General features: G+C 71.9%; 197 protein-coding genes, 1 tRNA gene and 2 pseudogenes (2 of these 200 running past the window's edge). 85 read left to right on the forward strand and 115 right to left on the reverse strand.

The window, feature by feature from the left end:
• On the forward strand, positions 1–351 hold the 3' portion of the coding sequence (locus tag AB0D53_RS09100; protein WP_362442294.1) for a pyridoxamine 5'-phosphate oxidase family protein. It extends 249 nt beyond the left edge of the window; 351 of the gene's 600 nt are visible here — the last part of the coding sequence; its start codon lies beyond the left edge, outside the window; it ends in the stop codon at positions 349–351.
• Positions 352–406: 55 nt separating this feature from the next.
• Positions 407–1108 carry a L,D-transpeptidase family protein gene (locus tag AB0D53_RS09105; protein ID WP_362442297.1) on the forward strand — a complete coding sequence of 234 codons (702 nt, stop codon included), beginning with the start codon at positions 407–409 and terminating at the stop codon, positions 1106–1108.
• A 24-nt stretch (positions 1109–1132) separates the two neighbouring features.
• On the opposite strand, the gene AB0D53_RS09110 is transcribed toward AB0D53_RS09105, so the two are convergent.
• From AB0D53_RS09110 to argC, 5 genes are read right to left on the reverse strand one after another with little or no spacing between them, the layout of a single operon-like run.
• Positions 1133–1669: an arginine repressor gene (locus AB0D53_RS09110; protein ID WP_072484461.1), complete on the reverse strand. Its 537-nt coding sequence runs from the start codon at positions 1667–1669 to the stop codon at positions 1133–1135.
• Between the two features lie 10 nt (positions 1670–1679).
• On the reverse strand, positions 1680–2876 hold the full coding sequence (locus AB0D53_RS09115; RefSeq protein ID WP_362442301.1) for an acetylornithine transaminase: 1197 nt from the start codon (positions 2874–2876) through the stop codon (positions 1680–1682).
• Positions 2873–3775 (reverse strand): acetylglutamate kinase, encoded by a 903-nt coding sequence (gene argB, locus AB0D53_RS09120; RefSeq protein WP_362442304.1) that lies wholly within the window; start codon positions 3773–3775, stop codon positions 2873–2875. Before argB ends, AB0D53_RS09115 begins: the two co-directional genes overlap by 4 nt.
• On the reverse strand, positions 3772–4926 hold the full coding sequence (gene argJ, locus AB0D53_RS09125; protein WP_362442307.1) for a bifunctional glutamate N-acetyltransferase/amino-acid acetyltransferase ArgJ: 1155 nt from the start codon (positions 4924–4926) through the stop codon (positions 3772–3774). The genes argB and argJ overlap by 4 nt, the downstream gene beginning before the upstream one ends.
• Entirely contained in the window at positions 4923–5951 is a 1029-nt protein-coding gene (gene argC / locus AB0D53_RS09130) for an N-acetyl-gamma-glutamyl-phosphate reductase (protein WP_362442310.1), read from the reverse strand. Before argC ends, argJ begins: the two co-directional genes overlap by 4 nt.
• Positions 5952–6193: 242 nt before the next feature.
• On the opposite strand from argC, the gene AB0D53_RS09135 reads away from it, so the two are divergent.
• The 7 genes from AB0D53_RS09135 to AB0D53_RS09165 all read left to right on the forward strand — a co-directional run bounded on the left by AB0D53_RS09135 (position 6194) and on the right by AB0D53_RS09165 (position 12703).
• Positions 6194–7177 (forward strand): hypothetical protein, encoded by a 984-nt coding sequence (locus AB0D53_RS09135; RefSeq protein WP_362442313.1) that lies wholly within the window; start codon positions 6194–6196, stop codon positions 7175–7177.
• Positions 7178–7473: 296 nt separating this feature from the next.
• Entirely contained in the window at positions 7474–8382 is a 909-nt protein-coding gene (locus AB0D53_RS09140) for an aminoglycoside phosphotransferase family protein (protein ID WP_362442316.1), read from the forward strand.
• Positions 8383–8585: 203 nt separating this feature from the next.
• Positions 8586–9446: an aminoglycoside phosphotransferase family protein gene (locus AB0D53_RS09145; protein ID WP_362442958.1), complete on the forward strand. Its 861-nt coding sequence runs from the start codon at positions 8586–8588 to the stop codon at positions 9444–9446.
• Between the two features lie 317 nt (positions 9447–9763).
• On the forward strand, positions 9764–10543 hold the full coding sequence (locus tag AB0D53_RS09150; protein WP_362442319.1) for a hypothetical protein: 780 nt from the start codon (positions 9764–9766) through the stop codon (positions 10541–10543).
• 222 nt (positions 10544–10765) lie between these two features.
• A complete protein-coding gene (locus tag AB0D53_RS09155; RefSeq protein WP_362442322.1) occupies positions 10766–11263 on the forward strand; it encodes a peptidylprolyl isomerase in 498 nt (165 codons plus the stop codon).
• A 108-nt stretch (positions 11264–11371) separates the two neighbouring features.
• Positions 11372–11881, forward strand: coding sequence for a hypothetical protein (locus tag AB0D53_RS09160; protein ID WP_362442325.1), 510 nt, complete (start codon positions 11372–11374; stop codon positions 11879–11881).
• Positions 11882–11959: 78 nt separating this feature from the next.
• Entirely contained in the window at positions 11960–12703 is a 744-nt protein-coding gene (locus AB0D53_RS09165) for a Clp protease N-terminal domain-containing protein (protein ID WP_362442328.1), read from the forward strand.
• Positions 12704–13027: 324 nt separating this feature from the next.
• Here AB0D53_RS09165 and AB0D53_RS09170 read toward each other — a convergent pair whose 3' ends face one another.
• Both AB0D53_RS09170 and AB0D53_RS09175 read right to left on the reverse strand, forming a co-directional pair.
• Positions 13028–13603, reverse strand: coding sequence for a histidine phosphatase family protein (locus AB0D53_RS09170; RefSeq protein ID WP_329817826.1), 576 nt, complete (start codon positions 13601–13603; stop codon positions 13028–13030).
• A 146-nt stretch (positions 13604–13749) separates the two neighbouring features.
• Positions 13750–15219 (reverse strand): PLP-dependent aminotransferase family protein, encoded by a 1470-nt coding sequence (locus AB0D53_RS09175; RefSeq protein ID WP_362442331.1) that lies wholly within the window; start codon positions 15217–15219, stop codon positions 13750–13752.
• Here AB0D53_RS09175 and AB0D53_RS09180 point away from each other — a divergent pair.
• Together AB0D53_RS09180 and AB0D53_RS09185 are read left to right on the forward strand one after the other, a co-directional pair.
• Positions 15218–16207 (forward strand): DMT family transporter, encoded by a 990-nt coding sequence (locus AB0D53_RS09180; protein ID WP_362442334.1) that lies wholly within the window; start codon positions 15218–15220, stop codon positions 16205–16207. The two genes, AB0D53_RS09175 and AB0D53_RS09180, sit on opposite strands and share 2 nt — an antisense overlap.
• An 85-nt stretch (positions 16208–16292) precedes the next feature.
• Positions 16293–16505: a DUF1918 domain-containing protein gene (locus AB0D53_RS09185; RefSeq protein ID WP_329817829.1), complete on the forward strand. Its 213-nt coding sequence runs from the start codon at positions 16293–16295 to the stop codon at positions 16503–16505.
• A gap of 98 nt (positions 16506–16603) precedes the next feature.
• Here AB0D53_RS09185 and AB0D53_RS09190 read toward each other — a convergent pair whose 3' ends face one another.
• Complete coding sequence (locus AB0D53_RS09190; protein ID WP_362442338.1) at positions 16604–17896, reverse strand: family 10 glycosylhydrolase; 1293 nt, start codon at positions 17894–17896, stop codon at positions 16604–16606.
• 189 nt (positions 17897–18085) lie between these two features.
• Here AB0D53_RS09190 and AB0D53_RS09195 point away from each other — a divergent pair, with 189 nt between their 5' ends.
• Complete coding sequence (locus tag AB0D53_RS09195; RefSeq protein WP_072484448.1) at positions 18086–18946, forward strand: 3-hydroxybutyryl-CoA dehydrogenase; 861 nt, start codon at positions 18086–18088, stop codon at positions 18944–18946.
• A 73-nt stretch (positions 18947–19019) separates the two neighbouring features.
• Here the strand turns inward: AB0D53_RS09195 and AB0D53_RS09200 are convergent, their stop codons facing one another.
• From AB0D53_RS09200 to infC, 9 genes are all read right to left on the reverse strand, one after another.
• The gene (locus tag AB0D53_RS09200; protein ID WP_362442342.1) at positions 19020–19550 is read right to left on the reverse strand and encodes an NUDIX domain-containing protein; all 531 of its coding nucleotides are present in this window, start codon (positions 19548–19550) and stop codon (positions 19020–19022) included.
• Between the two features lie 120 nt (positions 19551–19670).
• The gene (locus tag AB0D53_RS09205) at positions 19671–21020 is read right to left on the reverse strand and encodes a transcriptional regulator (RefSeq protein WP_362442345.1); all 1350 of its coding nucleotides are present in this window, start codon (positions 21018–21020) and stop codon (positions 19671–19673) included.
• A gap of 421 nt (positions 21021–21441) precedes the next feature.
• Positions 21442–23955: a phenylalanine--tRNA ligase subunit beta gene (gene pheT, locus AB0D53_RS09210; protein ID WP_362442348.1), complete on the reverse strand. Its 2514-nt coding sequence runs from the start codon at positions 23953–23955 to the stop codon at positions 21442–21444.
• Positions 23955–25082 (reverse strand): phenylalanine--tRNA ligase subunit alpha, encoded by a 1128-nt coding sequence (gene pheS / locus AB0D53_RS09215; protein ID WP_329817834.1) that lies wholly within the window; start codon positions 25080–25082, stop codon positions 23955–23957. The genes pheT and pheS overlap by 1 nt, the downstream gene beginning before the upstream one ends.
• 147 nt (positions 25083–25229) lie before the next feature.
• On the reverse strand, positions 25230–26393 hold the full coding sequence (locus tag AB0D53_RS09220; RefSeq protein WP_362442352.1) for a PAS domain-containing sensor histidine kinase: 1164 nt from the start codon (positions 26391–26393) through the stop codon (positions 25230–25232).
• A 103-nt stretch (positions 26394–26496) separates the two neighbouring features.
• Positions 26497–27327, reverse strand: a complete 831-nt coding sequence (locus AB0D53_RS09225; protein WP_329817836.1) for an RNA methyltransferase — start codon at positions 27325–27327, stop codon at positions 26497–26499.
• Positions 27328–27452: 125 nt separating this feature from the next.
• Positions 27453–27836 (reverse strand): 50S ribosomal protein L20, encoded by a 384-nt coding sequence (gene rplT, locus AB0D53_RS09230; RefSeq protein WP_072484442.1) that lies wholly within the window; start codon positions 27834–27836, stop codon positions 27453–27455.
• A gap of 105 nt (positions 27837–27941) precedes the next feature.
• Positions 27942–28136 (reverse strand): 50S ribosomal protein L35, encoded by a 195-nt coding sequence (gene rpmI / locus AB0D53_RS09235; RefSeq protein ID WP_072484441.1) that lies wholly within the window; start codon positions 28134–28136, stop codon positions 27942–27944.
• A 121-nt stretch (positions 28137–28257) separates the two neighbouring features.
• Positions 28258–28956 carry a translation initiation factor IF-3 gene (gene infC / locus AB0D53_RS09240; protein ID WP_362442356.1) on the reverse strand — a complete coding sequence of 233 codons (699 nt, stop codon included), beginning with the start codon at positions 28954–28956 and terminating at the stop codon, positions 28258–28260.
• 343 nt (positions 28957–29299) lie between these two features.
• Between infC and AB0D53_RS09245 the strand changes: the two genes are divergently transcribed.
• Positions 29300–29662: a DUF1844 domain-containing protein gene (locus AB0D53_RS09245; protein ID WP_362442359.1), complete on the forward strand. Its 363-nt coding sequence runs from the start codon at positions 29300–29302 to the stop codon at positions 29660–29662.
• 74 nt (positions 29663–29736) lie between these two features.
• On the opposite strand, the gene AB0D53_RS09250 is transcribed toward AB0D53_RS09245, so the two are convergent.
• On the reverse strand, positions 29737–30465 hold the full coding sequence (locus AB0D53_RS09250; RefSeq protein WP_362442362.1) for an SseB family protein: 729 nt from the start codon (positions 30463–30465) through the stop codon (positions 29737–29739).
• A 112-nt stretch (positions 30466–30577) separates the two neighbouring features.
• Here AB0D53_RS09250 and AB0D53_RS09255 point away from each other — a divergent pair, with 112 nt between their 5' ends.
• Positions 30578–31291, forward strand: a complete 714-nt coding sequence (locus AB0D53_RS09255) for a serine hydrolase (protein WP_362442365.1) — start codon at positions 30578–30580, stop codon at positions 31289–31291.
• A 13-nt stretch (positions 31292–31304) separates the two neighbouring features.
• Here AB0D53_RS09255 and mycP read toward each other — a convergent pair whose 3' ends face one another.
• Positions 31305–32498, reverse strand: a complete 1194-nt coding sequence (mycP, locus tag AB0D53_RS09260) for a type VII secretion-associated serine protease mycosin (RefSeq protein ID WP_362442368.1) — start codon at positions 32496–32498, stop codon at positions 31305–31307.
• The gene (locus AB0D53_RS09265) at positions 32495–33391 is read right to left on the reverse strand and encodes a hypothetical protein (protein WP_362442371.1); all 897 of its coding nucleotides are present in this window, start codon (positions 33389–33391) and stop codon (positions 32495–32497) included. The genes mycP and AB0D53_RS09265 overlap by 4 nt, the downstream gene beginning before the upstream one ends.
• Positions 33392–33861: 470 nt before the next feature.
• On the opposite strand from AB0D53_RS09265, the gene AB0D53_RS09270 reads away from it, so the two are divergent.
• Positions 33862–35064, forward strand: coding sequence for an amino acid deaminase/aldolase (locus AB0D53_RS09270; protein WP_362442374.1), 1203 nt, complete (start codon positions 33862–33864; stop codon positions 35062–35064).
• A 34-nt stretch (positions 35065–35098) separates the two neighbouring features.
• Here AB0D53_RS09270 and AB0D53_RS09275 read toward each other — a convergent pair whose 3' ends face one another.
• Positions 35099–35350 (reverse strand): hypothetical protein, encoded by a 252-nt coding sequence (locus AB0D53_RS09275; protein ID WP_362442377.1) that lies wholly within the window; start codon positions 35348–35350, stop codon positions 35099–35101.
• A gap of 21 nt (positions 35351–35371) precedes the next feature.
• Here AB0D53_RS09275 and AB0D53_RS09280 point away from each other — a divergent pair, with 21 nt between their 5' ends.
• Positions 35372–35554, forward strand: a complete 183-nt coding sequence (locus tag AB0D53_RS09280) for a hypothetical protein (RefSeq protein WP_362442380.1) — start codon at positions 35372–35374, stop codon at positions 35552–35554.
• 269 nt (positions 35555–35823) lie between these two features.
• On the opposite strand, the gene AB0D53_RS09285 is transcribed toward AB0D53_RS09280, so the two are convergent.
• Positions 35824–36027 (reverse strand): DUF2510 domain-containing protein, encoded by a 204-nt coding sequence (locus AB0D53_RS09285; protein ID WP_362442383.1) that lies wholly within the window; start codon positions 36025–36027, stop codon positions 35824–35826.
• A gap of 175 nt (positions 36028–36202) precedes the next feature.
• Here AB0D53_RS09285 and AB0D53_RS09290 point away from each other — a divergent pair, with 175 nt between their 5' ends.
• Positions 36203–36931 (forward strand): FCD domain-containing protein, encoded by a 729-nt coding sequence (locus tag AB0D53_RS09290; RefSeq protein WP_329817842.1) that lies wholly within the window; start codon positions 36203–36205, stop codon positions 36929–36931.
• 69 nt (positions 36932–37000) lie between these two features.
• On the opposite strand, the gene AB0D53_RS09295 is transcribed toward AB0D53_RS09290, so the two are convergent.
• Positions 37001–37957 (reverse strand): aminoglycoside phosphotransferase family protein, encoded by a 957-nt coding sequence (locus AB0D53_RS09295; RefSeq protein WP_362442388.1) that lies wholly within the window; start codon positions 37955–37957, stop codon positions 37001–37003.
• A 79-nt stretch (positions 37958–38036) separates the two neighbouring features.
• Positions 38037–38972, reverse strand: coding sequence for a LysR family transcriptional regulator (locus tag AB0D53_RS09300; RefSeq protein WP_362442391.1), 936 nt, complete (start codon positions 38970–38972; stop codon positions 38037–38039).
• 70 nt (positions 38973–39042) lie between these two features.
• Between AB0D53_RS09300 and AB0D53_RS09305 the strand changes: the two genes are divergently transcribed.
• Positions 39043–40194: a TDT family transporter gene (locus tag AB0D53_RS09305; RefSeq protein ID WP_362442394.1), complete on the forward strand. Its 1152-nt coding sequence runs from the start codon at positions 39043–39045 to the stop codon at positions 40192–40194.
• On the opposite strand, the gene AB0D53_RS09310 is transcribed toward AB0D53_RS09305, so the two are convergent.
• The 4 genes from AB0D53_RS09310 to AB0D53_RS09325 form a co-directional block, all read right to left on the reverse strand.
• Complete coding sequence (locus AB0D53_RS09310) at positions 40133–40840, reverse strand: helical backbone metal receptor (RefSeq protein ID WP_362442397.1); 708 nt, start codon at positions 40838–40840, stop codon at positions 40133–40135. The genes AB0D53_RS09305 and AB0D53_RS09310 overlap by 62 nt on opposite strands.
• Before the next feature lie 12 nt (positions 40841–40852).
• The gene (locus AB0D53_RS09315) at positions 40853–41398 is read right to left on the reverse strand and encodes an XRE family transcriptional regulator (RefSeq protein WP_362442401.1); all 546 of its coding nucleotides are present in this window, start codon (positions 41396–41398) and stop codon (positions 40853–40855) included.
• 160 nt (positions 41399–41558) lie between these two features.
• Positions 41559–44195: an ABC transporter permease/substrate binding protein gene (locus AB0D53_RS09320; protein ID WP_362442404.1), complete on the reverse strand. Its 2637-nt coding sequence runs from the start codon at positions 44193–44195 to the stop codon at positions 41559–41561.
• Positions 44188–45261, reverse strand: a complete 1074-nt coding sequence (locus tag AB0D53_RS09325; protein ID WP_362442407.1) for a glycine betaine/L-proline ABC transporter ATP-binding protein — start codon at positions 45259–45261, stop codon at positions 44188–44190. Before AB0D53_RS09325 ends, AB0D53_RS09320 begins: the two co-directional genes overlap by 8 nt.
• Positions 45262–45611: 350 nt before the next feature.
• Here AB0D53_RS09325 and AB0D53_RS09330 point away from each other — a divergent pair, with 350 nt between their 5' ends.
• Both AB0D53_RS09330 and AB0D53_RS09335 read left to right on the forward strand, forming a co-directional pair.
• Positions 45612–46520, forward strand: coding sequence for a 5'-3' exonuclease (locus tag AB0D53_RS09330; RefSeq protein WP_362442961.1), 909 nt, complete (start codon positions 45612–45614; stop codon positions 46518–46520).
• Positions 46521–46567: 47 nt separating this feature from the next.
• Positions 46568–47410, forward strand: a complete 843-nt coding sequence (locus AB0D53_RS09335; protein ID WP_362442410.1) for a siderophore-interacting protein — start codon at positions 46568–46570, stop codon at positions 47408–47410.
• 63 nt (positions 47411–47473) lie between these two features.
• Here AB0D53_RS09335 and AB0D53_RS09340 read toward each other — a convergent pair whose 3' ends face one another.
• A complete protein-coding gene (locus tag AB0D53_RS09340; RefSeq protein WP_362442414.1) occupies positions 47474–48154 on the reverse strand; it encodes a MerR family transcriptional regulator in 681 nt (226 codons plus the stop codon).
• 155 nt (positions 48155–48309) lie between these two features.
• On the opposite strand from AB0D53_RS09340, the gene AB0D53_RS09345 reads away from it, so the two are divergent.
• Positions 48310–49284 (forward strand): hypothetical protein, encoded by a 975-nt coding sequence (locus AB0D53_RS09345; RefSeq protein WP_362442417.1) that lies wholly within the window; start codon positions 48310–48312, stop codon positions 49282–49284.
• Positions 49281–49751 (forward strand): ABA4-like family protein, encoded by a 471-nt coding sequence (locus tag AB0D53_RS09350; protein WP_362442420.1) that lies wholly within the window; start codon positions 49281–49283, stop codon positions 49749–49751. Before AB0D53_RS09345 ends, AB0D53_RS09350 begins: the two co-directional genes overlap by 4 nt.
• A 9-nt stretch (positions 49752–49760) precedes the next feature.
• On the opposite strand, the gene AB0D53_RS09355 is transcribed toward AB0D53_RS09350, so the two are convergent.
• The 3 genes from AB0D53_RS09355 to AB0D53_RS09365 all read right to left on the reverse strand — a co-directional run bounded on the left by AB0D53_RS09355 (position 49761) and on the right by AB0D53_RS09365 (position 52489).
• Positions 49761–50540 carry an ABC transporter permease gene (locus AB0D53_RS09355; RefSeq protein ID WP_362442423.1) on the reverse strand — a complete coding sequence of 260 codons (780 nt, stop codon included), beginning with the start codon at positions 50538–50540 and terminating at the stop codon, positions 49761–49763.
• The gene (locus AB0D53_RS09360; RefSeq protein WP_362442426.1) at positions 50537–51550 is read right to left on the reverse strand and encodes an ATP-binding cassette domain-containing protein; all 1014 of its coding nucleotides are present in this window, start codon (positions 51548–51550) and stop codon (positions 50537–50539) included. The genes AB0D53_RS09355 and AB0D53_RS09360 overlap by 4 nt, the downstream gene beginning before the upstream one ends.
• Before the next feature lie 276 nt (positions 51551–51826).
• Positions 51827–52489 carry a PadR family transcriptional regulator gene (locus AB0D53_RS09365; RefSeq protein ID WP_362442429.1) on the reverse strand — a complete coding sequence of 221 codons (663 nt, stop codon included), beginning with the start codon at positions 52487–52489 and terminating at the stop codon, positions 51827–51829.
• Between the two features lie 189 nt (positions 52490–52678).
• Here AB0D53_RS09365 and AB0D53_RS09370 point away from each other — a divergent pair, with 189 nt between their 5' ends.
• The 5 genes from AB0D53_RS09370 to AB0D53_RS09390 all read left to right on the forward strand — a co-directional run bounded on the left by AB0D53_RS09370 (position 52679) and on the right by AB0D53_RS09390 (position 57934).
• Positions 52679–53263 carry a sigma-70 family RNA polymerase sigma factor gene (locus AB0D53_RS09370; protein ID WP_362442432.1) on the forward strand — a complete coding sequence of 195 codons (585 nt, stop codon included), beginning with the start codon at positions 52679–52681 and terminating at the stop codon, positions 53261–53263.
• 40 nt (positions 53264–53303) lie between these two features.
• Positions 53304–54668 (forward strand): deoxyribodipyrimidine photo-lyase, encoded by a 1365-nt coding sequence (locus AB0D53_RS09375; RefSeq protein ID WP_362442435.1) that lies wholly within the window; start codon positions 53304–53306, stop codon positions 54666–54668.
• A 151-nt stretch (positions 54669–54819) separates the two neighbouring features.
• Positions 54820–56349, forward strand: a complete 1530-nt coding sequence (locus AB0D53_RS09380; protein WP_362442964.1) for a molybdopterin-dependent oxidoreductase — start codon at positions 54820–54822, stop codon at positions 56347–56349.
• A 41-nt stretch (positions 56350–56390) separates the two neighbouring features.
• Positions 56391–57356 carry an ADP-ribosylglycohydrolase family protein gene (locus tag AB0D53_RS09385; protein WP_362442438.1) on the forward strand — a complete coding sequence of 322 codons (966 nt, stop codon included), beginning with the start codon at positions 56391–56393 and terminating at the stop codon, positions 57354–57356.
• Positions 57357–57490: 134 nt separating this feature from the next.
• Entirely contained in the window at positions 57491–57934 is a 444-nt protein-coding gene (locus AB0D53_RS09390; RefSeq protein ID WP_362442441.1) for an SPW repeat protein, read from the forward strand.
• Between the two features lie 86 nt (positions 57935–58020).
• Here the strand turns inward: AB0D53_RS09390 and AB0D53_RS09395 are convergent, their stop codons facing one another.
• The 5 genes from AB0D53_RS09395 to AB0D53_RS09415 form a co-directional block, all read right to left on the reverse strand.
• Positions 58021–59094, reverse strand: coding sequence for a DUF917 domain-containing protein (locus AB0D53_RS09395; RefSeq protein ID WP_362442444.1), 1074 nt, complete (start codon positions 59092–59094; stop codon positions 58021–58023).
• The gene (locus AB0D53_RS09400) at positions 59087–60682 is read right to left on the reverse strand and encodes a hydantoinase/oxoprolinase family protein (RefSeq protein WP_362442447.1); all 1596 of its coding nucleotides are present in this window, start codon (positions 60680–60682) and stop codon (positions 59087–59089) included. The genes AB0D53_RS09395 and AB0D53_RS09400 overlap by 8 nt, the downstream gene beginning before the upstream one ends.
• A gap of 48 nt (positions 60683–60730) precedes the next feature.
• Positions 60731–62167, reverse strand: coding sequence for a cytosine permease (locus AB0D53_RS09405; protein ID WP_362442450.1), 1437 nt, complete (start codon positions 62165–62167; stop codon positions 60731–60733).
• Between the two features lie 95 nt (positions 62168–62262).
• Positions 62263–63603 carry a hydantoinase/oxoprolinase N-terminal domain-containing protein gene (locus AB0D53_RS09410; protein WP_362442453.1) on the reverse strand — a complete coding sequence of 447 codons (1341 nt, stop codon included), beginning with the start codon at positions 63601–63603 and terminating at the stop codon, positions 62263–62265.
• On the reverse strand, positions 63600–64646 hold the full coding sequence (locus tag AB0D53_RS09415) for a DUF917 domain-containing protein (RefSeq protein ID WP_362442456.1): 1047 nt from the start codon (positions 64644–64646) through the stop codon (positions 63600–63602). The genes AB0D53_RS09410 and AB0D53_RS09415 overlap by 4 nt, the downstream gene beginning before the upstream one ends.
• 89 nt (positions 64647–64735) lie before the next feature.
• Between AB0D53_RS09415 and AB0D53_RS09420 the strand changes: the two genes are divergently transcribed.
• The 3 genes and pseudogenes from AB0D53_RS09420 (at position 64736) to AB0D53_RS09430 (ending at position 68826) form a co-directional block, all read left to right on the forward strand.
• A complete protein-coding gene (locus tag AB0D53_RS09420) occupies positions 64736–66244 on the forward strand; it encodes a helix-turn-helix domain-containing protein (RefSeq protein WP_362442459.1) in 1509 nt (502 codons plus the stop codon).
• 9 nt (positions 66245–66253) lie between these two features.
• A pseudogene (locus AB0D53_RS09425) lies at positions 66254–67519 on the forward strand (allophanate hydrolase); the annotation flags it as partial.
• A 206-nt stretch (positions 67520–67725) separates the two neighbouring features.
• Positions 67726–68826, forward strand: coding sequence for an LLM class flavin-dependent oxidoreductase (locus AB0D53_RS09430; RefSeq protein ID WP_362442462.1), 1101 nt, complete (start codon positions 67726–67728; stop codon positions 68824–68826).
• Between the two features lie 222 nt (positions 68827–69048).
• Here AB0D53_RS09430 and AB0D53_RS09435 read toward each other — a convergent pair whose 3' ends face one another.
• The 12 genes from AB0D53_RS09435 to AB0D53_RS09490 all read right to left on the reverse strand — a co-directional run bounded on the left by AB0D53_RS09435 (position 69049) and on the right by AB0D53_RS09490 (position 81133).
• Entirely contained in the window at positions 69049–71883 is a 2835-nt protein-coding gene (locus tag AB0D53_RS09435) for a DEAD/DEAH box helicase (RefSeq protein ID WP_362442465.1), read from the reverse strand.
• 44 nt (positions 71884–71927) lie between these two features.
• Positions 71928–72836, reverse strand: a complete 909-nt coding sequence (locus tag AB0D53_RS09440) for a diacylglycerol kinase (RefSeq protein ID WP_362442468.1) — start codon at positions 72834–72836, stop codon at positions 71928–71930.
• Positions 72837–72853: 17 nt separating this feature from the next.
• Positions 72854–73804 carry a twin-arginine translocase subunit TatC gene (gene tatC, locus AB0D53_RS09445; protein ID WP_362442471.1) on the reverse strand — a complete coding sequence of 317 codons (951 nt, stop codon included), beginning with the start codon at positions 73802–73804 and terminating at the stop codon, positions 72854–72856.
• Between the two features lie 65 nt (positions 73805–73869).
• On the reverse strand, positions 73870–74163 hold the full coding sequence (gene tatA, locus AB0D53_RS09450; RefSeq protein WP_329817867.1) for a Sec-independent protein translocase subunit TatA: 294 nt from the start codon (positions 74161–74163) through the stop codon (positions 73870–73872).
• A 263-nt stretch (positions 74164–74426) separates the two neighbouring features.
• The gene (locus AB0D53_RS09455; protein WP_362442475.1) at positions 74427–74624 is read right to left on the reverse strand and encodes a hypothetical protein; all 198 of its coding nucleotides are present in this window, start codon (positions 74622–74624) and stop codon (positions 74427–74429) included.
• Between the two features lie 19 nt (positions 74625–74643).
• The gene (locus AB0D53_RS09460; RefSeq protein ID WP_362442478.1) at positions 74644–74940 is read right to left on the reverse strand and encodes a hypothetical protein; all 297 of its coding nucleotides are present in this window, start codon (positions 74938–74940) and stop codon (positions 74644–74646) included.
• A gap of 19 nt (positions 74941–74959) precedes the next feature.
• Entirely contained in the window at positions 74960–75916 is a 957-nt protein-coding gene (locus AB0D53_RS09465) for a WYL domain-containing protein (protein ID WP_329817869.1), read from the reverse strand.
• A 16-nt stretch (positions 75917–75932) separates the two neighbouring features.
• A complete protein-coding gene (locus tag AB0D53_RS09470) occupies positions 75933–76886 on the reverse strand; it encodes a WYL domain-containing protein (protein ID WP_362442482.1) in 954 nt (317 codons plus the stop codon).
• Between the two features lie 115 nt (positions 76887–77001).
• On the reverse strand, positions 77002–77376 hold the full coding sequence (locus AB0D53_RS09475) for an FKBP-type peptidyl-prolyl cis-trans isomerase (RefSeq protein ID WP_329817871.1): 375 nt from the start codon (positions 77374–77376) through the stop codon (positions 77002–77004).
• 46 nt (positions 77377–77422) lie between these two features.
• Positions 77423–78376 carry an FKBP-type peptidyl-prolyl cis-trans isomerase gene (locus AB0D53_RS09480; protein WP_362442486.1) on the reverse strand — a complete coding sequence of 318 codons (954 nt, stop codon included), beginning with the start codon at positions 78374–78376 and terminating at the stop codon, positions 77423–77425.
• Between the two features lie 126 nt (positions 78377–78502).
• Positions 78503–79864, reverse strand: coding sequence for a Pup--protein ligase (gene pafA / locus AB0D53_RS09485; protein WP_351079195.1), 1362 nt, complete (start codon positions 79862–79864; stop codon positions 78503–78505).
• Positions 79865–79873: 9 nt separating this feature from the next.
• Complete coding sequence (locus tag AB0D53_RS09490; protein ID WP_362442490.1) at positions 79874–81133, reverse strand: MFS transporter; 1260 nt, start codon at positions 81131–81133, stop codon at positions 79874–79876.
• 133 nt (positions 81134–81266) lie between these two features.
• Between AB0D53_RS09490 and AB0D53_RS09495 the strand changes: the two genes are divergently transcribed.
• Complete coding sequence (locus tag AB0D53_RS09495) at positions 81267–82307, forward strand: LacI family DNA-binding transcriptional regulator (RefSeq protein ID WP_362442493.1); 1041 nt, start codon at positions 81267–81269, stop codon at positions 82305–82307.
• Positions 82308–82375: 68 nt separating this feature from the next.
• Here the strand turns inward: AB0D53_RS09495 and prcA are convergent, their stop codons facing one another.
• The 6 genes and pseudogenes from prcA to arc form a co-directional block, all read right to left on the reverse strand.
• Positions 82376–83188, reverse strand: coding sequence for a proteasome subunit alpha (prcA, locus tag AB0D53_RS09500; RefSeq protein ID WP_362442496.1), 813 nt, complete (start codon positions 83186–83188; stop codon positions 82376–82378).
• 58 nt (positions 83189–83246) lie between these two features.
• The gene (prcB, locus tag AB0D53_RS09505) at positions 83247–84092 is read right to left on the reverse strand and encodes a proteasome subunit beta (RefSeq protein WP_362442499.1); all 846 of its coding nucleotides are present in this window, start codon (positions 84090–84092) and stop codon (positions 83247–83249) included.
• Positions 84044–84234: pseudogene (locus AB0D53_RS09510) on the reverse strand (endonuclease domain-containing protein); the annotation flags it as partial. The pseudogene AB0D53_RS09510 and the gene prcB, both read right to left, overlap by 49 nt.
• Positions 84235–84335: 101 nt before the next feature.
• Complete coding sequence (locus AB0D53_RS09515; RefSeq protein ID WP_124718707.1) at positions 84336–84554, reverse strand: ubiquitin-like protein Pup; 219 nt, start codon at positions 84552–84554, stop codon at positions 84336–84338.
• Between the two features lie 120 nt (positions 84555–84674).
• Positions 84675–86186, reverse strand: coding sequence for a depupylase/deamidase Dop (gene dop / locus AB0D53_RS09520; protein ID WP_362442503.1), 1512 nt, complete (start codon positions 86184–86186; stop codon positions 84675–84677).
• Positions 86187–86420: 234 nt separating this feature from the next.
• On the reverse strand, positions 86421–88187 hold the full coding sequence (arc, locus tag AB0D53_RS09525) for a proteasome ATPase (RefSeq protein WP_362442506.1): 1767 nt from the start codon (positions 88185–88187) through the stop codon (positions 86421–86423).
• 241 nt (positions 88188–88428) lie between these two features.
• Between arc and AB0D53_RS09530 the strand changes: the two genes are divergently transcribed.
• Complete coding sequence (locus AB0D53_RS09530; protein ID WP_362442508.1) at positions 88429–88740, forward strand: ferredoxin; 312 nt, start codon at positions 88429–88431, stop codon at positions 88738–88740.
• A gap of 39 nt (positions 88741–88779) precedes the next feature.
• Here AB0D53_RS09530 and AB0D53_RS09535 read toward each other — a convergent pair whose 3' ends face one another.
• The 3 genes from AB0D53_RS09535 to AB0D53_RS09545 form a co-directional block, all read right to left on the reverse strand.
• Positions 88780–89358: a hypothetical protein gene (locus AB0D53_RS09535; protein ID WP_362442967.1), complete on the reverse strand. Its 579-nt coding sequence runs from the start codon at positions 89356–89358 to the stop codon at positions 88780–88782.
• Positions 89359–89605: 247 nt separating this feature from the next.
• Positions 89606–90511: a tRNA (adenine-N1)-methyltransferase gene (locus AB0D53_RS09540; RefSeq protein WP_329817879.1), complete on the reverse strand. Its 906-nt coding sequence runs from the start codon at positions 90509–90511 to the stop codon at positions 89606–89608.
• 61 nt (positions 90512–90572) lie between these two features.
• Positions 90573–91823 (reverse strand): site-2 protease family protein, encoded by a 1251-nt coding sequence (locus AB0D53_RS09545; protein ID WP_362442970.1) that lies wholly within the window; start codon positions 91821–91823, stop codon positions 90573–90575.
• A 171-nt stretch (positions 91824–91994) separates the two neighbouring features.
• Here AB0D53_RS09545 and AB0D53_RS09550 point away from each other — a divergent pair, with 171 nt between their 5' ends.
• Positions 91995–92840 carry a PD-(D/E)XK nuclease family protein gene (locus AB0D53_RS09550; RefSeq protein ID WP_362442973.1) on the forward strand — a complete coding sequence of 282 codons (846 nt, stop codon included), beginning with the start codon at positions 91995–91997 and terminating at the stop codon, positions 92838–92840.
• Positions 92841–92850: 10 nt separating this feature from the next.
• A complete protein-coding gene (locus AB0D53_RS09555; RefSeq protein ID WP_148833656.1) occupies positions 92851–93522 on the forward strand; it encodes a response regulator transcription factor in 672 nt (223 codons plus the stop codon).
• 55 nt (positions 93523–93577) lie between these two features.
• Here AB0D53_RS09555 and AB0D53_RS09560 read toward each other — a convergent pair whose 3' ends face one another.
• The 3 genes from AB0D53_RS09560 to metH all read right to left on the reverse strand — a co-directional run bounded on the left by AB0D53_RS09560 (position 93578) and on the right by metH (position 99881).
• Positions 93578–95179 carry an ABC transporter substrate-binding protein gene (locus AB0D53_RS09560; RefSeq protein ID WP_362442512.1) on the reverse strand — a complete coding sequence of 534 codons (1602 nt, stop codon included), beginning with the start codon at positions 95177–95179 and terminating at the stop codon, positions 93578–93580.
• Positions 95180–95545: 366 nt separating this feature from the next.
• A complete protein-coding gene (locus tag AB0D53_RS09565; protein WP_329817881.1) occupies positions 95546–96247 on the reverse strand; it encodes an HAD family phosphatase in 702 nt (233 codons plus the stop codon).
• A gap of 121 nt (positions 96248–96368) precedes the next feature.
• The gene (gene metH, locus AB0D53_RS09570) at positions 96369–99881 is read right to left on the reverse strand and encodes a methionine synthase (protein WP_362442516.1); all 3513 of its coding nucleotides are present in this window, start codon (positions 99879–99881) and stop codon (positions 96369–96371) included.
• A 239-nt stretch (positions 99882–100120) separates the two neighbouring features.
• Between metH and AB0D53_RS09575 the strand changes: the two genes are divergently transcribed.
• The 6 genes from AB0D53_RS09575 (at position 100121) to AB0D53_RS09600 (ending at position 107083) form a co-directional block, all read left to right on the forward strand.
• Positions 100121–100885 (forward strand): IclR family transcriptional regulator, encoded by a 765-nt coding sequence (locus tag AB0D53_RS09575; RefSeq protein ID WP_362442519.1) that lies wholly within the window; start codon positions 100121–100123, stop codon positions 100883–100885.
• A gap of 235 nt (positions 100886–101120) precedes the next feature.
• A complete protein-coding gene (locus AB0D53_RS09580) occupies positions 101121–101912 on the forward strand; it encodes an MIP/aquaporin family protein (protein WP_362442522.1) in 792 nt (263 codons plus the stop codon).
• Between the two features lie 56 nt (positions 101913–101968).
• Positions 101969–103495 (forward strand): glycerol kinase GlpK, encoded by a 1527-nt coding sequence (glpK, locus tag AB0D53_RS09585; RefSeq protein WP_329817885.1) that lies wholly within the window; start codon positions 101969–101971, stop codon positions 103493–103495.
• A gap of 5 nt (positions 103496–103500) precedes the next feature.
• Positions 103501–105111, forward strand: a complete 1611-nt coding sequence (locus AB0D53_RS09590) for a glycerol-3-phosphate dehydrogenase/oxidase (protein ID WP_362442527.1) — start codon at positions 103501–103503, stop codon at positions 105109–105111.
• Between the two features lie 111 nt (positions 105112–105222).
• Positions 105223–106281 (forward strand): LLM class flavin-dependent oxidoreductase, encoded by a 1059-nt coding sequence (locus AB0D53_RS09595; protein ID WP_362442530.1) that lies wholly within the window; start codon positions 105223–105225, stop codon positions 106279–106281.
• Positions 106282–106411: 130 nt separating this feature from the next.
• Positions 106412–107083, forward strand: coding sequence for a FadR/GntR family transcriptional regulator (locus AB0D53_RS09600; protein WP_351086597.1), 672 nt, complete (start codon positions 106412–106414; stop codon positions 107081–107083).
• A 95-nt stretch (positions 107084–107178) separates the two neighbouring features.
• On the opposite strand, the gene AB0D53_RS09605 is transcribed toward AB0D53_RS09600, so the two are convergent.
• The 5 genes from AB0D53_RS09605 to AB0D53_RS09625 form a co-directional block, all read right to left on the reverse strand.
• Positions 107179–108231 (reverse strand): ABC transporter permease, encoded by a 1053-nt coding sequence (locus AB0D53_RS09605; protein ID WP_329817888.1) that lies wholly within the window; start codon positions 108229–108231, stop codon positions 107179–107181.
• Entirely contained in the window at positions 108228–109748 is a 1521-nt protein-coding gene (locus AB0D53_RS09610; protein ID WP_362442535.1) for a sugar ABC transporter ATP-binding protein, read from the reverse strand. Before AB0D53_RS09610 ends, AB0D53_RS09605 begins: the two co-directional genes overlap by 4 nt.
• 2 nt (positions 109749–109750) lie before the next feature.
• Positions 109751–110791 carry a sugar ABC transporter substrate-binding protein gene (locus tag AB0D53_RS09615; RefSeq protein WP_329817890.1) on the reverse strand — a complete coding sequence of 347 codons (1041 nt, stop codon included), beginning with the start codon at positions 110789–110791 and terminating at the stop codon, positions 109751–109753.
• A gap of 106 nt (positions 110792–110897) precedes the next feature.
• Positions 110898–111677, reverse strand: coding sequence for an SDR family oxidoreductase (locus tag AB0D53_RS09620; RefSeq protein WP_362442540.1), 780 nt, complete (start codon positions 111675–111677; stop codon positions 110898–110900).
• Positions 111674–113026 (reverse strand): enolase C-terminal domain-like protein, encoded by a 1353-nt coding sequence (locus AB0D53_RS09625; RefSeq protein WP_362442543.1) that lies wholly within the window; start codon positions 113024–113026, stop codon positions 111674–111676. The genes AB0D53_RS09620 and AB0D53_RS09625 overlap by 4 nt, the downstream gene beginning before the upstream one ends.
• A gap of 256 nt (positions 113027–113282) precedes the next feature.
• Here AB0D53_RS09625 and AB0D53_RS09630 point away from each other — a divergent pair, with 256 nt between their 5' ends.
• Positions 113283–114353, forward strand: coding sequence for a PAC2 family protein (locus AB0D53_RS09630; protein WP_362442546.1), 1071 nt, complete (start codon positions 113283–113285; stop codon positions 114351–114353).
• 81 nt (positions 114354–114434) lie between these two features.
• Here AB0D53_RS09630 and AB0D53_RS09635 read toward each other — a convergent pair whose 3' ends face one another.
• From AB0D53_RS09635 to AB0D53_RS09655, 5 genes are all read right to left on the reverse strand, one after another.
• Complete coding sequence (locus AB0D53_RS09635) at positions 114435–117479, reverse strand: NPCBM/NEW2 domain-containing protein (protein WP_362442549.1); 3045 nt, start codon at positions 117477–117479, stop codon at positions 114435–114437.
• Positions 117480–117613: 134 nt separating this feature from the next.
• Positions 117614–118843, reverse strand: a complete 1230-nt coding sequence (gene mshC, locus AB0D53_RS09640) for a cysteine--1-D-myo-inosityl 2-amino-2-deoxy-alpha-D-glucopyranoside ligase (RefSeq protein WP_362442552.1) — start codon at positions 118841–118843, stop codon at positions 117614–117616.
• 153 nt (positions 118844–118996) lie between these two features.
• Positions 118997–119860, reverse strand: a complete 864-nt coding sequence (locus AB0D53_RS09645; protein WP_362442555.1) for an SCO1664 family protein — start codon at positions 119858–119860, stop codon at positions 118997–118999.
• Complete coding sequence (locus AB0D53_RS09650) at positions 119824–120414, reverse strand: DUF3090 domain-containing protein (RefSeq protein ID WP_329817897.1); 591 nt, start codon at positions 120412–120414, stop codon at positions 119824–119826. Before AB0D53_RS09650 ends, AB0D53_RS09645 begins: the two co-directional genes overlap by 37 nt.
• A gap of 104 nt (positions 120415–120518) precedes the next feature.
• Entirely contained in the window at positions 120519–121235 is a 717-nt protein-coding gene (locus AB0D53_RS09655; RefSeq protein ID WP_362442559.1) for a histidine phosphatase family protein, read from the reverse strand.
• Positions 121236–121294: 59 nt separating this feature from the next.
• Between AB0D53_RS09655 and corA the strand changes: the two genes are divergently transcribed.
• On the forward strand, positions 121295–122290 hold the full coding sequence (gene corA / locus AB0D53_RS09660) for a magnesium/cobalt transporter CorA (protein WP_362442562.1): 996 nt from the start codon (positions 121295–121297) through the stop codon (positions 122288–122290).
• 25 nt (positions 122291–122315) lie between these two features.
• On the opposite strand, the gene AB0D53_RS09665 is transcribed toward corA, so the two are convergent.
• Both AB0D53_RS09665 and AB0D53_RS09670 read right to left on the reverse strand, forming a co-directional pair.
• A complete protein-coding gene (locus AB0D53_RS09665; RefSeq protein ID WP_362442565.1) occupies positions 122316–123104 on the reverse strand; it encodes a ferritin-like domain-containing protein in 789 nt (262 codons plus the stop codon).
• A gap of 209 nt (positions 123105–123313) precedes the next feature.
• On the reverse strand, positions 123314–124363 hold the full coding sequence (locus tag AB0D53_RS09670) for an LLM class F420-dependent oxidoreductase (protein ID WP_362442568.1): 1050 nt from the start codon (positions 124361–124363) through the stop codon (positions 123314–123316).
• A 140-nt stretch (positions 124364–124503) separates the two neighbouring features.
• Between AB0D53_RS09670 and AB0D53_RS09675 the strand changes: the two genes are divergently transcribed.
• Together AB0D53_RS09675 and AB0D53_RS09680 are read left to right on the forward strand one after the other, a co-directional pair.
• A complete protein-coding gene (locus AB0D53_RS09675) occupies positions 124504–125487 on the forward strand; it encodes an aldo/keto reductase (protein ID WP_329817902.1) in 984 nt (327 codons plus the stop codon).
• Positions 125484–127775, forward strand: a complete 2292-nt coding sequence (locus AB0D53_RS09680) for an ATP-dependent RecD-like DNA helicase (RefSeq protein WP_362442572.1) — start codon at positions 125484–125486, stop codon at positions 127773–127775. Before AB0D53_RS09675 ends, AB0D53_RS09680 begins: the two co-directional genes overlap by 4 nt.
• Before the next feature lie 63 nt (positions 127776–127838).
• On the opposite strand, the gene AB0D53_RS09685 is transcribed toward AB0D53_RS09680, so the two are convergent.
• Entirely contained in the window at positions 127839–128495 is a 657-nt protein-coding gene (locus AB0D53_RS09685) for a hypothetical protein (RefSeq protein ID WP_362442575.1), read from the reverse strand.
• Between the two features lie 47 nt (positions 128496–128542).
• On the opposite strand from AB0D53_RS09685, the gene AB0D53_RS09690 reads away from it, so the two are divergent.
• On the forward strand, positions 128543–128731 hold the full coding sequence (locus AB0D53_RS09690) for a DUF5703 family protein (protein WP_072484370.1): 189 nt from the start codon (positions 128543–128545) through the stop codon (positions 128729–128731).
• 75 nt (positions 128732–128806) lie between these two features.
• Here AB0D53_RS09690 and AB0D53_RS09695 read toward each other — a convergent pair whose 3' ends face one another.
• The 3 genes from AB0D53_RS09695 to AB0D53_RS09705 all read right to left on the reverse strand — a co-directional run bounded on the left by AB0D53_RS09695 (position 128807) and on the right by AB0D53_RS09705 (position 131413).
• Positions 128807–129553 (reverse strand): chaplin, encoded by a 747-nt coding sequence (locus tag AB0D53_RS09695; protein WP_362442580.1) that lies wholly within the window; start codon positions 129551–129553, stop codon positions 128807–128809.
• Between the two features lie 137 nt (positions 129554–129690).
• The gene (locus AB0D53_RS09700; RefSeq protein ID WP_362442583.1) at positions 129691–129924 is read right to left on the reverse strand and encodes a chaplin; all 234 of its coding nucleotides are present in this window, start codon (positions 129922–129924) and stop codon (positions 129691–129693) included.
• Between the two features lie 163 nt (positions 129925–130087).
• Entirely contained in the window at positions 130088–131413 is a 1326-nt protein-coding gene (locus tag AB0D53_RS09705) for a M20/M25/M40 family metallo-hydrolase (RefSeq protein ID WP_362442586.1), read from the reverse strand.
• Between the two features lie 184 nt (positions 131414–131597).
• On the opposite strand from AB0D53_RS09705, the gene AB0D53_RS09710 reads away from it, so the two are divergent.
• From AB0D53_RS09710 to AB0D53_RS09730, 5 genes are all read left to right on the forward strand, one after another.
• Positions 131598–131682: transfer RNA gene (locus AB0D53_RS09710), tRNA-Leu, on the forward strand.
• A gap of 110 nt (positions 131683–131792) precedes the next feature.
• Complete coding sequence (locus tag AB0D53_RS09715) at positions 131793–134636, forward strand: glycoside hydrolase family 2 TIM barrel-domain containing protein (RefSeq protein WP_362442976.1); 2844 nt, start codon at positions 131793–131795, stop codon at positions 134634–134636.
• An 88-nt stretch (positions 134637–134724) separates the two neighbouring features.
• On the forward strand, positions 134725–135792 hold the full coding sequence (locus AB0D53_RS09720; RefSeq protein ID WP_362442589.1) for a hypothetical protein: 1068 nt from the start codon (positions 134725–134727) through the stop codon (positions 135790–135792).
• A complete protein-coding gene (locus tag AB0D53_RS09725; protein WP_362442592.1) occupies positions 135789–137006 on the forward strand; it encodes a hypothetical protein in 1218 nt (405 codons plus the stop codon). The genes AB0D53_RS09720 and AB0D53_RS09725 overlap by 4 nt, the downstream gene beginning before the upstream one ends.
• A 99-nt stretch (positions 137007–137105) precedes the next feature.
• The gene (locus AB0D53_RS09730) at positions 137106–138041 is read left to right on the forward strand and encodes a pseudouridine synthase (RefSeq protein ID WP_362442595.1); all 936 of its coding nucleotides are present in this window, start codon (positions 137106–137108) and stop codon (positions 138039–138041) included.
• Between the two features lie 74 nt (positions 138042–138115).
• On the opposite strand, the gene AB0D53_RS09735 is transcribed toward AB0D53_RS09730, so the two are convergent.
• Both AB0D53_RS09735 and AB0D53_RS09740 read right to left on the reverse strand, forming a co-directional pair.
• Positions 138116–138745 carry an MBL fold metallo-hydrolase gene (locus AB0D53_RS09735; RefSeq protein WP_362442599.1) on the reverse strand — a complete coding sequence of 210 codons (630 nt, stop codon included), beginning with the start codon at positions 138743–138745 and terminating at the stop codon, positions 138116–138118.
• Positions 138745–139830 carry an S-(hydroxymethyl)mycothiol dehydrogenase gene (locus AB0D53_RS09740; RefSeq protein WP_329817914.1) on the reverse strand — a complete coding sequence of 362 codons (1086 nt, stop codon included), beginning with the start codon at positions 139828–139830 and terminating at the stop codon, positions 138745–138747. The genes AB0D53_RS09735 and AB0D53_RS09740 overlap by 1 nt, the downstream gene beginning before the upstream one ends.
• Positions 139831–140123: 293 nt before the next feature.
• On the opposite strand from AB0D53_RS09740, the gene phsA reads away from it, so the two are divergent.
• Entirely contained in the window at positions 140124–142007 is a 1884-nt protein-coding gene (gene phsA, locus AB0D53_RS09745) for an O-aminophenol oxidase PhsA (RefSeq protein ID WP_362442980.1), read from the forward strand.
• A 67-nt stretch (positions 142008–142074) separates the two neighbouring features.
• Here phsA and AB0D53_RS09750 read toward each other — a convergent pair whose 3' ends face one another.
• Positions 142075–142776, reverse strand: a complete 702-nt coding sequence (locus AB0D53_RS09750; protein WP_072484579.1) for a FadR/GntR family transcriptional regulator — start codon at positions 142774–142776, stop codon at positions 142075–142077.
• 144 nt (positions 142777–142920) lie between these two features.
• Here AB0D53_RS09750 and AB0D53_RS09755 point away from each other — a divergent pair, with 144 nt between their 5' ends.
• The 3 genes from AB0D53_RS09755 to AB0D53_RS09765 all read left to right on the forward strand — a co-directional run bounded on the left by AB0D53_RS09755 (position 142921) and on the right by AB0D53_RS09765 (position 145532).
• A complete protein-coding gene (locus AB0D53_RS09755; RefSeq protein WP_362442604.1) occupies positions 142921–143430 on the forward strand; it encodes a gluconokinase in 510 nt (169 codons plus the stop codon).
• Positions 143431–143441: 11 nt separating this feature from the next.
• Positions 143442–144839 (forward strand): gluconate:H+ symporter, encoded by a 1398-nt coding sequence (locus AB0D53_RS09760; RefSeq protein WP_362442607.1) that lies wholly within the window; start codon positions 143442–143444, stop codon positions 144837–144839.
• A 243-nt stretch (positions 144840–145082) separates the two neighbouring features.
• Positions 145083–145532 carry an ASCH domain-containing protein gene (locus AB0D53_RS09765; RefSeq protein ID WP_362442610.1) on the forward strand — a complete coding sequence of 150 codons (450 nt, stop codon included), beginning with the start codon at positions 145083–145085 and terminating at the stop codon, positions 145530–145532.
• 480 nt (positions 145533–146012) lie between these two features.
• On the opposite strand, the gene AB0D53_RS09770 is transcribed toward AB0D53_RS09765, so the two are convergent.
• Together AB0D53_RS09770 and AB0D53_RS09775 are read right to left on the reverse strand one after the other, a co-directional pair.
• Positions 146013–147836, reverse strand: coding sequence for an acyl-CoA dehydrogenase (locus AB0D53_RS09770; RefSeq protein ID WP_362442613.1), 1824 nt, complete (start codon positions 147834–147836; stop codon positions 146013–146015).
• Between the two features lie 348 nt (positions 147837–148184).
• A complete protein-coding gene (locus AB0D53_RS09775; RefSeq protein WP_362442616.1) occupies positions 148185–149840 on the reverse strand; it encodes an FAD-binding dehydrogenase in 1656 nt (551 codons plus the stop codon).
• Between the two features lie 237 nt (positions 149841–150077).
• On the opposite strand from AB0D53_RS09775, the gene AB0D53_RS09780 reads away from it, so the two are divergent.
• The 6 genes from AB0D53_RS09780 to AB0D53_RS09805 all read left to right on the forward strand — a co-directional run bounded on the left by AB0D53_RS09780 (position 150078) and on the right by AB0D53_RS09805 (position 153818).
• Positions 150078–150971 carry a DMT family transporter gene (locus AB0D53_RS09780; RefSeq protein WP_362442619.1) on the forward strand — a complete coding sequence of 298 codons (894 nt, stop codon included), beginning with the start codon at positions 150078–150080 and terminating at the stop codon, positions 150969–150971.
• Positions 150972–151038: 67 nt separating this feature from the next.
• Complete coding sequence (locus tag AB0D53_RS09785; RefSeq protein WP_362442622.1) at positions 151039–151668, forward strand: TetR family transcriptional regulator; 630 nt, start codon at positions 151039–151041, stop codon at positions 151666–151668.
• 72 nt (positions 151669–151740) lie between these two features.
• Positions 151741–152514: a glucose 1-dehydrogenase gene (locus tag AB0D53_RS09790; protein ID WP_362442625.1), complete on the forward strand. Its 774-nt coding sequence runs from the start codon at positions 151741–151743 to the stop codon at positions 152512–152514.
• 35 nt (positions 152515–152549) lie between these two features.
• Entirely contained in the window at positions 152550–153071 is a 522-nt protein-coding gene (locus tag AB0D53_RS09795; protein ID WP_362442628.1) for an NUDIX domain-containing protein, read from the forward strand.
• A 43-nt stretch (positions 153072–153114) separates the two neighbouring features.
• Positions 153115–153510, forward strand: coding sequence for a DUF202 domain-containing protein (locus AB0D53_RS09800; protein WP_362442631.1), 396 nt, complete (start codon positions 153115–153117; stop codon positions 153508–153510).
• A complete protein-coding gene (locus AB0D53_RS09805) occupies positions 153507–153818 on the forward strand; it encodes a DUF202 domain-containing protein (protein WP_362442634.1) in 312 nt (103 codons plus the stop codon). The genes AB0D53_RS09800 and AB0D53_RS09805 overlap by 4 nt, the downstream gene beginning before the upstream one ends.
• Positions 153819–153836: 18 nt before the next feature.
• On the opposite strand, the gene AB0D53_RS09810 is transcribed toward AB0D53_RS09805, so the two are convergent.
• A complete protein-coding gene (locus tag AB0D53_RS09810; protein WP_362442637.1) occupies positions 153837–154781 on the reverse strand; it encodes an NADP-dependent oxidoreductase in 945 nt (314 codons plus the stop codon).
• Positions 154782–154848: 67 nt separating this feature from the next.
• Positions 154849–156138 carry a glucarate dehydratase family protein gene (locus AB0D53_RS09815; RefSeq protein ID WP_362442640.1) on the reverse strand — a complete coding sequence of 430 codons (1290 nt, stop codon included), beginning with the start codon at positions 156136–156138 and terminating at the stop codon, positions 154849–154851.
• Between the two features lie 179 nt (positions 156139–156317).
• On the opposite strand from AB0D53_RS09815, the gene AB0D53_RS09820 reads away from it, so the two are divergent.
• Positions 156318–157340: a phosphotransferase family protein gene (locus AB0D53_RS09820; protein ID WP_362442642.1), complete on the forward strand. Its 1023-nt coding sequence runs from the start codon at positions 156318–156320 to the stop codon at positions 157338–157340.
• 8 nt (positions 157341–157348) lie between these two features.
• Positions 157349–158575: an acyl-CoA dehydrogenase family protein gene (locus AB0D53_RS09825; RefSeq protein ID WP_362442645.1), complete on the forward strand. Its 1227-nt coding sequence runs from the start codon at positions 157349–157351 to the stop codon at positions 158573–158575.
• A 28-nt stretch (positions 158576–158603) separates the two neighbouring features.
• Here AB0D53_RS09825 and AB0D53_RS09830 read toward each other — a convergent pair whose 3' ends face one another.
• On the reverse strand, positions 158604–163283 hold the full coding sequence (locus tag AB0D53_RS09830) for a HEAT repeat domain-containing protein (protein ID WP_362442648.1): 4680 nt from the start codon (positions 163281–163283) through the stop codon (positions 158604–158606).
• A gap of 66 nt (positions 163284–163349) precedes the next feature.
• A complete protein-coding gene (locus AB0D53_RS09835) occupies positions 163350–163514 on the reverse strand; it encodes a hypothetical protein (protein ID WP_362442651.1) in 165 nt (54 codons plus the stop codon).
• A 74-nt stretch (positions 163515–163588) separates the two neighbouring features.
• Here AB0D53_RS09835 and AB0D53_RS09840 point away from each other — a divergent pair, with 74 nt between their 5' ends.
• Entirely contained in the window at positions 163589–164518 is a 930-nt protein-coding gene (locus tag AB0D53_RS09840) for a LysR family transcriptional regulator (protein ID WP_362442654.1), read from the forward strand.
• On the opposite strand, the gene AB0D53_RS09845 is transcribed toward AB0D53_RS09840, so the two are convergent.
• From AB0D53_RS09845 to AB0D53_RS09855, 3 genes are read right to left on the reverse strand one after another with little or no spacing between them, the layout of a single operon-like run.
• Entirely contained in the window at positions 164457–165050 is a 594-nt protein-coding gene (locus tag AB0D53_RS09845; protein WP_093541408.1) for a TetR/AcrR family transcriptional regulator, read from the reverse strand. The two genes, AB0D53_RS09840 and AB0D53_RS09845, sit on opposite strands and share 62 nt — an antisense overlap.
• 31 nt (positions 165051–165081) lie before the next feature.
• Positions 165082–166740 carry an AMP-binding protein gene (locus tag AB0D53_RS09850; protein ID WP_362442658.1) on the reverse strand — a complete coding sequence of 553 codons (1659 nt, stop codon included), beginning with the start codon at positions 166738–166740 and terminating at the stop codon, positions 165082–165084.
• Entirely contained in the window at positions 166737–167501 is a 765-nt protein-coding gene (locus AB0D53_RS09855; protein WP_362442661.1) for an SDR family oxidoreductase, read from the reverse strand. The genes AB0D53_RS09850 and AB0D53_RS09855 overlap by 4 nt, the downstream gene beginning before the upstream one ends.
• Positions 167502–167686: 185 nt before the next feature.
• Between AB0D53_RS09855 and AB0D53_RS09860 the strand changes: the two genes are divergently transcribed.
• Positions 167687–168952, forward strand: a complete 1266-nt coding sequence (locus AB0D53_RS09860; protein ID WP_362442664.1) for a DUF1343 domain-containing protein — start codon at positions 167687–167689, stop codon at positions 168950–168952.
• A gap of 57 nt (positions 168953–169009) precedes the next feature.
• On the opposite strand, the gene AB0D53_RS09865 is transcribed toward AB0D53_RS09860, so the two are convergent.
• Positions 169010–171832 carry a penicillin acylase family protein gene (locus AB0D53_RS09865; RefSeq protein WP_362442667.1) on the reverse strand — a complete coding sequence of 941 codons (2823 nt, stop codon included), beginning with the start codon at positions 171830–171832 and terminating at the stop codon, positions 169010–169012.
• 229 nt (positions 171833–172061) lie between these two features.
• Here AB0D53_RS09865 and AB0D53_RS09870 point away from each other — a divergent pair, with 229 nt between their 5' ends.
• Complete coding sequence (locus tag AB0D53_RS09870) at positions 172062–172673, forward strand: hypothetical protein (RefSeq protein ID WP_362442669.1); 612 nt, start codon at positions 172062–172064, stop codon at positions 172671–172673.
• A 42-nt stretch (positions 172674–172715) separates the two neighbouring features.
• On the opposite strand, the gene soxR is transcribed toward AB0D53_RS09870, so the two are convergent.
• On the reverse strand, positions 172716–173189 hold the full coding sequence (gene soxR / locus AB0D53_RS09875; protein WP_362442673.1) for a redox-sensitive transcriptional activator SoxR: 474 nt from the start codon (positions 173187–173189) through the stop codon (positions 172716–172718).
• Between the two features lie 132 nt (positions 173190–173321).
• Between soxR and AB0D53_RS09880 the strand changes: the two genes are divergently transcribed.
• A complete protein-coding gene (locus tag AB0D53_RS09880; protein WP_362442676.1) occupies positions 173322–173783 on the forward strand; it encodes a MaoC family dehydratase in 462 nt (153 codons plus the stop codon).
• Positions 173784–173801: 18 nt separating this feature from the next.
• Here the strand turns inward: AB0D53_RS09880 and AB0D53_RS09885 are convergent, their stop codons facing one another.
• The 3 genes from AB0D53_RS09885 to AB0D53_RS09895 form a co-directional block, all read right to left on the reverse strand.
• Positions 173802–174425: a TetR/AcrR family transcriptional regulator gene (locus AB0D53_RS09885; RefSeq protein WP_329817942.1), complete on the reverse strand. Its 624-nt coding sequence runs from the start codon at positions 174423–174425 to the stop codon at positions 173802–173804.
• Between the two features lie 81 nt (positions 174426–174506).
• Positions 174507–174797 carry a YiaA/YiaB family inner membrane protein gene (locus AB0D53_RS09890; RefSeq protein WP_329817943.1) on the reverse strand — a complete coding sequence of 97 codons (291 nt, stop codon included), beginning with the start codon at positions 174795–174797 and terminating at the stop codon, positions 174507–174509.
• Between the two features lie 87 nt (positions 174798–174884).
• Entirely contained in the window at positions 174885–176036 is a 1152-nt protein-coding gene (locus tag AB0D53_RS09895; protein ID WP_362442681.1) for an acyl-CoA dehydrogenase family protein, read from the reverse strand.
• Between the two features lie 64 nt (positions 176037–176100).
• Between AB0D53_RS09895 and AB0D53_RS09900 the strand changes: the two genes are divergently transcribed.
• Genes AB0D53_RS09900 through AB0D53_RS09910 form a run of 3 tightly spaced genes read left to right on the forward strand, consistent with a single transcriptional unit; the run spans position 176101 to position 178512 of the window.
• The gene (locus AB0D53_RS09900) at positions 176101–176775 is read left to right on the forward strand and encodes a TetR family transcriptional regulator (RefSeq protein WP_362442684.1); all 675 of its coding nucleotides are present in this window, start codon (positions 176101–176103) and stop codon (positions 176773–176775) included.
• A gap of 24 nt (positions 176776–176799) precedes the next feature.
• Positions 176800–177513 (forward strand): winged helix-turn-helix domain-containing protein, encoded by a 714-nt coding sequence (locus tag AB0D53_RS09905; protein ID WP_362442983.1) that lies wholly within the window; start codon positions 176800–176802, stop codon positions 177511–177513.
• Between the two features lie 33 nt (positions 177514–177546).
• Positions 177547–178512: a DMT family transporter gene (locus AB0D53_RS09910; RefSeq protein ID WP_362442687.1), complete on the forward strand. Its 966-nt coding sequence runs from the start codon at positions 177547–177549 to the stop codon at positions 178510–178512.
• Here the strand turns inward: AB0D53_RS09910 and AB0D53_RS09915 are convergent.
• From AB0D53_RS09915 to AB0D53_RS09955, 9 genes are all read right to left on the reverse strand, one after another.
• Entirely contained in the window at positions 178436–179518 is a 1083-nt protein-coding gene (locus tag AB0D53_RS09915) for a Zn-dependent alcohol dehydrogenase (RefSeq protein WP_362442690.1), read from the reverse strand. The two genes, AB0D53_RS09910 and AB0D53_RS09915, sit on opposite strands and share 77 nt — an antisense overlap.
• A 50-nt stretch (positions 179519–179568) precedes the next feature.
• Positions 179569–180957 carry an aldehyde dehydrogenase family protein gene (locus tag AB0D53_RS09920; RefSeq protein ID WP_362442693.1) on the reverse strand — a complete coding sequence of 463 codons (1389 nt, stop codon included), beginning with the start codon at positions 180955–180957 and terminating at the stop codon, positions 179569–179571.
• Between the two features lie 85 nt (positions 180958–181042).
• A complete protein-coding gene (locus tag AB0D53_RS09925; RefSeq protein ID WP_362442696.1) occupies positions 181043–182944 on the reverse strand; it encodes an ABC transporter ATP-binding protein in 1902 nt (633 codons plus the stop codon).
• Between the two features lie 77 nt (positions 182945–183021).
• Positions 183022–184287, reverse strand: coding sequence for an MFS transporter (locus AB0D53_RS09930; protein ID WP_362442986.1), 1266 nt, complete (start codon positions 184285–184287; stop codon positions 183022–183024).
• Complete coding sequence (locus AB0D53_RS09935; RefSeq protein ID WP_362442699.1) at positions 184284–185726, reverse strand: citrate:proton symporter; 1443 nt, start codon at positions 185724–185726, stop codon at positions 184284–184286. Before AB0D53_RS09935 ends, AB0D53_RS09930 begins: the two co-directional genes overlap by 4 nt.
• 282 nt (positions 185727–186008) lie before the next feature.
• Positions 186009–186629 carry a TetR/AcrR family transcriptional regulator gene (locus tag AB0D53_RS09940; RefSeq protein ID WP_362442703.1) on the reverse strand — a complete coding sequence of 207 codons (621 nt, stop codon included), beginning with the start codon at positions 186627–186629 and terminating at the stop codon, positions 186009–186011.
• 86 nt (positions 186630–186715) lie between these two features.
• A complete protein-coding gene (locus AB0D53_RS09945) occupies positions 186716–187999 on the reverse strand; it encodes a hypothetical protein (protein WP_362442706.1) in 1284 nt (427 codons plus the stop codon).
• A complete protein-coding gene (locus tag AB0D53_RS09950) occupies positions 187996–188766 on the reverse strand; it encodes a hypothetical protein (protein WP_362442990.1) in 771 nt (256 codons plus the stop codon). The genes AB0D53_RS09945 and AB0D53_RS09950 overlap by 4 nt, the downstream gene beginning before the upstream one ends.
• A 92-nt stretch (positions 188767–188858) precedes the next feature.
• Positions 188859–190952: a right-handed parallel beta-helix repeat-containing protein gene (locus tag AB0D53_RS09955; RefSeq protein ID WP_362442709.1), complete on the reverse strand. Its 2094-nt coding sequence runs from the start codon at positions 190950–190952 to the stop codon at positions 188859–188861.
• A gap of 122 nt (positions 190953–191074) precedes the next feature.
• Here AB0D53_RS09955 and hmgA point away from each other — a divergent pair, with 122 nt between their 5' ends.
• The 3 genes from hmgA to AB0D53_RS09970 all read left to right on the forward strand — a co-directional run bounded on the left by hmgA (position 191075) and on the right by AB0D53_RS09970 (position 194576).
• Positions 191075–192403: a homogentisate 1,2-dioxygenase gene (gene hmgA, locus AB0D53_RS09960; RefSeq protein ID WP_362442713.1), complete on the forward strand. Its 1329-nt coding sequence runs from the start codon at positions 191075–191077 to the stop codon at positions 192401–192403.
• 49 nt (positions 192404–192452) lie between these two features.
• Positions 192453–193229 carry a GntR family transcriptional regulator gene (locus AB0D53_RS09965; protein WP_362442716.1) on the forward strand — a complete coding sequence of 259 codons (777 nt, stop codon included), beginning with the start codon at positions 192453–192455 and terminating at the stop codon, positions 193227–193229.
• A gap of 117 nt (positions 193230–193346) precedes the next feature.
• Positions 193347–194576, forward strand: coding sequence for a type ISP restriction/modification enzyme (locus tag AB0D53_RS09970; RefSeq protein ID WP_362442719.1), 1230 nt, complete (start codon positions 193347–193349; stop codon positions 194574–194576).
• A gap of 16 nt (positions 194577–194592) precedes the next feature.
• Here AB0D53_RS09970 and AB0D53_RS09975 read toward each other — a convergent pair whose 3' ends face one another.
• Entirely contained in the window at positions 194593–195300 is a 708-nt protein-coding gene (locus AB0D53_RS09975; protein WP_362442722.1) for a TetR/AcrR family transcriptional regulator, read from the reverse strand.
• A gap of 64 nt (positions 195301–195364) precedes the next feature.
• Between AB0D53_RS09975 and AB0D53_RS09980 the strand changes: the two genes are divergently transcribed.
• Both AB0D53_RS09980 and AB0D53_RS09985 read left to right on the forward strand, forming a co-directional pair.
• Complete coding sequence (locus tag AB0D53_RS09980) at positions 195365–196342, forward strand: ATP-binding cassette domain-containing protein (protein WP_362442725.1); 978 nt, start codon at positions 195365–195367, stop codon at positions 196340–196342.
• Positions 196339–197166 carry an ABC transporter permease gene (locus tag AB0D53_RS09985; RefSeq protein WP_362442728.1) on the forward strand — a complete coding sequence of 276 codons (828 nt, stop codon included), beginning with the start codon at positions 196339–196341 and terminating at the stop codon, positions 197164–197166. Before AB0D53_RS09980 ends, AB0D53_RS09985 begins: the two co-directional genes overlap by 4 nt.
• A gap of 259 nt (positions 197167–197425) precedes the next feature.
• On the opposite strand, the gene AB0D53_RS09990 is transcribed toward AB0D53_RS09985, so the two are convergent.
• Together AB0D53_RS09990 and AB0D53_RS09995 are read right to left on the reverse strand one after the other, a co-directional pair.
• Positions 197426–197689: a hypothetical protein gene (locus AB0D53_RS09990; protein WP_362442731.1), complete on the reverse strand. Its 264-nt coding sequence runs from the start codon at positions 197687–197689 to the stop codon at positions 197426–197428.
• A 302-nt stretch (positions 197690–197991) separates the two neighbouring features.
• Positions 197992–198801: an SGNH/GDSL hydrolase family protein gene (locus tag AB0D53_RS09995; protein ID WP_362442734.1), complete on the reverse strand. Its 810-nt coding sequence runs from the start codon at positions 198799–198801 to the stop codon at positions 197992–197994.
• Positions 198802–199019: 218 nt separating this feature from the next.
• Here AB0D53_RS09995 and AB0D53_RS10000 point away from each other — a divergent pair, with 218 nt between their 5' ends.
• Positions 199020–200123, forward strand: a complete 1104-nt coding sequence (locus AB0D53_RS10000) for a DUF5925 domain-containing protein (RefSeq protein WP_362442993.1) — start codon at positions 199020–199022, stop codon at positions 200121–200123.
• A gap of 78 nt (positions 200124–200201) precedes the next feature.
• Here AB0D53_RS10000 and AB0D53_RS10005 read toward each other — a convergent pair whose 3' ends face one another.
• On the reverse strand, positions 200202–200579 hold the full coding sequence (locus tag AB0D53_RS10005; protein WP_362442737.1) for a GntR family transcriptional regulator: 378 nt from the start codon (positions 200577–200579) through the stop codon (positions 200202–200204).
• A gap of 80 nt (positions 200580–200659) precedes the next feature.
• Here AB0D53_RS10005 and AB0D53_RS10010 point away from each other — a divergent pair, with 80 nt between their 5' ends.
• A complete protein-coding gene (locus tag AB0D53_RS10010; protein ID WP_362442740.1) occupies positions 200660–201580 on the forward strand; it encodes a GNAT family N-acetyltransferase in 921 nt (306 codons plus the stop codon).
• Complete coding sequence (locus tag AB0D53_RS10015) at positions 201561–202055, forward strand: DUF402 domain-containing protein (RefSeq protein WP_362442743.1); 495 nt, start codon at positions 201561–201563, stop codon at positions 202053–202055. The genes AB0D53_RS10010 and AB0D53_RS10015 overlap by 20 nt, the downstream gene beginning before the upstream one ends.
• A 271-nt stretch (positions 202056–202326) precedes the next feature.
• Here AB0D53_RS10015 and AB0D53_RS10020 read toward each other — a convergent pair whose 3' ends face one another.
• Entirely contained in the window at positions 202327–203040 is a 714-nt protein-coding gene (locus tag AB0D53_RS10020) for a TetR/AcrR family transcriptional regulator (RefSeq protein ID WP_362442746.1), read from the reverse strand.
• Positions 203041–203211: 171 nt separating this feature from the next.
• On the opposite strand from AB0D53_RS10020, the gene AB0D53_RS10025 reads away from it, so the two are divergent.
• The 3 genes from AB0D53_RS10025 (at position 203212) to AB0D53_RS10035 (ending at position 207876) form a co-directional block, all read left to right on the forward strand.
• Complete coding sequence (locus AB0D53_RS10025; RefSeq protein ID WP_362442996.1) at positions 203212–204663, forward strand: APC family permease; 1452 nt, start codon at positions 203212–203214, stop codon at positions 204661–204663.
• Between the two features lie 92 nt (positions 204664–204755).
• Complete coding sequence (locus AB0D53_RS10030; RefSeq protein WP_362442750.1) at positions 204756–206393, forward strand: amidohydrolase; 1638 nt, start codon at positions 204756–204758, stop codon at positions 206391–206393.
• A 55-nt stretch (positions 206394–206448) separates the two neighbouring features.
• Positions 206449–207876 carry an amidase gene (locus AB0D53_RS10035; protein WP_362442753.1) on the forward strand — a complete coding sequence of 476 codons (1428 nt, stop codon included), beginning with the start codon at positions 206449–206451 and terminating at the stop codon, positions 207874–207876.
• A gap of 32 nt (positions 207877–207908) precedes the next feature.
• On the opposite strand, the gene AB0D53_RS10040 is transcribed toward AB0D53_RS10035, so the two are convergent.
• From AB0D53_RS10040 to AB0D53_RS10055, 4 genes are all read right to left on the reverse strand, one after another.
• On the reverse strand, positions 207909–209456 hold the full coding sequence (locus AB0D53_RS10040) for a trifunctional class I SAM-dependent methyltransferase/NUDIX hydrolase/VOC family protein (RefSeq protein WP_362442756.1): 1548 nt from the start codon (positions 209454–209456) through the stop codon (positions 207909–207911).
• A 109-nt stretch (positions 209457–209565) separates the two neighbouring features.
• The gene (locus AB0D53_RS10045) at positions 209566–210453 is read right to left on the reverse strand and encodes an alpha/beta fold hydrolase (protein ID WP_362442759.1); all 888 of its coding nucleotides are present in this window, start codon (positions 210451–210453) and stop codon (positions 209566–209568) included.
• 183 nt (positions 210454–210636) lie between these two features.
• The gene (locus AB0D53_RS10050) at positions 210637–211644 is read right to left on the reverse strand and encodes a hypothetical protein (protein ID WP_362442762.1); all 1008 of its coding nucleotides are present in this window, start codon (positions 211642–211644) and stop codon (positions 210637–210639) included.
• Positions 211641–215162, reverse strand: coding sequence for a DNA polymerase III subunit alpha (locus AB0D53_RS10055; protein ID WP_362442765.1), 3522 nt, complete (start codon positions 215160–215162; stop codon positions 211641–211643). The genes AB0D53_RS10050 and AB0D53_RS10055 overlap by 4 nt, the downstream gene beginning before the upstream one ends.
• A 141-nt stretch (positions 215163–215303) precedes the next feature.
• Between AB0D53_RS10055 and AB0D53_RS10060 the strand changes: the two genes are divergently transcribed.
• Entirely contained in the window at positions 215304–216341 is a 1038-nt protein-coding gene (locus AB0D53_RS10060; protein WP_362442768.1) for a DUF3533 domain-containing protein, read from the forward strand.
• 18 nt (positions 216342–216359) lie between these two features.
• On the opposite strand, the gene AB0D53_RS10065 is transcribed toward AB0D53_RS10060, so the two are convergent.
• Positions 216360–217466 (reverse strand): competence protein CoiA family protein, encoded by a 1107-nt coding sequence (locus AB0D53_RS10065; protein WP_362442771.1) that lies wholly within the window; start codon positions 217464–217466, stop codon positions 216360–216362.
• Between the two features lie 214 nt (positions 217467–217680).
• Here AB0D53_RS10065 and AB0D53_RS10070 point away from each other — a divergent pair, with 214 nt between their 5' ends.
• The 4 genes from AB0D53_RS10070 to AB0D53_RS10085 all read left to right on the forward strand — a co-directional run bounded on the left by AB0D53_RS10070 (position 217681) and on the right by AB0D53_RS10085 (position 222709).
• A complete protein-coding gene (locus AB0D53_RS10070; RefSeq protein WP_362442774.1) occupies positions 217681–219087 on the forward strand; it encodes a hypothetical protein in 1407 nt (468 codons plus the stop codon).
• 52 nt (positions 219088–219139) lie between these two features.
• Positions 219140–220414, forward strand: coding sequence for a MoxR family ATPase (locus tag AB0D53_RS10075; RefSeq protein ID WP_362442777.1), 1275 nt, complete (start codon positions 219140–219142; stop codon positions 220412–220414).
• Entirely contained in the window at positions 220411–221655 is a 1245-nt protein-coding gene (locus AB0D53_RS10080) for a VWA-like domain-containing protein (protein WP_362442779.1), read from the forward strand. The genes AB0D53_RS10075 and AB0D53_RS10080 overlap by 4 nt, the downstream gene beginning before the upstream one ends.
• A 178-nt stretch (positions 221656–221833) precedes the next feature.
• Positions 221834–222709: an alpha/beta fold hydrolase gene (locus AB0D53_RS10085; RefSeq protein WP_362442782.1), complete on the forward strand. Its 876-nt coding sequence runs from the start codon at positions 221834–221836 to the stop codon at positions 222707–222709.
• 54 nt (positions 222710–222763) lie between these two features.
• Here the strand turns inward: AB0D53_RS10085 and fxsT are convergent, their stop codons facing one another.
• Both fxsT and fsxC read right to left on the reverse strand, forming a co-directional pair.
• Complete coding sequence (fxsT, locus tag AB0D53_RS10090) at positions 222764–226693, reverse strand: FxSxx-COOH system tetratricopeptide repeat protein (RefSeq protein ID WP_362442785.1); 3930 nt, start codon at positions 226691–226693, stop codon at positions 222764–222766.
• A protein-coding gene (gene fsxC, locus AB0D53_RS10095) for an FxsC protein (RefSeq protein WP_362442789.1) crosses the window boundary here: on the reverse strand, positions 226677–227418 show its 3' portion. The gene runs 620 nt beyond the window's last position; 742 of the gene's 1362 nt are visible here — the last part of the coding sequence; its start codon lies beyond the right edge, outside the window; the stop codon is at positions 226677–226679. Before fsxC ends, fxsT begins: the two co-directional genes overlap by 17 nt.

Here is a 227418-nt window from a genome sequence, read left to right on the forward strand (position 1 = left end):
CAGGGGCCGCCCAACATCGTGCGGGTGCACGGCCGCGGCGAGCCCGTCTTCCGCGACGATCCGCGGTTCGGCGCGCTGCTCGCCCACTTCCCGGACGTGAACCCCGACCTCCACGGGCTGCGCGCCGTCATCGTGGTGCGGGCCGAGCTGATCCGGGACACCTGCGGCTTCGGGGTGCCGTTCATGTCGTACGACGAGGACCGGCCGCTGCACGCCCGGCGCTTCGCCCGCGAGGACGACGCCTCGCTCAGTGCCTACTTCGAGAAGAAGGAGCACATCGCGACGAGCATCGACGGGCTCCCGGGGCTGCCGCTGCCGCTGCCGCCGCTGCCGCGGGCGGGACGCGATTGAGCCGTACGGAGCAGAACCGCGGGTGGCGGCCGGGCGGAGGGTCTACCGTCCGGGCATGCGCAGATCCCTGGTGACCTTCTCGGTACTGCTCGCGCTGGCGGGCTCCGTCGCGGCCCGGCCCGCCGCCGCCCCGGCGCTCCCGGCCCGGATGGCCGACACCGGCGGCGGCAGTCAGCTGATCACGGCCGAGGCCCCGGCCGAGGGCTCCACCACGGGCACCGTCACCTGGTGGAACCTGCGCCGGGGGGTCTGGGTGAAGGGCGGGTCCACGCCCGCCAGGTTCGGTGCGAAGGGCCTGGCCGAGGGGGCGTCGCGCGAGCAGGGCACGAACACCACCCCCACCGGCCTGTACGACCTGCCGTACGCCTTCGGGATCAAGCCCGCACCGGCCGGCACCGTCCATCCCTACCGCCGGGTCAACGACCGGTCGTGGTGGTGCCAGGACAACGCGGCGCGGGCCTACAACCGCTGGGTGGAGCCGCGTCCCGAGGACTGCCGGGCGGGCGAGGCGGAGCATCTGATCGCGTATCCGACGCAGTACGCCCGCGCGCTCGTCATCGGCTTCAACTACGAACGGCCGGTACGGGGTCGCGGCGCCGGAATCTTCCTCCACGTCAACGGGCGTGGTGCGACCGCCGGTTGCGTCTCCGTACCGGCGGCCGCGATGGACCGGATCCTCGACTGGGTGGACCCGGTCCGCCGTCCGCACATCGCGATCGGGACCCGCTCGGGCCCGACCGCGATCACGCGCTACTGACGGAGGCCGGCGACACCGGTCCGTTCAGCGCTCGTTCTGCGCCAGTCGCAGCAGATGGTCGGCGAGTGCCTGACCGCCCGCCGGATCACGGCTGATCAGCATCAGGGTGTCGTCGCCCGCGATGGTGCCGAGGATGTCGTGCAGTTCGGCCTGGTCGATGGCCGAGGCGAGGAACTGGGCCGCGCCCGGAGGGGTGCGCAGCACCACGAGGTTGGCCGATGCCTCCGCGGAGATGAGCAGTTCGGCGGAGAGCCGCCGCATCCGCTCCTCCTTCGCCGACCCGCCCAGCGGTGCCTGCGGGGTGCGGAATCCGCCCTCGCTGGGCACCGCGTAGATCAGCTCGCCACCGGTGTTGCGGATCTTCACCGCGCCCAGCTCGTCCAGATCGCGGGAGAGCGTCGCCTGGGTGACGCTCAGCCCGTCGTCGGCGAGGAGCTTGGCCAGCTGGCTCTGCGAACGCACCGGCTGCCGGTTCAGGATGTCCACGATCCGGCGGTGGCGTGCGGTGCGGGTCTGCGGCACGGACGGCCCGCCGTACTCGGTTTCCTGCGCCTCGGTCATCGTCGTCGCCTCATTCTCCGGATCGTCCGTCCCCTTGTGCCGCGTCGAGAGCGCCGGGCAGTGCCTGGATCAACGCGTCCACTTCCGCGTCGCCGATGATCAGCGGCGGCATGAGCCGAAGGACATCGGGGGCGGGTGCGTTCACCAGGATTCCGGCGCTCTGAGCCGCCTGTTGCGCCTGGGGCGCGCGGGGCTCGGTGAGCACGATACCCAGCAGCAGTCCGGAGCCTCGGACATGGGATACCAGCGGGTGACCGAGACCTTCCACGCCGTCCCTGATCCTCTCGCCGAGCCGCTTGACCCGGTCCAGGACGCCGTCGGCGGCCAGGGTGTCCAGAACGGCGAGTCCGGCGGCGCAGGCGATCGGGTTGCCGCCGAAGGTCGTGCCGTGCTGGCCCGGCTTCAGCAGCTCGGCCGCCGGGCCGAAGGCCACGGTCGCACCGATCGGCAGTCCGCCGCCGAGGCCCTTGGCGAGGGTGACGACATCGGGCTCGACGCCCTGGTGGGCCTGGTGCTCGAACCACTGGCCGCAACGGCCGATGCCGGTCTGCACCTCGTCGAGGACGAGCAGGGTGCCGGTGGCCCGGGTGATCTCGCGGGCCGCCTCCAGATATCCGGCGGGCGGCACGACCACACCGTTCTCGCCCTGGACCGGCTCGATGATCAGCAGCGCGGTGTCGGTGGTGACGGCGGCCCGCAGGGCGTCCGCGTCGCCGTACGGGACGTGCGTGACGTCGCCGGGCAGCGGGAGGAACGGGTCGCGCTTGGCGGGCTGGCCGGTCAGCGCGAGCGCGCCCATGGTCCGGCCGTGGAAGCCGCCGTCGGTGGCGACCATGTGGGTCCGCCCGGTCAGCCGGCCGATCTTGAACGCGGCCTCGTTGGCCTCGGCGCCCGAGTTGGAGAAGTAGACGCGGCCGCTCCGGCCGAAGAGCTGGAGCAGCCGTTCGGCCAGCGCGACGGGCGGTTCGGCGATGAAGAGGTTGGAGACGTGGCCGAGGGAGGCGATCTGGGTGGAGACGGCCTCGACGACGGCGGGGTGGGCGTGGCCCAGGGCGTTCACCGCGATCCCGCCGACGAAGTCGAGGTACTCGGTGCCGTCGGCGTCCCACACCCGGGCGCCCTCGCCGCGGACCAGGGACAGCTTCGGGGTCCCGTAGTTGTCCATCAGCGCGTGGCTCCAGCGCTGTGCGAGCTCCTGGTTGCTCATGACTCCCCCTGCGCGTCGGGCACGACCATCGTGCCGATTCCTTCGTCGGTGAAGATCTCCAGCAGGATCGAGTGCTGGACCCGGCCGTCGATCACGCGGGCGGTCTCGACGCCGTTGCGCACGGCGTGCAGGCAGCCCTGCATCTTCGGCACCATGCCGCTGGAGAGTTCCGGCAGCAGCTTCTCCAGCTCGGCCGCCGTGAGCCGGCTGATCACGTCGTCGCTGTTGGGCCAGTCCTCGTAGAGGCCCTCGACGTCGGTGAGGACCATCAGCGTCTCGGCGTTCAGCGCGGCAGCGAGTGCCGCGGCCGCGGTGTCGGCGTTGACGTTGTAGACGTGGTTGTCGTCGGCGGAGCGGGCGATGGAGGAGATGACCGGGATCCGGCCGTCGTCCAGCAGTGCCTGGATCGCGCCGGTGTCGATGGCGGTGATCTCGCCGACCCGGCCGATGTCGACGAGTTCGCCGTCGATGGTCGGCCGGTGCTGGACGGCGGTGATGGTGTGGGCGTCCTCGCCGGTCAGGCCGACGGCGAGCGGGCCGTGCTGGTTGAGCAGGCCGACGAGTTCGCGCTGGACCTGCCCGGCGAGCACCATCCGTACGACGTCCATCGCCTCGGGCGTGGTGACGCGCAGGCCCGCCTTGAACTCGCTGACCAGGCCCTGCTTGTCGAGCTGGGCGCTGATCTGCGGGCCGCCGCCGTGCACGACGACGGGCTTGAGGCCGGCCTGGCGCAGGAAGACCACGTCCTGGGCGAAGGCCGCCTTCAGCTCGTCGTCGATCATGGCGTTGCCGCCGAACTTGATGACGACGGTCTTGCCGTTGTGCCGGGTCAGCCAGGGCAGCGCCTCGATGAGGATCTGCGCCTTCGGGAGTGCGGTGTGTTTCCGCGCCGCGCTCATGAGCTGTACGCGCTGTTCTCGTGGACGTAGTCCGCGGTGAGGTCGTTGGCCCAGATGACGGCGGACTCGGTGCCGGCCGCGAGGTCGGCGGTGATCGCGACCTCCCGGTAGCGCATGTCGACCAGGTCGCGGTCCTCGCCGACGCCGCCGTTCTTGCAGACCCAGACGCCGTTGATGGCGACGTTCAGCCGGTCGGGCTCGAAGGCGGCCTTCGTGGTGCCGATCGCGGAGAGGACCCGGCCCCAGTTGGGGTCCTCGCCGTGGATGGCGCACTTGAGGAGGTTGTTACGGGCGATGGAGCGCCCCACCTCGACGGCGTCGTCCTCGGTCGCGGCGCCCACGACCTCGATCCGGATGTCCTTGGAGGCGCCCTCCGCGTCACCGATGAGCTGGCGGGCGAGATCGGCGCAGACGGTCCGTACGGCCTCGGCGAACTCCGCCTGGTCCGGGGCGATTCCGCTCGCCCCGGAGGCCAGCAGCAGCACCGTGTCGTTGGTCGACATGCAGCCGTCCGAGTCGACCCGGTCGAAGGTGGTGCGGGTGGCGGCGCGCAGCGCGGAGTCGAGTCCGGCGGCGTCCACGTCGGCGTCGGTGGTGAGGACGACCAGCATGGTGGCGAGGCCCGGGGCGAGCATGCCCGCGCCCTTGGCCATGCCGCCGACGGTCCAGCCCTCGCCGCCCGCGACGGCGGTCTTGTGGACGGTGTCGGTGGTCTTGATCGCGATGGCGGCCTTCTCGCCGCCGTGCTCGCTGAGGGCCGCGGCGGCCTTCTCGATGCCGGGCAGCAGCTTGTCCATCGGGAGCAGGGTGCCGATCAGCCCGGTCGAGGCGACCGCGATCTCACCCGCGTTGTGGCCCGTGAGGACCTCGGCGGCCTTCTCGGCGGTGGCGTGGGTGTCCTGGAAGCCCTTCGGGCCGGTGCAGGCGTTGGCACCGCCGGAGTTGAGCACGACGGCGGTGACCTCGCCGCCCTTGAGCACCTGCTCCGACCAGAGGACGGGGGCGGCCTTGACGCGGTTGGAGGTGAAGACGCCCGCGGCGGCGCGACGCGGACCGTGGTTGACCACGAGGGCCAGGTCCGGGTTACCGCTCTCCTTGATTCCCGCGGCGATGCCCGCCGCGGAGAACCCCTGTGCTGCCGTGACGCTCACGGTGCGACTCCGATCGTGGAAAGACCTGTGTCCTCGGGAAGTCCGAGGGCGATGTTCATGCTCTGCAGTGCGCCGCCGGCGGTGCCCTTGGCGAGGTTGTCGATGGCGCTGATCACGATGATCCGGCCCGCCGCCTCGTCGAAGGCGACCTGGATCTGTACGGCGTTGGAACCGTGGACGGACGCCGTGGCGGGCCACTGCCCCTCGGGGAGCAGCTCGACGAAGGGCTCGTCGGCGAACGCCTTCTCGTACACGTCGCGGAGGGACTCGGCACTCACACCGGACCTGGCCTTCGCGCTGCAGGTGGCGAGGATGCCGCGGGGCATCGGCGCCAGGGTGGGCGTGAAGGAGACCGTGACCGGTTCCCCGGCCGCCGCGCTGAGGTTCTGGATCATCTCCGGGGTGTGCCGGTGGGCGCCGCCCACGCCGTACGGGGACATGTTGCCCATCACCTCGGAGCCGAGCAGATGCGGCTTGGCCGCCTTGCCCGCCCCGGAGGTGCCGGACGCGGCGACGATCACGGCCTCGGGCTCGGCCAGCTGGGCCGCGTACGCCGGGAAGAGCGCGAGCGAGACGGCGGTCGGGTAGCAGCCGGGCACGGCGATACGCTTGGAACCGGCGAGCGCCGACCGCCCGCCGGGCAGTTCGGGCAGGCCGTAGGGCCAGGTACCGGCGTGCGGGGAGCCGTAGAACTTCTCCCAGTCCGCCGCGTCCTTGAGCCGGAAGTCGGCACCCATGTCGACGACCAGCACCTCGTCACCGAGCTGCTCGGCGACGGCGGCGGACTGTCCGTGCGGGAGGGCGAGGAAGACGACATCGTGCCCGGCGAGGACCTCGGGGGTGGTCGGCTGGAGCACCCGGTCGGCGAGCGGCCGCAGGTGCGGTTGGAGCGCGCCGAGCTTCTGCCCGGCGTTGGAGTTGGCCGTGAGTGCCCCGATCTCGACCTGGGGGTGAACCAGCAGGAGGCGGAGCAGCTCCCCGCCGGCGTATCCACTCGCCCCTGCCACTGCTGCGCGTACCACCATCGAAACCTCCTCGTCGATGGCATGACTATACGCAGCTATGCACTTTTATGCAAAGCTTGAGGACTCGCCATTCGTGTTGTGACCGTGCGCGACAGGCGTGTCGGGCGGTGCCCCGGATGCCCGGCAGCCGGCCACTGGGGGCGGTCGGGGAAGGCATGATCGAGTCTCTGGGGTTTCGATGACGGGGGTGTGGTGTGGGGGATTGGCGGACCGATCCAACGTTCGCGATGTGCCGGGCGCTGGTGGACGGAGCGGATCCGGCCTCGTTCGTGGGAGGCGCGTTCGATGTGCGGGCCGTGGTGGCCGGCATCCGGCCCGAGACCGAGCGCGGGTTCCTCCTCGGCGCTGTCCCGTGGGGGAACTTCCCCCACGGCGACGATGCCCGGGAGGCCGTTCACCTACTGCACACCGGCGACGGCCCCGCTCGCCACGCGACGGGCCTGCTGGGCGGCCTGTGTGCCAATGACAGCCGGGCCGCCGCCGCCCTCGCCGTACCGTTCCTGATCCCCATGGCCATCGATATCCATCACCCACACCGTGCCGACGCCCTCGGCGTACTCTCCTGCCCGGCCCGCGCACGGCACTTCGGCGTCGCCTCCCGCGACGAACTCCTTCTCCACCGCACCGACCCTCGGCGCCACGCCCCCGACGACTACGACGACTACGGCGTCGAGGTGACCGGCTACCCGGCGGGCTGGTCGGTGACCGCCGCCCGAGCCGCGATCACCACCGAAACCCCCGCGCTTCTGCCTCTCCTCGACGACTCCGACCCCACCCTCCGCATCGACGCGGCCTACGCCCTCGCCACCGCGGCCGACCCCGACCACACGGTCCGAACCGCCTTCGCCACCCGGCTCACCCCGGAGCAGGACCCCATGGTCCGCGCCGCCCTGATCCTCGCCACCGCGGAGACGACCCGTGCCCACCCGCACCCGCCGACCACCGCGTGGATCCGCGAGCGGTGGCAGGACCGGACACAGGCCCCCGAAGTCCGCCTGGCCGCCACGATCGGCTGGCTCTGTCTCACCGGCGAACCCGCCCCCGACGACCTGCACGCCACTGTTGACACGCTCGCCACAGACGAACGCGCCCGCGCCATGGACGCCCTGCCCTGGATGACCGCCGCCGCCGGATCCGGTGAACCGGGACTCCTGCGCTGCGTTCGCCGCATGCTCCACCCCGAGGAGCCCGAACCGTACGACGACCCCTGGGCCCCCTCGCTCTGAGCGACGAGCGACTGGTCGCAGGCTCTCGGCCATGGCGCCCGCGTTTGTGCATCGAAGTTGTCCACCGGGTCCGACCACCGTGCACGGTCACAGCTGGCGGATGAGAGTTTCAGTTGGCGGATCCTGGTCTCGTAACGCTGCGTCGTGATGTGCCGAGCCGTCCTGTCACGCTGAAGCCGGCAGATTCCCACTCGGTCTCACCCGGCCTGGCGGATTCTCAGTGGATCGGGTTCCGAAGGGCAATCGTCGCGGGAAAATCACTGGCGACGGCGGAGCCCGGGCAGAAGGCTCTCGCCATGGCACTTCACAAGAACGAGATCCATGCGGACGAGGTGGTGGTCCGGTCGCTGCTGCGCCGGCAACGGCCGGAATGGGCCGACCTCACCATCTCGCCAGCCGGTGCGGGCACGGACAACACGATGTACCGGCTCGGCGACCAGCTGCTCATGCGGCTGCCGCGCACCCCGGACAACGCGCAGGCCGTACGGAAGGAGCAGACATGGCTGCCGCGGCTGGCGCCACATCTTCCCTGCCGCATCCCGGAGCCAGTGCACGAGGGCACTCCGAGTTCCGCATTCCCGCTCGCCTGGTCGGTGTACCGCTGGATCGACGGCGATGAAGCCGGCCCGGGCTCGGTCACCGACTGGCCCGCCTTCGGGGCCGACCTTGCGGCGATCGTGGAGAGCCTGCATTCCGTCCCCCTGATGGGAGCCACTCGGCAGGACGAACTCAGCTGGTATCGCGGCGGTGGCCTGCGCGCCTGTGACCGCTGGATCAGCGTGTGCTTCGACAACTGCCTGACGATCGAGGGCGTCGACCTGGACATCCCACACCTGCGACAGCTGTGGCAGAGTGCGCTCACCCTGCCCGAGCCGTCCGGCCGCCAGGTGTGGCTCCACGGAGACCTCAAACCCAGCAACCTTCTGGTCCAACAAGGAAAGCTGCACGGGGTCATCGACTTCGGATGCCTCTCGGTCGGCTTTCCCGACGCCGAGCACTCACCCCTGTGGGATCTTCCACCCCAGGCCCGACGGACGTACTGGGACGCCATGAGCCTCGACGACGTGACGTGGCTGCGTGCCCGGGCGTGGGCCATCGCTGTCGGAGTCAGCGGGGTGTCGTACTACTGGGACACCTACCCCCTCTTCGTCGGCGAATGCCTGTCGCGTCTTCACGCGATCCTGGAGGCTGCCGGCGAGCGGTGAACCGGTCTCGGACGGAACATCAACCACGAGCTCCGGTTCCGCAAAAGCCGGCCGGTTCGAGAACGACATCCGGCTCGGTTCCCAAATCACCTGGCAACCACACAGGTTGGAGACCTGCCGGCTGCCGGTTCAGAAGCGACAGGACACGAGCCACGCCGGTTGGCATCGCCCTCGCTCGTCCATGCCAAGATTCGAGGGTGGATATGACCGACGTCACGCGTGCGATCGCGGCTGCGACTTCGGTCGCCGCATCGCTCGACCTGCCAGCCAACGATGCAAGCGTTCTCCACAACTCGAACAAGCTGGCACTGCGGCTGACGCCATGCGACGTCTTCGCCCGGGTCGCCCCTGTGGGACAAGAGGTTGCACAGTTCGAAGTCGATCTCGCTCAGCGGCTCACCGAGGCCGGATGCCCGGTGTGTCCCTTGGAGCCTCGGGCGGACCCGCGTGTGTACACGCGCGATGGCTTCGCAGTGACGCTGTGGACCTACTACGAGCCCGTGACACCTCACACCTCACCAGTCGACTACGCCAAGGCGCTGGAGCAGCTGCACGCCGGCATGCGCAAGGTCGATGTGCCGAGCCCGAGGTTCACGGACCGGATCACGGAGGCGGAAGAAGTCGTCGCCGACCCGGATCGCTCGCCGGAGCTCACCGACGCGGACCGCGTGTTCCTCGGCGGCAGGCTGGCAAGCCTGCGACGAGCGATCGACGACCGCGGCGCCGTGGAGCAGCTGCTCCACGGCGAGCCGCATCCGGGCAATGTGCTCAGCACGAAGAACGGACCGTTGTTCATCGACCTGGAGACGTGCTGCCGTGGACCCGTCGAGTTCGATCTCGCCCATGTTCCCGAGGCGGTCTGCGAGCACTACCCAAGCGTTGACCAAGGGCTGCTGGACGAGTGTCGGCAGCTCGTTATCGCGATGGTCGCCGCGTGGCGTTGGGAGCTTGGCGACCAGTTTCCGAATGGGAGGCGATTCGGAGAGGAATTCCTGCGCCTGCTGCGCGAGGGTCCTCCCTGGCCGACACTCGACACAGTGACCAGGCGACTGGATGGTCTGTAGAAAACGCCGAAGGTCACGTGAAAGCGGCAAGGAACCAAGCGACGAGACTGTCGCCGTTGCAACCCATGCGCGCCGGCCTCGCTGCCGCACTGAACCATGGCGCCGATGCCAACAAACGTGGCAACTCATCAGGGTCTGACGCAGGTTCGGGTTACAGGTTCGGTTACGCGGGCCGGGACCGGTGGATCCGCCCTGCGATCCGCGGTCGCTGTGCAGCATGCCTGGACCCGCGCGAGGGCCAACTACCGGCCCCCCGACCGATCTTGAGGAGCCGCCGGTCCCGGTGCTTGACTTCCCCGGTGACCGGAAGAGATGAAGTGAATGCGTTCGACGGCCTCGGCCCGGTGGTCCGTCGGCACGTGGTGGACCACCGGAAGCGGTGGGTGAACGCGGCCTGCGCCCTGCTCCTCGCCGTCCCGTCCGGCTGGCTCGGCGTGTGGGGCCTGTCCGCGACCGGCGAGGGGTCGGCTGGCAGCAACAAGGCGATCGGACTTCTGCTGGGTCTCGCGCTGGGCGCCGCGGGGATCGCGGTGAACCAGGTCGTGCGGGCCGTGCGCGGCGAGCCCGGGGAGTACTTCGAGGTGCGCCGGGACGGCCTCGTCCACGGATCCCGGCGCGGGGTCGCGGGCTGGTCCTGGGACCGCGTCACCTCGCTCCATGTCGACGGTGACGCGGTGAACGCCATCGCGACCCGGCTCGGCAACGGTTTCCGCTGCGAGATCCGTTTCGACGACGGCACCCGGCTCCGCGCGGACGGGCTCACCCGGCGCGCCGCCGACCTCGGGCGCACCCTGCTCGTCCAGTGCCCGCACGTCGCCCTGGTGCCGCGCGTCCCCTGGTACGGCCGCGCGGGCAAATCGCTGCTCGCCGGGGCACTGGTCTGCGTGGCGGCGGTGGCCGCGATGATCGTCTACATCGTGGACCACCCGGACAAGGAGCACCGGGTCGCCGCGGGCGAGGGCATGACCATGGTGGACAGCGTGGAACCGGGCATCAGCCCGGCGGGCTACGCCTTCCTGGCCGCGGGCATGCTGGTGTGCGCCGTCGCCGCGATCACCCTCGGCGTCCTCCATGTACGGGGCCGGGCCCACCGCTGAACCGCCCGGCAGGGCCGCCGCCGCGCGGTGCCCGGCGTTCGCGCAGATAGGCACCCACCCGCGGGACACCCGCCGGCCCGGGACCCTGCGTCCGGACCGGGCCGGGCTCCCAGTGTCCGGCAGGCCCGCGGGAGCGCCACCGTACGGGCGGCGTCCGCCCGTACGGGCGCGTCACCCCTGCCCGCCCGTACGCGCCGGACGCGTCGATGTCAGGATGGTTCCATGACGAGCAAGGTTTACTTCGACATCACCATCAACGACGAGCCCGCCGGGCGGATCACGTTCAAGCTGTTCGACGACATCGTTCCCAAGACCGCGGAGAACTTCCGCCAGCTGGCGACCGGCGAGAAGGGCTTCGGCTACAAGGGCTCCTCCTTCCACCGCGTCATCCCCGAGTTCATGCTCCAGGGCGGCGACTTCACCCGGGGCGACGGCACCGGCGGCCAGAGCATCTACGGCGCCAAGTTCCCGGACGAGAACTTCAAGCTGTCGCACACCAAGCCGGGCCAGCTGTCCATGGCCAACAGCGGCCCCGACTCCAACGGCTCGCAGTTCTTCATCACGACGATCGTGACGTCGTGGCTGGACGGCAAGCACGTGGTCTTCGGCGAGGTCGACGACGAGGACAGCATGAAGCTGGTCAAGAAGATCGAGTCCCTCGGCTCGCAGAGCGGCCGCACCAAGGCGAAGATCACCATCGCGGACAGCGGCACCGTCTGACCCGCACTCGCACCCGCTGAACGAGCGCGCCGCCCGGCATCCCGCCGGGCGGCGCGCTCCGTCGTACCGGCGGCCCGGCGCCGCCGCCCCGCTCGCTACGGTGTCGGGATGGGGAACACATTCCACGGCGGGGGCCTCAGTCTGTCCATGTCCAACGGGAGCACGGACGTCTTCGTCGACGTGCTCATGCTGGCCGTGTCCGATCTCGCCGAGAGCGTCTGGGAGTACCGCTTCGCCACCCTGCTGACCCTGCAGGACCAGAGCGCCGTGGGGCGCGGGGTGGTCGGATTCGACCTGGAGGAGATCGACTGGGGCGGCTCCCCCGGCGAGCAGGCCGCGGCGAAGAACTTCGTCCTGCGGGTACTCGATCTGGCCCTGCGCAGGCACCGGTGGGACGAGCTGGACTACGAACCGCCCTACGCCGAGGGGTTCCTGCGGCAGTACCGGGAGATGGTCGAAGCGTTCGACCCCGCCTGCGCCGAGCCGCAGAACGCCCTGTCCCCCTTTCCCGGACCGGAGGAGGCCGCCATGGCCTCGTGCGTACGGCACCGCGTGCTGTGCGCGCCGGCGAACTGGGACGCCTGTGTCTTCTGCAACGCATCCGAGCCGCCCCGCTGATTCCGCGACGCACTGCCCCACCACCCCGACTGTCAACCGATGGTTGACACCCGAGGACTGTCAACTTACGGTTGACACATGGTGAATCCCGTACGCCCGACGCATCCCGTACGCCTCGACGACCTGATCGAGGCCATCAAGAAGGTGCACACCGACGCCCTCGACCAACTGTCCGACGCGGTGATCGCCGCGGACCACCTCGGTGACATCGCCGACCATCTGATCGGCCACTTCGTGGACCAGGCGCGGCGCTCGGGCGCCTCCTGGACCGAGATCGGCAAGAGCATGGGGGTGACCAGGCAGGCCGCCCAGAAGCGGTTCGTGGCCAAGAACCCCGGCGAGGTGTCGGATCTCGACCCCAGCCAGGGGTTCAGCCGGTTCACCCCGCGGGCCAGGAACGTCGTCATGGCCGCGCAGAACGAGGCCATCGCCGCCCGCAACGACGAGCTGGGCACCACGCACCTGGTACTGGGGCTGCTCAGCGAGCCGGAAGGGCTGGCCGCGGCGTTCGTCAAGGCCCAGGGCATCACACTGGAGGACGTCCGCAGGGCCGCGACCGAGGCACTGCCGCCGGCCGCGACCGGCGAGCTGCCGGAGATGGTCCCGTACGACGCCGGGGCCCGCAAGGCGCTGGAGCTGACGTTCCGGGAGGCCCTGCGCATGGGCCACAACTACATCGGGACCGAGCACATCCTGCTCGCGCTGCTGGAGCAGGAGGACGGTGCGGGTGTGCTGACGGGTCTCGGCATCGACAAGGCGACCGCCGAGGCGGGCATCGCCGAGGCACTCACCCTCCTCACCGGCTCCCAGGAGGAGGACTGAACGAGGCGCCGGGTCCGCCGCTCGCCCCGGCGGACCCGGCGCCGGTCGCCGTACGCGGGCGGCGGCCCCGCCACAGCGAATTCCGGCCAGTGCACGGCTACCGGAGCGACGAGGCCCGCAGGACCCGCGGCCGGCGGGGGCCGGGGCGCACCGAGCGGTCGCCCCTGTCCGCTCACCGGACGCTGACCAGGGCCGCCCGTTCCGGAGCCGGACGCGGACACCGTCCGCCCCGCCGCCCGGGAGACGGACCGCGGGCCCGCCGGCACGTACGGCGCTCCGCTCCCCGCGCTCCCGGAAATCCGCCGGGAAATTCTCCAGAAAATTTCAGCGGACCCCGGCTTCGAGCCTGAGACTCCAGCGGCCCGGCACACCCGTGAGCGTGACCGTGGAGAGCGGCCCGACGTCCACGCTCCAGTACGTCGACGGCGGCGCCTTGAGCGCGTAGACGAGCGCGGCCCGGACGACCGCGGGTTCGGCGACGGCGACGATGGCGCCGTCGCATGCGGGGCGGGTGTCCAGCCAGCCCCCTATCCGCGAGATGAACGCGAGCAGCGGTTCACCGCCGTGCGGCGCCGAGCGCGGGTCCGCCAGCCAGGCGTCGACCGCCGCGGGTTCGCATGCGGTGACGTCGGCGAGGGTCCAGCCGCGCCAGCGGCCCATGTCGCAGTCACGCAGGGCCGGCTGGACGAGCGGGGCGAAGCCGAGCGCGTCGCCGGTCGCACGGCTGCGGGGAGTCGGCGAGCAGTAGCGCAACTCGGCGGCACCCAGCGGCATGAGAGCGGGCGCGGCGAGCCGGATCTCGTACAGACCGGTGTGGTCGAGCGGCCGGTCGTCGTCGAAGCGCTCGGTGAGCACGGCGGAGCTGCGCGCCGCGGCGACCAACGAGACTCTGGAAGTCATGGCGGCGATCGTGGATCCGAACACCCTTCCGGTCAAGAGGGCCTTCACGAGCCTTCCGGCCCGGACCGGACCGTGGCGGATCCGGCGGCGCCGGTCCTCCATATGGCTGGAAGCGGCCTTCTCAGGGACCGCGCGGGCCGCCCCGGTCAGGGCCGGAAGCCGCCCGCGGAAGCGGTCAGGACTTCGTCGCAGGCGGTGCGCAGCCGCCGGATCCCCTCGGCGATCTCGGCCGCCCCCGCGACCGCGGCGAAGCTCAGCCGGATCTGCGGGGACGGGGGTTCCGCGCAGAAGTACGGGCGGCCGGGCGCGATGGCGACCCCCGCCCGCAGGGCCGCCGAGACCACCGCGGACTCGTCCGTACCGCCTTCCGCTTCGGGCAGGCGCAGCCACAGGCTGCCGCCCCCGGCGGGGATGTGCGGGAGCGCGAGGGCGGGCAGCTCCCGGCTCAGGGCCGCCGTCATGGCGGTGCGGCGGTTCTTCAGCCCGGTCGCCACGGAACGCAGATGGTGGCCCCAGGCCGGGGACCCGACGAGTTCGAGCGCGGCCTCCTGGAGCGGCCGGGGGACGAAGAAGCTGTCGACGACCTGGATGGCCCGCAGCCGTCCGAGCACCGGCCCGCGGGCGGCGAGCGCCCCCACCCGCAGGCTCGGTGAGGCGATCTTGGTGAGGGAGCGGACATGGACGACCACCCCGTCCGGGTCGTCGGCGGCCAGCGGCGCGGGCAGCGGCCCGGAGTCCTCGTGGACCAGCCGGCGCGCGAAGTCGTCCTCGACGACGAAGGCGCCCGCCGCGCGGGCGATCCGGACGACCTCGGCGCGCCGTCCGGGGGCGAGGACCGCGCCGGTCGGGTTCTGGAAGAGCGGCTGGCAGACGAAGACACGGGCGCCGGTGGCCCGGAACGCGGCGTCGAGCAGCTCCGGCCGTACGCCGTCGGCGTCCACCGGCACCGGAACGGGCCGCAGTCCGGCGGCGCGGGCGACCGCCAGCATGCCGGGGTACGTGGGTGACTCGACCAGCAGCGGGGCGCCGGGCGGGGCGAGCGCGCGCAGCGCGGTGGCCAGGGCGCTCTGTCCGCCCGCGGTGATCAGCACGTCGGCGGCGGTGAGCGCGGGCCCGATCTCCCGGGCGAACCAGGACCGCAGTTCGGTGAGGCCGTCGGTGGGCGGCCGGCCCCAGGCGCCGGGGCGGCGACCGGCCCGGGCGAGGGCGGCGGCGAGCGCCCGCTCCGGCTGGAGCGAGGAGTGGAGGTAGCCGCCGTTCAGTTCGATGACCCCGGGCGGCGGTGCGGCCAGCGTGACCAGGACACCGGAGGCGTCGACGGTGCGCGGCACCGCCTCCGGGCCGCCGTCGCCGCTGAGGGAGACCTCCTGCCAGGAGGTGTCGCCCGGCGGGGGCACCTCGGTACGGGGCTGCGCCCGGAAGGCGCCCGAGCCGGGCCGGGTGACCACGAGCCCCTCGGCGACGAGCTGGGCAACGGCCCTGGAGACAGTGACCGGGCTGACCCGGAAGCGTTCCACGAGGGCCCGACTGGACGGCAGCTTCCCACCGGACGGGTAGCGCTTCAGTTCACCCCTGAGGGATTCGACCAGTTCGGCGACACTGCTACGCTCCGACATGAGAGCCAAGGATAGCGCTACCCGCAAAAGCACGATAGCGATCGGTTCGCCGGCCGGCGCCGATACCGCCCACGGGGCCGCCCCTGCGGCCGCCGGCGGGACGGACCGCGCCACCGCTCCCGGCACGGACCGTGGCGGCATCCTTCTCGCCGGACTCGGCATCCTCGCCTTCTCGCTGACCTTCCCCTCCACGGCCTGGGGGCTGGAGAGCTTCGGCCCCTGGTCGCTGGTGGCGCTGCGCACCCTGCTCGCCGGGGTGATCGCGGGCGGTGCGCTGCTGCTGGGACGCGTGGCGGTGCCGGACCGCCGCCACCGGGCCGGGCTCGTCGTCGTCGCCGCGGGTGTGGTGATCGGTTTCCCGCTGCTGACCACGCTGGCGCTGGGTACCTCGACCACCTCGCACGCGGCCGTGGTCGTGGGGCTGCTGCCGCTGACCACCGCGGTGTTCTCCTCGCTGCGGACGGGGGCGCGACCGCCCCGCGCCTTCTGGGCCGCGGCGCTGGCCGGCGCGGCCGTGGTGATCGCGTTCACCGTGCAGCAGAGCGGGGGCGAGGTGTCCGGCGGCGATCTGTATCTGTTCGGCGCGCTGCTGGTGTGCGCGGCGGGGTACACGGAGGGGGGCAGGCTGGCCCGGGTCATGCCGGGCTGGCAGGTGGTCGGCTGGGCGCTGGTGCTCTGTCTGCCGCTCGCGGTGGCGGGGGCGGCGATCGCGCTGCCGGCCGAGCCGGTGCGGCCGACCGCGCACGGGGTGATCGGCCTGGTCTGGGTGGCGGCCGTCTCGACCTTCCTCGGCCTGTACGTCTGGTACCGCGGGATGGCGGAGGTCGGGGTGCCCCGGGCCAGTCAGCTCCAGCTCGCACAGCCGCTGCTGACCCTGGTGTGGTCGTACTTCCTGCTCGGCGAGACGGTCCCGGCGGCGGCTCCGGTCGCGGCCCTCGCCGTGCTCGTCTGCATCGCGGCCACCCAGCGCGCGGGACGTCCGCGATGAGGCCGGGACCGCTCCACCGGGCGAAGTCGGCTTTCGGTCATAGACTTGTCGACATGGACCGCCACCCGTGAGGAGGTCAGTCCCGATGGAGGCACACACGGGCGACCGGCTGCTGACACACGGCAGGACCGTGGGGCAGCACGACAAGGTCGCAGAGATCGTCGAAGTGCTCGGGGCCGGGGGCACTCCCCCGTACCGCGTCCGCTTCGAGGACGGACACGAACACCTGATTTCACCCGGTCCCGACAGCGTCGTACAGCACACCCACGTCCGGAAGCAGGCTCCGGAGACTCCGTAGCGGCCTCCGGCGGGCGGCACTGCTCTTCGCCCCCGGGCCGCGGGCGGGCCTGCCGGGTCCGGCGGCCCGCCCCCGACATCGCGTCCGTCCCGCTGCTGTCAGCGGGGCGGGCGCACCCGGTTGCGGTAGTGGTCGCCGACCACCCGGCCCATGGCCCCGATCCGGTCCGTGACCACGTCCTTCCCGGAGAAGTAGACGTGACCGCGCACCTGGTCGTATCCGGCGGCGAGGTCGAGGTGCCGGGAGAGTTCGGCGGGATCCTGCCAGGCGGCGGGCTGGGCGGGGTCGCCCGCCTTGTAGAGCGCCTCCCCCACGAAGAGGTCGACGCCCGTGCCGCGCACGGCCTCGTTCCACCAGGAAAGCAGCTTGGCGTAGTCGGCGGCGGCGAAGCCGATGTTCCAGTAGATCTGCGGGCAGATGTAGTCGATCCAGCCCTTCCTGACCCAGCCGCGGGTGTCGGCGTGCAGGTCGTCGTAGGTCTGCACCCCCGCCTTGGTGTCGGAGCCGAGCGGGTCGGTGGCGGCGTTGCGCCACACCCCGAACGGGCTGACCCCGAACTGGACCTTCTTCTTGATCTTCTTGATCCGCTCGGCGGTCTCGCGCACCAGCTTGTCGGTGTTGTCGCGCCGCCAGGCCGCCTTGTCCGGGAAGCCCGCGCCGTACTTGGCGTACGTGGCGTCGTCGTCGAAGACCTGTCCGGCCACCGGGTACGGATAGAAGTAGTCGTCCCAGTGCACGGCGTCGATGTCGTAGCGGCGGACCGCGTCGAGCATCGCGTCCTGGACGAAGCGGCGGACCTCGGGGATCCCGGGGTTGTAGTAGAGCTTCCCGCCGTACGGCAGGATCCAGTCGGGGTGCAGTCTGGCCGGGTGGGTGGGGGTCAGCCGGGACGGGTCGGTGTGGTTGGCGACCCGGTACGGGTTGAACCAGGCGTGCAGTTCCAGGCCGCGGCGGTGTGCCTCGGTGACCGCGGTGCCCAGCGGATCCCAGCCGGGGTCCTTGCCCTGGACGCCGGTGAGGTACTGGGCCCACGGCTCGTAGGGCGAGGGCCACAGCGCGTCGGCGGTCGGCCGGACCTGGAGGATGACGGTGTTCAGCCGCCGTGCCACGGCCTCGTCGAGGTAGGCGATCAGCTCGGCGCGCTGCGCGGCCGGTGTCAGGCCGGGCTTCGAGGGCCAGTCGAGATTGGCGACGGTGGCCACCCACATGCCGCGCAGCTCGCGCCGTGCGACATGGCGGGCGCCCCTGCCGGCCGGGGCCCCGGTCCGCTCGGCACCGGTCTGCCGGAGCGGGACCGCGACGGCGTCACCGGCCGCGGTGACGCCGCTCACCACTCCCGCGACCACCCCGGCCGCACCTGCCACAAAGCCTCTTCGGCCCAATTGCCGCATTTCGCTGCACCTGCCGTCTCTCTGTTCGCATCCGTCACCCGGGTATCAGGGCGTAACGCAGAGCATGCCCGCCCCGGCCCACGATGACCCCTGGGGCGCGGAGTAACGTCGGGGGGTCGGGGCGGGCACCGGAATCAGACGGGAACCTGCGACACGCAGAACAGCGAAAGGCACGAGGTGACGGACTCTATGGCCGACATTGCACGCGTCGGAGTGGTGGGCTGTGGCCAGATGGGCGCGGGTATCGCGGAGGTGTGCGCGCGCAGCGGTCTCGAGGTCATGGTGGCCGAGACCACCGGAGAGGCGTTGGAGATCGGCCGCACCCGGCTGCACAACTCCCTCTCGAAGGCCGCCGAACGCGGCAAGATCACCGCCGAGGAGCGCGACGAGACGCTCGCCCGGCTGAGCTTCACCACGGATCTGGGCGAGTTCGCCGACCGCGATCTCGTCATCGAGGCCGTCGTGGAGAACGAGCAGGTCAAGACCGAGATCTTCCAGGTGCTCGACCAGGTGGTGACCCGGCAGGACGCGATCCTCGCCTCGAACACCTCCTCCATCCCGCTGGTGAAGCTGGCCGTGGCGACCTCCCGCCCGGACCAGGTCATCGGCATCCACTTCTTCAACCCGGCCCCGGTGCAGAAGCTGGTCGAGCTGATCCCCGCGCTGACGACGTCCGACGAGACGGTGAAGCGCTCCGAGGCCCTGGTGCAGGACGTCCTCGGCAAGCACCCGATCCGCGCCCAGGACCGCTCGGGCTTCGTCGTCAACGCGCTGCTGATTCCGTATCTGCTCTCCGCGATCCGGATGTTCGAGTCGGGGATCGCCAGCCGTGAGGACATCGACAACGGCATGGAGCTCGGCTGCGCCCACCCCATGGGCCCTCTCAAGCTCTCCGACCTGATCGGTCTCGACACGGTGGCCTCGGTCGCCGACTCGATGTACGCGGAGTTCAAGGAGCCGCTGTACGCCGCTCCCCCGCTGCTCCAGCGCATGGTGGACGCGGGCAGGCTCGGCCGGAAGACCGGCTCGGGCTTCTACCCGTACTCCTGATCCCTCCTTCGTGCCCGGACGGGGCCGGACCGGGCGATCCCCGGTCCGGCCCCGTTCGCGGTTCCGCGGTGGCTCAGCCCAGCCGTAAGTGATGGAGCATCATCAGTCCGGCCGCCATGCCCGCGGCCGGGACCTCGCCGCGGGCGATCAGGCCGGGGACCAGCCCGAGCGGTATCCACTCGCGGCGCGAGGACTCGAAGGCGTCGCTGGGCGGGCCGGTCCAGCATGCCTCCTCGGACCAGTAGAGGTGGTGCCGGGCGTCGGTGAGGCCGTTCGACGGCTCCACGGTCAGCAGCGGGTGCAGCGGCCCGGGGCGCCAGCCGGTCTCCTCCTCCATCTCGCGGGCGGCGGCGGCCGCGATGTCCTCGCCGTCCTCGACGACGCCCGCGGCGAGCTCCCAGCCCCAGCTGTCCGTGATGAACCGGTGCCGCCAGAGCAGGAGCACCTCATCGGCCTCATTGACGACGGTGGCCGCCGCGACGGGGCGGAGCCGGATCAGATAGTGATCGAGACGGCCGCCGCCGGGGAGGACCACATCCGCCAGTTTGACCCGGAACCAACGGTTCTCATACACAGTTTGTTCGTTCAGATTCGCCCATTGCACGTTTCTGCCACCTTTCGACAAGTCGGTGGCAACATCGCAGCAGGAGCGGCGCCGGAACGGAACGTACCGGTCCTCATGGCGGGGAGCGGGGCGTGCGCCGGGCGCGCGGCGGGTACGCGCTCACAGCGGTACGCGCAGCGCCCCCTCGATCAGTTCGGCCGCCCGCTCCGCGTCGGCGCAGCCGCTCGCGACCAGGTCCTCGCGCACGGCACGCAGCCGGTCGCGCAGCCGCCGCGACTCCATGCCCCTGGCCCGCTCCGCCATCTCCGCGGCCGTGGACGCCGCCCGGTCCGCCTCGCCCTGGCGCAGCTCGATATGGGTCAGCATCGCCAGCCGGTGCACCCGGCCCCGGTCGTGCGCCGGGATCCGCACGGCCTTCGCCGCGTGTTCCCTGGCCCCCGGCAGATCACCGATGCCGAGCAGCGCCTCGGCCACCTGCACATCGACCAGGCCCGGCTGGACGTACCCCGTCTCGTCCGGTTCACGGCCCGGTCTGATCCGCTCGGCTTCCGACTCGGCGCGCCGGATGCACTCGCGGGCGCCGCTCGCGTCGCCGAGACAGGCGTACGCCTTGGCCTGCATCGCGTACAGGTCTGCGGCGAGCGCGGGACTGATGTGGTCCCCGGCGCCCCGCAGCGCCGCCTGGGCGAAGGCCACGGACTGCCGGTAGTCGGCGAGGTGGAGCGACTGGTTGACCAGCAGGGCGACCACATAGCCGCCGAATCCCTTGTCCCCGCTGGCCTTGGCCAGCCGCAGCGCCTGGTGGAAGTAGCGCTGGGCGAGCCCGTGCGCGTCGGAGTCGTAGGCGCAGATCCCCGCGACCGCCACCAGGCCCCCCGCCGCCCGGTGCAGCCTGCGGCCCATCGCGTCGGTACAGCCGCCCCGCAGCAGCGGGGCGGTCTCGGCGTTGAGGAAGCCGACGATGCGGGAACGGGTCGCGATTCCGCCCGCCCGGCGGTACATCAGTTCGTAGTGGGCACGGGCCGCGCGCAGCGTCACTATGTCGGCCATGGAGACCCGGTTCGGCCCGCCGCGCGAGACATCGGCGTCCTCCGGCGGGTTCTCCCACTCCCAGACCGGCATCACCGCCGAGGTGCCGGTGACGGCGGCCGGGGCGAGGCCGTGCGGGCGCCGCGCCTCGTCGGAGCGCCACAGCGCGGTGGCCCGGTCGACGAAGCCGGTGAGCGAGGAGGCGGGTCCGGCCGTGCCGGCTCCCGGGGCCGCCATACCGATGTCGTCCAGCGAAACGGGCCTGTTCAGCCGGTTGCCGAGCACCTCGCAGATCAGGTCGGGCACCTGGCCGCGCGGGCGCTGCCCCTTCAGCCAGCGGGCCACCGCCGTGTGTTCGTACCGCAGGCGCAACCCCCGGGAGCGACCGGCCCGGTTGATGTGCGCGGCGAGACCCGCCCGGGAGACGCCCGCCTCCTCGATCAGGGCAGCCAGCAGAATGTTGGGCTCCGTTGCCCCCATGTGCCCCTCCGGTGGTTCGGCACGCCGAGGCGTGCCGAACCAGTGGAGCACGATTCACACGGGGTGTGAACGCAATGCCCGAACCGTCCCGCTGCGCACCCTGTTGCGCCGACGCGCGGATCGGTTGAATCAGTCGTCTCGCGAGAGGCGGACGGGTCGTCTGCTCCCCCTCGTACAGCCGACGACCCGCACCCGCACCGTCCGCTCTGCCGACCTGCCCGACACTCCGCGGCAGCGCGGACGGTGCCGGACCGCACGACCCACTGCCCACGGATCGGAGGGTGGCTGCGGGGTCGGCCCGGAGCCGGGTTCCCCCGGGCCGCGCCGGGGCCCGGGTGCGGTCCTCGCCGCTCGGCGAGCATGCGGGAGGGGCGCACCCGGTCACCGGATGCGCCCCTCCTCGCCGTGTCGATGCCGGACGCTACGCGCCCCGCAGCACCGCGCCCGTCCGCTCGGCGGCCAGGGCCACCGCCGCGTCGCGCGCGGCCGTCGCCTCGTCGACGGTGAGCGTGCGGTCCGCCGCGCGGAAGCGCAGCGCGTACGCCAGCGACTTGCGGCCCGCACCGATCTGCTCACCGGTGAAGACGTCGAACAGCCGCACCGATTCGAGCAGTTCGCCCGCGCCCTCGCGCAGCGCCCGCTCCACGTCGGCGGCCGGGACGTTCTCCGCGACGATCAGCGCGACATCCTGGGTCGCCACCGGGAAGGAGGAGATCCGGGGTGCCTGGAGCGCGCCGTCGACGGCCCGCTCCAGGACGTCGAGCTCGACCTCGGCGGCGCAGGTCCGCTCGGGCAGGTGGAGCGCCTTGACGACCCGCGGGTGGAGTTCGCCCGCGTGCCCGAAGAGCGTCTCCTCGCCGTTCACGGTGAGGTACAGCGCGGCGCAGCGGCCCGGGTGCCACGGGGTGTGCTGGTCGGCGCGGACGGTCACCTCGACACCGGCCTCCCGGGCGATGCTCCGCGCGGCCTCGACGGCGTCCGCCCAGGTCGCCGGGGTGCCCTTGCCCCACCAGCCGGCCTGCTCGCGGGCGCCCGCGAGGACGACCGCGGCGTGGCGCGGCTGACGCGGCAGCGAGGCATCGAGCCCGGCGATCTCCTCGTCGGTGGGACGACGGTCGACGGGCAGCCGGACGGCCTTGGTCTCGGCGCCGGTCGGCCTGAAGACCAGACCGGTCTCGAAGAGCGCGAGGTCGTGGCTGCCGCGGCCGTCGTTGCGCCGCAGTGCGCCGAGCAGGCCCGGCAGCAGCGTGGTGCGCAGCGCCGGCTCCTCGTCGGAGAGCGGGTTGACGAGCTCGACGGTGCGGCGGCGGGCGTCGTCGGCGTCGAGCCCGAGCTGGTCGAGGACGGCGTCGCCGATGAACGGGTAGTTCAGCGCCTCGACGTAGCCGGCTCCGGCGAGCGCCCGGCCGACCCTGCGGTACAGCCGCTGGCGCTCGGTGAGCCCGCGGCCGGACGGCGGGGTCGGGAGGGTGGACGGAAGGTTCTCGTATCCCTCCAGGCGGATGACCTCTTCGGCGAGGTCGTTCGGCTCGCCGAGGTCGGGGCGCCAGGACGGCACGGTGACGATCAGCTCGTCCTGCCCGTAGACGTCGCAGCCGACCTCCTGGAGCCGGCGTACGACGGTCTCGCGGCCGTATGCGACGCCGGCCACCCGGTCGGGGTGGTCGGCGGGCATCGCGATGGTGCGGGGCACGGCCGGGGCGCTGACCTCGGTGACCCCGGCCTCGGCGGTGCCGCCGGCGAGCAGCACCAGGAGGTCGACGGTGCGCTGCGCGGCGGCTGCCGCGGCCTGCGGGTCGGCGCCGCGCTCGAAGCGCTTGGACGCCTCGGAGGACAGCCTGTGGCGGCGCGCGGTCCGGGCGATCGAGATCGCGTCGAAGTGCGCGGCCTCGACGACGACCTCGGTGGTGCGGTGCTCGCCGTCCTGGGCGTCCGCGATCTCGGTGTCGGCACCGCCCATGACGCCCGCGAGGCCGATCGGCCCGCGGTTGTCCGTGATGACCAGGTCCTCGGCGTCCAGGACGCGGACCGTGCCGTCGAGGGTGGTGAGCTTCTCGCCCTGCTGGGCGCGGCGCACGCCGATCGGCCCGTCGATCCGGGTGCGGTCGTAGGCGTGCAGCGGCTGGCCGAGCTCCAGCATCACGTAGTTGGTGATGTCGACGGTCAGAGAGATCGGGCGCATCCCGGCCTTCTGCAGCCGGCGCTGCATCCAGATCGGGGAGCGGGCCTCGGGGTCCAGGCCGACGACGGTGCGCGCGGTGAAGCGGTCGCAGCCGATCGGGTCGGCGATCTTGACCGGGTAGCCGTACGCGTTCGGCGCGGGCACGTCCAGGAGCGCCGGGTCGCGCAGCGGCAGCCCGTACGCGATGGCGGTCTCGCGGGCGACGCCGCGCAGCGAGAGGCAGTAGCCGCGGTCGGGCGTGACGGCGATGTCGAGGACCTCGTCGACGAGCTGGAGCAGCTCGATCGCGTCGGTGCCGGCCTCGTGCTCCGGCGGCAGCACGATGATGCCGTGCGTGCCGTCGTCGCCCATGCCGAGCTCGTCGGTGGAGCAGATCATGCCGTGCGAGGTCTTGCCGTACGTCTTGCGTGCGGCGATCGCGAAGTCGCCGGGCAGCACGGCGCCCGGGAGGACCACGACGACCTTGTCGCCGACGGCGAAGTTGCGGGCGCCGCAGACGATCTCCTGCGGCTCGCCGGTGCCGTTGGCGTCGCCGACGTCGACCGTGCAGAAGCGGATGGGCTTCTTGAAGCCCTCCAGCTCCTCGATGGTCAGTACCTGTCCGACGACCAGCGGGCCCTTGAGGCCGGCGCCGATCTGCTCGACGGTCTCGACCTCCAGACCCACGGCGACGAGCTTGGCCTGTACGTCACGGCCGGTCTCCGTCGCCGGCAGGTCGACGTACTCCCGCAGCCAGGAAAGCGGGACGCGCATCAGATCTCCATCCCGAACGGCCGGGTGAACCGGACGTCACCCTCGACCATGTCTCGCATGTCTTCGACGTTGTGGCGGAACATCAGCATCCGTTCGATGCCGAACCCGAAGGCGAATCCGCTGTACTTCTGGGGGTCCACACCGCAGGCGATGAGCACCTTGGGGTTGACCATGCCGCAGCCGCCGAGCTCGATCCAGCCCTCGCTGCCGCAGGTGCGGCAGGGGCGGTCCGGGTTGCCGACGGACGCGCCGCGGCAGACGTAGCAGACCATGTCCATCTCGGCGGACGGCTCGGTGAACGGGAAGAAGTTCGGCCGCAGCCGAGTCTTCATGTCCGGCCCGAAGAGCGCCTGGACCATGTGGTCGAGGGTGCCCTTGAGGTCGGCCATGGTGAGGCCCTCGTCGACGGCCAGCAGCTCGATCTGGTGGAAGACCGGGGTGTGCGTCGCGTCGAGCTCGTCGGTGCGGTAGACGCGACCGGGGCAGACGACGTAGACGGGCGGCTCCCGGTCGAGCAGGGAGCGGGCCTGGACCGGCGAGGTGTGGGTACGCAGCACGACACCGGACTCGTCGTTCCTGGCGCCGTCGGCGCCCTGGACGAAGAAGGTGTCCTGCATCTGCCGGGCCGGGTGGTCGGGCACGAAGTTCAGGGCGTCGAAGTTGAACCACTCCGCCTCGACCTCGGGGCCCTCGGCGACCTCGTAGCCCATGGCCACGAAGACGTCCGCGACGCGCTCCATGATGGTCGTCAGCGGGTGGCGGGCGCCGGCCGGGGTGCGGTCGTAGGGCAGCGTGACGTCCACCGCCTCCTCGACCAGCACACGGGCGTCCCGCTCGGCCTCCAGCTCCGCCTGGCGGGCGGCGAGGGCCTTGGAGACGGCGCCGCGGGCCTGGCCCACACGCTTGCCGGCCTCGGCCTTGGCCTGCGGCGGCAGTGCGCCGATCTCGCGGTTGGCGAGCGACAGCGGCGAGGTGCCCCCGGTGTGCGCGGTCTTCGCCTGGGCGAGCGCGTCGAGGTCGCCGGCGGCGGCGAAGGCGGCGAACGCCTCGTCCCGCATGCGCTCGATCTCTTCCGGTTTCAGTGCCTCGACCTCGACTGGGTCGTACGACTTGTTCGGTGCCGACATCTCTTCCCGTGCTTCCGATTGGCTGATACTGCGCTTACCGGGGGGATGCCCCGGACCCCCATGGCCCCGATCGACGACTGGAGGACGCAAAGGTGCCAAAGGTCGAGTCTAAGGGGCCGGAGGATGTGTGGGAGGCCCGTGGGCCGCTCAGACCAGGTAGGCCGGCGTGCTCACGGGCAGAATAAATCGGAATTCCGCGCCGCCGCCGGGGCCGCGGCCGACCGTGATCGTGCCGCCGTGCGCCTCGACGATGCCCTTGACGATATAGAGGCCCAGGCCGGTGCCGCCGCGCTTGCTCCCCCGCCAGAAGCGGGTGAAGACACGGCCCATCGACTCCTCGGGGATGCCGGGGCCTTCGTCGCTCACGGTGACGGCCGTTCCCTTCTCGTCGCTCTTCGCGGGTGCGGGTGCGACTTCAATGGTGACGGTTCCCTCGCCGTGGCGCACCGCGTTTTCCAGCAGGTTGCCGAGCACCTGGTCGACCTTGTCCGGGTCGGCCCAGACCGCGGGCAGCGGCTGGCAGGTGCGGACGAGGAAGCGGTCGGGGTTCTGGCCGGTGGCGGTGAGCGCCTGGACGTGGCGTTCGACGGCGAGGGAGAGGTCCACCGGCTGGCGCCGCAGCTCCAGGCGCCCGGAGTCGATCCGGGAGATGTCGAGCAGCTCGGCGATGAGCCGGGTGACGCGCCCCGCATCGGCGTCGACCGTCTCCAGCATCAGGCGCTTCTGGTCGTCGGTGAACCGCTCCCATTTGGCGAGGAGGGTCGCGGTGAAGCCCTTGACCGAGGTCAGCGGGGAGCGCAGCTCGTGGGCGACCGTCGCGATCAGCTCGGCATGGCTGCGCTCGTTGCGGCGGCGGGCCTCGGTGCCGCGCAGTGAGATCACCACCCGGCGCACCGGGCCGGTGGGGTGCTCGCGCACATAGCGGGCGGAGACCAGGACCTCCCGGCCACCGGGCAGCAGCAGATTGCGTTCGGGCTGGCCGACGCGGGTGGCGAGGCCGCCGTAGGGATCGGTCAGGGTCCACCAGCGGCGGCCCTTGAGGTCCTCCAGCGGCAGTACGTGCTCCAGACAGCGGCCGAGGGCGGCGGCCCGGGGCACCGCGGTGATCCGGACGGCGGCGGAGTTGAAACAGATGACCCGGCCGGTCTCGTCGGCGACGACCAGGCCGTCGGGCAGGTCGTCGGGATCGACACCCACGTCCACGGCTCCGAGCTCCCGGCTCCCGTCCGGTTCACCGGCCGTGCCAGGGGGTTCACAGGCGCGCACGACGGCCGCATGTGTCTCGCGCGGCCTGCTCATGCCGACAGCCATATCCCGTACCCCACCTCTCGAACCGGTGCAGTGGGCCCCCGAGTTCGCCACCCTACTAGTCGTCGGTGACGGAGCGACACCCTGCGGTGGCGCGGAGGCGCGATCACCTCGGGCGCTGGGCCCTCGCGGAGGCGTACAGGCAGACCGCGGCCGCCGTCGCGAGGTTGAGGCTCTCCGCCCTGCCGTGGATGGGCACCCGTACGACGGCGTCGGCCAGGGCCCGGGTCTCCTCCGGCAGGCCCCATGCCTCGTTGCCGAAGACCCAGGCGGTCGGACCGCCCATGGTGCCCGCGTCGAGCTCGTCGTCGAGGTCGTCGTCGCCCGCCCCGTCGGCGGCGAGAATCCGTACGCCCGCCGCCCGGAGCCCCTGCACGGCCTGCTCGACCGGGACGCCGACGGCGACCGGCAGGTGGAAGAGCGAACCGACCGAGGCCCGCACGGACTTGGGGTTGTAGAGGTCCACCGAGGCATCGGTGAGCACGACGGCGTCGGCACCCGCGGCGTCGGCGCAGCGCAGCACCGTACCGGCGTTCCCGGGGTCGCGTACGTGGGCGAGGACGGCGACGAGTTTCGGCCTCGCGGCGAGGATCGCGTCGAACGGGGAGTCGAGGAAGCGGCAGACGCCGATCAGCCCCTGGGGGGTGACGGTCTGCGACACATCGGCCAGCACATCGCTGTCGGCGAGGTGGACCCGGGCGCCGGCCGCGTGGGCGGCGGCGACGATGTCGGCGTACCGCTCGGCCGCCTCGACGGTGGCGAACAGCTCGATCAGTGTCGCCTCGCCGTCGCTGCCGCGGTGCTCGGCGGCCTCGCGCACGGCCTGCGGCCCCTCGGCGATGAACCTGCGCTCCTTGCCGCGGAAGTTGCGCTTGGCCAGCCGCCGGGCGGCGGTGACGCGCGGCGATCGCGGGGAGATCAGTTCGGGGGTGCCCATGGTCGGCGGCGAGCCTCTCTGCGTACGGAGGTGACGGGGTTGCGGAATGTGTCGTGCAACGCACCGGACCCGCAGACGGCGAGCGCCTGCGGGTCCGGCTCAGAAGACAGGAAGTGCGACCTGGATCAGGCGGCCTTCGGGGCGTTGACGTCGCTCGGGAGGGCCTTCTGGGCAACCTCGACGAGGGCGGCGAACGCGTTGCTGTCGTTGACCGCGAGCTCGGCCAGGATCTTGCGGTCCACCTCGATGTTGGCGGCCTTCAGACCCTGGATGAGGCGGTTGTACGTCATGCCGTTCTGGCGGGCAGCGGCGTTGATGCGCTGGATCCACAGCTGACGGAAGTCGCCCTTGCGCTTCTTGCGGTCGTTGTAGTTGTAGACGAGGGAGTGGGTGACCTGCTCCTTCGCCTTGCGGTACAGGCGGGAGCGCTGACCCCGGTAACCGCTGGCCTGCTCGAGGATTGCCCGGCGCTTCTTGTGAGCGTTTACTGCCCGCTTGACGCGTGCCACTTTTTAACTCCTTGTAGCGGGGCCGTGGTTGGACTCACACGGCCCGGAAACGAATTGGTCCCGGTCTCGAATTCGCCGCCCGCGGATTCACCGCGGGCCGCGGACTCACTTGCCGAGAAGCTTCTTGATCTTCTTGGCGTCGGACGGAGCCACTACGACCGTGCCGGTCAGCGAGCGGGTCTTCTTGGACGACTTGTGCTCAAGAAGGTGGCGCTTGCCTGCGCGCTCACGGAGCACCTTGCCGGAGCCGGTGATCTTGAAGCGCTTGCTGGCACCGCTGTGCGTCTTGTTCTTCGGCATCGCGCCGTTCTCTCCTCGTCAGTGGCGCCCCTCGCGGTGCGGGCACCGGGCAGCAGGGGCGTCAGATCTTGGTGGGAATTCCGGGGAGACCCGGGGCCGCCTGGATGGCGGCCCCCTGAGGTCAGGCCTCGGAAGGTGTCTCGGCCGGAGCCTCGGGCTGCGCTTCGGCAGCCTCGCCCGCGGGCTCGGCGTCGGGGGTGGAACCCTGACGCCCCGCCTTGCGGGCGGCCTGGGCCTCGCGGGCCTCGGCCATGGCTTCGGTCTTCTTCTTGTGCGGGCCCAGAACCATGATCATGTTCCGGCCGTCCTGCTTCGGGTTGGACTCGATGAAGCCGAGTTCCTCCACGTCCGAAGCCAGACGCTGGAGCAGTCGGAAGCCCAGCTCAGGGCGGGACTGCTCACGACCACGGAACATGATCGTGATCTTGACCTTGTCGCCCTGCTTGAGGAACCGGACGACATGACCCTTCTTGGTGTCATAGTCGTGCGGGTCGATCTTCGGCCGGAGCTTCATCTCCTTGATGACCGTGTGCGCCTGGTTCTTGCGCGCCTCACGGGCCTTCATGGCCGACTCGTACTTGAACTTCCCGTAGTCCATGAGCTTGCACACGGGCGGACGGGCGGTCGCCGCCACCTCGACCAGGTCGAGGTCGTACTCCTGTGCGAGCTCCAGGGCCTTGGCAAGCGGAACAATCCCGACCTGCTCGCCGCTGGGACCGACAAGTCGCACCTCGGGAACGCGAATCCGGTCGTTGATGCGGGGCTCGGCGCTGATGGATCCTCCTCGGTAGCACCACGCGGCCGCCTGGCGGACAGCCACGTAACGTCTGTTTCGTGAGACCAACCGCACCAGTGCAATAAAAATGCCCCGGACGGGACACAGGCGGGGCTCCTGGAACAACCGGAACCACCGCGGTCAACCGCGGGGCGCATCGGGCGGTCCCATCGTCCGTACGGAACGATGGCCACCGCCTGACCGGATGACCCGCCGCCCTGAAGGACGGCCAGGTGGGAGATCGGAGCCTCCACTTGTGGGCCGGGCACATAGCTGCCCGGCCGGTCGTTACACAAGGTTAGCAGCTCCCCCGGGCGTACGCTAACCGGCTGCCCACCCGCCGCTCCCGCGAGCGGGGCGGCATCGGCGTGGGCCTATCGTATGGCGCATGAGTGACGCGACCCCCACCAGTGGTTCCCCCGGCTTCGACGACATGGCCCGCGACATCGCGGAGGTGCCCGCGGTCGAGGTGATCGTGACGGTCGCGGTCAATCTGATGAGCGCCGCCGCCGTGAAGCTCGGGCTGACCGAGGACGGCGAGGACCACAAGGACCTCGACGAGGCCCGCAAGCTGGTGCACGCGCTGGCCGGCCTGCTGGACGCCAGCACCACTGAGATCAGCTCCTTCCACGCGGCCCCGCTGCGGGACGGCCTGAAGTCGCTGCAGCTCGCGTTCCGCGAGGCGTCGCTGGTGCCGGACGAGCCCGGCCAGGGCCCCGGCGAGAAGTACACCGGCCCGGTCTTCGGCTGAGCCCGCCCCGCTGTCCCCCGCTGTCTCCGAGAACACCGAGAGCCCCCCGCACGGGCGGGGGGCTCTTCTCGTGCTCAGCGGGTGAACAGGGGCTCGCCCGGCGCGGCGGCGTCGGCCGGCAGCAGTGCCAGGTCCAGTCCACGCACCAGGCGGGCCCGCAGGACCTCGTCGGCCGCGAGCAGCTCCGCGACCCGGCGGGCCGCTTCGGCGGGGTCCGCGCCGGGGGCGAGAACGAGGGCGAGGGTGCCGTCGGCCCGGCCGGGGCCGAGGTGGGCCCGGAGCACCGCGGACTCGGCGGCGACCGCGTTCCGCACCGCCGAGGTGACGGCCGGGTCGTCCAGCGGGTCGGCGCTGGTGCGGCCCTCGGCGAGGGCGAGCAGCGCGGGGCCGGTCAGCTCGAAGGCGACCGGGCCGGCGAGATCGAGGACGACCGTGTCCACCTTCTCGTGCGCGGCGGCCTGCAGCGCCTGGTGCAGGGGTACGGCGACGGGGCGTGCCTGCGGGTCCCAGAGGGCCAGCGAGGCGGTCGAGGTGAAGGCGGGCAGGGCCCGGCGGTCCCCCGCCTGGAGGGTGGGGACGGCCATGTCGCTGGTCTTCTCGCGACGCAACCCGTTCTCGTCCTCCTCCACCTCCCCCAGCACCGCGACGACCGGGACCAGCAGTCGGGTGCCCTTGAGGGCTGCGAGTACCGGGCCGACGGCCTCGCGGTCCTCGGCCCAGGCGGCCAGCGCCTCGGTCAGTGCCGGGTCGGCCGTGCCGTCGTCGTCGGAGTATCCGGGGTCCGGAATGTTCTTCTGCGCCACAGGGCGAGCGTAGTGCCTGGGCTTTCCCGCGCCGCCGACAGGTCGGCGTCTCCGGTCCCCCGCGGCCGGGGCCGTATCGTCGGTCCCCACGACGAGGAGTGAGGAGCGGCCGGTGGATCTCGACGCGGCGCTGGGCTCGGCGGTGGAGCCGCTGCTGGCCGACGCGCATGGGGCGAGGGTGTCGGCCGCCGTGCTGGACACCGGGAACGGGGCGCGGGCGGCCTGCGGGGGCGGCTCGTTCGACACCGCCAGCATCGTCAAGGTGAACATCGTCGCGGCGCTGCTGCTGATCGCCCAGAACGAGCGGCGCGCGCTCACCGCTGTCGAGCACGACCGTGCCACCGCCATGATCGAGCGCAGCGACAACGCCTCCGCCACCGCGCTGCTGCGTGCCGTCGGCGGCCCGGAGGCGCTCGACGCGGCCCATGCGCGCCTGGGTCTGACCGGGACGACGACGGCGCACGAGTGGGGGCTGACCCGGACCACGGCGGAGGACCAACTGGCCCTGCTGCGGGCGGTGTTCGGCACGGATTCGGAGCTGAGCGAGGACTCCCGCGGGTATCTGGGCGGGCTGATGGAACGGGTCGGGGCCGGGCAGCGGTGGGGTGTGTCGGCGGCGGGCAGTGACTGGGCCCTGAAGAACGGCTGGATGCCACGGACGACGACCGGGCTCTGGGACATCAACAGCATCGGGCGGGTCCGGGCCGGCGCGCGCACCTGTCTGCTGGCGGTGCTCTCGGACGGGCACCGGACGAAGGAGTCGGGGATCGCGCTGGTCGAGGCGGTGGCGAAGGCCGCGGTGGGAGTGCTCGGCGCCGCGCGGTGAGCGGGTGCGGCGGTCAGCCCCGTACGGTGGCCGGGCCGCGGCCCCGGCCGCGCCAGAGCACCACGGCCAGGGCCAGCAGCACCGCTCCGAGGCCGCCCGCGCCGGCGGCGAGCCAGCCGGCGGGGCTGCTTTCGTGGCGCTCGGGGGTGGGGCCGGTGCCGAAGTACCGCTTCCGGTAACCGGTCTCGGCGGATTCGGCGCGCAGACCGGCGGGGCGCAGGGCCGCTCCGGCCTCGATCGCCGCCGCGGGGTCGACGATCCCGTACCCCCGGGCGTCGTCGCGGCCGGATGCCGGGGCGCTGCGGGCGGTGTCCATGAGGAGCTTCTTGATCTGGGCGGGGGTCAGTCCCGGATGCGCGGCCCGGACCAGCGCGACCGCACCCGAGACGAACGCGGAGGCGGCGGAGGTGCCCCACTCCACGTAGTACTGGTGGTCGGGCGCGGCGACGACGATGTCGACCCCCGGGGCGCTGACGGTGGCGTACCAGCGGCGGGTGGAGAACGCGGCGTGGGTGCCGTACCGGTCGACGGCGGCGACCGCGATCACACCGGGGTAGGCCGCGGGGTACGAGATGTGGTCGCCCTTCTCGCCGCCGTTGCCGGCGGAGGCGACGACGACGGCGCCCTTCTTCAGCGCGTACTGGATGGCGGCGTCCTCGCCCGGTTCGGGGTGCGCGGACTTGCTGTCGTCGCCGAGGGAGAGGTTGATGACGTCGGCGCCGTGGTCGGCGGCCCAGCGGATGCCGTCGGCGAGGGCCGTGCCGCGTGACTCACGGGCCTTGGCGCGGGCCGGGTCGGAGGCTTCGAGGATGACCCGGACCGGCAGGATCTTCGCTTCGGGCGCGATGCCGAGCACTCCGTCGTCGCGCCCCGCTCCATGGCCGATACCGGCGATGATGCCCGCCATGGCGGTGCCGTGCCGGGCCCAGGAGCGGTCGCCGTGGCGGGCACCGAAGCCGATCATGTCCTTGCCGGGCAGCACCTGGCCGGCCAGGTCGGGGAGGCTGCCGTCGACCCCGGTGTCGACGACGGCGACGGTGATCCCGCGACCCTTGGTGGTCTGCCACGCCTTGGCGGTGTGGAGCGCCTGGAGGCCCCACTGCTGGTCCCGGATGGCGTCGGCCCCGGCCGGTGCCGCGGGCAGCAGCGCGAACGCGGTGGCGGCGCAGACCGCGCCCAGGGCGCGGCGGCGGCTGCGGCGGCTCATTCCGGCTTCTCCGTGAGGTCGGTGACGGTCCGGCGCAGGCCGCGCTCGATCCGGTCCGCGATGCCCCGGGCCTCGTGGCCGAGCCCGGCCTGGGCGGCGGCCGTCGTGGCGTTCGCGGCCATGGCCCGGTCGGCGGGCTGCGGGTCGGTGACGGTGCGTCCGTCGGCGAAGCCGGACACGGCGAACACCACGACGGGCACCTCGGTCAGCACGTGGACCGTCCAACTGGCGCGCTGCCGGTCGCCGAATCCGGCGGCGGCCGTGCCCTTGACGGGGTAGGTACGGGGCATCAGGTCGGTGCGCCGGCCGAGGTGCTGGCCGGTGAAACGGGTGCTCAGCGCCTTCATCGCCGCGGCGTCGCCCTCGGTGAAGATCACCCCGACCGTGGTGACGCTGCTGGTGGTGGCGTCGGTGTAGGTGGCGCGGAGCAGGCGCTCGCAGCCGACCGGGCCGAGTGTCCTGGCCAGCAGCGGGTCGAGGGCCGTCCGGCAGCCGCCGTCCGGGGCGACGGCGATCCGGGTCCAGATCCGGTCGGCGCCGCCGGGGCCCGCTCCGTCGCCCTTCAGCGTGCGGGGGAAGAGGGTGTCCACGGGGACGCTGTGCCAGGCGGAGCGGCCCACCGTGTAGGCGCTGTGGGCGGCGGCGTCGGCCGAGGAGTCGCTGGTGAGCCAGGCGCCGGTGGCCGCGCCGCCGATCAGTCCGAGCCCGAGCACGACACAGACCGCCGCGGTCGCGGTCCTTGCGGGGTGACGGGTACGGATCGGGCGCAGCCGGGTGGTGGTTTCGGCGGGTGTTTCGGGGTGGGGCACCCGGTACGGCTGCGGCTGCCGGTAGGGGACGTGGGCCTGCCCGGCCGGTGCCGGGGCGGCTCCCGGGCGCGGGGTGAGGTCCACGGCGCCGACGGGCCGCCGGCGGGTCGCCGCGGGTGGCTGCTCGGGGCGTGCCGGGGCGGGAGGCGGAGTGGTGGGGGGTGGGGTGACGGCGGGCGCGGGGGCCGGGGGCACGGGGCGGAGCCGGGCCGTGGTCTCCACGGGCGGGGCGGGGGCCGCGGGCGGCGGTGTGTCCGGGCGTCCGGGAACGGGTTCACCCGCGGAGGCCGCCGTCAAGTCCGGTGCCGGGGGCGGGGATGGCGGGGTCGTGGGGCGGGGCGGGACAGGAGCGCGCTGCGCCTCGGTACTCATCCGCCCCCCTGGTCCCATTCCGTACCGTGCGCGGATCGACGTCACAGGCAGGCCCGTTGGATGCCGCGTCCCGTCACTCTACGGGGTGGGACGCCCCCGGCGGGAGCCAGCCGCCCCGCCCTGGACGATCTGCGCAGATCATCCCCCTACCCAGCGGTACGGACGTCTGGCAAGCTGCGGCCATGACTGCCCGTGCCGCTGACCGGACCCGTTACAACCGGGCCACCGCCCATCTGGACGCCCCGATCGCCATCGTCGATCTCGACGCGTTCGACGCCAATGCCGACGATCTCGTCCGCCGCGCGGCCGGAAAGCCGATACGGGTGGCGAGCAAGTCGGTTCGGTGCCGGGCGCTGCTGGAACGGGTGCTCGCGCGGCCCGGCTTCGCCGGGATCATGTCGTACACACTGGCGGAGTCGCTGTGGCTGGCGCGGGCCGGGTTCGAGGACGTGCTGCTGGCCTACCCGACGGCCGACCGGGCCGCCCTCGCGGAGCTGGCCGCCGATCCGAAGCTGGCCGCCGCGGTGACCGTGATGGTCGACGACCACGCCCAGCTGGAGCTGATCGACGCGGCGCGGGCGGGTGGCCGCGAGGAGATCCGGGTCTGCCTGGAGCTGGACACCTCGTTCCAGTTGCTCGGCGGCCGGGTCCGGGTCGGCGCCCTGCGCTCGCCGCTGCGCTCCCCCGCCCAACTGGCCGAGCTGGCACGCTCGGTGGCGCGGCGCCCGGGGTTCCGGCTGGTGGGCCTGATGGCGTACGAGGGTCATGTCGCCGGGGTCGGGGACGCGATCGCGGGCCGGCCGCTGCGCTCCCGGGCGGTCCGGCTGATGCAGTCCGCGGCCCGGCGGGAACTGGCCGTGCGACGCGCCGAGGTGGTGCGCGCGGTACGGGCGGTGGCGCCGGACCTGGAGTTCGTGAACGGCGGCGGCACGGGCAGCGTGCAGCACACCGCCGCCGAGCGTGCGGTGACCGAGATCGCGGCCGGGTCGGGGCTCTACGTACCGAGGCTGTTCGACAACTACACCTCGTTCTCGGCCCGTCCGGCGGCGCTGTTCGCCCAACCCGTGGTGCGCCGGCCGGGTGTGGGGGTGGTGACGGTCCTCGGTGGCGGCTATCCGGCGTCCGGCCCCGCGGGCGCGGACCGGCTGCCCGTCCCGTATCTGCCGGAGGGACTGCGCTACGACCCGCAGGAGGGCCCGGGCGAGGTGCAGACCCCGCTGCTCGGTGCCCCGGCCGATGATCTGCTGATCGGCGACAAGGTGTGGTTCCGGCACGCGAAGGCCGGTGAACTGTGCGAGCGCTTCGACGAGTTGCAGCTGATCGAGGGCGACCGGGTGACGGCGACCGTGCCGACGTACCGGGGCGAGGGCCGTACGTTCCTCTGAGCTCACCGACGGGATCCGGGCGGGGCGGCGCGGGTCAGGGCGCGATCGAGCTGCCCGCGCCACCGCTCGTCGCACTGTCGCCGGCCGGCCGGATCCCCCGGGTGATGGTGTCCATGAGCGAGAGCGGCGGTCCGTCGGGGCCCGCGTCGAAGGCGTGGCGCACGATGATCAGCGCTTCGCTGCCGATCGTGGACGGGAGGACGAGCGACTGCACGTAACCGCCGGGCTCCTTGGCCGTGTCGGCGCGCCGGCGCAGCCGGTGACCGGCGCGTCCGGCGACGCTCACGGACCCGGAGTCGAGCTGCCTGTGGGACGTGATGCCGCCGTGGATCCGGTCGCCGACGATGTTCCTCCCGTAGGCGTTGTCGGCGGCGGTGGCGATGTCCTGCCCGGCGAGCCCCTCGGGGAGGTGGCGTCGGTGGCGCTCGCGGTGCGGCTGGTGACCGTGGCGTGGTGGCAGAAGCCGGAGGAGCTGCCGGGGCAGGCGTAGGAGTCGACGGTGCGCATGGTGAGGCCTGATCGACGGTCCTGTCGGGCTTCTCCCAGCCGTCGGGGATCGGCAGTGTGATGCCGTCGAGCTGGTCCACGAGGACCTTCGGGCCGTCCTCGGACGGTGAGCCGCCGAGCGAGGGCGCGGCCGTCGCGGAGACGGTGATCGGGGGTGCGGAGCCGCTCGGACCGGCCTCGGGCCGCGTAGCGCTGTCGTCCCCGCCCGGCAGGACGGCTCCGGTGACGGCGGCGCCGACGACGTCGGTCCGGTCAGGGCGAGCGCGACGATCCTGGTGCCGCCGCCGGCGGTGGTGCCGTTGCCGGACGCGGCGGCGACCGGCTCGGGCGGGCCGAAGCCCCGGGACCCGGCCCGGCCGGGCGGGTGTGCGCGGTCCACCCCGTGCCGTCCCGCCAGCGTTCGGTGCCCGGTGCCGCGGCGTCCGGGTACCAGCCGGGCGGTGTCGCGTCGCTCATCCCGCCGCTCTAGGGTTCGGTCACCGGCCCGGACCCGGCGATCACCGGGTCCGGATCGTCCGCACAGGGGTGCCCGGTACGCCGGGGGACGCTCCGTACCGGGCCGGCCGGAAGCTCTAAGGTGTGGGTGAAAACCATTGTTGGCCGATCGGTGAGCGGGGAAGGGGAACGGGGCGTGGCCGGGGAGAGCGAATTCGTCGACCGCCTGGTGCCCGTGCTGCGGCCGGTCCGGGCGGGGAACGGCTTCGAGGAGGCCCTGGAGCAGATCCTCCAGGTGATCAGGCTCGGGCTGGTGCCGGGCGGCGGGCGGCTGCCGGCCGAGCGCGACCTCTCCGAGCTGCTGGGGATCAGCAGGGTCACCCTGCGCGAGGTGCTGAAGGTCCTGCAGGACCAGGGCCTCGTGGAGAGCAGGCGCGGCCGGTACGGCGGCACGTTCGTACTGCTGCGCACCGACAGCCCCGGCGAGGACGAGCTGCGCCGGAGGGTGGCGTCCGTCGACATCGAGGACGTGCTGCGCTTCCGCGAGGTGCTGGAGGCCGGGGCGGCCGAACTGTGCGCCGCGCGGGGGCTCGGCGGCGAGGGCGCGGACCGGCTGCGCGCCGCCCTGACGGCGACGCACGAGGCGCCGCTCCAGGACTACCGCAGGCGCGACACCCTGTTCCATCTGACCCTGGCCGAACTCTCCGGGTCCGCCTCGCTCACCACGCAGTACGCGGCCGTCCGGGCTACCCTGAACGACCTGCTCGACTGCATACCGCTGCTCGTACGGAACCTGGAGCATTCGCAGCACCAGCACACCAGCCTCGTCGAGGCGGTCCTCGACGGGGACGGGGAGGCCGCGCGCGCGGTGATGCGCGAGCACTGCGCCGGTACGGCCGCGCTGCTGCGCGGTTTCCTGACCTGAGCCCCGCAGCCCGCACAGGACACAAAGGTCTGCGCCGCCACCATTGGCCTTGTGTCCGCCGGGGTGGCCTCACGGAGCGCTGCGGCCGAGTCTCCCCCGCAGCCAGCGGAGCGCCGCCGCGCCCTGGGCGTACTGGAAGGCCCGGAGCGTCGGCAGGCCGGGCGGGGCCGGTTTCAGCGAACCCGCCACGAAGTATCCGCTCAGCGCGGCGAGTACGGCCGTGACGCCCGCCGGGTCGGCGTCCCGGCCCAGCGGGTGGGCGGTGAAGACGGTCTCCGGATCGGGGCCGCCCTGTGCCGCGACGCACGGCAGCATCGTCAGCAGGTCGAACCAGGGCGCGGCCCTCAGGGCGTGGGGCCAGTCGACGAAGACCACCCGGTCGTCCGTGAGCAGGATGTTGTCGGCCCTCAGGTCGCTGTGGGCGAGGCACTGTCCGGCGGCCGGTGCCTCCCAGCCCGACTCCAGCTCCGCGAGCAGGCCGAGATTGCGGGCCGCCCACGGGTCGAGCCGGCTCGGGTCCCCCTCGGCCGACAGGGTCCGCCAGCCGGTGAACATCCTGGCCTTGCGGACGGCCACGGCGGGCGCGTCGAACGGGGCCGGGGTCAGGGCGGCCCCCAGCTCGCCGACCGCCGCCAGGACCCGGTCCAGCTCGGCGGGTTCCCAGGGGATGCGGGGCTGGCGGCCGTCGATGTCCTGGAGCACGAGGGCGACCAGGGTGCCGTCGTCGTACGAACCGAGCAGCCGGGGCACGGGGGCACCGGGCGGGAGCGCCGCGGTGTGCCGGGCCTCGGCGCGGTGCAGGTCCGGGCTGTCGGGGTTCGTACCGGCGCTCACCGCCTTGACGAAGGCGCGCCGCCCGTCCGCGAGCCGGACGCGGGCGGCGACACCCGGCGAGAACCCGCCGCTCTGACTGCGCGCCTCGACGACACGGGCACCGAGAATGTCCTCGACGGCGCTCCGGGCGGAAGCGGGGAGGTCGGCCCAGTGGTGGCGGACGCCGGTGGCGGGTGGAGCGATCACATCCATCCCCGCATCCTTCACCACGAACGCGGACTCCCCCAGGGGCTTTGCTCGGGTGCACGGGGCTTCAGGGGTGCACGGGGCTTCAAGGGTGCGCCCGGCCGTCCCGCGCGGTCAGTGACAGCAGATCGCGGGCCGGTCCGGTCGGGCGGTGGCCGGAGGGCCAGACCGCGCGCAGCTGGCGTCGCAGGCGCACCCCGGCGACCGGGACCTTGATCAGGCGCCGCGAGGACAGCTCCTCGCCGAGCGCCAGTTCGCTCAGGACGCACGGTCCGGCGCCGCTCTCCGCCGCTCCCTTCACCGCGGTCGTGGAGGAGAGTTCGAGCAGCGGCTGGGCGAGGCCGCCGTGCACGGCGAGGGCGGCGTCCAGGACCTGGCGGGTGCCGGAGCCGTACTCGCGCAGGATCAGCGGGGCCGCGGCCAGTTCCTGCGGGGTGAGGGGGGTCGGGCGGTGGGCCCAGGCGTGGGACGGGGCGACCACGACGACGAGGCGGTCATGGGCGATGACCGTGCCGTCGAGCCCCTCCGGCACGGACAGGCCCTCCACGAACCCGAGGTCGGCCTCTCCGGCCAGCAGCCGGCCCGCGACCGCCGCCGAGTTCCCGGCGAGCAGCGAGACCGCCGTGTCCGGCCGTTCGGAGCGCAGCGCTATCAGCCACCCGGGCAGCAGGTACTCGGCGATGGTCATGGAGGCGGCGACCCGCAGCCTGGAGTCGCGCCGGTCGCGCAGCGCCTGTGCGCCCGCGTCGAACGCCTCGGCGGCCTCGACGATCCTGCGCGCCCAGTCGGTGACCAGCGCGCCCGCGTCGGTGAGCCGGGAGCCGCGCGGTGAGCGGTCCAGCAGGGCCACGCCGAGCTGCCGTTCCATGGACCGGATGCGGCTGCTGGCGGCGGGCTGGGTGACGCCGGTCTCCCGGGCGGCGCGTCCCAGGCTGCCGTGCCGGGCGACGGCGAGCAGGAGTTCCAGCGCTCCGAGGTCGGGGACCCGATGGGAGAGGGGGACGTGCGCTTCGCCGGCCATAAAGCCACCTTATGACCTCATAGATGCGGACTCCCTGGTGGGGCCCGGCCCCCGCCGAGAAAATCGTGGCATGGCCATCTTTCCGCAGACCCAGCAGTCCCCGGTCCCGCTCGCTGCCGCCGAACGGCTGCCTTCCCTGCGGTACCTCGGCCCCAACTGGTACGCCGCCGTCATGGGCACCTCGATCGTCGCGAGCGCGGGTGTGGCGCTGCCCGTGCACGTCCCCGGGCTGCGGGCGGCCTGCACGGTGGTGTGGGCGCTGGCCGCGGTGGCGCTCGTCGTGGTGCTGGTGGCCCGCACCGGGCACTGGGTCGCCCACCGCGACCAGGCCCGCAGCCATCTGCTCGACCCGGCCGTGGCCCCGTTCTACGGCTGTCTGTCGATGGCCCTGCTGGCCGTCGGCGGCTCGACGATGGTGGTCGGCCAGGATGTCGTCGGGCACCGGGCCGCTCTCGTCCTGGACGTGGTGCTGTACACGGCGGGCACGCTGATCGGGCTGGCCGCCGCGGTCGCGATCCCGTATCTGATGGTCGTACGCCACCGGATCGAGCCCGGCACCGCGTCGCCGGTGTGGCTGCTGCCGCTGGTGGCCCCGATGGTCTCCGCGGCTCTCGGTCCGCTGCTGGTGCCGGAGCTGCCGGCCGGTCAGTGGCGGGAGGCGATGCTGCTGGCCTGCTACGCGATGTTCGGCCTGAGTCTGCTGGCCACTCTGGTGATGCTGCCGTTGATCTTCGCCCGGCTCGTCCATCAGGGACCGCTGCCGCTCGCGCTGACGCCCACCCTCTTCCTGGTCCTGGGCCCGCTGGGGCAGTCGACGACCGCGGTCAATCAGCTCGCCGATGTGGCGCCGGGTGCGATCGGGGCGCCCTACGCCCCGGGGTTCGGGGTGTTCGCCGTGCTGTACGGGGTGCCGGTGATGGGTTTCGCGCTGCTGTGGCTGGCGCTGGCCGTCGCGCTGGTGGTGCGGGCCGCGCGCAACGGCATGACCTTCGGCATGACGTGGTGGGGCTTCACCTTCCCGGTCGGTACCTGTGTCACGGGCGCCGCGGGCCTGGCCCGGCACACCGGCCTCACCGCGTACACCTGGCTGGCCGTCGCGCTGTACGTGCTGCTGGTGACGGCCTGGGCGGTGGCCGGGGTACGGACGCTGCGCGGGCTGTTCAGCGGAGCGCTGCTCGCAGCACCGCAGGCGCCCGCACCAGTGACGGCCCGTACCACGTGAGGTACCGCCCGTCGACGAGCACGGCGGGCAGTGCGGGGAAGGCCTCGGGCCCGTCGTCCTCGGTGAAGCGGTAGGGCTCGTCGGGCAGGACGACCAGATCGGCGCCCGCCACGTCGAGTTCGTCGAGCGGGATGCGGGGGTAGCGCTCGTCGTGGTCCGCGTAGACGTTCTCGACACCGAGCCTGGCCAGCAGGTCCCCGGCGAAGGTGTCACGGCCCAGCACCATCCAGGGCCTGCGCCAGACCGGCACGATCGCGCGGCGGGGCGCACCGGGCGGCGGCAGTGCGGCCCAGGCCGCCTCGGCCTCGTCCAGCCAGCGCGGCCTGGCCCGCCCGCAGCCGGTGACCAGGACCCTGTCCAGCTCCTCGAAGGCCTGGTCGAGAGTGCGGATCTCCGTGACGAGCACGTCGGTCCCGGCCGCCCGCAGCGCCGCGAGGTCGATCTCGCGGTTCTCCTCCTCGTTGGCGACGACGAGATCCGGCCGGAGCGCGAGCACGGCGGCCACGTCGGGATTCTTGGTCCCGCCGATCCGGGCGGCGGTCAGGCCGGCCGGGTGGGTGCACCAGTCGGTGACCCCGACCAGCAGCCCGGGGGCGGTCACCGCGACGGCCTCGGTGAGCGAGGGGACCAGGGAGACGACTCGCACGGCGGCCCCCGCTCAGCGGCGCGGGTCGTAGGTGGCGTCGATGTGCTCGGCGACCGCGACGACCAGCAGCCGCGTGCCGGGCACCGTGGCCCGCCAGCGGTGCCGCACCCCGCCGGACAGGAAGAGGGTGTCGCCCTGCTCCAGCCGGTACGCCTGCCCCTCGGCCTCCACTTCGGCGGCGCCCTGCGCCACGTACATCACCTCGTCGTTGCGGTGCTGGAACTCGCGCCGGAGGTCGAGCTCCCCGGTGAACTCCAGGGCGCTGAGCTGATGGCGCCCGCGCACCACCCTGCGTACCCCGTCGCCCTCGCCCCCGCGCACCACGTCGACGGCGCGCGCCGAGTCCGCGGCGGCGCGCAGCCGTGCCGTGGTGGTCTCCAGTGCCTCGGCGACCCGGTCCAGGGACCGGGCGCTGGGCCTGGCCCGCTCGTTCTCGATCTGGCTGAGGAACGGTACGGACAGACCGCTGCGGCCCGCGACCGCGGCCAGTGTGAGTCCCAGGGTTCTGCGCCTTCGGCGGACCGCGGCGCCCACGCGGAGTGCTTCCTTCTCGTCCATGTCCGGCTCCCTCCCGACTCGTCATCCTTCCGGCTGCCAGCACATTACGCATACGGTTGCGCAAGGTCGGCCGGATGGTGAACGTCCGGAAACCCGGAAAGGGCGGGCCCGCCGTCGGCGGTGCCCACCCTTTCCGGTGCTACGGGTCCTGCGGGAGGCCCTACTGCGGGGCCATCTTGTCCACGATGCCCGGGTTCTTCTCCATCCAGGCCTTCACGGCCTCCTCCTCGTGGCCCGCGCCGCGCTTCTGGATCTGGTTCTCCAGGCCGGCGAGCTGGTCCTCGCTCAGCTTGAAGTCCTTGAACCACTTCGTCAGCTGCGGGTAGTTCTTCGGGAAGTCCTTGGACGCGATGGTGTGCAGCCGGTCGCCGTCACCGAAGGCCTTCTCGGGGTCCTCCAGCTTGGTCATGCCGTACTCGCTGTACGCCCAGTGCGGGGTCCACAGCAGCACCGCGATGGGCTCCTTCTTGGCGTACGCGCGCTTCAGCTCGGCCAGCATGCCGGGCGTCGAGGAGTCGACGACCTTGTACTCCTTGTCCAGGCCGTAGGACGGCAGGACGTTCTTCTTCAGGTTCTCCATCGTGGCCGTGCCCGGCTCGATGCCGACGATCCGGCCCTTGAACTGCGAGGCCTTGCCCTTGAGGTCGGCGAGGGACTTGACGTCCTTCACGTAGGAGGGCACCGCGACCTCGATGGACGTCGGGCCGTACCACGAACCGAGGTCGCTCAGCTGCGAGCCGTACTTCTCCCAGTAGTTCTTCTGGGTGTACGGCAGCCAGCCGTCGAACTGCACGTCGATCTGGCCGCGCGACATCGCGGTGTACATCGGGCCGACCTCGAACTGCTTGAGGTTGATCTTGTAACCGCGCTCCTCCAGGACCGCCTTCCACAGGTACGTGGCGGCGATGTCCTCCTCCCAGGGGAACCAGGCCATCTCGACGGCGCGGTCGCGCTCGTCCTTGCCGTCGGTGCCCTTGGCCGCGCCGCCCTTGGCGACCGGGGTCCACTTGTCGGCGACGCCCGGGTTGGCCTTCAGCCAGGTACGGACCGCCTCCTGCTCCTTGCCGGAGCCGGACTTCTGGATCTGCGCCTCAAGACCGGTGAGCTGGTCCTCGGTCATCTTGAAGTTCTTGAGCCAGCTGCCGACCTCGGGGTTGTCGGCGGAGAAGCCCTTGCGGGCCAGGGTGTGGATGCCGTCGCCCTTGCCCCAGAGGTTCTTGGGGTCCTTGAGCTTGGTGAGCTCGAACTGGTTGTAGGCCCAGTGCGGCGACCAGAGCGGAACGACGATCGGTTCCTTCTTGGCGTACGCGCGCTTCAGCTCGGCCAGCATCGACGGCGTGGAGCCGTCGACGACCTTGTACTCCTTGTCCAGGCCGTAGCCCGGCAGGATCTTGTCCTTGAGCAGGCCGCTCTCGCCGGCACTCGGCTCGATGCCGACGATCCGGCCCTTGAACTGCGAGCCCTTGCCCTTGAGGTCCTCCAGCGACCGGACGTCCTTCATGTACGAGGGGACGGCCAGCTCCAGCGAGGTGGGGCCGTACCAGGAGCCCATGTCCTCCAGGCGGTCCTGGTACTTCTTCCAGTAGCTGGCGTGGGTGACCGGGAGCCAGGAGTCGGTCTCGAAGTCGATCTGGCCGTTGGCCATGCCGGTGTAGAGCGCGCCGGCCTCGTACTGCTTGACGTCGACCTCGAAGCCGCGCCGCTCCAGCATCTCCTTCCAGAGGAAGGTGGAGGCGATGCCCTCGTCCCACGGGATGTAGCCCATGCTGATCTTCTTGCCCGCGCCGATGTCCGAACCGCCGGCGGCGTTCTCGCCCTTGTCCGGGCCGGAGGAGCCGAAGACGCCCAGGGCGCCCGCGACGAGCGCGAGGATCACGACGCCGGAGACCGCGACGACGGGCTGCGGGCGGTGGTTCCAGATCTTGAGTCCGCCGGCCATCGCCTGCGCCCTGGCGAGCGCGCGGCGGGCCAGCGGGGAGACCTCGCGGCCGAGCGCGCCGGTCATCCGGTCCAGGTACATCGCGACGATGACGATGGAGATGCCCGCCTCGAAGCCGAGACCGACGTCGACGTTGCCGATGGCGCGGTAGACGGCGCCGCCGAGGCCGCCGCCGCCGACCATGCCGGCGATGACCACCATGGACAGGCCGAGCATGATGACCTGGTTGATGCCCGCCATGATCGTGGGCAGGGCCAGCGGCAGCTGGACCCGCAGCAGGGTGTTGCGCTTGGTGGTGCCGAAGGCCTCGGCGGCCTCGACGAGCTCGCCGTCGACCTGGCGGATGCCGAGTTCGGTCATCCGGACGCCCGGGGGCAGCGAGAAGATGATGGTCGCGATGATGCCGGGCACCACGCCGACGCCGAAGAAGATGACACCGGGGATCAGATAGACCATGGCGGGCATGGTCTGCATGAAGTCCAGGACCGGCCGGGTCACGGCGCTGACGGTCTTGGAGCGGGACGCCCAGATCCCCAGCGGCACGGCCAGCACCAGCGCGATGATGGTGGCGACGAGCACCAGGGTGAGGGTGTCCATCGCCTCGTCCCACAGCTCGACGGAGTCGATGACCGCGAAGCCGACGAAGGCGAGCACACCGGCGAGCAGGCCGCGCAGCCACCAGGCGATGACCGCGACGATGCCGGCGAAGAGCAGCGGGGCGGGGGCGGAGAGCACGGCGGCGATGCCGTCGAACATATTGCTGACGATCGAGCTGATCGCGTCGAACAGCCAGGCCAGATGGGTCTGGAGCCAGTCGACGGCGGAGTCGACCCAGTCGCCGAGAGGGAGCCTAAACACTGGCCACCTTCTTCGCGTCGGCCGTGCCGGTCCTGACGTCCTGCGGGACCTCGGCGGGGGTCATCGGCTCGCCGAGGACGGCGAGCAGCCGGGCGCGCGGTACGACACCGACGAGCTCGCCCTCGGCGTCGGTCACGGCGACCGCGACACCACTGCGCGAGCACGGCGTGAAGAGCTCGATGATCGGTGTGGACTCGGTGACGGTGGCCGGGGCGGCGGCGAGCACGTCGGCCGGGGTACGCAGCTCCTTGCCGTCGTCCGTGCTGCTGCCCATGACGGTGTGCGGCTCGGCCATGATGGCGCCCGCGGTCAGCACCCGGGTGCGGTCGACGTCCTGGGTGAAGGAGGCGACGTAGTCGTTGGCCGGGGTGACGAGGATGTCCTCGGCGGTGCCGAGCTGGACTATCCTCCCGTCGCGCATCACGGCGATGCGGTCGCCGAGGCGCATGGCCTCGTTGAGGTCGTGGGTGATGAAGACGATGGTCTTCTTCAGCCGCTTCTGCAGTTCGAGCAGCTGGTCCTGCATGTCCCGGCGGATCAGCGGGTCGAGCGCGCTGAAGGACTCGTCCATCAGCAGCAGGTCGGCGTCGGTGGCCAGGGCGCGGGCCAGGCCGACACGCTGCTGCATGCCGCCGGACAGCTCGTCGGGCCAGGACTTCTCCCAGCCGGCGAGGCCGGTCAGCTCCAACGCCTCGGCGGCGCGCTTCTCGCGCTCGGCACGCGGTACGCCCTGGACCTCCAGGCCGTAGGCGGCGTTCTCCAGCACGCTGCGGTGGGGGAAGAGCGCGAAGTGCTGGAAGACCATGCTGATCTTGGAGGACCGGACATGGCGCAGTTCGGCGGGGCTCAGGGCGGTCAGGTCCTGGCCGTCGAAGAGCACGCGTCCGGCGGTGGGCTCCAGAAGTCCGTTGAGCATGCGCAGCAACGTGGACTTCCCGGACCCGGACAGACCCATCACGACGAAGATCTGTCCCGGTTCGACGGTGAACGAGGCGTCGATCACCGCTGCGGTCGTTCCGTCGGCGCGCAGCTCGTCGCGGTCGGCGCCGCCTTCGAGCTTCTGCACGGCTTGATCGGGTCGTCTGCCGAACACTTTGTACAAGCGTTCAGCTTGCAGCCTTGACACATACACCTCGCGGGTTGAACCGAAAAACGGTCTGCCACCCCCTCCGGCAGACCGTGGAGCGGCGCGGATTCGGTCCGCATGGCACGCACACTGGTTGAAACCGGTACGTGATCCGCTCCGGCTGCGCGCCTGCCCCCGCTTATGCGACCCAAACACAAGAGTGATCCAGGTCACACATGAACGATTGGTTGCAGCCACCCGTCCGCCTCGCCCACGCGCCCCCGGGGCCGGTGTCCGCGACGGCCGGTGTCAGTGGCGTGCGGCATCATCGGGGTGTGACGCGACGCCTGATGCTCCTCGACACCGCTTCCCTCTACTACCGTGCCTATTTCGGGGTCCCCGACTCGGTGCGCGCCCCGGACGGGACGCCCGTCAACGCCGTGCGCGGGCTGCTCGACTTCATCGCGCGACTGGTGCAGGACCACCGGCCGGACGACCTGGTCGCCTGCATGGACGCGGACTGGCGGCCGCACTGGCGGGTCGAGCTGATCCCCTCGTACAAGGCGCACCGGGTCGCGGTGGAGACCTCCGAGGGGCTGCCCGACGAGGAGGAGACCCCGGACACCCTGGCCCCGCAGGTGCCGGTCATCGAGGAGGTGCTCGACGCGCTCGGCATCGCCCGGGTCGGTGTCGCGGGCTACGAGGCCGACGACGTGATCGGCACGCTCACCGGCCTGGCCACCGGCCCCGTGGACATCGTCACCGGCGACCGGGACCTCTACCAGCTGGTCGACGACGCGCGCGGGGTGCGGGTGCTCTACCCACTGAAGGGCGTCGGCTCGCTCCAGCTGACGGACGAGGCGTGGCTGCGGGAGAAGTACGGGGTGGACGGCTCCGGCTACGCGGACCTCGCCCTGCTGCGCGGCGACCCGAGCGACGGTCTGCCGGGCGTCCCGGGCATCGGCGAGAAGACCGCGGCGAAGCTGCTCGACGCCTTCGGCGATCTCGCCGGGATCATGGCCGCCGTCGACGACCCGGCGGCCGGGCTCACGCCGTCGCAGCGCAGGCGGCTCGACGAGGCGCGGGAGTACGTGGCCGTCGCACCGAAGGTGGTGCGGGTCGCCGGTGACGTGCCCCTGCCGGAGTTCGACCCCGCGCTGCCCGCCGGGCCGCGCGACCCCGCCGCCCTCGAAGCCCTCGCGAAGCGGTGGGGACTGGGAGGTGCGCTCCAGCGCCTGCTCTCCACTCTCCACGACTGAGGTGCTAGCTTAGGTAAGCCTAAGCACATCGGAGCAGGGAGAACCTCGTGGCAGAACGACCGGCACGGCAGGCACCCACGGCGCAGGGGGCCCAGGTGGTGCGCACCGAGCGGATCACCCCGCACATGGTGCGCGTGGTGCTCGGCGGCGAGGGCCTGGCCGGCTTCGAGCTCTCCGGGTTCACCGATCACTACGTCAAGCTCTGCTTCGCCCCCGAGGGCGCCGACTACGCGCACCCCTTCGACATGGCCCGCATCCGCGAGGAGCAGCCCCGGGAGCTGTGGCCCACCACGCGTACGTACACGGTGCGTTCCTGGGATCCGGTCGCCCGCGAGCTGGCGATCGACTTCGTGGTCCACGGCGACGAGGGCCTCGCCGGACCCTGGGCGATGCGGGCGGCTCCGGGCGATCCGGTGACCTTCCTGGGCCCGGGCGGCGGCTACGGCCCGGACGCCTCGGCCGACTGGCACCTCCTGGCGGGCGACGAGAGCGCGCTGCCGGCCGTCGCGGCGGCCCTGGAGCAGATGCCGGCGGGCGCGGTGGTGCACGCGTTCGTCGAGGTGGCGGACGCGGCGGAGGAGCAGAAGATCGTGACGCCCGACGGCGTCGAGGTGACCTGGCTGCACCGCGGTCGGCGCCCGGTCGGCGAGGCGCTGGCCGCCGCCGTCAAGGAGCTGGAGTTCCCCGCGGGCGAGGTCCAGGCATTCGTGCACGGCGAGGCGGGCTTCGTGAAGGAGATCCGCCGCCATCTGCGCCTGGACCGCGGAATCCCGCTCGACCGGCTGTCCATCTCGGGCTACTGGCGGCTCGGCCAGAACGACGACGCCTGGCGTTCGGTCAAGCGCGAGTGGAACGCACAGGTGGAGCGCGAGCAGGAGAGCGCCGCGTAACACCGGATCGCACCCGTACGCCCCGGCCGATGGCCGGGGCGTACGCGCGTCCGGGGCACGGAATCACCCCTCGGCGCCGGGTGCCTCCACGCCGCCGGTGCCCGGACCGCCCGCCGCGCCGCCGTCGTACATCCGCGCGGAGGCGTCCGACTGCGCGAGCCGTCGCAGCGCGCCGAACATGGCCTCCCCCAGCACCGTGCCGACCACCACGCTCTCCACCAGGTCCTCGCGCGCCACCCGGCGCCCCACGTAGTCGAGGTCGGCCCGCGCGACCGGTTCGGCGGCGGCCGCGTAGTCGTCGAGCAGCTCGACGAAGCCCCCGTGCCCGGCCCGCCGCAGCGCGACGATCACCTCGGCCAGGGACTCGCCCGCCGGACCATGTGCGTCGGCCCGCCAGCCGCGCCGCTGCAGCAGCTCCGCCACCTCGTCCCGGGCGTCCTCCAACTCGGGCCCCTGCTCGTCCCGTTGCGGCGGGGTGAGGCGCTTCGCCGCGACGCCCAGCACCTTGTGCACCGGCTGGGCCGGATCCTCGACCGCCCGCAGTACATCGCCGATGGCGGACAGCGAGAGCCCTCCGACATCGAGCAGGGCGCGGATCAGCCGCAGCCTGCGCTCATGACCCGCGTCGTAACTCGCCTGGTTCGGGCTGGTCAACTGCCCTGCGGGCAGCAGCCCTTCACGTACGTAGAACTTGATCGTCGGTACCGGAACCCCGGACCTGTTGCTCAACTCACCGATGCGCACCGTGCGTTCTTCCTTCCGCCCTTGCCAACCCCCCGACCCATCATAGATAGTTCCGCTATCGGATAGCGGAAAGCGTCGCTATCCATAATCTCGGAGGGATCCCCATGTCTTCCTGGCGTTCCTGGCATCGGCCATTAGTCCTCTTCTCCGCGGCGATGGCCGTCATGACGGTCGTCTCGGCCATCGGCCTCATAGCCGACGACCGGGTCCTGGTGGGTGCGGCGATATGGTCCAAGCCGTTCAAGTTCGCGGTCTCGTTCGTCGTGTACGCGCTCGCCCTCGCCTGGATGCTGACGCTGGTCACCCGTGGCCGGCGGGTCGGCTGGTGGGCCGGGACCGTGGTCGCGCTGTCCGGTCTGGCCGAGATGGCGATCATCACCGGGCAGGTGATCCGCGGGAAGCGGAGCCACTTCAACCACGCCACCCCGTTCGACGAGACCCTGTTCAGCGCGATGGCCGTCACCGTCGTCATCCTGTGGACCGGCACCCTGGTCATCGCGATCCTGCTGCTGCGCGCCCGTATCGCCGACCGTGCCTCCGCCTGGGCGATCCGCTCCGGTGTGCTGCTCGCCCTGGTGGGCGCCGCATTCGGATTCCTGATGACCCGGCCCACTCCCGAGCAGCGGGCGGCCGGGAACCTGGACACCGCCGATGTGATCGGTGCGCACTCCGTCGGCGTACCGGACGGCGGCCCGTCGATGCCGCTGACCGGATGGTCCACGACCGGCGGGGATCTGCGCATCCCGCACTTCATCGGAATGCACGCGCTCCAGCTGCTGCCGCTCTTCCTGCTCGCACTGGTCCTCCTGGCCCCGCGCTTCCCGCGGCTGCGCGAGCCGCGGGTCCGGCTGCGGCTGGTGCTGGTGGCCTCGGGGGCGTACGCGGCGGTCGTCGCGCTGGTCACCTGGCAGGCGCTGCTCGGCCAGTCGCTGATCCACCCGGACGGTGCGACGCTCGGTGCCGCCGCCCTGATCATGGTCGCGAGCGCCACCGCCGCCTGCGCGGCGCTGAGGCCGGTTCCCGCACGACAGCGGGCCGGCGCGCGTCACGACTCCCGTACCGATGCCGCCGGAACCGGTTCCGCTCCCGGTTCCGCTCCCGCTCCCGCCCAGAAGGAACTCGCGTCATGACCGGTGCGCTCTTCGAGCTCTCGTTCTTCCTGGCGGCTCCGTTCTGGCTGCTGATGATCCTGGCGCCGGGCTGGCGCCCCACGGCACGCGTCGCCGCCTCGCCGCTCACCGTTCTGCCGGTGCTGGTGCTCTACCTGGTCATGGCCGTGCCCGTCCTCCCCGAGCTCTGGGAAGCGGTGCGCAGCCCGGACATCGACACCTTCCGCGATCTGATGGCGCTGGCGAACGGGGCGGGGGCGGTCTGGGCGCAGGTGATCGCCTGGGATCTGCTGCTGGGCCAGTGGATGTTCCTGGAAGGGCGCCGGCTGGGGATCTCCCCGCTGGTGATGGGTCCGTTGCTGGTGCTGACGATCCTGCTCTCGCCGTTCGGGCTGCTGGTCTTCCTCGCGCTGAGGGCGGTACGGGGACCGAGGACCCGGCCCGGGTATCCGGTCCCGGACCGGGTCGATGGTGCGGCGTTGCCGTAGGCGCGCGCGTCAGACGGACTTCTGGTACGAGCGGAACGTACGGGTCGACAGCCCGACCGCCACCACCGCGAGGACCAGAAGGGCTCCCCCGCGACCGAGCACCACACCCCAGTCCGGGTCACCGTTCAGAGCGGAACGGCCCGCCACCATGGCCCAGTTGACGGGGTTGAAGTCAGCGATGTGCCGCATCCAGGACGGCATCTGGCCCGGGGCCATGAAGGAGGAGGAGAGGAAGGTCAGCGGCAGCAGGAGGAAGGTGTTGATGCCGATGATCGACTCGCGTCGGCGGACCAGCATCCCCAGGGCGTTGGAGAGTGCGCCGAAGACCGTTCCGAGCAGCACCGAGGCGACGACCAGGATCAGCAGTCCGCCCACGCCGCCCGGATAGGCGGCTCCGGCGGCCCGGCCGAGCAGCACGATGACGACGGACTGCGCGGCTGTGCTGATGCCGTTCTGCACGACGTTGGCGTTCATCAGCGCGTTGCGGCTGACCGGCGTGGTCAGGAAGCGGTTCAGGGTGCCCCGCTCGATCTCCTCCAGGGTGCCCATCCCGGCCCACATGCTCGATCCGAGCGCGCTCATCACCACGATGCCGGGGATCAGGTAGTCCAGATAGGACGTGGTGCCGAAGCCGCCGAGCTCGACGACCTTCCTGAAGAGATTGCCGAACAGGAACAGCCAGATCACCGGCTGGACCAGGGAGATCGCCAGAAAGATCGGCTGCCGGACGATCTGCATGAGCTGACGCTGGGTCATGTACCAGGTCTGGGCGAGTGCTCGGCTGCTCATCGGCTGCCTCCGGCGGCGGTGAGGACGGGGGCCTGCCGGGCGGACGCGGCTTCGGCGTCGGCGAAGCGGCGTCCGGCGTAGCGCAGATAGACGTCGTCGAGGGAGGGCCGGGCCACGGTGGCGGCGGCGACCGCCGCGCCGGCCCGCTCCAGGGCGGCGAGCAGGACGGGGACGGCCGCGGCGCCGTCCTCGGCGCGCACGCTCACCCGGCGGCCGTCGACCAGTGCCTCGTGCACCCCGGGCAGTCCGCCGAGCGCGGCGGTGATCGTCCCGGCGTCGCCCTCGGCGCGCAGCTCCAGGTGGACGGCGTCGCCCCGGAGTTCGCCCTTGAGTTCGTCGGGGGTGCCTTCGACGACGACCCGGCCGCGGTCGACGATCGCGATCCGCTCGGCGAGCCGGTCGGCCTCCTCCAGATAGTGCGTGGTGAGAACGATGGTCAGCCCCTCGTCGCCGGCCAGCCGGGCGATCTCGTCCCACATCGCCGTGCGCGCCTCGGGGTCGAGCCCGGTGGTGGGTTCGTCGAGAAAGAGCACCTCGGGGCGGTGGACCAGGCCGAGCGCCACGTCGAGGCGGCGCTGCATCCCCCCGGAGTACCCCTTGACCTGGCGGTTCCCCGCGTCGGCGAGGTCGAAGCGGTCCAGCAGTTCATCGGCGCGCCGCCGGACGGCCGCGCCCCGCATCCCGTACAGCCTGCCCTGGAGCATGAGGTTCTCCCGGCCGGTGGCGACCGGGTCGGCGCCGGACTTCTGGGCGACGACACCGATGGCGCGGCGGACCCGGTCGGGGCAGCGCAGCACGTCGTGTCCGGCGACGGTCGCGGTGCCGGAGTCGGGGCGGGCCAGGGTGGTGAGGATCTTGACGGTGGTGGACTTGCCGGCGCCGTTGGGGCCGAGCAGTCCGAAGACCGTGCCGGTCTCGACGGCGAGGTCCATGCCGCCCAGGGCGGTGACACCGCCGGGATAGGTCTTGATCAGGTCTCGCGCCACTACTGCGGGCGCACGGGTGCTCATGGCAGAGCTCTCCTGTGGTCGGCGGGGTGCTCGGGTGCACCGAGCACTCGGGTATGCCGAGCCGGTCCGCGCGAAGAGCGCCGGGCTATCCTTGGTGTGCCGCACCTCGATCGCCCGGCTCGCCTCCACGGCGTGACCGGTTCGGGGTTCGAGACCCCGGCGGTCGCTGCTCCAACAGCTCCCACCGGGGTCTTTCCCTGTCTGTTTCCTGCGTCCGGGGCCTGTCCGGCTTCCTGAGTCCGGTACCTGTCCGGCGGATCAGCGCCGGACACGGCCTCAGCGGTGCCGCTGCGGGTCCAGGGCGATCTCCTGCTCGTCCAGGTCCTGCCAGTCCTGCGGGACTTCACCGGTCTCGTGGAAGGACTCCCACTCCTCGATGCCGCTGATGGTCCCGTCGGTCAGTTCGGTGCGGAAGCGATTGATCCACTCCAGCTGTGCGTCGATCATGTGCAGCTGGTATTCGGTCTCGATGACGAAGACGCGGGGCAGCTTCTCCCCCAGCTGGCCGAGGACGCCGCGCAGGGCCGCCGCCTGGATCGCCAGCGCCGCCCCCCGGGTCTCCATCAGCTCCGCCACGTCCTGCGGCGGCAGCACCGGCAGCAGCGACAGCGCCGTCTCGAAGACCGGGTACTCGGCGGCGGGCACGGCGAGCAGGTCGGAGAGCCAGTCCAGCATCTCCGCGCGCCCGGCCCCGGTGATGCCGTAGAGCGTGCGCTCGGGGCGGTTGCCCTGCCGCTGGACGCCGGCCACCTCCACGTACCCGTGCTTCTCCAGGTTCTGGACGACGGTGTAGAGCGAGCCGAAATTGATCTTGACGCTGTGTTCCTTGCCGCGCCGCCGAAGCGTCTGGGCGATCTCGTACGGATGCATGGAGCGCTCGGCGAGCAGCACCATGACCGTCAGCGCCAGCGGATTGCTGAGCTTGCGCCGCTTGGCCACCGACCCCACCGCCCTTTACCTCGTCATCGAATACTCGCGAGCGAATATATCGCGTTCACCCAGACGCGTCAACCACGATGTATCGCGAATTTCGAAGAGCGTGGAAGGATCTCGCGCACTGACCAATCCGCGCTTCCGTCGGCCCCGGATCACCCCGGAGAGCCGGTGCGCGATCGGGGAGGAGCCCGCGTGAAAGAAGCCCTGTACCGCAGTGGAGCACCGTCGACGGGGCCCGATCTCCAGGAACTGCTGGCGCTGGTGGCCCGGGGCGACCAGGAGGCCTTCGCCACGGTGTACGAGACGGTGAGCGGGCCCGTCCTCGGGCTCGTGCGGAGCGTGCTGCGCGATCGCGCCCAGTCGGAGGAGGTCGCGCAGGAGGTCCTGGTCGAGGTCTGGCGGTCGGCCGCGCGCTTCCGGGCCTCCCGGGGCAGCGCGATGAACTGGGTGCTGACCGTCGCCCACCGCCGGGCCGTGGACCGGGTGCGTTCGGCCGAGGCGTCGGCGGCCCGCGAGCACAGGGCGGCGCTGCTGGACCGTACGCCCGCCTTCGACCAGGTCACCGAAGAGGTGGAGACCCGGCTGGAGCGCGAACGGGTCCGCGGCTGTGTGCGGACGCTCTCCGAGGTGCAGCGTCAGTCCGTGACCCTCGCCTACTACCAGGGGCTGACCCACCGCGAGGTGTCGGAACTGCTCTCCGTACCGCTCGGGACGGTCAAGACACGGCTGCGCGACGGGCTGATCCGGCTGCGCGACTGCCTCGGGGAGCACGCATGAACCACGCCGGCACGACCTCCATCGGAAAGGACTCACCTGTATGACCGTCTCCGTCGCGCTGTTCACCTCCGACCTGCGGGTGCACGACAACCCGGTGCTGCGGGCCGCGGTACGGGACTCGGATGCCGTCGTCCCGCTGTTCGTACGCGACCGGGGCGTCCACCGGGCCGGCTTCGACGCGCCGAACCGGCTGGCGTTCCTCGCCGACTGCCTCGCCGACCTCGACGCGGCTCTGCGCCGCCGCGGCGGGCGGCTCGTCGTCCGGGACGGCGACGTGGTGGCCGCCGCCCGTGCCGTGGCCGTGGAGACCGGTGCGCGCAGTCTGCACGTCGCCGGCGGGGTGAGCGGGTACGCGACGCACCGCGAGAGCGGGCTGCGCACGGCTCTCGCGGAGGCCGGCTGCACCCTGCACGTCCACGACGCGGTGATCACCGCGGTCGCCCCGGGCCGGGTCGTCCCGGCGGGCCGTGATCACTACGCGGTGTTCACGCCGTACCTGCGCCGCTGGGAGGAGTCGGGCGTACGGGGAACACTGGCCGCGCCCCGCGCGGTGCGGCTGCCGGACGGCGTGGCCCCTGGGACACCGCCCGTCCGGGCGGAGGTGGCCGGCGTCTCCCCCGGGCTCGCCCGGGGCGGCGAGTCGGCCGGACGCCGGCTGCTGTCGTCCTGGCTGCACGGCCCGCTGGCCGACTACGAGCACGGTCACGACGATCTGGCCGGTGACGCGACCTCCCGGCTCTCCCCCCACCTCCACTTCGGCTGCCTCTCGGCGGCCGAGGTGATCAACCGGGCGAGGGAACGCGGCGGACCGGGCGCCGACGCCTTCGTCCGGCAGCTGGCGTGGCGGGACTTCCACCACCAGGTGCTCGCCGCACGGCCGGACGCCGCCCGGGAGGACTACCGCACACGGCACGACCACTGGCGGTGCGACGTGGACGAGATCGAGGCCTGGCGCGCGGGGCGCACCGGCTACCCGCTGGTCGACGCGGCGATGCGGCAGCTGGCGTACGAGGGCTGGATGCACAACCGGGGCCGGATGCTCGTGGCCGGCTTCCTCACCAAGACGCTGTACGCGGACTGGCGGGTGGGCGCCCGGCACTTCCTGGACCTGCTGGTCGACGGCGACGTGGCGAACAATCAGCTCAACTGGCAGTGGATGGCGGGCACCGGCACCGACACCCGCCCCAACCGGCTCCTGAACCCGGTGGTCCAGGGCAAGCGGTTCGATCCGCACGGCGCCTATGTGCGCCGCTGGGTGCCGGAGCTCGCGGAACTGGCGGGCGGCGAGATCCACGAGCCGTGGAAGATCACCGGGCCGCGCCGGGCCGCGATCGACTATCCGGATCCGCTCGTCGGCCTGGCGCAGGCACGGGCCCGGTTCGAACGGGCACGCGGCCTGGACTGACGCGCCGTCGATCGGGTGGGAAAGCAATCCGCCCGGCGCCGGGCGACGAATCCCCGTCGTGAACGGAGATCGAGACGACGCACCGCGGACCGGGCCCGCCCGGCCCCCACGACCGGGCGGGACGCGCACCGCCCTCGCCGCGCTCAGTGGTCTGATCGCCGGGTTCTGCGCCCTGGCGGTCGCCGAGCTGGCCTCGGCCCTGGTACGTCCCGAGGCGGGCCCGGTCACGGCGGTGGGCGGTGCGGTGATCGACCGTACTCCCCCGGCCGTGCGGGAGTTCGCCGTACGGAACTTCGGCACCTCCGACAAGCTGGTGCTCCAGCTCGGGATCCTGATCCTTCTGGCGCTCTTCGCCATGGCGATCGGGGTGCTGGCGCTGCGGCACCGGCGGATGGGGTCGGCCGCCGTCCTGGTCTTCGGCCTGGTCGGGGCCGTGGCTGCGGCAGGGCGCCCGGAGGGCGTGCCGGCCGACGCGCTGCCCTCGGTGGTGGGTGCCGCGGTGGCCGTCGCGGTGCTGTACCTCCTGGTCGGACGGCTGGCACCGGCGTCCCCTCCCGCGGCCGGGGAACGGGCGCAAGGGGTGGACGGCGGCTTCGACCGCCGGGGCTTCGTGGTCGCGGCCGCCACCACGGCGGCGGCCTCTGCCGGCGCGGGGCTCCTGGGCCGGCGGCTCACCTCCTCCGTCCAGGCCGGAGCCTGGGCGTCCCGTCATGACCTGGTCCTCCCGGCACCGCGCTCCGCCGCACCGGCGCTCCCGGCCGGTGCCGATCTGAGGATCCCGGGGCTGAGCCCGTTCATCACCCCGAACGAGGACTTCTACCGGGTGGACACGGCTCTGGTCGTGCCACGCCTCGACGCCGCCGCATGGCGGCTGAGGATCCATGGCGCGGGTGTGGCACGGCCCGTCACCGTCGGCCTCCACGACCTGCTGCGAAGGGAGACCGTCGAACGCGACATCACCCTGACCTGCGTGTCCAACGAGGTCGGCGGGCCCCTGGTCGGCAACGCCAGATGGCTCGGCGTACGGCTGGCCGATCTGTTGCGCGACGCCGGGGTGCGCCCCCCGTCGAAGGGCGGCCCCGCCGACCAGCTCGTGGCGCGTTCCGTCGACGGCATGACGATCGGCACCCCGGTCGAGACGGTGATGGACGGGCGCGACGCGATGCTGGCCTTCGGCATGAACGGCGAACCACTGCCCTTCGAGCACGGCTTCCCGGTCCGGATGGTCGTACCCGGCCTGTACGGATACGTCTCCGCCTGCAAGTGGATCGCGGACATCGAGCTGACGACGTTCGCCGCCTACGACGCCTACTGGGTCAGGCGGGACTGGGCCCAGCAGGCACCGGTCAAGACCGAGTCACGGATCGACACCCCCCGCCCGCCCGCCTCCCCGAAGGCCGGCCCCGTGCCGGTGGCCGGGGTGGCCTGGGCCCAGCACCGCGGCATCTCCCGGGTGGAGGTCCGGGTGGACGACGGGAAGTGGCACATGGCCCGGCTCGCCGCCGCGGACACCCGGGACACCTGGCGCCAGTGGGTGTGGGAGTGGGCCGCGACACCCGGCCGTCACACCCTCCAGGTCCGCGCCACCGATGGAACCGGCGCCACCCAGACCGGCACTCGCACGGGCACCGTGCCCGATGGCGCGACCGGCTGGCACTCGGTGGTGGTCGACGTGTCCTGAGCCGGCGCACGGGCAGAAGGCGTCGCCCGTACGCTGACCGGATGAATCCTCCAGGCCGCATGGGACGGCAGGACCGGGTGGCGGGCGCCGTCGTCGGCTCGGCGGTGGGCGACGCGCTGGGCGCGCCCTTCGAGTTCGGCCCCGCAGGCGTGTACACGGCGCGTTTCCCGGACGGCGTCGGCACGATGTGCGGGGGCGGCGGCTGGGACCCGGGCGAGGCCACGGACGACACGCAGATGGCCGTGCTGGTCGCGGAGTCGCTGCTGGAGCGGGGCGGCCTCGACCTCCCCGACATGTTCGGCCGGTTTCGCAGGTGGGCGGCGGGCGACCCGAAGGACATCGGGCTCCAGACCGAGGACGTCCTGACGAGCGGCGAGCCGTGGGACCTCGCGGCGGCGCTGCACTTCCAGGTCAACGGGCGTGCGGCGGGCAACGGTTCACTGATGCGGGCGGCCACCTCCGCCGTGTACTTCGCGGCGCGGGGCCGGACGGCGACCATGGACGCCGCCCGCCGGATCGCCGCGCTGACCCATGGCGACCGGGCCGCCTGGGAGGGCACCGCGGTGCTCCACGAGCTGATCCGGGTGGCGCTGGACGGCGGCGATCCGCTCCGCGCCGTTCCGGACGCCCTGGACCGTGTGCACGAGGATCACCGCGGCCGCTGGGCCACCGTCCTCGCGCCGGACTGGCACCCCGGGGCGGCGACGGAGTTCAACGGCGCGGTCTGGCCGTGCCTGGGCACCGCGCTGTGGGCGCTGCGCACCACGGACACGTTCGAGAGCTCCCTGGCGGCGGCCGTCGACGCGGGCGGGGACACCGACACGGTGGCCGCCGTGACCGGCGGTCTGGCGGGCGCGGTGTACGGCTTCGGCGCGATCCCCCCGCGCTGGACGGAGCCGCTGCACGTGCCGCTGCCGGGGTACGGGGACCGGGTGCTGCGGACGCCCGGCCTGGTGGCCCTGGCGGGGCGGCTGGACGGTGGCCCGGATCGCACGGTCCCCAGGTGATCCCACGTGGTTCCCACGGATTTTACGGGCCGGAAATCTACACATAAGGGCGATATAAGCGCAGAATGACATTGCAGGCCGCTCATGGCACGGAAAGGGCGGGTCGGTCTGCAGGAGCGAAGGAGACGAACCCCATGTCGAACCTCTCGCACACCGGCCGTGACATGGCCAGTCACCCGGATGTTTCCGAAATGCGCGATCGCTACGACCGCATGCTCGGCGGCCGCGATGTGGCCCTTGTGGACGCACCGGTGTTCCTCGTCGGTCTCTACTGCGCCATTTCGCCGTGGGTGCTGCACTTCACCGCGAGTCAGCCCGCACTCACGACGCACAACCTGATCATGGGTATCGCGATCGCCGCGCTGGGCCTCGGGTTCACCGTCATGCCGGAGCGCATGTACGGCCTGAGCTGGGCCATCTGCGCGATGGGGATCTGGACGATCCTCTCGACGTGGATCGTCGGCAGCAGCCCCGGCCTCGGCGTCGTCCTGAACAACGTCATCATCGGCGGTCTGACCGTGCTGCTGGGACTGGTCTGCGTGGCCGTGTCCATGAAGAGCGGCAAGCGCGCGGCCTGAGACAAGGGATCGCTCGGCACAAAGGGATGCCCGGCCGGTCCGCTCCACGCGGACCGGCCGGGCACCGGTGTGATCGAACCCGTGGGTCAGCTCTGCCGGAACGGCAGATAGTCCACGTCGTACCCGAAGTACCGCGGCCCGGCGAGCGCCAGGCCGCCCGGGGTGGTCCAGCGCGGGTCGCAGGGAGCCGCGAGGACACTGACGCGCAGGCCGTAGCGCAGGCCCTCGGTGGTCACCGGGTCGCCGGTGTCGGTGTCCAGCACGCAGATGAGGTCCGGCGTGGTGGCGACCGTCTCGCCGTCGCGGGTGGCCAGCAGATGCTCGTTCTGGAAGCCGAGCTCCAGCACCCGGCCCGCGTCCTCGCCGATGCCCTCGATCCGGGCGCTGCCCCGGGCGAAGCCGCCCTGGGTGCGGCGGCTCACATCGATCACCTTGCCGGTCAGCAGATGCGTGCCGGACAGCATCGCCCGGGCCGCGCGCACCGGGTCGGTGTGCGCGGCGCGCGCCTCGCGCACGGCGGCGCCGAGCCGCTCGGCGAGCGTCAGCGTGTCGGGGACGAGGCCGTCGGCGAGCTGGTCGCCCCGCATCACGGTGTCGGCGCTGGAGATCTGGCAGCCGAGCTCCACGCAGACGGCCCGCGCGATGCGCTCGGCGGCGTGGTTGGAGACGGCGTCGACGATGATGCTGTTGCCCTTGTCGTCGGCGAGCGCCATCGGGGTGTTGGCCACCCCGATCAGACCGGGCAGCACCATCTGCGCCTCGGGGAAGGCGCGGCCCATGGCGTCGCCGTCGACCAGCGGCAGCCCCGCCTCGGCGGCGCAGGCGATGGGCAGCATGGAGTTGACGCCGCCCACCTCGATCGGCGCGATGTGGGTGGCGGCCCGGCCGATGTGCTTCTCCAGGGCGCGCAGGGCGGCCACTTCCTCGCCGCCGGCGGGAACGCGTTCCAGCAGCACCGTCGGCGCCCCCATCCCCGAGACGGGCACCACGGTCGCGTCGGCCGGCACCTCGTCGAAGGCGACGAGGCGGACCGGGCCGTACGTGCGGATGGCCTCGCGGGCCAGCAGCTTGCCGATGTACGGGTCGCCGCCCCCGCCGGTGCCGAGGATGCCCGCGCCGCGCGCGATGTCGTCCAGGTTGTCGAGGTTGATCTCACGCATGTGACGCTGCTCCATGGGTGTCGCGTGCCCCGGCCGGGGCGTGGGTGGTGCCGATGCCGTTCAGGTCGAGGTCGCCGACCGCCTTGACGCGGATACGGGTCGCACCGCCCGGCAGGTAGGCCAGCGGGACCTCCTCCACGTCGACGACGCGGACCGTGCCGGGCCTGGCGCCCGCGCTCTCGGCCCGGCCCACCGCCTCCTCACGGGCCTCGGCGAGCACCGCGTCCCTGCGCCCCTCCGGGACCTGGAAGACCCGGTCCACCTCTCCCCCGACCTGGGCGATGGCGGCACCCACCGCGTTGGCGACACCGAAGTGGCCGGGGCGGCGCACATCGTCGAAGCCGGGCAGGGCCGCGGGCACCAGTACGCTGCCGCCGCCCACCGCGACGACCGGCAGCGCCCCCGCCGAGGTGCGCATCCGGTCGACGGTCTCGGCCAGCCGCGCGGCGATCCGGTCGAGCGCGCGGGTGGTGAACTCCGGGTCCAGGTGGGCGACCCGGGAGCGGTCGCCGATGTCGGCGCGGCCCGCGGCGACCGCGAGATCGGTCGCCGTCAGGGTGGAGCCGCCGAAGACCAGCGCCTCCTCGGTGAGCCGGAATCCGACCGAGCGGGGACCGGTCTCGCCGTCCGGCGACACCAGGGAGCCGCCGCCGATCCCGAGGGAGAGGACGTCGGGGATACGGAAGTTGGTACGGATGCCCGCGGCCTCGCTCTCCCCCGCCGCCTCGCGCGGGAAGCCGCCGGCCAGGATGCCGACGTCCGCGGTGGTGCCGCCGACGTCGACGACCGCGCAGTCGCCGAGCCCGGACAGGAAGGCGGCGCCGCGCATCGAGTTGGTGGGCCCCGACGCGAAGGTGGCCACCGGGTAGGAGCGGGCGAAGTCCACGTCCATGAGCGTGCCGTCGTTCTGCGACAGGAAGAACGGGGCGGTCAGCGACACCTCGGCGAGCGACTTGGCGAACGACTCCACGATCACGGCTGCCAGGTCGCGCAGGGCCGCGTTGATGATCGTGGCGTTCTCGCGGGCCAGCAGCCCGACCCGGCCGAGCTCGTGCGAGAGCGAGAAGTGCACACCGGGGCCCAGTTCGGCGCCGAGGATCTCGGCGGCCCGGCGCTCGTCCTCCTCGGCGACCGGGGAGAACACCGAAGAGACGGCCACCGAGGTCAGACCGCGCGCGGCGATGTCTGCGGCGGTCCGCTTCAGCTCCTCGGGGTCGAGCGGCGACAGCGGCCGTCCGTCGAACTCCCGCCCGCCGTGGCAGAGATAGCCGTGCCCGCCGACGGCCGCCCGCTGGCGCTCCGGCCAGTCGGTCATCGGCGGCAGCGCCGCCGTGGCGGGCAGGCCGAGGCGTACCGCGGCGACGGGGGCGAGCCGGGCGCCCTCGATCAGCGCGTTGAGGAAGTGCGTCGTGCCGATCATCACGGCGGTGACCGATTCCATCGGCGGGTCCAGGGCCCGGATCGCCGAGGTCACGCCGGAGGTGATGTCGGGGGTGGTGGGGGTCTTCGCGGTCGCGATGATCCGGTCGTCGTCCCCCAGGAGGGCGGCGTCGGTGTTGGTTCCTCCGACGTCGATTCCGATGCGCATGGTGTGTCTGTCTTTCGTAGGGGGTGGGCTTCTCGGGTGGCGTACGGGTCAGACGGCGGCCTCGGGCGACCAGGCCGTGCCCGTTTCCGCCTCGATCGCCGCCGCGGGGCGGACGGGCTGTTCGAACGGCAGGTCACGGGCGCCGCGCACCAGGCCGAGCTTGCCGAGGACGACGTAGCCGAGCCCGGCCAGCAGCAGTGAGTTGAGCGCCGGGATGCCCCACCACTGGTAGTGGTCGCCGAGCCAGCCGAACAGGGAGGCGGCGGCCCACAGGGCGATCGTGGCGGGCACCCAGCTGGGTTCGGTCTCGGGCAGCCGTCCGAGGGAGCGCGAGGCGTCCAGCTGCGGCCGCCACTTCTTCACCACGAAGTACTCGGCGACCATGATCCCGGCGACGGGCGGGGTGAGGACGCCGAGCACCGTGAGGAAGTCGGTGAACCGGTCCAGGATTCCGGCGGCCGCTGCGAGGCTGCCGAGGACACCGATCATGACGGTCGTGCCGACCCGGTTCAGCCGGACCTTGAACAGTGCCTCGACCGCGCCGATCAGGCCGAGCGAGGACGAGTAGAGGTTCCAGTTGTTGATCTTCACGGTGGCGGAGACCAGGACGATGACGCCGATGACACCGGACGAGGAGGTGATGATGGCGATCAGGTCGGAGGACTTCACCGCGTACGCGAGCAGCACTCCGCCGAGGCCCAGGACGTACTCACCGAGGCTGATGCCCACCACCGTCTGCTTGACGACGTCGCCGGTGTTGCGGTTGAAACGGGTCATGTCGGGGGTGGTGACCGCGCCGACGATGTACGAGCCGGCGACGATGGTCGCGCCGGTGGCGATGGACATGTGGGCGCCGAACGGAGCCGAGGCCACCAGGTCACCGACGTCGTGCCGGGAGAACTCGACCATCATCGCCCAGCCCGCGAGGCCGAGGAAGGCGGGCACGGTGACGAACGCGGTCCAGCCCATGGCACGGAAGCCGCGCAGTACGAGCGCGGTGACGCCGAGCCCGCAGATCAGGCACCAGGCCCAGACCGGCAGGGCGGGCACGATGGAGTGCAGCCCGGCCGCGAACACCGCCGTCTGCACACCGAACCAGCCGAACAGGCTGACCGCGATGACGAGTCCGATGAGGGTCGAGCCGTAACGGCCGAAGCCGGTCCAGCGGACCAGCATCGAGGTGGACAGGCCCTCCCGCATACCGGCGATGCCGACGAATATGCAGACGATCTCCAGGATCACCGAGCCGAGCGTGAACGCCCAGAAGGCGCCCCAGAAGGAGAGCCCGGCACCGAGCGCGGCCCCCAGCAGGAACTGCGTCAGGTCGGAGAGCTGGCCGAAGCGCTGCACCGCGACGTTGAACCAGGAGTAGCGGGCCGCGCGCGGCACCCGCTCCAGCGGGTAGTCCTCGTCCTGCTGCGGCGGCTCCGGCCGCGCCGGTGTCCGTGCGGGTGGCTCGTGATGCACATCGAACTTCTGGGTCATGGGGACGGTTCCTCGGGTGAGCGGGCGGGCAGGAGGGCGCAGCAGCACGGCGCCGGGCTGCTCCGAAGGGGAGGGAAAGGGGTGAGGAGCGGGGTTCAGAGCGGGAGGGGAGGCCCGACGGCGCGGGCCCGCAGGAGCACCGCACCGGGCAGGTACGGCACCGGGAGGTCCGGCTCCGCATGGGTGCGTACGCGCCTGGGGTCGGCCCCCGCCCGTACGGCACCGGCCCGGGCCAGGTCGCGTACTTCGTCGCGTACGGCGTCGAGCCGCCGGCCGGGGGCCCGGCTGACGATGCGGTCGCAGTGGCCGCCGACCGGGCTGGCCGCCGCCCCGAACGCCCCGGCCACGCCGCCGTGTTCGGGGCGTACGACGTCGAATCCGGTCAGCACCCCGCCGGGTACGCCGCCCGCGCCGCCGCCGACCAGGATCAGCGGGAGGAGTCCGGCGGCGGGGCGCATCCGGTCGGCGGCCTCGGCGAGTTCGCGGTGGGCGTCGGCGCGCACGGTGATCAGGTCCGGGAAGCGCAGGCTGACCGGGACGCCGCCGATGCGTTCGCCGGGTCCGGCCTCCTGCGGGTAGCCGCCGGTCAGCGCCCCCACGCGGGCGCGGCGTTCCCCGATGTCGGCGACCACGGCGTCCCCGAGTCCGGCCAGGAGTCCGGCGCCCCGGATCGTGCAGGCGGGTCCGCTGCCCAGGCTGAGTCCGGGCTGCCGGCGCAGGTACTCCAGGCTCATCAGCGTGCCGTCGCTGCGGGTGACGAGGACGGCGGCGCCGGGGGCGAGGCCGAGACGGGGCAGGGTGGCGGTCAGCTCGTCGGCGACCTTGGCCACCAGCACGGACAGGGCGGCGTCGAGGACCGTGGCGTTCTCGCGGGCCAGCAGGTCGAGGGTGCCGACGTCGCTGGAGAGCAGGACGGTCGTGTCGGGGCCGGTCTCGGCGCGCAGGATCTCGGCGGCCTCCCGCTCCTGGCCGCCGTCGACGGGGGAGAACACGGCGGTGACGGCGAACGCCTCGGCGCGGCCGGCGAGCGAGGCACCGAACCGGGCGACGGCGTCCCGGTCGAGCGGTATGAGGTCGCGGGGGGCCAGACCGCCGCCGCCGGCGACGTTCGCGGTGCCCGCGCACACGGCGTCGCGCAGCGCCCGGGGCCAGCCGAAGAGCGGCCGCACGGCGTCGGCGGCGGCGCCCCCGACCCGCAGCACTCCGACCCGGGCGAGCCCGTCCCGCTCCCTGACCGCGCGGGCGGCGACCCGCAGACCCACGGCGAGCTGGGTGGCACGGCCGCGCGGTTCGGCGGGGAGCGCACGGACGGCGGCGGCGAGCGATCCGACGGCGTCACCGGCCAGCGAGGGCACTTTCACGGCCCGCACCGCCCGGTCTCCGTCGAGCAGCACGGCATCGGTGTTGGTGGGCCCGACGTCCACTCCGAGGATCACGGTGTGCCTCCCGGGGGCCGGCGTCCGCCCGCGGCGGCCGGAAGACCGGCGAGACCGAAGGCGGCCGGGCCCGCCAGCCGCAGGCCCTCGGGCGTGTACCAGGCGGGGTCCGAGGGGAGCGTGACGAGGTGCACGCGCAGCCCGTAACGGACCTCCTCGACCGGGACGGCCCAGCCGGTCGCCACGTCGACCAGGGCGATGACGTCCGGTACGACGGCGAGCGGGGTGCCGTCCTCCAGGGCCGCGAGGAATTCGCTGCGGGCCTCGACGAGCACCAGCCGGCCCGCGTCGGGACCGCCGCCCTCCAGCAGGACGCCGGTGGCGTCGGCGCCGTCGGCGTCCTCGGTGGCGTACCTCCGGACGGACGAGACCTTGCCGGTCAGCAGCGGTGCGGGGCCTTCGCCGCGGCCGAGGGCCAGGGCCCGGGTGACCGAACCGGCGACGGCGTACCGGGCCGCCTGCCCGGCGGTCAGGGGGTAGTCGGTGGACGCGGCACGCCCGCCGAAGGCGACGACGGCGGCACGCGCGAACTGTTCCAGGTGCGCGCCGTCGACATCGTCGACCACGACGGTGTGACCGTGCTCGTCGGCGAGCACGGCCGGTCCCGGGCGCAGTCCGGCCAGCTCCAGGACGTTCTGGTCCATGCGGGGAAAGGCCCGGCCCATCGAGTCGGCGTCGAGCAGCGGCAGCCCGAGCCGGGCCGCCCAGGCGACCGCGACGCAGCCGTTGAGCCCGCCGATCTCGCTGCTCATCACCGCGGCGACCGGGGCGCCGTGCAAGGCCTCGAAGCGGGCGCGCAGCCGTGCGGGTTCGGCCCGGCCGCCGATCCGCTCGGCGGTGACGGCGGGCGACCCCACGAGCCCCACGGGCATGACGAGCGCGTCGGCGGGAAGCGCGGCCGGGTCGACGACGGGCACCGGACCGCACTCCTCGATCGCCTGTCCGGCGACGGGAAGCGTCACATCGGCGGGTCCGCCGCCCCCTGATCCCAGGACGGCACAGCCCCGCGCGAAGTCGGCGAGTGCTCCGGCGTCCACGTGCATGCATCCCAGCGTACGGAGACGGAACCCGCCCCCCATGGGCCATGGGCCCGTGCTTCCACGACCCGGTGTGCTTGCAGCACACTGGGTGGATGGCGAAGATCCTGGAACTCCTCTCCTCCCCCGGACTCGACGCGGTCCGCCCGCTGGTGGGCCCGCTCGACGCGGTGGAGGTCACGGGGGTGCGCCTGGAGCCGCGCCCGGACCGGCTCGCGGCCATCCCCGCCGGGACGGTCGCCGTGCTGCTGGCCCCGGTGCCCGGCCATCTGCTGGATGTGGCGGTGCGGGACGCGGCCGCGGCGGGGGCCGCCGCGCTGGTCCTGACGGGCGTGACGGAGGCACCGCACGGGCTGCCCGCAGAGGTGACGGCGACGGCGCGGGCGCTGGCCGAGCGGGGCCGGGTCTCGGTGCTGTACGCCGACGGGGACCTGGCAGCCCTCGTGGTCGCCGTGGAGCGGGCGGTGGCCGGGTCCGCGGCGGACGCGCTGGCCCGCGTCTCGGAGGCGGCGCGCGAGGTGGCGGCCGTCGCGGGCGACCCCGGCCGGGTGGCCTCGGCGGCGGGCCGTGCCCTGGGCGTGCCGGTGGAGCTGCGCGCCGCGGGGCCGGGCGAGGAGGGCGCGTCCGCCGCGGGCCCGGACGGCGAGATCCGGCTCGCGGCCCCGGCCCGCCCCGGTCACGCGGGGGAGGCGGTGCGCTCCGTCCTCGCGCTGGCGGCCCTGGCCGCCGCGGGCGGCGGGCACGGGGACGTACCCGTGCGCTCCCGGGGCCGGCTGCTCGCCGAGCTGCTGGTGGCCCCGCAGGACCAGGCCGCCCGGCTGGCCGCCCGGGGCCGGGCGCTCGCGCTGCCGGTGGACGGCTGGCACATCGCGCTGCGGGTGGAGGCCGGCGGCCTGGACGCCTCGAACCGGCCGAAGGCGCTGGACGCGGTGATGTCCCGGGCCCTGACCCTGCTGCGCGCCTGGGACGGCGCGGCGGCGCTCCCCGGCACCACCGCCGCGCCGCAGGCCGCCGACACCGTCCAGTGGAACGCCGCGCTGGTCGACGACGCCCTCGTCCTGCTCAGCACCTGGCCCGCCGACCCGGGTCCGGACGGGCGGCGCGCCACCCTGGCCCGCGCCCGCCGGGTGGTGGACCGGCTGGCCGGACTGCGCCCGGAGGACGGGCTGCGGTGCGGCGTGGGCTCCTCGCACCGGGGCCCGCTGGGCATCCGCACCTCCGCCCGTGAGGCCCGGGCCGCGGTGCCGCGCGGTGCGGGGCCCGCGGTGGCGGCACACGACGCGGTGGGCCTGGACCGGATGCTGCTGGAGTGGTACGCCTCCGACACGGCGCGCGAGGCGGTCAGTGAACTCCTGGCCCCGGTACTGGCGTTGGGCCCGGAGCGCGCCGAGCCGCTGCTGCGTACGCTCCAGGTCTATCTGGACCACAACAACTCTCCCGCCCGCGCCGCGGAGGCACTGCACCTGCACCGGAACGCGGTGGGCGCCCGGATCCGCAAGATCGTCCAGCTGACGGGCACCGATCTGAACGAGCCGGACGTCCGCCTCGCCCTCCAACTGGCCTGCCGCGCGGGCCTGTCCACCGCCCCGGCGAACCGTCCCTGAGGAGTGAGCGTGCCGCCGACGACCTCCCCCGTCCTCACCCGCGTCCGGGCCGCCCGCGCCCGGATCGAAGCGGTCGGACGTCCCGAGCTCTGGATCGGTCTGCGGCCTGCGGGCGAGGTGGAGGCGGAGGCGGCACGGCTCGAAGCCCGCCTGGCGGTGGGCGAGTCCCTCCCCCTCGCGGGCCGCCTGCTGGCCGTCAAGGGCAACATCGACGTGTCCGGCCTCCCCACCACCGCGGGCTGCCCGTCGTACGCGTACGAGCCGGAGCACGACGCCCCGGTGGTGGCCCGGCTGCGGGCCGCCGGGGCCCTGGTGCTCGGCACGACCAATCTGGACCAGTTCGCCACGGGCCTGACCGGCACCCGTTCCCCGTACGGCGCGGTGGCCTCCGCGCGGGATCCGGACCGGGTCGCCGGCGGCTCCAGTTCCGGATCGGCGGTCGCGGTGGCCCTGGGCATCGTGGATCTCGCACTGGGCACGGACACCGCGGGCTCCGGCCGTGTCCCCGCCGCGTTCAACGGCGTCTTCGGACTGAAGCCGACCCGTGGTCTCGTCCCGGCGGACGGCGTGGTCCCCGCCTGCGCGAGCCTGGACTGCGTCACCGTCCTCGCCCGTACGCTCCCCGAGGCCGAACGGGCGATGGCCGTGATGACCGGCCCGGCCCCGGCGCCCGGCCCTTCCCGCGCTCCGGGCCCCTGGCGGATCGCGGTCCCGCCCACCGGACAGCTCGGCGAGCTCGACCCGGGCTGGGCGGCGGCGTACGAGTCGGCGGCCGCCCGGCTCCGCGCGGCGGGCGCGCTGCTCCGGCCGATCGACCTCACACCGTTCACCGAGGCCGGGGCGATGCTGTACGGCGGCGCGTTCGTCGCCGAGCGCTATACGGCGGTCGGCGCCTTCATCGACGGCGCGCCCGACGCCCCCGGCCTCGATCCGGTGGTGGCCCGGACCATCACCGCGGCCCGCGACATCCCGGCACACCGGCTCTTCGCCGACCAGGCGCGGCTGGCCGTCCTGCGCACCGCCGCGACGGCCGCACTCGGCGACGCGGACGCCCTTCTGCTGCCCACCGCGCCGGGACATCCCACCCTCGCGGAGGTCGCCGCGGACCCGGTGGGCGGCAACACCCGCCTCGGCCGGTTCACCAGCTCCACCACCCTGCTCGGTATGTGCGCGGTGGCGGCCCCCTCCGGTGAGGTGGACGGCCTGCCGTTCGGCGTGATGCTGGTCGGCCCGGCGCACACCGACGCACGGCAGGCCCGGATCGCGGCCCTGCTGGACCGGGGCCCGGCCATTGCCCCCGGTAACGGTTGACTGGTCGCCAGCACACCTGTTCCACTGAGCAGATGCGCCCTCAGCTGCGGCTGGTCACCCGTGACCACATCGACTTCGGTCGAGTGTGGTCCGCCTCGTGTTGCCGCTGACCGTTTCCACGTCAGCGCTTCCCACGACCGGTTTCCCGCAGCACGAGATGAGGCTTCGCCATGCCCGTCGAGTTTCTCGGCATCGCAGCAACGAACGAAGGTTCCGAGGTGACCCCCCGCTCCGGGGCGTCCTTCGACAAGGAGTACACCCTCGCACTGGCCCGCGCGCACGAGGACCACGGCTGGGACCGGGTGCTGTTCGCGTACGGCTCCGGCTCCCCCGACCCGTCGCCGGCCGCCGCCTACGTCGCGGCCCGCACCGAGAGGCTCCAGATCCTGGTGGCACACCGCCCCAACGTCTCGTACCCGACGTTCGCGGCCAAGACCTTCGCCACCCTGGACCGGATCAGCGACGGCCGCCTCGCCGTCCACTTCATCACCGGCGGCAATGACCACGAGCAGCAGCGCGAGGGCGACTTCCTGACCAAGGACGAGCGGTACGCGCGCACCCGCGAGGCGATCCAGATCATCAAGAAGGCCTGGACCTCGCACGAACCCTTCGACCACGAGGGCACGCACTACCGCTTCAACGACTTCGTGAGCGACACCTTCCCCGTACAACAGCCGCATCCGCAGGTCTCGTTCGGGGGTTCCTCACCGGCGGCGTACGCGGCAGGGGGCGCCGAGGCCGACATCTACTGCCTGTGGGGCGAGCCGCTGGCACGGACCGCCGAGCAGATCGCCTCGGTGAAGGAGGCCGCGAAGGCGGCGGGCCGTACGGACGTGCCGAGGATCCAGGTCGCCTTCCGCCCGATCATCGCACCGACCGAGGAACTGGCCTGGGAGAAGGCACACCGCACCCTGGCCCGGATCAAGGCCCGCCGGGCGGGCGCACCGCTGAGCCGCCGTCACCCGCTGAGGAACCCCGAGAACACCGGCTCCCGACGGCTTCTGGCGGTGGCGGCCGAGGGCGAGCGCCACGACCGCGCCCTGTGGACACCGACCGCGGCGGAGACGGGCGGCGCCGGCAACTCGACGGCCCTGGTGGGAACCCCCGAAACGGTGGCACAGGCCCTGCTGGACTACTACGACCTGGGCGTGGAGATCCTCTCGGCCCGCGGCTACGACCTGCTGGACGACGCGATCGACTTCGGCCGTCATGTCATCCCGATAGTCCGGGAGGAAGTGGCCAAGCGGGACACCGCCCACTCGGCTGCGTAACGCCCCGGTGCCGGAGAGGCCGGACATCCGGCCTCTCCGGCACCCCGGCTTCCCCAGCACCCCGGCCCCTCCGGCGTTCGAGGAACGGGGTCCGGGGCGGAGCCCCGGTTACGGGAAGGGGCGGGCCGGGGAAAGCCCGCCGCAGGCGCACCCCGCACCGCAACGCCCCACCGCCCCCCACACCGCAACCCCCGCCCAGGAAGCCCGCACCCGTCGGCCGTCTCACCCCACAGAGCTGTACGCCACGACTCCCCGCAACACCGCGTCCACCGCCTTGTGCGCACTCCGTGCCACAGAACTCCCGTCCCGGGGCGCCGCAGCCGCGATCTGCCCCAGCACGTCGATGACCTGCTTGCACCACCGCACGAAGTCCCCGGCCGGCATCTCCGCCTCGCCCAGCACCTCGTCGAGCGTCCGCCCCGAGGCCCACATGTAGACCGCCCAGGCGAAGCCCAGGTCCGGTTCGCGCTGCCCGACGCCCTCCGCCTGGTTGATCTTGAAGTCCTCCTCCAGCGCGTCGAGCCGGCCCCAGATCCGGACCATCTCGCCCATCGCGGTCCTCGCCGGCCCCGACGGGAGCTTCGGCGCCACCGCGTCGTCGGCCTGCCGCGCCTCGTACACCAACGCCGAGACGCACGCAGCGAGTTCGGCGGGGTTCAGCCCCTCCCACACACCGGCCCGCAGGCACTCGCTCGCCAGCAGATCGAGCTCGCCGTAGAGCCGCGCCAGCCGGCGCCCGTGCTCGGTGACCTCATTGCCCCGCAGATAGTCGAGCTCGGTGAGCAGCGCCACGATCCGGTCGAAGGTGCGGGCGATCGTGTTCGTCCGCCCCTCGATCCGCCGCTCCAGCTGCCGGGTGTCGCGCTGCAGGCGGTGATACCGCTCGGCCCAGCGCGCATGGTCCTCACGCTCGGCGCACCCGTGGCAGGGGTGCGCCCGCAGCTCCGCCCGGTAGCGGGCGATCTCCCGGTCGTCGGCCGCGGCGGACCGCCCCTTGCGGTGCCGCTCGGGGACTATGTGCCCGGCTTTGGTCCGCAGCGCGGAGGCCAGGTCGCGGCGCGACTGCGGGGAACGCGGATTGAAGGACTTCGGCACCCTCATCCGCTCCAGCGCCTCCACCGGAACGGGGAAGTCGATCGAGGCGAGCCGCTTGACCTGGCGCTCGGCCGTGAGCACCAACGGCCGCGGCCCGTCGTGGTATTCGAGCCCGCGGTGGCCGTGCCCGTTGGTCCGCCCGGCGGGCAGGCCGGGGTCGAGGACCAGGGCCAGTCCGGCGAACTTACCGGTGGGCACATGGATGACGTCGCCGGGCTTGAGCCGCTCCAGGGATGCCGCGGCCTCGGCCCGCCGCTGCGTGGCGCCCTGCTTGGCGAGTTCGGTCTCCCGGTCCTTGAGGTCGCGGCGCAGCCGCGCGTACTCCTCGAAGTCGCCGAGGTGGCAGGTCATGCCCTCCCGGTAACCCTCCAGCCCCTCCTCGTTCTTCTGGACCTGCCGGGAGATGCCGACCACCGACCGGTCCGCCTGGAACTGTGCGAAGGAGGTCTCCAGCAGCTCGCGCGAGCGGTGCCGCCCGAACTGCTGCACCAGGTTGACGGCCATGTTGTAGGAGGGCCGGAAGCTGGACCGCAGCGGATATGTACGCGTACCCGCGAGTCCGGCCAGCGCGCCCGGGTCCATTCCGCGCTGCCACAGCACCACCGCATGGCCCTCGACGTCGATGCCACGCCGCCCGGCCCGCCCCGTCAGCTGGGTGTACTCACCGGGGGTGATGTCGGCGTGCTGCTCGCCGTTCCACTTGACCAGCTTCTCCAGCACCACGGAGCGCGCGGGCATGTTGATGCCGAGGGCGAGGGTCTCGGTGGCGAAGACGGCCTTGACGAGCCCGCGTACGAACAGCTCCTCGACGACTTCCTTGAACGTCGGCAGCATGCCCGCGTGGTGCGCGGCGATGCCCCGCTCCAGTCCTTCGAGCCACTCGTAATAGCCCAGGACATGGAGGTCCTCGCCGGGAATGGACGCGGTCCGCTCCTCGACGATCTCGCGGACCAGACGCCGCTTGTCCTCGTCGTTGAGCCGCAGTCCGGCGTGCAGACACTGCTGCACGGCGGCCTCGCAGCCGGCCCGGCTGAAGATGAACGTGATGGCGGGGAGCAGCCCTTCGGCGTCCAGCCGGTCGATGACCTCGGGCCTGGCCGGGGTCCAGATCCGGCTGCGCTGGCGCCGCTCGCGCTCGCGGTCGGCCTCCCGGACCATCTTGCCGCGGCGGCGCTCGCGCGGGTTGTACCCGCGCTGATTCTCCATCCGGGCCAGCCGGACGAGGTCGGGGTTGACCTCGCGGCGTCCGGCGCCGCGGCCGCCGTGGTCGGTCTCCTCCTCGAAGAGGTCGTACATCCGGCGGCCCGCCAGCACATGCTGCCAGAGCGGCACGGGCCGGCTCTCGGAGACGATCACTTCCGTGTCACCGCGGACGGTGTCCAGCCAGTCGCCGAACTCCTCGGCGTTGGACACGGTCGCCGACAGTGACACCAGGGTGACGGAGTCCGGGAGGTGAATGATCACTTCCTCCCAGACGGCGCCCCGGAAGCGGTCGGAGAGGTAGTGCACCTCGTCCATCACCACATGGCCGAGGCCGCGCAGCGCCTGCGAGCCCGCGTACAGCATGTTCCGCAGCACCTCGGTGGTCATGACGACCACCGGAGCATCGGCGTTGACGCTGTTGTCGCCGGTCAGCAGGCCGACCTTCTCCGGTCCGTAGCGCTTGACCAGGTCGGTGAACTTCTGGTTGGACAGGGCCTTGATGGGGGTGGTGTAGAAACACTTGCGGCCCTGTTCGAGGGCGAGGTGCACGGCGAATTCACCGACGATCGTCTTGCCCGAACCGGTCGGGGCCGCGACGAGCACCCCCTTGCCGGCCTCCAGGGCCTCGCAGGCCTCGATCTGATACGGGTCCAGATCGAATTCGTACAGCTCGCGGAACGGCGCGAGTGCGGTGGCCTGCTCGGCGGCGCGGATCCGAGAAGCCTGGTATCGCTCAGCTGGTGAGAGGTCCTCTGTCATCTTGCTTACGAGCCTACCCGCCGCCTGTGACAGTGACGCGATCTTTAAATCCCGGTGGGAGAACCCGGCACGAGCACCCCCACCGCACCCGGCACACAGTGCGCGGTCAGCGGCAGCGCGCCGAGTTGTTCACCGTCCGCGTACGCGGTGACACCGGCCGCGGCCAGTTCGATCGAGGAGACCCGGTGCACGGTGACGACGGGATGGCCGAGGTGGGTCCCCTTGTAGACGCGGGGGAACACCTTGAGCAGGGTGGTGCGGCTGCAGTTCCCGACGACGGTCACGTCGAAGAGCCCGTCGTCCATGACGGCGTCGGCGCAGATCCGCATGCCGCCGCCGTACGTCGTTCCGTTGCCGACGGCGATGAGCGTCGCCTCGATCTCCCGCACCGGTCCGCCGTCCAGCCTGACGCGGTACGGGATGGGCTTGAACGCGGCGAGTTCGGCGAGGATCGCGAGGTCGTACTTGAACCGTCCGCCGACCCACCGCATCCGGTTGCCGCGGTCGTTGACCCGGGAGTCGAAGCCGGAGGCGAGCACCGAGCCGAACCACCGCTCACCGACCCGGCCGAGGTCGATCGCGCGCACGGCACCGCCCTTGAGCGCCTCGGCGGCCAGCCGTCCGGCGGCGGCGGGGTCCCGTATCGGCAGCCCGAGCGCGCGGGCGAAGTCGTTCCCGGTGCCGACGGCCACGACCCCGAGCGGGGTCGTCGTTCCCGCGACCGCCTGGAGGGCGAGCGACATCATGCCGTCCCCGCCGACGGCTATCAGGGCACCGGTTCCGGCGGCAACGGCCTCACGGGCCCGCCGCAGGGCATCACCGGCGTCCTCGCCGAGCACCGTGCGCACGGAGAATCCGGCGTCCCGCAACGCGGAAGCGGCCGGCTGCGCGGCGTGCGCGCCCCGGCCGCGTCCTGCGGTGGGATTGACGAAGAGGGTGATCTCGCTGGTCACCCGGGGACCCTACAAGGTCAGGTGATGTCGTCGTAACCGTTCACTCGGTCCCGGTCCGAACTCGCCTGGTTGGGCAAGTCCTTGCCGGAGGAGACCGATTCGATCTCTCCGATGTCCTCGGGGGTGAGATCCAGCTCGGAGGCCTCGTCGTCGGCGGGCCCGGCCGCCGCGGCCTGTGCCTTGCGGCGGTCGTTGAGGAGCGAGATCAGCGTGGCCACGAAGTACAGCACCCAGATCGGTCCGGCGAGTGCCAGCATGCTCACCGGGTCTGTGCTGGGCGTGGCCACCGCCGCGAAGACGGTGATGCCCATGATCATGCCCCGCCACCAGCCGAGCATCCGCTTGCCGGTGAGGACCCCGCCGAAGTTCAGCATGACGAGCAGCAGAGGCAGTTCGAAGGAGAGCCCGAAGACCACCACCATGCGCGTGATCAGGTCGAGCAGCTCGTCGAGCGGCAGCTGGTTGTCGAGGTCGGCCGGAGAGAACTCCAGGAGCACCCGCGCCATCGTGGGCAGGGTCTTGTACGCGAAGAAGCCACCGGCGAGGAAGAGCGGGAACCCGGCGCCGACGAAGGCGAGCGAGTACTTCTTCTCGTGCTTGTGCAGCCCCGGCGCGACGAAGGCCCAGAGCTGGTAGAGCCAGATCGGTGAGGAAAGGACGATACCGGCCGTCAGGGAGACCTTGAGGGCGAGCGTGAAGGGGGTGAGCAGACCGTTCAGGACGATACGCGCACACGTACCGTCCCTCTGCTTGGCGAGTTCGGCGAAGCTGTACTCGCACCCGACCGACTTCAGCACCGGGTTGGTGAAGAACTCGATGATCTCCTTGTAGAAAAACGCGGCCACAATCGTGACGACGACGATTCCCAGCAGCCCCTTGGCCAGCCGGTTACGCAGCTCACGCAGGTGCTCCACCAAGGGCATGCGGCCCTCTGGGTCGGTCTCCTGCTTGCGGGCAGACTTGAGCAACCCACGTCCTCATCTCGTGCAGCAGGCCGTCACCGATCGCGGCGCCTGCGTGGGCCCGTTTCTGTTCAGCGCTTGGTCGAGTCGGTCGGTTCCGCGACCGGACGCGAACTGGTCACGTCGCCGGGGGCGGCCTTGATGGTGCGCTGGGCGGCCTGGTCCTGGGCGGCGTCATTGGCGGCCGGCTCGGCCGGGGTCGCCGACGGACCGCTCTCGGACTTCATGGCCTTGGCCTCGCTCTTGAGGATGCGGGCCGACTTGCCGAGCGAACGAGCCATGTCAGGAAGCTTCTTCGCGCCGAACAGCAGAACAATGACGACGAGGATCAGGATGATCTCGGGAGCGCCGAGCCTTCCGAACATATGCGTGTACCTTCTCACCGAGGCAGCAGGGGTGGGGCGGATGGAACCTCGGACAGACGTCCGATCTTCTTACCGTCAGCGATCGTATCCCGCAGGAGTAAACGCAGGGCAATACCCATGCATCCTTGCGATTACGGCCCATGCCTCGCTCTCAGGGCCGCCTTCAGCAGCGTACCCTCCGAACCCGCGAAACAGGAGGCCGCGCCCGTCCCGATCGATCGGCCCTGCTCACAGGGGTTGACGGGCGGATGCGGCGGCGAGGTCTAGCGCAGCGCCTCGCCGGTCGCGGCAAGGTCCGTCGCCGCCCGCTCCAGGTCCTCCGCCGCACGGTTGATGCGCTCGGTGGTCCGCGTCACCTGGCGCCCGAGCCGCTGGACCTCGATGAAGACCTTGACGGCCAGCACACCGAGCACGGCGATCCCGAGAAATCCCAGGGCGATGGCGAGCATGGGCCAGAACATGCGCAGAGCCTCGATGTGTCTAGGGGGCCGACGGCGTGGAAGAGGTCTGGTTGCCGGTGTGCAGGCGCAGCGTCCGCACTCCGCCCCGGCTGAGGAGCTCGACTATCCGCTCCCCCGCCGGCTTGCGGACGGCCACGCCGCACCGCGGGCAGGTGAAGGAGTAGAACGTCGTCCGTCGGCTCGCGCCCACGGCGAGGCGGATGGCGGTCGCGGCCAGTTCGAACCGCTCGCGGCAGTCCGGGCAGGCCGCCTTGAACCGTACGGACTCGGGCACCACCACGGTCGGGACACCTGACACCACAGACATATTGCTCATATCTTCCTCAGGTTTCCGCTCAGACCTGTACGTCGTACGCGGCGAGCGCCGCACGGGCCGCCTGCTGTGCGCTCTGCGCCAGCTCCGGCGGGGAGACGATGCGGCCCTCGCCGCCCAGTCGCAGTGCGAGCCTGCGCAGCGAGGCCGGGTCGGGGGTGCGCAGGGCGATCCGCAGTCCGCCGTCGGGCAGCTCCTCCGCGCTGTCGTGCGGGTAGTACTCGGCGACCCAGCGTCCGCCGGGGCCCACCTCGACGACGACCTCCGGGTCCTCGGCGGCCGGCTGGACGAGCCCCTCGGACAGATCCCGCAGTTCCAGCTCGGGCGGTGCGGCCGGCTCGTCCAGCAGCCGGATCTCGGCGACCCGGTCGAGCCGGAACGTGCGCCGGTCCTCGGACGACCTGCACCAGGCCTCCATGTAGGTGTGCCCCACGGCGAACAGCCGGATCGGGTCCACCTCGCGCTCGGTGAGCTCGTCGCGCGCGGGAGAGTAGTAGCGCAGCCAGAGCCGGCGCCGCTCGGAGATCGCCCGGTCCACATCGGCGAAGACGCCGCCCTCGGACTCGAAGGTGACCGAGAGCCGCGAGCTCGCCGCCCCCACCTCGCCGGCCGCGGTCTCCAGCTTCGCGGTGGCCCGCAGCAGCGCCTGCCGGTCGCTCTCGCGCAGCCCCGGCAGTGTGGCCACGGCGCGGGCGGCGACCAGCAGGGCCGTCGCCTCGTCGGCCGCGAGCCGCAGCGGCTCCGCGACGTCGTCCGGGTTGTGCCACCAGATGCGGTCGCCGTCGGTGTCGATGTCCAGCAGGTCCCCGCCGCGGAAGCTCGTACCGCACATGGGCAGTACGTCGAGGTCCGAGATCAGCTCGTCCTCGGTGATCCCGAAGGCGCGGGCGACGTCCTGCACATGGGCGCCGGGGCGCTCGCGCAGATACGTCACCAGGGAGAGCATCCGGCGGGTCTGGTCGATCGCGTTCGTGGCCATGGGTGCCGTTTCCCTCTCAGTCCTTGGCCACGGCGCGCAGCCGGTCCACGACATCGGCCCGCAGGTCGGCGGGTTCCTGTACGACGACGTCCGGACCGAACTCGACGAGCCAGGCGTCCAGGCCGTGTCCGTACGGAATCTCCAACTCGTCCCACCCGTTCCCGAGTTCCCGGACCGCCACGGCGCGCGAGCGCAGCGGGTAGCCGGCACCGGTGCGCAGCCTGATCAGCGCGGTCCTGGTGGCCGTCTCCCCCGCCCAGCTCTCGACCGTCTCCCGCACGGTCACGACGTCCGGCACCCCGGCCGTGAACGCCCCCGCCCGGGAGCGGACCCGGCCGGTGATCCGGGAGAGCCGGAACACCCGCTCGGCGCCGCGGTCCCGGTCCCAGCCGGCCAGGTACCAGTGTCCGCGCCAGCACTCCAGGGTCCACGGCTCGACCTGGCGCTGTTCGGGCCTGGCGGCGTTGCCCTTGCGGTAGTCGAAGGTCACCGGGCGGCGGTCGCGGCAGGCCAGCATCAGCGGCTCGAACGCCGCCTCGTGGACGGGGATGCGCGGTTCGAGGGCGCTGTGCACCTCGTACGCGTCCTCGGCCTCCGGCATGCCGGCCGCCCGCAGCTTCTGCAGCGCACCGCTGGCCGCACCGGCCAGCCGCGCCTGCTGCCAGACCTTGGCGGCCAGCCCGAGCGCGGCGGCCTCCTCGGCGTCCAGGGTGATCGGGGGCAGCCGGTTGCTGTCGCGGCGGGCGAGATACCCCGTCTCGCCGTCCAGGTTCTCCACGGTCTCGATGATCAGGCCGAGCTCGCGCAGGTCGTCCTTGTCGCGCTCGAACATCCGGTTGAAGGCGTCGTCGGAGCCCGCCTCCAGATAGGCCTCGATGGATCCGCGCAGCTCCCGCTTGCTGAGCGGACGGCGGGTCCCCAGCAGGCACAGCGCCAGGTTCATCAGCCGCTCGGCCTTGGCAATCGCCATCGATGCCCTTTCTGTTTCGCCCTACGATGCCCGACCGTACCGCTACGCGGTGTCCGGACAAAAGCGAGGGCCCGTGCCTCGCGGCACGGGCCCTCGTATCGCACGGAGGCGGTGATCAGACGGCGACCAGGTCGCAGACGAAGATCAGCGTCTCGCCGGGCGCGATGCGGCCGCCACCGGCGCCGCGGTCGCCGTACGCGAGGTGCGCGGGAATGGTCAGCTGGCGACGGCCGCCGACCTTCATGCCCTGGACACCCTGGTCCCAGCCGGCGATGACCTGGCCGGCACCGAGCTGGAACTGCAGCGGGGTGCCGCGGTTCCAGGAGGCGTCGAACTCCTCGCCGGTGGAGAAGGCCACGCCCACGTAGTGGACGGAGACGGTGGCGCCTGCGTCGGCGACCGGGCCGTCGCCCTCCCAGATGTCCTTGATCTCCAGGTCGGCCGGCGGCTCGCCACCCGGGAAGTCGATCTCGGGCTTCTCGATGCTCACTGACTTGCTCCTCTTACTGATGAACTGCTGGGCAACCGGGACAGTCTTACATCTTCGCCAGGAGGTCCACGGCGAAGACGAGCGTGGACTTGGCGGGGATGGTCTGCTGCGCCTTGTCACCGAAGCCCTGGTCCGGCGGGATGACGAGCAGCACCCGGCTGCCGATCTTCTTGCCGACCAGCCCGTTCTTCAGCCCCTTCAGGGTCACCTGGGCGAGCGGGAAGGTCTGCGTCTTGCCCGTGGCGTAGGTGCTGTCGAAGGTCTTGCCGTCCTTCCACGTCAGTCCCACGTAGTTCACGACGACGCTGTCGGTGTCCTTCACGACGTCGCCCTTGGACTCCAGGATGTAGTTGGAGACGAGCTTCGACGGCGGGTCGCTCTTGGTCGGGACGGTGACCTTGGGGGCCTTGCCGTCCGTGTTGGTGCCGACCTTCGGCAGGTCGATGTTGTCCTGGGCGACCTCGGTGCCCTTGGCGGAGGCCGGGATCTGCGTCGCCTTCAGGACGTCGACGACGAAGACGAGCGTGGCGTTGGGCTTGATGTCGCCCTGGCCCTGGGCGCCGTAACCGAGGTCCGGCGGAATGACCAGCTGGACCCTGCTGCCGACCTTCTGGCCGACGAGGCCCTTGTCCCAGCCCTGGATGACCATGCCGGCGCCGAGGGTCAGATCGAACGGCTGCTTGCGGTCGAAGCTGTTGTCGAAGGGCTTGTCCGAGTCCCAGGACTGTCCGAGGTAGTTGACCTGGATCGCGTCGCCGTTCTTGAGCGTGGCGCCGTCCCCCTGGCTGACGACTCGCGTCTTCAGTTCCTTGGGCGGGTTTCCCGTGCCCTTGGCGAGGGTCGGCTTCTCACCGAATTTCGCGCCCGCGGTGATAGCGGGGAACCCGTCCTTCGACGCGGCGGAAGCGGAGGCGGAAACGGAATCGGAGCCCTTCTCGTCGCCACAGGCCGCTGTCAGCAGCAACAGGGGGACGACGAGAAGGCCGGCAAGTCGGCGCACTTGTTCCTCAGATCTCAGACGGCACGGTTGGTTGAGTCCCCGACACTCTAGGGCGTACGCAGGGCCCCGTACGAGGAACGTACGGGGCCCGCGTCGCGCCGGTGGCCGGGATCGTCCTGCGCCGGCTCACATACCCGCGATCAATTTCTCCACGCGGTCGTCGACCGAACGGAACGGGTCCTTGCACAACACGGTGCGCTGCGCCTGGTCGTTGAGCTTGAGGTGGACCCAGTCGACGGTGAAGTCCCGCCGCTGCTCCTGCGCCCTGCGGATGAAGTCGCCGCGCAGCCGCGCCCTGGTCGTCTGCGGGGGCACGGACTTGCCCTCGAAGATCTTCAGGTCGTTGCAGACGCGGGCGGCCTGTCCCTTGCGCTCCAGCAGGTAGTACAGGCCGCGACGGCGGTGGATGTCGTGGTACGCGAGGTCTATCTGGGCGACCCGCGGATGCGACATGGTCATGTTGTGCTTGGCCCGGTACCGCTCGATGAGCTTGTACTTCATCACCCAGTCGATCTCGGTCTCGATCCGGTCGAGGTCCTCGGCCTCGATCGCGTCGAGGGTGCGGCCCCAGAGCTCCAGGACCCGGGCGACGGTTCCGGTGCGGATGCCACGGCGGTCGACGAAGTCGACGGCCTTCTCGTAGTACTCGCGCTGCACCTCGATGGCGGACGCCTCACGGCCACTGGCCAGGCGCACCTTGCGCTGGCCCGTGGTGTCGTGGCTGACCTCCCGGATCGCCCGGATCGGGTTCTCCAGCGTCAGGTCCCGCATCACCGTGCCCGCCTCGATCATGCGGAGCACCAGGTCGGTCGCGCCGACCTTGAGCAGCATGGTCGTCTCGGACATGTTGGAGTCACCGACGATGACGTGGAGGCGGCGGTACCGCTCCGCGTCCGCGTGCGGTTCGTCACGCGTATTGATGATCGGGCGGGAACGCGTGGTCGCGGAACTGACGCCCTCCCAGATGTGCTCGGCACGCTGGCTGACGCAGTAGACCGCGCCCCGGGGGGTCTGCAGCACCTTGCCCGCGCCGCAGATCAGTTGCCTCGTGACGAGGAAGGGAATGAGGATGTCCGCGAGCCGGGAGAATTCTCCGTGCCGGGCCACGAGGTAGTTCTCATGACATCCGTAGGAGTTTCCCGCCGAGTCGGTGTTGTTCTTGAAGAGATAGACGTCGCCCGCGATTCCCTCCTCGTGCAGGCGGCGTTCGGCGTCGACGAGCAGGCCTTCGAGAATGCGCTCGCCGGCCTTGTCGTGGGTGACCAGTTCGGTCAGGTTGTCGCATTCGGGGGTTGCATATTCCGGATGCGATCCCACGTCGAGGTAGAGGCGGGCGCCGTTCCGCAGAAAGACATTGCTGCTGCGGCCCCATGACACAACACGGCGGAAGAGGTAGCGCGCCACTTCATCAGGGGACAGTCGGCGCTGTCCCCTGAACGTGCACGTGACGCCGTACTCGTTCTCCAGCCCGAAAATGCGGCGGTCCATGACTGAACATTACGCCTGATGGCCTGAGCTGAAACCGGGTTCGACAGCACCGTTTCGATCATTTTCCGATCCCTGCACGGCAACGGCCGTATGCCCGGGAACTGCCAGTACCTTTCCCGTCGCCAGCAGGACGAGCAGGGCCGCCACCCCACCGGCGGCCGCCACGGCGAAACTCCACGAGGTGCCTCCCAGCTCGACGGCCGGGCCCGCCACGGCCGTTCCCACCGCCGCACCGACCCCGAAGGTCGTCACCAGCCAGGAGAACGCCTCGGTCACGGTGCCCCGCGGGGCATGCCGGTCGACCACGATGAAGGAGCACGCGATGGCGGGTGCCAGAAAGACTCCGGCCACTGCCGCCAGTACGGTCATGGCGACCACTCCGGGGGTCAGCATCAGCGGCAGATAGCCCAGTGCCAGCAGCGCGACGATCACCCGCAGCCGCCGCTCCGGCGCCCCGGCCCACTGCCGCGCCCCGTAGACCGCGCCGCCGATCAGCGCACCCAGCCCGAGGGCGGCCATCAGCCAGCCGTACACGGACTCCCGGCCGTGGTCGTCGGCGTAGGCCACGCCGGCCACCGTGATCGAGCCCAGCGCGAGCCCGACGAAGAAGAACGAGCCGAGCAGCGCCAGCAGACCCGGCGAGCGCAGCGCGCCCAGCCAGTGCGCCTCGCGGGGTGCGGAGCGCCAGGCCCGGGAGGGCTCGGAGAGGACGACGGAGAGCGCCCCCAGGACCCCCGTCGCGTTGATGACGAGCAGGGCCGCGGCGGGCGACCAGAGGGAGACCAGCACCGTCACCAGCAGCGGGCCGACGGTGAACATGACCTCCTGGGCGACGGCGTCCAGGGCGTACGCCCGGTGCACCCGGTCCTGGCCGCCCAGGACGCTCGGCCACAGGGCCCGCAGGCCGCCCTCCAGCGGCGGTGTGAAGACGCCGGCCACCGTCACCGCCGCGTAGGCCAACGGCAGCGATCCCAGGCCCGTCAGGGCCAGCAGGGCCATGCCGAGCGCCGACACCACGGCGGCCGGGAGCTGGACGCGTGGCTGGCCGTACAGGTCCACGGCGCGGCCCAGCAGCGGCTGGCCGACCGCGGTGGCCAGCCCGTACACGGCCGCGAGCGCTCCGGCGAGGGCGTAGCTGCCGCCCTCGGCGCGGGTGAACAGCACGATCGCGACGGGGGCGGTGCCGTTCGGCAGCCGTCCCACCAGGGTTCCCGCCAGCAGCCGGGCGGCGTGCCGCGCCCGGAGGATGTCCAGATATCCCGCGGCCATGTCCCGTAGCCCCTCTCCCCCGGCGGTCCGACGACCCCGAGGTTTTACGTATAACGTCGAGGCTCATACGTACCATGTGCCCAGTCCGCAGGTCCACCTCACGGCGCCTGCCCCGACCGGCCCGGAGGTCCGAGTGACCAGCGCAGCACAGCCCGTCCCGACCCGGCCCACCAGCCGCGACGTCGCCCGGGCCGCGGGCGTCTCGCAGGCCAGCGTCTCCCTCGTGCTCGGCGGCAAATGGCGCGGCCGGGTCTCCGAGGCCACCGCCGAGCGCGTGCGCGGCGCCGCCCACGAACTCGGCTACCGGCCCAATCTCGCCGCCCGCAATCTGCGCCTGGGCCGCACCAGGACCGCGCTGCTGGTCGTCCCCGCGCTCACCAACGAGTTCTTCGCACGCGTCTACACCGGCGCCGCGGCGGTCGCCGCCGAGCACGGCTTCGGCGTCGTGCTCTACCCGTCCCCCGACGGCACCGGCCCGGCCCGGGACCCCTTCGACTCGGCGAGCGCCTCCCTGGACGGCGTGATCGCCTCCTCCATGGCCGCCGGCGCACTCGACGAGCTGCGCGGCGCGGGCCTGCCGCTGGTCATGCTCGACAGCGACCCGGCGGACACCGGGGTCGCGGCCCGCGTCAATCTGGACATCGCCGACGGGATGCGGCAGGTGGCGGACCATCTGCTGGCGCTCGGCCACCGCCGCTTCGTCCATCTGGCCTCGGCGGTCGACTCCTGGACCTTCGCGGTGCGCGGCCGGGCGCTCCAGGATGCCCTGCGGGCGGTTCCCGGAACCTCCGTACGGACCGTCCCTGCGGCGCTCGACGTCCACGCGGGCCGCATCGCGGCGGAGCGCGCGCTCGCCGCCCCGGGCCCCCGGCCCACCGCCATCGTCTGCGACGACGACATCCTCGCCGCGGGTGCCTGCAAGGCCGCCCGCAGGCTCGGCCTCCGCGTGCCCGACGACCTGTCCGTCACCGGCTTCGACGATCTGGCCCTGGCCACGGCCGTCGAGCCGGAGCTCACCACCGTGCGGCTGCCCGCCGAGCAGGTCGGGGAGCGCGGTATGTCGGCACTGCTGGCGGTGCTGGACGACCGGCCGGCCGAGCCCGGCAGCCTCCCCGTGCACCTGGTGGCCCGGGGGTCGTCGGCGGCCCCGCCCGCGGACGCCCCGCACGCATGAGAGTGCCCCGGCCCGCCGAGTGCGGCGGACCGGGGCACGGGAACGGCGACGGGCCGTCCCCCGGAGTACTACTCCACGTCCCCGCCGGAATCGGTGGACTTGGGAGCATCGGCCGCGGCGGCGGACTCGCCGCCCTCGCCCTCTTCGGTGTCGGAGGGGGCGTCCGTCGGCGCGGAGCCGCCGTCCGCCTCCAGCAGCCGCGCCAGCTGCCTGCCGACGATCCGCTTGAACTTCCGCTGCTGCGGCCTCGTACGGTCCAGGACCGCGACCTCCAGCCGCTCCGCGGGGATCTCCCGCTCGCTGCCGTTGGGATCGCGCGACAGCGCCTGCACCGCCAGCTTCAGCGCCTCGGCGAGCGTCATCCCGTCGCGGTGCCGTTGGTCCAGGAAGGTGCTGATCTGCTCGGCGTTGCCGCCGACCGCGACCGAGCCGTGCTCGTCGACGATCGAGCCGTCGTGGGGCAGCCGGTAGATCTGGTCGCCCTCGGGCTCGGTGCCCACCTCGGCGACCACCAGCTCCACCTCGTACGGCTTCTCGGCCGCACTGGAGAAGATGGTGCCCAGCGTCTGCGCGTAGACGTTGGCCAGCCCACGGGCCGTCACGTCGTCACGGTCGTAGGTGTATCCACGCAGATCGGCGTAGCGCACGCCGCCGATGCGGAGATTCTCGTACTCGTTGTACTTGCCGGCGGCGGCGAAGCCGATCCGGTCGTAGATCTCGCTGAACTTGTGCAGCGCACGGGACGGGTTCTCGCCGACGAACACAATGCCGTCGGCATACTGCAGCACAACCAGGCTGCGACCACGGGCGATGCCCTTCCGGGCGTATTCCGCCCGGTCGGCCATGGCCTGCTGAGGTGAGACATAGAACGGCGTCGACACCGGTTATCCGTCCCTTTCTGTCAGTGACAAGAGCATCGAAGAAGCAGCGGAACGGAGGTCAGAGCAGCGCGGCGCGCGGGCCGTCGGGCTGCTCCAGCCGGCGTTCCAGGATGGAGCGGGCGATCTCGGAGGATTCCGCCTCGTCCAGCTTCCGGAAGCCCTCGTCGGTGATGACGGTGACGATCGGGTAGATCCGCCGGGCCACATCCGGGCCGCCGGTCGCCGAATCGTCGTCCGCGGCGTCGTACAGCGCCTGGACGACCAGGGTGAGCGCCTCCTGCTCCGTCAGGTCCTGGCGGTAGAGCTTCTTCATCGAACTGCGGGCGAAGACCGACCCGGAACCGGTGGCCGCGTAGCCGTGCTCCTCGGAACGGCCGCCGGTGACGTCGTACGAGAAGATGCGGCCCTTCTCGCGGTCGATGTCGAAACCGGCGAAGAGCGGCACGACCGCAAGGCCCTGCATCGCCATGCCCAGATTGCTGCGGATCATCGTGGAGAGCCGGTTCGCCTTGCCCTCCAGGGAGAGCTGTGCGCCCTCGACCTTCTCGAAGTGCTCCAGCTCCAGCTGGAACAGCTTGACCATCTCCACGGCCAGCCCGGCCGTGCCGGCGATGCCCACCGCCGAGTACTCGTCGGCCGGGAAGACCTTCTCGATGTCGCGCTGCGCGATCACATTGCCCATGGTCGCGCGCCGGTCACCGGCCAGGACCACGCCGCCGTCGAACGTCGCCGCGACGATGGTCGTCCCGTGCGGCGCCTCGACGGCCCCCTGGAGCGGGGGCAGGTTCCGGTTGCCCGGAAGCATCCCGGGCGAGTGGTCGGACAGGAAATCCATGAACGAAGAGGATCCCGGCGTCAGGAAGGCAGCTGGTAGACGCCCGGTGCTACGAGTGTTGGCTTCCACGCGTTTCCCTCCAGGTAAACGACGGCCCTGAGCGAGGCGTCAGGATCGTCTCCCAACCTGCCGATGGCCGAATTGCAGTTGATGCGGTTACGCCACGGACCCTACCCGTCCAGTGGCGGTGATCCACATGTACGGCGGGGGCAGCTGCACGGCTCGCGGTGCCGCTTGCGCCCGCGCGGTACGGGCCGACCCGACCCGTACCGCGCGCACCACTCCCCGCTCCTCCGCGTTCACACCTGTGAACTACTGTCCGCCCTTTTGAACGAAGGACCGCACGAAGTCCTCCGCGTTCTCTTCCAGCACGTCATCGATCTCGTCCAGAACCGAGTCGACGTCGTCGCTCAGCTTCTCCTGGCGGTCCTTGAGGTCCTCGGAGACCTGGGCGTCCTGCGCCTGCTCCTCGACCTCCTCGGTGGAACGCGTCGCCTTCTGCTGTCCGCCGCCGGTGTCCTTGGTCGCCATCTAGCTCACCCCGCTCGGTTCGAAGCACTTGATCAGACCCTACCCACGGGCTCCGACATCGGCCCGGTACTTCCCTCAACGTCCGGGGGACATCCCGATGATTCCCCGATCCCCGCCCTTTCAGCCGCCCGACAGCACCTGGACCAGCTCCTCCGCCGTGCGGCAGCGGTCCAGGAGCTCCTTGACGTGGTCGCGGGTGCCGCGCAGCGGTTCCAGAGTCGGTACCCGTTGCAGCGAGTCATGACCCGGGAGGTCGAAGATGACCGAGTCCCAGGAGGCCGCCGCCACGTCGTCGGCGTACTGCTCCAGGCAGCGGCCGCGGAAATAGGCCCTGGTGTCCTCCGGAGGCCCCGTACGGGCTCGCTCGACCTCACCCTCGTCCAGCAGCCGCTTCATCTTCCCGCGGGCCGCCAGACGGTTGTACAGGCCCTTCTCTGCCCGTACGTCGGCGTACTGGAGATCCACCAGGTGCAGCCGTGCCGCGTCCCAGTCCAGGCTGTCGCGGCGGCGGTAGCCCTCCATGAGCTCCCGCTTGGCGATCCAGTCGAGCTCGCCGGACAGGCTCATCGGATCGTTCTCCAGCCGGTTGAGGGTGTCCTCCCAGCGGATCAGGACGTCCTTGGTCTGTTCGTCGGCATCGGCCCCGTACCGCTCCTCGACGTACTTGCGGCCCAGCTCGAAGTACTCCATCTGCAGTTGCACGGCGGTGAGGGTGCGGCCGCTGCGGAGCGTGACGAGGTGCTTCAGGGTCGGGTCGTGGGAGACGTGGTGCAGGGTGCGCACCGGCTGGTCGACCGCGAGATCGACGTTGATGAACCCGTCCTCGATCATGGACAGGACCAGAGCGGTGGTGCCGAGCTTGAGATAGGTGGAGATCTCCGAGAGGTTCGCGTCCCCGATGATCACATGGAGCCGGCGGTACTTCTCCGCGTCGGAGTGGGGTTCGTCCCGGGTGTTGATGATGGGGCGCTTGAGCGTGGTCTCCAGCCCGACCTCGACCTCGAAGTAGTCGGCGCGCTGGCTGATCTGGAAGCCGTGCTCGTGGCCGTCCTGGCCGATTCCCACGCGCCCCGCCCCGGTGACCACCTGGCGGGAGACGAAGAACGGGGTCAGATGGCGCACGATGTCGGAGAACGGGGTGTCCCGCTTCATCAGGTAGTTCTCGTGCGTGCCGTACGAGGCGCCCTTGTTGTCGGTGTTGTTCTTGTAGAGGTGGATCGGCTGGGCGCCGGGAAGCTGGGCCGCGCGCTCGGCGGCCTCGGCCATGATGCGTTCGCCGGCCTTGTCCCAGAGGACCGCGTCCCGCGGATTGGTGACCTCCGGGGAGCTGTACTCCGGGTGTGCGTGGTCGACGTAGAGACGGGCCCCATTGGTGAGGATGACATTGGCGAGGCCGATGTCCTCGTCGGTGAGCTGGCTGGAGTCCGCGGTCTCGCGGGCGAGGTCGAAACCTCGCGCGTCCCGCAGCGGGTTCTCCTCCTCGAAGTCCCAGCGGGCGCGGCGCGCCCGGTGCATCGCCGCTGCGTAGGCGTTGACGATCTGGGACGAGGTGAGCATGGCATTGGCGTTGGGGTGGCCGGGGACGGAGATCCCGTACTCCGTCTCGATGCCCATTACTCGCCGTACGGTCATGCGGCCCTCCTTGCCCGGCGGCGCTCCCTTGAGGGGCGGCGCTCAAGTACCGCTGCTTGTCGGTGCGCGTGCACTGCCCGTCCACGCACTGCGCGACCGGGCGGTACGCAAGAGCCTAGAGCGCCTCTGTGCTGGTGGGGAGATCAATTACGTCATTGCTGCGGTGTCGCGTGAGCTGGACCGAAAGCAATCGGCTGCGGATGCCCGGCCGGGCATCCGCAGCCTGTCCGTGTTCTACAGGTACTGCCCGGTGTTGGCCACCGTGTCGATGGAGCGGCCGGTGTCCGCGCCCTGCTTTCCGGTGACGAGCGTGCGGATGAAGACGATCCGCTCGCCCTTCTTGCCGGAGATCCTGGCCCAGTCGTCCGGGTTGGTGGTATTCGGCAGGTCCTCGTTCTCCTTGAACTCGTCCACGCAGGCCTGGAGGAGGTGGGAGACGCGAAGGCCCTTCTGGCCCTGGTCGAGGAAGGCCTTGATGGCCATCTTCTTGGCCCGGTCGACGATGTTCTGGATCATCGCTCCGGAGTTGAAGTCCTTGAAGTACAGGACTTCCTTGTCGCCGTTGGCGTACGTGACCTCGAGGAAGCGGTTCTCCTCGGACTCGGTGTACATGCGCTCGACGACGGACTGGATCATGGCGTGCGCCGCGGCTTCCTTGGAGCCGGTGTGCTCCGCGAGGTCGTCCGCGTGCAGCGGCAGCGAAGGCGTGAGGTACTTCGCGAAGATGTCCTTCGCGGCCTCCGCGTCCGGACGCTCGATCTTGATCTTCACATCGAGGCGGCCGGGGCGCAGGATCGCGGGGTCGATCATGTCCTCGCGGTTGGAGGCGCCGATGACGATGACGTTCTCCAGGCCCTCGACACCGTCGATCTCGGCGAGCAGCTGCGGGACGATGGTGTTCTCCACGTCCGAGCTGACGCCGGATCCCCGGGTACGGAAGAGGGACTCCATCTCGTCGAAGAAGACGATGACGGGGGTGCCCTCGCTCGCCTTCTCACGGGCACGCTGGAAGACCAGGCGGATGTGCCGCTCGGTCTCGCCGACGTACTTGTTGAGAAGCTCCGGACCCTTGATGTTGAGGAAGTAGCTCTTGCCCGCCGGCTGGCCGGTGACCTCGGCGACCTTCTTGGCAAGGGAGTTGGCGACGGCCTTGGCGATGAGTGTCTTGCCGCAGCCGGGCGGACCGTAGAGCAGGATGCCCTTCGGCGGACGCAGCTCGTGTTCCTTGAAGAGGTCGGGGTGGAGATAGGGGAGCTCGACCGCGTCCCGGATCAGCTCGATCTGGTCGCCCAGGCCGCCGATCTTGTCGTAGTCGATGTCCGGTACCTCTTCGAGGACGAGCTCCTCGACCTCGCTCTTGGGCACCACTTCGTAGACGTAGCCGGACCTGGGTTCGAGCAGGAGGGCGTCGCCGGGGCGGATGGAGATGTTCAGCAGCGGCTCGGCGAGCCGCACCACCCGTTCCTCGTCGGTGTGCCCGATGACCAGGGCCCGCTCGCCGTCCTCAAGGATTTCCTTGAGGGTGACGATGTCCCCGGCCCGCTCGAATTCCATGGCGTCGACCACGTTGAGCGCTTCGTTGAGCATGACTTCCTGGCCGCGCCGGAGGTCGTCGAGCTCGACACTGGGACTGACGTTCACCCGGAGCTTGCGGCCCCCGGTGAAGATGTCGCAGGTGCCGTCCTCATTGCCCTGCAGAAACACACCGAAACCGGCCGGCGGCTGTGCGAGCCGGTCGACTTCTTCCTTGAGGGCCACGATCTGGTCGCGGGCCTCGCGCAATGTGTTGGCGAGCCGCTCATTCTGAGCGGACACGCCTGCCAAGTTGGTCTGCAACTCGACGATCCGCTCTTCGAGAATCCTCGTATGGCGCGGAGAGTCGGCGAGCTTACGTCGCAGGACGGCGATTTCCTGCTCGAGATAGGCGACCTGGCCGGCTGGGTCTTCGGACCCCCGCCCGGGCCGGATGCCGCGGTTGATGTCGTCGTCGTGGGCTGCCACGGTCCTCACCTCCTCCAAGGGGAGCTGGACGCTTCCTGACCCTACCTGGGTGGGTGATGATTGAAACCCCTAGATCACAAAGACTGCGGGGCGTGTCCGATCTTCACCCTTGCGTTCCCCCTCGTGACAGGGGAATACCCACCCTTCAACATCGGAAAGCGGCCGGTTGTATCGTCGAACCGTTCAACACCCGTCAGGGCTGGCTTCTTTTGGTTCGGATACGCAGGGAACGGCAGGAGAAATGACCGTGCAGCAGGACGCTCCCATCGGTGACGACGCACAGGAGCTGGAGGTCTGGATCGACCAGGACCTCTGCACGGGGGACGGCATCTGCGTCCAGTACGCGCCCGAGGTGTTCGAGCTGGACATCGACGGCCTGGCGTACGTGAAGAGCGCGGACGACGAGCTCCTGCAGGACAAGGGCGCGACCACGCCCGTTCCGCTGCCGCTGCTCCAGGACGTCGTCGATTCGGCCAAGGAGTGCCCGGGCGACTGCATCCATGTGCGCCGTGTTGCGGACAGCGTCGAGGTGTATGGGCCCGAGGCCGCCTGATCCGGCGGTCGCGGGCCTCCGCTCACGCCCGGTGACCGCTCAGGCGCTGCGCGGGGCGGCCTGGGTCGCGCGGACGAATGCGCCGCCCCTCCACTGCCAGGTGACCTGCTCCTGCTGGTCGGGGCAGCACCGCGCCACGGTGTCCGAGGAGTAGCCGAGCAGAGTGGCCGAAACAGTTCCGTCACGCACCGCGAAATCGCTGATGCTCATCTGCTGGGCGGGGTCCACCAGGGTCGCCACGACCCGCGGTGCGGCCCCGCTTCCGTGTGTGAGGACGTAGACGCCGCTGGGCGGGGAACCCGAGCCGGCCGCGCAGTGGACCACCGCGACGGTCTCGGGGCGGTCGTCGCCGTCCAGGTCGCCGGTGGCCTGCTTGGCCACGGTGGTCCCGAATCCGCCGCACTCCAGGGGGAAGTCCGCCCGTGCCGGGTCGGGGGCGGCGGCGGTCGTGGTGCCGTGCTGCGCCGCGGCGCGGCGGGGGGCGGAGGCCGAGGCCGCGGGGTCCGGCTGGAGCAGGCCGGCGGCCGCGACGACCGCGGCCATGGCGGTCGCGGTGGCGAGCCAGTGCAGCGGCTTGGTGTCGGTGTGCGCGAGGTCCGGGAGCTCGGAGGTCTGCACGCGGGATGTCTCCTGTGGTTCCTGTGGTCCGAGGATGCCGGGATGGGCGGCGGCGCCGGTGGGGCCGCTGCGGTGGCGCGGGGTGGCCAGCATCGTGCCACACCTCACGGAACTGCGGAACGGTGGGGTGGGAACGGACGGCCCGGCCGGTGGGGACGGTGTCCTCGTACCGGCAACGAAAGGGCGCCGCCGCGGAGTTCCCGGGTCGGTCCGGGAACTCCGCGGCGGCGCCGGTGCGTTGCGCGGGTCAGCTGCGGGAGGAGCCGCTCTGGCTGCCGGGGCCGTCGTAGTCCTCGCCGTAGGCGCCCTTGGCGGGGCGGCGGCGGCGCAGCGGGGGTTCCACACCGTCGGCCAGGCGGCGGGCGGTGACGAGGAAGCCGGTGTGGCCGATCATGCGGTGATCCGGGCGGACGGCCAGACCCTCGACGTGCCAGTTGCGGATCATCGATTCCCAGGGCTGCGGCTCGGCGAAGCAGCCGATCTCGCGGATGGACTCGACGGTCCGGGCGAGCTGGGTGGTGGTCGCGACGTACGCGCAGAGGATGCCGCCGGGCACCAGGGCCTTGGAGACGGCCTCCAGGCACTCCCAGGGGGCGAGCATGTCCAGGATGACGCGGTCGACGTCGGTGTCCGAGAGGTTGTCCTGGAGGTCGCCGACGGTGAGCTGCCAGGCCGGGTGCGGCTCGCCGAAGTAGCGTTCCACGTTCTGCTGGGCGATCTCGGCGAAGTCCTCGCGGCGCTCGTAGGAGTGCAGCATGCCCTGGTCGCCGATGGCGCGCAGCAGGAAGGTGGAGAGCGAGCCGGAGCCGACACCGGCCTCCACGACGCGGGCGCCGGGGAAGATGTCGGCGAAGGCCAGGATCTGCCCCGCGTCCTTGGGGTAGACCACGGCGGCGCCGCGGGGCATGGACAGGACGTAGTCGGGGAGCAGCGGGCGCAGCGCGAGATAGGCGACGTTTCCCGTGGTCCGGACAACACTGCCCTCGGGAGCACCGATCAGCTCGTCGTGCGGGAAAGAACCCTTGTGGGTGTGGAAGTTCTTTCCGGCTTCGAGCGTGAAGGTGTAGTGGCGTCCCTTGGGATCGGTGAGCTGGACCTGGTCCCCGACCTTGAAGGGCCCGCGTCGGCGGGCGGCACCGGTCGGTTCAGACATGTGACCAGCGTACCGGTGATTCCCGGGGCGCCGACCGCGAGCCCCGGGCCGGCCCCGGCGGTCAGGCGGCCGGCCTGGCCAGAGCCGCGACGAACGCGCGTTCGACGTCGGCGGTGGAGAGGACGCCGTAGATCTCGCCGGTCTCCTCCAGGACGAGGTACTCGGTGGCCGGGCTGGCCTTGAGCCGGTCCAGGAGCGCCTCGCCGGACAGCTCGGCGGAGACCTTCATGCCTTCGGTGAGGTCCTGGGCGAGGCCGCCGACGGCCACCCAGGGGCGGCGGTGCTCCGGCACGCCGACGATGGCCGTCTCCCGGACGATGCCCTTGGGCTCGCCGTGCCCGTCGACGACGACGAGGGCGCGGGCGCCCGCCTCGTTGGCCCTGCGCAGGGCCTCGGAGAGCGGGGTGGCGGACTCCACCGGGACGGCGCGCCGGGTGAGGGTGCGGGCGCGCAGCTCGGGGAGGTGTTCGCGCAGGCGGGCCATGCGCAGGCTGTTGCCCGCTCCGGTCCAGATGATCGCGGCGAGGATGGCGGCGAGCAGCGCGTCGGTGATGGTGTCCATGCCGCTGAGCTCGCCGGGGTCGTTGCCGAAGGTCCCGGTGTGGGTGAGCAGGGGCAGGCCGATCAGGGTGATGACGGCGAGGGCGCGGCCGACCCAGGCGGCGGCGACGGTGCCGCTCATCGGCCGCCCGGTGATCTTCCAGACGACGGCGCGGAGCATCCGTCCGCCGTCCAGCGGGAGGCCGGGCAGGAGGTTGAAGGCGGCCACCAGCAGGTTGGAGATCATCAGTCCGGCGAGCAGCACACCGGGCACGGTGCCGGGGGCGACGAACTTCATCCCGACGTAGAACACGCCCGCGAGCACCAGGGAGAGCAGCGGCCCCACGAAGGCGAGCATGAATTCGCGGCCCGGGGTCTCGGACTCCTTCTCGATCTCGGAGACGCCGCCGAAGAACTGGAGCTGGATGCGGCGCACCGGCAGCTTGTAGCGCAGCGCCACGACGGTGTGGGCGAGTTCGTGGACGAGCACGGAGGCGTAGAAGGCGATCGCGAAGAAGAGGGAGACCAGATAGCGCGCCGTGCCGAGCTCGGGCAGCACTTGGTTGAGCTGGCCGCCGAAGACCCAGGTGATCAGCGCGGCCACCAGGAACCAGCTGGGCGCGACGTACACCGGCACACCGAAGGGACGGCCCATGAGAAGGCCGCCTCCGGGCTCTTCGGGGCGCTGCGGTTCACCCTTGCCGGGGCCGGTGCCGGGGGGCGTTTCCCCTGCGCCGGGCTGCGGCCGCCCGCTGTCGCCGCTCTCGTCCACGGGGTCCCTTCGGTCGGTGCCGTACGGCACGATCATGCAGTGTTCGAGGCTGTGTGGTCGATGGTATGCCGCCCGCTGTCGGTGGCGGGCCGTAGGGTCTTCGACATGACCTCCCTGCCGCGGCCCGCTCAGCCGCCTTCGTCCCTGTCGCCGTCGCGGGCGAGCGATTTCATGCAGTGTCCGCTGCTGTACCGCTTCCGGGTCATCGACAGACTGCCGGAGAAGCCCAGCGAGGCGGCTACCCGGGGCACGCTGGTGCATGCGGTGCTGGAGCGGCTCTTCGACAACCCCGCGGTGGAGCGCACGGCGGGCCGGGCCACGGCGCTGGTCCCCGCCCAGTGGGACCGGCTGCTGGAGTCGAAGCCGGAGCTGTCGGAGCTGTTCGCCGAGGATGCCGGGGGTGAGCGGCTCGCGCGCTGGCTCTCGGAGGCGGCGGGCCTGGTGGAGCGGTGGTTCTCGCTGGAGGATCCGACGCGTCTCGAACCCGCCGAGCGGGAGCTCTTCGTCGAGACGGAGCTGGAGTCGGGGCTGCGTCTGCGCGGAGTGATCGACCGGATCGACGTGGCGCCGACGGGCGAGGTCCGGATCGTCGACTACAAGACGGGAAAGGCGCCGCGCCCGGAGTACGCGGAGGGCGCGCTCTTCCAGATGAAGTTCTACGCCCTGGTGATCATGCGGCTGAAGGGTGTGGTGCCGCGCCGGCTCCAGCTGGTCTACCTCGGCAGCGGGGACATCCTGACCTACGACCCGGTGGTGGCGGACCTGGAGCGGGTCGAGCGCAAGCTGCTGGCGCTGTGGGACGCGATCCGGCTGGCCACGGAGACGGGCGAGTGGCGGCCCCGTCCGACGAAGCTCTGCGGCTGGTGCGACCACCAGTCGGTCTGTCCCGAATTCGGTGGTACTCCCCCGGTGTATCCGTTGACGGTCCGCCCGGCGGAGCCGGTGCAGGATGTGCAGGGCAGAATGGATCCGGTCCGTGTCGAGGCCGGCCGGCCCGTGGCCCCCGAAGGACCGTGAAGGAGACCCTGTGGCTATCCGCGTCCTACTGGTCGACGACCAACCGCTGCTGCGCACCGGCTTCCGGATGATTCTGGAGGCGGAGGGCGATCTGGCGGTGGTGGGCGAGGCCGGTGACGGTCTCCAGGCTCTCGACCAGGTGCGGGCGCTGCAGCCCGATGTGGTGCTGATGGACATCCGCATGCCGCGGATGGACGGCGTCGAGGCGACGCGCCAGATCACCGGGCCGGGCCGCGACGGCCCCGCGAAGGTGCTGGTGCTGACCACGTTCGACCTCGACGAGTACGTGGTGGAGGCCCTGCGCGCCGGCGCCAGCGGCTTCCTGCTGAAGGATGCTCCGGCCAATGAGCTGGTGCAGGCCATCCGGGTGGTCGCGGCGGGCGAGGCGATGCTCGCGCCGAGCATCACCCGCAGGCTGCTCGACAAGTACGCGGACCATCTGCCGTCGGGCGAGGATCCGGTGCCCGACACCCTGCACACGCTGACCGACCGCGAGGTCGAGGTGCTGAAGCTGGTGGCACGCGGTCTGTCGAACGCGGAGATCGCCGCGGATCTCTTCGTCAGCGAGACCACGGTCAAGACGCATGTCGGCCATGTGCTGACCAAGCTCGGGCTGCGCGACCGCGTGCAGGCCGCCGTGTACGCGTACGAGAGCGGCCTGGTGCGCCCCGGCGCCCAGTGACCCGGCTCGGTACGGGCGGGATCTCCTCCCGCCCGTACCCGGGTGCCGCCCGGGCTCAGCGGGCGTTCTTCGCCAGCTCCCACAGCTGGAGGTCGGCGGAGGAGTTGACCGCCCATTCGACGCCGGTGAGGCCGTCGCGCGAGGCGGCGTACTGCTTGCCCTGCCAGATCGGCAGTACGGGCACGTCCGTGGCGACGATGTCCTGGAGCCGCTGGAAGGTCTTGGCCGCGGCGCTGCGATCGGTCTCGCGGCGGGACTGCGGGATGAGCGTCTTCTGCGCCGGGGCCGACGTGTAGGGCGAGTTGAGGAAGTTGTTCCGGTCGAGGAACGGCGCCATGAAGTTGTCCGGGTCCGGGAAGTCGGGGAACCAGCCCATGCCGTAGACGGCGTAGTCGCCGCGTAGCTGTGCCGGGCGGTACTCGGCCCAGGGGGTTCCCTGGACGGAGACGTCGAACAGCCCGGTGTCGTCGAGCTGTTCCTTGAGGGTCTCGAACTCGGCGGCGGTGCCGGCTCCGACACGGTCGGTCGGGTAGTGGAACGTGACCTTCACCGGGGTGTCGACGCCCGCGGCGTTCAGGATCGCCGCGGCCTTCTTGCCGCTGGGTTCGCCGTACTTGTTGTAGAACGAGTTGGCGTGCGCGGGGATGCCGGACGGGATCAGTGAGTACAGCGGCTCGGCCGTGGTGCCGTACACCTTGCTCGCGATTTCACCGCGGTCGATGATCTGGGCCATGGCCTGGCGGACGGCCTTGTTCCCGACGGCCGGGTCGTTGGTGTTGAAGCCCAGGAAATGGATGGCGAGGCCGGGCATCTCGGTGAGCTTGATGCCGTCCTCGGGCTGTTCGAGCATCCGCTGGGACTGCTCGGGCGACATGGTGCGGGTCATCATGTCGATCTTCCGGCTGTCGAGGGCCTTGCCCATGGCCTTCGGGTCGGGGAAGACGTCCAGCTCGACCCTCTCGTTCCGCACCTTCAGATCCCCCTTGTAGTGAGGGTTCCTGGTGAAGACCACCTTGACGATCCGGTGGTGCTCGACCTCCGGCTTCATGGTGTAGGGGCCGGAGCCGTCCACCTGGAATCCGGTACGCGCGGACTTCGCCGCGTACCGGCTCCGCGGCACGATCCCGGCGACCGGGGTGGCGAGCTTGTACGGGAACGTGGCATCCGGCGCGCGCAGATGGAAGATGATCTCCCGCTCGCCCTGTGTCTCGACCGTGTCGATGTTGTCGAGCAGGGCGACGGGCCCGTTGGGGGCATGGATGCGGATGACCCGGTCGATGGAGTACTTCACGTCGTCGGCGGTGACCGCCCTGCCGTCGGAGAACTTCAGACCGCCGCGCAGCTTGCAGCGGTAGCTCTCGTTCTGCGTGTCCGTGAAGGTGCAGCTCTCCGCGGCCTCGGGAACCGGCGCGCCGCCGCCGCGCGGTACGTGCACCAGGGTCTGCACGGTCTGCCGGAGCACGTTCCACACACCGGCTTCGTAGCCGATGGCGGGATCGAGCGGCGCGGGGTTGTCCTTCGAGGCGACGAACTGGTCCGTGGTGCCGACAACGATGGCGGCCCCGCCATCGCTCCCGTCACCCGACGCGCCGCAGGCGGCGAGTACGGGTGCGAGCAGGCCGACGACGGCCGGCAGCACCAGAGTCTTACGGTTCATCCTGAACGCTCTCCCTCATCCGGGCGTGGGGAGAGCGACATTAGTGGGCGTCGGCGGCAATGCCGGACCGGAGAAGTTCCGGTGTGTAATCGAATGGTGATGGGAATTAGCGGCGAGCCGTTTTCCTGCATCGAATGGGATTCACCAATATCCATATGAACCGGGACGTACCGGCACCCCAGAACGGACACGTCGGGTGATCTCGAAAGCAATCCGGGGCACATTCGGGTGAGAAAGCTCACGCAACAGCCTGTTCGAATCCTTTACTTCTCACCCGACTCGCCCACACGTTCACGCGACAGAAAATGCACCATCCGCCACCGGGAGCTTTTCCGTTTATTCACAGAAGCACTCTCGGTACCCGGATCACCGCTTTCCCGTGACCAGGTGCCGGAGAAAAGCGAGATCGACTTCTTCGAGCGAACGCACGACCACCCGGCCGGACGCGGGGGCGATGGGAGCGACGGACGGTACGGCGACCACCCGGCAGCCCGCCGCCTCCGCGGCCGCGACACCGGTCGCGGTGTCCTCGATCACCGCGCACCACTCGGGGTCCGCACCGAAGCCGGAGGCGGCGGTGAGGTAGGGCTCCGGGTGCGGCTTCGTGCGGGTGACCTCGTCGCCCGCGACGGTGAGGGCGAAGTGGTGACGGCCCACCGAGTCCAGCACCCGGTCGATGATCCGCCGGTGCGAGGCGGAGACCAGGGCCGTGGGAATCTCGTGCCTGGCCAGCTCGGCCAGCAGCCGCGCGGCGCCCGGCATCAGCGGTACACCGCGGCCGATGCGCTTCTCGAAGCGGTCGTTGAGCAGGACGGTCAGCTCGTCGAGGGTGATGTCCGCACCGGTGACATCCATCAGGTAGCCCGCGCTGCGGGTCATCGGCCCGCCGACCACCACGTCCCGCCATGCCTCGTCGAGCCGGTGACCGAGCTCGGCGAAGACCTCCACCTCGGCGTCCCACCAGAAGCCCTCGGTATCGACGAGGGTTCCGTCCATGTCGAGGAGGACGGCCTGGAGCGCGGCGCCTTCGGCCGTGCGGGTCAAGGACGCGGGGACCGTGCTGGTCATCCGGCACACCTTCCGTAAGGGACGAGAAGGCCGGCCGCCATTTCCCGTGGGAAGGGGCGACCGGCCTGCACTGGACCGACAAGTGTACGACTTGTCCTGCTACCACGCGTTGAACGGCGTCTTACCGCGCGTTGAAGTACTTCGCCTCGGGGTGATGGATGACGATCGCGTCGGTGGACTGCTCCGGGTGCAGCTGGAATTCCTCCGAGAGGTGCACCCCGATCCGCTCCGGCTGGAGCAGCTCGGCGATCTTCGCCCGGTCCTCCAGGTCGGGGCAGGCGCCGTAGCCGAGGGAGAAACGCGCCCCCCGGTACTTCAGCGCGAACATGTCCTCGACATCGGCCGGGTCCTCGCCGCCGAATCCCAGCTCCGAGCGGACCCGGGCGTGCCAGTACTCGGCGAGGGCCTCGGCCAGCTGCACGGACAGGCCGTGCAGCTCCAGGTAATCGCGGTAGGAGTTGGCCTCGAAGAGCTTCGCGGTCTCGCCGCCGATCTTCGAACCGACGGTGACGACCTGGAGACCGATCACGTCCTTCTCGCCGGACTCCTCGGGGCGGAAGAAGTCCGCGAGGCAGAGACGGCGGCCGCGGCGCTGGCGCGGGAAGGTGAAGCGGGTCCGCTCGGAGCCGTCCTCGTGGAGCAGGATCAGGTCGTCGCCCTTGGACACGCACGGGAAGTAGCCGTAGACGACGGCGGCTTCCAGGAGGTTCTCGGTCTGGAGCTTGTCGAGCCAGCCGCGCAGGTGCGGGCGGCCCTCGGTCTCCACCAGCTCCTCGTACGTCGGTCCGTCGCCGGCGCGGGCCTGCTTCAGCCCCCACTGGCCCTTGAAGAGGGCGCCCTCGTCGAGCCAGAACGCGTACTCCTTGAGCTGGATGCCCTTGACGACCCGGGTGCCCCAGAAGGGCGGCTCGGGGACCGGGTTGTCGACGGCGACGTCGGAGCGGACACCCTCCTGGGGCTCGTCGACCTCCAGGAGGGCGGTGTCCCGCTTGGGCACCCGGCGCTGCTTCAGCTCGGGCAGGACCGCACCCGGGACACCGCGCTTGACCGCGATCAGCGCGTCCATCAGGCGCAGCCCCTCGAACGCGTCGCGGGCGTAGCGGACCTCGCCCTCGTAGATCTCGTGGAGGTCCTGCTCGACGTAGGCCCGGGTGAGGGCGGCACCGCCGAGGATGACGGGGAAGTCGGCGGCCAGCTTGCGCTGGTTCAGCTCCTCCAGGTTCTCCTTCATGATCACGGTGGACTTGACCAGGAGACCGGACATCCCGATGACGTCGGCCCGGTGCTCCTCGGCGGCCTCCAGGATCGCGGAGACGGGCTGTTTGATGCCGAGGTTGACGACGTTGTAGCCGTTGTTGGACAGGATGATGTCGACGAGGTTCTTGCCGATGTCGTGGACGTCGCCGCGGACCGTGGCCAGGACGATGGTGCCCTTGCCCTCGGCGTCGGACTTCTCCATGTGCGGTTCGAGGTACGCCACCGCGGTCTTCATGACCTCGGCGGACTGGAGGACGAAGGGCAGCTGCATCTGGCCGGAGCCGAAGAGCTCGCCGACGACCTTCATGCCCTCCAGGAGGGTGTCGTTGACGATGTCGAGGGCCGGACGGGTCCGCAGTGCCTCGTCGAGGTCGTTCTCCAGGCCGTTCTTCTCACCGTCGATGATGCGGCGCTGGAGTCGTTCCTCCAGCGGCAGCGCGAGGAGCTCCTCGGCCTTGCCCGCCTTCATGGACTTCGTGCTGACGCCCTCGAAGAGCTCCATGAGCTTCTGGAGCGGGTCGTAGCCCTCGGCGCGGCGGTCGTGGATCAGGTCGAGGGCGACCTTGACCTGCTCCTCCTCCAGGCGGGCGATCGGCAGGATCTTGGAGGCGTGCACGATCGCGGAGTCGAGGCCGGCCTTGACGCACTCGTCGAGGAAGACGGAGTTCAGCACGACACGGGCGGCCGGGTTGAGACCGAAGGAGATGTTGGACAGGCCCAGCGTGGTCTGCACGTCGGGGTGGCGCTTCTTCAGCTCGCGGATCGCCTCGATGGTGGCGATGCCGTCACCCCGGGACTCCTCCTGGCCGGTGCAGATGGTGAAGGTCAGGGTGTCGATGAGGATGTCCGACTCCTGGATGCCCCAGTTGCCGGTCAGGTCCGCGATCAGCCGCTCGGCGACGGCGACCTTGTGCTCGACGGTACGGGCCTGGCCCTCCTCGTCGATGGTCAGCGCGATCAGCGCGGCGCCGTGCTCCACGGCCAGCGCGGTGACCTTGGCGAACCGGGACTCGGGACCGTCGCCGTCCTCGTAGTTGACCGAGTTCAGGACGGCACGGCCGCCCAGCTTCTCCAGACCGGCCCGCAGTACGGGCAGCTCCGTGGAGTCCAGCACGATGGGGAGGGTGGACGCGGTGGCGAAGCGGCCGGCCAGCTCCTCCATGTCCGCCACGCCGTCGCGGCCCACGTAGTCGACGCAGAGGTCGAGCATGTGCGCGCCCTCGCGGATCTGGTCGCGGGCCATCTCCACGCAGTCGTCCCAGCGGGCTTCGAGCATGGCCTCGCGGAACTTCTTCGACCCGTTGGCGTTCGTGCGCTCGCCGATCGCGAGGTACGAGGTGTCCTGACGGAACGGGACGGTCTGGTAGAGGGAGGCGGCACCCGGCTCGGGGCGCGGGGTACGGGGGGTGACGGCCGCGCCGCGCACCCGCTCGACGACCTGACGCAGGTGCTCCGGGGTCGTACCGCAGCAGCCGCCGACCAGCGAGAGGCCGTACTCCTGGACGAAGGTCTCCTGGGCGTCGGCGAGCTCGGCCGGGGACAGCGGGTAGTGCGCGCCGTCCTTGCCGAGCACGGGGAGGCCGGCGTTGGGCATGCAGGAGAGCGGGATGCGGGAGTGCCGGGCGAGGTAGCGCAGGTGCTCGCTCATCTCGGCGGGGCCGGTGGCGCAGTTCAGGCCGATGAGGTCGATGCCGAGGGGCTCCAGGGCGGTGAGCGCCGCGCCGATCTCGGAGCCGAGCAGCATGGTGCCGGTCGTCTCGACGGTGACGGAGCAGATCACCGGGAGGTTGGCCCCGGTGGCCTCCAGGGCGCGGCGGGCGCCGATGACGGAGGCCTTGGTCTGGAGCAGGTCCTGGGTGGTCTCGACCAGGAGGGCGTCGGCGCCGCCGGCGATCAGGCCCTCGGCGTTCTGCTGGTAGGCGTCGCGGAGCTTGGTGTACGGGGCGTGGCCCAGCGTCGGCAGCTTCGTACCCGGGCCCATCGAGCCGAGCACCCAGCGCTGCTGTCCGGTGGAGGCGGTGAACTCGTCGGCGACCTCGCGGGCGATGCGCGCGCCGGACTCGGAGAGCTCGAAGACCCGCTCGGGAATGTCGTACTCGCCCAGGGCCGCCAGGTTGGCGCCGAAGGTGTTCGTCTCGACGCAGTCCACGCCGACGGCGAAGTACTCCTCGTGGACCGAGCGCACGATGTCGGGGCGGGTGACGTTCAGGATCTCGTTGCAGCCTTCGAGGTCCTGGAAGTCCTCGAGGCTCGGGTCCTGTGCCTGGAGCATGGTGCCCATGGCACCGTCGGCCACCACCACCCGGGTGGCGAGTGCCTCGCGGAGGGCTTCGGCTCGGTTCCGGCTGTCGGCGGAAGGGGTCGGCGACGAGGCCATGGATGTACTCCCTGGGATGCGACGGCTGTCGGCTTTGCGTCTTCGGTGGAAGGCGCACCAGGCCAGCCTAGCCGGGCGACGCCCGGGGCCGTCACTCCGTCCCACGGAACGGACTGCATGCTGTGCGGGGGGATGTCCGGTTCGCAGCGGTGTCGCGGTTTTGCCGCGCGATCGAGCAAGGGTCGGCATCGACCGATAGTGTTCAGCATTGTCGAACCGAGGTGGAGGAGTACGGCGCGATGGCCAAGAACATCCAGTCGCTGGAGCGGGCGGCGGCGATGCTGCGTCTGCTGGCAGGCGGCGAGCGGCGGCTGGGGCTGTCCGACATCGCCTCTTCACTGGGCCTGGCCAAGGGCACCGCGCACGGCATCCTGCGCACGCTCCAGCACGAGGGTTTCGTCGAGCAGGACGCCGCGTCCGGCCGCTACCAGCTGGGCGCCGAGCTGCTCCGCCTGGGCAACAGCTATCTGGACGTCCACGAGCTGCGGGCCCGGGCGCTGGTCTGGACGGACGACCTGGCCCGCTCCAGCGGCGAGAGCACGCATCTCGGCGTGCTGCACCAGCAGGGCGTCCTCATCGTCCACCACGTCTTCCGCCCCGACGACAGCCGGCAGGTCCTGGAGGTCGGGGCCATGCAGCCGCTGCACTCCACGGCCCTGGGCAAGGTGCTCTCGGCGTACGACCCGGTGGCGCACACCGAGGCCCTGGAGGCCGAGCGGCAGTCCTTCACCCCGCGCACCGTCACCGACGCGGAGGAGTTCGAGACGATGCTCGACCTGATCCGGGCGCGCGGCTGGGCGGCCGACGTGGAGGAGACCTGGGAGGGCGTGGCCGCGGTGGCCGCCCCGATCCACGACCGACGGCGGATGCCGGTCGGCGCGGTGGCCGTGACCGGAGCGGTGGAGCGGGTCTGCGCGGACGGGGAGCTGCGCCCGGAGCTGATCGCCGCGGTGCGCGACTGCGCCCGGGCGGTCTCCAGGGACCTGGGCGCCGGACGGTTCTGACCGCCGCGGCGGACCGGTGCCGGTAACGATCGAGTTATAGGCCACACAACCCTTGACGCCTGATTCACCTGGGGGAAGCATTGCCGTTCATCGGTCGGCATTGTCGAACACCAAACGGAAACAAGCGTTAGGGTGTGACAGCGTCAAGGGCCGGAAAACGCCCTCACACGAGGGCGCGGACCACCGGAGGGACCCGGGGTTCGGCTTCCCTGGACGAAGGACAAAGGAGTCGCGGGTGTCCAGCTCCGACATCTTCATCGGCGAGACCATAGGTACCGCCGTTCTCATCCTGCTCGGCGGCGGTGTCTGTGCCGCCGTCACTCTCAAGCGCTCCAAGGCGCAGAACGCCGGCTGGCTGGCCATCACCTTCGGGTGGGGTTTCGCCGTGCTGACCGGCGCGTATCTGGCCGGCGGCGTTTCGGGCGCGCATCTCAATCCGGCGGTCACGATCGGCCTTGCGATCGAGGGCGGCACCAAGTGGAGCGACGTACCGCTCTACCTCGGCTCCCAGCTGTTCGGCGCGATGATCGGCGCGGTGCTGGTCTGGCTGACGTACTACGGGCAGTTCCGGGCGCATCTCACCGATCCGGAGATCCTGGCCGCCCACTCGGGTGACGAGGGCCTGGTCGACAAGGACTCCGCCCCGAAGGCCGGCCCGGTGCTGGGCGTCTTCTCCACCGGTCCCGAGATCCGCCACGCCGTGCAGAACCTGGTCACCGAGATCATCGCCACCGTCGTGCTCGTCCTGGCGATCCTCACCCAGGGTCTCAACAACGAGGGCAACGGTCTGGGCACGCTCGGCGCGCTGGTCACCGCTCTGGTGGTCGTCGGCATCGGTCTCTCGCTCGGCGGCCCGACGGGCTACGCGATCAACCCGGTCCGCGACCTCGGCCCGCGTATCGTGCACGCGCTGCTGCCGTTGCCGAACAAGGGCGGTTCCGACTGGGGCTACGCGTGGATCCCGGTCGCCGGACCGCTCATCGGCGGCGCGATCGCGGGCGGGCTCTACAACGTCGCCTTCGCCTGAGCCGCGGCGCCCAGAGCCGTAACCCTCACGACCACACAGACCTCCGGGAGCACACCGTGACCGACGCACACACCACCGGCCCGTTCATCGCGGCCATCGACCAGGGCACCACCTCCAGCCGCTGCATCGTCTTCGACAAGGACGGCCGGATCGTCTCCGTCGACCAGAAGGAGCACGAACAGATCTTCCCGAAGCCGGGCTGGGTCGAGCACAACGCGACCGAGATCTGGGAGAACGTCCAGGAGGTCGTGGCCGGCGCCATCGTCAAGGCCGGCATCACCGCCGCCGACGTGAAGGCGATCGGCATCACCAACCAGCGCGAGACCACACTGCTCTGGGACAAGAACACCGGTGAGCCCGTCCACAACGCCCTCGTCTGGCAGGACACCAGGACGGACGCGCTCTGCAAGGAGCTCGGCCGCAACGTCGGCCAGGACCGCTTCCGCCGCGAGACCGGTCTGCCGCTCGCCTCGTACTTCGCCGGTCCCAAGGTCCGCTGGCTGCTCGACAACGTCGAGGGGCTGCGCGAGCGCGCCGAGCGCGGCGACATCCTCTTCGGCACCATGGACTCCTGGGTCATCTGGAACCTGACCGGCGGCACCGACGGCGGCGTCCATGTCACCGACGTCACCAACGCCTCGCGCACGCTCCTGATGAACCTGCACGAGATGCAGTGGGACGAGCGGATCCTCCACTCGATGGAGATCCCGGCCGCGGTGCTTCCCGAGATCCGTTCCTCCGCCGAGGTGTACGGAACCGCCAAGGGCGGCGTGCTCGACGGGGTCCCCGTGGCGTCCGCGCTCGGTGACCAGCAGGCGGCCCTCTTCGGCCAGACCTGCTTCTCCGAGGGCGAGGCCAAGTCCACGTACGGCACCGGCACCTTCATGCTGATGAACACCGGTGAGACGCCCGTCAACTCGTACAACGGACTGCTGACGACCGTCGGGTACCGGATCGGCGACCAGAAGCCGGTCTACGCCCTGGAGGGCTCCATCGCCGTCACCGGTTCGCTGGTGCAGTGGATGCGCGACCAGATGGGCCTGATCAAGTCGGCGGCCGAGATCGAGACCCTGGCCCTGTCGGTCGAGGACAACGGCGGCGCGTACTTCGTGCCCGCGTTCTCCGGCCTGTTCGCCCCGTACTGGCGCTCCGACGCCCGCGGCGTCATCGCCGGTCTGACCCGGTACGTCACCAAGGCGCACATCGCCCGTGCCGTCCTGGAGGCCACCGCCTGGCAGACCCGCGAGATCACCGACGCCATGACCAAGGACTCGGGGGTCGAGCTGACCGCCCTCAAGGTCGACGGCGGCATGACCTCCAACAACCTGCTGATGCAGACGCTCGCCGACTTCCTGGACGCACCCGTGGTGCGGCCGATGGTCGCCGAGACGACCTGCCTCGGCGCCGCCTACGCCGCCGGTCTCGCCGTCGGCTTCTGGCCGGACACCGACGCGCTGCGCGCCAACTGGCGCCGGGCCGCCGAGTGGACCCCCCGCATGGACGCGGACACCCGCGACCTGGAGTACAAGAGCTGGCTCAAGGCCGTGGAACGGACCATGGGCTGGATCGAAGACGAGGAGTAATCGACATGACCACCCTGCAGAGCGTCCCGGCCCTCGGGACGCACCCGGCCTCCGGCTCCCTTCCGAGCCGCGCCGAGACTCGGGAGCAGCTCTCCAAGGCGACGTACGACCTCCTGGTGATCGGTGGCGGCATCCTGGGCATCTCCACCGCCTGGCACGCCGCACAGTCCGGGCTGCGGGTGGCCCTGGTGGACGCCGGCGACTTCGCCGGCGCCACCTCCTCCGCCTCCTCCAAGCTGCTCCACGGCGGCCTGCGCTACCTGCAGACCGGCGCGGTGAAGCTGGTCGCGGAGAACCACTTCGAGCGACGTGCGGTGTCCCGTCAGGTGGCCCCGCACCTCGCCAACCCCCTCACCTTCTACCTGCCCGTCTACAAGGGCGGGCCGCACGGCGCGGCCAAGCTGGGCGCGGGTGTGTTCGCGTACTCGGCGCTCTCCGCGTTCGGTGACGGCGTCGGCCATGTGATCAGCCCGGCGAAGGCGCGGCGCGATGTGCCCGAGCTGCGTACGGACAATCTCAAGGCCGTCGCGGTCTACGGCGACGACCAGATGAACGACGCCCGGATGGCACTGATGACGGTCCGTGCGGCCGTCGACGCGGGCGCGGTCGTCCTGAACCACGCCGCCGTGACCGGTCTGCGGTTCACCAGGGGCCGGGTGACGGGCGCCGACCTGGAGGACCGTACGGACGGCACGGAGTTCGGCGTCGACGCCCGGCTCGTGCTGAACGCCACCGGACCGTGGGTCGACCACCTGCGGAAGATGGAGGACCCGAACGCGGCGCCTTCCATACGTCTGTCCAAGGGCGCGCACCTCGTGCTGAAGCGCACCCGCCCCTGGAAGGCGGCGCTCGCCACCCCGATCGACAAGTACCGCATCACCTTCGCCCTGCCGTGGGAGGACATGCTGCTCCTGGGCACGACGGACGAGGAGTACGAGGGCGATCCGGCGGACGTCGCGGTCAACGAGAAGGACACCGCGCAGATCCTCGACGAGGCGGCGTTCTCCATCCGGGACCAGCAGCTGTCGCGCGACCTGATCACCTACTCCTTCGCCGGTCTGCGGGTGCTGCCCGGCGGTCCCGGCGACACCTCCAAGGCCAAGCGCGAGACGGTCGTGACCGAGGGCCGCGGCGGGATGCTGTCGGTCGCGGGCGGCAAGTGGACGACGTTCCGCCACATCGGCCGTACGGTGATGAACAAGCTGGCCGCGCTCCCCGGGCACCCGCTCGCCGAGGACATGGAGCCGATCGCGCACCTGCCGAAGAAGCTCCCGCTGCCCGGCATCGCCAACCCGAACGCGGTGGCGCACCGGCTGCTGGTGGACGGCGGCACGCCCGGCCCGCGGATGGCGGCCGACACCGCCCGCCACCTCGCCACCCACTACGGCTCGCTCTCCTTCGACATCGCCCGGATGGCGAACGAGAACCCGGCGCTGGCCGAGCGCATCCACCCGGACGCGCCGGAGATCTGGGCTCAGGTCGCCTACGCCCGGGACCACGAGTGGGCCGAGACGGCGGACGACGTGCTGCGCCGCCGGACCACCCTGACGATCCGGGGCCTGGCGACGGACGAGATCCGGGCCGGCGTCGAGTCGATGCTCGGCGACCGGGGCTGACGGGTACCGGCGTACGACGAGGCGCGTTCACCGGACCGGGGCTCCCCGGGTCCGGTGAACGCGCCATACGGCCGCCATACGGGTGCAATACGGCGCGAGGACAGTTGAGCCATGAAGTTTTCCGTGCTCTCCCTCATCGGCCACGCCCCGCACCCGCTCGACCACCGGCTCCCCTCCCCCGCCGAGCGGTTCGAGGAAGTGATCGAGACCGGCGTCGTCGCGGAACGGCTGGGTTTCGACGCGTACGCGATCGGCGAACGGCACGCCGGGCCCTTCCTCTCGTCCAGTCCGAGCGTGGTGCTCGGCGCGCTGGCGGCCCGTACCTCCGCCATCCGGCTGCTGACCGGTGTCACGGTCGTCGCCATCCTCGATCCGGTCCGGGTGGCCGAGGACTTCGCGACCCTCGACCAGATCTCCCGGGGCCGCATCGAGCTCGTCGTCGGAAAGGGCGCGGAGGCCGGTCACTTCGACCTCTTCGGGCTCGACGAGGAGCGGCAGTGGGACCTCCAGCGGGAGAAGTACGAGCTGCTGCGGCGGCTCTGGAGCGAGGAGGGCGTGGACTGGGAGGGCGAGTTCCGGCCCGCGCTGAAGAACACGACGACCCTGCCGCGCCCGTACGCGGGGCCGCCGCGCGTCTGGCACGGCTCGGCGACCAGCATCGACTCCCCCGAACTGGCGGCCCGTCACGGCGATCCGCTGTTCACCGCCAACGCCGTCCAGCCCCGCGCGGCGTACGCCCGGCTGATCGACCACTACCGGGAGCGCTTCGAGGCGTACGGCCACGATCCGGCCCGCGCGCATGTGGCGGCGGGGTCGGGCGGGCTGCTGATCGCCGACGGTTCGCAGCAGGCCGTGGAGCGGTACAAGGAGCTGTACGAGGCGAAGGTGGCGCAGTCCTTCCGGCCGCACCTGGCGGGACGGGCCGGCTACAACACCCCGTTCCGGACGATCGAGGAGGCCGTCGCGGACGGGCCGCAGCTCATCGGCAGCCCGCAGCAGATCATCGACAAGATCCTCGGCTGGCACGAAGTGTACGGGCACGACCTCCAGTCGGTGAGCGTGGACGGCTTCGGGCAGAGCCGGGACGAGCAGACCGAGACGCTCCAGCGGTTCGCCGAGGAGATCGCTCCGGTGGTACGCCGGGAGGCGCCGTCCGCGCTCTGGGAGTGACCCGGCGGACGTCCGCTGTGCCCGCACCCGGGACGGCCTGCGGCAGACCTGGCTCATCCGGCTCGTCCGACCCGCATAATGAATAGATACATCGGATGTCTGATTCCAGTCCGGATCCAGGAGGACCGTCATGGCTGTCACCGACGAGGCGATCGAGAAGATCAAGGGAATGATCGTCTCGGGTGCGCTGCGCCCCGGCGACCGGCTCCCCAAGGAGAGCGAACTCGCGGCGGAGCTCGGCCTCTCCCGCAACTCGCTCCGCGAGGCGGTGCGGGCCCTTTCACTGATCCGCATCCTCGATGTGCGCCAGGGCGACGGCACGTACGTGACCAGCCTCGATCCGCAGCTGCTCCTGGAGGCGCTGAGCTTCGTGGTGGACTTCCACCGCGACGACACGGTGCTGGAGTTCCTCGCGGTCCGCAGGATCCTGGAGCCCGCCGCGACGGCGATGGCCGCCACCCGGATCAGCGAGGCCCAACTGGACGTGCTCAGCTCGCAGTTGGACGCGCTGGGGGCACAGCCCTCGGTGGAGGAGCTGGTCGCCAGTGATCTGGAGTTCCACCGCGGAATCGTTCAGTCGTCCGGGAACTCGGTGCTCTGCTCGCTGCTCGACGGGCTGTCGGGGCCGACGACCCGGGCGCGGATCTGGCGCGGGCTGACGCAGGAGGACGCGGTCACCCGGACGCTCCACGAGCACCGGGCGATCGTGTCGGCGCTGCGGGACCGGGACGCGGAGGCCGCGCGGGCGTGGGCGACGGTGCACGTGGCGAGCGTGGAGCAGTGGCTGCGGTCGACGCTGTGACAGGGGTGGGGCGGGTGGGGTGTTCCCCGACCCGCCCCTTCCCGTGACCAGGGCTCCGCGCCCCGGGCCTCGCGCCCCGGCGGGGCCGGAAGCTCTCAGTCCTGCTTCTCGCCGCTCGCGAAGCGGGAGATGACCAGGGCGACGATGATGATCGCGCCGTTGAGGAACTGGTTCCACAGCGCCGGGACGCCGCCGAGCGTCATCACGTTGACCACCAGCTGGAGCGTCAGCACACCGGTCAGCGCGCCGAACAGGGTGCCGCGGCCGCCCTTGAGGCTGATGCCGCCGATGACCGCCGCGGCGAACACCTGGAAGATCCAGCCGTTGCCCTGGGTCGCCGCGACCGATCCGTAGTGGCCGGTGTAGAGGATGCCCGCGAAGGCCGCCAGCAGGCCGCCGACGGCCAGCACGATCCAGGTGACCCGGTCGACCCGGATGCCGGCAGCGCGCGCCGCCTCCGGGTTGCCGCCGATGGCGTACAGCGAACGCCCGTGGCGCAGCCAGGCCAGCGCGGCGCCGCCGACGGCGAACAGGGCCAGGCAGATCCAGACGGCGGCCGGTGCGCCGAGCCACTCGCTCTTGCCGAGGTAGCGGAAGGACTCCGGTACGTCGGTGATGGACTTGCCCTCGGTGATCCCGATGTGGAGACCGCGCAGCATGGTGAGCATGCCGAGCGTGGCGATGAAGCCGTTGACCCTCAGCTTCAGCATCAGGAAGCCGTTGACCGCGCCGATGGCGAGGCCCACCAGCAGGCAGAGCGGGATCGCCGACCAGGTGGGCAGCAGACCGAGGCCCGCGAAGCGGCCTCCCTCGGCGGGCAGCACCAGCCACATCGCGACGACCGGCGCGATGCCGATCGTCGACTCCAGGGACAGGTCCATCCGTCCGCAGATCAGGATCAGCGCCTGGCCCAGCACCAGCAGGCTCAGTTCGGAGGACTGCTGGACGACACTGATCAGGTTCTCGGAGGTCAGGAACACCGGTGAGACGATGAACCCGATCAGCATCAGCACCAGGATCACCGGTACCAGCGAGAAGTCGCTCCATCTGATCAGCTTCAGCCGGTCCAGCGGCCTCTCGCCGGTCGCGGAGCCCTTCGGCCCGCTGTCGATGCCGTCGGCCGCCAGGGGCCGTACCGTGCCGGTCATTGCCTCTCCCCCACACCTTCCATGGCGGCGACGAGCTCCCCGTCGTTCCACCCGCTTGCGAATGTCGCGACCACGCGTCCGTGGAACAGGGCGAGCACCCGGTCGCAGACCCGCAGATCGTCCAGCTCGTCCGAGATGATCACTGCGGCGTTCCCCTCGTCGGCGACCCGTCGCACGACGCCGAGCAGCGAGTCCTTGGACTTGATATCCACGCCCGCGGTGGGCCGGACGGCCACCAGGACGCTCGGCTCGCGGGCCAGCGCGCGGGCGACGACCACCTTCTGCTGGTTGCCGCCGGAGAGTCCGGAGACGGGCTGTTCGGGCCCCTGCGTCTTGATGTCCAGCGAGGCGATCATCGAGCGTGCGAACTCCCGGGTACGGGAGGGCAGTACGGTCCCCCACGGGCCGAGCTGGTCGGTGACCGTGAGGGTGGCGTTCTCGGCGACGCTGCGTTCCAGGACGAGGCCCTGGTCGTGGCGGTCCTCGGGGATGTAGCCGATCCCGGCGTCCAGCGCGTGCGGGACGCTGCCGGAGCGCACGGCCCTGCCGTGCACGCGGACCGTGCCGCCGCCCGCCTTGCGCATACCGGCCAGGGTCTCGCCCAGGGCCGTATTGCCGCTGGCCGCCGAACCGGCCAGGCCGAGCACCTCGCCGGGACGGACCTCCAGGTCCAATGGCTCGAACTGGCCCTGGACGGTGAGCCCTTCGGTACGCAGCACGGGTTCGGCCGACTCGTCCGGTGTCCCGGAGCCGTCACCGCCCGCGTGCCAGGCGGTGGCTCCGGCGGACTTCTCGCCGGTCATCGCCGCCACCAGCTCCGCCTTGGCGATGTCGGCGACCGGGGCGGTCAGCACATGGCGGGCGTCGCGGTAGACGGTGACCGCCGTGCACAGTTCGTACACCTCCTGGAGGTGGTGGGAGATGAAGAGGAACGCCACTCCCTGAGCCTGCAGTTCGCGCAGCTTGTCGAAGAGCCGTCCGATGCCCCGGGCGTCGAGCTGGGCGGTCGGCTCGTCCAGCACGATCAGCCGGGCGCCGAAGGACAGCGCCCGGGCGATCTCGACGAACTGCCGCTGCTCGACCGCGAGGTCACGCGCCCGGGTTCGGGGATCGACCTGGACGCCGTAGTCGGCCAGCAGCCGCTCGGCGCGTCTGCGGAGCCTGCCCCAGCTGATCCAGTGGGCGTTGTCGTCGAAGCGGTTGAGGAAGAGGTTCTCCGCGACGGTCAGGTCCGGGACGACCATGGACTTCTGGTAGACGCAGGCGATCCTGGACTGCCAGGCCGCGGTGTCACCGAAGGCGGGCGCGGGCTCCCCGCCGAAGGCGACCGTGCCCGCGTCCGCCTTGTGGAGTCCGGTCAGGACGCTGACCAGCGTCGACTTGCCCGCGCCGTTGCGCCCGACCAGGGCGTGGGACTCACCCGGCTGCACGGTGAGCCGGACCCCGTCGAGCGCCACGGTGGGCCCGAAGCGTTTGACAACGCCTTCCGCCTGTACGGCAGGTGGTGCCTGGTCCATGGCTAGCTCTTCTTCTCCAGCTGGTTGGCCCACAGCTTCGGGTCGTCGACGTTGTCCTTGGTCACCAGCGGCGCGGGGAGCTGGTCCTCGAAGCCGTTCGGGATCTTGATGATGTTGGAGTCGTGGTCGGTGGGGCCTTCCTTGAAGGTCTTGCCGTCCAGGGCTGCCTTGGCGTAGTACAGCGCGTACTTCGCGTACAGGTCGGCCGGCTGGGAGATCGTCGCGTCGATCTTCCCGGCCTTGATGGCGTCGAACTCCTCGGGAATGCCGTCGTTGGAGATGATCGTGATGTGGCCCGGCGTACCGGCCGGCTTCAGCAGCTTCTTCTGTTCCAGGAGGGCGAGGGTGGGCTGCAGGAAGACACCGCCGGCCTGCATGTAGATGCCGTTGATGTCGGGGTTGGCGGCCAGGGTGGCCTGGAGCTTGGCGGAGGCGACGTCGCCCTTCCAGTCGGTGGCCAGCTCGAAGACCTTGATGCCGGGGAAGTCCTTGTCCATGCAGGCCTTGAACGCCTCGGACCGGTCACGGCCGTTGATCGAGGAGAGGTCGCCCTGGAACTCGACGACCTTGCCCTTGCCCTTCAGCTGCTCGCCGAGGTACTTGCAGGCGTTGGTCCCGTACGCCTTGTTGTCGGCGCGGACCACCATGTAGATGTTGCCCTTGTCGGGGCGGGTGTCGACGCTGACGACCGGGATCTTCTTCTCGTTCAGCGTGTTGAGCGACTCGGCGATCGCGCCGGTGTCCTGCGGCGCCATGACGACGGCCTTGGCACCCTGGTCGGTGAAGGTCTGGACGTTGGCGACCAGCTTGCCGATGTCGTTCTGCGAGTTGGTCAGCGGCAGCGCCTTGACCTCGCCCTCCTTGACGCCCTTCTCCACATAGTTCTGGTACGAGTTCCAGAAGTCGCTGTCGCTGCGCGGCAGGTCGATCCCGACCTTCCCGCCGCCCGCGCCGTCTGCGGTCGACTCGCGGTTGCAGCCCGCGAGGGCGGTGACTGCCAGCAGTACGGCGCAGGCCGCCGCACTCGTCGTACGCACTCTCATTGGGGTCCCGTCCTTTGTGAGTACCGGCTCGGAGCTCTGTCGGCAAAGCGGAGGTGCATCGTGCGCGGGGTGCGGCCCCATGACGCGTACCGGGCCGCTCCCCCGGTCAGCTCTCGGCGGGGCGCAGGCGCAGCCCCTGCATGCCGCCGTCGACGGCCAGGGCCGTGCCCGTGACCGAGGCGGCGGCGGGGCTCGCGAGGTAGACGATCGCGGCGGCGACCTCGTCGGCCGAGACCAGTCGTCCCAGCGGCTGGCGGGCGTTGAGCGCGGCCCGCTCCGCGTCCGGGTCGTCGGCCCGGCCGAGAAGCCGGCCGATCCAGGGGGTGTCCGCGGTGCCGGGGTTGACGCAGTTGACCCGGATGCCCTCGCGGACGTGGTCGGCGGCCATCGCCAGGGTCAGCGAGAGCACCGCGCCCTTGCTCGCGCTGTACAGGGCGCGCTGCGGCAGCCCGGCGGTGGCCGCGATGGAGCAGGTCTGGGTGATCGAGACGGCGCCGGGGCGGTCGGCCGCGGCGCGCCGCAGATGGGGCAGGGCGTGCCGGGCCGTGCGGACCATGCCGAGGACATTGATGTCCAGGACCCGGGTCCACTCGTCGTCGGCGTTGTCCTCGACCGTGCCGATGGAGCCGATGCCCGCGTTGGAGACGACGGTGTGCAGTGCGCCGAGTTCGGCGGCGGCGCGGTCGACCGCCTCGCGCACGGCGTCGTCGTCGGTGACGTCCGCCTTGACGGCGAGGGCGCCCGCGGGGGCGCCGGCGGTCTCCCGGTCCAGTACGGCCACCCGTGCGCCGCGCGCCAGCAGCATGGTCGCGACGGCGGCCCCGATGCCGGAGGCGCCGCCCGTGACCAGGGCGCCCATTCCCTCGAAGTCGCTCGTTGTGGTCATCGGTTGGCCTCCTCGGCGCGGCGGGCCCGCCATACGGCGCCCTCCGGGTAGCGGTGTGCGGCGATCGACTCGGGGAGCATCCGGGCGGAGAAGCCCGGGGAGCTCGGCGCGGTGTAGTGGCCGGCCTCGATCACGGTGGGGTCGGCGAAGTGCTCGTGGAGATGGTCGACGTACTCGATCACGCGGTTGTCCCGACTGCCGGAGACCGCCACGTAGTCGAACATCGAGAGGTGCTGCACCAGCTCGCAGAGTCCTACCCCGCCCGCGTGCGGGCAGACCGGTACGCCGTACTTCGCGGCGAGCAGCAGGATCGCGAGGTTCTCGTTGACGCCCGCGACACGGGCCGCGTCGATCTGGACGAAGTCGACGGCGCCGGCCTGGAGCAGTTGCTTGAACACCACCCGGTTGGCGACGTGTTCGCCGGTGGCGACCTTGACCGGCTGTCCGGCCCGGACGGCGGCGTGGCCGAGGATGTCGTCGGGACTGGTCGGCTCCTCGATCCAGTGCGGGTCGTACGGCGCGAGCGCGGTCATCCACTCGACCGCGTCCGCGACGTCCCAGCGCTGGTTGGCGTCGACGGCGATCCGGATGCCGGGGCCTACCGCGTCGCGGGCCAGGGCGAGCCTGCGGACGTCGTCGTGGAGGCTGCCGCCGACCTTCAGCTTGATCTGGGTGAAGCCGTCGGCGACGGCTTCCTTGGCCAGCCTGACCAGCTTGTCGTCGCTGTAGCCCAGCCAGCCGGGCGAGGTGGTGTACGCCGGGTATCCCTCGGCGCGCAGCCGTTCGGCGCGCTCGGCCCGGCCCGGTTCGGCGGCCCGCAGGATGGCCAGGGCCTCGTCGGGGGTGAGGGCGTCGCTGAGGTAGCGGAAGTCGACGAGGGAGACGAGTTCCTCGGGCGTCATCCCGGCGAGGAACTCCCAGACGGGTCGTCCCGCCAGCTTGGCCGCCAGGTCCCAGGCGGCGTTGACGACCGCGCCGGCCGCCATGTGCATCACGCCCTTCTCCGGGCCGAGCCAGCGCAGTTGGGAGTCGTGGGTGAGTTCGCGGTGCAGTGCGGCGAGATCGGCCGCGGTGCGGGGCGCCGGGCGCCCCACCAGGTAGGGGCGCAGCGCGTCGATGGCGGCGGCCATCACCTCGTTGCCGCGCCCGATGGTGAAGCAGAAGCCATGTCCCTCGATGCCGCCGCTGCCGCTGCCCGGGCCGCCCGTGCGGTCGGGGACATCGGTACGCAGCACGACGTAGGCGGCCGAGTAGTCGGGATCGGGGTTCATGGCGTCCGAGCCGTCCAGTTGTTCCGAGGTCGGGAAACGGATGTCGTGGACCTCGAAATCCGTGACGGTCTGACTCATGTGCGCCCCCAGGGGAATAACATCGGACCTCTGTTCTGGTCATCCGATGTATAGCGCCATGGGCGCGCAAACGTCCAGGGCTTGATCGAAATTTGCCGGACACAGCTCGGATGTATCCACAATCTGATGCCCTGATTCGACCGGTGATGCACCCTCGTGGACCGGGTTCACTCTGCTGTGCGCGGAGACTGCGGCACGAGTGGCCGGAAGCCGTAAGGTTGATGGGTACACAAGGGAACTTCGGAAGGAGGCCTGGGTGATCGAGCTCGAGGGGGTTCCCGAGCTGATCGACCCGGTCATGGTGGCCGCGTTCGAGGGATGGAACGACGCAGGGGACGCCGCCTCCACGGCGGTGGCCCACCTGGACCGGGAGTGGAAGGGCGAGGTGTTCGCGGCGCTGGACGCCGAGGACTACTACGACTTCCAGGTCAACCGGCCGACGCTCTGGCTGGACGGCGGGGTGCGCAAGATCACCTGGCCGACCACCCGGCTCTCCGTGGTCCGCGTCGGCGGGGACAAGCCCCGCGATCTCGTCCTGGTCCGCGGGATCGAACCATCCATGCGCTGGCGCTCGTTCTGCAACGAGATCCTGGGCTTCGCCCATGAGCTGGGGGTGGAGATGGTGGTGGTCCTGGGCGCCCTGCTCGGCGACACCCCGCACACCCGCCCGGTACCGGTCAGCGGGGTCACCTCCGACCCGGACCTGGCACGGACCATGGACCTGGAGGAGACCAGGTACGAGGGCCCGACGGGCATCGTCGGCATCCTCCAGGAGGCCTGCACGCACGCGGGCGTGCCCGCGGTGAGCCTGTGGGCCGCGGTGCCGCACTACGTGTCGCAGCCGCCCAACCCCAAGGCCACGCTCGCGCTGCTGAACCGGCTGGAGGACCTCATCGGTCTGCGCATCCCGCTGGGCGAACTGCCCGAGGACGCGCGCGCCTGGCAGCTCGGCGTCGACCAACTGGCCGCCGAGGACAGCGAAGTGGCCGAGTACGTGCAGACGCTGGAGGAGGCCCGGGACACCGCCGAGCTTCCCGAGGCGAGCGGCGAGGCCATCGCCCGGGAGTTCGAGCGCTATCTGCGCCGCAGGGACATCGGTCCGGGCCAGGCACCGGGCGGGCACGCGACGGAGAGCGGCGACACCTCGTATCTCCGCGACACCTCCAGCGGCCGCACCCGCCCGCCGAAGCCGCTGCGCCCCGAGACCGGGGGCGGCACCGGACCCGGCACACCGCCCCCGGACGGACCCGGACGGAAGCCGCCGGGCGGCCGGGAGGGCGACGACAGCGGTGACGGCGACGGCTCTCAGGACTCGTCGGAGGACTGACACTCCGGGGAGGGCCGACGGGACCGGTGGAGCGCCGGGCGGACACATCGCCGCCCGGCGCTCCCGTACTGTCCGGGACATTCAGGAACAGCTGAACCGGGCCGCCGCCCAGTCCCCGTGGTCACCGGTCTTGGAACCGTTGGTGTCCGTGACCTTCAGGTGCACATGGCGCGCACCGTCGAGCTTCACGTCGACCGGTACGGTCGCCGAGGCTCCGGTCACCTTCGGCGAGGTCCACAGCACCTTGCCGTCCGCCTCGACGGAGAAGGCCACCTCGCCGTAGCCGTTGATCTCGTCGTCGATCCCCGCGTCGGCGGTGAACGCGGTGCAGCGTCCGCCGAGATAGACCTCGATGTCGGAGTCGGCGTGGGTGCCGATCCCCTTCTCGTACGTCTTCCCGGCGAGGGTCAGCGGGTGCCCGTCGCTCGCGCCGGACTCGCCGTTGCTGCGGTCCCGTTCGGCCGGTCCGTAGCCGTTGGTGGACTTCAGCCACACCAGGTCGCTCGCCCAGGCCTCACCGGTGGGCGGCGGGGGCATCACCCCGGTCGCGAACCGCTGGGTGGCGGTCCTGGATTCGCCGGCCGAGCGGTAGCGGACGAGCGCGGTGATCCGCGCCTCTCCCGCCGTGGCGTCCTTGGCGGGGGTGAGGGAGACCTCGACCCGCCGGGTGGTTCCCGCCGGGATCCGGTCCACCGTCGCAGTGCGGGCGACCTGCCAGCCCGCGGGGACCTCCAGGCCCACCTGGGCGTCCGTCACATCGGCGCCGCCCGCGGTGACGTCGACGGCGACGGTGGCCTGCGCCCCGGCGCCGACCTCCTGCCCGGCCGGGGCCGAGACGACGGCGGCCGCCGCGGCGTGCCGCCCGCCGACCGCACTGGTGTCCTTCAGCTTCACGGTGAACTTCTTGCCGGTGGACAGCGGTGCGGTCTTGATCTTCACGACGCCGCCGCGGTCGTCCCGGTCGTACCACCAGCCCTGCTTCGCGGCCTTGTACGCGGCGGCGGAGCCCAGCCGGGGCAGCTTCCCGCCGATCCCGACCGCGCTCGGGGCGGAGCCGGTGTGCACGGTGAACTCGTACGGGCGCGTGCTCTGCTTGCCCGTGAACCTTCCCTCGGAGGCGCCGATCCGCACGGTCACGTCGCCCGCGCCCCGCACCGGTGCGTCCACGTCGGCCCGCTGGGTGGCGTACTTGCCGTCGCGGTGCTGCCGGGTGACGCCGTCGTCCTCGTACAGCGTGAAGGACGACCTGCCCTGCGGGTAGATGTCCCAGGCGAGCGGAGAATCGGCGGTGCGGTCCTTGTACGAGCGGATGCCGGGCCACATCGGCACACTGGCACCGCCCTTGACGAACAGCGGCAGGGTGTCGAGCGGGGCGCTGTAGTCGTCGAGGGTGACAGGCCCCTCGTACGTCCGCCCGCTCCAGTAGTCGGTCCAGGTGCCCTTCGGCAGGTAGATGCCGTCGCGCTCGGTGCTGTCCTGGTAGACGGGTGCGACGAGGAAGTCCTCGCCGGACATGAACTCGTACTTCGCCGCGTCCGTCGCCGCCTTCGGGTCGTCCGGGTACTCCAGGACGAGCGGGCGGACCATGCCGACGCCGGTCTTCGTCGCCTCGTGCGCGTAGGAGTACTGGTAGGGCAGCAGCGACTCCTTGAGCTTCAGGTAGTCGCGGTTGATGGTGGTGTACGGCTCCCCGTACCGGAAGGGCTGCTTGTCGCTGGCCGCCCAGCCGTCCATCGTCATCGTGGTCCCCAGGAACATCTTCCACTGGAGGTCACGGGTGTACGTCTTGGCGCTGCCGCCGAAGATGCCGTCGACGTCGCCGGTGGTGTAGGCGAGGCCGGACATCGTGGCCCCCGCGTAGGTCGGGATCTGCCAGCGGATGTAGTCCCAGGTGCCGTACTGGTCGCCGGACCACTGCACTCCGCAGCGCTGCGCGCCCGCCCAGCTCTCGGGGGCGTAGGTGAAGCCGCGGGCGTCGCTGTTGTCCTCGATGCCCCGGTACGCGTCCTTGCAGCCGTCCAGGGCGAACTTGTAACCGGAGCCGATCCAGGCGACGTCCAGCTTGGCGACCCGCTGACCGGCCTTCACCTGTTCGGCGATCTTGTCGATGCCGTCCTGGGTCCACAGGCCGAGCTGCATGTCACGGTCCTGGAGGCCCTTGGCCGTCTCGGCGAGGTCCTCGTGGCCGCAGCCGTAGCCGTCGTTGACGAGCATCCAGCCGTTCGGCATGTCGTTCTCGACGTAGCCGTCGGCGACCTTCAGGGCGTCCAGGGTGTGGCGTTCACCGCGGTTGGCGTTGTGGAGGTAGCAGTCGGCGTCGCCGATCTCCATTCCGTACACCGGCGGCAGGAAGGGCTTGCCGGTGAGCTCCGTGTACTGCTCGATGACGTCCTTGGCGCTGCCGCCCGCGAAGTAGTAGGCGTCGAAGCGCTTCTCCTTCGCGCTGGTGGTCACCGGGTCGGTGAAGGCGTAGGTGTTCGGCGCGTAGGTGTTGCGGAAGACACCGTAGCCGGCCGAGGAGAGGTAGAACGGCACCGAGTTGGGGTGGCCGCCGTCGTCCCAGTTGTAGTCGACGCCGACCTCGACCGTCTTGTCGCGGTGCGAGGTGTTGCCGCGGCCGTTCTGCATTCCGGCGCCGTAGAACTGCTCGTCCGCGCCGCGGGCCAGGGTCTGGGTGGTCTGCTTCCCGTCCCAGCTCAGCCCCTTGGCCTCGGACCAGACCTGGGTGCCGTCCGCCCGGTACAGCGCGAAGCGCAGGGGCATCTTGTAGGCGCGCAGGGTGACGCTGCCGGTGGAGAGTTCGTAGCGGTCGCTCCGCTCCTTCCACCGGGTGTGCGGCGGGGTGCCCTGCGGCATGACTATGTCGTCGCCGGTCGGGTCGGAGAACGTACCGTCCGGGGCGAGTTCGATACGGAAGGTCTCGTCGGAGACGAAGCTGACACGGGCCTCGGCGGCACCGGCCTTCAGGTGGTAGACGGCTCCGTCGGCGGAGAATCCGGTGAGATCACCGACCGTGGTGTCCGGCTCGGCAGCGCCGGCCTGGGCCGCGCCGGGGCCCGAGAAGACGGCGAGCAACCCCAGCAAGGCTGCAACTGCCGCCGTTCTGATGCGCGTTGATGATTGCATAGAGCGCTTTTAGCGCAGCATCGAGCACTTGACCATGGACAAAACGGAACCGGCCCTGAACTTCGTCGAGAAGTCCAAGGCCGGTTCGTCCGGAACGTCCGGTGAATTTCAGCGGGTTGCCACCCCGGGCGGCGCTACAGCGCGACGCCCAGCAGCGCGTCGACGGTGCGCGAGACGAGGCCGGGCGCGCCCTCGTCCGTACCGCCCTCGGCGTTCTGGCGCTCGGCCCAGCGGTCCACGGCGGCCAGCGCGGCCGGCGCGTCCAGATCGTCGGCGAGGGCCTCGCGGACCTCCTCGACCAGGGCCTCGGCGGGCAGACCGTCGGGGCGGGAGACCGCGGACCGCCACCGGGCGAGCCGCTCCACCGCGTCGGCGAGCACCTGGTCCGTCCACTCCCAGTCGGACCGGTAGTGGTGGGACAGCAGCGCCAGCCGGATCGCCGCCGGGTCCACGCCGTCGCGGCGCAGCTTCGAGACGAAGACCAGGTTGCCCCGGGACTTCGACATCTTCTCGCCGTCCAGGGCGACCATTCCGGCGTGCACATAGGCCTGGGCGAAGGGGTGCTCGCCGGTCAGCACCTGGGCGTGCGAGGCGCCCATCTCGTGGTGCGGGAAGGCGAGGTCGGACCCGCCGCCCTGCACGTCGAAGCCCATGCCGAGGTGGTCCAGGGCGATGGCGACGCACTCGATGTGCCAGCCGGGCCGCCCGGGGCCGAGCGAGGCGCCGTCCCAGCTCGGCTCGCCCTCGCGGGCGGCCATCCAGAGCATCGGGTCGAGGGGGTTCTTCTTGCCGGGGCGCTCCGGGTCTCCGCCGCGCTCGGCGGAGAGCAGCCGCATCGCCTCGGCGTCGAGGTGGGAGACCCCGCCGAAGTGCGGGTCGGTCTCGACGGAGAAGTACACGTCGCCGTCGAGTTCGTAGGCGGCGCCCGCGTCGCGGAGCCGTTCCACGAGCGGAACGATGCCGGGTATCGCCTCCACGGCACCGATGTAGTGCTTCGGCGGAAGCATGCGCAGGGCAGTCATGTCCTCGCGGAACAGGGCCGTCTCGCGCTCGGCGAGCTCGGTCCAGTCCTGCCCGTCGCGCACGGCCCGCTCCAGCAGCGGGTCGTCCACGTCGGTCACGTTCTGGACGTAGTGAACCTGCCGCTTGGTGTCGAGCCACACGCGCTGAACGAGGTCGAACGCGTTGTAGGTCGCCGCATGACCCATGTGGGTCGCGTCGTACGGCGTGATGCCGCAGACGTAGATGCGGGCGACGGGACCGGGGTCAAGGGTGATCCGTCCGCCGGTCGCGGTGTCGTGGATCCGAAGGTCGCGGCCCTTGCCAGGCAGGGCGGGGACCTCAGAAGCGGGCCAGGCATGCATGCCACGAGCGTAACCGGATGCACGTTCCGGATACGAACCGGATACCGGATCCTGTCCGAAGAGGCGGTCTTGCGCGGTGCGGCCCCATCTGCTTGCCGTGGCGGTCCCGGAACCGCGCTCCGCTTCCCGGCCACCGCGTAACCCCTGGTCCGCTCAGACCGGCGGCCAGGGGATCGACGGCCACTGCCCGCTCGGCTCCGGGTGCCTCCCCGTCGCTCTCAGCCCCGCCACACGGCCCCGCAACGCCTCGATCTCGACTTCGGTGATCAGCTCGCCCAGCCGGGTGACGAGCGGTGTCCCGGGCGCGAGTTCCGTCCCCAGCCGCTCGACGACCTCGACGGCCTCGGCGGTCAGCGGCTCCCCCGCCCACCCCCAGAGCAGCGTGCGCAGCTTGTCGTCGGCGTTGAAGGTCACACCGTGGTCGATGCCGTAGAGCCGGCCGCCGGGTGCGGGCAGCAGATGGCCGCCCTTGCGGTCGCCGTTGTTGATCACTGCGTCGAGGACGGCCAGCCGCCGCAGCCGCGCGTCGTCCGCGTGGACCAGCAGGGCCGTTCTCCCCCCGCCGACCTCCGCCTGGGCAACGGCCTTCCAGCCCTCCCCGGGCTCCTCGTCCTCGACCAGTGCGAGCAGCGGCGGCTCGGCCGCCCCGTCGTCCTCGTCGCCCTCTTCGCCCCGGGGCTCCGCGTCGATCCACAGCTGGCACATGCCCTCGCCGTACGGACCGTCCCGCAGCACGGTGGGCGGTACGAGGCCCCAGCCGGTGGCCTCGGAGATCTCGTACGCGGCGACCTCGCGCGCGGCGAGCGTGCCGTCCGGGAAGTCCCACAGGGGCTGTTCGCCTGCCACGGGCTTGTAGACGCAGGCCGCCTCCTCGCCGTCGCGCGAGACCGTGCAGTACAGCACGGCGTTGGAGGCCCCGCGTATCTGTCCGAGGACGGTGAGCTCCCCCTCGGCGAGCAGGGCGACCAGTTCGGTGCCGGTCAGGCTCCGCGACGGTATCCGTTCTGGCGCGGGCATACGTGTCCTTCCGGGTCGAGCGGCAGGCTGCACAGCGGGCACGGCGGACGTCCGGCGTTCACCACGTCCAGCGCCCGTTTGGCGAAGGCCCGGGCCTGTGCGCCGCTGAGACGGACCCGGAGCATCGGCGGACCGTTCTCCTCGTCCTGGAGCAGCCGCTCCTCGGCCTCGGCGAGATCCTCGTCGGAGTCCACGTCCAGCTCGACCAGCGCCTGCGCCTCGACGATCATGCGCTGTTCCTCGCCGTCCCAGGCGAGCGCCATCGTGCCGACCCGGAACTCCTCCTCGACGGGGACGTCCAGGGGCGCGGTGTCGCTGACGTCCATCGGCGCCACGGCGGGCACCGGGGAGTTTCCGCCGGTCCGCCGCACCACTTCGTCGAGCAGTTCGTCGATCCGCTCGGCGAGTGCGGCGACCTGGGTCTTCTCCAGGGCCACGCTGGTGACACGTCCGCCTGAGGATGCCTGCAGGAAGAACGTACGGCGTCCAGGCAACCCGACCGTACCGGCCACGAAGCGGTCCGGGGGGTCGTAGAGGAACACCTGACGGGACACGTCCTGTCTCCCTTGAGATCGACGGTGGATGGGGGCGGCCGGGTCCGCGGGAGGTTCCCCGGGGCACGGCGCCTACGGAGCGTCCACCCTACTGCGCGAAGCGATCACGGTGCCCCAGCGCCGCCGCCGACAGCCGCGTCGGCGTCCGACGCGGGGCGCCCGCCGGGGTCCGCCGGGCCCGGGTGTTCGCGCGGCGCCAGCGATCCGAGATCCCCGGTGTCGCCGAGCCGCAGCAGGAAGGGCCGCAGCCTGGTGTAGCGGATCGCGGTGACCGAGCAGGGGTCGGCGTGGATCCGCTGGAAGAGGTCGAGGTGCATGCCGAGCGCGTCGGCGACCAGCGCCTTGATGATGTCGCCGTGCGAGCACATCACGTAGACGGCGTCGTCGCCGTGCCCCTCCTCGATGCGGGCGTTCCAGTCCCGCACCGCGTCGACCGCGCGCGCCTGCATGCCGCGCATCGACTCGCCGCCGGGGAACGCCGCGGCCGACGGATGCTGCTGCACAACGCCCATCAGCGGTTCGTCGGCGAGTTCCGCGAGCTTGCGCCCCGACCAGTCGCCGTAGTCGCACTCGCTGATCCGCTCCTCGGTGTGCAGTTCCAGCTCCGGCCGGGCGGCGAGCAGCGGTCGCAGGGTCTCCCGGCAGCGTTGCAGGGGGCTGCTGACGGCCGCGGCCAGCGGCAGCCCGGCAAGCCGTCCGGGCAGTGCCGCGGCCTGTTCGGCACCGCGCTCGTCGAGCGCGACACCCGGGGTGCGGCCCGCGAGCACTCCGGCCGTGTTGGCGGTGGAGCGTCCATGGCGTACGAGGATCAGGGTGGGCATACGGGCCAGCGTAGGCCGCCGCCGGTGGTGAGGTGCGCCCAGGAGCGCGGCAGGGAAGAATGCGCGCCGTGATCGTGGACTGTGCCATCTACCGGGACGGGCGCCGCACCGACGGCCCCGCCGACCTCTCCGACGCCCTCGACGAGGCACGGGCCACCGGGGACGCGTTCCTCTGGATCGGGCTGCACGAACCGACGGAGAAGGAGTTCGCGCTCGTCAGCAGAGAGTTCGGACTGCATCCGCTGGCGGTGGAGGACGCGCTGAGCGCACACCAGCGCCCCAAGCTGGAGGTGTACGACGACTCGCTGTTCGCCGTCATCAAACCGGTGGTGTACGAGCCGACGAGCGACAGGGTCACCGCCGACGAGCTGATGGCCTTCATCGGCGATTCGTTCGTCGTGACCGTCCGGCACGGGGAGGGCGCGCCGCTCGCCGCGGTACGCCGCCGGCTGGAGGCCGAGCCGGAGGTGCTCAGGCACGGGCCGACCGCGGTGCTGTACGCGATCAGCGACGCCGTCGTCGATCACTACATAGAGGTCGCGGGCGAGCTCCAGGTCGACCTGGAGGAGCTGGAGACCGAGGTGTTCGCGCCGACCGGTGTCGGCGACACCAAGAGCACCGCGTCCCGCATCTACACCTTCAAGCGGCAGATCCTGGAGTTCCGCCGGGCCGCCGGACCGCTGAGCGCCCCCATGGCCCGGCTGGCGGGCGCGGACGTGCCGTTCGTCCACGAACACTCGCAGCCGTTCTTCCGCGACGTCAGCGACCATCTGACGCGCGCCAACGAGTACGTGGAGGGGCTGGACCGGCTGCTCTCCGACATCCTCTCGGCCCATCTGGCCCAGGTGGGCGTGCGGCAGAACGACGACATGCGCAAGATCTCGGCCTGGGCGGCGATGGCCGCCGTGCCGACGATGGTGGCGGGGATCTACGGCATGAACTTCGATCACATGCCGGAACTGCGCTGGGTGTGGGCCTATCCGGCGGTGATCGCGCTGATGGGCGCCGTGGTCTTCGCGCTGTACCGGCAGTTCAAGCGCCGCGGCTGGCTCTGACGGGCGAGCGGGCGCCCCGCCCGGTTCAGGCGAGGCCCGGCTCCGGCGCGGCGGGGCCGCCCAGCGCGTCGCGCCGCTCGGGCTGCTCCAGGCTCACCATCCGCCGCCACCCCACGAACCGCTCGTACGCGTAGACGCCGTGGATCCCGGCCGCCAGCACCGCCGCCCTGACCCGGGACCAGCCCAGGATGCGGCCCATGTGGTCCATCACGGCGAGACTGACGTCGCGGTACACCCGGATCTCGGCCAGCGCGCACTCGCGCAGGATGTGCTGGATGGTGCGGCCGTGTCCGGCCCGGGCGAAGCGGAGCAGCTCCTCGTGGCAGTACGCCAGGTGGTTGTCCTCGTCGTCCGAGATCATTCTCACGGCGCGGCCGAGGTCGGGGTGGTCGGCGAAGTACTTGCGCAGCAGGGCCATCTGCTCGGAGGCGCGCTGCTCGGTGACCCGGCTGTGGGCGAGATAGGTGATGATGTCGCGCTCGGAGAGCCGCTCCTCGCCCCGCAGCTGCTCATGGGCGAGGCCGATGCCGTACTTCTCCAGCAGCATCGTGTAGTCGGTCTCGTGCGGGACCTCCGCGGGCCGGAGCCCGCGCTTCCTCAGGAGCGCGTCGAAGATCCTTCCGTGCTTGTCCTCGTCGGCGCCGTGCCGTGCGATCTTGGGCGCAAGGGCGCGCTGGCTCTCGGGCACCAGGGCGGCGATGCGGCCGTTCTCCCAGCCGCCCTGGGACTCTCCGCCGGCCGCGATGGAGCAGAACAGCCGGAACGACTCGTCGTCGTCGAGAATCTCCTGGAACAGGGTTCTTGCCGAGAGCATCACTGCCACCTCCGTGCGCATCCGCCGAGCGACAGTCAAGTGCGGCGCACCCACCCGGGCAACAGGAACGGGCCCCGGCTACGCCGGATGGGGCGCGTGACGCCGTAACCGGCGGACCGTGCGCGCGTTGATATGCGTAACGGCCGTGGCGGGGAGGCCCCGAGCCCCCACCACGGCCGTAGTGCTGCCCCCGTTGTGCCCGGGCGTGGCTAGGCGAGCCCGGCGCGCTCCAGCGCCTCGGTGCCGGCCCGCAGGGCAGTGAGCCGCTCGTCGAGGGTGAACCCGGCCGGGGCCAGGGTCAGCGTCGTGACACCCGCTTCGGCGTAGGCCTGCATCCGCTCGGCGATCCGCTCGACGGGGCCGAGCAGCGTGGTCTGGTCGATCAGCTGCTGCGGCACCGCGGCCGCGGCGCCGTTCTTGTCGCCGGACAGGTACTTGTCCTGGATCTCGGCCGCTTCCTTCTCGTAACCCATGCGCTGTGCGAGCTGGTTGTAGAAGTTCTGCTTGCGGCTGCCCATGCCGCCCACGTAGAGGGCGGTGTACGGACGGAAGATGTCCGCGAGGCCGTTGACGTCGTCGCCGACGGCGAGCGGCAGGGTCGGGCAGACGTCGAAGCCCTCCATGGTCAGGCCGGCCTTCTCGCGGCCCGCCCGCAGGTACTTCATCGCGGTGTCCTCGAGGTGCTCGGCGGAGGGGAAGATCAGCAGTGCGCCGTCCGCGATCTCGCCGGTCTGCTCCAGGTTCTTCGGGCCGATCGCGGCGATGTAGAGCGGGATGTGCTCGCGCTGCGGGTGGACCGTCAGCTTGATGGGCTTGCCCGGACCGTCCGGCAGCGGCAGCGTCCAGTGCTGCCCCTCGTACGAGAGCCGCTCGCGGGACATCGCCCTGCGGACGATCTCGACGTACTCCCGGGTGCGGGACAGCGGCTTGTCGAACTTGACGCCGTACCAGCCCTCGGAGACCTGCGGCCCCGACACACCGAGGCCGAGCCGGAACCGGCCGCCGGAGAGCGAGTCGAGGGTGGCTGCGGTCATCGCCGTCATGGCGGGCTGGCGGGCCGGGATCTGCATGATCGCGGAGCCGACGTCGATGGACTCGGTCCGGGCCGCGACCCAGGAGAGCACGGTCGGCGCGTCGGAGCCGTACGCCTCGGCCGCCCAGCAGACGTCGTAGCCGAGCCGGTCGGCCTCCTGGGCGACGGCGAGGTTGTCGCCGTCCATTCCCGCGCCCCAGTAACCGAGATTGATGCCGAGCCGCATAGCCGCTCCCCTTACCGATCAGTAACGTCCCTGGGTTCCGGACTCTAGCGCGCGACGACGTGATCCGGCAGGGGCGACTTGACGCCGGGTTGTCCACAGGCTTCCGCCGAGTGGGGTTCCGGCCAGTAATCTCAGCCCCCATGGAGCAGAGGCATCTCGGCCGCACCGGCCTTCGAGTGTCCCGGATCGGGCTCGGCACCCTCACCTGGGGCCGGGACACCGATGAGCACGACGCCGCCGAACAGCTGAAGGCCTTCTGGGAGGCGGGCGGCACACTGGTCGACACGGCCGATGTGTACGGCGGCGGGGAGGCCGAATATCTGCTCGGGCAGCTCGTCGGCGCCCTGGTGCCACGGCACGATCTGGTCATCGCGACGAAGGCCGGCAGCGTGGCCGACCCGTACCGCCGGTTCGACGGCTCGCGCGGGCATCTGCTGGCCGCGCTGGACGCCTCGCTGGACAGGCTCGGCACGGACCACGTGGATCTGTGGCAGATCCACGCCTTCGACCCGGTGACGCCGCTGGAGGAGACCCTTCAGGCGCTGGACCTCGCGGTGACCAGCGGGCGCGCCCGGTACGCGGGGGTGTCGAACTTCTGCGGCTGGCAGCTGGCCAAGGCGGCGACCTGGCAGCTCGCCTCGCCCGGCGTGCGTACCCGGCTGGCGAGCACACAGATGGAGTACTCGCTTCTGCAGCGGGGCGTGGAGCGCGAGGTGCTGCCCGCCGCCCTCGATCTCGGTCTCGGGCTGCTGCCGTCCTCCCCGCTGGGCCGCGGGGTCCTCACCGGGAAGTACCGGTCGGGCACTCCGGCGGACTCGCGCGGCGCCTCGGAGCTGCTGGCCCCGTTCGTCGAGCCGTATCTCGACGAACCGGCGGGCCGCGTCGTGGACGCGGTGGCGACCGCGGCGGACGGCCTGGCGACGACACCCCTCCAGGTGGCTCTCGCCTGGGTGCGGGACCGGCCCGGGGTGGTGGCCCCGATCGTCGGCGCGCGCAACGCGCAGCAGCTCGCGGAGGCATTGTCAGTGGAGGCGCTTAGTCTTCCTGACGAGATCTGCCAGGCGCTCGACGATGTGTCGGCGCCCGTGCACCGCTATCCCGACCAGGACTGGAGCACGCTGTGACTGCGCTTCCCCGGGGGGAAACCTCCGGTTCCCCGGCCGCCGACGACGCCGTCGTCGCGCCCCCCTCCGCCGCCGTTCCCACCCCGTCCGCCGGGGACGGGAACGGGGATGTTTCCGAAAGCGGGGAAACCTCCGGGGACGGGGAGCACTCCGGGGACGGGAGCGGCTCCGAAGAGGCGGAGGGTCCCGAAGACGCCGACGGTCCCGAAGACGGGAAGAGTCCCGAAGACGCCGACGGCTCCGAAGACGCGGCGGAGGCCGCGCCCGCGGCGCTCAGCGAGGCCGAGGCCGAGCTCGCCGCCCAGCGGGAGCTCCGGGAGCGGATCGCGAAGCGCAAGGCCGAAAAAGAAGGCCCCATCGCCGCCGGGGGGAAGCTGAGCGGCAGGGCGGCCGATCTGCTGGCGGCCGTGCGCGCGGTGGAGAGCGGCGAGCAGCCCGACACCTCGTTCTTCGACTCGCCCGCGCCCGCCGCCGCCCCGCGCCGGACCGCGCCCACGCCCGCCCCGGCCCGCCCCCGCGCCCCCGAACCGGCCCGGGCGCCGCAGGGCGCCCCGCCGGAGGCCGTCGCCGCGACCGCCGCCGTGCTGACCGGGGGCGGGGCTCCGGCAGCGCTGGCGGGACCTGCGGCCGAGGTCCTCGGGGCGCAGGCGGCCGACGTCCTGCGTGCCGACCCCTGGCAGCTGCTGACCGTGCCGGGCGTCAGGCCCGAGCAGGCGGACGGGTTCGCGCGCGCCCTGCTCGGGGACGAGTGCGGCCCGGACGACGAGCGGCGGACCGCCGCTCTGGTGGGCTGGCTGCTGGAACGGGCCGCGCTGCGGGGCCATACGGCGCTGGATGCCTCGGAGGTACGGGCCGCGCTCGCCGAGCACTCGGTGACCGACCCCGACGCGGCCGTGCAGCACGCTGTCGCCGAGGGAGTCGTCCTGGTCTTCCAGGACGGCCAGGAGGACCAGGACGGCCAGGAGTCCGGTCCGTCCGCGGAGCCCGGCGAGGACACCGGCCCGGACGCCGCCGGGACCGAACCGGTGCAGGTGCTGCTCGGCCTCGACCGGTACGCGCTCGCCGAGGAGAGCCTCGCCGACGGCCTGGCCCGCCTGGTCAACGCCTGCGAGAAGGACGCCGACTGGACGGAGGCGGCCTCCGCCGCGGGCTCCCCCTCGGCGGCCGAGCTGATCCGCGCGGTCGCGGCCCACGGCCTCGTGGCGCACACCGGCGGCGAGGCGGCCCGGGCCGAGCCCGCCGCCCTGATCACCGCGGCCCGCGGCCTCGGGCTGCGTGCCCTGGGGGCCGTGCACAGCGCCGACGGCAGGCGCCGGCTGGCCGAGGCGACCGGCGATCCGGAGACGGCCGTCACCCTGGCCGGTCTGCTCTCGGGCGAACAGGGCCCGGGGCGGGACGAGGAGGGGGCGATCGCCATCGACCTGCTCGTCGTGCTGGACGCCCCCCAGCTGGACGTCGAGACCGCCGCGAACCTGGTCGAGTCGCTGGCCGACGGCACCCGTCTGGTGCTCAGCGGCGATCCCGGCGTGCTGGGTTCGGCCGGTGCGGGACGGGTGTTCGCGGATGTGCTGGCGGCCCGCGCGTGCCCGCAGATCGTCTCCCGTACGCCCGATCCGGGACCGATCGGCGAGCTGGTCTCCGGTATCGGTATCGGCGAGCTGAACCAGGTCGAGGCGCCCGGCAAGGAGGTGGTGATCGTCCCCGTGCGCGATGCGGGCGAGGCGGTGCACCGCACCGTGCAACTGGTGGCCGACTCGGTGCCGCGCGCCATCGGCGTACCGTCGTCCGACACCCAGGTGATCACCGTCGGCCACGGCGGCTCGGCGGGCACCCGGGCGCTGAACGCGGCGCTGAAGCAGCGGCTCAACCCCGGACCGGGCCGGTTCGGCGGCTTCGACCCGGGCGACCGCGTCGTCCACGTCCCGGCGCCCGGCAGGGCCGTGCCGGCGGTGGTCGTCTCGGCGGACGCCGAGGGCCTGCGTCTGGACTGCGCGGGTACGGAGGTCGTCGTGGCACAGGAGCGGGTGGCGTCCTGCGTCCGCCACGGCTGGGCCCTCAGCGCCCACCAGGCGGCCGGGATGCGGTGGCCCGCGGTGGTCGTCGTACTGCCGGGCGACGCGGCACAGGGGCTGAGCCGCTCCTGGGTGTACACCGCTTTCAGCCGCGGGGAGCGGCATCTGTCCGTGGTGCACGGGGTGGATCAGGCGCTCCAGCGCGCGGTCGCCCAGCCCCCGGCCCAGGACCGCACGACGCGGCTGCGCACCCTGCTGGAGACCGCGGCCCGCTGACCGGGCCGGGCCGGCGAGGACCTCACCGGACGGGCTCGGTCGCGAGCCCGTCCGGCCGGCGGATCAGGAACCGTCCACCACCAGGCGGGCCGGTTCCTCGTCCGGTTCGTCCTCGTCGAAGACGGCGCTGACGTCGAAGCGGCAGACCACCAGTTGGGGATCCGCGTCGTCGAAGGGCGCGCCGAGCCACTCCCCCGCATCGGGGAGCTCCTCGGCGGCGGTGACCCAGAGCGTGGAGTCGCCCTCCTCCAGTCCGAACTCCGCGTGCCGGGAGGCGATCTCGTCCGGTTCGTACTCCCCGAAGAGCACTCCGAGCGCCGCGTGGACGCTGGAGCCGACCACCGCGGCGCTCCCGGCGCGCTCGTCCTGGTCGAGGTCGGCGATCCGCTGGGCCTGTGCGAGCAGCCTCGGTGGCTCCACCACCGCGTAGTCGCGCCGGATGAGCACGCTGAGTGCGTTCGGCTCCTCGGGGCCGGTGTACGGCGGCAGTGAATCCTCCGCACCCGGGATCTCGAAGGGGGTGACTTCGTCGTATCGGTCGTAGAGCAGTTCGTCGTAGAACTCGGCGGCAGCGGCCAGTGCGTTGAACGCGTCGTAGACGGCCGCGTCGTCGTCCCCGGTCCGGCGTTCGACGGCCGCGAGGTGGTGGTCGAGCGCGGCTTTGACCGCCTCGGCGGCGGCGCGTACCTCGGCAGCCGTGGGCTGCGCAGCATCAGACATAGTGCAGACGCTATCCGTACACGGCCTCTGCCCGCACAATAGATGCGATGCCGGAATACGAATTTGTCGATGTGTACGTACCGCGCGGGGTGTCCCGGAAGGAGACGGCCCGCCTGCTGACCGACCACGCCGAGTACGGTCACTGGGAGTTGGACCGGCTGACGCTGCGCCACGACGGCAGCCGCAGGGTGCGTCTGCGACGGCGGATCATCCGCCAGCTCCGGGCCACGTGGTGAGACAGGGCGGGCCCCGCAGTCGCGGGGCCCGCCCTTTTTTCGTCGTACGCGTGTCGCCGTCCCGGGCCCCGGGGCCTAGGCGGCGGCCCGGGCGCGGCGGTAGAGCACCGTGCCCGCGCCCGCCAGCAGCAGACCCGCGCTCGCCGGGATCAGCAGGTCGAGCCCGCCCGCTCCGGTGTGTGCGAGCTGCACGACGTTGTGCTCCTCGGGCACGTTGGGCACGACCGGCTTCTCCGGCGCCGGGGGCTTGTGCTCGGTGACCGGGGTGACCGGCGGAGTGACCGGCGGGGTGACCGGCGGCGGTGTGACGACGTCCGTGCCGTTCCCGCAGTCGTTGCCGAAGGTGGGGTTCAGCAGACCACCGATGGTGATGCTGTTCCCACAGGCGTTCACGGGGATGTCGATGGGCGCCTGGATGCTGTTGCCGGACAGCACCCCCGGCGAGCCCTTCGCGACGCCCTGGGCCGTCGCCCCGCCGCCGATCGGGGCCCGGTGCTTGCCGTTGCCGGGCCGGCTCGCCTGGGTGAGGTCGCCGGCGACATGACTGCCGGAGACGTGCTTGCCCTGGGAGTCGTCCTGCGAACCGTTTCCGCAGGTGTTTCCGAACGACGGGTTGAGCAGTGCCACGACGTCCACGGAGTTGCCGCACACATTGACCGGTACGTGGACCGGGATCTGTACCGAATTCCCTGACAGCACCCCCGGGGAATTCGTCGCCTCGCCGGATGCTCCCGCATCCGCGTGCGCGTAGCCGCCGCTCAGCGCGATGACGCCGCCCGCTGCCGCCATGGTGATCAGGCCTTTACGCGTGACCTGTCGCATAGGTTGTTCCTGCCTTCTACCTTCCGGAATACCCCCGGACTTGACCGTGCGGGGGCGGGGTACCCAGCGGCCCCGGAGCGCATGGCGTGCGCTTCGGGGCCGACCGGATTCAAACCCTTACGGGTTGACGCACAACGTCAGGCGCTGAAGCAGGTGTTGCCGAAGGTGGGGTTCAGCAGCCCGATCACCGAGACCGTGTTACCGCACACGTTCAGCGGGATGTGGACGGGCACCTGAATGTTGTTGCCCGAGATCACGCCGGGGCTGCCGAGAGCGGCGCCCTGGGCACCGGAGTCCGCGACGGCCATGCCCGCACCCGCGAGCACCAGACCACCGGTGACAGCCGCAGCAGCGACGATCTTCTTGATCATTGTTCCTCCTAGTTGGCAATGCGGTCCCAGCCGCGGACCGCATCACTTGTAACGAGGAAGAGCTAATCGGGCTACGAGCGTATGGTCCCTTTCACTCGTTCCGGTCAAATACGCACACGCTGGCGATTGTTGGTGCGGAAGTCGGTGGAAAACCGGCAGGACGTCAACAGTTGTCGATGAAACGGTCGAGCACCCGCACGCCGAACTTCAGACCGTCCACCGGCACCCGCTCGTCCACTCCGTGGAACATGCCCGCGAAGTCGAGCTCCGGCGGCAGCTTCAGCGGGGCGAATCCGAAGCACCGGATGCCCAGGTCGTCGAAGGACTTGGCGTCGGTGCCGCCGGAGAGCATGTAGGGCACGGCACGGGCGATCGGGTCCTCCGCCTTCAGGGCGGCCTGGATGGCGTCGACGAGCGAGCCGTCGAAGCTGGTCTCCAGCGCCTTGTCGCCGTGCACGTCCTCGCGCTTCACCCGCGGCCCGAGGATCCGGTCCAGATCGGCCAGGAACTCGTCCTCGTAACCCGGCAGGAACCGGCCGTCGACATGGGCGGTGGCCTGGCCGGGGATGACGTTCACCTTGTAGCCGGCGCCGAGCATGGTGGGAGCGGCGGAGTTGCGGAGCGTGGCGCCGACCATCTTGGCGATGCCGCCCAGCTTGGCGAGCGTGGCCTCCATGTCCTCCGGGTCGAGCGGGGTGCCGAGCGCGTCGGACAGCTCGTCCAGGAAGGACCGCACGGTCTTGGTCACCCGGACCGGCCACTTGTGCCGCCCGAGCCGCCCGACCGCCTCGCAGAGCTCGGTGATCGCGTTGTCGTCGTTGGTCATCGAGCCGTGACCGGCGGTGCCGTCCACCGTCAGCCGCATCCAGTGCATGCCCTTCTGGGCCGTCTCGACGAGGTAGAGCCGCAGCTTCTCGTTCACCGTGAAGGAGAAGCCGCCGACCTCACCGATCGCCTCGGTGACCCCCTCGAAGAGCCCGGGGTGCTTGTCCACGAGGTACCGCGCGCCGTACGTGCCGCCCGCCTCCTCGTCCGCGAGGAAGGCCAGCACGATGTCGCGCGGGGGCTTGCGGCCGCTGCGCATCCGGTCGCGGACGACCGCGAGGGTCATCGCGTCCATGTCCTTCATGTCGACCGCGCCCCGGCCCCACACGCAGCCGTCCGCGACCTCGCCGGAGAACGGGTGGTGCGTCCAGTCATGGGCATTGGCCGGAACCACGTCGGTGTGGCCGTGGATCAGCAGCGCGGGCCTGGACGGGTCCTCGCCCTCGATCCGTGCCACGGTCGAGGCACGCCCCTTGTGGGACTCGAAGATCTGCGGCTCCAGTCCGACCTCGGCGAGCTTCTCCGCGACGTACTCGGCCGCGCCGCGCTCCCCCGGTCCCGAGTGGTCCCCGTAGTTGCTGGTGTCGATCCGGATCAGTTCACGACAGAGGTCGACGACCTCGTCCTCGCCGGAGCCGGTCCGGGCCGTGCTGGTCTCGCTCACGCTGCTTCCTTCCACCGTCGCTGTGGTGCTCCCCCTCATCCTCCCGCGCCGGGCCCGCGGGCCCAAGGGCACCCACCCCTCGTCATGCGCCCTTCACACGGTCCGGGGCGTGATCGAGCACCCCCGAATGTTTGCTATTGTTTTCCACGTCGGAACGGGCCGGAGCCCGCGAGACAGACACCTTGTCCGGGTGGCGGAATGGCAGACGCGCTAGCTTGAGGTGCTAGTGCCCTTTATCGGGCGTGGGGGTTCAAGTCCCCCCTCGGACACAGAGCGAGTGCCGATCAGGAAATATCCTGGTCGGCACTTTGCGTTGCGCCCCGAGCGAGGAGTCCCCGTGATTCGCACACCCGCGCCCGCCCTGCCCTGGTACGAGGACATGGAGCCCGGATCCGGCGTGCTGGAGCCGCGCGCCTGGTACGCGGACTCGGACGCCGGGCGGATGTCGCTGAACGGGGAGTGGCGCTTCCGGCTCTCGCCGGGCGCCGCCACCCGTGACGAGTCTTTCGCACGCCCCGGGTTCGACGCCTCGGGGTGGGCGACGGTCGGGGTTCCCGGGCACTGGGTGCTCCAGGGGGCCGGCGGCTCCCCCGCCTACACGAATGTGGCGTATCCCTTCCCCGTCGATCCGCCGAGGGTGCCGGACGAGAATCCGACCGGGGACCATCTGCGGACCTTCGGCCTGCCTGCCGGGTGGCCCGGGGACGGGGACGTGGTGCTGCGCTTCGACGGGGTGGAGTCCTGTGCCCGGGTCTGGCTCAACGGCCGGGAGCTGGGCGACTTCAAGGGGTCACGGCTGCCGCACGAGTTCTCCGTCGGCGGACTGCTGCGGGCCGAGGGCAATGTGCTGGCCGTCCGGGTGCACCAGTGGTCGTCGGGGAGCTATCTGGAGGACCAGGACCAGTGGTGGCTGCCCGGGATCTTCCGGGACGTGACGCTGCTGGAGCGGCCTCGCGGTGCGCCGGGGGACTTCTTCGTGCACGCCGGGTACGACCACCGCGACGGGTCCGGGACCCTGCGGGTGGAGTGCGAGGGGGCCGAGGGCCGGGTTCTCGTGCCCGAGCTGGGGGTCGATGTCGCGACGGGCGAGGCGGTGACCGCCTCGGTCGAGCCGTGGACGGCCGAGACGCCCCGGCTGTACGACGGGGAGCTGGTGACGTCCGGCGAACGGATCGGGCTGCGGGTGGGGTTCCGCAGTGTCGTGGTCGAGGACGGGCTCATCAGGGTCAACGGGCGGCGGGTGCTCTTCCGCGGGGTGAACCGGCACGAGTTCCATCCGGAGACCGGGCGGACCGTGGACGCGGCGACCATGCGGCGCGATCTGGTGCTGATGAAGCAGCACAACATCAACGCCGTGCGGACCAGCCATTACCCGCCGCACCCCGCCTTCCTCGATCTCTGCGACGAGCTGGGGCTCTGGGTGATCGACGAGTGCGATCTGGAGACGCATGGTTTCTCCGGCCCGCAGTGGCGCGGCAACCCGGTGGACGACGAGCGGTGGGCCCCGGCACTGCTCGACCGGGCGGCGCGGACGGTGGAGCGCGACAAGAACCACGCGTCGGTGATCATCTGGTCGCTCGGCAACGAGTGCGGTACGGGGCGCGGGCTGAGCGCGATGGCCGGGTGGATCCGGGGCAGGGATCCGGAGCGGCTGGTGCACTACGAGGGCGATCCGTCCTGCCGGGACGTCGACCTGTACTCGCGGATGTACCCGACGCACGCCGAGGTCGAGCTGATCGGCCGCCGGGCGGAGGAGCCACTGCCCGACGCGGCGGCGGACGCGCGACGGCGGGCGATGCCGTTCCTGATGTGCGAGTACGCGCACGCGATGGGGAACGGTCCGGGCGGGCTCTCCGAGTACCAGCGGCTGTTCGAGCGGTACGAGCGCTGCCAGGGCGGCTTCGTCTGGGAGTGGATCGATCACGGCCTCGCCCACCCGGAGCACGGCTTCGCGTACGGCGGGGACTTCGGCGAGGAGCTGCACGACGCCAATTTCGTCTGCGACGGGCTGCTCTTCCCCGACCGCACCCCCTCCCCCGGGCTGACCGAGTACAAGAAGGTCGTCGAGCCGGTGCGGATCGAGCTCCTTTCCGGTGCGGGCTCGGTCCGGATCACCAACGGGTACGACTTCGCGGGCTCGGCCCACCTGGACTTCGAGTGGTCGCACGAGGTGGACGGGGTGCCCGTCGGATCCGGCGTGCTCGATGTGCCGGAGCTGGCACCGGGTGGCTCGGCCGGGGTGCCGCTGCCGATGGCCGCTGCCGGGGTGTGGACCGTACGGGCGGTGCTGGCGCGGGACACCGCCTGGGCCGGGCGCGGGCATGTGGTGGCGTGGGGGCAGACGGAGACGGGAGCGGCGCTCGTCCCCGCCGCCCCCGTGGGTGCGCGGCCGGTGCGGGGCGCGGGGCCGATCACCCTGGGCCCCGGGCTCTTCGACGCGGTGACCGGGGCGCCGGTGCGGCTGGGGGCGGTGCCGGTGGAGGGGCTGCGGCTGGATGTGTGGCGGGCGCCCACCGACAACGACAACGGTGCGGCGCGGCTGCCGCAGGAGCGGTACGGGGCGCGGTGGCGGGAGCTGGGGCTGCACCGGATGCAGCACCGGACCGACGCGGTCGAGGCCGGTGCGGACCGGCTGCTCGTACGGACCAGGGTGGCGCCGGCCGGGGCCGGTCCGGGGCTGCGCACCTCGTACCGGTGGACGGCCGACGGGGAACGGCTGGGGCTGGTGGTGTCCGTGGTGCCGGAGGGCGAGTGGCGGCTGCCGCTGCCCAGGCTGGGCATCCGGTTCGGGCTGCCCGCCGCGTACGGCGGGGCGCGGTGGTTCGGCGGCGGGCCCGGTGAGGCGTACCCGGACACCCGGGCCGCCTCCGTTCTGGGCCGGTGGCGGATGTCCGTGGACGAGATGCAGACGCCGTACGTGCGGCCGCAGGAGAACGGTGCGCGGGCCGGCGTCCGGTGGGCGGAGCTGACGGACGGCGGCGGTGCGGGGCTGCGGGCCGAAGGACGTACGCCGTTCTGGTTCACCGCGCGGCGGTGGACGAGTGAGGAGCTGGACGCGGCGGAGCACCGGACGGGGCTGCGGGCCGGCGGGACCGTCTGGGTCAATCTGGATCACGCGGTGCAGGGCATCGGGTCCGGCTCGTGCGGTCCGGGCGTGCTGCCGGAGCACCGACTCGACGTGCGGGCCGCGGAGTTCTCCTTCGTGTTCACGCCGCTGGGCTGATCCGCGCGAGGGCCCCGGTCCGCGCTGCGGGGGCGACGACGTACCATCGGGGCTTTGCGCGATCTTGGTTCTTCGCAGGGGGAATGTGATGGGCGGCAGGCGCGGAAGGCGCGGAGCGATAGCGGCCGGGGCGGTCGCCGGGGCGGTGCTCGTCTCCGGCATCGGGCTGTGGGCGACGGACAGTTGGCCGTTCCGGGAGAGCTACTGCTGGGGGGCGTGGGAGCAGGACAGCGGTGCGGACTTCCTGGGGGACGACGGGCTCTCCAGGTCCGGTTCCGCGCGGAGCGCGACCGAGTCCGCGCCGCCCTCCGCCTCCCGCCACCACGCCAGTTGCACGGTCACGGTGACCTCGACGATCCCTGACGACGACTCGGACGAGCCTCTCTCCTTCAAGGAGCAGGTCACCGTCGAGTACGGTCCGGCCCCCACCGGGGCCGAGGACCGACGCGCCTGGATCGCCCGGTACTTCGACGGCTCGGGGGCGCGACTGCCCGACGGGCTCGACGGACTGGTCGCCGGTGACCGGGCCATGCTGGTGCTGCCCGAGGCCTGCGACGTGGACGGCAGGCCGGCCGCGGTGACGATCCGGAGCGCGAGCACCGGTGACGGCCATCTGGGCAAGGTGGCCATGCCGTTCACGATCGGCTCCCGGTCCGCGGTCACCGGGATGCTGCTGGACGCGGCCAACACCGGTACGCGGAAGGCCGGTTGCGCGCCGGAGAAGCCGCTGCGCACGACCTCTCCGTTCGTGACGGTCCCCGAGGAAACCGAGTCCGCCCGGAGCCCGCTGTGCCGGATCCCCGGTGTCACGCTCGACTTCGGCAAGGGCCCCGGCTACCAGGAGAAGGTGGGCGTGGTCGACGAACGGCTCCAGACGTGTTCGGTGGTGTGGCGCGCGCCGGGGCTGCCCGACGAGCAGGCGGCGCAGTACGTGATGACGGCCGAACCTCGCCTGGTCGCCCTGTTCGAGGGCCTTCCCGAGGGCGTCGGCGACGGGCTCGTGCGCACCGAGTGCCACGGGCGGCGGACGGTGTTCTACGCGAACCTCGGGTCCGGGCTGGAGGGTGCGGGCCGGCCCGACGACCGCACGGTGTTCACGCGCTTCACCGAGTCCGTGGGCAGGCGCATCGGATGCGGGAGCGGTGAGGGCGCATGAGCGACGGGGAGTCCGTGGAGAACGGGGCGGCGGAAGTGGACGGCGAGAACACGACGGACCCCGCCGAGGCGGCACGGGAGCACGATCCCGGTCAGGACGCGTCCGCGCAGCCGGAGCCCGCGCGCGTGCCGGTGCTGAGCCGCGTGCTGCGCAGCCGTACCGCCCGCGCGGTCGCCGCCGCCGGGCTGGCCGGTGCGCTGCTCGGTGCCGGTGCGGTGGCCTGGCGCACGGACACGCTGCCGCTGGTGGGGCCCGCCCCGTGCTGGGACTCGCTCGGCGACGCGGCCGTGTCGGGCCTCTTCGGCGACCGCAGGACCGAGGTCGAGGAACAGGCCCTCCAGCCCGATCCGGTGGGCCGGGGCGACTCGTACGGGCAGTGCCGCATCACCAGCTACAAGGGCGACCGGGCCCGCCGCCAGGTGACCCTGCGGGTGCACCGGCTGGACGGGCTGAACGGCACGGACGGGCGCGACTGGCCCGCGGAGTTCCTCGCGGCCGACATGGTCCCGCTCGGCGACGGACTGCCGGGGATGGCCTCGTCGGCACGCGCCTGGCTGGCGCTGCCGCAGAGCTGCACCGGACGGAAGGATTTCACCGGCCCCACCGTGGTGGACATCGCCATGGGACCGACCGGACTCCCCTTCGGGCCGGACTACGAGCGGGAGGACCTCACGGCGCTGACCCGTGCGCTGGTGGAGGCCACCAACGGGGTCATCCGCGACTTCGGCTGCTCCGGTACGTACCGGACACCGGGCACCCGGCCCGCCCCGAGGGAGCGGAAGCAGACGGGTGCCGCCGACTTCTGCGGCATCAAGGGCTTCACGCTTCCCGGGGCGCACCGCAAGGACCTGGCCCGCACGGTCGTCGGTGGCGACGGCGGGCCCGCCCGGGTCTGCGAGGCCGGCGGCTCGTACAACCCCGCCGTGCGGCTGACGACGGTGACGGACGCGGCGCTGTCCGGGATCTTCTCCTCGGGCACGCTCGGGGCCGGTCTTCCCGTGAAGGGTTCCAAGGGCTCCGGCACCATCGACGGAACCAGGGCCGTCTACCGGGCGCGCTGCCAGACCGGGCCGGTGGTCTTCGTGGTCGAGCAGCTGGACCGCACGGAGCACTCGGCCGCCGGCCTCGCCCGTGAGCTGCTGCCCGGCTATGTGGCCGCCGAGGCCGAGCGCGTCGGCTGCGGTCCGGAGAGGGTGACGCTGCCGGGCTCCTGACGGCGCCCGGCCGGCGAGCGGCGATACTGTGCCGACAGCCCGGGCGACAGAGCGAGGAGCCGGCACGATGAGTACCGCCGCAGTGCTCGGCGTTCCCCGGTGAGGGGGCGCGCGAAGCCCCCGCCGGCGCCGCTGCCGCAGCGGGACGGGATCGATCCGGTCCGGCTGCGGCTCCCGGAGGATCCGGACGGGGCGTGGCCGACCGTGCGCGATCATCTGCTGGCGCGGTTCGCGGGGGCGATCGGCGCGCGGCGGGTCGACGCCATGTTCGCCGAGGGCCGGTTCGTCTCCGTGCGGGGCCCGGTGTCCGCCGACGAGCGGTACGAAGCGGGCCGGTACATCTGGTTCCACCGGGATTTCGCGCCGGAGGAGCCGGTGCCCTTCCCGGTCGGTGTGGTCCACCGCGACGAGCACCTGGTCGTGGCCGACAAGCCGCACTTCCTGGCGACGACGCCGCGCGGCCGGCACATCACCGAGACCGCGGTGGCCCGGCTCCGCCGCGAGCTGGAGCTGCCCCATTTGCAGCCGGCGCACCGGCTGGACCGGCTGACGGCGGGCCTCGTCCTGTTCGTCGTACGGCCCGGGGAGCGGGGCGCGTACCAGACGATGTTCCGGGACCGCTTGGTGCGCAAGGAGTACGAGGCGGTGGCGCCGTACGATCCCGCGCTGACGTTCCCGCGTACCGTGCGCAGCCGGATCGTGAAGGAGCGCGGGGTGATAGCCGCCCGTGAGGAGCCGGGCGAGCCGAACAGCGAGAGCCGGATCGAGCTGCTGGAGCACCGGGAGGGGCTCGGCCGCTACCGGTTGCTGCCCGCCACCGGGCGGACCCATCAGCTGCGGGTCCATATGAACGCCCTGGGGCTGCCGCTCGTCCATGATCCGGTCTATCCGCTGGTCGAGGCGGAAGGAGCCCCGGACGACTTCGCGCGCCCGCTCCAACTCCTCGCCCGGGTGCTGGAGTTCACCGATCCGGTCACGGGTGAGCCGCGCCGCTTCGAGAGCGGGCTGCGGCTCTCCGCGTGGCCGGACCGGTGAGCGTCCGCGGTTCTCAGTGACCGCGGGCGATCCGTGTTGGGGACGTACACCCGGGAGGGGAGGTCCCGCGATTCTCAGTGACCGCGGGCGATCCACTCGTCCAGGTGCGGGGCCTCCGCGCCGATGGTGGTGGAGTCGCCGTGTCCGGTACGGACGGTGGTCTCCGGCGGGAGCGCGAGCAGCCGGTCCCTGATCGACGCGACGATGGTCGGGAAGTGCGAGAAGGACCGTCCGGTGGCGCCGGGCCCGCCCTGGAAGAGCGTGTCCCCGGTGAAGACGGTGGCGTGCCCGGGAGCGTACAGGCAGACGGCGCCCGGGGCGTGGCCGGGGGTGTGCAGGACCTTGAGGGTCGTTCCGGCGATCTCCAGCTCCTGGCCGTCGGTCAGTTCGCCGTCCGGGAGGCGGTCCGGGTGGGTCTGCTTCCACAGCGGCAGGTCGTCGGGGTGCAGCAGGATCGGCGCGCCGGTGGCGTCGGCCAGGGCGGGGGCCGCGTCGATGTGGTCGTTGTGCGCGTGGGTGCAGACGATGGCGCGCAGCGTACGGCCGTTCAGCGCGTCCTCGATGGCGGTGGCGTCATGGGCGGCGTCGATGACGATCGCCTCGCTGTCGTCGCCGACGATCCAGACGTTGTTGTCGACGTCCCACTCCCCGCCGTCGAGGGCGAAGGTGCCGGAGGTGACGAGGTGGTCGATGCGGGCGGCCATCAGAGGACCACCACCGAGCGCAGCACGTCGCCGTCGTGCATCCGGGCGAAGGCCTGCTCGACGTCACCGAGTCCGATGGTCTCGGTGACGAACGCGCCGAGGTCGATCCGCCCCTGCTGGTGCAGGTCGATGAGCATCGGGAAGTCGCGCGAGGGCAGGCAGTCGCCGTACCAGGAGGACTTGAGCGAGCCGCCGCGCCCGAAGACGTCGAGGAGCGGCAGCTCCAGCTGCATCTCCGGGGTGGGGACGCCGACCAGGACGACGGTGCCGGCGAGGTCGCGGGCGTAGAAGGCCTGCTTGTAGGTCTCGGGGCGGCCGACCGCCTCGATGACGACGTCCGCGCCGTTGCCGCCGGTGAGGGAGCGGATCGCCTCGACCGGGTCGGTGGAGCGGGAGTTGACGGTGTGCGTGGCGCCCATCGTCTTCGCCGTCTCCAGCTTGCGGTCGTCGATGTCCACGGCGATGATCTTCGCCGCGCCGGCCAGCCGGGCACCGGCGATCGCCGCGTCACCGACGCCGCCGCAGCCGATCACGGCGACCGAGTCGCCGCGGCCGACCTGTCCGGTGTTGATGGCGGCGCCGATGCCCGCCATCACGCCGCAGCCGAGCAGTCCGGCGACGGCCGGGGAGACCTCCGGGTCGACCTTGGTGCACTGGCCGGCGGCGACCAGGGTCTTCTCGGCGAAGGCGCCGATACCGAGGGCCGGCGACAGCTCCGTGCCGTCGAGCAGGGTCATCTTCTGCTTCGCGTTGTGGGTGTCGAAGCAGTACCAGGGGCGGCCGCGCAGACAGGCGCGGCACTGTCCGCACACGGCACGCCAGTTGAGGACGACGAAGTCGCCGGGGGCGACGTCCGTGACGCCCTCGCCGACGGACTCCACCACGCCGGCGGCCTCATGGCCGAGCAGGAAGGGGAACTCGTCGTTGATCCCGCCCTGCTTGTAGTGGAGGTCGGTGTGACAGACGCCGCACGCCTGGATCTTCACCACGGCCTCGCCGGGGCCCGGGTCCGGGATCACGATCGTCTCGATCCGTACCGGCTCGTTCTTCCCCGGTGCGATGACCCCTTGCACCTGCTGCGACATACCGTGGACTCCCTGTTTCCGTCTCATTGCGAAGATCGAACACGAACAACCGTACGCCCCGTGAGGGTGTCACGGCGGCGCGCCGCGTTGGCGGGAAACGACCGCCGTCCACCCGGTGGGATGTACCGCTTTCGGTCAGATGATGCACCCTGCTGAACTCCGGTGGCTGCCAGGCCGTCCTTCGATGCACAGGGGCCGCCGAATCAGTACCTGCGGGGGCAGGGGTCGCGTGGTCCAGCAGCAGTGGAATGACGGATCATGGGGGAAGTACCTTGACCGAGACCACCAGAACCATGGAGAAGACCGGCCGGCGGGCCGGCGAACCGGGACCGGGACCCGGAGCGGCCGCGCTCGGGGCACCGGTCGGCGGACTCGTCCCGTACACCGACGCGTTGCCCGTCCCGCCGGTGCTCCGCCCGCAGAGCGGCGATGTGCTCCGCGAGACCGAGATCGCCCTGTCACCCACCTGGGTGCGGCTGCACGCACAGCTGCCGCCGACGCTGATGTGGGGGTACAACGGCACGGTGCCGGGGCCGACCATCGAGGTGCGGCGCGGGCAGCGGATCAGGATCGCCTGGACCAACCGCATTCCCAGGGGCAGCGAGTACCCGGTCACGGCGGTGGAGGTCGGACCGGTCAAGCAGGACGAACCGGCACCGCACAACCGCCCCGGACGCGACGGTGTCGAGCCGAACGCGGACGTCGCCGAGCTGCCCGCCTGGACGGTGACCCATCTGCACGGCGCGCAGACCGGTGGCGGCAACGACGGCTGGGCGGACAACGCGGTCGGCTTCGGAGACGCGCAGCTGTCGGAGTACCCGAACGACCACCAGGCCACGCAGTGGTGGTACCACGACCACGCGATGAACATCACCCGGTGGAACGTCTACGCCGGACTCGTCGGCACCTATCTGGTCAGGGACGACGAGGAGGACGCGCTCGGCCTGCCGTCCGGTGACCGGGAGTTGCCGCTGATCCTCGCCGACCGCAACCTGGACACCGACGCGGACGGCCGGCTCAACGGGCGGCTGCTGCACAAGACGACGGTGATCACCGAGGCCGATCCGGAGACCGGGAAGCCCGTGTCGCTGCCGTTCCTCGGCCCGTACACCACGGTCAACGGCCGTATCTGGCCGCATCTGGACGTGGACGACGCCTGGTACCGGTTCCGGCTCGTCAACGCCTCCAACGCCCGGATCTACGATCTGGTGCTGGTCGACGAGGACAACAACCCGGTGCCGGGCGTGATCCGGCAGATCGGCAGCGACGGCGGGCTGTTGCCGCGCCCGGTGCCGGTCGACTTCGACGGGGTGCTGCCGCAGCTGACGATCGCCCCGGCCGAGCGGATGGACCTGTTGATCGACTTCTCGGCGCTGGCCGGGCGCCGGGTCCGGCTGGTCAACCGCGGCAGACTGGCGCCGGGGGTGCCGGACCTCTCGGCGAACGTGCCGTTCCCGCAGGTGATGGAGTTCCGGGTACGGGAGACGGGGCGGCGGGACGGTTTCGAACTGCCCGAGGTGCTGTCCGGTTCGTTCCGGCGGTACGAGCACGGCCGGCTGGAGCACGGGCACCGGCTCGTGGTGCTGACGGTGCCGGGCACGGTCGGCGGCGGCGGTCACCCGGAGATCTGGGAGATGGCGGAGGTCGAGGACGCCGCCGGGGTGCAGGTGCCCGCGGACGGTGTCATCCAGGTCCGGGGCGAGGACGGCACGGTGCGCACGTACCGCAGGATCTCGCGGACCTTCAACGACGGCCTCGGCTTCACGGTGGGCGAAGGCACCCACGAGCAGTGGTCGTTCCTCAACCTGGGCGGTCCGACGCATCCGATGCACATCCATCTGGCGGACTTCCAGGTGATGGGCCGGGAGGCGTACGAGCTCGACGGCTTCGACCCGGCGGTCGGCGGAACCCGCTCCCCCGTGGCGTTCGACCACGGCACCACGATCCCGACGGCGCCGAACGAGCAGGGTTGGAAGGACGTCTTCCGGGTGCCCGCCGGGCAGTTGGTGAAGGTGCTCGGAAGATTCGACGGCGCGTACGGGCGGTTCATGTACCACTGCCATCTGCTGGAGCACGAGGACATGGGAATGATGCGGCCGTTCGTCGTGATGCCGCCCGAGGCGGTGAAGTTCGACCACGGCGCCGGGCACGGCGGCCACCACGGCCACAGCGGCTGACCGGCCGGACCGGCGGCCCCCGCGGGATCGATCCGCGGGGGCCGCCGCGTGTCCGCGGTCCCGGGCCTCAGGGCGCGAGGACGTCCAGTTCGTGCAGGGCGCCCACCGCGATCTCCTTCGTGAGCCGCTCCGCCGCCGCGGCGTCGCCCTCGCGGACCGCCTCGGCGAGCCGGACGTGGAGGGTGACCGCGGCCGGGTCCGGGTCCTCGAACATCACCTGGTGGTGGGTGCGGCCCGCCAGGACCTCGGCGACGACGTCGCCGAGCCGCGCGAACATCTCGTTGCCGGAGGCGTTGAGCACGATCCGGTGGAACGCGATGTCGTGCTCCAGATAGCCCTCCAGCTGCTGGCCGCGCGAGGTGGCGACCATGCCGAGCGCGCACTCGGTGAGGGCCGCGCACTGCTCCGGGGTGGCGTTGCGGGCGGCGAGGCCGGCCGCGACGGGCTCGATCGCCGACCGCAGCACGGTCAGGGAGCGCAGCTGGCGCGGGCGGTCGGCGCCGGCCAGCCGCCACCGGATGACCTGGGGGTCGTACACGTTCCACGCCTCGGTCGGCCGCACGGTGACGCCGACCCGGCGCCGGGACTCCACCAGGTGCATGGACTCCAGGACACGGATCACCTCGCGTACGACGGTGCGCGACACGTCGAAGCGCTGGGCGAGCTCATCGGTGCGCAGGACCTGTCCCGGCGGGTGCTCCCCGGCGGCGATCTCCAGACCCAGGGTGTCCAGCACATGTGTATGCAGCCCAGGGCCCTGTGTGGTCATGAGCACAGCCTACGGGGCCCCCTCCAGGAACAAAAAGTACGACGTTTATGTCACAGCATCTTGAATAAGTCGTACGTATAGGTTTCAGTAGCGCGACGGACCGATGTCGAGGAAGACATCGAAGAAGACTGCGAGGCACCACCAATGAGCACCCCCCACGTCGTCGTGGTGATGGGCGTAGCAGGGACCGGCAAGACCACGATCGGCCCCCTGCTCGCCGCCGGACTCGGCGTTCCGTACGCAGAGGGCGACGACTTCCATCCCGCGGCGAACATCGCCAAGATGTCGGCCGGCACCCCGCTGGACGACTCCGACCGGTGGCCCTGGCTCGATGCGATCGGCCGGTGGGCGCACAGCCGGGCGGGGCTCGGCGGAGTGGTGAGCAGCTCGGCGCTCAAGCGGTCCTACCGCGACCGGCTGCGCGCCGAGGCACCCGATGCGGTCTTCCTCCATCTGACCGGCGACCGGGCCCTGATCGAGCACCGCATGGCGGAGCGCAAGGGGCACTTCATGCCCACCGCGCTGCTCGACTCGCAGTTCGCCACCCTGCAGCCGCTGCGGGAGGACGAGGCCGGAGTCTCGGTCGACGTGTCCGGCACCCCTGAAGAAATCACCCAGCGAGCCGTCGCCGCGTTGCGCCGGCTCGGAAACTAAGGATCACCACCGTGACCAGTCTCAGCGTCGAGATGTTGGCAGCGGACGCCGTCGAACCGATCACTTCGGCAGGCAACGCGCAGTTGGGCATCGCAGTCCTGGCGGGCATCGCCGTCATCGTTCTGCTCATCACCAAGTTCAAGATGCACGCGTTCCTCGCGCTGACCATAGGCTCGCTGGCGCTCGGTTCGTTCGCCGGCGCCGCTCCGGCCAAGACGATCGCCAGCTTCACCGCAGGACTCGGTTCGACCGTCGCGGGTGTCGGTGTGCTCATCGCGCTCGGCGCGATCCTCGGTAAGCTGCTGGCCGACTCCGGTGGCGCGGACCAGATCGTCGACACCATCCTCGCGAAGGCGAGCCGGCGCTCCATGCCGTGGGCGATGGTCCTGATCGCCTCGATCATCGGCCTGCCGCTCTTCTTCGAGGTCGGCATCGTGCTGCTGATCCCGGTGGTGCTGCTCGTCGCGAAGCGCGGCAACTTCTCCCTGATGCGGATCGGCATCCCGGCGCTGGCCGGTCTCTCCGTGATGCACGGCCTGATCCCGCCGCACCCCGGCCCGCTGGTGGCGATCGACGCCCTCGGCGCCAACCTCGGTGTCACGCTGGCGCTGGGTGTGCTGGTGGCGATCCCGACCGTGATCATCGCGGGGCCGCTCTTCTCCCGCTACGCGGCGCGCTGGGTGGACATCAAGGCTCCGGAGAAGATGATTCCGCAGCGCCCCTCGGAGGACCTCGACCGCCGTCCCAGCTTCGGCGCCACCCTGGCGACCATTCTGCTGCCGGTCGTGCTGATGCTGGTCAAGGCCCTGGTCGACATCGTCGTCGACGACCCGGAGCAGGGCCTGCAGAAGGTCACCGATGTGATCGGCTCGCCGCTGATCGCCCTTCTCGCGGCTGTCATAGTCGGCATGTTCACGCTGGGCCGGGCGGCCGGCTTCTCCAAGGGGCGGCTCTCCACCACCGTCGAGAAGTCCCTGGCCCCGATCGCCGGTGTGCTGCTGATCGTGGGCGCGGGCGGCGGTTTCAAGCAGACCCTGATCGACGCCGGCGTGGGCCAGATGATCCTGGACTTCTCCAAGGACTGGTCGATCCCGGCGCTGCTGCTGGGCTGGCTGATCGCCGTCGCGATCCGGCTCGCGACCGGCTCGGCGACCGTGGCCACCATCTCGGCGGCCGGCCTGGTCGCCCCGCTGGCCGCCGACATGTCGACGTCCCACGCCGCTCTGCTGGTCCTCGCCGTCGGCGCGGGCTCGCTCTTCTTCAGCCATGTCAATGACGCCGGGTTCTGGCTGGTGAAGGAGTACTTCGGTATGAACGTCGGCCAGACGGTGAAGACCTGGTCGGTGATGGAGACCATCATCTCCGTGGTCTCGCTGGCCTTCATCCTGCTGCTGTCGCTGGTCATCTAGCGCGCGGCCGCCCGCACGGTCCTCCCCCCACAGCGCATGCTGTGACCGTGCCCGATGGCGCTCGACCGACCCGGTGCGCATGCCCTGGCGTGCCTCCGGGCCGGCGGGCGCCGTCGCCATGGGCCCGGCCGGGCCGCCCGCCCGCACCGGTGTACAACTCGTCCCGCCCCGAGCACAGTTGACGGCGCCCGCCCCGCGCCGGCACCGGCGCCGCGCCCCGGCGGACATGCCAGACTTGGCGCCATGTCGAACCGTGAACCCCTCAAGCCCTTTCTCCTCGCCTTCCCCGGACCGCTGCGCGACCGGCTGGTGGGAGCGGTGCTGGCCGGCGCGAAGGTGTCGACGACCGGGCTGCTCGCGGAGTACGAGGCGGAGAAGGAGGAGCTGCCTCCGGTGGGTGAGCGGTCCGCGCTGATCGACTCGGACGGCCGGGAGACCGCGGTGCTGGAGGTGACGGAGGTGCGGGTGCTGCGCCTCGGTGACGTCGGCCTCCAGCATGTGATCGACGAGGGCGAGGGCGACGCCTCGGTCGCCGAGTGGCGCGCGGGGCACGAGCGGTTCTGGCACAGCGAGGAGATGCGGGAGGCACTCGGCGACCCGGGGTTCACCGTCGACGACGACACCATGGTCGTCGCCGAACGGTTCCGGGTCGTCGAGCTGCTGGACCCCGTCGTGGGCGCGGAGGAGCGGTAGCCGCCCTGCCCGAGGCCGGGCGTGTCGGCGGGGTCGCCTCCGTACCCGGCGAAGCGCGCGTTCATCCGGCGAAGCGCTTCCAGCCGGTCGTACGGGCGGTGGTCGCCCTCGGCGAGTCCATCGGGGGCAGCGGTATCCCGGCCCGCCCGGACGGTGGTCGACGACCTCGGCGTCGGCCGGGACCGGATCGCTGCCTCCGTCCGGCAGCCGGCCGAGTCCGTACGGGAGTACGTGCCCGGCCACCGGCGCAGGCGGACGGAGGCCGGGCACGCCCCGACGAGCCCCGTGCCGGGCCGGGAATTCTCTTCGTACGGCCGGCCCTTCGGCCGGGAACGCCGTCCGCGACACTCCCGCGATCCGCAGGACTCACCGCCATGACGTGGAACGGGCCGCACCCGGCCTTCGGGTGCGGCCCGTTCTTCTTGATGGTGCCGGCTGCTTCCGGGCGTGCCTCGTCCCGGTGAACAGGCCCGGAGGCTCTCACCCGGGCAGCAGGCTGCCTTCGAGGCCTTCGGCACGGTTGATCGGGTGGTCGAGGAAGACCTCGTCCGCCAGGGCGAATCCCTTCGTGAGCGTCATGGCGTGGGGTGCGAGGTCCGCGACGAGGCTCTCGGCCTCGTCGGGCAGCCGCCTCACCTGGTCGCCGGTCAGATACCCCTCCGCGAGGAGGTCTCCGCTGTGAGCCGCGACCCGGCGCAGGGCGAACAGCCGGTGCAGCAGTCCCAGCTGACGCCGTGCTTCCGGGTCGGCGGCCCGGGTGGCCGCGTCCAGAAGGGCTTGGGCAGCCTGACCGTGTGCGTAGGCGTCGACCAGTTCCAGGGCCGGCGTGACGGTGGCGTTCCATCGCTTGAGGGGGTCGCCGGCCGTTCGGCTGCGCAGGCGGGTACGTGCTCTTTGGTGCCAGATCCGTTCGATGTCCGACAACAGGTCCTGGAGGAAGACCGGATCGCCGAGGTCGCGGTCCTCGGGCGGTGCCGTCCGGGGTTCCTTCGGAGTGAAGTGCCCGAGAAGCATCTCGCCCGCGGCCTTGACCCAGATGACAAGGTTGTCGCCCTCCGCGGTGATGGTTCCCTCGTTGGCCGCCAGCTGGCCCGCGATCCCGTTGGCCAGGAAGAGCCCCTGCGCACCGCAGCGTTCCCGGCACTCGGTCATGACGGCCCGTGCCCGCCAGGTGATCCAGCCCTTGGCTATGGCCGCGAACCGCTCGCCGTCCTCCCGCTCCGACTCCGTCGCCCGCGCCCACTGCCGTACCGCGACGCGGTGCAGGAGGGTCGCGGCGTAGGAGGTCGCGATGGCGTCGATGAGCGGGCCGTGGTGGCTGCGGTGGGCGAACAGCGGAACATCGCCGCGGGCCGACACCCCGGAGGTCTGCCTCGTATGGGCGTGCCGTACGGCTACGGCGAGCGCGTGACGCATGACTCCGAGGCTGTAGGCGCTCATGCAGTGCTTACCGGCGGTGACGCGGCCGATGGAGTGCAGAAAGCGCTTTCGGGGGCTGCCGATGGAACTGGTGAAGTCGCCTTCCGGCGTGAGGCGCCCGTGGTCCGACTGCAGGAGTGCTCCGTAGGGCAACCGGACATGGTCGAAGGATGTGACGGAGTGGTCGACGGGGGCGGTGGCGGTCTGCGGCAGCCTGCGTATCCCGACTCCTGGCAGGGGCAGCCCGGCCTCGTCGCTGAGCGGGGTGAGAAACAGGAAGACGCCCTGGTCCTTGCCGTCCGTGATCAGGCGGGCAGCTACGACAGCGGATTTGGGACCGCCGATGGAGCTGGTGTTCGGCATGAACTTGCGTGCCGCCGCGCTGGGCGTGTGCAGCACGAACTCCCTCGCGGCCCGGTCGTACGTGGCGGTGGTCTCCAGTTGCGAGGCGCTGTTGCCGTGCCCGGCCTCCGTGCACAGGAACGTTCCCGTACGCCGCAGACCGACCAGTTCCCCCAGATCGCGATCCGGACCCGGCGCGTGGTCGACGAGACTGCCGAGGAAGAGGTTGTAGTGGATGCTCGCCACCGTTCCCAGCCCCGCGTCCACCGGGCCGACCCATTCGTGGAGTGCCGCGAGCCGCTCCACATCGGCCACGAAGTCCTCGGGTTCGTCGAGCGCGTCGTTGATCAGGTGTAAACGTGCATAGGACAGTGCGGCACGTTCGTCGGGAGACAGCCCTTCCCTGAAGCGGAACGGCTCTGTACTGAACAGCTTGCGCCAGGGCTCGTGGAACTCTTCCAGCCGTTCACCGAAGAGCACCCGCGTCAGCGCCGCGACGGTCGAAGCTGCCTGGTCGGAGGAGGGCGAGGCGTTGTTGATCACGCTTCGGAACGCTAGCTCATACGTTCGGTGAGTACGGCGTGATGATCAACACGATTGAGATCATGCAAATGACGGTACCCACGCGTTGCAGGGCGTGGGTACGTCCCGCACCGTCAGGGAATGTACGGAAAGATCGCGGCGGAATATGCCGCCCGGGCCGGCCGGTCCTTCGCGGGCCGGGCGGAGAACCCCGGCCCGGGGCCTGCCGGGTGTCCTCCGGCCGCACGGCGGACGCGGTCCCGCCGTGGATCCGGGGTGCCGGGACGCCCTCGGGCACGCCTCCCCCGCCCGAAACGGAACCGGGAGCCCGCGGGGAGATGCCAGGGCGTCCCGGTCACCGGAGGGGTCCTAGCCGACCGCCTCCGCCGCCGCCCGGCCCGCCGCGCGACCGGAGAATATGCAGCCGCCGAGGAAGGTCCCTTCCAGCGAGCGGTAGCCGTGCACCCCGCCGCCGCCGAACCCGGCCGCCTCCCCCGCCGCGTACACACCGGCCAGGGGGGTGCCGTCCGCGGTCAGCACCCGGGACGACAGGTCGGTCTCCAGTCCGCCGAGCGACTTGCGGGTCAGGATGTTCAGCCGTACGGCGATCAGCGGGCCGGCCTTGGGGTCGAGGATGCGGTGCGGCGCGGCCGTCCGGATCAGCTTGTCGCCGAGGTAGGCGCGGGCGCCGTGGATCGCGGTGATCTGGAGGTCCTTGGTGAAGGGGTTGGCGATCTCTCGGTCGCGTGCGGTGATCTCGCGGCGCAGTTCGGCCTCGTCGATCAGCGGTTCCGCGGTGAGCGCGTTCATGCCCCGGACGAGCGCGGCGAGGTCCTTCTCGACGACGAAGTCCGCTCCGTTGTCCATGAACGCCTTGACCGGGGCCGGTACGTCGGCACGGGCCCGGCCGATCACGTCGCGGATCGACTTTCCGGTCAGATCCGGGTTCTGCTCGGAGCCGGAGAGCGCGAACTCCTTCCCGATGATCTTCTGGTCGAGCACGAACCAGGTGTAGTCGTGGCCGGACCTCATGATGTGTTCGAGGGTGCCGAGGGTGTCGAAGCCCGGGAAGAGCGGGACCGGCAGCCGCTTGCCCCGGGCGTCCAGCCAGAGCGAGGACGGTCCGGGCAGGATCCGGATGCCGTGCCTGGCCCAGATCGGGTTCCAGTTCTCGATGCCCTCGGTGTAGTGCCACATCCGGTCGCGGTTGATGTGGTGGGCGCCCGCCTCCTCGGCGATGCCGAGCATGAGTCCGTCGACGTGGGCGGGGACGCCGGAGAGCATCTTCGCGGGCGGGGTGCCGAGCCGCTCGGGCCACTGCTTGCGCACCAGGTCGTGGTTGCCGCCGATGCCCCCGGAGGTGACGATCACCGCCTGGGCCCTCAGCTCGAACGTGCCGGCCGCCCGGCGGCTGCTCGCGGTGCCCCGGGCGGCGGCGCTCGGCTCCAGCACCTCACCGGTCACCGTGTCGACGGCGCCCGCGGTGCGGCCGAGGCCGGTGACCCGGTGGCGGAACCGGAACTGTACGAGCCCCTTGGCGACGCCCGCGCGGACCCGGCGCTCGAAGGGGGCGACGATGCCGGGGCCGGTGCCCCAGGTGATGTGGAAGCGGGGTACGGAGTTGCCGTGGCCCGTCGCGTCGTAGCCGCCTCGCTCGGCCCAGCCGACGACGGGGAAGATCCGCAGCCCCTGGGCGTGCAGCCAGGAGCGCTTCTCACCGGCCGCGAAGTCGACGTACGCCTCGGCCCACTTCCGCGGCCAGTGGTCCTCCTCGCGGTCGAAGCCCGCCGTGCCGAACCAGTCCTGGAGGGCCAGCTCATGGCTGTCCTTGACCCGCATCCGGCGCTGCTCGGGCGAGTCGACGAGGAAGAGGCCGCCGAAGGACCAGTGCGCCTGGCCGCCGATCGACTGCTCGGGCTCCTGGTCGAGCAGGATCACCGAGCGGCCCGCGTCGACCAGCTCGGCGGTGGCCACCAGACCGGCGAGCCCTGCCCCGATAACGATCACATCAGCGTCGTACGCCATGGGTTCCATCCTTGTCGGGGCGGTCGATCCGGTCACGGCCGCGGTAGGGACCGGAGCCGGCTGCGGAGCGGAGTCCGGAGCCGGCTCCCGAGACGGAAGTTACTCGTGCGTCAGATCTTCTGCACCGGCCGCTGCGGCGTCAACCGCCCGGTCGGCGGCGCTCCGGCCGCACCCCCGGGACACAGGCGCTATCGTCGATACAAATCACCCACTTCTGGCCTGACTTGAGGTAGAAGCGTGTCGGTGCTGGTCTTCGTGCTCGCCGTGAGTGCCGCCTGCTGTCTGGGCTTCGGCTTCGTACTGCAGCAGGCCGCCGCTTCGCACGCCCCGCGCAGCGACTACCTCTCGCCCCGGCTGCTGCTCGACCTGATGCGGGTGCCGAGCTGGCTGGCCGGGATCGGGCTGATGGTCTGCGGCATGGTGCTGGGCGCCCTGGCGCTGGGCAAGGGCGAGGTCTCCGTCGTCGAACCCCTCCTCGCGACCAATCTGCTCTTCGCGATGGCCCTGTCACGCCATCGCACCGGCCAGCGGCTCGGCCATCAGGGCTGGGCCGGCCTCTGGCTGCTGGCCGGCGGGGTCACGGCCTTTCTGCTGGCGGGCCAGCCGCAGGGCGGCGAGGTGGTGACCAGTCCGCTGCGGCACTGGCTGGTGATCGGCGTGGTCGTGGGCACCGCGCTGCTGCTCACCGCCGTCGCCAAGGGCTCCGGGTCCGGGGCCGCCCCCGCGCTGCTCGCGGTGGCGGCCGGGCTGCTGTACGGACTGCAGGACGCCCTCACCCGGGTCAGCGGCCAGCGGCTGTCCGACGGCGGGTGGGCGGCGCTGGTGACGGGGTGGCAGCCGTACGCGGTGGTGGCGCTGGGGGTGACGGGGCTGCTGCTGGTGCAGAGCGCGTTCGAGACGGGCCCGTTGCGGGTCTCGCTGCCCCCGCTGACCGCCGCGCAGCCACTGGCCGGGATCGCCTGCGGGGTCGGTTTCCTGGGCGACCGGTTGCGCACCGACACCGGTGCGCTGGCCTGGCAGGCGGCCGGTCTCGTGGCGATCGTCGTCGGGATCGTGCTGCTGGGGCTGCATCCGGCGATGCCGGAGGGGCCGGTGGGCGGGCGCCGGGAGAAGAGCCTCCAGCCGAACTGAGCGGGGGCGCCCGGCCCGGGTGCCCCCGGCACTGGTTTTTAATAATGGCCAGCATTAGAATGCTGGCATGGCGCGAACGTCCGGGCAGGAGACCAGGGAGAAGCTGATCCGCGCGGCCGAGGAGGTCTTCGCCGCGCAGGGCCCCGACGGCGCCCAGCTGCGGGACATCGTCCGGCTCGCCGGACAGAGCAATCCCTCCGCGGTCCAGTACCACTTCGGCTCCCGGGCCGGCCTGCTGGACGCGGTGATGGCGGGCCGCCAGGCCCGTACCGAACAGGTACTGGCCCCCCTGCTCGACGAGCTGGGCGAGGACGGCGGCGTACGGGAGCTGCTCACCGCGTTGGTGGCGGCCGAGGCGAGCCTGCTCGCCGACGACCGCGGCCGCCGCTGTCTGCTGATCTCGTCCCGGCTCACCCATGAGACCGGGCTGCGGACCGGCCGGCTGCACCCTGTTCTGGACGGCACCAGCTACGGGCGGCTGATCGGCCGTGTCGGGGACCGCCTGGGCGCGCTCCCCGGCCCCGTGCGCCTGGAGCGCCTGGATCTGGCGCTCACCCTGATCGGCGCGGCGCTGGCCGACCGCGCCCGTCAGCGCCTGGACGGCACCGAACCGCTGACCGGCGACGAGCTCTTCCTCGCCGACCTCGTCGGGACCACCACCGCGTTCCTGCACGCCCCCGTGCCGGGCGGCGCGTGACCACCGGACCTCTCACCACCGCATCGATCACCACCGCACCACTTGCCACCTGCACCACATGAAGGAAGCGACATGACCGACAAGAGCAACCTCACCGACAAGACCGTCATCATCACCGGCGGCGCCCGGGGCCTGGGCGCCGAGGCCGCCCGCCTCGCGGTGGCGGGTGGTGCCCATGTGGTGATCACCGATGTGCTCGACGAGGAGGGCGCCGCCACCGCCGCGGAGCTGGGGGCCAAGGCCCGCTTCATGCACCACGACGTGACCTCCGAGGAGGACTGGCAGCGCGTGGCGGAGTTCACCGTCGCCGAGTTCGGGCGGATCGACGGGCTGGTCAACAACGCCGGGGTGTCCACCGGCCAGCCGCTGGAGACCGAGAGCGTCGAGCACTTCCGCAAGGTCATCGACATCAACCTGACGGCCGTCTTCATCGGTATGAAGACGGTGATCCCGGTGATGAAGGAGAACGGCGGCGGTTCGATCGTCAACATCTCCTCGGCCGCCGGTCTGATGGGCCTCGCCCTCACCTCCAGCTACGGCGCCTCGAAGTGGGGTGTGCGCGGTCTGACGAAGGTCGGCGCGGTGGAGCTCGGCACGGCGAGGATCCGGGTGAACTCGGTGCACCCGGGCATGGTCTACACGCCGATGACCGCGTCCGTCGGCATCCAGCAGGGCGAGGGCAACTACCCGAACACCCCGATGGGCCGGGTCGGCGAGGCCCCGGAGATCGCGGAGGCGGTCGCCTTCCTGCTCTCGGACGCCGCCTCGTACATCACCGGCGCCGAGCTGGCCGTGGACGGCGGCTGGACCACGGGCCCGACGGTCAAGTACGTCATGGGGCAGTAACCCGTCCCGCGATGGCCTGATGTTGGATGAGGAGCATGACTCCTTCTGACGAGATCCTGGACATCGTCGACGAGAACGACGTGGTCGTGGGGCAGGCCCCGCGCGGTGAGGCCACCGCGCGGGGCCTTCGTCATCGCTGCGCGTTCATCGAGGTCCGGGACGCGCAGGGCCGGCTCTTCGTCCACCGCCGGACCCCGGGCAAGCTGGTCTTCCCGTCCCACTACGACATGTTCGTCGGCGGGGTGGTCGGCGCCGGTGAGTCGTACGACGAGGCGGCGCTGCGGGAGGCCGAGGAGGAGCTGGGGGTGTCCGGGCTCCCCCGGCCCGAACCGCTCTTCAAGTTCCTCTACGAGACCGCCGAGCACTCCTGGTGGTCGTACGTCTACCGGGTACGGTGCGAGCTGCCGGTGAACCCGCAGGCGGAGGAGGTCGCCTGGCACACCTTCCTCAGCGATGACGAGCTGGCTCGGCGGATCGACGACTGGGACTGGGTGCCGGACGGCCTGGAGGCGTACCACCGGCTGCGCGCCTTCCGGGCGTCCGGAACGGCCTCCTGAGCCGGAGCGCGGACACCGGCAGGGCGGCAGATAAGGTTCACAAGTGAACGGATTCGTACAGAGCCTGCGGCTGTGGTTCGCGCCGCAGCGCATCCGCGACGAGGGCGACACCCCCGACTACCGGTTCTCGCTCGCCAACGAGCGCACCTTCCTCGCCTGGATCCGGACGGCTCTGGCGCTGATCGGCGGCGGATTCGCGGTCGACCAGTTCCTGCCGGAGCTGGCATGGGGGATCCGTGCCGGTCTGGCGCTCGCGCTGCTGGCGGCCGGTGTGCTGTGCGCGCTGCGGGCGGTCAACCACTGGGTGCGGTGCGAGCGGGCGATGCGGCGTGGGGAGGACCTCCCGGTCTCGCGGTTCCCGACGCTGCTCGCACTGGCCGTCGGCGTCGTCGCGGTGGCGATGGTGGTGGTGGTCCTCTTCGGCTGGGAGGGCCGGTGACCCCCGAGGGGCGCGACCCCGGACTCCAGCCCGAGCGGACCCGGCTGGCCTGGCGGCGTACGACGCTGTCGTGCACGGTGGTGGCGCTGCTGGCGGCCAGGCAGGCGCTGAACGGCGGGGCGGGCCCGGCCGCGATCGTGGCGGTGTCGCTGAGCGCGCTGGCCTGGCTGGGTTTTCTGCGGGTGGCGCATCTGCGGGTGCTCGGGATGGGGACCGCCCGGCCGCGACCGCTGTCGGCACGCGGCGCGCTGACGGCGGCGGCGTGCACGGTCGCCCTCGCGGTGTTCGCCGCGGCCATGCTGTTCTGAGGACCGGGTGAGGGGCCGTCAGAGGTCCGGGGCCTCCCAGGGAACGGTGACGACGATCTTTCCGCGGGTGCGTCCCTGCTCGTTCAGCCGGTGGGCGTCGGCCGCCCGCTCCAGCGGGAAGACCTGTTCCACATGGACCGAGACGATGCCCTGCTCGGCCAGTTCGGCCAGATGGGTGAGGTCCTTCGTGTCCGGGCGTACGTAGGCGTAGTGGCCGCCGTACGCGAGGACCTCGCCGTCCGCGATGGAGGCCAGGCGGCCCTGGGGCCTCAGCACTTCGGCGGAGACCCGGAGCGCCTCGCCGCCGACGGTGTCGAACGCGGCGTCGACTCCGTCCGGGGCCAGGGCCCGCAGCCGGTCGGTGAGGCCGTCCCCGTAGGCCACCGGTTCCCCGCCGAGCTGCCGGACGTGGTCGTGGTTGCGTTCGCTCGCGGTGCCGATGACGCGGGCGCCGGCGTGCCGGGCGAGCTGGACGGCGAACGAGCCGACCCCGCCGGCCGCCGCGTGGACCAGGACCGTGTCGCCCTCGCGGATCCTCAGGGTGCGGTGCAGGACCTGGTAGGCGGTGAGGCCGGCCAGCGGGAGTCCCGCCGCCTCCTCGAAGCTCAGGCTCAGCGGCTTGCGGGCGAGGGTGCGCACGGGGGCGGCGACGTATTCGGCGAAGGTGCCGCGGCAGAGGAAGTCCTCCCGCACGTAGCCGATGACCTCGTCGCCGACCGCGAACTCGTCGACGGCCACGCCGGGCTGCACGACGACGCCGGAGACGTCCCAGCCGGGGATCACCGGGAACACGGCCTGCAGGGCGGCGTCGAGGTGGCCCTCGCGGGCCTTCCAGTCGACCGGGTTGACGGCCGCGGCCCGCACCTTCACCAGGACGGTGTCCGGGCCGACCTTGGGGTCGGGCCGCTCGCCGTACTCCAGGACGTCGGCCCCGCCGTACCCGCTGTAGCTGATCGCCTTCATGCACCGACCATCGGTGCGGGTCCGGGCCCCCGCAAGTCAGGCCGCCGTGCCCCGGGCGGCGGGCCCGTCACCAGCGCGGGATCGCCGGCGTCCGCCACTGCGGTTCGGCCTTGCGCATCGCGGCCGCGTCGTCGCGCTCGCGCATCGTGCCGTCGTCGTCGAGCCAGCGCCGGTGCAGCACGGCCAGGCGCTCCCGGTCGAGTTCGACGCCGAGTCCGGGTGCGTCGGACACGGTGAGCCGGCCGTCCTCGAAGACATGGCGGGCGGTGATGACGTCCTCGCTCTGCCAGGGGTAGTGGCTGTCGCAGGCGTAGTCGAGGTTGGGGACGGTGGCCGCGACATGGGTCATCGCGGCGAGGCTGATGCCGAGGTGGGTGTTGGAGTGCATGGAGAGTCCGACGCCGAAGGTGCGGCAGATCCCGGCCAGTTCACGGGTACGGTGCAGCCCGCCCCAGTAGTGGTGGTCGGAGAGGACCACCTGCACCGCGTCCCGGGCGAAGGCCTCCGGCACCTCGGCGAGGGTGGTCACACACATGTTGGTGGCGAGCGGTACGCCGGTGCCGGCGGCGACCTCGGCCATCAGGTCCGTGCCGCTCGCCGGGTCCTCCAGGTATTCGAGTACGTCCTTCAGCTGTTCGGCGACGTACAGCGAGGTCCCGACGGACCAGGCGCCGTTGGGGTCGAGCCGCAGCGGCTGCCCGGGGAACTCCTCGGCCAGGGCGCGGATCGCGGCGATCTCCCGGTCGGGCTCGAAGACGCCGCCCTTCAGCTTGAAGGAGGAGAAGCCGTACTCGCGGGCGAAGCGCCGGGCCTGGGCGACGACACCGGACGGGTCGAGGGCGGCCCCCCAGTCGTCCTGTTCACCGCCCTCGGGGTGGGCGGCCCAGCGGTAGAAGAGATACGCGCTGTACTCGACGCTGTCGCGGACCTTCCCGCCGAGCAGGGCGTGCACGGGCAGGCCGAGGGACTTGCCCAGCGCGTCCAGACAGGCGACCTCGAAGCCGGACACGACGGAGAGCCGGAGCTTGTCGGCGGTCTGCACGCCGCGCAGTCCGCCCGCCTCGACACGGTCGTCGGCCGCCCGTGAATCACCGCACACCTCGTCGGCCAGAGCGAACAGGCCGTTCAGATCGCTGACCGGGCGCCCGGTCAGTGCGGTGGCGAGCGGCCGGGCGAGTTCGAGGTACTTGCCGTCCCCGTACGTCTCCCCGATCCCGGTGATGCCACCGCGCGTGACAACCTCCACGACGAGCCGAGGGGTGTACGGCTGGTGGACGCCCTGGGTGTTGAGCAGGGGCGGGTCGGCTATCAGGATCGGGGTCAGCCGGACTTCGTCGATCAGCAGCTCTGTATTCATACGTGAACCATATTCAGGGATGCGACTGAACACCAGGCTCCGCGCCAAGTCGGGGACGAATCCGCCCGCCGGATCGCACCATGGATCCGGCGGATCGTTCCCGGCCGCGTACTGGACGACATACCGACTGGTCGGCATGATGGTTCCCGACCGTCTTCCACCCCCCGGAGGTGCGCACGATGAGCTCAGTCCACCCGCCAGGTCTCGACCTCGACCGGCTGCGCGGACACCTCGACCGCGAGCGGCCGGGGCTGGTGAGCGGACCGCTCGAAGCCCGGCTGATCGAGGGCGGCCGGTCGAATCTGACGTACCTCGTCACGGACGGCACCGGCCGCTGGGTCGTCCGCAGGCCCCCGCTGGGCCATGTGCTGGCCACCGCGCACGACATGAAGCGCGAGCACCGGGTGATCAGCGCCCTGCACCCGACGGCCGTCCCGGTGCCCGAGCCGGTCCTGCTCTGCGAGGACGACTCGGTGACCGGGTCGCCCTTCTACGTCATGGAGTACGTCGAGGGCACCCCGTACCGCACCGCCGGACAGCTCGCCCCGCTGGGTGCCGAGCGCACCCGGGAGGCGGTCCTCGGGCTCGTCGACACCCTCGTCGCGCTGCACGCCGTGGACCCCGGCTCCGTCGGGCTCGGCGACTTCGGGCGGCCCGAGGGCTTCCTCGACCGGCAGCTGCGCCGCTGGGGCAAGCAGCTGGACGCGTCACGCAACCGCGAGCTGCCCGGCATCGACGAACTGCACGCCGCGCTCGGGCGTGCGCTGCCCGTCTCGCCCGCGCCCGCCGTCGTGCACGGCGACTACCGGCTGGACAACGTCCTGATCGGCTCCGACGACCGGATCAAGGCCGTCCTCGACTGGGAGATGTCGACGCTCGGCGACCCGCTGACCGACCTCGGCCTGCTCGTGATGTACAGCTCCGATCTCGGCCTGGCCGAATCGCCGGTCTCCACCACCAGCGGCGCGGCGGGCCACCCCTCCCCCGCCGAGCTGATCGAGCGCTATGCGACCCGATCCGGCCGCGACACCTCCGCCATCTTCTGGTACACGGCGTTCGCCTGGTTCAAGCTCGCCGTGATCCTGGAGGGCATCCACTACCGCTACACCCTGGGCCAGACCGTCGGCACCGGCTTCGACCGCATCGGCGACCTCGTCCCCGTCTTCATCGAGCACGGTCTCACCACCCTCCAGGAAGGCTGATCACCCCCATGGACTTCGCATTCGACGCCCGCACCGAAGAGCTGCGCACCAGGCTGCTCGCCTTCATGGACGAGTACGTGTACCCGGCCGAGAAGACCGCGGACGAGCAGCGCGCCCTGCTGGCCTCCCCGTGGGACACCCCGCAGGTCGTCGAGGACCTGAAGGCGGAAGCGCGCAGGCAGGGTCTGTGGAACCTCTTCCTGCCGGACGCGGAGTACGGGGCCGGGCTGACCAACCTCCAGTACGCACCGCTCGCCGAGATCACCGGCCGGTCCCCGCAGTTGGCACCCACCGCGCTCAACTGCGCGGCCCCGGACACCGGGAACATGGAGGTGCTCTTCCAGTTCGCCACCGACGAACAGAAGAAGCGGTGGCTGGAGCCGCTGCTCGCCGGTGAGATCCGCTCGGCGTTCGCGATGACGGAGCCCGAGGTCGCCTCCTCCGACGCGACGAACATCGAGACCCGGATCGTGCGCGACGGCGACGACTACGTCATCAACGGCCGCAAGTGGTACATCTCCGGGGCGATGAACCCGGACTGCGAGATCCTCATCGTGATGGGCAGGACGGCGACTGCCGATGACCCTGCCGGCCCGGACATCCGCCGCCAGCAGTCGATGATCCTGGTCCCCCGCGACACCCCCGGCCTCGAAGTGCGCCGCGCCATGCGGGTGTACGGGTACGAGGACCACTACCACGGCGGCCACGCGGAGGTCGTCCTCACCGATGTGCGGGTGCCTGCCGGGAATCTGATCGGCGAGGAGGGCAGCGGCTTCGCCATCGCCCAGGCACGGCTGGGACCGGGCCGGATCCACCACTGCATGCGGCTGATCGGCATGGCCGAGCGGGCCATCGAGCTGATGTGCAGGCGGGCGGTGTCCCGTACGGCCTTCGGCAAGCCGCTGGCCCAGCAGGGCGTCGTGCAGAACTGGATCGCGGACGCGCGGGTCACGGTGGAGCAGCTGCGCCTGCTGGTACTGAAGACGGCGTGGCTGATGGACACGGTGGGCAACCGGGGCGCACACACGGAGATCCAGGCCATCAAGATCGCCACCCCGCGCGCGGTGGTCGACATCCTCGACCGGGCGGTGCAGCTGCACGGCGCCGGCGGGGTGAGCCAGGACTTCCCGCTGGCCGAACTGTGGGCGGCGGCCCGGACGTTGCGGCTGGCGGACGGCCCGGACGAGGTGCATCAGCGATCGCTGGCCCGGCGGGAGATCAAGCGGTACGTGTAGGCGGTGGGCCCGGCCCGGAGGGTCGCTCTCAGCCTTCACCGGCCCTGATCCGGTCCAGTACGTCCGTGTAGAGGGTGCGCCGGTCGGGGCGGGCGTGGGCGGCGGCCCTGCGCAGGGCCGGGATCGCCGCCCCGCCCAGTCCGACGAGCGCCTCGGCCGCCGTCCTGCGCACGACGGCGTGCGGGTGTCCGAGCAGGCCCGTCACTGCGGGGAGCGCGGGCTCCCAGCCCGCCCGGCAGAGCGTACGGATCGCCATGCGCACCACGTCCGGACGCGGGTCGTCCAGCAGGAGTTCGGTGTGGCGCAGATGGGCCTGCGGGGCACACATCACGCGTGAGGTCCGGTGGGCGCGGAGCCGGACCTTGGACCGGGGGTGGGTGAGCAACTCGCCCAGCAGGCCGAGGAGTCGCCGGTCCCGGTCGGGCTCCGGGCCGGTGTGCGTCCCGGCCAGTTCCGTGAGCGCCCGGCAGATCTGTTCCGGTGAGCCGGTCGCGGCCAGGTCCAGCAGCTCCGGTCGGGTCGGGCGCTGCCCGGCTCCGGCGGGTACCACCGTGCCGCGGTCACGGAGCGCTGCCAGTGCCACCGCGTCCTGCCGCTCGGCGTCCCGGCCGCGCAAGGGGCCCTCGACGAGCACGAGCCGGTCCGCGAGTTCCTCGCGTCCCTCGGCGCGCAGCCGTCGGCAGGTCCGGGTCAGCGCGGCGGTGCGCAGCAGCGGACGGCCGACGAGCAGGTCCAGGAAGCCCCAGGCCCCGGCGTCGAGGCGGTCGGCCAGGGCCCCGGCCAGCGCGTCGGCGGGGTGGGCGCACAGTGCGTCGCCGACTGCCCGGGCCACCGCGGGCGGGGCGTGCTCCCACCACTCCAGCAGCAGTGGGACGAACCGTTCCCTCTCCCACGGGTCGAGTGCGGCGGCTGCGCGTGCCACCCTGTCCCGCAGGATGCCGTCGCCCCGGAGTTCCCTCTCGTCGACGGCGCCCAGGGCGCGGGCCAGGCCGGCGCCGACGCGCAGGTCGACCCGGCCGCGGAGATACGCGCGCAGCACCGGCAGCCGGGCCTCCGGCTCGGGCCACCGCGCCAGTGCCAGGGCGGCGGCCTGTCTGCGGTCCGCCTCGGCCGACCCCAGCATGGTCAGCAGCCGTTGCCGCAGCGCCGCCGAGCGCGGCTGGTCCAGGTCGTCGACGCGGGCCCGGCGCGGTGGCGGCTGTGGTGCCTGGGCGGTCTCGGCGATGGTCCAGGGCGGTGCGTCGATGGGCTGGAGCAGTGTCATCCAGTCGACGAGAGCGGCCCCGACCCCGGGACCGGCGCTCGGGTGGGCCTCGGTCAGCGCGCTCAGCCGGTCCCGCGAGGGGACGGCGCCGTCGTCCTTGCGGCGGAACTCCTCCAATGCGTCCGGGGTGCGGACCGCCTCGTCCAGTTCGGCCCGCCACGCCCGGGTCCCGGCGGGCAGGGTGCCGGCGGCGGGCGTCTCCGGAACGGCGAAGGCCTCACGCAGCACGGCGGTCACGGCCCGCCGGGGGTCGGCGCCGAGCCGGGCGTCCGCGAGTGCCCGGTCGAGGTCGGCGCGGGCCGGTACCGCGCCGAGGCGGCGCAACAGCGTCAGCGTGGACCGGCTCGGGGCCGCCGGGGCGGGGCGCAGGGCCCGTACCGCTGCGACGGCGGCCGGTCTCGCGGTGGGCGCCAGCATCGGCGCGACCGCTTCGAGTACGGCTATCAGGTCGTGCCGGTCCCCGTCCCGGGCGTCGGCGAGCGCATCCAGCAGGAGCGGGGCGGACCGGGCCAGTGCCGTGAGCTCGGCACCGTCCCGGGGCTCGGTGCAGAGCGACAGCACGAGGCGCACCACCTTGTTCCGGAGCGCCCTGTTGCCCGGGAAAGCCTTGATGTCCGGAAGTGCTCTGTTGTTCGGGAAGGCCCTGTTGTCCGGGAGTGCCTTGTTCTCCGGGAACGCCTTGTCGCGGGGCGCCGGCCGCGCGTCGGCCAGCCGGAGCCAGTCGGCCAGCATCGGCCGCAGCCGCGCCGCCCGGCCGGGGGCCGGCGGCTCGTCCCGCTCGGCGACGCGCAGCGCGACCTCGGGGTCCCAGCCCCGGGCCACCAGGGCCTCGATGTCACGGTCCGCCCGGCCGGCCTCCGCCGACGGCTCTCCTGCGGCCGGTGCGGTGATCCCGTGCCGGGCCATCGGTGTCGCCAGGTCCCGCACGGTGCCGGAGGCCAGCGCGACCCGGCCGGACGCCACCAGGGCGAGCAGCGGGGCCGCCACCGGTGAGGCCTGGTCGTCCAGCGCGAGGACCGAGCGTGCGGTGAGGACGCCGTGGAGGCCCGCCAGCAGCAGCTCACGGGTGCCGTCGTCCCTGCTGTGCTCGGCGGCGGCGAGGAGGGTGGCCACGTAGGCGTCGCCGAGGACCGCGTGGAGGGCCTCGACGAGGCTGTCGCGCAGACCGGGGTTGCCGTCGTGTCCGAGTCGCAGGAGGAGCTTCGGGAGCGCCGCCGGTGTGCCCGCGCGGACCAGCGCATCGGCCGCCGTCTTCCTGATGTTCATGTTGGGATGGCCGAGACACCCGGCGATCGCGGCGCTCGCCCAGTGGGCTCGGGCGTGGCCCAGGGCGAGCAGCGCCTGCCGGACGGTCTGGATGTCCGGCGCGGTGGTCAGCGCGATCAGCGTCGCCGACAGGGCCCGGGCGTCCTCCCCCGTGGCATCACGGGCGAGGAGGGCGATGACGTGCTTGCGCACGTGCCGGTCGCGGTGGCGCAACAGCCGGTGCACCCGCGCGCGGGTGCCCTTCCAGGGCGTCCTGAGCAGCATTTCGAGCAGGATCGCCTGCTCGCCGTCGGACAGCCCGGGCCTCTCCAGCAGGTCCAGTGCCGTCGTCGCGACGAGTGCGTGCCCCGCCTCCCGCGCGTCCGCGGCGCCGAGCAGGCAGACCGGCCGGATCGCGCCCCGTTCGTGGAGTCCGCGACCCAGGGCGGCCACCGCGTCCAGAACCTCCTGCGGCACCACCGGCTCACCGGCCGGCTGTCCGTACTCCCCCGTCCTGGTGGCCGCGCCCGGCTCGCCCGCCGCGGCCTGCTCGGCCACGATGCGCAGCAGCAGGTCGGCGATGACCGGGAGGGTGCCGGCGTTGCCGTGGGCCGCCAGCCGGCACAGCGCCGCCACCGGCTCGGCCGGGTCCAGGTGGGAGCGCAGCAGGGCCAGTTCCCGCTCGTCCGGGCCGCCGAGACCGGCCGCGATGCGCGGCGGCAGATCGACGGGGTCCAGCCTTGCGAGGAGCTCGTGGCGGAGCGCCGGGTCGCGGTTCAGCAGCCACAGCAGTTCGAGGGCCCGGTTCCGTACGGGGCGCAGATGGGGCGCCGTCCCGCCCGCGGTGAGGCCCAGCCCCTGGCGCAGGGCCCGTACCGTCCGGTCCCCGCCGATCGCCTCCAGCGCGCCCAGGGCCGCGCCCGGTGCCGAGGGCAGCAGGGCGATCACGGCCTCCTCGGCGTCCTCGTGGCGCAGTTCGCGGATCGCGTCGAGGAACGGCCCGGGTGCGGGGGCGAGGGGCAGCACCCGGGCGACGGCGTCCCCGATCGGGAGGTCACCGGCGCCCTGTCCGGCCAGGGCGACCAGCAGGGCGAGCCGTCGTGGCCAGCCCGGGTCGTCGGCCGGTGCGTCCGTCAGTACGCGCAGCGCCTCCTTCCGGGTGGTGAAGAGGATCGTCGCGACGTCGCGGGCCGGAACGGAGTGGTCGGACAGGGCGAGGCCGATGACGGCGGGGACGTCCGGCCCGTCCGGGAAGTGCCCGCGCCGGTGGAGTCCGCGCAGACAGGTCACGGCCGGCCCGCCGAACAGCAGCGGATCGCGTGCGGCCACGGCCGTCAGCCCGCCGATGTCGTCGCGGTCCGCCAGATCGCCGAGGAGTTCCATCGCGCGTCGGCGGACGCCCGGCGGAAGGCCGGGGTCCTCGACGGCCCGGCGCAGCAGGTCCCGGTGGCCGTGGCGCGCGGCGGCGTGGAGGGCGGCACCGGCCACCGCGGGCCACTCCCGTACCGGCGCCCGGTCCGGTCGGCCGGCGTCCTCCGGTACCGGACCGGCCGAGAGGAACGGGGAGAGGATTCCGGGCGGCAGCGGATCCGTCGCCGCCCACGGTTCGGCGAGCTCGCCCAGCGCACCGGCGACGACCGGGGCGCTGCCGGCGCCCAGCAGACCGATCAGGGCCGCCCGGACCAGTGCCGGGGCCAGCAGCCCGGCGTGCAGCCCCTCCCTGGCCAGCCGCAGCGCCTCGGCCCGGAGCACCGGATCACCGCTGCCCGCCAGCTCGTCCACGAGCCGCGCCGGCCGGTGCGTACCGGTGATGTCCGCACCCCGTACGGCCTGGTAGAGGAGTTCGCCCGGGGACTCGTCGCGGAGCACCCCGGGATCGTGGAGCACATCGGCGCGGAGCCAGGCGATCCGTACCGCCGCCGGCAGCTGCCCGGTCGTGCGCCACGGCGGCCTGGGTCGGTCCCCGAGGCGGTGGCCGAGGCGTTCGTAGAGCCCGGCCAGGAGGAGATCGGCCTCCGGAAGTCCGGTCAGCGATGCGGGCAGCAGCCCGGCGAGCCGGTCCGTCTCCCGGTCGTCGGACGGGGGGTGCTCGGTGACACGCTCGGTGAGCAGGGCCAGCCCGAGATGGCGCCGGCCGGGGTCCTCGTGCCCGATCAGACGCCCCAGGGCGTGGAACTGTTCGTCGGCCGGCGTCTGCATCGTCGGATGCTAGCCGGGCGCTCTCCGGCCCCACCAACGGGTTTCGGGCCCACGGCCCCGGCCGTCTCAGTAGCCGCCGGAACCCACGTGGTCCGCCAGGGCCAGTTCGCGGACGAAGGCCCTCACCCGCAGCAGGCACCGGGCGGCGAGGCGCACGGCCGACGCGTGGTGGGGGCCGTACGCCGCGGCCCAGAGTGCGGGGACGTGCGTGGACGGCTGGATGTGAGTCATACCTCCAGCTTCGGCCCGCGTCCGTGATCGGTCCAACAGATGGTTCAGCTGGCTGCTATCGATAGCGTGGATGGATGGAGCTACGCCAACTCCGCCACTTCATGGCGGTGGTCACGCACGGCGGTTTCACCGCCGCTGCGCGTGCCGAGCTGATCGTGCAGTCCGCGCTGAGCACCTCCGTGCGCAAGCTCGAACGGGAGCTGGGGGCCGAGCTGTTCGACCGGACCGGCCGACGGGTGATCCTCACCGAGGCGGGCCGGGCGCTGCTGCCCGCGGCCCGGTCGGTGCTCGCCGGGACAGAGGCGGCGCGGGACGCGGTGGCGGCCGTGACGGGGCTGGTGACCGGCCGGGTCAGGGTCGGCACGATCCAGACGCTGACCTGCGTGGATCTGGCGGCCGAGCTGGCCTCGTACCACCGGCTGTGGCCGGGCGTTCAGATCTCGCTGCGGGAGGCGACTACGCCGGAGCTGGTCGCGGGGCTGCGGGCCGGTGAGCTGGACCTCGCCTATCTCGCGCCGGACGCCGCCGAACTCCCCGAGGGCATCGCCGGGTTCGCGACCTGGCACGAGGACCTGGTGCTGATCACCGCGCCGGGCCATCGGCTGGCGACCGCCGGGCGCACCCTGATCAGGGATCTCGCCGACGAGCCGTTCGTGGACTTCCGCGCGGGCACCGGGCTGGAGACCGCGGTGCGGAGGCTGACCGCGCACTGCGGGCTGGAGCGCCGGATCACCTGCGACGTCACCCAGATCCGGCTGCTCGTCGGTCTGGTACGGGCCGGGATCGGCGTGGCGATCGTGCCGCGGCGGATCGGCGAGGACGCGGGGCTGCCGTGCCTGAGCATCCGCCAGCCGGAGCCCGGCCGGACCGTGGTCCTCGCCGCGCGGGCACCCGGGCCCGGCAACCCGGCGGCGGAAGCACTCCTCGGCCGGCTGACAGCTCCTACGGGCGCAGCGCCCGCAGCAGCAGGTCGGCCAGGTGGTCGGCGACCTCCTGCTGGCTGAGCGGGCCGTCGGGGCGGTACCAGGTGGACAGGTGGTGGACCGAACCGAAGTGGTAGTCGACGATCAGGTCGGCCGGGGTGGCCGTGGAGAACACGCCGCTGCGCTGGCCCTCCTCCACCAGGGCCCGGAAGCGCTCGTGGTAGCGCCGCCGCTCCACCCGGACCTGCTTGTTCTTCTCCGGGCTCAGATGGTGCATGGACCGGAAGAAGATCGAGGCGTCGTCGAGGTTCTCGATGGTCGTGACGACCACATCGGCCGCGGCGTCGCGCAGCCGCTGCTCCACGGGGGCGTCGGCGTCGGCGAAGGCGTCGAGGCGCTCCTGCTGGAGGCGGAGCACCCGGGCGTAGACCTCCTGGAGGAGGTCCTCCTTGGAGCCGAAGTAGTGGTAGAGCGCGCCCTTGGTGACGCCCGCCGCCTCGACGATCTCCTGGACCGAGGTGCGGTCGTAGCCCTGCTCGGCGAAGAGCCGGGTGGCGGCGGCCAGCAGCCGCTGAGGGACGGGAGCCGTGTCCCCGTCCGTCGCCTTGGCCATTGCCGCCACCTTCCTTCCGCGTGATTCCGGTCTACCGGGGGGAACGCAGTTCCCGCCTGAGGATCTTCCCACTCGCCGTCTTCGGGAGTTCGTCCAGGATCTCGACCTCGCGCGGGTACTTGTACGCGGCGAGCCGCTCCTTGCAGTACGCGCCGAGCTCCCCGGGTCCGACCGAGGCGCCGGGCCGCAGGCTCACGTAGGCACGGACGGTCTCGCCACGGTAGGCGTCGGGGACGCCTACGACGGCCGCCTCCCGGACCGCCGGGTGGGTGTAGAGGACGTCCTCCACCTCACGCGGCCAGACCTTGAAGCCGGAGGCGTTGATCATGTCCTTCTTGCGGTCGACGACATAGAGCCAGCCCGCGCTGTCCATGAAGCCGATGTCGCCGGTGCGCAGCTCGCCGTCCGGGAAGGCGGCGGCGGTGGCCTCGGGCAGCCGCCAGTAGCCGCAGACCACCTGCGGGCCCCGGACCGCGATCTCGCCCTGCTCCCCGAAGGGCACCTCCTCGCCGTTCTCGTCGAGGATCCGGACCACCGTGTCGGGGCCGGGGACGCCGACGGACAGGGTCCCGGAGACCGGGTCGACGGGGGCCTCGCGCTCCGGGGGAACGGAGGCACAGGGGGCGGTGCACTCGGTGAGGCCGTAGCCGTTGTGGATGTACGGGCCGAAGCCCGCCCGGAACTTCTCGACCAGTGCGGGCGGCAGCGGTGCGCCGCCCGAGGAGATGATCCGGAAGGAGGCGAAGTGCCCGGGGGTGCAGTCGGGGTGGGCGGCCAGTGCCATGAAGGCGGTGGACGGGCCCACGGTGTAGGCGGGGCGGTGTTCGGCGAAGGCTTCGAGGACGACGCCGGGGTGGAAGCGGTACGCGAGGACGAGGGTGCCCGCGTTGGTGAGGCAGGCGGCCAGCTGGCACACCATGCCGGTGATGTGGAAGAGCGGGGCGAGCGCGAAGTAGGCGGAGCCCGCGTCGACGGGGTGCCCGGCCCGCTGGCGCTCGGCGTTGACCATGATGTTGCCGTGGGAGTTCATGGCGCCCTTGGGGGTGCCGCTGGTCCCGGAGGTGTAGCTGATCAGCGCCACGTCGGCGGAGGCGGGTTCGCGCCCTTCGGGGGCGCTGATGCCCCGCCGGGCGACGGCGACCAGGTCCTCGGCGTCCGCGGGCACCGGCAGCCGCTCGAAGCCGAGCACCCGTTCGTCGTTCTGCGTCTGGAGGTCGAGCTCACTGGTGGTGAGGGCGATCCGTACCGTCGGGGCGCCGGCCGCGGTGTCCCGCAGATAGGCCTCCCAGGCCCGGTCCGAGCAGATCAGCGCGGTGACCTCGGCGTCCTTCAGCACATGCCCGACCTCGCCGGACTTGTACATCGGGTTGAGCGGGACGACCGTGGCGCCGGCCTTCCAGGCGCCGAGCAGCGCGAGCACGAACTGCGGGGTGTTCTGCAGCATGATCGCGACGCGGTCGCCGCGCTCCAGGCCCTCGGCGGCGAGATGGCCGGCCACCGAGTCGGAGAGCGCGTCGGTCTCGCGGTAGCTCAGGCGTCCGTCGAAGTAGGCGAGTGCGGGGTGTCCGGGGCTGCGGGCGGCGGAGTCCCGGAAGGCGTGGACGACGCTGGCGGCGGGGCTGACGGGGGCCCGCTGGGCCTCGCTGAGCAGCGCGACCCAGGGCTTCGCGGCGTAGATGGACTCGGTCATGCGCCGGTCTCCTCCCACTTCTGCTGGAGGTGGTTCATACTGCCGAGCCAGTGGTCGGTGTCCTTGGCGCGGGCCCGGTAGTACCCGGCGACCTCGGGGTGCGGCAGGACGAGGAAGCGGTCCTCGGCCATGGCGTCCAGGAGCGCGTCGGCGACCGCCTCGGGCTCGATGGCGCCGGGGGCGAGGACGAGCTCCCCGGCCGATCCGGCGGCGGTGAGCATGTCCGTACGCACCCCCTGCGGGCAGATCGCGTGGACCTTGATCCCGCGGTGGCGGTAGGTGAGCGAGAGCCATTCGGCGAAGGCGACGACGCCGTGCTTGGTGACGCTGTACGGCGCGGCGCCGATCATCGTCAGCAGTCCGGCGGCGGAGGCGGTCGAGACGAAGCGCCCGCTGCCGCGCTCCAGCCAGCCGGGGAGCAGCGCCCTGGCCGCGCGGACGTGGGCCATCACATTGACGTCCCAGGCCGCGGCCCAGACCTCCTCGTCCGCGAAGACGTCGCCGGGCGAGGCGAGGCCGGCGTTGGCGCAGTAGATGTCGACGGTGCCGTCGAGCGCGTCCCTGGCCGCGTCCACGATCCGCGAGGCGTCACCGGCGACGGCGATGCCGCCGATCTCCTCGGCCAGTTTCCTGATCCTCGCCTCGTCGAGGTCGTTGACCACGACCCGCGCGCCCTCCGCCGCGAACCGGCGGGCCAGTGCGGCGCCGATGCCGCCTCCGGCCCCCGTGACCACCACACCCGCGCCCTGCACCGCACTCATCGGGTCCCGCCTCTCTCAGCCGATCGCACCGGCAGACTAACCAGTCGGTATGCCGGAGCGGAAGGGGTGGACACCGCCCGGGAGGCACTCCTGTCACACCTGTCTCGTCCGGCTCATTCCGTATGGCCTGATCGCGCGCTAGCGTGCGTGACCATGACAGTCGTCGCGATCATGGAGGTAGCCGAATGAGCCTGACCAGACGTGGTTTGCTGGCCGCCGGTGGTGCGGTGGGGGCCCTCGCGGCGACGGCCGCCGGGACCGGGGCCGCGAGCGCCGCCCCCGCCGCGGGCAAGGGGCACGGCCGGGTCCGCACCGGTTTCGACCGGCTGGCGGCGGACGGCTACGCGCTGCTGAAGGGCCAGAAGGTCGGCGTGGTCACCAACCCGACCGGGATCACCTCCGACGTGCGCCACATCGTCGATGTGATGCACCCGGACGAGCGGGTGGACCTGATCGCCGTCTTCGGGCCCGAGCACGGCTTCCGGGGCACCGCGCAGGCGGGCGGTTCGGAGGGGCGGTACGACGACCCGGCGACCGGACTCCCGGTCTACGACACGTACTTGAAGAGCGGTCAGCCGCTCGCCGATGTCTTCACGGCGTCCGGCGTGGACACGATCGTCTTCGACATCCAGGACGCCGGCGCCCGCTTCTACACGTACATCTGGACGCTGTACGACTGCATGGAGGCGGCGGCGCTCGCGGGGAAGCGGTTCGTCGTCCTGGACCGGCCGAACCCGGTGACCGGGCGGGCGGCTCTCGGCCCGGTCCTCGACCCGGCGTTCGGCACGTTCGTGGGCCGCCGGGAGATCGCGCAGGCGCACGGCATGACGGTCACCGAGCTGGCGCTGCTCTTCAACGCCCGGTTCCTGGCCGAGCGTCCGGTGGACCTGCGCATCGTGAAGATGTCCGGCTGGAAACGCTCGGACTTCTTCGACGCGACCGGGCTGCCGTGGGTGCCGCCGAGCCCCAACATGCCGACGCCCGACACCGCGCTCGTCTACTCGGGGACCTGCCTGTTCGAGGGCACGAACCTCTCCGAGGGGCGCGGCACGACCCGGCCGTTCGAACTGCTCGGCGCGGAGGGCATCGACCACCGCTGGGCGGCGGCGGCGAACGCGCTCGACCTGCCCGGGGTGGCGTTCCGCGAGGCGTACTTCGCGCCGACGTTCTCCAAGTTCCAGGGGAAGACGGTCGGCGGTGTGCAGCTGCACGTCCACGACCGCGAGGCCTTCGATCCGGTACGCACGGCCATCGCGCTGCTGGTGACGGCGAAGCGGACCTGGAGCGGGTTCGAGTGGCGCCCGGACAACTGGATCGACAAGCTCACCGGCAACACCCGGGTCCGCACCATGATCGACGCGGGGGCGGACACGGACGAGGTGGTGGGCGCCTGGTCGGAGGATCTCGCCGCGTTCCGTGCCGTACGGAAGCGGTATCTCCAGTACCGGTGAGACGGCGCCGGGCGGGCCCGAGGAGTCCGGACCCGCCCGGCACGGTCGCTCAAGCCCCTACCGGTGGGCGGGGAACTCCACCACCTGCTGGTAGGTCGGGCGGTTCTGCCAGTGGATGGCCTTCTGACCGATCCCGCCGAGCGGCCGGTGGACGATCGAGTCGGTGCACCACTGCTCGCCCGCCTTGCAGTTGTCGTCGCCCGGATAGACCTCCGTCGCCGGCCGGGCCACGGCCCGCTTCAGGGACGCGAGGAGCGCGTCACGGCAACTGCCCCGGTCGCCGCCGCCGCAGTACGTCCGGGCCAGCGGCCCCTTCACCGGCTGCCCCAGGACCTGGCGCAGGTCCTTGTCCACGAAGCCCCACCAGCCGTACTGGAACGCGGATCCGCTGTGCGCCCCGCTGGGTCCGTGGCTCGCCGCCGGGGACTCGTCCGTGGCGAGGTTGGCGGTCAGCGCCGCGTACAGATCCCCGCCGAGCCCCGGCTCGAACTCGGCCTCGACCAGTTCCGGCCACCATGCGTCCATGATCCGCACCGCGTCGGCGTGGCTGTAGGCGTGCGAACCGGGGCTGCTCTCCCGGCGCTGCGATCCCGCCGCCCGCCACGACTCCAACTGCTGGACGGCTGCGTTGAGTTCGGGGTCGGTCACCGGTTCGGAGCGGATCACCTTCAGCAGTTCGGGCAGCAGCTGCTCGCCGCGCAGATCGGTGACCGCGGCCTCGGCCATGGCCCGGGTGAGGGACGCGCGGGTCACCCCGCCCTCCTCGACGAGCTTCGCCACCCGGTCGTCCAGCAGGTCGCCCCGGTGCACGGCGCCGAGGCCGAAGCCCGCGGCGGCGTACCCCTTGGCCTGCTTGTTGTTCCAGGAGATGTAGTAGTCCTGCCCGCTGGAGTGCGGGTGTTCGGCGAACGCGGTGTACGCGGCGGTGTTGGCTGCCGGTTCGTACCCCTGCCACTCGTAGGCCCGTTCGGCCCGCACCGGCAGCGCCGGGTCGACGCCCGTCGCGCGCACCGGGTTCATGCCGCTGTTGTAGTAGGCGGCGGTGCGGGAGTCGGCGTAGAACCAGTTGAAGGCGTAGTCGATATTGCTCGCCGCCCGCTGGAAGGAGGCGGCGTCCTTGACGTACGACGGGTCGTTCAGCATCTGGAAGCCGATGATCGAGTCGGCCTCGTGCCGGTAGGTGCTGCGCAGCGAGGTGTACGCGACGGGCTTTCCGCCCACGGTGGCGCGGTGGGTGACGATGCCGTAGTCGGTACGCCGGACCTGCATCCGGTAGGAGCCCTTCGCCGTGGAGTCGGCGACGGTCGGCTTCCATGAGTTGGTGCGCTCCAGCGTCTCCATGGCGGTGCAGGTGCCGCGGTAGAGGTAGTGCGTGGAGTCCTTGGTGGGCGTGGAGCCGTCGGGCTCGCACAGGTCGACGGCGTAGGTGTCGGTGATGTCCTGGCCGGCCGAGGTGGCGCTCCAGGCGTAGTCCTGGCCGCGGCCCATCTGGATGTACATGCCGACGCCGGCGAAGGAGACACCGCGGGCGCTGATGCCCGGCCCCTGGAGTTCCTGGAGCATCATCAGCTGAGGGGCGAAGTAGCCGGTCTGCGGGCCGAACACGGCCACGGGGTTCCCGCTCGCGGTGTTCTTCCCGGAGACCAGCAGGGCGTTGGACATGCCGCGCTTCTGGGCGCCGGAACCGGAGCCGGGCAGCGATCCCTCCGGGATGACGCCGTCGTCGTAGATGCCCTGGGCCTTCTTGAGCGGGGCCGGGGCCTTGACCGGGGCCTTCCTGTCGGTGCCCGCGGAGCCGGTGCGGTCGTATATGAGGGGTTCGGCGGTGACGGACCCGGCGTCGGGCAGCGCGGTGCCGCGGGCCTTGTCGGGCTTGCCGGCGTACGGGAACGCGGTGCCGTCGTGGATCGTCAGCACGGCCTCGGGGTCCTCGCGCTGGCGGAACGACTCCCAGACCTCGGTGCCCTCGGCCACGCCGTACTTCTGCTGGGCGGCCAGCAGCGAGAGCGCCGCCTGCACCTCGCCGCCACCGCCGCCGCCGAACTGGCCGCCGACGACCGAGGCCACGGAGATCAGGTCGGTCAGCTTGAACGGCTGGATCTCACCGACGTTGGTGATGGCGTCGATCTTGCCGGTGAGGACGTACTCGCCCGGGAAGTAGCGGCCGTTCTTGGACTTCTCCCGGTAGGCGTTGATGCCGTCGACGTACGCCTGGGCGTCCGCCATGGCCTGCTCCCCGCGGGCACCCTCGTGGGTCCTGATGTACTCGACCTGGGCTTCGAGATCGGCCTCGGTGTACGGGGCCTGCGGCCAGAACTGCTGCTCCAGCCCCTGGTTGGCGAGAGCGCCGCCGGCGAACGAGGTCAGTTCGCCGCGCCCGATGTGCCGGAAGAGGTCCATCAGCCAGAGCCGGTCCTGACCGGCGGCGAATCCGGCGCCGAACTCGGTGCCGTAGCGGGTGGTGCCCTTGATGTGCGGGACCCCGGACGCCTTGTCGCGGGTGATGGTGACGTCGTCGCGCGGCGAGGTGACGGACTCGATCTGGTCCTCGGGCACACCGAAGGAGGCGTCGTTGAAGAAATCGGTCAGCTTCTGGTCGGTGAGACCGGTGTGTCCGGCCACCAGGCCGTTGTAGCGGTCGAGTTGGTCGTCGCTGTGCTTGGGGTGCGTGCCGAACGCCTTGTTGCCGAGGATGTCGACGAGGGTGGCGTTGCCGTTCTCGCCGGGCGGCAGGATGTCGTCGCACTGCCCCTGGCAGTAGTCGGTGACGGGGCCGGGTTCCACGGCGCCGGCCTGCGGCGAGGCCGCGAGCAGGGTGGTGCCGAGGGCGAGAACCGCCGCGACGGTGGCGGCTCTGAACTTGACGGTGCGTGGGGGCATGCGTGCTCCTCCGAGAGGCCGATGCGCCGGAGGTTACTGGCGGTACGACCCGTCGGTAAGGTGAGCAACCGTCACCTTTTCCGAATCGTCACATGGCGTCATCCGTGGCGGCGCCGCACCGGCGGGACGCGCCGAATTCCGGACAACATCAGTCTTCGCGGGATCCGAACGGGGCAGCCGTACGTCCATCCCTTGACGCCGAAGTACGAGCGACGGAGGTGACGGTGCGGTGGCGGGATTCCGGAGTCTTGCGAGACAGGTGCGCGATCCGCGGAGCGACCTGGCACTGCGGCGGTATTCGCTGCGCAAGTGCCTGGAGAGGTTCGCCCCTTACGGACATCGGGCGACCTGGGACCATCTGTGCACTCGGCACGGAATAGGGCCCGAGGACCGGTCCCCCGATCCGGCGCGGCTGATGCGCGCGCTGGACGAACTGGAGGCGGCGCGAACGGTCTGGCTCGGTTACGAGGCGGGGTTCGCCGAACGCCGCAGGCGGGAGAAGCACGACGGGCTGCGCCGGCCCGGCGCGTTCGACGACTGGCACCGGCGCACCTGGGGCGGCCACGGGGTCGCCCGCTGCGAAGACCCGGCGGTACATCCGTCGGCGCCGCTCGCCGAGGTGCTGAGCCGGCTGATCGGGGCGCTGGAGTCGGAGCCCGGCACGGTCTGCCCGGTGTGCGCGGGCGCCGGGATCCACTGGCGACAGGATCTGCGGTGCGCCCCGGGGGCGGGGCCGGTCTGCACGGGGTGCGGGATCGTGGTGCCGCAGCCGGTGCTGACCCCGCGGGCACTGGCGAAGGCCCGGAGCGCGCCGCGGCGGGATCTGGCATCGGTGGCGTGACGGGCGACGGGAGCATCCGCCCCGGACGCGCGGCGTCCGGCGCTACGCGCGCTCCGCCGACGGGCACTCCGGCATCAGGCGCGAGCCGCTGATCCGCCGGCCGCTGATGTCGTTCGGGTTGGAGAGCACACAGTTCTCCAGGGAAAGACAGCCGCAGCCGATGCAGTCGGTGAGATGGTCCCGCAGCCGCGCCAACTGCTCGATGCGGTCGTCCAGTTCGGAGCGCCAGGCCGCGGAGAGCCGCGCCCAGTCCTCGCGGTTCGGGGTGCGCTCCTCGGGAAGCTCGGCGAGGGCGTCCCGGATGGTGGCGAGCGGGATGCCGACCCGCTGTGCCGCACGGACGAACGCGACCCTGCGCAGCGCGTCCCTGCTGTAGCGGCGCTGGTTGCCACTGGTGCGACGGCTGCTGATCAGGCCCTTGGCCTCGTAGAAGTGCAGGGCGGAGACAGCGGCGCCGCTGCGCGCGGAGAGCTGTCCGACCGTGAGTTCATGGAGTGTCTGTGGGATCTGGGGCACCCCTCCAACCCTACTGGCCCGCCCTCCGGCCGGTCCGTCGTTGACAGGAACGCACCCGCCAACCATGCTGAGCAAGCGCTTAGACAGCGCGACGAAGGACGGACCGGAGCGGGAAGGGCAGGGACCAGGGACATGGCAGAGCCGAGGATCTTCACGTCCGCGCAGGAGCTGAGCGACGGAGTGGGCGAGCAGCTGGGGCACAGCGACTGGCTGGAGGTCGACCAGAAGCGGATCGACCTCTTCGCCGATGCCACCGGCGACCACCAGTGGATCCATGTCGACCCGGAGCGGGCCGCCACCGGGCCGTTCGGCAGGACCATCGCCCACGGCTATCTCACGCTCTCGCTGCTGCCCGCGCTCGTACCGCAGATCATGCGGGTCGAGGGCATGAAGATGGGCATCAACTACGGGACGAACAAGGTCCGTTTCCCGTCCACCGTGCCCGTGGGCTCACGGCTGCGCGCCTCGGCCGTCCTGAGGAGCGTCGAGGAGGCCGGGGGCGGGGTGCAGGTCACCGCCGTCGTCACGGTCGAGCGCGAGGGCGGCGACAAGCCGGTGTGCGTGGCCGAGTCGGTGTCCCGCTACTACTTCTGAGGACGCGGCCCGCCGCCGCTACCGCTTGGCGGCGACCATGCGCAGCACGAGGCCGGCGTAGAGATCGCCGACCTCGTCCGGCGTCCGGCTGCCCTGCGCGTTGAACCAGCGCGCCACGTCGATGCAGAGCGAGAGCACCGCGAGCGTGGTGCCGGGGACGTCGGGGACGTCGAACTCCCCCGCCCGCACGCCCTCGCCGATGATCCGGCGCACCACCGCGTCGCTCCTGCGGCGCAGCTCGACGATCTCGGCCCGGTGCTCCTCGCCGAGGGCGTCGAGCTCGTACTGGACCACGCGGGCGGTGGTGTGCCGCTCGGCGTGCCAGCGGACGAAGGACCGTACGGCCTCGGCCAGCCGCTCGGCCGCCGTGCCCCCGCCGTCGGCTGCGGCCTCCAGGACGAACAGGGCGCGGTCGTGGCCGATCCTGCTGATCCGGTGGAGCAGCTCTTCCTTCGTCTTGTAGTGGATGTAGAGCGCGGCGGGACTCATCCCCGCCCGGCCCGCGATGTCGCGGGTGGTGGTGGCGTGGTACCCGCGCTCGGCGAAGGCGTCGACGGCGGCGACGAGCAGCCGCCGGGCCGCCTCGGGCGTCACCTCGGCCCACGGCGCGCTGTCGCCGTCGGTCTCCTCCGCCGTGCTCATCGTCACTCGCCCCTCTCGTCAGCAGGACGAACACCATACCCCGAACCTGAGCAAGCGCTTAGGGCCTGTCCGGCGGGACCGTCAGAGCTTCTGGAAGGGGTCGTGCTCGGCGAGGATCTTCTCCAGCCGGGCCTGGTCGACCCGGCTGACGATCTGCCCCGCCTCCTGGCGGTCACGGATGACCTTGGCCAGGGTGAAGCAGGAGGTGACGAGGTAGAGGACGCCGATCGCGAGGAATCCGCGGACCCAGGCGTCGGCGTCGAGGAAGTAGATACCGAGAGCCACTGCGCCGATCGCCACCCCGAAGGAGGCGACGGCCTGGCCGTAGAAGGCCGCGGTGCTCTGCTGCTTGACCGGTGCTGTCTCACTCATGGCACCCAGCATCGGCCGACGTGGCGTGCGCCACATCCGCTTCCGTACTCAGCCGGTACTCAGACGCCCGTTCGAGCGGCGCACGGGTCAGAAGGCGGAGACCCCCGTCAGCGCGCGGCCGATGATCAGCTTCTGGATCTGGCTGGTGCCCTCGTACAGCGTCATCACGCGGGCGTCGCGCAGCAGCTTGCCGACCGGGTACTCGTCGATGTAGCCGTAGCCGCCGAAGACCTGGAGCGCGTTGTTGGCGGCGCGGACGGCGGCCTCGGAGGCGAAGAGCTTGGCCTTGGAGGCCGCGGTGGCGAAGTCCTCGCCCCGGTCGACCAGGTCCGCCACCCGCCAGGTCAGCAGCCGGGCGGCGTCGACGTCCACGGCGATGTCGCTGATGAGCTCCTGGACGAGCTGGTGGCCCGCGATGGACTTGCCGAACTGCTCGCGTTCGCCCGCGTAGCCCACGGCGGCGTCGAGGGCGGCCTGGGCGATGCCGACGCAGCCGGCCGCGACCGACATCCGCCCCTTGGCCAGGGCGGACATGGCGATGGAGAAGCCCTTGCCCGCCGGACCCAGGAGCGCCGACGCGGGCACCCGGACGTCCTCCAGGACCAGCTCGGCGGTGGCCTGGCCGCGCAGGCCGAGCTTGCCGTGGATGGTGCGGCGGCCGAGTCCGGGGGTGTCGGTGGGGACCAGGAAGGCGGATATGCCCCTGTGGCCGGGGGTGTCGTCGGTGCGGGCGAAGAGCAGCACCACATCGGCCCAGGTGCCGTTGGTGATGAACATCTTGCTGCCGTTGATGACGTACTCGCCGCCTTCCCGGACGGCCCTCGTCGCGAGGTTCCCGGCGTCCGAGCCGGTGCCGGGCTCGGTGAGGCCGAAGCAGCCGATCGCCTCGCCCGCGGTGAGCCCCGGCAGCCAGTGCCGCTTCTGCTCCTCGTCGCCCCAGGCGGCGATGGTCTTGGCGACGAGGCCGAGGGAGACGGAGACGATGCCGCGGACCGAGGAGTCGCCACGCCCGAGCTCCTCGGTGACCAGGCAGTACGCGAGGTGATCGCCGCCCGAACCGCCGTACTCCTCGGGGACGGTCAGCCCGAGGAAGCCGACGGAGCCCAGCTTCTTCACGATCGACTTGTCGACGTTCTCGGCACGGTCCCACTCCACGACGTGCGGGGCGACCTCGCGGGCGACGAAGTCCTTGGCGAGCTGCCGGACGGCTTCCTGCTCCTCGCTGAGTTCCAGGTTCATCCTTCGCCCCTCCGCTTTAATTAGCACTGCTAGTTTTTTGCTTGCAGGCCCTACTATGTGCCGCATGGCCCGACCGCGCAAGCCCCTCCTCAGCAGAGACCGCATCGTCGAGGCGGCGAGCGCGCTCGTGGACGCCGAGGGGCTCGACGCCGTGTCCACCCGTCGGCTCGCGGCCGAACTCGGGGTCAGCGGGCCCTCGCTCTACAACCACTTCCGCAACAAGGACGAGATCCTGGACGCGGTCGCGGACTCCGTGTCCGCGCAGGTCGATCTGTCGATGTTCGACGAGTCGGACACCCGCGGCTGGCGCGCCGCCCTGCACGACTGGGCCGTCTCCTATCGTGCGGCGCTCACCGAGCACCCGCACATCGTTCCGGTGCTCGCCCAGGGCCCGGGCCGCCGGCCGGCCGGTCTCCGGGTCGCCGACGCGGTGTTCGGCGCGATGGTCCGGGCCGGCTGGCCGCCCGCCCAGGCGACGTACATCGGGGCCCTGATGCGCTACTTCATCACCGGTTCGGCACTGGGCTCCTTCGCCCGCGGCTTCGTCGACGACGAGACGGCGTACGACCCCGCCGACTACCCGCACCTCGGCCAGGCCCATCTGCTGGCCGAGCGGCGCCAGAAGGTCGACGAGGGGGCCTTCGAGACCGGGCTGCGGGCCCTGGTCGACGGCCTCTCGCTCCAGTACGAACTGCTGTCACCGGGCGGAACGGTTCGGCAGGCACCGAAGCGTTCCTGACGCATCCTGGTTCCCATGGCACGCATGGCACACCCCGACCCGGCCGCGCCCCGGCTCGCCGCCCTGGCCGCGCTCCTCGCCGACGAGACCCGCGCCGCCTTCTGCCTGGCCCTGCTCGACGGCCGCGCCTGGACCGCCGGGGAACTGGCCCGGTACGCCTCCGTGGCGCCGTCGACCGCCAGCGAACACCTCGGCAAGCTCGTCGCGGGCGGGCTGCTGGCCGAGGAACGGCAGGGCCGCCACCGCTATCTGCGGCTGGCCGACGAACGGATCGCGCACCTGGTCGAGGACCTGGCGGCCCACGTCGTCCCCGGCTCCGCACCCGGGCGTCCGCGCACCCTGAGCGCGGTGAACGCGGGCAGCGCGATGGCCCGCGGCCGCACCTGCTACGACCATCTCGCGGGGCGGATCGGCATCGCGATCACCGACGCGATGACCGTACGGGGGCTGCTGGAGCAGGACACCGGCTTCGCGCTCACCGACACCGGCCTGCGCTGGTTCGGCGAGCTGGGCATCGGCCTGGAGACCGGTTCGCGGCGTCCCCTGGTGCGGAGCTGTCTGGACTGGACGGAGCGCAGGCCGCATCTGGCCGGGGTCGCGGGCGCCGCGCTGTGCCGCCATGCGCTGGAGGCCGGATGGTGCGTACGGATCGGGTCCGGGCGCGCGGTGAAGGCCACCCCGGACGGGGAACGGGCGCTGCACGAGCACCTCGGCATCGAGCCCTCGACCCTTCGGTAGGGGCCGAACGGTCGCGGCCCTACGGTCGTAGCCATGACAGCGACCCCGACCCCCTCCCCCGCGCCGCTCCGCGACTGGCGGGCCACCGCCGCGGCCGGCACCACCGTGCTGCTGTGGGCCTCCGCCTTCGTCTCCATCCGCAGCGCCGGCGCCGCCTACTCGCCCGGCGCCCTCGCCCTGGGCCGGCTGCTCGCGGGCTCCCTGGCCCTGGGCACACTCCTGCTGGTGCGGCGCGAGGGACTGCCCCCGCGGGCCGCCTGGCCCGGGATCATCTGGTCCGGGCTGCTCTGGTTCGGCCTGTACATGGTGGTGCTCAACTGGGGTGAGCAGCAGGTCGACGCGGGCACGGCCGCGATGGTGGTGAACATCGGCCCGCTGCTGATCGCGCTGCTCGGCGCCCGGATGCTGGGCGAGGGGCTGCCGCGCAGGCTGCTGGCGGGCATGGCCGTGTCGTTCGCGGGCGCCGCGGTGGTGGGGCTCTCGATGTCGGGGCACGGCGGCGCCTCGGTGCTCGGTGTGCTGTTGTGCCTGCTGGCCGCCGTGGCGTACGCGACCGGGGTGGTGCGCCAGAAGCCCGCCCTGCGGCACGGCTCCGCGCTTCAGATCACCACCTTCGGCTGCCTGGTCGGCACCGTCGCCTGTCTGCCGTTCTCCGGTGCGCTGGTCTCCGACGCCGCCGGCGCCCCGCTGTCCGCCACCCTGAACATGGTCTATCTGGGTCTCTTCCCGACCGCGCTGGCCTTCACCACCTGGGCCTACGCGCTCGCCAGGACCACGGCGGGACGGATGGGCGCCACCACGTACGCGGTGCCGGCCCTGGTGGTGCTGATGTCCTGGCTGCTGCTGGACGAGGTGCCCGCGCCGCCCGCGGTCGCCGGAGGGCTGCTCTGCCTGGCCGGGGTGGCGGTCTCCCGGACGCGTCCTAGAAGATCACCAGAGCCCGCCCGCCCTTCCCCGCGATCATGTTCTCGAACGCGGCCGGGATGTCGTCGAGGGTGATGCGCCCGGTCACCAGGGCGCCGAGGTCGAGCCGCCCCTCCCGGACGTGGGCGGCCAGCACCGGCAGGTCCCGAGCGGGGTCGGAGTTGCCGTAGACGCAGCCGGAGAGGGTGCGTCCCCAGTGGAAGATCTCCAGGGCGTTGAACGTCACCTGCTGGTCCTTGCCGCCGATGCCGACGACGGTGGTCCGGCCGCCGCGGCGGGTCGACTCCCAGGCGGTGCGGATGGTGGCGGCGCGGCCCACGCACTCGATGGCGGCGTCCACCCCCTGCTTGTCCGTGAGGGCCCGGATCTCGCGGGCGGTGTTCTCCGAGGCGACCACGTAGTCGGTGGCGCCCGCCCGGCGGGCCAGCTCCTCCTTCCGCGGGGAGACGTCGACCGCGACGATGCGCGAGGCGCCGGCGATACGGGCGGCCTGGATCGCGGCCAGCCCCACTCCCCCGGCGCCGAACACGGCCACCGTCTCTCCCTCGCGCAGCCGCGCCGAGTGGTGCACGGCGCCGTATCCGGTCAGGACCGCACAGCCGAGGAGGGCGGCGTCGGTGAGCGGGACGCCGCCGGGCACAGGCAGGACGCAGCCCGCCGGGACCACCGTCTCCTCGGCGAACGCGGCGACGTTGAGACCGGGGTGCAGCTCGCCGCCGCCGTCGGCGCGCCGGGCGTGCACCGCGCCCGCGCCGTTCAGCGCATGGGCGCACAGCCAGACCTCGCCCAGCGAGCAGGCGTGGCAACTACCACAGGAGGGCGCCCAGTTGAGCACGACGCCGTCGCCCGGTGCGACATGGGTGACGCCCTCGCCGACCGCGACGACGGTGCCCGCGCCCTCGTGGCCGAGTACGGCGGGGACGGGCACCCGCATGGTGCCGTCGGACAGCGAGAGGTCGGAGTGGCAGACGCCGGCGGCGGCGAGGGCGACCCTCACCCGGCCGGGGCCGGGCTCCGGGAGTTCGATGTCGGTGATCTCCAGAGGAGCTCCGACGGCGGGCAGTACGGCGGCGCGGACCACGGACAGGCTCCTTGACGATCGGCAACGGGGAAACGGGCGGTGCTCAACGGTCAGAACTGGAGGGACTTGGTCTGGAGGTACTCCGCGAGCCCGTGAGCGCCGAGTTCGCGGCCGACGCCGGACTGCTTGTAGCCGCCGAACGGCGCGAGCGGGTTGAACCGGCCGCCGTTGATGTCGACCTGCCCGGTGTCCATCCGCCGGGCGAAGGCCACCGCCTCCGCCTCGTCGCCCGCCCAGACCGCGCCCGCGAGGCCGTAGACGGTGCCGTTGGCGATGCGCAGGGCGTCGTCCTCGTCCTCGTAGCGGATGAGCGAGACGACGGGGCCGAAGATCTCCTCCTGGGCGACGGTCATCTCCGGGGTGACATCGGCGAACACGGTGGGGCTGACGAAGTAGCCCTGTTCGCGCGGGGCTTCGGGGCCGCCGGCGACGAGGCGGGCGCCCTCCGCCACGCCCTTCTCGATGTAGCCGCGCACCCGCGCGTGCTGCTTGGCGTTGACGAGCGGGCCGATGCGGTCGCCGTACTTGGCGGCCGCCTCCGCGGCGAGCGCGACCGCCTCGTCGTACTGCGAGGTGTGCACCAGCATCCGGGTCCAGGCGCTGCACGTCTGGCCGGAGTTGCCCATGACGTTGGCGACGCCGACGCCCACGGCCCTGGCCAGGTCCGCGCTCGGCAGGATGACATTGGCGGACTTCCCGCCCAGTTCGAGGGCGACGCGCTTGACGGCCGCACCGGCCGCGGCGCCGATCCGCCTGCCGACGGCGGTGGAACCGGTGAACGAGACCAGGTCGACGCCGTCGTGCTCGGCCAGGGCCTGTCCGGCGACCGGGCCGAGGCCGGTGACCAGGTTGAACACACCTGCGGGGACGCCCGCCTCATGGACCGCCTCGGCGAAGAGCTGGGCGGTCAGCGGGGTGTCCTCGGCGGGCTTGAGGACGACCGTGCAGCCCGCCGCGAGCGCGGGGGCGACCTTGGCGACGATCTGGTGCAGCGGGTAGTTCCACGGGGTGATCGCACCGACGACGCCGACCGGCTCCGCGTACACGGTGGAGTTGCCGACCTTCTCCTCGAAGGCGTACGAGGCGGCGAGTTCGGCGTACGAGCCGGCCACCAGGATCGGCACCCCCGCGTGCACCGCCTGCGAGAAGGGCAGCGGCGCGCCGAGTTCGGCGGTGACGGTCCCGGCGATCTCGTCCTTGCGCGCGACGAGCACATCGCGCAGGGCGGCGATCCGCGCGGCCCGCTCGGCGGGCGCGGTGGCCGCCCAGCCGGGGAGGGCCGCGCGGGCGGCCCGTACCGCGGCGTCGACGTCCTCGGCCCCGCCGGCCGGGACCTCGGCGATGACCTGTTCGTCCACCGGGTTCACCACCGCGATCGTGTCCCGTCCCGCGGCGGGCCGCCAGGCCCCGTCGATGTACATGCCGTCGTGGGCCTTCATCGCTGTTCCTCCCGGTCACCGTTGCGGACGGGGTCGTCCGCAACCCAAACTAGCGCTGTTAGTTTTCAGGCGCCAGAGACGCCCGTCACGCCAGGGGCTGCCGGTCGAGCTCCCCGTGCTCCGCGCCCGGGTGCTCGAACTGGGTGCGGTACAGCTCCTCGTAGCGGCCGCCCGCCGCGAGGAGTTCGTCGTGCGTGCCCCGCTGCACGATCCGCCCGTCCTCCACGACCAGGATGAGGTCGGCGGTCCGTACCGTGGAGAGCCGGTGGGCGATCACGACCGCGGTACGGCCGGCGAGCGCCTCGGTGAGTGCCTCCTGGACGGCCGCCTCGGAGGTGTTGTCGAGGTGTGCGGTGGCCTCGTCGAGGATGACGACGCGCTGGCGGGCCAGGAGCAGCCGGGCGATGGTCAGGCGCTGGCGTTCGCCGCCGGAGAGCCGGTAGCCGCGTTCGCCGACGACGGTGTCGAGCCCGTCGGGCAGCGAGGCGACGAGACCGTCCAGGCGGGCGCGGCGCAGCGCGTCCCAGAGGTCCTCCTCGGCGGCTCCGGGGCGGGCGAGCAGCAGGTTGGCGCGCACCGACTCGTGGAAGAGGTGGCCGTCCTGGGTGACCATGCCGAGGGTGTCGCGCAGGGTGTCGGCGGTCAGGTCGCGCACGTCGACGCCGCCGATGCGTACCGCGCCCTCGTCCGTGTCGTACAGCCGCGGCAGCAGTTGGGCGATGGTCGACTTACCCGCGCCGGAGGAGCCGACGAGTGCCACCGTCTGGCCGGGCTCGGCGCGGAAGGAGACTCCGCGCAGCACTTCGCCGCCACCGCGGGTGTCGAGGCTCGCGACGTCCTCCAGCGAGGCGAGCGAGACCTTGTCGGCGGAGGGGTAGCCGAACCGCACCTGGTCGAACTCGACGGACACCGGGCCGTCCGGGACCGTCCGGGCGTCCGGCTTCTGGTCGATGAGCGGCTGGAGGTCGAGGACCTCGAAGACCCGCTCGAAGCTGACGAGTGCGCTCATCACCTCGACGCGCGCCCCGGCGAGTGCGGTGAGCGGTGCGTACAGCCGGGTCAGCAGGAGGGCGAGGGCCACGACCGCGCCCGCGTCGAGCTGACCACGCAGTGCGTAGAACCCGCCGAGCCCGTAGACCAGGGCGAGCGCCAGCGCCGACACGAGGGTGAGGGCGGTGATGAACGCGGACTGGGCCATGGCCGTGCGTACGCCGATGTCGCGCACCCGGCCGGCCCTGACGGCGAATTCGGCGGACTCGTCGGCGGGGCGGCCGAAGAGCTTGATCAGGGTGGCGCCGGGGGCGGAGAAGCGCTCGGTCATCCGGGTGCCCATCGCGGCGTTGTGGGCGGCGGCCTCCCGCTGGAGCCTCGCCATCCGGGTGCCCATCCGCCGGGCCGGCAGCACGAACACCGGCAGCAGCACCAGCGCGAGCACGGTGATCTGCCAGGAGATGGAGAGCATGACGCCGAGGGTGAGCAGCAGCGTCACGAGATTGCTGACGACGCCGGACAGGGTGTTGCTGAAGGCGCGCTGGGCCCCGATGACGTCGTTGTTGAGGCGGCTGACGAGCGCGCCGGTACGGGTCCGGGTGAAGAAGGCGACCGGCATGCGCTGCACATGGTCGAAGACGGTGGTACGCAGATCGAGGATCAGGCCCTCGCCGAGATTGGCCGAGAGCCAGCGGCTGACCAGGCCGAGGGCGGCCTCCGCGACGGCGATCACGGCGATGAGGAGGGACAGCCCGGTGACGGTGCCCGACTCCTTGCCGGTCACGATCGCGTTCACGACCCGGCCCGCGAGGACGGGGGTGGCGACCGCGAGGAGCGCCGTCGCCACGCTCAGGATCAGGAAGAGCGCGACGCGGCGCCGGTGCGGGCGGGCGAAGGCGGCGATGCGCCGCAGGGTGTTCCGGTCGAAGGGGCGTCGGTCCGCTTGCGCGTTCATGACGTTGTGGAGCTGTGTCCACGCCGTGGTTTCCATGCTCATGGGAGGAACGTACGACCTCCAGTGGACTTGAGGTCAACGGCCGGGTTCCGGCGACAGCCCGCCGCCGTCGGCGGGTGTCAGGTGCGGTCGCGGCCGGCGGGGCGCCGGCCGGGCCGGGGCTCCGCCGGTACGGCCCCGGCGGCACCGGCCCTCCGGTTTCGCCGCCCGCCCCGCACCCCCAGTCCCGCCGCCGCGATCAGGAGGGTGCCGAGCATGACGAACGGCGCTGCGGTGCCCGCCACTCCGGCGATCAGACCGGCGGACGCGGGGGCCGCGACCTGCCCCAGACGGTTTCCGGTCAGCCGGAGGGCGAGCGCGGTGGACCGGGCCTCCGGCGGGGCGGCCTGGACGACGGTGGTCATCGAGAGCGGCTGCCCGACGCCGAGACAGAAGCCGAGCACGGCTAGCATCACGGCCAGCACGGCCACGGGGACGGGCAGCGCGATGCCCGCGCAGAGCAGTCCGGCCAGCAGACAGGTCGTGGTGAGCAGCGCCGTCCGGCCCAGGACCCGGAGCATCGGGGTCATCACCAGGCGGCAGGCGACGGTCGCGGCGGCGCGCAGGCTGAGCAGCAGTCCGATGGTGGCGGGGGCGATGCCCCGGTGTTCGCCGACGACGGGCAGGTACGCGGTGAGGATGTCGGTCGCGGAGAGCACGGCGAGGCTGATGAAGATCCCGGCCGGGACCCCGCGGGCCCGCAGGATGCGGCCGACGGGGACCTTCGCGGCCGGTTCCGCCCGGCGGGCGGCGGGCGCGCAGCGGTGCTCGATGCGCCGGAGCGAGGTGAGGGAGACGGCGGCGACGGCCGCCGAGACGAGCAGGGCGAGTGCGCTGGTGCGGGCCATGGCGCCGTCCCGCTCGGAGATCAGGTACCCCGCGGCCATCGGGCCGATGAGCTGGCCGAGGGAGGCGCCGATGGTGAAGTGCCCGAAGTTGCGGTCCTGTTCGGCCGGGGCGGACTGGCGGGCGACGATCGACTGGGCGCCGATGACGAAGCAGAGGTGGCCGAGCCCCATCACACCGCTCCAGGCCGCCATCGCCGTCAGCGAGTCCGCCCGGCCGCTCAGCGCGCAGCCGCCAGCGATCAGGACGACGCCGAAGGGCAGCAGGGGCGCGCAGCGGCCGTGGTCGGTCCGGCGCCCGAGCGGGACGGCGGCGAAGAGCGGGAGGAGCGCGTACACCCCGGTGATCACGCCGATGGCGCGTTCGTCCGCGCCGAGCGAGAGAGCCCGGTAGGAGACGGCGGGCCGCGCCATCGACACCGCCCCCTGCGCGAAGGCGAAGGCGATAACGAGACGCAGCAGCCAGCTCCTGCCGGGCCCCTGGACGGTGCGCACGGTCAGATGATGCCGAACAGGAGGCCGGCGCACAGGACCACCAGCGAGGTGAGCGCGGCCCACTTGACGGTGAACCTGGTGTGGTCGCCGAATTCGACCTTCGCCATGCCGACCAGCACATAGACGGCCGGAACCAGCGGGGAGGACATGTGCAGGGGCTGGCCGACCAGGGAGGCGCGGGCGATCTCCAGCGGGGAGACACCGTGGGCGGCGCCCGCCTCGGCGAGCACCGGGACGACGCCGAAGTAGAAGCCGTCGTTGGACATGAAGTACGTCAGCGGGATGCTGAGAATGCCGGTGACGATCGCCATGTGCGGGCCCATGCCGTCGGGGATCGCGCCGACGAGCCAGTCGGCCATGTGCTGGACCATGCCCGTGCCGGAGAGGACGCCGGTGAAGACCGCGGCCGCGAAGACCATGCCGGAGACGTTGAGGACGTTGTCGGCGTGGGCGGCGATCCGGGCCCGCTGGTCGGGCATGTGGGGGAAGTTGACCGTGAGGGCGAGCGCCGCGCCGAGCAGGAAGAGCACCGGGATCGGCATCAGTTCCATGATCATCGCGGTGAGCAGGGCGATGGTGAGGCCGGCGTTGAACCAGTAGAGCCTGGGCCGCAGGGTGGCCCGGTCCGGGTCCAGCCCCTGGAAGCCCTCGTCCCCGTCCCCGCCCTCGTCCCCGTCCGCTCCCGCGTTATCTGCCGCGTCGCCGTCCGTGCCGGTGCCGGCTCCGCCGGAGTTCTTGCGGGTACGGTCGCTGCCGCTGCCGCCCGCCCCGACGAGAACGGTCTCCGTCTGTGCGGCCGTCCCGGTGGCCAGTACCTCGTCGAGGGTGAGCATGCCGAGCCGCTTGCGCTCGCGCCGGCCCAGCACGACGGCGAGGAGCAGGACCGCGAGCAGTCCGACGCCGAGCGCCGGGATCATCGGGACGAAGATGTCGCCCGCGTCCAGCTTGAGCGCGGTGGCGGCGCGGGCGGTGGGGCCGCCCCAGGGAAGGGTGTTCATGACGCCGTTCGCCGTGGCGGCGACCCCGGTCATCACGACCAGGCTCATCTTGAGGCGCTTGTAGAGCGGATACATCGCCGAGACGGTGATCATGAAGGTGGTGGAGCCGTCACCGTCGAGGGAGACGATGGCGGCGAGCACGGCCGTACCGACGACGATCCGCATCGGGTCCGCCTTGCAGAAGCGCAGGATGCCCCGCACGATCGGGTCGAAGAGACCGACGTCGATCATCACGCCGAAGTAGACGATGGCGAACATCAGCATCGCGGCGGTCGGGGCGAGATTGCCGACGCCCTCGATGACGTAGTCACCGAGCTTCGCGCCCTGCCCGACGGCGACGCAGAACAGCGCGGGGATCAGGACCAACGCCGCGATCGGCGACATCTTCTTCATCATGATCAGGACCAGGAAGGTCGCAATCATGGCGAAGCCGAGGATTGTCAGCATGTGGATACCTATCGCTCACCCTTGAACTCCCACCGGACTCGGCGGTGCGGATGACGTTAGGGCGCGGCTCACAGCGTTAACAAGATGTTGACATGCGAGCAATACGAGCAAAACCCCAGGTCAACGCGGGGGTTGCGGCTCGGGCACCACCGGCGCCCCACCGGGCGGCGGCGGGGCGGCGGCGGGGCGCATCGGGGCGGTGCGCCGGCCGGATGCGTCGGTGCGGCGCATCGGCGGGGTGCCTGCGCAAGGTGCGGACATCCGGCGCCCGGTGCCGTCCGGTCAGTCCAGCACGCTCGCCAGGTAGGCCCGGATCAGGACGCGGGTCTCGGCGACGATGGCCTGGTCGCCCGACGGGTCGGTGCGGAAGGCGAGTTGGAGGAGGGCGTCGGCGGCCTCGACGCAGACCAGGACGGTGCGCGAGAGGTCCTCGTCGAAGGTGCCGCCCAGGTGACCGGAGAGGAGTTCGGCGAGCCGGCCGGCGACCCGCTGGTTGGCGTCGTTGGCGGGGTCCTCCTCGGGGGCCGCAGCGCCGAAGTCGATGAAGGCGAATCCGGCCACGGAACGCTTCATCGCCAGGTATTCGTCCAGTACGGCATCGATGGCGCCGCGCCAGTCGGTGGTCGGGATGACGGCGAGGCGCTCGGTGATGCGCTCGGCGTAGCTGTCCAGATTGCGCCGGGCCAGCGCGTCGGTCAGCGCGCGCTTGTTGGAGAAGAACCGGTAGACCGAGCCGATGGGGACCCCGGCACGGATGGCCACCGCCCGGGTGGACAGCTGCTCGTAGCCGGTCTCGTCGAGGAGTTCGGCGCAGGCGTCGAGTATCCGGGCGAGGCGCTCGGCGCTGCGCTGCTGCACGGGGGCGCGGCGGAGGTTCGTGTTCGCATGGGGCACGGGCTCCATGATGCCGTGGGTCTCCTCTGCTGCGGGTGGCCGGTGGGTTCCGGGGCGCCCGGTGGGCGGATGGCCACCGGGGCCCGGCGCGGCTCTCATGCGATGAGCAGCGACAGCCCGCCGATGGTGTACGTGATCATCAGGACCAGCAGCGGGAGTTGCCCCGCGACGGCGCGGCCGGGCGGGAAGAGGCGCACGGACCGGTCGTGGGCGGCGACGACGCCGAGTACGTGGCCGAGGACGATCGCGGCGACCTGGAGCGTGGCGACCCCGCCGGGGCCCAGGAGCGGCTCGGGCGGAGCGGGATTGTCAGTGCCGGATGCCACCATGACCGTGCGTGGCCCTTCGGTGACGAAGAGCGTGAAGTAGTGGGCGACGAGATAGCCGAGCGCGATCGGGACGAGCGAGTGGGCGAAGGCGGTGAGCGGGTGGCTCAGCCGGCCGGAGATCAGCCTCACGGCTCCGGTGCAGAGGGTGTAGAGGGCGGCGACGAGGGCGATGGCGCCCAGCAGTCCGAGCGTGGCCGCGGTGGTGCGGCCCAGGGGCGAGGTCTGGACGGTGGTGATCCAGGACGGGGAGTCGGAGAAGCCGTCGTAGGCGGTGGAGCCGAGCATGACGCAGACGGTGGCGACGAGTCCGGGGGTCTGCGGGGTGGCGTCGAGTCCGTTGAACGGCGAGCGGAGCACGAGGCGGCGGTCGGCGGGGCGGCGGCCGAGCGGGGAGAGCCGGGCGAGCAGCCCCGAGTAGACCTCGAAGGCGTCCGCCCGGTCGAACCACCCGGCGCCGTGGCGGGCGGCGCCCACGAGGTGGACGGCGGTGTGGAGCGAGAGGAAGACCAGGAGGGCGGTGGCCGAAGCGGGGTCGGGGGAGACGAGTTCGAGCCAGGTGAAGGCGAGGAGCCCCGCGGCGGCCGGCCACAGACCGAGCCGTGCGGGAAGGGGCCGGCCCGCGGCGGGGTCGCGGCCCAGTGCGCGGCAGCCGAGGAGGTGGACGGTGCGCAGCGGATTGAGCAGTCGCCAGACGGGACCGAGGAGGAGCGATGCGGGCACCAGCCCGACCCAGAGGAGTACGTACACGGCCCCGGGGCCCGGGTTGCGGTCCGGGTCGTCCGGGCCCAGGAGGAGGTTGAGCGCGACGTACAGGGCGGCGGCGAGGCCGAGTGCGCGCACCGCGGTACGGGTGGGGCGGGCGTCGGCGAGGCGCTGGAGGGCGGATGGCAGCGGGCGGCCCGCCCGGTCGCCGCGGAAGCGGGAGGCGGACCAGAGCAGGCCGAGCGCGAGGAAGGAGACGAAGAGCGCGGCGAAGGCACCGGCGAAGGCGTAGAAGGGGGAGAGCGGGAGGTCGTGCTGGGCGCCGATGCCGTGGGCGAGGACGCTCACCGTACGACGAGTTGGGTCAGGAGCAGGTCGGACTCATGGGTCTCGACCTCGAAGAGCCCGCTGCGGTCGGCGGTGAAGGTGAGGATGACGGTCTTGCCCGCGGGCAGCCGGGCCTCCTTGTCGTAGCCGTGGACATGGAGGGTGTCGGCGCGGTCGCTGCGGACCCGGAGCTGGACGGTCCGGCCCTTCTTGATCTCGGTGCGGCCGGGGTCCGGGCTGACCTCGCCGTGGGAGACGGCGATCTCAAGTGTGATGTCGGGAGACGGTGTTGCCGGCCGGCTCTCCTCGGGGGCGGAGGCCGGCCCGGAGGAGGCGGCGAGGGAGGCGGTGGCCTGGACGGGGGTGGAGTTCACGGCCCAGGCGGTGTGGTCGTCGGCGTAGAGCCGTGCGGTGAGGCGGGTGCCCCCGCCGGCGGCGCGGACGAGGGAGGCGGGGAGGTGGAACCAGGAGCCGTAGACGCGGGCGAGGGGGTGCCCGTCGAGGAACAGCCGGGCGTGGCCGCGCCCGGGGAGCGCGGCGCCGCCCACGCTGTCCGGGGTGAACCTGAAGTTCCGCACGGACAGATGGACGTTCCACCCGTCCTCGGAGTCGGGTCGCACGGCGACCGTCACGGCGGGGGCGCCCTCGGCGTCGACCTGGCGCAGCCGGTTGCCGGAGCCGTCGTCGGCGGTGAGCAGCCGTCCGACGCTGCCGCCGGCCTGCTCATGGCTGGTGCCGGGTTTGTGGTGGGTGGTGGCCCGCCCACCGCAGGCGCCGGCGCCGAACACGAGGGCGCCCGCGGTGAGTACGGTGACGGCGGCAACGACCGGGCGGGTGGCCCGAAGCGGCCGGCCGGGCCGCGACGGTGTGCTGGAACGCTTCACGATGCGTCTCCTTCCGGGGCGGAACCGGGAGCCGGGGCGGGGCCCGTGGCCGGGGCAGCGGCGAGGGCCGGGGTCCCGGTCTCCCCCGGCGCGGTGCGGTCCCCGTGGCGGGCGGCGGCGATCACGGCCCACACGACCCAGACCACGCCGAGCAGCCCCCGTACCCAGGCCGGGCCGATCGGGATCCACGGGATCATGAACACGGCCTTGTCCACGGCGTCCAGCAGCGTGAGCGCACCCAGCACCACCGTGGTCCAGCCCAGCCAGGGCCGTTCCCTCCGGAGCACGAGACCGGTGCCGGTCCACCACAGCCCCGTCAGCAGCAGCGCCAGCGCGGGCACATAGGTGGCGGCCAGCCCCGTCGTCGATCCGGCCACATCGAGCCCGAGGCCGATCACGCCGAGCACCGCGGCCACCGCGGCGAGCCGGCTGCCGCGCAGCCTGCGCCACCACAGCACCCCGCCGACCAGCACCAGCACCACCGCGACCGCCAGCGCCAGCTGCACCTCGATGCGCTCGATGCCCCGCGCCCCGTACCAGTCGCAGCCGGCCGGCAGCCGGCGCGCCTGCACGTTGTAGTCGGCGCAGACCAGCAGCTGGGCGAGCTTGACCGGTTCGCCGACGAGCCGGTCGGTGCGCACGGACACGTCGCCGCGCGCGGAACCGCAGGCGGGCAGGGCGCGCGGGGAGGACGGCCCGGCGTCCGCCTGCCAGCAGTTGCCCTCGCCCTGGCCGTCCCACCACACATCGGTGCGGTTGGGCCGGGAGTTGCCCGCCTTGTCCCTGCCGAGATGGTTGCCCGCGTAGCGGTTGTGGTGCGAGGTGTCGGCCTGCTTGGCCAGTGCGCCCTCGCCCCGGATGAAGGCGGGCACGGCGGTCAGGACGAAAGCGGCGCGCCGCTGTCCGTAGATCCAGTTGTTCTCGTACAGATTCCAGTTGCCGCCCGCGGTGATGATGCCGGAGCCGGGCGGCATGGAGATCTGCGGGCAGACGACCCCCTCCTCGTAGCCCCGGTCCACCGGCGGTTTGGCGCAGGTGCCGTCGGCGACGTAGGGGTAGTAGTCGGCGTTGTTGTCGTGGATCAGGTTGCGTTCGAAGCGGGCGTGGTTCTGCGGCAGTCCGGGGTGGCCGGGGAAGGCGCTGTCCATCGAGGCGCCGCCCATGTTGTGGTCGAACTCGTTGTCGTGGACGTAGACGGAGTCGCCCGCGGTGCCGGAGTAGCCGACCATGTTGTGGTGGCTGCGGCAGCCGGTGATCTCGATGGAGTAGCGCGGCACGTCGTAGCCGTGGGCGTCGTTGATGTTCGACGCGCTGCCAGGGTAGATGCCGGAGTCGCCGTTTCCGTACGACTCGCAGTTCTTGTACAGCCCGTGGTCGCTCGCGAAGGTCAGGAAGCCGTACTCGTCGTTCCACCGGGTGAGGACGGAGTCGATGACGAAGCCGTCCTGGGCCAGCACGTAAAGGGAGTTGAAGGTGGTGCGCTGGGCGGTGAAGTTCCGGAAGTAGATGCCGTCCGAGCCGTCCGCGCGGATCGCGTTGAGCTTCTGGTACTTGGCGTCGACGACCACGTCCGTGCGCTCGGCGCCGGTGCCCTCGATCTGGAGGTCCTTCTTACCGAGGATCGCCACCAGGTTCTGGTTGTGCGGGCACCGCCGCTGCTGCGCGTACGACAGGATCTGGTAGCCGAGCTTGGAGTTGGGCGCCTTCAGCCTGGCGCACTCCCCGGCCGGCTTGGGCAGCGAGGGCTCCTCCTCGTACAGGCCGGGCAGGACGGCTATGTTCACGCCGGGCCTGTCGACCGCGTCGACCGCCTGCTGCAGATGGCGGTAGCCGGACTCCTGGCACCGGTCGAAGAGCTTCAGGTTCCGGGTCCGCAGCGCCTGCGGGAAGCGGGACACCCGTCGTTCGAAGTCCGCCCGGTCGCTCTTGCAGACCAGCAGATCGGGTTCCCCGGTGCGGTACACGGGGACGCTGCCGGTTCCGTCGGGCAGGGTGACCGGACGTTCTTCGTGCGCCTGGGCGGCCGGGGCCGCGAGGAGGGCGGCGGCGAGCGCCGCGAGGACCACCAGAAGTCTTCGTGTCCACGACATGTGCGGGAGAGTAGAGCATTGTTCACCTTTTTGAACCCCCTCGTGCATCACCAATGCCGTTGACTCGCCCCGCTCCAATTCCTACGGTTACCCATAGGATTCCTTCGGCACCGGGAGCGCACATGAGCGGCAACGAGCAGGCGAGGAAGACGGCGGAGGCGCTGGAGCATTCCGCCGGTTTCGGCAATCAGCACAGCTCGGAGGCGGTCCCGGGGGCGTTGCCGCACGGCCGCAACTCCCCCCAGCGCGCGCCCCTCGGGCTCTACGCGGAGCAGCTGAGCGGCTCCGCCTTCACCGAACCACGGGCCCACAACCGCCGTTCCTGGCTCTACCGGATCCGTCCGTCGGCCGCCCATCCCCCGTTCACCCGGATCGGCAACGGGGCGATCCGGACCGCCCCGTTCACCGAATCCGTGCCGGACCCCAACCGGCTGCGCTGGGATCCGCTTCCCGAGCCCACGCCCGGGACGGACTTCCTCGCGGGCCTGTGGACCCTCGGCGGCAACGGCGACGCGGCGCAGCGCACCGGCATGGCCGTGCACCTCTATCACGCCGACACCTCCATGACGGACCGGGTGTTCAGCGACTCGGACGGCGAGCTGCTGATCGTCCCGGAGCGCGGCGGTCTGCTGCTCCGTACCGAACTGGGCCTGCTGCGTGCCGAACCGGGGCATGTCGCTCTGATCCCGCGCGGTGTCCGTTTCCGCGTGGAGCTGCTCGACGCCACCGCCCGCGGCTATGTCTGCGAGAACCACGGCCAGCCGTTCACCCTCCCCGATCTCGGCCCGATCGGCGCCAACGGCCTCGCCAACGCCCGGGACTTCCTCGCCCCGGTCGCCGCGTACGAGGACGACGACCGCCCGGTGGAGGTGATCAACAAGTTCTGCGGGAACCTCTGGTCGGCGACCTACGACCACTCGCCGCTCGATGTGGTCGCCTGGCACGGCAACCACACCCCGTACGTCTACGACCTGCACCGCTTCAATGTCATCGGCTCGATCAGCTACGACCACCCCGACCCCTCGATCTTCACGGTACTGACCTCGCCGTCCGACACCCCCGGTCTGGCCGGTGTCGACTTCGTGGTCTTCGCGCCGCGCTGGCTGGTCGGCGAGGACACCTTCCGGCCGCCGTACTTCCACCGCAATGTGATGAGCGAGTACATGGGCCTGATCGAGGGCGCGTACGACGCGAAGACGGCCGGCAAGGGCGGTTTCGTCCCGGGTGGCGGTTCGCTCCACAACATGATGTCGGCGCACGGCCCGGACCGGGAGACCTTCGACCGGGCGAGCGGGGCGGAGCTGAAGCCGCAGAAGATCGACGACGGCCTCGCCTTCATGTTCGAGACCCGCTGGCCGGTGACGGCGACGGGGCAGGCGGCGACCGCCGGACACCTTCAGCACGGCTACGACGACGTGTGGCAGGGTCTGAGCCGCAACTTCCGGCCGTAGGCGACACCGCCGCTCCTCCATCCGGCCCGGTCCGAACGAAAGGCCCCAGGTGCCTCAGACGCCCAAGATCCCCACGGGGCCGGCCTTCGCCCCCGACTCGCTGGTCCTGAACCGCAAGCTGCCGCTGTGGTACCAGGTCTCGCAGTCGTTGCGCGCCTCGATACTGGGCCGCGCCAAGGAAGCCTCGGCGCGGCTGCCGACCGAGGAGCAGCTCGCCGCGCACTACGGCGTCAGCGTCCTGACGATGCGCCAGGCGCTCAAGGAGCTGGAGACCGAAGGGCTGATCAGCAGGCACCGGCGGCGCGGCACCTTCATCGAGCCGCGCGCCCGCCGGGTGTCGCCGGTCCGGCTGCTGGGTTCGATCGACGCGATCGTGGCCCAGCAGTCGGGCGAGCGGGCCTCGGTGCTCGGCCACGGCCCGGTCGCCGTACCGGGGGATCTCACCGAGTACTTCCCCGACTGCCCGGAACTGGTCAGCTACCGCCGGCTGCGCCGCGACGGGGAGAGCGACGAGCCCACCAACTGGGCGGAGAACGTGGTGCGTCCCGAGGTCGCGGCCCGCCTCGACGTCGCCGATCTCGAACGCTGGCCGATGACCAAGGTGCTGCGCGACCGGGTCGGCGTCCGCATCGCGCGCATCACCGACACGGTCGAGGCGCGCCTGGCCGACCCGGCGACCGCCGAGCTCCTCCAGGTCCCGCTGCTGAGCCCGATCCTGTTCTACACGGGCGTGACGTACGACGAGAGCGGGCACGTGGTCGACGTGGCGCAGATCCGCTACCGGGGCGACCGCTTCTCCTTCTCGGTCACCGTGGAAGCGCACTGACCAGCGCGCAAGGGCGCCGACCGCCCCGGAAGCGCACTGACGCACCGCCTCGCGCCGAAGGGGCGCGGCTACGATGCCCGGGAAGGCGGGCGGACGTGGCGACGGGGGGACGACACGGTGGCAGCACGGGCGGCGGGCGGCCGGAATGAGGGCCAGGACACGGACGCCCCGCTCCTCGACGACCTCATGCCCTGGTCCGTACGGCCGCTGCGCACCGGCCGCCCCTGGGTGACGGCCCCCGATGCCGCCACCCTCAGAGCGCGCTGGGAGCGGCTGGTGCGGGCCCCGGCGGGCGAGCGCGAGCGGCTGTTCCGGGCGACGCGTGCCCGTACCCCGTGGACCCCGGTGGCCGCGCTGCCCGGACAGGCCACCGGTACCGGCCGGTTCGCCCGCGAGGAGGGGCCGTGCCCCGAGCCGGTGAGGATCGCGCACGGCCCGTTCGACGAGCAGTGGCTGCTCCCCGACCACCGGCTGATCGACGCCGCCCGCCCCGAGCTGTGGCGGGTCGCCGACGGGCACCAGCTCTTCGCCGTGGAGCACGGATACGTGCCGCAGGACACCGGCCCCGCCCTGTCCGTGACGGCGCTGCTGCCGGACGGCCACTCCCCCGCGGGCCGGCCCGGCCTGATCCGGCCGCTCTACCGGCGCCCCGAGGGCCATGAACCCAATCTGGCCCCCGGGCTGCTCGGCCTGCTGCGCGCCCGCCACGGGGAGTCGGTGACCGCCCGTTCGGTGCTGGCGTGGGCGCTCGCGGCGGCCCGCCGCTCCCCCGCCGGATGCGTGGTCCCGCTGCCCGCCGACAGCGCGCGCTGGTCGGCCGGGGTGGAGCTGGGGCAGGAGCTGCTGCGGTTGCAGATGCGGGGCGCCCGGGGCGGGGAGCGCCCGCGGCTGCCCGGCGGGCGGCGGCCCTATGTGCGGGCCGCGATTCCGCCCGTTCCGGCCGGCCTGGCGTACGACCCGGACGGCGAGACGCTCACGCTGGGGACGGGCCGGATCTCGCCGGTGCCGGCCGGGGCGTGGGAGTTCCGGGTGAGCGGGGTGCGGATGCTGGAGCTCTGGTTCGAGCGTCGTTCGGCGGCCGGGGCCGTCGACGCGGACGGTCTGGAGGCGCTCCGGCCCCGGGGCTGGCTCCAGGAGTGGACCTCGGAGCTGCTGGAGCTGATCACGCTGCTCGCCCTGCTGGACGGGCTCCGGCCCCGGCAGGAGTCGCTCGCCGACGGCCCGCGGATCACGCCCGCCGATCTCCGCGCGGCGGGCGTCCTGCCCGTCCCGGCCGCGGCCCGGCGGCCCGCGTCGGTGCTCGGCCATCAGGAGGAGGGCCCGGACGGGCAGTTCGCGCTGCTGTGAGGGGAGCCCGGCAGGGCTACCGGTCGAAGGAGTCCAGCACCCGGTGGAGCGCCCGGTCGAAGACCCCCTCCAGATCGATCGGCCCCGGGTCCTCGGCGAATCCCGCCGCCATCCGCGGGTACTTCCCGGTCGCGATCTGGCTGATCAGATAGCCGGTGCGCACGGCGTGCTCCTGCTCCTCGGACCAGGGCAGCGACCGGCTCCGCTCCGCCGTGGCGATCTCGTTGGCCACATAGGTGGTGATCACGCCGTTGACCATGGCGATGAGTTCCATCTTCTCGCCGAACCGCGTGTCGAGCCCGTCCAGGCAGCTGAGCGAGTACTCCAGGTACCGCAGGGAGTTCGGGCTGAAGCCGTACACGGGTGACATCAGCCGGGGCACCCAGGTGTGGCGGTGCATCATCGCGCGGGTCTGGTGGGCCAGTGCGACGAGGTCGGCGCGCCAGTCGCCGGACGGCTCGGGGAACTCGTACCCCCCGCTGACCGCGTCGAGCATCAGCTCGTACAGGTCCTCCTTGCGCGGCACGTAGTTGTAGAGCGACATGGTGCCGCAGCCGAGCTCCGCCGCGACCTTGCGCATGGACACCGCGTCGAAGCCCTCCGCATCGGCGATGCGGACGGCGGCCGCCGCGATGTCCGCTCGGCTGAACGCGGGCCTGGGGCCGCGGCCCGCACGCTCGGGGCGTGCCCAGATCACTTCGGGTACAGCGGGTCGCCCCACCATCGATCATCACCTCGCCCACCATCCTAGTTACGTACACCGTACGTAGTGCGGTACGGTGGGCCGCATGACAACTACGTACGCTGTACTTAGTGAAGGTCTGGAGAAGCGCTACGGCGATGTCCACGCGCTGCGCGGGCTCGATCTCGCGGTCGCCGAGGGCACCGTCTGCGGAGTGCTGGGGCCGAACGGGGCGGGCAAGACCACCGCCGTCCGGGTGCTCACCACGCTGACGGCGCCGGACGGCGGCAGCGCCCTGGTCGCGGGCCACGACGTGGTGCGCGAGGCGGCCTCGGTCCGCGCCGCGATCGGGGTCACCGGGCAGGACGCCTCGGTCGACGGGGAGCTGTCCGGCCGGCAGAATCTGCGGCTCTTCGCCAAGCTGCAACGCTTCCGCGGCGAGGCGGCCCGCACCCGCGCCGACGAGCTCCTGGAGCGCTTCGAGCTGGCCGAGGCGGCCGACCGCCCGGCCCGCACCTACTCGGGCGGCATGCGCCGCCGCCTCGACCTCGCCGCCAGCCTGCTGACCCGCCCGCGGGTGCTCTTCCTGGACGAGCCGACCACCGGCCTGGACCCGCACAGCCGCAACCAGATCTGGGCGGCGGTGAGGGAACTGGCCGGCCGGGGCACCACCGTCCTGCTCACCACGCAGTATCTGGAGGAGGCCGATCAGCTGGCCGACGACATCGTGCTGATCGACCGGGGCCGGGCCGCCCACCGCGGCACCCCCGCCGAGCTGAAGTCCCGGATCGGGAGTTACGCCGAAGTGGTCGTCCCCCACGAGTCGGCGCTGATCCCGGCGGCCGGCGTGCTCGACCAGCTCACCGGCGCCGAACCGGTGCTCGACCACGAGCGCCGCACCGTGGGCGCCGTCGCGTCCGACACGACGCTCACCCTCCCCCGGATCGTCCGCGAGCTCGACGCGGCGGGCGTCCCGGTGATCGACGCGAGTCTGCGTCCGCCGACGCTCGACGAGGTCTTCCTCCGCCTGACCGACCGCGGCGACGGCCGCACCTCCCCACCACTGAAGGAGACGGCAGCATGAGCAGCACGACACTGGTCCGGGAGCGGCCCGCCACGACTGCCGCGAGCACCCCCGTCGCCGACTCCCTGGCCGTACTGGGACGCCATCTCCAGCGGATCAAGGCGGCGCCGGGCGTGGTGATCCTGACCCAGACCATGCCGATCACGATGCTGCTGTTCTTCGGGTACGTGTTCGGCAGCGCGCTGGCCATGCCCGGCCAGGAGTACCGCGCGTTCCTGGTGCCGGGCCTGCTGGCGGCGACGGCGGCGAACGGCATCATGGTCGGGATGTTCCAGGCCTCGCAGGACTGCCACCGCGGGGTGATGGACCGGTTCCGCACGCTGCCGATGAGCCGGCCCGCCGTGCCGTTCGGCCAGACCGCCGCCGATCTGCTGACCACGGCCATCGGCATGGTCCCGCTGATCATCGTGGGACTCGCGGTCGGCTGGCGGATCGAGGGCGGGCCGCTCGCCGCCCTGGGCGGCTTCGGCCTGTTGCTGCTCCTGCGGTTCGCTACCTCGTGGCTGGGCTGCTGGCTGGGCCTGCTGATCCGCAACGAGGAGATCGCCGGTCAGCTGGGCAGTGCCACGTTCATCCTGCCGCTGCTGTCGAACGCGTACATCCCGACCGGCAATCTGCCGGACTGGCTGCGGACGGTCGCGGAGTGGAACCCGATCAGCGCCATGGCCTCGGCCACCCGTGACCTGTTCGGCAACGCGTCCCCCGCAGCTGACGCCGCCTGGCCGGTCGCCCACCCGGTCGCCGGGACGCTCGCCTGGTCGGCGGTGCTCCTCGTGGTGTTCGTGCCGCTGTCCGTACGGCGTTACGCGCGCGGCGGCGAGTGACGAGAGCGCGCTCCGCTCAACGGGACAGCGCGCAGGGCCGGTCGCGGCGAGTCCCGCGTCCCGATCCGCCGCCGCCCCTCGGGCAGCCGGTGAACACACCGAAGCGCTGCCGTGGGCCCTGGGGATGACGGGAGGGCGGACAGCAGCGCAGCGCCGGGACGGTGTGCTCGCACACGGCCCCGAGCGGGGGGCCGGGCGACGGACCCTGGCCGGGGAGCCCGGGCGGAGGACCGGTGGGCGGTCGTGACGGGCCGTCGGGTCAGCGGCGGCTGCCGAAGAGTGAACGCCTCAGCCGTCGCAACGGCGCGAAGAGCGAGACGCGCGCGCTCTTGCTCCCACGACGACGGGCGGCATCGCGCGAGGTGAGCTCGCGCATCAGCAGTGTCGCCTCCGCTGCTTCCCGCTGCGGCACGGCAGGGCCGCCGAGCACCGCGAGATGGCGGTCGAGGCGCGAACTCGTCGCACCGCTCCCGCAGGTGATCGCAGGCACACGCGGCCTGCTCCGCATCGCTATCTGTTCCATGTCACTCCCCACCCGTACGAGGGCACCCGGCCCGGGCAGGTTAACCCTATCGCCCCGCGACGACACCCGTGTATCCCGGGCGCGGGATTGCACACACGCATACGGAGGTTGACACCTCATTCATGAATCCGCCCGATTTCAGGGCGACTTGGACAGAACGGAAACGGATGGAGACACTCCGCCCGGGGCCCCGCCACGGGCCCCGGGCCCGCCTTCGCACCCCGCCGGACAGGAGACCCCGGCGAGCAGGGGGTCTCCTGTCCGGCGGACGGCCGGACGGGCCCGGCGCACGCTCCGGCCGGTCAGGCCGCCGAGTCGAGAGCGGGCAGGTAGCCGCCCGACTGTCCGGCGGCGGTGGGGTGGTAGGACTCACCGATGTTCAGCCAGTTGACACTGTGCAGCCAGGCACTTCCGGAGCAGATCTCGTGGCCGGTGAACTTGCCCGCGACATCGGCGAAGGAGAAGCCGTGGTCGGCCGCGCGCTTGGCGGTGGTCGTGTTGAGGAGGTCGGCCGCCCCGTTGATCGCGGTGCGCACCTTGTCGCTCAGGCCGACGGCACAGCTGCCGCCGATCTTGTAGAAGCGCGGATAGCCGAGGACGACGACCCGGGCGGACGGCGCCTTGGTGTGGATCGCCGTGTACACCGAGTCGAGGTTGCCGGGCAGGGTGGACTCGACATAGCTGCGGGCCGTGGCGATCCGGTCGAGGCAGGTGGCCTCGGACTGGAGGACGCAGGTCGTCATGACGTCGGCGAAGCCGGCGTCGTTGCCGCCGATGGAGATCGAGACGAGGTCGGTCGAGGAGCCGAGGGGGCCGAGCTGATTGGCCTTCACATCACCCGTACGAGCGCCCGAGCAAGCGGCGAAGGAGAACGAGGCGGGCGAGTTGGCGGCGGCCCAGAGGGCCGGATACGCCTTGGTGCTGCGCTTGCAGTCACCACTGGCGCTGTCGTAACTGCCCGATCCGACACCCGAGGAGTACGAGTCGCCGAGGGCGACGTAGTCGACGGCCTGAACAGACGTGGCGGCACTGGCGGTGGCCGCTCCGGTCAGAGCGAGCACGGCACCGAGCAGGAGCGAGGACGAGAGCGCCGCGAGTCTGGACATCTTCATGGAACCTCCCTTGGACCGACCGGTGGGATCTCCGCGCGGTCTGCCGAGTCCGTGGTAGCAGTACCGACACCTCCACCGGAAGTGTGCATGCCAACTTGTTCTCCAGGACTTGAGCTCCCCCGCGCGCCCCTTGAGCCCCCGTCATGTCCGGTGCCGCCGCCGGAAAAGGGGAGGAAGGCAGTGAAACCCTGGTGCGCCGGGTACCCCCGTGCCGGATCATGGGCGCCATGTCCGCCACCCCTGAGTCCGCGCTTCCGATCCGGCTCAACGTCGACGACAGCGATTCCCCGTCGGATGTCGTGGACGCCCTGTTCCTCGGCCGTTTCGCGACGGGCGAGCAGCCGTACTCGCACAGCTCCTCGCTGGAACGCGTCAAGTCCGGGGCGACCCTGCTGCCGCCGGCCGCCAAGGTGCTGCGCGCCGCCCGCGACGACGACCGCAGTGCCACGCTCGCCGAGGGGGACGGCTGGACGCTGCTCGTCTCTCGATGGAACCGCGGCGCCGACGTCACGGTCACCGCGACCACCCCGGAACTGGCCCAGCAGGTCCTCGGCCAGGCGACGGACGGCGCCCTGGACGAGCCCGAACCCCAGCCCGAGAACGTGACGATGGGCTTCTGGTACGTCTCCCCGCGACGCGGCCCGCACCGCACCACCCGGCAGATCGCCGCCGGCACCTGGGACGAGGTCCGGGGCAACTACACGGCACCGGTGGCCGATGCCATGGACCGGCTGATGAAGGTCACGCCCGACGACATCGCGGGCCGGCTGCTCCTGCTGCACGGGCCGCCGGGCACCGGCAAGACCTCCGCGCTGCGCACGCTCGCGCGCTCGTGGCGGGACTGGTGCCAGGTCGACTGCGTGCTCGATCCCGAGCGGCTCTTCAACGACGTCGGCTATCTGATGGACATCGCGATCGGCGAGGACGACGGCACGTCCAGGGGCCGATGGCGGCTGCTGCTCCTGGAGGACTGCGACGAGTTGATCCGCGGCGAGGCCAAGCACACCGCGGGCCAGGCGCTGTCCCGGCTGCTGAACCTCACCGACGGGCTGCTCGGACAGGGCCGCAATGTGCTGGTGGGCGTCACCACCAACGAGGACCTGGAGCGGCTCCATCCGGCCGTGGTCAGGCCCGGCCGCTGCCTCGCCAGGATCGAGGTGGGCTCACTGACCCGCAAGGAGGCGGTGGGCTGGCTGGGCACGGAGGAGGGGCTCGGCCGCGAGGGCGCGACGCTCGCCGAGCTGTACGCGCTGCGGCGCGGAAGCGGTCCCGCGTCGGTGCCGAAGCAGGACTCCGGGGCGGACGCGGGCCTGTATCTGTGAACCGGGCGCGGACGCGGGCCCGTATCGGCCCGGCACGGACCCGGGCCCGCGGTTCCGGCCCCGGCGCACCCGCCCCGCTCACCCCGCCCCGTACGCCGCCCGTACCGCATCCTGTGCCAGGGACAGCGCCTCGTCCCGGGACAGGCCCAGCCGCCGCGCCTGCTCCGCGTACTCCTGTGCCGCGGAAGCCGCGTGACGGTCCGCCGCGTCACCGGCGGCGGCGACGAAGGTGCCGTTGCGCCCCCGGGTCTCGATCACCCCGTCGGCCTCCAGCGCGCGGTACGCCTTCGCGACGGTGTTCGCGGCGAGGCCGAGCTCCTCGGCGAAACCGCGTACCGTCGGGAGTCTGAAGCCGACGGGAAGCGCGCCGGAGCGGGCCAGTTCGGAGATCTGCGTACGCAGTTGCTCGTACGGGGCGGTACCGGCATCGGGATCAAGAACGATCTTCAGGGTCACGCCCCGATTCTCCCCCACGTCCGCTCCGCCGCCGGAAATTCAGGGGCGACCGGTGGCGGCCCCCGCGTAACGTCCGGCCCATGACTGTCATTGTTCGCGACTTCGTCCCCGCCGATGCGGAGGACTGGGTACGGATCCGGCGCGCCGCCCTGCCCTTCATGGTGACGACGCCCGAGTGCGTCACCTTCGAACTGGCCTCGGCGCACCCGGACAAGCGCGCCCGGCTGCTGGTCGCCGAGGAGGACGGGGAGCTCATCGGGACCGCGCAGGTCGGCCTCGTCCACGACAGCCCCGAACCCGGTCAGGGGTTCTGCAACACGTACACGCATCCGGAGCGCACCGGGCGCGGGGCGGGTGCGCTGCTGCTCAGCACGGCCGAGGAGTACCTGGCGCGGGAGGGCGCGACCTCGGTCTACACCTGGGTGCTCGACACCCCGCCGAACCTGGCCTTCGCCGAGAGGCGCGGCTATACGCCGAGCCGTCCGGCGCACTTCCTCCACCTCGACCTGGCCGGCGGGTCGCTGCCGCCCCGTCAGGAGCCGCCGCCCGGCGTCGAGCTGCGTACCGCCGCGGACTTCGCGGACGACCCGCGCCCGCTCTTCGAGGCGGACGCGGAGACCACGGCCGACGAGCCGAGCGACACCCCGATGGAACTGACCGACTACGAGGACTGGCTCAACCACACCTGGCGCTCCCCCGCGCTCGACCACGAGCTCACCTCGGTCGCGGTGGTGGACGGGGAGGTGGCGGCGTTCAGCGCCGCGGAGACCGACGGCCTGACCCGGTACATGTCCGGGATGACCGGCACCCGCCGGGCGTACCGCAACCGGGGCCTGGCCAAGCTCGCCAAGAACGACTCGCTGCACCGGGCGCGCGCCGCCGGGTACACGGACGCGTACACCGGCAATGACGCGGACAACGGCCCGATGCTGGCGGTCAATCAATGGTTCGGTTACGAGATCTGTGCCACGGAGGTGCGCCATGTCCGCAGGCTCGGCTGAGAACACGCTGGAGGTCGCCCTGGTGAAGGCCGGGCGGACCAAGATCCGGTATCCGGCGGACGTGGTCCGCGACGACGGGGTGCGGGTCACGGTGCGTGCGCCGTGGGCGGCTCCGGGGGTCCGTGACTTCGGCTTCGTACGGTTCGAGCCGGGTGATGTCTTCACCGAGCACTACTGGCGCGACCGCTGGTTCGCCGTGAAGGAGGTCCGCACCGGCGAGGGCGGGCTCAAGGGCTGGTACTGCGACATCGCCCGGCCCGCGGTGCTGCGCGACGGACAGCTTCTGGTGGAGGACCTCGACCTCGATCTGTGGGTGTCGGCGGACGGCTCGTCCGTACTGCGGCTGGACGAGGACGAGTTCGAGGAGAGCGGTCTCGCCGGACGCGATCCGGCGGCGGCCGGGGCGGCGCGCCGGGCACTGGACGAGCTGGAGCACCTGGCCCGCACGGAGGGCCTCGCGTCGTTGCTGGTCTGACCCGCACGGCCGCCGGGCCCGGCCGGTCGAGGGTCTTGAGCCGGACGTCGCACCGGCCGGATCTCCCGTCCGCACGGGCCCGGTACGCCGCCCCGGCCGCCGGGGCCCGTGACCGGGTGGGGCGTGGAGCGGTCGTGTCCGTGGTGCCGCGATCGGACTCCGGCCCCAAAGTCCGTGGTGCCGCCATCGGACTCCGGTCCCGAATCGATGTCAACAGCGTAGACGCAAGACCGGCCGAGGCTGTCCGCCCCGCCCGCGCCCGCGCCGGACTTCAGCCGCTCTCCGCCGCCTCGGGAAGCCTCGCCTCGGCGGCGTCGAGGAGCAGCTCCAGCGCGAACGGATAGCCGCTGAGCATCATGTCGTCGGCCAGCAGCCGCACGGTGGCGGCGATATGGGGGTAGGCGCCCGCGTCCAGGCGGCCGTAGCGGTGCTGCCACACCTGGAGATCGGCCGTCTGCGCGGGTGCCGGCAGGGCGAGGGCCGCCGCGTCCAGGGCCGCGAAGGCGAGCGCCTGGTCCACGAAGGCGTGGTAGATCCGTACCGCTTCCCGGTCGGGGAAGCCCGCCGACCGGAGTATGCCGAGGATCGCCTCCACGACCCGCGTCTCGTTGTTCCGCCCGGTCGTCCGGTGCGCCGCCAGCAGAGCGGCCTGCGGGTGCGCCTGGTACGAGGCGTGGACGCGCAGGCCCAGTTCGCACAGGTCGCTGCGCCACGCGCCGGTGGGCCGCCAGCCCTGCTGGGCACGGCCGATGAGCTCGTCGGCGACCGCCAGCAGCAGATCGTCGGTGTTGTGGAAGTACCGGTAGAGCGCACTGGGGTCGGCGCCCAGTGCGGCGCCCAGCCGCCGGACCGTCAGAGCATCCGCGCCATGCTGGCCGACCAGCCTCAGAGCCGTCTCCACGATGACCTGTTCGGACAGCACCGTGCCCTGTTTCGTCGGCCTTCTGCGCCGCCGCTGCGGCTCCGGAACCACGCGCTCATTCATGGCGCGGAGCTTATGACAACACCATTGACGTGTGAAGAGGGCAACGGTTTCATGACCTGCCATCCGGGCCCTCCGGCCACCTTCCCCTGAGCAAGGCGACGACCGTTGGTGGTACCAGTGAAGAACGCAAGCACCACGCCGGACAGCGGCGACCAGGCCCCACCGGCCGCGATGCGCAAGTCCATAGGCGTTGTCGACGGCATCGTCCTCGCCGCGTCGAGCACCGCGGCCACCAGCAGTATCGGCATCGGACTCGGCCTGATGGCGACCATCGTCGGCCTGCACCTGCCGGCGATCATGCTGCTGGCCTTCCTGCCCGTGCTGGGCATAGCCGGCGGATACGGCCGGCTCAACCGCGTAGAACCGAACGCGGGCAGCAGCTACCAGTGGGTCGGCCGCATCTTCAGTCCCTGGCTGGGCTTCCTGACCGGCTGGGTCAACGTCGTCGGCACCATCGTGTTCATGGCCTACACCACCACGATCACGGGCTCGGCGATCATCCAGCTGCTGGGTCAGGCCACCCTCCACAGCATCGGGGGCCTGACCCTCGACCCGGACTCCACCTTCCAGTCCACCCTGCTCGGCATGGCCGTCCTGGTCGCCGCCGCTCTGGTCGCGGTACGCGGACTCGACCTCGCGGCGCGTCTCCAGAAGTACCTGCTGATCTTCGAGTACGGCGTGCTGCTCGCGTTCTGCGGCTACGGTCTGTTCGCCGGTGACCAGCCCTTCTCGTTCCAGTGGTTCAACCCCTTCGACATCCCCTCGGCCGCCGCCCTCGCCCAGGGCATGGTGCTCGCGGTCTTCTGCTACTGGGGCTTCGAGTCGGTCTTCAGCGTCGGCGAGGAGGTCGGCGACCCGCGGGACGCCTCCCGCGGCGGGTTCATCGCGCTGACCGTCATGCTGCTCCTCTTCCTGCTCGCCGGCACCGCCTTCCAGCGGGTCCTGCCCCTGGACGAACTGGCCGACAACGGCGCGCAGGGACTCGCCTACTTCGGCGCCGAGCTCGCCGACCAGCCGCTGGCCGCCCTGCCGCTCATCGCCCTCATGTTCTCCGCGGTGGCGTCGCTCCAGGCCTCGGTCATCCCCACCGCCCGCGGGATGTACGCGATGGGCCGCGACGGCGTTCTCGGCCCCGTCTGGACGCGGCTGCACCCCAGGCACAGAACCCCCGCCGCCGGAACCCTGCTGATCACCGCGATCTCCCTGGCCCTCGCCGCGCTGGCGCTGGCCATCCCCACCGTCAGCGATCTGATATTCGCCGCCGTCAACGCGATCGGCATCGTCGTCGCCCTCTACTACGCCCTCACCGCCGCGGCCGCCGCGGTGCGCTTCCGCCATCTGCTGCGCACCTCACCGCTGGAGTCCCTGCGCGCCGTCGTCGGTCCGGTGCTGGGTGCGCTCACGCTGCTCGCCACCGGCGGCTACCTCGCCTGGACCTTCTACCGTTCCACCGATCACTTCGAAGTCTCCGCCGACAACGGATGGTTCGCACTGCTCGTCCCGGTCCTGATGATCGGCTCCGGGCTGCTGGCCGCCGCATGGGCCCGCTGGCACCACCGGTCGCCCTACTTCGTCCCGGCCCGCGTCCCCTCCGTCGACGTCGAGCCCAGCACCGCCGTGTGACGGTCCGCGCCGCCGACACGCGGTGCGGACCGTGACAGCTCGTTCCCTCCAGCGGCCCCCCTCGGACCGCCGACCCACCAGGAGCACCTCCCATGACCCAGGCCGATCTGGTCTTCACCCAAGGCCCCGTGCACACCGGCGACGCCGCCCGCACCCGAGCGAGCAGCCTCGCCGTCACCGGGGAGCGGATCTCCGCCGTCGGCCACGACGAGGTCCGGGAGCTGATCGGCCCGAAGACCGAAGTGGTCGACCTCAGGGGCAGACTGCTGCTCCCCGGCTTCCAGGATTCCCACATCCACGCCGTCTACGGCGGTCTGGAGCTCGCCGAGTGCGACCTCAGCGGCACCGTGGGGGCCGACGCATACCTGCGCCTCGTACGCGAGTTCGCCCAGGCCCACCCGGACAGCACCTGGATCACCGGCGGCGGCTGGTCCATGGAGAGCTTCGAGGGCGGCCTGCCGACCAGGCAGCTGCTCGACTCGGTGGTGCCGGACCGGCCGGTGTACCTGGTCAACCGCGACCACCACGGCGCCTGGGCCAACACCCGCGCGCTCGAACTCGCCGGCGTCGGGCGGGACACCCCGGACCCCGGCGACGGCCGGATCGAACGGGAGGACGACGGCACACCGAGCGGCGTCCTCCAGGAAGGCGCCACCGGCCTGGTGGCCCGGCTGGTACCCGAGAAGACCGCCGCCGACCGTCTCGACGGCCTGCTGCGCGCGCAGCGGCTGCTCCACTCGCTCGGGATCACCGGCTGGCAGGACGCCCTGCTCGGCGTGTTCAACGGCCAGCCCGACCCCTCCGACGCGTATCTCACCGCCGCCCGCGAAGGAACCCTCACCGCCCGGGTCAACGGTGCGCTCTGGTGGGACCGCGCCCGGGGCGCCGACCAGATCCCGGAGCTGGTCTCCCGCCGCGAGGAGCTGGCCCACGGCCGGTTCCGGGCCGGCTCGGTGAAGATCATGCAGGACGGCATCGCGGAGAACTTCACCGCCGCGATGACCACCCCCTACCTGGACGGCTGCGGCTGCGCCACCGCCAACAGCGGCCTGAGCTTCGTCGACCCGCTCGCGCTGCGCGCGTACGTCACCGAGCTCGACGCGCTCGACTTCCAGGTGCACTTCCACGCCCTCGGCGACCGCGCGGTGCGCGAGGCGCTGGACGCGGTCGAGGCGGCCCGCACCGCGAACGGCCGCCGTGCCACCCGGCACCACCTCGCCCACCTCCAGGTGGTCCACCCCGACGACATCCCGCGCTTCGCGGGGCTCGGGGCGATAGCCAACATCCAGCCGCTCTGGGCTTCGCACGAGCCGCAGATGGACGAGCTGACCATCCCCTTCCTGGGCCCCGAGCGCGCCGCCCGGCAGTACCCCTTCGGTTCCCTGCTGCGGGCCGGCGCCACCCTCGCTGCGGGCAGCGACTGGTCCGTGAGCAGTCCCGACCCGCTCGCCGGAATCCATGTCGCCGTCAACCGGATGCAGCCCGGGGAGACCGACGGCCGGGTCTTCCTGCCCGAGCAGCGGCTCGACCTCGCCACCGCCGTCGCGGCGTACACGGCGGGCTCGGCCCACGTCAACGGCATGGACGACGCCGGAACGCTGCGGCCGGGCCACCTAGCCGACCTGGTGGTCCTCGACCGGGACATCTTCACGGCGCCGGCCGAGCAGATCCACACGGCCCGGGTGCTGCAGACCTACGTGGGGGGATCGCGGGTGTACTCCGCCTCCTGACGGCCCCCCGTACCCGACTCCCAAGCCCCTCCGGTTCACCTCGAAGGACCCTCGTATGACCGACCTCACCGACCTCGCCCATCTGTCCGCCACCGAGGCCCTGCGCCGCTTCCGTGACCGCTCCCTGTCACCGGTCGAGCTGATGACCGCGGTCATCGCGCGTGCGGAAGCCGTCGAGCCGAAGATCAACGCCCTGGCCGAGCAGACCTTCGAGGAGGCGCTCGCCGCCGCCCGCGAGGCCGAGGCCCGCTACGGGGGCAAGGGCGAAGCACCCCGCGCACTGGAGGGCCTGGCCGTCGCGACGAAGGAGGAGCAGCCGATCGCGGGACGCCTCAGCACGGACGGCTCGCTGGCGTTCCGGGGGGAGATCGCCGAGCGGACACACCCGGTGATCGAGCGGGTCCGGGCCGCCGGCGGCATCGTGCACGCCCGGACCACGACCCCGGAGTTCAGCTGCGCGGGTTACACCCAGTCACGGCTGTGGGGCGTCACCCGGAACCCGTGGAACACGGAGTTCACCCCGGGCGGCTCCTCGGGCGGCGCGGGCGCCGCACTCGCGGCGGGCGAGACGACGCTCGCGACCGGCTCCGACATCGGCGGCTCGATCCGCATCCCCGCTTCGTGCACGGGCACGGTCGGCTTCAAGCCGCCCTACGGGCGCGTGCCGGCGATGACGCCCTTCAATCTCGACACGTACTGCCACGACGGCCCGATGGCGCGCACTGTCGCCGACTGCGCCCTGCTGGAGAACGTCATCGCGGGACCTCACCCGCTGGACGCCGTCTCGCTGCGGTCCGAACTCGTCCTGCCCGAGCGGTTCGAGAGCGCCGAGGGCCTGCGGGTGGCGCTCTCGGTCACTCTCGGGGACTGGCCGGTCGATCCCGAGGTCGAGGCCAACACCCGTGCGGTCGCTGAGGCGTTGCGCGCGGCCGGTGCCGTCGTCGAGGAGGTGGAGGTCCCCATCGCGCGGGCGGACGTGATGCGGGCCGCGATGATCCATTTCGGCTCGGTCTTCGGCCCGTACATCGCTTCGGTCGCCGCCGAGCACGGTGACCTGCTCACCACGTACGCGCTCGACTTCGCCCGGCGGGCCGCCGAGGCCGTCCGCGAGCCCGGCAGCTTCCTCCAGGGCCTTGAGCTCGAGGCCGGGGTGCAGACGACGCTCGGTGTGCTGCTGGACCGCTACGACGTCCTGCTGTGCCCGACGACCGCCGTCCCGGCGCTCAGGGCGGACGACGACCATCTCTCGACCAAGGTCGTGATCAACGGCGTCGAGCTGGACTTCTACCTGGAGTCCGCGATGACCACCCCGTTCAACATCGCCGGCCGCTGCCCGGTGCTGAGCGTGCCGTCCGGTTTCGCCTCGACCGGCGTGCCGACCGGGGTGCAGGTCGTCGGACGCACCTATGACGACACCACGGTGTTCCGCGTCGCGCGGGCCATCGAGTCCGCCCGGCCCTGGAGCCGCACCCCGGTCCTCTGACGCGGCACCGGCCGACCGGGCCCGAACGCCCCTCAGTCCCGGCGCCGCGCCCACACATCGGTGTACGGCGCCGGTTCCTCCGGTGCCGGGCGCGGCTGCCGGGCTCCGGCGACCAGCTCCACCTCGTACCCCGCGGCGTCCTCCAGATAGGCGGCGATGTGTCCGTCACCGCCCGCGTGCGGGTAGCGGTCCTCGAAGAGCGGCCGCCAGCCGTGCTCCGGGGCCCTGGCCACCAGGGCGTCGAGGGCGGCCCGGTCACCGACGTGGAACGCGAGGTGGTTGAGCCCGGGGCGGCGGCGGTCGTACGGCCCCGGGGCCAGGTCGGGCGACTGCTCGACCACCACATAGCTGTCGCCGCGCCGCCAGCTCCGCCCGTGTTCCCAGCGCTGGTACGGGAGATGGCCCAGCTCGCCCAGGAGCCAGCCCCAGCCCCGCTCGGCCACCGCCAGGTCGGGCACCCACAGCTCGATGTGGTGCACCCCGCCGGTGCCCGCCCCGCCGGCGGGCAGCGGGACCGCGCGGCGGATGCCGTGCGGCTGGTACGCCACGGTGTCGCCGTCCTCGTGCCAGTGGATCAGGAAGTGCTCGCCCGCGCGGTAGCCGTCGAGCGCCGCCCGCGAGTAGGCGACCATGTCGTCCGGCAGGGCGTCCAGCGCGAACCACGCCAGCTCGGAGCACTTGCCCGGCTCACGGTTGTACGGCTCGCGGCCGGGGTCGTACTCCGCCTCGAAGAACCAGCCGGTCCTGGGTCTGCCGCCGGGGCCGCGGTGCTGCATGACCAGGGCGACCCGCAGCTCGTCCGGACCGAGTTCGACACCGATCTCCTCGGCGGCCTCCCGGATCATCGCCTCGCGGACGTCCTCGCCGTCCTCGACATGTCCGGACGGGCCGTTGAACAGCCCGTCCGCGTACCCCGTGCCGGCCCGGCGGGCGAGCAGGACCTCGGGGCCGCGGCGGAGGATCAGATGCACATCGACGACCTCGGTGTGCCGGTGCGGCGGCTGGGCGCGGGCCACCAGGGCGTAGCGCTCGTCGTCGACCCGCTTGCCCCACAGCGCCGGATCGTCCGAGAGCCGCTCGTGGTGGATGCGTTCGGTGAACTCCGAGAGCAGTCCGGTCAGCCGCTCGGAGGAGAGGCCGACGCCGCCCCAGACGCCCTCGATCAGGATCAGCCGGCCGCCCGGCCGCAGCAGGGTGAACCAGTGGCGCAGGGCCCCGGCCGGGTCGGGCAGCAGCCACACCACATGTCTGACCATGATCACGTCGAACTGCTGCTTGCCGACCGGCGGCTGCGCCGCGTCGCCGACGAGCACCTCGGTGCCCGTGCCGGTGAGCTTGGCCCGGGCCTGCTCCACCATGCGCGGGGAGCGGTCGACGGCGGTGACCCGGTGGCCCTGCCCGGCGACGAGCAGGGCCAGGCTCCCGGTGCCGCACCCCAGGTCGAGCACCTCGGAGCGCCCGCCGGGCAGCCAGCTCTCCAGCCGCTGTGCCCAGGCGTGCCGGACGGCCGGGTCGAGCAGCCCGTGGTCGGGTTCCTCGTCGAAGGAGTCGGCTGCGGAGTCCCAGTCGATCGTCGTCATGGGTAGATCGTGCCAGCCGCCGCTGCCGTCCGGGCCGCCCGGTGCGGGGATCGCCGGTACGAGGGATCGCTCCCGGACCCCTCGTACCGCCGCTTCCCGCGCGTCGGTGCTATCCGACGGCCGAGGCGCAGGTGGTGGGGGTGGCGCGCGACGGGTCCAGGGCGTTCGCCACCTCGTGGAAGGCGATCCGGTCGACGGTGCCGATCGCCACGTGCTCGGAGAGGTCGACCGGGCACAGGTCCTGGAGCAGGACGTTGCGCACGTCCGGCCCGTCCAGGAACTGCGTGCGGTACGGGGTCACGACCTCGTCGTACCTGGTCGCGATGACGGTGTAGTGCACTCCGGGCACGGTGTCGGGGAGCGAGTTGAGCCTGGTGACGAACGGGGAGCCCGCCACCTGGTCGGCGAGGCCGGGTGTGCTGGCGTTCAGCAGGTCCTCCACTCCCGGGAAGTACGGCAGCAGTTTCGTCAGGCCGAGCAGGGTGGTGCCGTGGTTGTCGGGGGCGATCCCGATCATGGCGTTCACCTTGGCGGCGCCGCCCAGGAACTTGAGGTAGTAGTTCGGCATCATGCCGCCCTGCGAGTGGCCCACCAGGTCGGCCTTGTCCGCGCCGGTGGCGGCGAGCACCTTGTCGACGAACGAGGCGAGCTGGCCGGCCGACCTGTCGATCGGGCCGAGGCCGTTGAAGACCGGCACGCCGGGCAGCTGGCCGTAGTCGAGCGAGTAGACGCAGTAGCCCCGGTCGACGAGGTAGGGGGCGAGGACCAGCCAGTTGTCGATCGAGTTCCCGAAGGTTCCGTGGACCAGGACGACGGGGCGGGGATGGGCTGCGGAGGGCTTGCAGGAGTAGTCGTTCCAGCCGCGGGAGGCGGCCGTGGCGGGGGCGGCTGCAGCGGCAGTGGCCGTGGGGGTGGCGACTGCGGCGACGGCGAGGAGCAGTGCGGCGAGGGTCCTCCGCGCACGTGGGGTACGCGGCGCACGTGTCCAGGGCAGCATCGTGTGGTCTCCTTGCGGCTCAAGGGAGTTGCGATGTCTGTACACCCTGCGGCCCGGACCACAAGTCTGACTGCTGAATTCTTCCGTGTTCCCCGGTCAAATTACGCGCGAGTAAGGTGGCGTGGGAAGTTACGCGTCGGTAAAAAGTGGCGATCCCTCAGCCGGAGCGGTCCTGGGGAGGGTTCAGGCGGCGAGCCGCCCCGGTATCACGGCCCGTGGGCCGTACCTGGCCCGCAGCCGGTCCGCCACCGCCTCGATCCGGCGCGCCCGTTCGTCCACCGGGTCGAAGGAGAGCTGGTGCGGGGCCCGCTCGCCGTCCGTCAGCCCCTCGGCGCGCAGCCCGATCCCCCGCACCCGGGCCCGTTGCAGGGCGAACGAGTCATGGATCCGGTACGCGAGTGCGGTGAGCGCCGCGGAGTGGGCGGTGGGTTCGCGGAGCACACGGCTACGGGTCAGCGTCGAGTATCCGGTGCGGTCGGCGTAGCGCACAAGGACCGCGAGGCCGCGGCAGACCTGGCCGTCCCCGCGCATCCTGGCCCCCAGCTCCTCGGCGAGCGACATGAGGGCGCGGCGCTGCCGCTCCGGGTCCAGCTCGTCGCGCGGGAAGGAGCGTTCGGCGGCGATCGACCGGGCCGCGGCGCCCGGCACGACCGCCGTACGGTCGATGCCGCGCGACCGCTCCCACAGTTCGCGTCCGGTCCGTACGCCGGTGATCCGCTGCAGGGTGCCGAGCGGGGCCGCCGCGATCCGGCCGACGGAGTCGAGCCCGTATCCGCACAGGGTGCGGGCCGTCGCCGCACCGACTCCGTCCAGCGCCGCGGCCGGCCGGTCCGCGAGGAACTCCGCTCCCCCGCCGCCGGGCACCACGAAGGTCGTCCCCGGTGCGGCCTGCCGTGCCGCCGTCCGGGCCAGCATCGGGTTCTCCGCCGCCCCGATCGCGCAGTCCACGCCGTGCAGGGCGAGCGCGCGGATCCGGATCACCGAGGCCAGCCCCTTCGCGTCCTGCCCGAAGTAGCGCAGCGCGCCGCGCACATCGGCGAGCGCCCCGTCGGGCGGGACCGCCTCGACCACCGGGGTGAACGCGCCGAGCAGGGCGAGCAGCCCCTCGTAGCCGGCGCCGTCCGGGAGGCCGCCGCCGATCCTGCGGAACCGCAGGTACAGGATTCCCGGTGCGTCGGGTGCGGTGCTCATCCCGCGCTCCCCGGGCTCTGGTGCCACAGCTTCCTGCCGGTGGCGGCGCCCTCGCCGGGCGGCCGGAGGTCGGCCCAGGGGTTCATCTCGTACCCCGTCGGCAGCTGGATGCGGCGGCCGTTGTCACCGTCGCCGGGAGCCTCCCCGGCCGGGGGCCGTGCCGCCAGCCGGTCCGCGACCGCGTCGAGTCCGCCGGTGCGGCGCAGCTCGGCCAGCTCCGCCAGGTTCCAGGCGGCCGAGCCGACCACGCTCAGGCTCCGTGGTCCGCGCCGCTGCACCACTCCACGCACCAGCAGCAGCCAGGAGTGGAAGACGGTGTGCGCGCAGGCGGCGTGGCTGTCGTCGAAGAAGGCCAGGTCGACCAGGCCCGTACCGTCGTCCAGGGTGGTGAAGACGACCCGGCGGCCGGAGCGGACCGGTGGGGTCTGGGTGGCCGCCTTGGCGCCCGCGACCAGCACGGTCTCCCCGTGCCGCGCCTCGCGCAGCCGCTTGGCGGAGACCGCGCCCAGCTCCTTCAGGAAGGCCTGGTGATCGTCCATCAGATGGCGGGAGACGTCCATGCTCAGGACGCCCAGCTCGGCGCTGAGCCGTTCCGCGTCGTTGAGGTCGGGCAGGCCCACGGAGCCGGTCCGGTGCCCGCCGCCGAGGGGGAGCTGTGCGCCGGAGCCGCCGGAGCCCGTGCCCCGCTGGGCTCGGTGCAGTTCGGACAGGTGCAGCAGCAGATCGCGCCGGTTGGTGCCGAACGCGTCCAACGCGCCCACCCGGGCCAGCCGTTCGGCGGCCGGCCTGCCCGGCCTGGCCCGCTGCCAGAAGTCCAGCAGCGAGGCGTAGGGCTGTCCGGCCTCGATCCGGGCGACCTCGGCCCCGCCGATGCCATGGACGTCCGAGAGTGCGAGCCGCACTCCCCAGACGCCCTCCCCTCCCTCACCATCAGACACCAGTTCGATTCGATGGGTGGCCGCCGACCGGTTCACATCCAGTCCCAGCACCGGCACCCCGCGCCGCCGCGCGTCCGCGAGCAGCAGCCGCTTCGGGTACATCCCGGGGTCATGGGTGAGCAGCCCGGCGTAGAAGGCCGCCGGGTGGTGCGCCTTGAGCCAGGCCGACTGGTACGTCGGCACGGCGAAGGCGACCGCGTGCGCCTTGCAGAAGCCGTAGCTGCCGAACGCCTCGATGATCTCCCAGGTCCGGGCGATCACCTCGGCGTCGTACTTCCTCTCCGCCGCCCGCCGCGCGAACCACACCTTGATCCGGCCCTGCGATTCGGGGTCGGAGAGTCCTCGCCGCACCCGGTCGGCCTCGTCCCGGCCGCAGCCGGTCATGATGTCGACCATCTCGATGACCTGCTCGTGGAAGACGACCACTCCGTACGTCTCGCGCAGCGGTCCTTCCAGGTCGGGGTGCGGGTAGCGCGCGGGGGTCCGGCCGTGCCGGGCCTCGATGAACGGCCGGACCATGTCGGCGGCGACCGGCCCGGGACGGAACAGCGAGATGTCGACCACCAGATCGTGGAAGCCGGCCGGCTGGAGCCTGCCGACCAGGTCGCGCTGGCCCGGCGACTCGATCTGGAAGCAGCCCAGCGTCTCGGCGCTCCTGATCAGCCGGTACGTCTCCGGGTCGTCCGGCTCCACCGCGTCCAGGTCCACGTCCCGTCCCGAGGCCCGCCCGATCTCCGCGACCGCGTGCGCCATCGCCGACTGCATCCGCACACCCAGCACATCGAGCTTGAGCAGCCCCAGGTCCTCCACGTCCTCCTTGTCGAACTGCACCATCGGGAAACCGTCGCCGCTGGTGGGCACGGTGGGGGTGCGGCGCAGCAGCGTGGCGTCCGAGAGGAGGACCCCGCACGGGTGCATGGCGATGCCGCGCGGCAGCCCGTCCAGCGCCTCCACCAGCTCCCAGAGCCGCCCGTACCGGTCCTTCTCCCGTGCCACTTCGCGCAGTTCGGGCAGTTCCTCCATGGCCGCGCGGGCGTCGCGGGCCCGGATGTGCGGGAAGGCCTTGGCGAGCCGGTCGGTCTCGGCCGGGTTCATGGAGAGCGCGGCGCCCACGTCCCGGATGGCGTGGCGCACCCGGTAGGTCTCGGGCATGGCGACGGTCGCGACCCGTTCGGTGCCGAAGCGTCCGATGATCGCGCGGTAGACGTCGAGCCTGCGGGCGGACTCCACGTCGATGTCGATGTCGGGCAGCACGAAGCGGCGCCTGGACAGGAAGCGCTCCATCAGCAGCCCGTGCTCGACCGGATCGGCGTGCGCGATCCCCAGGAGGTGGTTGACCAGGGAGCCCGCTCCGGAGCCCCGGGCGGCGACCCGCACCTTCATCGCCCTTACGTCATCGACGACCTGAGCGACCGTCAGGAAGTAGGAGGCGAAGCCGTGGTGGGCGATGATGTCCAGCTCCTGGTGCATCCGCTCCCAGTAGTCGCGCCTGCGGTCGTAGCCGCGCAGCACCATGCCCGCGGCCGCGCGGGAGGCCAGCACCCGCTGGGCGGTGCGCCGCCCGGCGCCGACGAGCTCCGGTTCGGGGAAGTGGACGGAGCCGAGACCGAGGTCGCCCTCGGGGTCGACGACGCAGGCGTCGGCGGTGCGCCGGGTCTCCGCGAGCAGCCGCTCCCCGGCGTCCCGGCCGAGGCCCGCGGCCGAGGCGATCCGCCCGGCGGTCTCCGCCATCGCGCGGGCGTCCTTCAGCCAGCGTTCCCCGCTGTCGAGCGGGGCGCGGCGGGGGTCGACGGGCACCAGCCGACGGGCCGCGTCGAGCACATCGGCGACCGGGCCCTGCCCGGCGTCGGCGTACCGGACGGCGTTGGTCAGCACGGCCCGCACCCCCTGCTCGGCGGCGAGGCCGACGGTACGGGCGGCGAGCCGCAACGAGCCGGGCCCGGTGCCCTCGCGGCCGTGGTGGACGGCTTCGAGGCGCAGGTCGTCGCCGTAGATCTCCCGCCAGTCGGCGAGCAGCGCGGCGGCCCGGTCCGGGCGGCCGGCGGCCAGTGCCCTGCCGACGTCGGAGGCGGGACCGAGCAGCACGGTGAGCCCTTCGGCGGGCAGCTCGGACCGGCCGACCAGGGGCTGTCCGGCGCCGTCGGGCGCGGGGACGTGGGCGGCGGTGACGAGACGGCACAGCTCCGCCCAGCCCAGGGCGCCGTCCCGGGCGAGGAAGGTGACCCGGGGCGCGGATTCGTCGACGAAGGCGCCGCCGCGGACCGGGGTCCGCAGCCGATGCGTACGCCCGCCCTCTCCCGTATGCTCCGCCGCCGCGGAATCCACCGCGAGCTCCACCCCGAAGAGCGGCCGCACCCCGGCGCCCTCGCAGGCCTTGGCGAAGCGGACCGCGCCCGCGAGCGTGTCCCGGTCGGTCAGGGCCAGAGCGTCCATGCCCCGCTGGGCGGCGCGCTCCGCCAGCCGCTCCGGGTGCGATGCCCCGTACCGCAGGGAGAACCCGGAAACGGTATGCAGATGCGTGAACCCGGGCACCCGCACCTCCTGAACCGATCCGCACTCACCCCCCTCGCTCTCCACCATAGACCAAGTTTCGAACATTCGTACGATACCCGGAGTGGGGAAAGAGCCCCCGGCCCCGGGCCGGTGATCGGCGAGGGGTCCGGTCAGCCATTCGGTCCAGTCCCGACTGCACGAACGGCCGATGCCCCGGAGCGTGGGGGCATGACTTTCGCTGACGAGGTGAAGAACGCCGTCACTCCACGGGCCGCACTGCTCGTCATCGGCGTGCTCGGACTGCAACTGCTGTTCATCGCGTCCTACGTCGGGGCACTGCACAAGCCGAAGCCGACGGACGTGCCCTTCGGCCTCGTCGCACCCCAGCAGATCTCCGCGCGGCTCCTCACCGAACTGAAGGACCTCCCCGGCGGCCCGCTGGACCCCCGCACGCTCGCCGACGCGGCCACGGCCCGCGAGCAGATCCTCGACCGCAGGATCGACGGCGCCCTGATCGTCGACCCCAGGGGCACGACCGACACCCTGCTGGTCGCCTCCGGCGGCGGCACCTCGCTGGCCACCACCCTGACGAAGATCGTCACGGAGGTCGAGCGGACCCGGCAGCGCACGGTACGGACCGTGGACCTGGCCCCCGCCTCCGACCAGGACTTCAACGGGATCTCGTCGTTCTACCTGGTCGTCGGCTGGTGCGTCGGCGGCTACCTCTGCGCCTCGATCCTGGCGATCAGTGCGGGCGCCAAGCCCGCCAACCGTCAGCGCGCGGTGATCCGGACCGGCGTCATGGCGCTGTACTCGATCGTGGGCGGAATCGGCGGCGCGATCATCATCGGCCCGATCCTGGGCGCCCTGCCCGGAAGCTTCTGGGGCCTGTCGGGCCTGGGCGCGCTGACCGTCTTCGCGGTCGGCATGATCACTCTCGCCCTCCAGGCGCTCACCGGCATCGTCGGCATCGGCCTGGCCGTCCTGATCGTGGTGATCGCGGGCAACCCGAGCGCCGGCGGCGCCTACCCGCTGCCGATGATCCCGGACTTCTGGCGGGCGATCGGTCCCGCACTGCCACCCGGGGCGGGCACCTGGGTGGCGCGCTCGATCGCCTACTTCAAGGGCAACGCGGTCACCGGCCCCTTGCTGGTGCTGTCCGCGTGGGCGGTGGTGGGCACGGCCGTCACCCTCCTGGTCGCCATGCGCCGCACACCGGAGGAACTCAGCGGCGAACGGCCGCCGTTCGGCTCGAATCCCGCCTGACCGGGCCCCGCCGGCGCGTCACCCCAGGTCCTGCGCCAGCTTCTCCAGCCGGCCGGCCAGCGACTCCCCCTGGGCCGCGACCTTCGTGGCCCTGCCGGACCAGAAGTCCGCACTCGTCAGCCGCCCGTACCGCACGGCCCACGCCGCCGCCTCACTGTCCAGCCGCTCGGCCTTCGTCCGTAGACCGGCCTCCGCCGGTGCCGCGAGCACGTTCAGCTCCGCCACCAGACGTTGGACCTTCCGCACGAGCGGGCCGGCGCCCGGGCCCGGCCGACGGGCCGCACCGGCGGCGGGCCGCCGGCCGGAGGCGTCCGCCGAGGAGCCCCGCCCGGGAGCGAGGGACGCTTGAGCACCCGGAGCAACGGGCGCCCGGGCAGGGGCCGTACCGTCCGGCGCGGTCGGCGGCGCCACGGCGGGTCGGCTCGTGCGCCTTCGCCTCTCCGCACCCGGAACCCGCAGCCCCTCCGGCGTCATCGCGCAGGCGTCGAGCGGCACCCAGTCGGTGCTGCCCGACGCCTCCTCCGCCCTGATCCGGATACGCCGCGTCACACCCTCGGTCCCGAACCGGAAGCGGAGTACGTGGCCGAACCTCCCGTACATCTCCGCCACGGTCTCCGGGTGGACGGAACCCGGCCCGAAGACCCAGTCCAGGCTTGCCGCGTCGCGCTCCAGCTCCTCGCCCGCGGAACACCATTCGGGGTGCGTCAGCCTCCGGAACTGGAAGCGCACCCGCTGCCGGCTGCCACGGACCCGGAAGTCGACGGCGTCCCCCGGACCCGAACCCAGATCACGCAGCACGGCCCGCGCGTCGACACCGCTCCCGCGGGCCCAGCGCGCGAGGCCCTGCTTGATGAAGAGGTGGTCCGCGCTGTTCACGCCGTTGGCCCTGCGCCGGCAGGAGGCATTCGGCGCGTGGGCGAAGTGGCAGACCTTGTCCGCACAGAGCCGGTCGGACAGCTTGCTGCCGCAACCGCCGAGCTGGGTGCCGCACCAGTAGGTGTACGTCGGATGCCGCCGCCGCAGACGCCGGAGCTCGTCGGCCTCCTGCGGCAGGACGATGCCCAGACCCGATGCGGCACTGCCTATGACCGCGGTCTGCACCAGCCGACGATCCGGTCCGGCCATGAGGCCCCTCCCCGAACAATTCACATGATTCACCCCGACGGCGCAGATATTGAAACATGCGCTTCGTTCGCACGGTTCGCAGCACCTGCCGGTTCGCGCCCACGCACCCCGGCACAAGTACCTGGCGGATCAAAGGAGAAGGAACTACGCTGCCCGCGATGACAACTCACTCCGATATCAGATCGGGGGACCTGTCCGCGCAAGGTGAGTGCTGATGCTCACTCAGACCGCGAACGAGGATTCCCGCCTTTCCTTCTGGCTGCGCGTGCGAGAGTTCGCCGTGCCGCCCTCCATGATCGAGACCGCGACCGCCCGCCGTCATACCGGCGACTGGTCGGGGGCCTGCGCCGCCGCAGGCGTCGACGTCGATCTCACTCCACGGTCCGTGGCCCGCACCCATGGCCGGGACCTCGCGTCCCGGATCCGGGACGATCTGCGCCATCTGGCTCCCGACCTGCTGCGCTGGCACCTGCCCAGGATCGCCCCTCGCGGACTGCTGCGTCCGGGCCTGACGGTCTCTCTGGCCCGGTACGACACCGAGGGGCCCGGCGGCGTGCGCCCGGTGCATCTGGTGGTGCGGACTCCGCCCGCCTGGGCGGATGCCGGTCAGCGGATCGGGCTCGCGCTGTGGGACGGATCCGACTCCGGGGCCGATGCCCGCCGCCATCCGCACCACCGCCCGAACCCCCGGTTCCGCCTGGACCTGCACCGCCATCTGTGGGACGCGCGCAGGGCCGGTGAGCTGCGGATCCGGTCCGGGGCCGACGGGCCGCCCGCCGACGGCCGGACCGCGGTGCCTCCCGATGTGCTGGAGACGGTGCCGCCGGGACGCCGCTGCGCCGTCGACCGGTGGGCGGACGAGGCGAGGATCCTGCTCCGGGCCGGGGGACGGGCCGCCGGGACCGTCGCCGTGCGGCTCGGGGCCGGACACCGGCTGCTCCTGGATCTGGCCCCGGACGGGGACGGCTCCGGGCCGCCCGCGCTGCGGGTCGCGTCCGCTTCCCCGGCCACGGACGGGGGCTCCGCCGCGCCGCCCGTCCTGCCCGACGCGGCGACCTGGGTGCTGCCGGACCTCGATCTGCTCCGTACCGGTGCGATCGGGGCCGGCCGGCTGCATCCGCTGGTCGCCGCGGCACTGGCACCGGACCGTCCACCGGCCGGCCCGGTACGGCCTGTGGACCGCGCGGGACAGCCACGCCTGGTGGAATGCCGGGGCGCCCGGCACCGGATCGGCCTGGTCGACGGGGTACTGGCCCCGCTCGACCACGACCCGGCCGAGATCCGCCGCGAGGAACTGCTGGTCGCCCTGACCGGCACTCCGCTGCCCTGTCTCCAGGCCATCGACGAGGCCCACCGCCGTCCGGACTGCCTCACCGGCGTACGCGAACGCCTGGACCACGGCGACATCGCCGGTGCGCTGGCCGTCGTCGAGGGCCTGCTGGGCCCCGGCGCTCTGCTGCGCAGCGGCGAACTGCGGGACGAGCTGGAGGCGGCGGCGCGGCAGCGGATCACCTACGGGCTGTTCCGGGCCGGACTGGTCGAAGGACCCGACCGCCTCCATCCGTACCGCAGCCGCCCCGCCCACCGCCGCGCGCACCCGCGCCACGCGGTCCGCCGCTGACCCGGCCCCCTGACCTCTCCGCACACTCACCACGACCCGAAGGTGATCACCCATGCCCGTACGCACCCCTTTCGTCATGCCCGAAACTCCCGCCGGCCAGGACCCCGTCTCCCAGCTCGACATCGCCGGTGAGCTGACGGCCCTGCTGCGCGACACCACCACCGAACCCCGCCCCGACACCCAGCTGGAGGCCCTGACCCTGGCCGTGGCCGCCGATCTGCCCGTACTCCTGTGGGGCGAGCCCGGCATCGGCAAGACCGCCGCCCTCACCCAGCTCGCCGCCTCCCTGGACCTTCCGCTGACCACGGTCATCGCCAGCGTCCATGAGCCGTCCGACTTCTCGGGGCTGCCCATCGTCGGCGACGACCCCGCCGAACAGGGCGTCCCGATGGCACCGCCGGACTGGGCGGTGCGGCTGGTACGGGCCGGCCGGGGGCTGCTGTTCCTGGACGAGCTGTCCACCGCGCCGCCGGCCGTCCAGGCCGCCCTGCTCCGGCTCGTACTGGAACGGCGGATCGGCGCCCTGCAACTGCCGCCCGGGGTACGGATCGTGGCCGCCGCCAATCCGCGTTCCTCGGCGGCCGACGGCTGGGAGCTGAGTCCGCCGCTGGCCAACCGGTTCGTACATCTCCAGTGGACCCACGACCACGAGGTGGTGGTGCGCGGCCTCGGCGGGACCTGGCCGAGGGCGACGCTGCCGCGGCTCGCCCCCGAACGGCTGCCGGAGGCCGTGGACTTCGCCCGCCGCGCGGTGTGCGGGCTCCTCTCCGCCCGCCCGGCACTCGTGCACCGGCTGCCCAGCGGTGAGACACGCCGGGGCGGCCCCTGGCCGTCGCCCCGGAGCTGGGACATGACGCTGTCCCTGATCGCGTTCGCGACCGCGGCCGGCTCCTCCAGGGACGTGCTCTCCCAGCTGGTCAGGGGCACCGTGGGGGACGGTCCGGGGCTGGAGCTGCTGGCGAGCCTGGACCGAATGGACCTGCCGGACCCCGAGACACTGCTCGCCGACCCGGCGGGGGCCGACCTGCCCGAGCGCGGGGATCTGCGGCAGGCCGTGCTCGACGGTGTGGTGGCGGCGGTCCGCAACCGCCCGGAGAAGTCCCGCTGGGACGCGGCGTGGGCGCTCCTGGTCCGAGCGCTGGAGTCCGGGGCCCCGGACGTGGTGGTCGTCCCGGCGACCACGCTCGCCTCGCTGCGCCGGGCGGACTGGGACGTTCCGGCATCGATCGAGCAGCTCGCCGGAGCGGTGTCCCTGTCCCGGCGGGCGGACCGGGCGGCGGCCCGGACGGCGGACCGGGAAGCGGTCGCCGCGAGGGCCGGCCGATGACACCCGGCGAGCCGGGGGCGCTCGACCTCGACAAGCTCTTCGCCGCCCGGCTGCAAGCCGTCCGGGCCCGCCCCTACCTGGCCACGGCCCTGTTCGCCCTGGGTGTCGTGGAGTCACGGCGGGTACCGACGATGGCCGTCGACCGGCACTGGCGGTGCTACGTCTCGCCCGGTTTCGTGGACCGGACCCCGGTGGAGGAACTGGCCGGGGTCTGGGTGCACGAGGTGTCGCACCTGCTGCGCGACCACCACGGGCGCAGCGACCGGGTCGCTCGGGAGCGCGGACTGACCGGCACCGCGGAACGGCTGCGGATGAACATCGCCGCCGACTGCGAGATCAACGACGACGTGTTCGGCGAGGGCCTGGCCCGGCCGGAGGGCGTCGTCGATCCGGCCTTCCTGGGTCTGCCCGAGGGGCAGCTCATGGAGGACTATCTGCGTCAGTTCCGGCTCGGGCCGCATACCCAGGACCTGGCCTGGCTGGACTGCGGCAGCGGCGCCGACGGACTGGAGCGGGAGTGGGACCTCGGGCCGGACGGCGCGCACGGCCTCAGCGAACAGGAGCGGGACGCGGTCAGGTTCCGGGTGGCGCAGGGCATCACCGGCCGTCCGGGCAACGCCCCGAAGGGGTGGAAGCGGTGGGCCGAGGAGGCGTTCCACCCGCCGCAGCCGTGGCGGGAGCTGCTGGGTGCGGCGGTACGCTCGGCCGCGTCCGGGTCCGGAGCGGGTGACGACTACACGTACGGCCGGCCGTCACGGCGCTCGGCCGGTGTGCCCGGCGCCGTCCTGCCGAGCCTGAGGCGCACACCGCCCCGGGTCGCCGTGGTCATCGACACGTCCGCTTCGGTCAGTGACACCGAACTGGGCAGCGCGCTCCTGGAGGTCGCCGCGATCTCCCGCTCCGTCGGCGGCCGCCGGGACCTGGTCACCGTCCTGTCCTGCGACGCGGCGGCCCGGGTCGCACATCCGCTGTGCCGTGCCGAGGGAATCCCGCTGGTCGGCGGCGGGGGCACGGACCTGCGCTCGGGCTTCGCCAAGGCCCTGCGGCTGCAACCGCGGCCCGATGTCGTCGTGGTCCTGACCGACGGCCAGACCCCGTGGCCGAGTGCGCAGCCGTCGTGCCGGACGGTGGTGGGCCTGTTCCCCCGGGGGTGGGACGAGGACGATCCCTCCTACGTCCCGGGCTCCCCGCCCGAATGGGCACGCACGGTCGTCATCGGCGCGGCTCCCGGCGGGCGGTGAAACCCGCGCCCGGCGCCGCCGACCGGCCGTACGGGTCCTGTGCGGGGGTCGGGTGCGCCCCCGAACACCCCCTTGTTGTTTCTCAACACCCCGTCCCGGTAAGGGCTCTGATGAGCCATCATCAAATCGGGTAGGAAAAGTCGGGCACGCTGTGCCCGCCATACGGAGGAGGCGCCAAGTGCGTAGTCGGGTGCGCGCGACGGACGGGCGGCATCTGGTGGTGGAGCGTCTCGGGGATCCCCGCGGCAGACCGGTCTTCCTGCTGCACGGAATGCCCGGCAGCAGGCTCGGTCCGGCTCCGCGCGGCATGGTCCTGTACCAGCGCAAGACCCAGCTGATCACCTACGACCGGCCGGGCTACGGCGAGTCCGACCGGCTGCCGGGCCGCTGTGTCGCCGATGCCGTGCAGGACGTACGGGCCATCGCCGACCACCTCGGTCTCGACCGGTTCGCCGTGGTGGGCCGTTCCGGTGGCGCCCCGCACGCCCTGGCCTGCGCGGCGCTGATGCCCGAGCGGGTGACACGTACCGCCGCGCTGGTCGGGCTGGCCCCGTGGGGGGCCGACGGTCTCGACTGGTTCGACGGGATGGCCGCCTCCAACGTGCTGGCGTACTCCACCGCTGCGGCCGATCCGGACGGACTCGCGGAGTCGTTCATCTCGCGGTCCGCGGTGATCAGGAAGAACCCGGTCCGGCTCATCGACGATCTGCGCCAGGAGCTGACCGACTCCGACCGGATGGTGGTCAACGACGCCGGTGTCCGCACCATGCTGCTGCGCAACTACCGTGAGGGGCTGCGCACTTCCGCCTGGGGCTGGATCGACGACGCGCTCGCTTTCAGCAATCCGTGGGGATTCGACCCCGCGGACATCACGGGTCCCGTGATGCTGTGGCACGGCGAGAAGGACGTGTTCTCCCCGGTGGGCCACTCCCGCTGGCTGGCCGAACGCATCCCGAACTCCACCGTCGTGGTGGAACCGGCGGCAGCGCATTTCGACGCACTGCACGCGCTGCCCAGGATCCTGAACTGGCTGCTGGAGCCACCCGCCTGCTGAGCGACGGACGGACAGCCGAAGGAGCGCCCGGCGGCGGCCGGGCGCTCCCGGGGCTCATACCGCCGTCGGTTCCAGTTCGCGCTCGAACCGGTCGTCGTCCCGGGCGATCCGGGTCATCGGATGGTCGTCACCGAGCTGACGGGCCAGTTCCTCGACCGTCTCGGTCCTCAGCCGCAGCGCCTCGTCCTTGCGACCCATCGCGTCGAGCGTGACCGCCATGTTCGACGTCATGGCCAGGGTCTCCGGGTGATGCGCCCCCAGTACCCTTCTGAGCTGCCCGGACACCTTCTCCTCGGTCTCCAGCACCAGATCGAGATCGCCCCGCTCCGCCGTCGCGTTCGCCAGGTTCATCACGCAGAACAGGGTGTTGGGATGCTCCGGCCCGTACACCTCCCGCATCGAGGCGACCACTCGGGTCAGCACCCGCACCGACTCCTCGGACGCGCCGGACCCCGACTGGTAGACGCCGAGGTTGTTCAGCGCGGCCAGGGTGTACGGATGTTTCTCCCCCGGCACCTTCATGTACTGGTCGACGACCTCCTGCGCGGTGTCCCTGGCCTCGGTCGCCTCGCCGGCCGCGAACAGGTCGGCCGCCAGATTGAGGTCGCAGGCCAGCGACTCCGGGTTGGCGGAGGTGTACTTGGCCCGGTACCTGGACCGGGTGGCCACCGTGAGCCTGCGGGCGTCCTCCAGTCTGCCTGCCCGGCGCAGCGACACCGCGAGGCTCTTCGCCGCGCTCAGCGTGCCCGGGAAGGCCCGGCCGAGCGTGGCCTTGTAGCTGTCGTACGTACGGCTGAGGATGCCGACCGAGTCCTCGTACCGCCCGACGTCCCGCAGGTCACGAGCCAGGTTCATGGCCGAGGAGAGGCTGTAGGGATGCTCCGCGCCGAGCACCTCGACGCGCCGGTCGAAGACGTCCTGGTCGATCTCGCGGGCCTTGGCGTACTGGCCGATGGACCGCAGGGTGAACGCCAGGTTGTTGGCCGCCGCCAGCGTCCTCGGGTGCGACTCGTGGAAGATCTGGTTGAACCCGTCGGTGGCCTCGGTCGCCAGCTCGATCGCCCTGGTGTACTCGCCGAGCGTGCCGAGGTCGGTCGCCAGGCTGCTGGTGCTCATGTACGTGTGCGGATGCTCCGGGCCCAGGACCTCCCGCTGTGTCGCCAGGGTGATCTCGTCGAGCTCCCTGGCCTCCACGTAACGGCCGCGCGAGCGGTAGATGTTGGAGAGGTGGAAGCAGAGGTAGAGGTACTGGATGTCCCGCTCCCCCAGCGTCTGACGCCAGATCTCGCGCAGCTCCTCGCAGACCGTCGTCGCGGTCCGGAAGTCACCGCGCTTCCAGAGGTAGCGGACCCGGTCGATCAGCAGCCTGCGGGCCTCGGGCTCCTTGCAGTTGCGCGCGTCGGACGGGCCGAGGTGCGGCCAGATGGTGGCGAACTGCGGCCAGGTCGAGGGGTTGTCGATCGGCTCGTCGTCGTCGGGCCGGGCGCCCGCCAGGATGCGGTGGACGGCGTGCCGGGCGTCCCGCTGTTCCTCCTCGGTGAGCTGTGCCCGGATGACGGCCTGGACGAGCCGGTGCACCTGGATGGAGTTGGAGACCTGGTCGACCTTGGCGAGGGCGAACCGGCCGATCTCCCGGATGACCCGGCCCAGCACCAGCTTCTCCTGGAGCGAGGCGTCGTAAGGCTTCAGCGCCTCGATCATCTCCTTGCTGTACAGGAGGTTCCCGGAGATCGGCTCCGGGGCGAAGAAGGCGCAGAGCTGGAGCAGCCGGACCGCGGCGGGTGAGCGCTCCTTGAGCCGCTGGATGGAGATGTTCCAGGTCGCGGCGACCGGCTCCGGGTATCCGGCCGGCTGGTTGAGCGCCAGGACCTCGGGGGCCTGCTGGGCCAGCTGTTCCAGATAGGTGTCGATCGGAGTGGCGGTCTCCGCGATCCAGGCCGCCGCCTGTTCGACGGCCAGCGGCAGGTCGCCGACGGCGGTGGCCACCTGGGCGGCGTCCTCGTCGCTCAGCCCCGGGGCCCGGCGCTGAAGGTGTTCGATGGACTCCTCGCGCAGGAAGACGTCGACGGGCAGTGCGTCGCCGTGCTGGGACCAGGCCTGGTTCCGCGAGGTGACCAGGATGTGGCCGGAACCCCCCTGCGGGAAGTAGCGCCGGAGCCGTTCGGGGTCGTCGGCGTTGTCGAAGACCAGCAGCCAGCGGTCCGAGGGGACCCCGCGCCGCAGCAGGTCGACGGCCTCCTTGGAGGCTGCCGCCATGTCGTCGCCGCCCTGGGCGCCCAGCCGGACCGCGAGCTCGGCGAGCGCGGCCACCACGTCGTCGGTCTGCTCGGACGATATCCACCAGACCAGGTCGTAGTCGGCCATGAAGCGGTGTACGTACTCCAGGGCGACCTGGGTCTTGCCGACGCCGCCGAGTCCGTACAGGGTCTGCGGCTGGGGCAGCACGACGGCCATGCCGCCGCCGAGCTGGTCGCGCATCCGTTCCAGGACCAGGGAGCGGCCGGTGAAGCCGGGGTTGCGCGGCGGGGCGTTCCAGATCCTGGGGACGGTGCCCGGGAAGCGCGGCCCGGGCGACACGGCGTCGGTGAGCTGTACGGGCCGGTCCAGGGCGCGCAGCAGGGCGGCGGTGGCGTGCACCTCGTCGAGCCGGAAGAGATCGACGGGGTTGCGGTCGATGTAGGGCGCGGAGAGCCGTACGTCACCGACCCGGAGCGGCAGCAGATGGCGCCGGCCGCCGCCGGGGTCCTCCGCGACGGCCCGGTCCCAGAGGTTCACCGCACGCTGGGACTTGAGGTAGGCGCTGGAGAGCAGCACGACGGTACGGGCGGCGCTCTCGGCGGCGGCCGGCTCCGGGGCCTCCCGCTCCGCGGACACGTCGCGCGGGACGACACGGAACCCGGCCCGGGTGAGCACGGACTCGATCCAGTCGGCCCACATCCGGTTCTCCGCCACGTAGCTGAGGAAGAGATCGGCGGGCAGCGCGGGCCTGCGCCTGGTGAACGCGTCCCGGATGCGCAGCCGCACCTCTTCGCCGACCGGCGGCATCGAGGTGATCTGCTGCTCGGTGATGACGGAGGTGAGCCGCTCGAAGGCGGAGAGCAGGGAGTTGGTCAGCCCCGCCTCGTCGCCGAAGGTCGCGAGGGTCTCCTCGTACGCGTAGTAGGGGCGGTACGGGATCTCCACCGCGCCCCAGTAGGCGGTGAGTTCGTCCCCGGACAGGTTGCGCGGCAGCCGGTCGAACTTCAGCCGGGCCAGTGCCCGCCCGGCATCGGCCTTCTCCTTCTCGCCCTCGTCGATGCGCATCGGGACGGGGAAGATGGAGATGGGGCGGCCGGTGTAGCGCTCGGAGATCTGCCGGGCGACGGAGGCGGCGCCGTCGATCGACTGGTCGCTGAGGGTGAAGCAGTCGACGAGGACGTCGGGCAGGTGGACGGTGCAGATGTCGGCGATGTCGCTGAGGCCGGTACGGCTGTCGATGAGGACGTAGTCGTAGTTGGCCTTCATGTCGTCGCGCAGGGCGTCGAAGAAGTGGCCGCCGCCGAGCCGGTCGTAGAAGTTGTCCCAGTCGAAGGTGGAGACGGTCGCGGAGTACTCGCGGTTCTGCCGCCCGGCGGAGACGAAGTCGAGCGTGCCGCCCTGCGGGAACTCCCAGCCGAGCGCCTCGGGGGTGAGGGAGACGGCGTGCGGCTGGATGCGGGCGTAGTCGCGGTGCCAGTCGTCGGCGCGCTGGACGGGGCTGGTCGCGGCCCACGCGTACTCGGTGATCAGATCGATGACGCCGGTGGTGGCGCCGAGTGTCGACGGGTCGAGGAACGGGTGGAAGAACCGGTGGAGTCCCGGTGCCTCCAGGTCCCAGTCGACGGCCAGTACCCGCTTTCCGTTGGCGGCGAGTATCCAGGCGGTGTTGGCCAGGGCCATGGTGCGCCCGGTGCCGCCCTTGTACGAGTAGAAGGTGACGATGCGCCCGTCACGACCGGCCGTCATCCGTGTCCTCCGCATCCGTCGCAGGGTCGTGTGTCTCGGGGATGTAGTTCGTCTGTGCCATCGGCCCCAGCAGCCTCGTCCGTTCGGTGTGTCCGCCGCCGGTGGCGGGCGGGTACACCGTGGCGTGCCGCAGGTACTGCTGGGCCGCCACTTCGACCACCTGCGGCAGGATCTGCCCGAAGGCCTCCATGCTGGGCACGCCCTTGGCGGCGGCACGGCAGTAGGCACGCCCCTGGCGCATCTTGGTCGGCATGGTCTGTTCGAGCTTCTCGGTCAGTTCGGCCTCGGCCGCCATGCTTTCGTGGTCCTCCCGGTTCCACGGCACGACCATCGTCACCCAGGGGCGGTTCTCGGCGTCGAAGGCGGCGAGCCTCCGGCGCCGGTCCTCGTCCTGGAGGGCCCAGCGGTCGACGAGCAGGATCTCCGGCCTGCTGGGCGGCTGTTTGCCCTCCCCGTGCCCGGTCTCCTCGTCGAAGGAGGTGATCGTCGCCTGGTAGTTGAGGGAGCGCACCAGGTCCTCGGCGACATAGGCCAGGGGGCGGGCGGCGGCGGGGTGGTAGGGGTTCCAGTCCTGCGGACTGTCGCCGTAGTAGTCGGCGTTGCGTCCTGCGGGCAGATCGTGCCGGGTGGCGGCGGCGATGGTGACCTGCATGGGGCGGGGGCCGCCGACCGCGCTGTCGGGCGGGCCGAAGGCGCTGGGGGCGAGCCGGTAGTCGACGGGGCGG

The sequence above is a fragment of the Streptomyces sp. NPDC048295 genome (assembly GCF_040652135.1).
GTDB lineage: Bacteria > Actinomycetota > Actinomycetes > Streptomycetales > Streptomycetaceae > Streptomyces.

What these genes read in the sequence shown, in the direction of transcription:
- AB0D53_RS09105 (WP_362442297.1), top strand. Translation starts at nt 407, where the DNA reads ATGCGCAGATCCCTGGTGACCTTCTCGGTACTGCTCGCGCTGGCGGGC.
- AB0D53_RS09110 (WP_072484461.1), bottom strand. Translation starts at nt 1,669, where the DNA reads ATGACCGAGGCGCAGGAAACCGAGTACGGCGGGCCGTCCGTGCCGCAG.
- AB0D53_RS09115 (WP_362442301.1), bottom strand. Translation starts at nt 2,876, where the DNA reads ATGAGCAACCAGGAGCTCGCACAGCGCTGGAGCCACGCGCTGATGGAC.
- argB (WP_362442304.1), bottom strand. Translation starts at nt 3,775, where the DNA reads ATGAGCGCGGCGCGGAAACACACCGCACTCCCGAAGGCGCAGATCCTC.
- argC (WP_362442310.1), bottom strand. Translation starts at nt 5,951, where the DNA reads ATGGTGGTACGCGCAGCAGTGGCAGGGGCGAGTGGATACGCCGGCGGG.
- AB0D53_RS09140 (WP_362442316.1), top strand. Translation starts at nt 7,474, where the DNA reads ATGGCACTTCACAAGAACGAGATCCATGCGGACGAGGTGGTGGTCCGG.
- AB0D53_RS09145 (WP_362442958.1), top strand. Translation starts at nt 8,586, where the DNA reads ATGACCGACGTCACGCGTGCGATCGCGGCTGCGACTTCGGTCGCCGCA.
- AB0D53_RS09155 (WP_362442322.1), top strand. Translation starts at nt 10,766, where the DNA reads ATGACGAGCAAGGTTTACTTCGACATCACCATCAACGACGAGCCCGCC.
- AB0D53_RS09160 (WP_362442325.1), top strand. Translation starts at nt 11,372, where the DNA reads ATGGGGAACACATTCCACGGCGGGGGCCTCAGTCTGTCCATGTCCAAC.
- AB0D53_RS09165 (WP_362442328.1), top strand. Translation starts at nt 11,960, where the DNA reads ATGGTGAATCCCGTACGCCCGACGCATCCCGTACGCCTCGACGACCTG.
- AB0D53_RS09170 (WP_329817826.1), bottom strand. Translation starts at nt 13,603, where the DNA reads ATGACTTCCAGAGTCTCGTTGGTCGCCGCGGCGCGCAGCTCCGCCGTG.
- AB0D53_RS09180 (WP_362442334.1), top strand. Translation starts at nt 15,218, where the DNA reads ATGAGAGCCAAGGATAGCGCTACCCGCAAAAGCACGATAGCGATCGGT.
- AB0D53_RS09175 (WP_362442331.1), bottom strand. Translation starts at nt 15,219, where the DNA reads ATGTCGGAGCGTAGCAGTGTCGCCGAACTGGTCGAATCCCTCAGGGGT.
- AB0D53_RS09185 (WP_329817829.1), top strand. Translation starts at nt 16,293, where the DNA reads ATGGAGGCACACACGGGCGACCGGCTGCTGACACACGGCAGGACCGTG.
- AB0D53_RS09190 (WP_362442338.1), bottom strand. Translation starts at nt 17,896, where the DNA reads ATGCGGCAATTGGGCCGAAGAGGCTTTGTGGCAGGTGCGGCCGGGGTG.
- AB0D53_RS09195 (WP_072484448.1), top strand. Translation starts at nt 18,086, where the DNA reads ATGGCCGACATTGCACGCGTCGGAGTGGTGGGCTGTGGCCAGATGGGC.
- AB0D53_RS09205 (WP_362442345.1), bottom strand. Translation starts at nt 21,020, where the DNA reads ATGGGGGCAACGGAGCCCAACATTCTGCTGGCTGCCCTGATCGAGGAG.
- pheT (WP_362442348.1), bottom strand. Translation starts at nt 23,955, where the DNA reads ATGCGCGTCCCGCTTTCCTGGCTGCGGGAGTACGTCGACCTGCCGGCG.
- pheS (WP_329817834.1), bottom strand. Translation starts at nt 25,082, where the DNA reads ATGTCGGCACCGAACAAGTCGTACGACCCAGTCGAGGTCGAGGCACTG.
- AB0D53_RS09220 (WP_362442352.1), bottom strand. Translation starts at nt 26,393, where the DNA reads ATGGCTGTCGGCATGAGCAGGCCGCGCGAGACACATGCGGCCGTCGTG.
- AB0D53_RS09225 (WP_329817836.1), bottom strand. Translation starts at nt 27,327, where the DNA reads ATGGGCACCCCCGAACTGATCTCCCCGCGATCGCCGCGCGTCACCGCC.
- rpmI (WP_072484441.1), bottom strand. Translation starts at nt 28,136, where the DNA reads ATGCCGAAGAACAAGACGCACAGCGGTGCCAGCAAGCGCTTCAAGATC.
- AB0D53_RS09245 (WP_362442359.1), top strand. Translation starts at nt 29,300, where the DNA reads ATGAGTGACGCGACCCCCACCAGTGGTTCCCCCGGCTTCGACGACATG.
- mycP (WP_362442368.1), bottom strand. Translation starts at nt 32,498, where the DNA reads ATGAGCCGCCGCAGCCGCCGCCGCGCCCTGGGCGCGGTCTGCGCCGCC.
- AB0D53_RS09270 (WP_362442374.1), top strand. Translation starts at nt 33,862, where the DNA reads ATGACTGCCCGTGCCGCTGACCGGACCCGTTACAACCGGGCCACCGCC.
- AB0D53_RS09285 (WP_362442383.1), bottom strand. Translation starts at nt 36,027, where the DNA reads ATGAGCGACGCGACACCGCCCGGCTGGTACCCGGACGCCGCGGCACCG.
- AB0D53_RS09295 (WP_362442388.1), bottom strand. Translation starts at nt 37,957, where the DNA reads ATGGATGTGATCGCTCCACCCGCCACCGGCGTCCGCCACCACTGGGCC.
- AB0D53_RS09300 (WP_362442391.1), bottom strand. Translation starts at nt 38,972, where the DNA reads ATGGCCGGCGAAGCGCACGTCCCCCTCTCCCATCGGGTCCCCGACCTC.
- AB0D53_RS09305 (WP_362442394.1), top strand. Translation starts at nt 39,043, where the DNA reads ATGGCCATCTTTCCGCAGACCCAGCAGTCCCCGGTCCCGCTCGCTGCC.
- AB0D53_RS09315 (WP_362442401.1), bottom strand. Translation starts at nt 41,398, where the DNA reads ATGGACGAGAAGGAAGCACTCCGCGTGGGCGCCGCGGTCCGCCGAAGG.
- AB0D53_RS09330 (WP_362442961.1), top strand. Translation starts at nt 45,612, where the DNA reads ATGCTCCTCGACACCGCTTCCCTCTACTACCGTGCCTATTTCGGGGTC.
- AB0D53_RS09345 (WP_362442417.1), top strand. Translation starts at nt 48,310, where the DNA reads ATGGCCGTCATGACGGTCGTCTCGGCCATCGGCCTCATAGCCGACGAC.
- AB0D53_RS09350 (WP_362442420.1), top strand. Translation starts at nt 49,281, where the DNA reads ATGACCGGTGCGCTCTTCGAGCTCTCGTTCTTCCTGGCGGCTCCGTTC.
- AB0D53_RS09355 (WP_362442423.1), bottom strand. Translation starts at nt 50,540, where the DNA reads ATGAGCAGCCGAGCACTCGCCCAGACCTGGTACATGACCCAGCGTCAG.
- AB0D53_RS09360 (WP_362442426.1), bottom strand. Translation starts at nt 51,550, where the DNA reads ATGAGCACCCGTGCGCCCGCAGTAGTGGCGCGAGACCTGATCAAGACC.
- AB0D53_RS09375 (WP_362442435.1), top strand. Translation starts at nt 53,304, where the DNA reads ATGACCGTCTCCGTCGCGCTGTTCACCTCCGACCTGCGGGTGCACGAC.
- AB0D53_RS09385 (WP_362442438.1), top strand. Translation starts at nt 56,391, where the DNA reads ATGAATCCTCCAGGCCGCATGGGACGGCAGGACCGGGTGGCGGGCGCC.
- AB0D53_RS09390 (WP_362442441.1), top strand. Translation starts at nt 57,491, where the DNA reads ATGTCGAACCTCTCGCACACCGGCCGTGACATGGCCAGTCACCCGGAT.
- AB0D53_RS09395 (WP_362442444.1), bottom strand. Translation starts at nt 59,094, where the DNA reads ATGCGTGAGATCAACCTCGACAACCTGGACGACATCGCGCGCGGCGCG.
- AB0D53_RS09400 (WP_362442447.1), bottom strand. Translation starts at nt 60,682, where the DNA reads ATGCGCATCGGAATCGACGTCGGAGGAACCAACACCGACGCCGCCCTC.
- AB0D53_RS09405 (WP_362442450.1), bottom strand. Translation starts at nt 62,167, where the DNA reads ATGACCCAGAAGTTCGATGTGCATCACGAGCCACCCGCACGGACACCG.
- AB0D53_RS09415 (WP_362442456.1), bottom strand. Translation starts at nt 64,646, where the DNA reads ATGCACGTGGACGCCGGAGCACTCGCCGACTTCGCGCGGGGCTGTGCC.
- AB0D53_RS09420 (WP_362442459.1), top strand. Translation starts at nt 64,736, where the DNA reads ATGGCGAAGATCCTGGAACTCCTCTCCTCCCCCGGACTCGACGCGGTC.
- AB0D53_RS09430 (WP_362442462.1), top strand. Translation starts at nt 67,726, where the DNA reads ATGCCCGTCGAGTTTCTCGGCATCGCAGCAACGAACGAAGGTTCCGAG.
- AB0D53_RS09435 (WP_362442465.1), bottom strand. Translation starts at nt 71,883, where the DNA reads ATGACAGAGGACCTCTCACCAGCTGAGCGATACCAGGCTTCTCGGATC.
- tatA (WP_329817867.1), bottom strand. Translation starts at nt 74,163, where the DNA reads ATGTTCGGAAGGCTCGGCGCTCCCGAGATCATCCTGATCCTCGTCGTC.
- AB0D53_RS09455 (WP_362442475.1), bottom strand. Translation starts at nt 74,624, where the DNA reads ATGTTCTGGCCCATGCTCGCCATCGCCCTGGGATTTCTCGGGATCGCC.
- AB0D53_RS09460 (WP_362442478.1), bottom strand. Translation starts at nt 74,940, where the DNA reads ATGAGCAATATGTCTGTGGTGTCAGGTGTCCCGACCGTGGTGGTGCCC.
- AB0D53_RS09465 (WP_329817869.1), bottom strand. Translation starts at nt 75,916, where the DNA reads ATGGCCACGAACGCGATCGACCAGACCCGCCGGATGCTCTCCCTGGTG.
- AB0D53_RS09470 (WP_362442482.1), bottom strand. Translation starts at nt 76,886, where the DNA reads ATGGCGATTGCCAAGGCCGAGCGGCTGATGAACCTGGCGCTGTGCCTG.
- pafA (WP_351079195.1), bottom strand. Translation starts at nt 79,864, where the DNA reads ATGGACCGCCGCATTTTCGGGCTGGAGAACGAGTACGGCGTCACGTGC.
- AB0D53_RS09490 (WP_362442490.1), bottom strand. Translation starts at nt 81,133, where the DNA reads ATGGCCGCGGGATATCTGGACATCCTCCGGGCGCGGCACGCCGCCCGG.
- AB0D53_RS09515 (WP_124718707.1), bottom strand. Translation starts at nt 84,554, where the DNA reads ATGGCGACCAAGGACACCGGCGGCGGACAGCAGAAGGCGACGCGTTCC.
- dop (WP_362442503.1), bottom strand. Translation starts at nt 86,186, where the DNA reads ATGACCGTACGGCGAGTAATGGGCATCGAGACGGAGTACGGGATCTCC.
- AB0D53_RS09530 (WP_362442508.1), top strand. Translation starts at nt 88,429, where the DNA reads ATGACCGTGCAGCAGGACGCTCCCATCGGTGACGACGCACAGGAGCTG.
- AB0D53_RS09540 (WP_329817879.1), bottom strand. Translation starts at nt 90,511, where the DNA reads ATGTCTGAACCGACCGGTGCCGCCCGCCGACGCGGGCCCTTCAAGGTC.
- AB0D53_RS09550 (WP_362442973.1), top strand. Translation starts at nt 91,995, where the DNA reads ATGCAGTGTCCGCTGCTGTACCGCTTCCGGGTCATCGACAGACTGCCG.
- AB0D53_RS09560 (WP_362442512.1), bottom strand. Translation starts at nt 95,179, where the DNA reads ATGAACCGTAAGACTCTGGTGCTGCCGGCCGTCGTCGGCCTGCTCGCA.
- AB0D53_RS09565 (WP_329817881.1), bottom strand. Translation starts at nt 96,247, where the DNA reads ATGACCAGCACGGTCCCCGCGTCCTTGACCCGCACGGCCGAAGGCGCC.
- metH (WP_362442516.1), bottom strand. Translation starts at nt 99,881, where the DNA reads ATGGCCTCGTCGCCGACCCCTTCCGCCGACAGCCGGAACCGAGCCGAA.
- AB0D53_RS09575 (WP_362442519.1), top strand. Translation starts at nt 100,121, where the DNA reads ATGGCCAAGAACATCCAGTCGCTGGAGCGGGCGGCGGCGATGCTGCGT.
- AB0D53_RS09590 (WP_362442527.1), top strand. Translation starts at nt 103,501, where the DNA reads ATGACCACCCTGCAGAGCGTCCCGGCCCTCGGGACGCACCCGGCCTCC.
- AB0D53_RS09595 (WP_362442530.1), top strand. Translation starts at nt 105,223, where the DNA reads ATGAAGTTTTCCGTGCTCTCCCTCATCGGCCACGCCCCGCACCCGCTC.
- AB0D53_RS09600 (WP_351086597.1), top strand. Translation starts at nt 106,412, where the DNA reads ATGGCTGTCACCGACGAGGCGATCGAGAAGATCAAGGGAATGATCGTC.
- AB0D53_RS09605 (WP_329817888.1), bottom strand. Translation starts at nt 108,231, where the DNA reads ATGACCGGCACGGTACGGCCCCTGGCGGCCGACGGCATCGACAGCGGG.
- AB0D53_RS09610 (WP_362442535.1), bottom strand. Translation starts at nt 109,748, where the DNA reads ATGGACCAGGCACCACCTGCCGTACAGGCGGAAGGCGTTGTCAAACGC.
- AB0D53_RS09615 (WP_329817890.1), bottom strand. Translation starts at nt 110,791, where the DNA reads ATGAGAGTGCGTACGACGAGTGCGGCGGCCTGCGCCGTACTGCTGGCA.
- AB0D53_RS09620 (WP_362442540.1), bottom strand. Translation starts at nt 111,677, where the DNA reads ATGACCACAACGAGCGACTTCGAGGGAATGGGCGCCCTGGTCACGGGC.
- AB0D53_RS09625 (WP_362442543.1), bottom strand. Translation starts at nt 113,026, where the DNA reads ATGAGTCAGACCGTCACGGATTTCGAGGTCCACGACATCCGTTTCCCG.
- AB0D53_RS09635 (WP_362442549.1), bottom strand. Translation starts at nt 117,479, where the DNA reads ATGCAATCATCAACGCGCATCAGAACGGCGGCAGTTGCAGCCTTGCTG.
- mshC (WP_362442552.1), bottom strand. Translation starts at nt 118,843, where the DNA reads ATGCATGCCTGGCCCGCTTCTGAGGTCCCCGCCCTGCCTGGCAAGGGC.
- AB0D53_RS09645 (WP_362442555.1), bottom strand. Translation starts at nt 119,860, where the DNA reads ATGCCCGCGCCAGAACGGATACCGTCGCGGAGCCTGACCGGCACCGAA.
- AB0D53_RS09655 (WP_362442559.1), bottom strand. Translation starts at nt 121,235, where the DNA reads ATGCCCACCCTGATCCTCGTACGCCATGGACGCTCCACCGCCAACACG.
- corA (WP_362442562.1), top strand. Translation starts at nt 121,295, where the DNA reads ATGCGCGCCGTGATCGTGGACTGTGCCATCTACCGGGACGGGCGCCGC.
- AB0D53_RS09665 (WP_362442565.1), bottom strand. Translation starts at nt 123,104, where the DNA reads ATGCTCTCGGCAAGAACCCTGTTCCAGGAGATTCTCGACGACGACGAG.
- AB0D53_RS09670 (WP_362442568.1), bottom strand. Translation starts at nt 124,363, where the DNA reads ATGCGGCTCGGCATCAATCTCGGTTACTGGGGCGCGGGAATGGACGGC.
- AB0D53_RS09675 (WP_329817902.1), top strand. Translation starts at nt 124,504, where the DNA reads ATGGAGCAGAGGCATCTCGGCCGCACCGGCCTTCGAGTGTCCCGGATC.
- AB0D53_RS09685 (WP_362442575.1), bottom strand. Translation starts at nt 128,495, where the DNA reads ATGTCTGATGCTGCGCAGCCCACGGCTGCCGAGGTACGCGCCGCCGCC.
- AB0D53_RS09690 (WP_072484370.1), top strand. Translation starts at nt 128,543, where the DNA reads ATGCCGGAATACGAATTTGTCGATGTGTACGTACCGCGCGGGGTGTCC.
- AB0D53_RS09695 (WP_362442580.1), bottom strand. Translation starts at nt 129,553, where the DNA reads ATGCGACAGGTCACGCGTAAAGGCCTGATCACCATGGCGGCAGCGGGC.
- AB0D53_RS09700 (WP_362442583.1), bottom strand. Translation starts at nt 129,924, where the DNA reads ATGATCAAGAAGATCGTCGCTGCTGCGGCTGTCACCGGTGGTCTGGTG.
- AB0D53_RS09715 (WP_362442976.1), top strand. Translation starts at nt 131,793, where the DNA reads ATGGAGCCCGGATCCGGCGTGCTGGAGCCGCGCGCCTGGTACGCGGAC.
- AB0D53_RS09720 (WP_362442589.1), top strand. Translation starts at nt 134,725, where the DNA reads ATGGGCGGCAGGCGCGGAAGGCGCGGAGCGATAGCGGCCGGGGCGGTC.
- AB0D53_RS09725 (WP_362442592.1), top strand. Translation starts at nt 135,789, where the DNA reads ATGAGCGACGGGGAGTCCGTGGAGAACGGGGCGGCGGAAGTGGACGGC.
- AB0D53_RS09735 (WP_362442599.1), bottom strand. Translation starts at nt 138,745, where the DNA reads ATGGCCGCCCGCATCGACCACCTCGTCACCTCCGGCACCTTCGCCCTC.
- AB0D53_RS09740 (WP_329817914.1), bottom strand. Translation starts at nt 139,830, where the DNA reads ATGTCGCAGCAGGTGCAAGGGGTCATCGCACCGGGGAAGAACGAGCCG.
- phsA (WP_362442980.1), top strand. Translation starts at nt 140,124, where the DNA reads ATGGAGAAGACCGGCCGGCGGGCCGGCGAACCGGGACCGGGACCCGGA.
- AB0D53_RS09750 (WP_072484579.1), bottom strand. Translation starts at nt 142,776, where the DNA reads ATGACCACACAGGGCCCTGGGCTGCATACACATGTGCTGGACACCCTG.
- AB0D53_RS09755 (WP_362442604.1), top strand. Translation starts at nt 142,921, where the DNA reads ATGAGCACCCCCCACGTCGTCGTGGTGATGGGCGTAGCAGGGACCGGC.
- AB0D53_RS09765 (WP_362442610.1), top strand. Translation starts at nt 145,083, where the DNA reads ATGTCGAACCGTGAACCCCTCAAGCCCTTTCTCCTCGCCTTCCCCGGA.
- AB0D53_RS09775 (WP_362442616.1), bottom strand. Translation starts at nt 149,840, where the DNA reads ATGGCGTACGACGCTGATGTGATCGTTATCGGGGCAGGGCTCGCCGGT.
- AB0D53_RS09785 (WP_362442622.1), top strand. Translation starts at nt 151,039, where the DNA reads ATGGCGCGAACGTCCGGGCAGGAGACCAGGGAGAAGCTGATCCGCGCG.
- AB0D53_RS09790 (WP_362442625.1), top strand. Translation starts at nt 151,741, where the DNA reads ATGACCGACAAGAGCAACCTCACCGACAAGACCGTCATCATCACCGGC.
- AB0D53_RS09795 (WP_362442628.1), top strand. Translation starts at nt 152,550, where the DNA reads ATGACTCCTTCTGACGAGATCCTGGACATCGTCGACGAGAACGACGTG.
- AB0D53_RS09810 (WP_362442637.1), bottom strand. Translation starts at nt 154,781, where the DNA reads ATGAAGGCGATCAGCTACAGCGGGTACGGCGGGGCCGACGTCCTGGAG.
- AB0D53_RS09815 (WP_362442640.1), bottom strand. Translation starts at nt 156,138, where the DNA reads ATGAATACAGAGCTGCTGATCGACGAAGTCCGGCTGACCCCGATCCTG.
- AB0D53_RS09820 (WP_362442642.1), top strand. Translation starts at nt 156,318, where the DNA reads ATGAGCTCAGTCCACCCGCCAGGTCTCGACCTCGACCGGCTGCGCGGA.
- AB0D53_RS09825 (WP_362442645.1), top strand. Translation starts at nt 157,349, where the DNA reads ATGGACTTCGCATTCGACGCCCGCACCGAAGAGCTGCGCACCAGGCTG.
- AB0D53_RS09830 (WP_362442648.1), bottom strand. Translation starts at nt 163,283, where the DNA reads ATGCAGACGCCGGCCGACGAACAGTTCCACGCCCTGGGGCGTCTGATC.
- AB0D53_RS09835 (WP_362442651.1), bottom strand. Translation starts at nt 163,514, where the DNA reads ATGACTCACATCCAGCCGTCCACGCACGTCCCCGCACTCTGGGCCGCG.
- AB0D53_RS09840 (WP_362442654.1), top strand. Translation starts at nt 163,589, where the DNA reads ATGGAGCTACGCCAACTCCGCCACTTCATGGCGGTGGTCACGCACGGC.
- AB0D53_RS09845 (WP_093541408.1), bottom strand. Translation starts at nt 165,050, where the DNA reads ATGGCCAAGGCGACGGACGGGGACACGGCTCCCGTCCCTCAGCGGCTG.
- AB0D53_RS09850 (WP_362442658.1), bottom strand. Translation starts at nt 166,740, where the DNA reads ATGACCGAGTCCATCTACGCCGCGAAGCCCTGGGTCGCGCTGCTCAGC.
- AB0D53_RS09855 (WP_362442661.1), bottom strand. Translation starts at nt 167,501, where the DNA reads ATGAGTGCGGTGCAGGGCGCGGGTGTGGTGGTCACGGGGGCCGGAGGC.
- AB0D53_RS09860 (WP_362442664.1), top strand. Translation starts at nt 167,687, where the DNA reads ATGAGCCTGACCAGACGTGGTTTGCTGGCCGCCGGTGGTGCGGTGGGG.
- AB0D53_RS09865 (WP_362442667.1), bottom strand. Translation starts at nt 171,832, where the DNA reads ATGCCCCCACGCACCGTCAAGTTCAGAGCCGCCACCGTCGCGGCGGTT.
- AB0D53_RS09880 (WP_362442676.1), top strand. Translation starts at nt 173,322, where the DNA reads ATGGCAGAGCCGAGGATCTTCACGTCCGCGCAGGAGCTGAGCGACGGA.
- AB0D53_RS09885 (WP_329817942.1), bottom strand. Translation starts at nt 174,425, where the DNA reads ATGAGCACGGCGGAGGAGACCGACGGCGACAGCGCGCCGTGGGCCGAG.
- AB0D53_RS09890 (WP_329817943.1), bottom strand. Translation starts at nt 174,797, where the DNA reads ATGAGTGAGACAGCACCGGTCAAGCAGCAGAGCACCGCGGCCTTCTAC.
- AB0D53_RS09895 (WP_362442681.1), bottom strand. Translation starts at nt 176,036, where the DNA reads ATGAACCTGGAACTCAGCGAGGAGCAGGAAGCCGTCCGGCAGCTCGCC.
- AB0D53_RS09900 (WP_362442684.1), top strand. Translation starts at nt 176,101, where the DNA reads ATGGCCCGACCGCGCAAGCCCCTCCTCAGCAGAGACCGCATCGTCGAG.
- AB0D53_RS09905 (WP_362442983.1), top strand. Translation starts at nt 176,800, where the DNA reads ATGGCACACCCCGACCCGGCCGCGCCCCGGCTCGCCGCCCTGGCCGCG.
- AB0D53_RS09910 (WP_362442687.1), top strand. Translation starts at nt 177,547, where the DNA reads ATGACAGCGACCCCGACCCCCTCCCCCGCGCCGCTCCGCGACTGGCGG.
- AB0D53_RS09920 (WP_362442693.1), bottom strand. Translation starts at nt 180,957, where the DNA reads ATGAAGGCCCACGACGGCATGTACATCGACGGGGCCTGGCGGCCCGCC.
- AB0D53_RS09925 (WP_362442696.1), bottom strand. Translation starts at nt 182,944, where the DNA reads ATGAGCATGGAAACCACGGCGTGGACACAGCTCCACAACGTCATGAAC.
- AB0D53_RS09935 (WP_362442699.1), bottom strand. Translation starts at nt 185,726, where the DNA reads ATGCTGACAATCCTCGGCTTCGCCATGATTGCGACCTTCCTGGTCCTG.
- AB0D53_RS09940 (WP_362442703.1), bottom strand. Translation starts at nt 186,629, where the DNA reads ATGGAGCCCGTGCCCCATGCGAACACGAACCTCCGCCGCGCCCCCGTG.
- AB0D53_RS09955 (WP_362442709.1), bottom strand. Translation starts at nt 190,952, where the DNA reads ATGTCGTGGACACGAAGACTTCTGGTGGTCCTCGCGGCGCTCGCCGCC.
- hmgA (WP_362442713.1), top strand. Translation starts at nt 191,075, where the DNA reads ATGAGCGGCAACGAGCAGGCGAGGAAGACGGCGGAGGCGCTGGAGCAT.
- AB0D53_RS09975 (WP_362442722.1), bottom strand. Translation starts at nt 195,300, where the DNA reads ATGGTGGGGCGACCCGCTGTACCCGAAGTGATCTGGGCACGCCCCGAG.
- AB0D53_RS09980 (WP_362442725.1), top strand. Translation starts at nt 195,365, where the DNA reads ATGACAACTACGTACGCTGTACTTAGTGAAGGTCTGGAGAAGCGCTAC.
- AB0D53_RS09985 (WP_362442728.1), top strand. Translation starts at nt 196,339, where the DNA reads ATGAGCAGCACGACACTGGTCCGGGAGCGGCCCGCCACGACTGCCGCG.
- AB0D53_RS09990 (WP_362442731.1), bottom strand. Translation starts at nt 197,689, where the DNA reads ATGGAACAGATAGCGATGCGGAGCAGGCCGCGTGTGCCTGCGATCACC.
- AB0D53_RS09995 (WP_362442734.1), bottom strand. Translation starts at nt 198,801, where the DNA reads ATGAAGATGTCCAGACTCGCGGCGCTCTCGTCCTCGCTCCTGCTCGGT.
- AB0D53_RS10000 (WP_362442993.1), top strand. Translation starts at nt 199,020, where the DNA reads ATGGGCGCCATGTCCGCCACCCCTGAGTCCGCGCTTCCGATCCGGCTC.
- AB0D53_RS10010 (WP_362442740.1), top strand. Translation starts at nt 200,660, where the DNA reads ATGACTGTCATTGTTCGCGACTTCGTCCCCGCCGATGCGGAGGACTGG.
- AB0D53_RS10015 (WP_362442743.1), top strand. Translation starts at nt 201,561, where the DNA reads ATGTCCGCAGGCTCGGCTGAGAACACGCTGGAGGTCGCCCTGGTGAAG.
- AB0D53_RS10020 (WP_362442746.1), bottom strand. Translation starts at nt 203,040, where the DNA reads ATGAATGAGCGCGTGGTTCCGGAGCCGCAGCGGCGGCGCAGAAGGCCG.
- AB0D53_RS10025 (WP_362442996.1), top strand. Translation starts at nt 203,212, where the DNA reads ATGCGCAAGTCCATAGGCGTTGTCGACGGCATCGTCCTCGCCGCGTCG.
- AB0D53_RS10030 (WP_362442750.1), top strand. Translation starts at nt 204,756, where the DNA reads ATGACCCAGGCCGATCTGGTCTTCACCCAAGGCCCCGTGCACACCGGC.
- AB0D53_RS10035 (WP_362442753.1), top strand. Translation starts at nt 206,449, where the DNA reads ATGACCGACCTCACCGACCTCGCCCATCTGTCCGCCACCGAGGCCCTG.
- AB0D53_RS10040 (WP_362442756.1), bottom strand. Translation starts at nt 209,456, where the DNA reads ATGACGACGATCGACTGGGACTCCGCAGCCGACTCCTTCGACGAGGAA.
- AB0D53_RS10045 (WP_362442759.1), bottom strand. Translation starts at nt 210,453, where the DNA reads ATGCTGCCCTGGACACGTGCGCCGCGTACCCCACGTGCGCGGAGGACC.
- AB0D53_RS10050 (WP_362442762.1), bottom strand. Translation starts at nt 211,644, where the DNA reads ATGAGCACCGCACCCGACGCACCGGGAATCCTGTACCTGCGGTTCCGC.
- AB0D53_RS10055 (WP_362442765.1), bottom strand. Translation starts at nt 215,162, where the DNA reads ATGGTGGAGAGCGAGGGGGGTGAGTGCGGATCGGTTCAGGAGGTGCGG.
- AB0D53_RS10060 (WP_362442768.1), top strand. Translation starts at nt 215,304, where the DNA reads ATGACTTTCGCTGACGAGGTGAAGAACGCCGTCACTCCACGGGCCGCA.
- AB0D53_RS10065 (WP_362442771.1), bottom strand. Translation starts at nt 217,466, where the DNA reads ATGGCCGGACCGGATCGTCGGCTGGTGCAGACCGCGGTCATAGGCAGT.
- AB0D53_RS10070 (WP_362442774.1), top strand. Translation starts at nt 217,681, where the DNA reads ATGCTCACTCAGACCGCGAACGAGGATTCCCGCCTTTCCTTCTGGCTG.
- AB0D53_RS10075 (WP_362442777.1), top strand. Translation starts at nt 219,140, where the DNA reads ATGCCCGTACGCACCCCTTTCGTCATGCCCGAAACTCCCGCCGGCCAG.
- AB0D53_RS10080 (WP_362442779.1), top strand. Translation starts at nt 220,411, where the DNA reads ATGACACCCGGCGAGCCGGGGGCGCTCGACCTCGACAAGCTCTTCGCC.
- fxsT (WP_362442785.1), bottom strand. Translation starts at nt 226,693, where the DNA reads ATGACGGCCGGTCGTGACGGGCGCATCGTCACCTTCTACTCGTACAAG.